This window comes from Clostridioides sp. ES-S-0054-01 (assembly GCA_021561035.1).
Lineage (GTDB): Bacteria > Bacillota > Clostridia > Peptostreptococcales > Peptostreptococcaceae > Clostridioides.
In genome coordinates this window covers 558,700-789,385 of record CP067346.1, presented here as the reverse complement: position 1 = coordinate 789,385, position 230,686 = coordinate 558,700, and the positions used below count along the sequence as shown (strand labels likewise).

Below are 230,686 nucleotides of genomic sequence, written 5' to 3'. Positions count from 1 at the left end.
TTTTTATATTTTTGAAGCCCATATCCAATGTTTATACTTGAATATTTGTTAGTATATAAAGTAACTAGTTCTCTTATATCATTCTCTTTAACACCACATTCATCACTTAAAAAACTTAATTCCAACGAACATAAATATTTTTTATACTCTTCAAAACCAACAACATATGAATTTATATATTCTTCATCATATAATTTATCTTCTACTATAATTTTTGCCATAGCCATAGCTAAAGCTCCATCTGTTCCAGGATTCACCTGTATGTACTTATCTGCTATTTGAGCTGTTTTTGTATATATAGGGTCAATCACTACTATCTTTATACCTTTTTCTTTAGCTTTTTTAATTATTTGCATAGTATGAATTGTAGTATATGCTGGATTTTTTCCCCACACAAATATACTTTTACTATTTAACATATCTTCTATAGCATGACCTTTTGCTACTCCAAAATCATACTTTTGTGCATGCATCCCTGCACTCCAACATGGACCTCCCTTATGCCTACTAACACCTCCGTAAAAATTAAAAAATATATCTCCTATGTATTTTAATACAGACCCACTTCCATATTGGTCATAATGCATGACAGATTTTGATGTATACTTATCTTTATAATATGTAAGCTTTTCTGCCATTATTTCTATAGCCTTATCAAAAGAAATCTCTTTCCATACTCCATCAACTTTAATCATAGGAGTCTTTATCCTATCTTTATGATTTAATCTATCTAAATGAGCCATCCCTTTTTTGCATATAAAACCTTTCGTGTAAGGATGATTTTTATCCCCTTCAATTTTTATTACATTATTTCCTTTAGTATAAACATTAAATTTACAACAATCATAGCAATCTAATGTACATCCATGACTTAATTTTTTTATTATATCCATAAAATATCCTTCTTTCCATTTTCTTACCTTAATTAAAAATTAATATACATATCCTCTACCATGAGTCATTTCTATTTTTCATCACTCATTATAATATTAACAAATGTACTTATTTAAAACAATTATTTTGAAAGTCTTATACTTATTTCTAAATAACATATACAAGAACCGTAAGTCTTAACTTTTATCTGCTATTATCCGTTAAGGTCTACCTACTTCTACTACCGATAACTTGTAATGTACTTCCCTCAAATTGCCCATTTTATTTAATTACAAAAATAAGGCTCTCTCAAAATAGAGATAAGCCTTTTTTCATTGTTGAAATGATGAAAATATATTTAATTTTATACAAAAAAGAGTGCCTCATGAACTAAAAAGTTCATTTTGAGACACCCCCCATAAAAATTTTACATAACTTGTCCACCAGTAATATTTATAGATTGACCAGTACAGTATTCAGCTTCCTTAGAAGCATAAAATGTAAGCATATTTGCAACATCTATAAATCTACAGCCTCTTTTTAAAGGCACTTTATCTATATAAACTTGCTTAACTTCTGATTCAGGTATTCCCAATTTTACTGCATATTGAGGAACTAAACTTTCAAACATATCAGAATCAAGTAAATTACCAAGCATCAGTGCATTTACAGTTATCTTATGTTCTGCCAAATCTAGGGCTAAACTTTGAGTAAGCCCTACTCCAGCAAATTTACCTGCTGAATATCCTGAATTATGCTTACTTCCTACTCTACCTGACTTTGAATTTATCTGTATTATTCTACCCTCAATACCTTTTGCTATCATTACTTTCGATACTTCTCTTGCAAATAGAAAGTACCCATTTAAATTTACGTCTACAATAAATTTAAAATCTTTGTATCCAAAGTCAGTTATTTTTTTACTTACAGCCACTCCTGCATTGTACACTAATAAATCTATTCTATCATAATCATTTTCAATAGCTTTTACAGTACTCATAACCTGTGTTTCATCTATGGCATTACAACCATACCCTATAGATTTACAATCAAATTCTGCTTCTATTTCTTCAGCTACTTTTTTTGCGTTGTCTTCATTTAAATCTGCAATAGCAACGTCATAACCTACTTTAGCTAAGTGTTTAGATAAAAATTCACCTAAGCTTCTTCCTCCTCCAACGACTAAAGCCACTTTTCTCATTTTCATTTCCCCTTTGTATCACATTAAAAGTTAACTTGATTAGTTAAATTGACTTTTACCCATAATTTACTTATAATATGATTAGATTAATTTTAAATTTTATTTTCTAATTATTTTTAGTATAGTACCTACTCCAATAGGTGCTATTTCTTTTTCTTCAAGATATAAGGTCCCTCCAATTGCTCCATTTTTTTCACCTGTAAATTTAAATGTTATATGACCTAATTCTGAAAGATTTTGGTTTACTAACTCACCAACAGAAGTAATTTTGTAATCAACATTATTTATTGATAACACATCATTCGTAAGTATTTCTTTTACTAAATTATTTTCAGAATGTATATAACAGTAATTTTCTAATTCCTGAGGAGCATTATCTTTGAAAGTTACAAACATATTATGTTGTAAAAATTCATCTGCATTATCTCCTATTTTATTTATTTGAGTACTGTATATTAATTCCATATCAACTGAACCTCTCTCTAACTATTTATAAAGTATTCTTTTATTTATATAGTCCTAAGCTTGCTAACCATGCTAATAGAACAGTTGGTGCACCTGTCAAAAACCTAGAATATAAAACTGATGGAACTCCTACTTGAACTGTATCAGGTTCAGCTTCTGCAAGACCAAGCCCTACTGGTATAAAGTCACATGCTGCTTGTGAGTTTATTGCAAACAATGCTGGCAATGCTAAACTTGGTGGAATATTTCCTTTTCCTATTTCTGTCCCAACCAATACACCCACTATCTGAGCTATAACAGCTCCTGGTCCAAGAAATGGAGACAACAATGGAAATGAACATATTATTGATAAAACAACTAAACCTCCAACATTTCCGATTAATGGAGTAAGTAAATTGGCTACCCAATTTCCTATGCCTGATTGATTTATTATACCTATTAGGACTGCAACGAAAGCCATAAAAGGCAGTATAGTATGTATTAATGTATCTATAGTATCCCTACCAGCTTGAAAAAGAGTACTTGTCACATTACCTAGTGCTATACCTATTTTTGCAACAATTCCTTGACTCTGTTCACTTATCTTCTTTTTAGTATCATAAGCCATATTTCTTCCCTCCTACTTCCACAATTATAATTGCTCTATATTTGTTGGTTTTACCCCTGAAACATATATATCTTCTTTTATAAACATTGCCAACGGTCCGCTTTTTCCTGTTTTCATTATATTTATAGTTGGTATTTTCTTTTGAGGATATATACCACATCTCAATGTTCCACCACAATTTATTATTACACATGCGATTTCATCATCTTTAACACCTTGTGAAAATCCATCTATTAATTCACATCCTGTAAGTTCAGCTATTTTTACTGCAGTTTCTGGCTTTGCTCCCCCAGTTACATACACTACTTTATTCTTCTTTTCTGTTGGCTCTATTATCAATGGTCCACCCCATCCTCCAGAACCCTTTACTATTTTAACTTTATTAAATGACATATAATTTATCCTCCTCTATACACTATCTTTTTATTTGAATAATTTACTTATGCCTTAAAGTAATTACCCAATCTTTATATCTGAATTTAGTGCTATCCCTTGTTGCTTCTCTACAAATTTTGTTGTATAGTCAGTAACTACACCTTTAATAAAGTTTGCAATTATACCCACTAGCAAATACCTAACTGCCAAATCTGCTGTTGAGAATCCCAAAGTTGTTATACCATTTGCAATTCCTAGATATATAAATAGTTCACCTGGATTGATGTGTGGGAACAATCCATTCATTGTATGACATGAAAAACTTGCTGCTGCAAAATAACTAGGTTTAAACTTTTCTGGTAAGAATCTTCCCAATGATAGGGTCATAGGATTTGCAAATACAAATGTACCAAGAACTGGTAATATTAAATATCTAGTAAATATATTTGCAGAACATTTTTTTGCAAGCCTCTCGACTCTATCCGTACCTATAAAGTTGATAATTGCATTCATTGTAACAAGTAGTGCTACTAAAAGTGGTACTATATCTGTTACAAAGCCTACAAATTGTTGCCCACCTGCCCTAAATAAATTCATAAAACTATCTGCACCACTTGCTAATACTTGAAAAAATTGCGTCATATTAACTCCTCCTTATAAATATATTTTTTTAAATTACTTCCATCTTAAATTCTTCATCAGTACTAAGATTATTTGTATCTTCACATTTATTTTTCTCAAATGTTATGTACTGTTTGACTGCATCTAGTATTGCTTTTTTAAGTAGTTTATTGTAAACAATTAAATCTGATTTGTCTATGTACCTTAAGTTCTTTCCTACCAAACCTTCAAATGGCTTTACTCTTGCCAATACTGTAACACCTTGCATTTTTCTAGTCTCAACAATCACACCATCATCATTTATAAGTATCAACACAATTACACCAGATGAAATTCTTCCTTTTTTTCTACCTATTGCCACTCTTCCTTTTCTTTTTAGTTCAATATAATTCTTATTAAAATCTTTAAGTTGTAAGTATCCAAGGAATATATTTAATAAATAAACTATAATAAGTGATACTATAATAAAAATTACTGGGTCCATATTATTACCTCCTCTTGGTAATTATTTCATAAAATTCATCAAATGATTTTACCCTAGCAAGTTCTTCTACCATTTTCTTATTTCTCCCTACTTCAAGTACTTCTTCATAGCTTTTTATTATCAGGTCTGTACTACCCACATTCTTATCTGGAATTATCATCAATATTATTATTCTAACTTCCTTTGTATCCCAAACTACTGTTTTTTCTAATATCCCAAACGCTAGATAAAGGTTTTCTTCATTAGTACTAACTGAGTGAGGTAATGCTATATAATTGTCTAATGCTGTTGAAGATTTCTTTTCCCTTTTTAATACATTTTCTTTAAACTCGATATCAACAATTCCTTTATGTACTAGCTTTTCTAACATCTCTTCTAAATTTTCCATAAATGTGTCCTTATTCAATATGAAGAACTTATCCTCTTCAATCAACTTACCTATAAAAGGGATATTTTTTTCAATCTTTTTTATAGACTTAAAATTTATACTATTTTTCAAAAGTATTGCATTTTCTATCTCTTTCTTTATACTTTCTTCGTTAAATAACGCATTTACTCTAAAAACTGGAACATCTAAATCTGTCTTAAAATCTACTGTTGTAAATACTAAATCATAGTACTTTAATAAATCTAAATTGGCTTTAGCTTCTATATCAGAAAAAGTATTTACTTCTACACTTTCTCCAAGTATTTTTCCTATCTTTATTCTAATGAGTTGTGCAGTCCCAAGACCTGTTCCACAAACAACAGCTACTCTATTTACATTTAGAACTTTTCTTGAATTTTTTTCAAAATAACTTCCAAAGTGTAATGCTATATATCCTATTTCATGGTCACATATTTTCAAGTCAAACTTTTCTTCAATTATCATTGCAGCTATCTTTGCGACACTATATGGAAATGTATATCTTTTCTTTATTTCTTGTAATAGTGGATTTTTTACTCTTATATTGAATCTCATTCTATTAAGTGCGAAATACAAGTGATACTCCAAATTCTCTATAAGCTTTTTATCTTCCTTAAAATCAATTCCAGAGGTCTCCAATAAAAAACTAGTTACTTCATCTACAACTTCTTTTACACTATCATTTATCTTTATACTGCTAAGTGCTAATTTTGTACTAGGGGCTTTTCTACCTATTAATGGCATTGTCAAAAATATGGTTTCTTTTTCATTTAAAATTATATTAAATATCTTTTCTAGTAAAGACTTGAGTTTTAGTCCCAAAATATATTCATCTGAACATCTTATTACTTCAAATCTCTTATCAATCTTTTCAAACTTATATCCATTTAGATTTCTTAAAACAGATATTATCATATATCTTTCAACATCCTTTAAGACCTGTTCTGTTATGTAGAGTTCTTCTTTTTTAAATAACTTTTTTAATTCATTTCTAAGACATTCAATATCATAATCTTTAACTAAACTTATGTGATTAACGTTTTCCAATATATCAATATAATTTTCATACAACCTATCAAGGACTAGCAACCTTATATCCATTTCTTCACCAACTAAAATCATGCCTATATTTGGTTTCCTTTTCAATTCTAAATCGTATTCAGCTAAAATTCTGTCTGCCTTTTTTAAATCCCTTATTAATGTTGTTCTTCCTATACATATCTCTTCAGCCAAATCATCTATAGTAATTGGATTGTTAGTCATAGTTAAAATATCAAGAACATAATTTATTCTTTCATCAGGTGAATTTAAATTTATAAAATTTGATGGCTTTCCTCTATTAAAATTTACAATCTCAATTAATTTACTTTCATTCCCAATTCTTATACTATATGCACCTTTTTCATTTTTAACTATTTTAGCAATATCATCTTTTAATTCTCGATTAATCTGGTTTATATAGTTTCTGATAGTCCTAGTACTGACACCTAGAACATTTGAAAATTGTTCTAGAGTATTTGTGTCTTCTTTCAACACCATTTCTAAAATCAAAAAAACCCTAGGGTCCATATAAGTCATTGACATCTTTTTCTCCCCTTTGTTATCTTACATTTCTTATTATAATCTAAACTATATAGATAATTAATATTCTCTTTTTCAAATTAGATTTGAAAAAGAGGAACTAATATTCATTTTTTCACAACAATGTGAAAAATTATAAATTAGTATATTAAATTCTATTCTCAAATGAAAATCATATATTAACTTTTATTTAATTATATATTTTTAATATATTATTTTTTGTACATTGAATCTATTTATAAATTAATTTTAAAATACTAATCACAATAATATTATATAAAACAATAAAAGCCTTATGCTGTTAACTCTTACAGATTATCTACTATCTGTTTTGAAAACACATCAGGCTTTTTAAATATTCAATATATTATATTATTTTATATATTTATTTTCTAATTATATTTTTGTATGCTATACACTATTTTTTCTTTTTATTTGCTTTTTCTATATTAATCTTATTACCTTTTATCTTAATATCTTTCATCTTTTCAATTACTGTTTTTGCATCTTTTTTAGGTATTTCAACAAAAGTATACTTATCATATATATCTATAGTTCCTACCACTTTACCTGGTATTCCAACTTCTCCAGCTATAGCACCAACTATATCTTTTGCTTGTACTCTTTGATTTCTACCAATATTGATAAATAATCTAATCATACCATCTTTAGCACCAGTACCACCTTTTCTATCTCCACGCTCTCTTCTAGGTTTTTCTTCTATGATTTCTTCCTTCATTTCTTCGCCTAGAGATAGCTTCACAAGTGCAGCAGCTATGTCAACCATTGCATAGTCTTCATCATTACAGAAACTTTCTAACCATTGTAATTGTTTAGTTAAATGACCTTCTTCTATAGTTTGTTTAACTTGTGCAAAGAAAGTACCTACTTTTTTCTCTTCAACATCAGTTATTGTTGGTATGTTATGTTTTATTAATTTAGATTTAGTATATCTTTCTATATCTTTCATCTTTCTCATTTCTTTTCCAAATACAAAAGTAAACGACATACCTTCTCTACCAGCACGACCAGTTCTACCAATTCTATGAACATAATACTCTTCATCTTGTGGTAAATCATAATTGAATACACATTCAACATCATCAACATCTATACCTCTAGCTGCAACATCAGTAGCAACAAGTATATCTATTGTACCATTTCTAAACTTATCCATTACTATATCTCTTTGAGTCTGCTTTAAATCACCATGTAATGCATCTGCAAAATATCCTCTTGCCTGTAAATCTCCTACCAATTCATCTGCTTTTCTCTTAGTATTACAGAAAACAACAGATAATTTAGGGTCATATACATCAACTAATCTACATAATACTTCTAATTTATTTGATGACCTAGTTTCTATATAATATTGCTTTGTATTTGAAACTGTAAGTTCTTTTCTAACAACTTTTATATGTTCTGGGTCTTTTTGATATCTCTTAGTTAATTCCAAAATACCTCTTGGCATAGTAGCTGAAAAGAAAGTTGTTTGTCTTTCTTCTGGAATCTTACTTAAAATCATTTCTATATCTTCTCTAAATCCCATATCTAGCATTTCGTCTGCTTCATCTAATATAATCATTTTTACATTATCCATTTTTAATGTTTTACGATTTATATGGTCTATTGTACGTCCTGGTGTACCTATCACAACTTGCACACCACTCTTTAGAGATTTTATTTGTCTATCTATTGGCTGACCACCATATATAGGTAATGTCTTTATTCCGTGCGAATATTTAGCTAATTTTCTTATTTCTGTTGATACTTGTATTGCAAGCTCTCTTGTTGGGCAAAGTACTACAGCTTGTAAACTTCTATTATTTGGGTCTATTGTTTCTAGTATAGGTATACTAAAAGCGGCTGTTTTTCCCGTACCAGTTTGAGCTTGTCCTATAACGTCTTTACCTGACAAAATCGCAGGTATAGACTGTGCTTGTATAGGAGATGGTTCTTCAAACCCCATTTCAGCTATTGCTTTTTTTATTCCCTCACTTATTGGTAAATCTTCAAACTTTGTTATATTCATATATTATTCCTCTCCGTTATCAATTAATCTTAACCTATCCATTATACACTTTTTTAGGATATTCTGCAATTAATATTTTAAACAGTATAGTTAAATAATATACATGAAATACAAAATTGATATGTACAGAAAATATGTGAATAACATCAATATACCCTGTATTCTACTAAGTCTATTCGATTTAAGTGTTGGTATTATTACTATTAATAGCAATAATATCATAAATGGTATATCCAATTTTCTATTTTGAGATAGTATCGGTATGTTATTTGGTATTGCTGACACAGCTATTACTGACACTATATTCAATATGTTTGCACCCAAAATATTCCCTACTGATATTTCATGATGATTTTTTCTTATAGCCGTGATTGATGAAACTATTTCTGGCAGAGAAGTTCCAAGTGCTATTATAGTCAAACTTACTATACCTTGAGGTATATTTAAAAAACTCGCTATTTTTACTCCACTTTCTATAAGGATTTGTGAACCTATTATCATCATTATCAAACCTGTAGCAAAAAGTAATAGTATTTTTACAATTTCTAATACAGAAAAACCTCTATAATTCTTACCCTTTTTAGTAGATGTGTCTTTAATAGTATTATTTTTAATATTTCTATTTTTAGTATTTGATTTTCCAACGACACTTCTATAATTATTAACCATATAAAAGATTAATATTATTATAAGTAACAACGAATCCCCTCTTGTTATAACTCCATCTAGACCCAATAAAATTAAAACTATAACGGATACTATTAATAGTAAAGACTTAGAAAAAAACATTTTTTTATCTACATTAAATGGACTTATAAAAACAACCAACCCTAATGCTAATCCTGTATTACATATTATAGAACCAACTGCATTTCCTAAACTCATTGTAGTGTGACCATCAATAGAAGCAAGTAGAGACACTGTAAATTCAGGTAATGTGGTCGCAAAACTAACAATAGTTGCTCCAAGTATAATTTCTGATATGTTCGTTTTTCTACCTATCTCTACAGTACAATTTATAAAGATATCTGCGCCTTTAGTAATTAATAGGAAACCTACTAAAAATAATATCACTGTGATAAACAATATATCACCTCCCCCTATTAAATAAATATTCAATTTGTGAAGATGTATGCTTTTTCTTTTTTCTATAATAAAATTTATTTAGTCCAAACCCAAAATAAAAAATACTCTCTCCTCAATTAGTTATTTATTTGTTTCATTTTATTTATATATGGGTATAATTTCATCACATTATTAACATATAATTTGTTTTATACTTAAAAACGACAATTTTTTATTTTTTGTGTATACAGGATACGAAGAATATGTTATTATTATATTAGAAAATATATTTTTAAAAAAATATATAAAATAAATTAAGTATATAAAAATTAATTTTAACAATATTATTTATCATTTAAATCTAAGGAGGAAATACTCAATGAATGCATGGCAAGGATTTAAAACAGGAAGATGGACTAAAGAAATAAATGTTAGAGAGTTCATACAATTAAACTATTCTCCATATGAAGGAAATGACTCTTTCTTAGCTGGTGCTACTGAAAACACTAAAAAGTTATGGGACAAAGCAATGGTCTTATTTAAAAAAGAAAGAGAAAATGGTGGTACTTTAGATGTTGATACAAAAACTATTTCTGGAATAGCTGCTTATGCTCCAGGATATTTAGATAAAGGATTAGAAACAATAGTTGGATTACAAACGGATGCCCCTTTAAAAAGAGCTGTTATGCCATATGGTGGTATCAAAATGGTTGAGAATTCATGTGATGCTTTTGGATATGAATTAGACCCAGAAATAAAAGATATATTCACTAAATACAGAAAAACACACAATCAAGGAGTTTTTGATGTTTACACTCCAGAAATGAGAGCTGCTAGAAAATCTGGTATAATAACAGGTCTTCCAGATGCTTATGGTAGAGGTAGAATAATTGGTGACTACAGAAGAGTTGCACTATACGGTGTTGATGCCTTAATAGAAGATAAAAATGAGCAAAAGAAATCATTAGAAGTTTCTTGCATGGATGAAGAGGTTATCAGATTAAGAGAAGAAATAACTGAGCAAATATCAGCTTTAAATGAACTTAAAAAGATGGCTGAGTCTTATGGATTTGATATATCAAAACCAGCAACTAACTCAAAAGAAGCTGTACAATGGTTATACTTCGGTTATTTAGGTGCTGTTAAAGACCAAAATGGTGCTGCTATGTCTTTAGGTAGAACATCTACTTTCTTAGATATATACTTTGAAAGAGATTTAAAAGCTGGAATCGTAACAGAAGAAGAATTACAAGAGTATATGGACCATTTTGTTATGAAATTAAGAATGGTTAAATTCCTAAGAACTCCTGATTACAACAACCTATTCTCTGGAGACCCAACTTGGGTAACTGAGTGTATAGGAGGTATGGGAATAGATGGTAGAACATTAGTTACTAAAAACTCATTTAGAATGTTAAACACACTGTATACATTAGGACCTTCTCCAGAACCAAACTTAACAGTTCTATGGTCAACTAAATTACCTCAAGGATTTAAAGACTTCTGTTCTAAAGTATCTATAGATACAAGTTCAGTACAGTATGAAAATGATGATTTAATGAGACCATACTGGGGAGATGACTATGGTATAGCTTGTTGTGTATCTGCAATGAGAATTGGTAAGCAAATGCAGTTCTTCGGAGCTAGAGTTAACTTAGCTAAAACTTTATTATACGCTATAAATGGTGGTGTAGATGAGAAATCTGGTGTTCAGGTTGGACCAAGATTTGAGCCTATAACTTCTGAGTACTTAGATTATGATGAAGTTATGAGTAAGTTTGAACCATTCACTGATTGGTTAGCAACATTATATGTAAATACTTTAAATGTAATACATTATATGCATGATAAATATTCTTATGAAGCATTAGAAATGGCGTTACATGATAGAGATATATTTAGAACTATGGCTTGTGGTATGGCTGGATTATCAGTTTGTGCAGACTCATTATCTGCTATAAAACATGCTAAGGTTAAAACTATTAGAAATGAACAAGGAATAGCTGTTGATTTTGAAATAGAAGGAGATTATCCAAAATACGGAAACAATGATGATAGAGTTGATAGTATAGCTGTAGAGTTAGTTGAAAGCTTTATGAATAAAATAAGAAAGAATAAAACTTATAGAAATTCTTATCCAACTCAATCTATACTTACAATAACTTCAAATGTTGTTTATGGTAAGAAAACTGGTAATACACCAGATGGTAGAAGAGCTGGTGCTCCATTTGCTCCTGGTGCTAACCCAATGCATGGTAGAGACACTAACGGTGCTTTAGCTTCATTGTCTTCAGTTGCTAAGTTACCATATGAGCATGCTCAAGATGGTATATCTAATACTTTCTCTATAGTACCTGCTGCTTTAGGAAAAGACATGACTGAAAGAATAAATAATCTTTCTGCAATGATGGATGGATACTTCGCTCAAAATGCTCATCACTTAAATGTAAATGTATTTGATAGAGCTACTTTAGAAGATGCTATGGAACATCCAGAAGAATATCCACAATTAACTATAAGAGTATCTGGATATGCTGTTAACTTCATAAAATTAACTAGAGAGCAACAATTAGATGTTATAAACAGAACATTCCACGGTAAAATGGCTTAGTTTTTAAATTTTTATACTTTAGCTAAGATTACTGCTGTGTAGAAAATAAAAATAAAAGGCTATCTTATATTTGAATTATTTCTGGTATAAGATGGCCTTTTTTAGAGAAATATTATAACTATTGATAAGATTATTAAAATATATTGTGAGGTGAACTCTATGGTTAAGGGAAAGATACATTCTATAGAAACATTTGGTACTGTAGATGGGCCAGGAATAAGATATATATTATTTTTTCAGGGGTGTCCTCTTAGATGCAAATACTGCCATAATAGGGATACATGGGATATTAAATCAGGAAAAGAATATACAGTTGACGAAATAATAACGGATGCTCTTAAGTATACTTCTTTTATGAAGTTTTCTGGTGGAGGTATAACTGCCTCTGGCGGTGAATCCACTCTTCAGCCAGAATTTTTAAGTGAATTATTTAAAAAAGCAAAAGAAAATGATATACACACTTGCCTAGATACATCTGGATTTGTAGATATAGAAACTATAGACCCAATTTTAGATAATACTGATTTGGTTTTACTTGATTTAAAACATATGGTTGAAGAAAAATCTATTGATTTGACTGGTGTTGGCATGGATAAAGCTTTAAAACTTGCTAGACACTTAGAAGCAAGAAATATTCCTGTATGGATAAGACATGTTTTAGTTCCTGGCATTACTGATGATGTAGATAATTTAGAAAAACTAGGTCAATTTGTAGCTACATTGAAAAATGTGGAAAGATTTGAATTGCTACCATACCATTCTATGGGAATACACAAATGGGAAAATTTAGGTCTTGATTATGAACTAAAAAATGTTCCTGATGCTACTAAGGAAGATGCCAAAAGAGCTAGTGAAATAATCTCTAAATTTGGAGTGAAAGTATACAATAGTTAGCATATATTAACATTTATAGAACGCATAACAAAATAGGGTACTTTGTAAACTTTTAAGAGGCTTCCACTTTACCCTATTTTTATACTATATATCTCATTTTATATCCATCACTTTGATAATTGAAATTTATAAAATTCAGAAGCACTTACAGGTCTTCCAAATAAAAACCCCTGAATAATATCTACACCTAATCTCTTTACTATATCATATTCTTCATAAGACTCTATACCCTCAACACAAACTTTTAAATTGATAATATGGGCTAATTTAATAATATATTCAAGGAAAGTATATTCATAGCTATTATATGTAATATTTTTAACAAAACTTCTTTCAATTTTTATTATGTTAACAGATAGTTCTTTAAGATAATTTAAAGATGAATACCCTGTACCAAAATCATCTATTGCAATATGTACTCCAATACTCTTTAAACTAATAAATTTATCATTTAGTAAATTTACATCTGGTATCCAACAATTCTCTGTTAATTCCAAAATTAAAAATTCAGGTTCTAATTGATACTCTATTAGACATTCTACTATAAAATCTCTAAAAAAATCTTCCTTTAACTGAATATACGATACATTTACAGATATTTTAAAGTCTGGACTTATTTTGTGCCATTCTTTACACCGTTTTACAGCTTCTTTTATAACCCACTTCCCAACTGGCACAATTAGATTACTTTGTTCTAGTATTGGTATAAATTCAATAGGAGATACTTCTCCATAAGTAATTGAATGCCATCTTAAAAGCGCCTCTGCTCCTATGACCTCTTTTGTAACAGCATTTATCTGTGGTTGAAAAAATAGTTCAAAGTCATTAAAATTATTTTCAACACATTCTCTCAATTTCTGTTGCATGGAAATTACCTTTAGTTTATTTTCATAAAGTTCTTGTGAAAAAAACTTAATTCTATTTTTACCACTAATTTTTGCTATATCTAATGCAATATCAGCATGTTTAAATAAATCTAAATAACTATCTCCATCCTCTGGATACATAGCAACTCCTGCAGTTACTGTACAATAGTACTTATTTGATTCAATTTCATGCTGAGTATTTGTATACATTTGTATCTTTTCATATATTTTCTCTATGGTTTCTTTATTACACATAGGGTAAAAGAATGCAAATTCATCTCCATCCAACCTATACAATCTAACATCTTTTGGCAGATATTCTAATATTTCATTAGCAATTGCACGCAATACTTTGTCACCATAAGAGTGTCCATATTTTTCATTTATATTTTTAAAATTATCAATATCCATGATAAAAATAGCTCCACTTTTATAGATTTTCTCTTTTATAAGATAATTTATTCTATATTCAAATTGTTCTCTATTCCATGTTCCTGTGATAGAATCAAACTTATTTTTTTCACCAATATTCTTTATTATACCAACTAGAACTGTAGTTTTTAGCTCATCTGACACATAGACTTTACCTCTAAAAGAAATCCATACTATTTCTTCATCTTTATTAATCAATCTGTATTCTAAATTATGTTCATCTTTTTTTCCATCTAATAATTCTTGTATATCATCTTTCCATGCTTGAACATCATCTGGATAAACAATTTTGCTCCAACAATTGACTAAATCAGATTCTATCTCTTTACCTAAGTTAAATTCATCAAAAATTGCTGAAGAAATTTTAAATTTATTCCTATTTATATCCCAAAAAAATATATAATCTTCTGTACTTTGAGATAAAAGTTCAAAGAAAATTTCTATATGGTCTAAATTTAAAGAATTCGATTCTTCCCTCATTTTTTCCCCCTACAATATAAGTAATGTAATAATATTATAACCCTACTTATAATAAAAATAGAGTAGGGTTATAATATTATTATTGGTGTAGTTTAATCAATAAAATATTCTTATTTAGATTATACTATTTTACTAATTTTTTTATCTCATCAAATACATCTTCGTTTCCATTGCCTCCTACCTTAGTTATCTTATCAAATTTCTTACTCTTAACTAAGTTTTTTTGAGACTCATCAAGTGATTTTTCTACAATCATTACTGGTGATTTATTTTTACCTGCTAAAACACCTACTGTTAAAGCATCTATCAAATCATCTTCTCTTAAAATTCCATTTTTTGTTACATAAAGATTTCTTAGTTCTTTATCCTTATAAAACTCTTCTATTACTTTTGAATTTGTTTTATTTCTATCTTCTCCACCTATTCTCTTTGGATTTGGAAATTGTTTTTCTATAGACTTTGGTAAAGAAGTTTCTCCTCCTATAATATAAGATTTTGATATTTCTTCATCATCTATAAATTTTTTAATAGGAGTTATGTCATTTTTTACATTTGTAAGAATTATTGGAGTTTTATTTTGTGCTGAAATACCACCAACACTTATAGCATCCGCTAATCCAGTCTGTCCATTAGCTACAAATACTTCTTCTAAATCTACTATTTTATCTATTTCTTTAGCAATTCTTAGAGAAGTTAAATATCTATCTACTCCACCTATTCTTATAATAGTAAAGCCTTTTAATTTTAATTCTTTTTCTAAATCAGAACTTAATGTATTTTCTCCACCTATTATATAAATATTTTTTGCTTTTAATCTTTTTATCTCTTCTTCTGTCTTTACATTTAATTTATCTTTTTCAGTTAATAAAATAGGCGCATTTTTAGTATATGAAAATGGAGTTGCTGATAGAGCATCTGGAATTGATGTACTATTTACCAGTATTACATTTTCAGCCGACTCAAAACCTCTTTTACTTATTCTTGTAGCAGTTTCGTATCTGTCATCACCTGTTAAATTTTCTACTGATGGAGTAGTTGTATCAATAGATGAACCACCACTACCTCCACCACTATTTCCATTGTTACTTCCACCACTGTTTCCATTGTTACTTCCACCTGAATTATCATTACCACCTTGATTATCAGGTATCTTCTCCCATTGAGCATAAAGTACTATATTATCATCAACATTAAGTGTATCACTTCCATCACCTTTATATGAAGTTCCACTTCCATCTTGTTTTGTGTTCCATCCTATAAATTTATACCCATCTCTATTAAGATTTCCTGTATTTCCTTTTACAGTTGTACTAGTGTTTTTATCAAGTAGTTCATCTTCTGGTACATCACCTTGACCACCATTAGCATCGTATTTAACTCTGCATTTATCTGTCCAAAATGCATAAAGAATCGTATTTTTGTCTTTTATATTAAACTTCTCTCCATCTTTATATCTGCTACCTGTACCATCTGCTTTTGTACTCCAGTAGAAATTTCCACTTTTACCAGCAGGTGCTACTAAACCATTATCTCCAAGTACAGTAACTTCATCGCCTTCTCCATAGATATTATTGTCTACTGGAGCTGTTCCGGTACTTCCATTTTTATCATATGTTACTCTACATTCTTCTTTCCATTGGGCATATAAAGTTGTGTTTTTTGTAAGGTTAAATTTATCCCCATCTTTGTATGAAGTACCTTTACCATCATTTTTTGTATTCCATCCCTTAAATATTGCCCCAGATTTAGATGGTTTCTGGCTTGTAACAGTTACTTCAGTACCTTCTTTATGTTTTTCTTCTGGTATAGTTCCTGTTCCTCCATTTAAGTTATAGTCTAATTTATATCCCCATTGCGCATATATTGTATCTCCTGCTATACTTGAAGGAATAACATCACCTTCTTTGAAAGATGTTCCACTTCCATCTTCTTTTGTATTCCACCCTATAAATTCTTTATCGCCATTAACAAGTCCACCTTGACCTGGGAATTTATTGTCTTCTCCCGGCTTTGGTAAATCTGGATTTGTACCGGTTGCTCCATTACTATCCAGTTGCAAGTCATACTCCCATTGTGCATAAAGGTTTACATTAAAATTATCAAACCTGTCCAATTTTACCTCAAAACTTGAGCCTAAATTATAGGATTTTCCTGTCCCATCAGCTTTTGTATTCCATTCTGTAAGTTTATAATTTATTTTTTTAAGGTTCCCTTCATTTCCTTTAATTTGTAAAGTATCATCCTGATGATATTTATTTGAATCCAATGGGACATTACCTGAAGTATTTCCATTTCCATTATATTTTACCTGTAAAAAATCTGGAACCCAGACTGCATAAAGTGTTATATCTCTATTGATATCTAATCCTCCTATCCATTCTCCTCCACTATATTGTTGATCACCACTAGCTAAAGGGGCTCTTGATACACTCCAAGCATTAGTATGATAGTTTGCTTTTATAAGATTTCTACTTAAGGCTAAACGAGAATTCAAATCACCAACTTCATATTCTATTGGAGCTGTTATCACTCCTCCAGGAATAAAACTTCCTCCACTAACTATAGCTTCATTTATTGTTCCTCCAGTAGCCCCATTATCATCATAGGTTATTGTAATCTTATCAGCTGAGTCTTTATCTTGAATCTGCTTATTAAATATCTTATTTAAATCATAATCAGCAAAAACATTTGAATAATTTAAAGAAATTATAGCAAATGTAAGTACACATATAGTTAACTTTTTCAACTTTTGGTTCATCAAATTCCTCCTCTTCATATAAAAAATAATTTTTCATTTTGTAAAACAAAGAAATACTGATAAAATCTATATCAGTATTTCTTATAACTATTAGAATCTTATTCTTATATAAATATTAAATAAGATTCTAACTTATAAATTACAATAATAAACAACTTAATAGTATTAATTTTTTTGCCACACTGCATACAATATGATATTTCTTTCTTCCATAGTGATTGTCCCTGATACTATTGTTGATGGGTCATTTCTAACTGTACTCCATCCTACAAATGTATAATTATCAGCATCAAGCCCATTAATATTTCCTAAAACCGTTACAATATCTCCTTTTCTATATTCAGTTGTATCAACTGGTACTGAACCAGAAACATATACTCCTAAAGGAAAATTTGACAAATAAGCTACCATATAAGTTTTTTCAACTACAGTAAAATAAATTGTATTTGGATTAATTCCAGAAGAATCAAGTGTAACTGTTTGAGATTGACTTGCTGGATTTAATTTATATCCATTTGGTACTTTTGTAGAATCTGGAGTTATAGTATGGTCTCCAAATACAGCGTTAACAACCTCTGTATATGTACCTCCAACTACATTACCATCTTTATCCTTAAATCCAATTGTTAAAGTACGTTCTGCTTCTGAAGGCATCTTACTTACTGTAAAGTAAACTGTATCTGGTACAAGAGAATTTACACTAAGATTTACCATCTCAAATTGATTATCTGGATTAAGTACATATCCATCTGGCACTTTTTTAGAATCAGATTCAACTCTATGATTTCCATATTCAGCTGGTAGTGTAACTGTATATGGGTCACCTATTATTGCTCCACTATCTTTATCTTTAAAGTTAACTGTAACTACACGATTTACAAGTGGAATATCAGGGCTTACTGTAAAATAAACAACACCCTTATCAAGACCTGTTGGTTGAAGATTTACAGTTTGAGTTTGATTAGAAGGATCAAGCTTATAACCATTAGGTACTTTTGATTTATTTGGTACTACATCATGCGAACCTAATATATCTGGAATTTCTTCTATATAAGTACTTCCAACCTTATTTCCATCTTTATCTTTAAATCCAACTATAAGGACACGATTTTCTTCTGGCACTCCTGCCTTATCAGGACTTACTGTAAAATTAACTTCATTTGGATTAACACCATTTTGAGTAAGATTTACCACTTTAGATTGGCTTGTAGGATTCAATTTATATCCTGCAGGAATTTGTGCCGTATCAGCCACAACTGTACTATTTCCATATTTAGCAGGCACTTTAGCTGGATATGATGCAACTATAGCTCCTGTTTCTTTATCTTTATAATTAACTTTAAGAGAAAGTTTTGCATCTGAAATCTCAGTAGATGCATATGATATTTTTGTAGCTCCTCCACTACCTGTATTAGGTGATGTATAGCTCCAATTTACACCAGACATATCTCGATTTGTCACAAAAGAATAAACTCCCATCATCTGACTTCCTGTTATACCTGCAGATGGTATCCCATTTGGAAATCCATAGCTTGTTCCATAAATAGTCGAAACTTTTTCTCCATTAATTTGTAATATCCACCCCTCTTGAGAACCACCCTTTGGATCAGTTCCCCATACATACTTTACATTTAATGATTTTCCACCACTTGGTACAAACAATGAAAAAATTGTTACATATCCACTACCCATATTTGCACGAAAATCTACTTGATACCTTCCATTCATATCATATCTTCTCTCTGCAAATTGTTGTGCTACATTACTAGTTTTATCTGGCAAAGCCTGTGCATATGATGGCATTGCTACACTAGCAACTAAAGTTGTCATCAAAATAAATGATGCTAATTTTCTTAACCTGTGTTTCATATAAGAATCCCCCTATAATGATTTTTATTTTAAATAGATTTTCCAAACTTTATTTTATAGTTTCTTAAACTATCTATTTAGAATTTGGTTAATCTATTGTAAAACCTAACTTAAAAATCGAATTTTTTATATTACGTTTAACATTCTATTTATAGTCCACTAGAAAATATATTTGAAATTTATATAAAAATATTAATGTTTTACAAAGTAGAATATTAAATATTTTATTATTATAGAATAAAAATACATAATTTAAAAACTGCTTTCTGGATTTTACAGATTTATGTACTTTAAAATAGATATCCTTGTATTTATTGATTTTGTAAGAATTAGTAAAAAGTACGATTACACTACAAGTTAGAATCTCAATGTTTATCAATATAAAATAATATTTTTTATCTTAATTATTACTTCCATAGTTTCCATTTGTTGTAAAATGGTTCTTTTTTTTATAATAAAATAGCTATAAAAATATACATATCAAATATACATATCAAAGTAAACTAAGAAGTATTTTATTTCTAAGAAATATTCTAGCATAAAAAATAAATAAATGTTCATAAATTTGATTATTAACGTAGATAATCTTAAAAAAAATATATCAGTTTCAACAAAAAGTTACTTTTTTACAACTAATGGTCACTTTTTTTCTCTATTTTTTCTTATTATACCACTATTTTTTCTTTATTTCAATATTTTGACATTTTTTCCAGTATACTGAAAACATATCTTAAAGTCTTTTAACTTTGATAAATTTTATATCACATACTTAAAACTAACACATTTGTTCTCTATTTTATCACACTTAATTCTTATTTTTATCATTTTACAAAGCAAAAATAATAAAGAATCAGATAATAAATAAAGTACTTATTACCTCATTCTTTATTTAATTATTTTACAAAGAAAAATTTAAATTACGTTTTAAGTGACTTCTTGTTCCATTAATTTATTTCAATATTACTGGTTTTAATTTTTTAAGTAATTGATTTATTATTGCAATACTTTAGTCTAAACTCTAGAAACTTTATAAACTACATCTCTAGCCTTTGGTAGATTCCCATCTGGAACACCAACAGCAATACCAAATGGTACAGAATATCCTTCTGGTATATTCAGTAGTTCTCTGTATTTTTTATTTGTATCAAACTTCATCTTTATCGACTCTGATTCTTTTACATCTTCCTTATCCAACACACTCACAAGACCTACAATATCCCCTTGCTCAACAGGTGTAAACAGTCCTCTAACCATTCCTATTACACAACTTCCAAGCCCTAGTGCTTGTGCAGCTGTTGTTATATTCCCTGTAAGTATTCCTATATCATATGGAGCCCATGAATTATTTTCATCATAAGAAATAAATAAAACAGTTGGTGCACCATAAAATAACTTAAAGTTTTTATTTATCTCAACATTACTAACTTCATGAATTCTAGATAGAGTATCATCGCTAATCTCTTTTAAAAGTTTTTGGTCTTGTACAACGGTTATATGCCAAGGCTGTTTATTGCATCCTGAAGGTGCTGCAAATGCACAGTGTAACAATGTGTTTAGTTGTTCATCACTAATTTGTTCTGTTGTAAATTTTCGTATACTTCTACGACTTTGTATTAATTTTATTGTTTGGTTATCTTGAAAATTATTAATCATATCTATTCCCCTTTTTATGTATTTTTTAGTATAAATACTAAATCTTTAGAAAATTAATGTTGTAATTAAGTTTCTCTATATTCTTATTATAATTATTTTTAGTCTACATGTGAAGACTTGAAAGTATAAACTTTTTGATATATGTTTTAATCGTACATATAAATGAAAATCTGGTATTAGTTATCTATAAAAACTACTCTTTTCTATAGTGTAATCAATACCAGATTAATGGAGTATTCTATATTAATTTAAAGGACTCCATCCATTTTTATATTTGTTATCTAATAAATATTTTCTAAAATCATCATTACCATTTGAAACTCCTGGAGTTATTCCATCATAACCATCATCAAACTATGCTGAATATATTCCACCTGACTTACACTTTGGTTCTGTTTCAAAGTGCTTCCCATCTTTGTTTTTTAATACATCTTTTATAACTTCATTCTTGTCTTTACCTGGTTTTCATCCATTGCAATAACAATTTGAGACTTTATGTTTTCTCTATTAGAAAGAAATGTAACTGTTTTATTTTTTTCTGTATTTCTAAATAATGCTGGAACTGCAACTATAACTAAAATCCCTATTATAGATATAACAACCAATAATTCAAGTAATGTAAAACCCTTTTTATTCATAATAATCATTCCCATTAAATAAAATTATAGTACTTATTTTAAATACTACATATTAATAAATTATCTACATAATACCCTTCAAGAGAGCTCCTAATATACTTAATACTCAACTTAAGAATTAAATAACTTGCCTACTAAAACTCAATATCCTCTACTTCTATTTTGTCAATAGCATCCTGTACTAGTCTTTCAATATCAAGTGCTGTTTCAGATTTTTCTATTTTCTCTAATCTAGGTTTAGTGACAGGCTTTCTAGGAGAAAACACACTACAACAATCTTCTTCAGGCATTATAGACGTTTCAAAAGTCCCTATTTTTTTAGCTATATCAACTATATCTGATTTATCCATTGCTATAAGCGGTCTAAATACTGGTAAATCTACAACAGCATTAGTACAAGTAAGTCCTTGTATAGTTTGAGATGCAACCTGACCAATACTTTCTCCTGTAATTAAAGCATCACAATGTCTTTTTTCAGAAAGTCTCTGTGCTATTCTCATCATAAATCTCCTTGAAAGAATAGTAGCTTCTTCGTCATTACAATTCTCACCGATTGCCTTTTGTATTTCTAATATGTTAACTTTATGAAGTCGTACTCTACCACAATATTTTGCCAGTATTTTAGCTAAATCCTTAACCTTTTCCTGTGACCTTTCACTTGTAAATGGATAACTGTGGAAGTGAACTGCCTCTACTTCCATACCTCTTTTTGCAACCATCCATGTAGCCACTGGGCTGTCTATACCTCCTGATAAAAGAGACATAGCTCTACCATTCGTTCCAAGTGGCAATCCACCATATCCAGGTATAGTGTCACTATAGACCATAGTATGGAATTCTCTGTATTCACACTTTATTTTAACTTCTGGATTTCTTACATCAACATTAATCTTATCTCCTACCTTTGATAATAAGTATCCACCTATATCCATACTCATTTCTTGAGAAGTCAACCCAAAAGACTTATCTCCTCTTCTTGACTCTACCTTAAAAGTTTTATATCCAGCATCTATTTTTTCTTCTAACATTTTTAAAGCTATTTCTTTTAATGTATCATAATCTTTTTTAGCTCTTACTCCAGGGCATACACCCACTATTCCAAATACTTTTCTAACTTCTTCAATTACTTCTTCATAATCATAATCCTCTAAATCAACATATATTCTTCCATATTCCTTATACACATTAAATTTGCCAATTGGCTTTAACATATTTCTTATATTTCTTATAAGCCTATTCTCAAATATATATCTATTCTTTCCTTTTACGCCAATTTCTCCATACTTTACTATTAATATATTATACACCTTTTCACCTCTTAAACTAATTTAGTCTCACTATTTATACAGTATTATCTATTTCCTTTTCATTATTGACCTTAAGTCACAAATTGATTCTTTCAAAACTCTCACAGCTTCTGACATTTCCTCTTCTGTATTCATATCAGATAAACTAAATCTTATTGTCCCATTTATTTCTTCATTTGTAAGACCTATAGCATTTAATACATGACTCCCCTTCTTCTTAGAAGAGCATGCAGACCCAGTTGATACATAAATACCCTTTTGCTCTAAATAATGAAGTAAAACTTCTCCTTTTGTCCCTATAAATGATACATTCAATATATGACATACTCCATCTTCTGGAGAATTAATTTTTATATCTTCTATATTGTCAATTATTTCGTTTTTTAATGTATTTTTTAAGTTATTTACTTTCGAAATAACAGCATCTAAATCTTTGTTTAGTATTCTAACAGCTTCTCCAAGACCGTATATTCCAGGCACATTTTCTGTTCCCGACCTAATTCCAATTTCCTGACCACCACCTGTTAACATAGGCTTAAGACGATTACTTTCTTTTATATACATAAATCCAATCCCTTTTGGACCATGGAATTTATGTGCACTTACACTCATAAAATCTATACTGTATTTAGATGGTCTAAAGTTAATTTTTCCATACGATTGAATAGCATCAACATGGAAATAAATCTTTTCTTTTAAACCTTTCAGGTACTTTCCAACTTCACCTATTGGCTGTATAGTTCCTATTTCATTGTTGACATGCATTATACTTACTAAACATGTAGTTGACTTTATCGCATTTTTTAAATCTTCTATATTTATTTTTCCATCTTTTCCGACCTCTAAGTAAGTTACTTCAAAACCATCTTCTTCTAAATCTTTTAATGTATTTAAAACAGAGGGATGTTCTATATTAGTAGATATTATATGATTTTTTCTCTTTTTATTTAGATTGGCAATACCTCTTATTATAGTGTTATTACACTCTGTACCACCTGATGTAAAATAAATCTCCTTCTCTTTCGCTCCTAGAGATTTAGCTATATCCTGTCTTACTTCTTTTATCCCTTTTTCAACTTCTATACCTTTTCTATGGATAGAAGAAGGATTTCCATATTCCGTATTAAGTGCATAAACCATTTTATCTATAACTTCTTGATAAGGTTTTGTAGTTGCGCTATTGTCTAAGTATATTTCCAACTTAATTACACCTACCTTTATTTAAAATCTTCAACTCTAACTATTATACCACTAATTATAATATTTTTTTTGTTAATCTTTATTAAAAAGACAATCTTAAATTATAAAATATAACTTCATGAAAAGCTAGTTTTTTCACTTTATTATAAATTTTTATAGTAAAATATAATATACTTATACTATACCCTACAAAAATATATTATAAAATACAATATATGATAAAATAATATATTATATAAAATAAATATATTATTTTATACATGTACTTATTTTTACTATAAAAGTTAATTTTATAAGCTTACTTGTTATAAAAATAACTTTTATAATTTATATTAAAAAAAATATTGATTTTTGTGTCGCATTTTGTTATAATAAATTAAGGTTATCCCCCTGGTAACCCTAGTTAGTTAATATATCTATTCCCAATACCCTTTCATAAGGATATATTTTATATTTATTAAAAATCGGATTAGTAACGGAAATTAATCCGGTGGAAAAAAAGAGCTTACCCCGAGCTCTTTTTTTCTGCAAAAATTTAGAAAAATAAAGTTAATATTAATGTAATTTTAATTTTAAACTTCTAATAGTTATCACTAAAAAAGGATGTATTGAATTTCTAATATCAATAACATCCTTTTTATATATTATAACACTTTTGCTAAAAATGATTTAGTTCTTTCATGTTTTGGATTTCCAAAAACTTCTTGTGGAGAATTATCTTCAAGTATACTTCCTCCATCTATAAAAATAACTCTATCTGCAACTTCCTTAGCAAATCCCATCTCATGGGTCACAATCGCCATTGTCATACCTTCTTTAGCAAGTTCTTTTATAACATCCAAAACTTCGTTTACCATTTCTGGGTCAAGGGCAGATGTCGGCTCATCAAATAGCATCATATCTGGTTCCATAGCAAGTGCTCTAGCTATTGCTATTCTTTGCTTTTGTCCTCCAGATAATTGTGATGGATATGAATCTTTTTTATCTAAAAGACCAACTCTACTCAACAAAACTTCTGCTTTTTTTTCTGCTTCTTCCTTGCTCATCTTTTTTAATTTAATTGGTGCTAATGTTATATTATCTAAAATAGTCTTATGTGGGAATAAATTAAAGTTCTGAAACACCATACCTATATTTTGTCTAACCTCATCAATATTAGTTTTTTTATCAACCAAATTTTTTCCTTCAAATATTATCTCTCCACCTGTAGGTATCTCTAGTAAATTCATGCATCTAAGAAGAGTGCTTTTACCAGAACCACTTGGACCTACTATAACCATTATTTCGCCTTTATCGATTTCTAAGTCTATATTTTTTAATACATTTAAATCTCCAAAAGATTTACTTAAATTTTTTATTGTAATCATATTATCACTTTCCTTTTTACTATTCTATGTTTTCCCTAAATGCTAAACATGCTCTCATCTAGTTAGACACAGATAGTTTCTTTTCTAATAATCCAACTAATCTTGATAGAGTAAATGTTATAACAAAGTAAATTACTGCTGCTACTATTAATGGCTCTAATGCTCTAAATGTTGCATTTTTTACTATATCAGCAGTACGCATTATTTCAACAACTCCTATTACAGATATTATTGAAGATTCTTTTACAAGTGTAATAAACTCATTTGCTAATGAAGGTAATATATTTTTTATAGCTTGAGGTATTATTATATATCTCATAGTTGACCAATAATTTAATCCTAACGATCTACTTGCTTCCATTTGTCCATTATCAACTGATTGTATACCTGATCTTAGTATCTCTGCCACATATGCACCAGAATTTACTGATAATGCAAATGCACTAGCTATGAATTCACTTGGTATACCAAACAACATAGGGAATCTTATTCCTAATTGAGGTAATCCAAACCATACTATATATATCTGTACTAATAATGGTGTCCCTCTTAAAACCTCTATATAGATTGATGATATTGTTCTTAATACTTTGCTCTTTGATATTTTTGCCATACAGATAATTATACCTATTATAAATCCAAAGCATAATGCCACAAGAGAAATTGATACTGTCACACCTGTTCCTTCCAAAAAAGAAGTCCCAAATCTACTTAAAAAACTAAAATCTAAACTCATAATTTCATCTCCCACATAACTTTCTTACTAATTTGAAGCAGCTTCAGCAGATGCTTCATTTAAAAACTCTTCTATCTTCTTACCATCTTGTAATTCTTTTATCTTTTTATTTAATAATTCTATAAAGTCTTTGTTGTTGTCAGCTTTTTTGATTGCTGCTGCCATACCTTCTGTTACATCTTTCCCAATTTCAGTATTTGCCACTTTTATTCCATCATATTTTTTAACATTTATTAGAGAAACTGCTTCATTAGTGACAACTGCATCTATGTTTCCATTTTTTAATTCTGTAATTAAATCAGGTATTGCTTTTAAAGATTTTGTAGTTGTCATTTTTAAAGTGTTAACTACATACTCTTCTTGGATACTTCCTGCTTGAACTCCAACTCTAAGTTTCTTTAAATCATCTTCAGTTTTTACTTTGTCCATATCTGCATCTTTAACTATAACTGAATTTCTACTTAAATAATATAATTCGGAGAAATCAATACTCTTTTCTCTATCTGGTGTTGGAGACATACCTGCAAGAATAATATCAACTTGGTCTGCATTTAAAGCACCTACCAATCCATCAAATGACATATCCTTAATTTCAACCTTTACACCAAGCTCCTTTGCAAATTCTTCAGCCAACATTATATCGAATCCTTTTATTGAATCTTTTCCATCTACTACCTTATGGAATTCAAATGGAGGAAATTCTGCACTAGTACCAACAACCAATTTTCCACTTTCTTTTATTTGTTCTAATTTTGTCTTTTCTTCTCCACCACTACATCCTACTAGTGATAATGTTAATCCTAATACTAATCCTAAACTTAATAATTTTTTAAATGCTTTCATTTTAATTACCCCTCTCTTTTAATTATAATTTCCCTCAGATTTTAATACTTAAATGTTTCGAGTTACAAAAAAAGTCTCTCAGTCTTTAATGACTAAGAGACGACTTTACCGCGTTACCACTCTTATTGATAAATACTTATATTGCTTTCAAAATTTGTGAATGTTAGCCTTTAAGCCGTATGGATATTTTGATTTTTAAATCAAAAAAGTCCCTTAGCTTTACAGCTAAGAGACGAATTATATCCGCGTTACCACTCTTTTTGATAAGTAAGTACTTATCCTCTCAATCCCTTAAGGCGGGCAAACCAATTATCATACTAAAATTTCTGATAATCTCCTCCAGAGCTCTCTTCACATAGACTTCATTGCTAGGCTTACACCAACCCCTAACTCGCTGTAAATCCATATATGCTACTTTCTCTATCACTGGATTTGTTTCCTTAAATTGTTAATACAATTGTACTTCCTTATAATATTTTTGTCAATAAGTTTTTTATTTTTTAATAATTTTTACTTGTAAATTATTTGAATACTACAGTGTATATTTATTGAGACTCTTTGTATAATCATAAATAGCATCTTTCATATTTTTAACTATCTTTTAGATAATACTAAATAATATATTTAACATTGTTGCTATTTCTAAACAACTATAAATAATATATTAAGCGTTTATTTCACTTTTTAGTAATTATAAATAATACATTTTATACCTATCTCTTTGCCTTACACATAAATAATATACTTCTTGCTAGTCTATACCTATAAATAATCTATTATCTGCCTATCTAAGTTTAAATTCTAAATTAAATAATATAAATTATATTCTTCAATAAACAAGTTTTCAAATCTAAGATTCGCTCTCTATCTTTAAACTTTATTGTAAACATAATTCCATCTTTTTTAATTATTTCTCCTTCATGAAATTTTTTATGATATACCTTATCCCCTACACCAATACTATCAATTTCTTTTTTTGTTGGCGATTTTATATCATTGATAAACAATGATTTATCAACTTTCTTGCCATACTTGTTTAAGGTAGAGCTTATACATAATTTTTCTTCAGCTCTTGTAATAGCAACATACATAAGTCTTCTTTCTTCTTCTAATTGTTCTTCTTTTTTCTCTTCCTTACAAATATCATATGATTTTTCATGAGGTATTGTTCCTTCATTCACACCTATAATATAAACATTTCTAAATTCTAATCCTTTTGCACTATGCATAGTTGTAAATATAACACCCTCAGTCTGCTTATTCTTGTTATTTTCCATTAACTCAGTCTTTACCCTATCAATATGCTCTAAAAATTCTGTCAGAGTATTAAAATTAGTAGCTGAACTCTCAAGTTCATTTAATATCTCTACAAGTCCGTTAGTCTTTATTTTTCTATTACTGCAATAATCTAAAACGTATCTATCATAATCAAGGCTAGTTCTAATATAAGATATTGCGTTTTTAGGATTTAAAGTATTTAAATAACTTAAATCTATTTCCAAATCATTTATTGTTTTAGCCTGTTTAGGATGAAGATTACACTTATTTATTAATGCTGTTATAAAATCTTTTTCATCCTTAACCATATTTACACTGTCTTTGGATATATATCTAAAGGGTTTATTTATAATTCTTAGCCAATCTTTATTTGATTTTGGATTAATACCAATTCTTAAATATGCTAATATATCTTGACTTGCCCAATGGTCATATATTGTAATTACTGAATCTTTTACTACAAATGGAATCCTCATATCCATAAATACATCTACTAATGCTCTTGACTGTATATTGGTTCTATAAATTACTGCAAAGTCTGAATACTCTACATAATCTTTTTTTATTTCGTCAATTATTTCCTTGGCAATATATAAGGCTTCCTCCTCTGAATCATGCGGAGAAATATAACTAACACTTCCTCCAGAACCTTGACTGCACTTAATGACTTTTTCGTATCTATTTTTATTTTTGTCGATAAGTCTATTTGCAGTATGCACTATTTCACTTTTAGACCTATAATTTATATCTAATATTATTTTTTTAGTATTATTAAAGTATTGTTCAAATTCAAGTAAAAAATCTGGTCTAGCTCCTCTAAATCCATATATACTTTGGTCCTCATCTCCAACTGCAAATATATTGTTCAAAGGGCTAGAAATTAACTTTAAAACTTCAAACTGTACTTTATTTATATCTTGAAATTCATCTATCAATATATATTTATACACATTTCTAACCATTTCCAATGCAGACTTATTATTCAAAAGTAAGTAATAAGTTCTTATAAGCATATCATCAAAATCAATTTTATTAACTTTGGATTTTTGCTCTTCATATAAGTTATACACTTTTAAAAACTCATCTTTTGTTAGTACTTCTGAATTAAATTCGTTTTTATCCATAAGTTCATTTTTTACATAAGAAATTTCATTTATAACTTGTCCTATATTCTCATCATCATCAGCATTCTCTATATTTAAACTTTTTAAAATTGTCTTGATTGTCATTCTCTTTGATTTTTCATCAAATATACTATCTAAATTGTATCTTTCAAAGTATCTTAGAATCTTAAAAAATACAGAGTGGAAAGTACCATAAGTCACCTTATTAAGCCTTATATCATCACCTAAACTTAAAGCTCTATTTTTCATTTCTATTGAAGATGCCTTGGTAAAACTTATTGCCAAGATTCTTGTTGGTGCTATGTTTTTGTTTACGACCATGTTAGCTATTCTATATGTAATTACTCTAGTCTTACCTGAACCAGGCCCTGCAAGTATCATGCAAGGCCCATCTATATGTTCAACTGCTTTTAATTGATTTTCATTTAAATTTCTTATATCTATATTTGTTGTGATTATTAGCTCCACCACCCTAATTCATAATTATATTATTTTCTTTTTAATTATAAACTAAAAGTTCATAAAAATACATTTAATTTTTCCTCTATTAAACCACACCATTCCTATTTTCATGACATATCTTGAGCTATTTTTTAATTTCGTCACTTATATCTTCACGGATAAATGATAGTTTACTAATATAGTATCCCTGCATATAATCTATTGCCACCAGCATTACGTCCATATGTATCATTAATATATTCTAAAGGATTCGTTAAAATATCAAAATCTCTTTCATATTCTATCTTACTTTTTTAAACTACATACTGTAAGTAGTAAAACAATCATTGATGTGATAATTAATTTTGTAAACTTACACCTATTCATAAAATATAACCATTCAAATTATAAAATTTATGATAGCATTAAAACTGTAGCTTCACTATTTATATTAATTATAGAACGTTTATTGATAAATTTAAACAGGATTTACAGCATATTTAAAAGCAATTAAGAAACATACAATTACAAATATTGAAAATAAAGCTTTTGCATAATTTTTATTTCTAAATGCACCAAATGTTACCAATCCTTGTTGAATAGCTACTGTAATTACTAAAAGTATCATTATTATATTAAGTTGAACCAACTTAAATAAATAAAGTAATGAAAACACTACTAGAAGTACACATAGTACAATACTAGATTTATTAATAATATCATCAATCTTATCTACTTTCCTAGATTGTTTATTAGCTTCCTTTAGTTTTTCTTTATTTAAATTCTCAACCTTTTTATTATACCTTTCTCTTGTTTTATCTTTATATTTTGCGTTTTTATTTTTATTACCCACTTATTTACTCACCCTCTATAAATTTTTTTACTTGAGCTTTTACATTATTTAAATATTATATATTTAAGTTAATATTATATTAAGATACCATATGTTCTCACAAAAAGGTAAATTACTATTCATCTATTTTTAATTTTCGCATAAAAAAGCCATCTCTTTTTGGAAATAATTCTGTATTGAGATAGCTTATTTAACTACTTATTTTTTGCAACATTTTCTACATTATCATATTTACTATCAACTAAAACTATATCGACTCTTCTATTTTTTGACCTACCTTCTTCAGATGAATTCTCTGCTATTGGTCTAAATTCACCGTATCCTACAGCAGACAATTTATCTGGTGATATACCTGCATTGTCAATAAGAAGTTGAACAACATTGGTTGCTCTCATAACTGATAAATCCCAGTTTGACTTAAACTCAGAATTTTTTATAGACATGTTGTCTGTATGACCTTCTACCCTCATGTAACTATTCATTTCATTTAACATCTTACCAATTTGAATAATCTTATCTCTAGAATTATCCTTTACAATTGATTTTCCAGTATCAAATAGTATTGTATCTTTAAGTCTTATTACTAGTCCTCTATCTTGAACTTTTAGTGATACTGAATTAGCCATATCATTTTCATTTAAATACTTCTGAATTTCCTCACCAACTTTTTTAAATTCAACATTTTGTAAACTGTCTAAATTATCACTTCCTGGTTCTATTTTGCTATTACCACCTTCAATAACTCCAGCAGACCCACCAAACGCAGAATTTAGAGATTGAGATAATTGTTTATATTTCTCTGCATCAACATTACTCATAGAGTACATTATGACAAAGAAAATCATAAGTAATGTTATGAGGTCTGAATAAGTTAAAAGCCATCGCTCATTATTTTCTTCTTTTTCATCTTCATCATGCAACATAAATATTCCATCCTTTTATATTATTCAGCTTTAACATCAGTCTCTTCAAGTTCAACTAATTCTTTTGAATTTAAAAATATTTTTAATTTTTCTGTCATTAAATTAGAATTATCACCCTCAAGTATAGATAGTATTGCTTCTATCACCAAAAGTCTTTCGCTTATTTCCTGTTGATTTATAGCCTTAAGTTTTGATGCTATTGGTAACCATATTAAATTGGCAGAACCAACACCATATAAAGTAGCCAAAAACGCAACAGAAATTTGAGGTCCTAATGCATCTGGATTACTTGAAAGATTACCTAAAATATGTACTAGCCCCATAACTGTACCTATTATCCCCAGTGTAGGTGCATATCCCCCTGCTGAATCAAAAATTGCTATTCCTTCTTTATGTCGTTTTGATGTTATCTGTATCTGTGATTCCAATATGTTTCTTATAGTAACTGCATCCACTCCATCTACCATAAGTTCAAGACCTTTTCTAATAAAAGGGTCTAAATCATCATTCTCGCTTATTTCTTTATCAATGCTAAGAAGCCCCTCTTTTCTAGCCTTGATTGCAATTTCTTTGAAATATATTATATTTTCTATATTATTAGGTCTTTTATTTTTAAAAGCTAATAACATTATCTTTATAGACTTTTTAAACACTGGAAATGGCGTTGAAGCCCCAACAGCTCCTATAGTTCCACCAAAAACAACTAGTGCTGATGAAAACACAAATAATGCTCCAACATGCCCTCCGTCAATGATAAAAGCAACTACTAAAGATACTATCCCCACTATGAAAAAAATTAAAGTTATCATCTATTCCCTCCTTTCTTTAGTTATACATATCGAATTATTTATAGACATTATAAAAAGACTATCTTTAACAAGAATAGCCTTCAATAATTGGCGGAGAAGGAGGGATTCGAACCCTCGCACCGGTTACCCAGCCTAATCCCTTAGCAGGGGATCCTCTTGAGCCACTTGAGTACTTCTCCAGATTTCTATACTATTAAATTATATAATAAAACTATATTTTAGTCAATTATTTTATAAAATTTAAGTTATTTTGAATTATTAAATATCTATTTTTACTTTTTTACTTAAATGTAAGTTTCAAATATGGTAAAATTATCTTGCATAATACTTATAATATTATTTGATAAATATACATAAATCCTAACTTAATTGTAAGTTATACAAAAACTAAAATAATACTAATCCAAGAAGGACATTTTTTAAATTCTATTGTTATTTTAAATCATCTAAATTTACAAAATGTTGTAGATAAATTTATTTTATACAAATTTATCTACAGCCTTTTATGTGAATATATCTAAACAATATCGTAGTTATTTATTTCCTCTGCACAATGAGAATCTGAACCTAAAACTAATGGAACATCGTATTTTTTTACCAACTCCAATAAGTATCCATCTATATAAGGTTCTTTGCAGTACTCTTTTCTATTTCCAGAAATATTGTAATCAAGCTCATAACCTTTTTCTTTGATTAACTTTATTAAATCTTCAAGTACTTTGTTTCCTACATAATCGTATGGAAATACCTGATTGAACTTTCTAACTAAATTTAAATGACCTATTCTTTTTGGCTTATGTATCCCTAAATCTGAATTTACAGCTTTTATCAATGTTTCATAGTACTTATTATAAACAGCTTCAATACTACCTAACTTGTCGATTAAATTTTGAAACTCTTCTACACTGTAATCTACACAATAATAATCATAATCAATTTTAATTATATGTACTGATAAGAGAGAATCCTCTAACTCTTCTCCGTATTTATCTAAATTATTCTTTGTCCCTTCTTCGTATCCTTCTATAAAATCTACTTCTGACCCCACATTTATCTTGATTTTACCTTCATATTTTTCTTTCAACTTCTTAACATCATTGAGATACTTTGGTAAATCCTCAATACTCATACAACTATCATTTTCAGGAGCAGGGTCTTTAAATCCATTTGCATATGGAAAATGTTCTGTAAATGTCATTTCTGTTATTCCAACAGAAATTGCCCTTTGTATGTATTTTTCAAAATCATCCTTACTCCCATGAGGACAATAAGGTGAATGTATATGACCATCTCTCATAAATAATTCACTCCTTTTTTAAATAAAAAATCTCATATAAATACATGAATTTTTTTAACTTCAAAACAATATTTTTTAATCATACTAATTTTTATTATATCTAATATTGAAGTAATTTTAAACATTCTTTAAAATATATTAATACTGATACTATTTTTAACATTCTTTAAAGTATCTTAATACTGATACTATTTTTAACATTCTCTAAAGTATCTTAATACTGATACTATTTTTAACATTCTCTAAAGTATCTTAATATTGATACTATTTTTAACATTCTTTAAAGTATCTTAATATTGATACTATTTTTGACTTAACATTGATACTTTTTTAGATAGTAACTCTCAATACATAAATACTGAGCATTAAATAACTAAATCTTATAATAAAATTTACTCATTAAAGTATATTACATACTATCTAGAAATTTCAATAATTAAATATCAAAAACGTAAAAATCGCCTATATTAAAACATATAAGCGATTTAATTATATTTACATATGTTTTTTAGCCTCTAACAACATTTTATTAGCTTCTTCCATATACTCTATAGCCTTTTCAATACTCTTTGCTGTTTCTTCTTTTCCAATAGCTCTAGCTTTTTCAACCCACTCTCTAAATCCTTCTTCATGAGTTTCATTGTGATTTATCCAATGTACCAAAAGTATTTTTAAAGTTTTTTCATCCTTAGACTCTGATGATTCCTCATGGCTATGTTCGTGGTCGTGGTCATGAGCATGGTCATGTGGATGTTCATGACATATATCTCCATGAGTATGTTCGTGACAATGGTCATGGTCATGATGACCATGATGATATCTTACAATCTCTCTATCAAAAATCATTAGTTATTCCCCCTGTTATTTTATATTAAATTCTTTTTTTATAAGATTTACAGAATCTTTTACAAGTAGTGCTAATGGTTTACCTTCTAATCCAACTAACTCCACATTTTCTGGCATAATAGGTAAAAGTATCTTAAGTGCCTCACTGTCTGCAATAGCTTCACTTATATTGCAAGTAACTTCTCCCATCATAGAATTAGGTATTATTACAGAAATAGGTGCAACTATTATATTTGCTTTTTTAGCTGACACTACTATAGCATTTTCCCCTGTAGCTCCTTTATTAGCATGAGCCTTCATCATAGAACTAGTTGCTATAGAATTAGTCCCTAGTGCATAAATTTCTACATATGTAGGTAACTCTTCTCTCAAAGAAGAAACTATCTGGGCTCCAATACCTCCACCCATTCCATCTATCACTGCTATTATCATATGAAATTCCCCTATTAATTAATTTTCTTGTATTATTATCTTATGGTCCATCAATCTTATTTCTTTAATTATCCCATCTATTATCTTTTGCTCTCCTAATAAATCAGTTAAATAAATCTTTCCATCACAAGGGTCTATATTAACCACATTTTCCATAACCTTTTCTAACTCATTATTACTTTTACAAATGAAAGCTGATGATTCACACATATAAATCTCCTCCTAATATGATTTTATTAAAAATCAAAAAAAGATTTCCTTAGGTATTTCAATACACCAAAGAAACCTTCATGATTTCAATTTTCGTATATTATTATACCTTAAGTATATCACTTTAATTTATATAAAGTCAATTAAAGTTAACGCTTTTTATTGTACTCTTCATTCTTGTATTTTTCATATAATTCTTCAGCTAATTTCTTCTCGTAATCAGTCAAATCGCCCTCTACAAACTCAACATTAAATTGTTCAGCCAATCCTTTTACTATGTTTTCCTGTAGAATATCTATGTCTATTTTTCTACCAAGTTCATTTTCTATTCCACTAGCCTTCTTAGCTGTAAATTTCATAGCCCTTTTTTTTAATTCTGGCGTCTTAGTTTTTATCAGTTTAAACAATTTTTCTACATCAAAATCCAGTATTATTGAACCATGTTGCAATAAAACACCGTCTTTTCTGCTTTGAGCACTTCCAATTACCTTCTTATTATTAATAGTAACTTCATATGATGCATGTGCATTAAAACATGCAGCTGATAGATTTTCCCTACTTATTCTCTCGCCCTTATTTAAATTATCTGTTTCTATACCACTTAAATTCAATCCTTTAACTAGACCTTCGCTTATATATCTATAAGATAGGTTGATACTCTTATCAATTAAAGGATTATCTTCTCCTATAATTATACTATAAGTTAACTCATTATCATGTAATACAGCTCTTCCCCCTGTAATTCTTCTAGTATAGTCTATATTCATACATTTACACTTATCCAAATCTATCTCGTCTTCCAATCTTTGAAAATATCCTATACTCAAACAAGCTGGCTCCCATGTATAAAATCTAAGAGTTGGCTTACTATGTCCCTTCTTATATGCAGTAAATATAGCTTCATCAATTGCCATATTCATTGCACCATCATATGATTTATTATTTATAACTCTCCACTGATTCATGATTATTACGCCCCCATCTTTAGTATAAATATATCCTAGAAATCCTCTACAAATTTATTTCTCTTATTGCTAAGTCTATTTCACTTTGATTTAAAGGTCTTGAATAGTTGTATATAGTACTTCCTGGTCTTTCATTATAGTATGGTCTATTGCAGTCCTTGCATCCTCTTATTTCAAAAGGATAACCCTTGTTTATGTCTTTTATAATATCATTGTCAAGTTTTATACTATCTAAGTATCCATTTTTAAATTCAAAGTACTCTTTCGAATAACCTTTATTTATCATATAAGACATTAATTGTACCCTTCTATAATTTTCTATCTTTGGCTGACTTATTTTTTCCATTTTAGTTCCTCTAACTGGAGTAAATGCAAATAAGCTAATCGTTATATTATTTTCCTTTAAATAAGTATATAAGTTGTATATATCTTCATGACTTTCACCCATACCAACTATTATATGAGTACTTATTTTATTTGGATATGCTTTTGACATTTCAGTTATAAATTTTAATTTTTCATCATAATTATTTCCTTTTATTTTTTCATACAATTCTTTATTTGCTGCATCTATCGCTATTCCTATTTTATCTACTCCTGCTGAAAAAAACTTATTTATCTGTTCATTATTTTCTAATTTTGCAGATAATGAAATTGGCATATCTATCTTACCACTTATATAGTTTATAAAATCTAAAACAGACTTGTGTGCTTCTTCACTTGCCATTGATTGAATGCATATTCTCTTTATATTTTCTCCTTTATAAGTTTTTAAAGCATCTAATATGTCCTCTTTAGAAAACTTTGGCCAAACTACTCTTGATAACTTATCTTTTCTAGTACTGCTTTCTATTGATTGAGAACAAAAACTGCATTTGTTTATACATTTTTCTCCAATCATTATATACGCTGTAGTAGGAGGTATATCGCTTTTTTTGTTTAGTATTCCAAGTTCTATTGCTGTCCCAGATGATAATCTAATCATAAAACACAACACTCCTTACACTCAGTTATTGTCATATTCATTTCTATAGCCTTATTCTTAGCAGACCTTGATGGTAGTACTATTTTATTGACTCCACACATTATAGATAGCTGGTCTAACTCTTTTCTATACAATCCTCTTGGTCTCATACACCCTAGATTAATTTCAGTATTTGGCAAATTAATTCTGGCTTCACACAGAATATCTGCTACCCCTTCTAATTTAGGTGGGTCTACATTTTCATACTCAGTTCCTTTCGTTGGAATAAGTACTATAAATGTAAGTTTATTAGGAGGATTTTCTTGTAGGTATTCTATAATTTCATATTCACCCTTTATTTGCCCTCCCTTTAAACCAATACATATATGTGGTGCTACCTCTGTATTTTCTCTTATTGTATTATAAACTTCAATATAATCATATTTACTTTTTTCCATCTTATAAACTTCTCTTATAGTCTCTTTATCAAAGACTAAATCAAAAGATACTATATCTAAATACTTACACAACTCTATAATACTACCTTTATCCATAAGACCTAAATGAGCATTCAACCTGTACCCTTGTTCCTTTAACCTTTTAATAGTCTGAATATGAGTACTCATTGGAACATCACCGTCATAACTACATCCACCACTTAATAAAAAACTAGTTATATTTCTTGACTGTACTTTTTCCTTATAATCCTCTATTGGCACCATATTGTTTAAATAGTGACCATTACAATGAGCACATTTCAAATTACATTGATTACTTGTAGTACTAAGAGCTAGTGTCTGATTAGGATAAGCAAACTCTATTTTATTTCCAAAATTCTTTAATTTAATATCAAATGCTATTTTCATTTTTTCAGATATATTCTTATTCATAGTTTATTCCTTTTCAATTACATTTTACTCTTCCAGTAATTTCTTTGCTGTTGGGAACTGCTCTATATTCGTATGTGGTAAGAAACATGCAGATATAAATTCATCCATATAACTTGGATATACACTAAGTTCAACATAAGTTATTTGATTACCTATTTCCTCAAGCTTATTTTTTGCATCTTTACTTATAAGAGCTAAGTAAGAACCAACAAGCGAACTATTTCCAATATAAGTAAATTTCTCTCTATCAATATCAGGAAGTAATCCTATAATTATTGAGTTTTCTATGTCTAAGTTATTACCTATACCACCTGCTATATAAACTCTATCTAATATACTAAAGTCCATGCCTAAACTATCTACAAGAGTATATGCACCTGAATATATAGCTCCTTTAGCTCTAATGAAGTTATCTATATCAACTTCATTGACTACTATATCATTTTCTAAATCAAACTCTTCCTTAAATGCTAATACATACTCTCCTATCTCATGCTCATTAAATCTAACTCTCTTATTATCCAAATCCCTGTATATCTTACCTCTTCTATCTATTACACCTTTAGTAATCATTTGGCAGATTAAATCAATTATACCAGAACCACATATACCAACTGGGACACATTCATCTATAATTTTTAATGTTGGCTCTAAAGTTTCTTTATCAATAGTTACTTTCTCTATTGCTCCTGCTGATGCTCTCATTCCACAGCTTATACCTCCGCCCTCAAAGGCAGGTCCTGCTGAACACGCACAACTCATCATATAATCTTGATTTCCAAATACTATCTCTCCATTAGTTCCTAAATCTATAAATAAAACATTTTCTTCACTTGACCATATACCTGCTGATAGTACACCTGCTGTTATATCTCCTCCTACATAACTTGCAACAGATGGAGCTAAGTACACATATGCACTGTCATTTACGAAAAGACCCACATTTTCCCCCATAAGTTTTGGAGATTTCAAAAATGGAGGTATGTAAGGCTCTTGTCTTAAGAAGTCTGTATACACACCTAAGAATAAGCTTGTCATAGTTGTATTTCCAGCAGCTACTAACGTAACTACATCCTCTTTATTTATTCCATTTCTTTCGTATATTGTTTTTAATAGAGGGTTTATAGTTTCCTCAACTATAGCTTTGTGAAGTGTTTCTAATCCATTCTTTTTAGTTGAATATATAATTCTATTTATAACATCTGCTCCATATTTTATCTGTGCATTTCCAGAAGATGCTTTATCTACTACTTCTTTTGAATATAAATCTACTAAACATACAACTACTGAAGTTGTACCAATATCTATTGCAACTCCATATAAGGAATTTTCTTTATTTCCTTCTTCTATATTTATGATTGTAAGTTTCTTTTGTTTTTGAACATATGTTATTGTAATTTTAAAATCGCTCTTTCTAAATACGGTTGGCATCTTTCTAAGTATATCCAACCTAAAATCTATTTCATTATATCCTAGATTATTTCTAACGTATCTCTCCAGTCTATCTACATCGCTTATATTATCATCTAAATTTGGCTCTTCCATTTCTATGTATTTCTTTTTTATATTTGTTTTAAATTGAAGGTTATGCTCTTCAATTATTTTTTTGGCTCTTTCAAATATTTCTCTATCTTCTTTTTTGTTACCACCTTCTATCTTCATACCATGCATAGAAGATGATACTTTAGAAGGAACTTCAATTTCTATATCTGAAATTACCTTTGTACAACAAGCTAGTATATAGCCTTGTTCCCACTCATCATCCGTTATATGTCTTGTTTTTTCTGTATCAACTTTTCCATTCAATAATTTTACTTTACATTTACCACAAGACACATTTCCATTACAAGGAGCGTCTATAAATATATCTGCATTTCTTGCAACCTCTAGCAATATATCCCCCTCATTACAATAAACTTCTTTATTGTTTGGTGTAAAAGTTACTTTTATCATATTATCCTCCCAATTTGTTCTATATATTATAAAAGGAAAGTATAGCTAAATTTGCGTGCACTCAAATTTTACTATACTTTCCCCAATTATAATAATATCCTAATCTTTAATTATTCTAATCCAGCCTCGTATTCTTTATCACTTAATAACGTATCAAGTTCAGCCACATCAGCTAGTTTTACTTTTAATATCCAGTTTTCGTATGGGTCTTCATTTATACATTCTGGCTCATCTTCTAATTTCTCATTAACTTCTAATACCTCACCATTAACAGGAGATATTAAATCAGAAGCTACTTTAGAAGATTCAACTACTCCAAAATCAACTCCCTTAGTTACAGTATCTTCTACTTCTGGTGTTTCAACAAATAATATTTCTCCTAATTGATCTTGAGCATAGTCTGTTATGCCTATATATACAACATCTCCATCAATTACTTTTACCCACTCATGATCTTTAGAGTATTTTAATTCTGGTAATAATTTCATTTCGATAGACCCCCAATATTATATTATTGATTAAATTATTTAAATCATATTAATATTATATCACACTATTTTAAATTTTCCATCAATTACATTACACTTTCCATAGCTAATGCTGGATGACCTTTTTCTTCTAAGAAAGCTAATACTCCTTCAGAATCGTCAGCTATAGTTTCATCACAAACCATATCACAGAAGTTTTCTATTCCAGTCATTTCTTTAACTGTAGCATTTAATTTATCAGCTACATAATCTTTTAATTCTTTTGGCATCCAAACTATTCTTTCTGGTCCACCTTCTGCATAAGCGAATTTTTTAGAAGATATGAAATGTCTTCCGTGTCCCATGAATCCTGGAGTTTGAACTCCTCCACCTGTCATAGAAGCAAGTTCTCCAAAAGTCATACCAACTGGAGTAACACTTGCAAACTCTCTGTTAACTACAACAAATCCATTTGCTTCTGGCATTATACCACAGATACATTCGAAGCATCCACAAGAAGTCATTGGGTCTTCTAATATAGAGTATAATGTAACAGATTCAACTGCACCTTGAGATATTTGGTTTACAGTTTCATTTACTGAATTCCATACACCTGTTCTATCATCTAAGCACTCGCCTTTTTCTATTGGTTGGCAAGGACCTGTTGGGTCTAATTCTTTAGTAGCCTTAGCATCTAACCAGCTAACTGCTCCACAAAGACCAAGTCTTTCAGGAGTAACAACACAAACGTGAGCTGGTGCAAATGATTGACATAAGTTACAAGAATAGAAAGTATCAACACTTTCATCAACTAGTGAAGCTAATCTTTCATCTCTAGCATTGTACTTAGCTATTGCTTCACCTTTTAATTCAGAAACTTTTTCAGCATCTGTAATTATAGTTATTTCACACTTATCAACAACTGATTCAAACTCATCTAACATCTTAGCATATAAAACTTCTCCTATATGCTCAAGTCTAAATCCTTTATCAAATGCATCTTTAGAGATTCTTACCCAAGCCATATCTCTTTGTCCAACGTGCATTACACCTTCTATATAGTTTAAGAAGTAGTGGAAACGTCTTTCAAGAACTGGCTCGAAATCTTCTTGCATGTTTTTACCAGCTATTTTAACTATTACAGCAAGTGGTAATCTTAGCACACCATCTGCATCAACTTCATCTATATTTGGTCCTATTATTTCTATCTTATGGTCTTCAACTTCAGTTGCTTCTTTCTTAACAACAAGTTCCCAAGCTTCAGTTCTGTTTCCGCCAAACTCAGCAAACATGTCGCTCTTTCTAATTCTCTCACCTTCAAATGCTGCTGCAAATGAAACTGGGATAGGTATTTCAGTAACTTTTATTTTTATTCCTCTAGCTTCTAATGAAGTAGCTACTATCTTATCGTAATCTTTTTGAGTTAATAAGTTCATTGGAACTTCAAGAACTGTTTGGTCAGTTACAACTGGGAATCCTAAAGCTATTGCTCCAGCACCTGCAGATACAACTAATTCACTTAGTGGTCCAAATGCATTAACAAATGCAGGAACTCTATTAGCTGTGTATTCTAATAATCCGTTTAAATCACCAGGAGTTAATCCACCGAATATTAACGCTGCTCTTACTGCAACAGATACAACGTGGATAACAGAAGTTACATCGTATCCTAGAGGTATAACTCTTAGTTCAAGACCCATTTTTACTCCAGCTTCTATAGCTTGGTCTATAACTTTACCAACTAAGAAAGTTAATAAACCTTTAGATTGATAATCTTTTATAACTTTTGCTGCTGATTCAGCATCAGGACACTCACCAAGAACAACTGCAACACCAGGTATATCTCCTGTAACTAGTGGTACACCAAGTGATCTGATTATAGGGTCAGTTATATGACCTGCACATGGCTCACTATATGGAGCATCCATAGTTGAATATTTTAATGCTTCAATTACTTCTGCAGCTAAAGCTGTAGCTAAACCAGCATTAAAAGCATGTTCTAATAAATGAGTTCTATTTATTAAAGATTTTACTACTTCTAAAGCACCTTCTAAGTCCCCTAAAGTATTCATTTTTTGTCCTGTTGCAGCATATATACAAGGTAATGAGTATGCTGTATCAGGGAAAGCAACTTTATGCTCTTTTCCATTTTTTTCTATAGCTTCGGCTAACATAGCCTGAGCTGCACCTAAAGCTTGTTCTGACCCTGTAAAGATTATATTATATAGATTCATTCTATTTCCCCCTTTAATATTTATACCTATTTTTTTATTAACTATACCCTAAAAACCCTAGAAAGCAAATCCACCTTCATTTAACTCTAAGAAAGAGTCTGCATATAAAGATGCCCCGTTGATTATGTCACAAGATTTTACAGTTTTCATTAATTCTGGGTCACATGGATTCATTATAGCTGAACTAAATCCATTAGCCATTGCCATTGCTAAGAATGCACTATCTAAAACAGGTCTAACATGCTTAGGACATCCATTAGATACATTAGATAATCCTCCTGTAGTTAAAAGTCCCATTTCAGTCATCATTTTTATAGCTTCTAAAACTTCTACTTGTTTCTCTTGCATACCTTTTATAACTAAGCATAATGGGTCAAATAGTATATCAGTTGGCTCCATTCCTAACATTAAACCTTTTTCTAATATTTCTTGGCAGTAAGCCATACGCTCATCATTATCTCTTGGGATACCTTCTTTTGCACATAAGCCTATAACCATTGCTTCATATTCAGCTGCTATATCTATTAAATCAAATCTTGAACCAGCATCAGCAGAGTTTATTATTGGTTTTGCATTAGTTCTATCGTAAACTTTAAGTCCAGCTTCGATAGCTTTTTTATTAGCTGTATCTAATGCTATAGGAACATTGTTGAACTCAGATTGAAGTAATTTAACTCCCCATGTCATTATTTCTTCGCCATCTCTTTCAGCAGGTCCTATATTAAAATCTATATAATGTGCTCCTGCTTCTAACTGTTCTTTAGCTCTTTTTAAGATTGGAGCTGGGTCTCTTTCTGCTAATGCCTTTCTTATTGAAGGTGATATACAGTGTATTCTTTCACCTATAATCATAAATTTTTCCATTTATAATGTCCCCCTTTAAATTTAATATTAATAGTTAGTTAATATTTTATTAGTTTGTTTGGCATGCTTTTTCTTGGTATCCTTTTAAGAACTTAGGTAATTCCATAGATTCCTCTGGTCCTATAACTACATTCCATCCTGGTAAGTTATCTTCTATATCACCTTTAAGTACTGCAACTTTTCCTGGAATGATAAGGTCTTTACAATTAGTTACTTCTTCTACTTTACTTTCTTTAATGAAAGCAGATATTGAGTTTCCACCAAATTTACCAGCAGCCCAAGATGTAAGAACTGAATATCCACCTGCATCTGGTATTACTAACCATACTGGAACTTTTGATCTTTCTATATCACCAGCAACTATGAAGTAAGTTAATGCAAAGTCAACAGTAACTAATACTGGAGAATTTTCATCTGGGTTGTTGATTGGATAAATCTTTGGTTCAACTCTCATTGGTCTTTGTGGGTCAGTGTATATGTTTTGTCTTAATGCGAATAATGGTAATGCCTTAGCATAATTAATATCATCTATTACTATTATAGAACCGTATTTTATAGTAAATATTGATGATAAAGCTACTTCCATCATAGGGTTTGAATTAGATAATCTATTTGCAAATACTATTGAAGGATATCCAAATGTTCTATCTTGCTCTTTTAAAGCTATTCTTCTAACTTGTATAGCATTAGTGTAAGTATCTTTTATGTTTTCTCCTGTTACATCTAATACTAATTCTTTATATCCAGCAGTTTGAACTAATTCAACTGTTTCATATAATTCTTCTAAGCTACCAGCTTTTACACCTAATGGTAAACTTGCTCCCTTAACAACTTCTATCATATCTTTGTAGTTCTCTTTAGTTGCTCCATATACCATTGGTCTAGCATCTTTTAATACTTCAACAGCTTCTTTAACTACTTGTGCATCATCACAAGCTAAAATATAAGCTATTTCTAATCCACTGCCTTTTATTTTATCAATTAATTTTAAATATGCATCTTTGTCTCCACAATACTCTAAAACAGCCATTTCAACTTTCATTTGTTCACCAATTCTTACATAGTCAACTTTTTTCATATTAGCTATTTTAGCATCTACAGCTTCGTCACTCATACATGTACAGAATGAAACTGCATATCTATTTCTACTTACTAATGTTTTTTCATGTCTAAATAATACTGTTTCTCCACCTAATTCGTATTCAGATGCACCAGCACCAACTTTTAAAGCTTTCATTAAAGGTGCAGTAGCCTCTGATAATTTTGCTATAGCGTCATCAGACATATGTGGGCATTTACCTACTTCTACAGCTCCTGAAGCAACCTTCATAGAGAAAGCCATACAAGTTGGGAATCCACAATCCTTACAGTTTTTCTTTGGTGTTAATTTAAATATATCTAAAGCTTTTAATGCCATTATTTTTTCCCCCTAACCTTAACAATTTAATTAAGCTAATGCGTTAACCAATTCTTTTATAGTTTCTATTGATTTTGGATGACGAAGTATAACTGCATTTGAACCACCTACTAAAACACTTGCTGCAGTTGAAACTTCCATTGCTATAGTTCTTTCTTCTGGACAACCCCAATCTGGCTCATCTTCTATTGGAGCTATAGCTTCCTTAACATGACCTACTTCAAAAGCTACTGGTGTTATGATAGGCATTTGTAATGTCTTATCATTTTGACCAAATGCTGCAAGTCTAATTCTATCCATAGTAGATGCAACATACTCATATCCATAACCAACTGCTGAACATCCAACATTCATAACTATATTTTCACCTTTAACGCCTAATTGAGTTAACAGTACGTTTAATTGTTTAGCTAGGTTTATATCAACAGAAGATTCAGCCCCTACTTTATGTGCATAAGCCATACCAGCTGATGCTCCTACTCCCTTGTAGTTATCTTCTACTGCTGACATAAATAAGCAGTTGTGTCCATCCAATGTTTGAGCTAATTTTTCAAACAATTTACCATCTTTTTCATGATTTCCTGAACCAGCTACAACTAAAGGTAATTTTATTGCTTCAATTACTGCCTTAGCTACATCAGCACATTCATCAACTGACTTATCTAATCCATTTGGGTCAGAACCATCAAATTTTAAACAAATAAAGTCTGCTTGTGTATTAGCTTCAACATATTTAGCCCATTCTACTGGACAGTTAGCTACATCTTTGTATAACTCCTTATATGAATCAGTCCAGCTTTCAGGATAAATGTCTGATATTTGTATACCTATTTTTGGAGAATTACCTACTTCTCCATCAAAACTATAAAAAGGTAATACATTTTCCCCACCTAATTTAATTGCTTTTTCCCCTATTCCTACTTCAACTTCTGATATTTTTCCAGAATATTTTTGAGTAGACATTTTAAATGCCATATTTTTTTCCCCCTTAAGCCTATTTTAATTCTAATTTAGCAAAAATTTCTTTCATAGCCACTTTAGATTTTGAATCTTCAGGTAAATTAACTAAAGGAATACCTGTAGAATCATATTCATATATCAATTCATCCATAGGTACGACACCGATTAGCTCTAGATTATGCTTTTCAATTTCTTCTTTAACACCATCATTCATAATCCCATTTGGAACTTTGTTTACAATTAAAAGTATTCTTCCAACATTTAATTTTAGTTCCTCAGCTAAATCTCTTATTCTAGCAACAGCTTGTATGCTACGTCTTGAGCAATCACTAACCAATAAAAGTGTATCGACATGTCTAGTGACTTTTCTACTTAGATGTTCCATACCAGCTTCGTTGTCCATGACCAAATATTTGTAATGACCAGATATTTTATTTACTTGTTCTCTAAGTATCCCATTTACAAAACAGTAACATCCTTCACCTTCTGATCTACCCATTACTAATAAGTCGTATCCTTCACCTTCTTCAATTATAGAATTTAATCTAAATTGTAGATATTGTGCTTTTGTCATACCACCAGGGAATGCATTGCCTAACTTTTCTCTTTGATTTACTTCTTCTCTTATTTCTCCTATTGTTGCTTCAACTTCGATACCCAACACTTCATTTATGTTAGCATTAGCATCAGCATCTACAACTAATACTGGTCCCTTATTGTCCTTAACCAAATAATCAATCAAAAGCCCTGTGAGACTTGTTTTACCAGTTCCACCTTTTCCTGCAACAGCTATATTGTATCCCATTTTAAGACTTCCCCCTTAAATCTAGCCACAGAGCCTTATGTACTCTGTCTGTTTATTATAATTTAGGTACAGAATGAACACATTCTCCATGTACATCATGAAGTGCTTCCATTAGTCCTTCAGATAAACTTGGATGTGGATGTATTGCATCCCCTACTTGTTCTACTGTTAATCCTAGATGAACAGCTAGTGACAACTCTGTCAATAAATCTGTAGCATGAGGTCCTACTACTGCTGCACCTATTATTTTATCTGTTTCTTTATCAGCTATAATCTTTACAAATCCTTGGAAATGTCCTATAGCCTGTGCTTTTCCAAGACCTCTAAAATCAAATTGACCTACGTTGTATTCTACACCTTCAACTTCAAGTTGCTTTTCAGTTTTACCAACACCAGCAACTTCAGGTTCAGTATAAACACATCTTGGAATTGCTCTGTAATCTACTACCTTAGTCTTACCTAAAGCATTTTCAACTGCTATGATACCTTCTTTAGAAGCAACATGTGCTAAGAAAGGAGTGTCTATTATATCGCCTATTGCGTATATACCTTCCACATTAGTTTCAAGATGCTCATTAACTACTACTTTTCCTCTTTCCATTTCAATTCCTATATCTTCTACTCCAGAATTATCAAGGTTAGGTCTTCTACCAACACATACTAGTGCATATTGTGCTTCTATAACCTTTCCATTAGAAAGAGTTGCAACAGCCTTACCATCAACTACTTCACAAGTTTGTACTCCAATCCCTGTGATAACTTTAATTTTATCTTTCTTAAATTGTCTAAGTAGTTGTTTAGCTACATCTTTGTCTTCATTTAATAGTATTTGGTCAACCATCTCAACTATAGTTACTTCTGTTCCTAAGGCTCTAAAGAACTGCCCTATCTCACAGCCTATAACTCCACCACCTACTATTAACATAGACTCAGGTATCTCTTCAAGTCCAAGAACTTCATCACTAGTTATTACTACTTTTCCATCATATGGGAACATTCTTGGTACAACTGGAACAGAACCATTTGCTAGTATTATCTTATCTGCTTTTATAGTTTCTACTGTTCCATCATCCTTAGTTACTTCTATAGTGTTTTTATCAATTAACTTTCCAAAACCATTAACTAAGTTTACTCCTCTTTTTTCAAATAAGAATTCTATACCACTTATTAATTGATTTACAACTTTGTTTTTTCTTTCCATTATGGCAGTGAAGTTTGGCTTAACTGTACCATCTATCTCTATACCAAAATCCTTTGCTTCTTTTACAGTATTCAATACACCTGAAGAAGCAAGAAGTGCTTTAGTTGGTATACATCCTGCATTTAAACAAGTTCCTCCAACTCTTCTTTTTTCAATAACTGTTACCTCTGCACCAAGCATAGAAGCTTTTATAGCTGCTACATATCCTCCTGGTCCACCACCTACTACTACTATCTTCATCCTTAATTCCCCCAAACCTTATATAATCTACAATCTTGCAATACTATAAACCTGCGGCATCCAGTATAGCAGGTATATTTTCTTCTGCCCCAATTGCCATTATATGAACACCATCACATAAATCCTCTTCTTTTAATTGTTTGATAAGTTCTCCTGCCATTTTTATTCCTTCACTTACCCAGTTTTCTTTTCCAACTGCTCTTAATCTTTCGATTTGTTCATCTGGAACAAATATCCCTGGTACATTTGCTGTCATAAATTTAGCCATTCCTGGAGATTTCAAAGGTACTATTCCTGCTAATACCTTACAATCCATATCCCTTGTTAATTCTCTAAACTTTCTCATTGTATTTATGTCATAAAGTGCTTGTGTTTGGAAAAATTTAGCCCCTGCTTTCATTTTCTTTTGCATTTTTAATAATTGAACTTCGATTGGAGAATATTCTGGAGTTACTGATGCTCCTAGATAAAAATCTGGAGAACCTTTTAATTTATTACCAGCCATGTCCGTACCTGCCATTAAAGTCTCAGCAGTTTGAAGTATCCCCACAGAATCTAAATCAAACACGCCCTTAGCCTGTGGATGGTCTCCTACACTAGTATGGTCTCCTGTTAATGCCAACAGGTTGTTTATTCCGAATACACCTGCTGACAACATTTCTCCTTGTATAGCTATCCTATTTCTATCTCTCCCTGTTATTTGGATAACTGGTTCTAATCCAACATCTTTTAGTAATTTACATGTAGCAAGAGAAGTTGCTCTCATAACTGCCGATTGAAAGTCTGTTACATTTGCTGCGTGAACTCTTCCAACCAATGGCTTTGCACATTCTATTAAATGTGAAAGGTCAGTCCCTTTTGGAGGAGCCATCTCAGTAGTAACTGCAAATTTTCCACTTTCTAATGTTTCTCTTAATAAGCTCATCTCTAATCCCCCTTTTAACCTTCTAAAAAAAACTTTTATGAATTTGCTGCTGCTTCTTTCTTTTTCTTTGCACTTAAACTTCTTGGATTATTTTGCTTAGAATAGTCTTTTGGTGGTCTTATTTCTGCTAAGTTATCTAATTGTCCTATAGCTTCTAGTCTTTCATATATTTTTATCCAAGCACAATCATTCTCTGCGTTTACTTCACACTTACCATTTTTAGCTCCACCACAAGCTCCATTCATAAGACCTTTAGCACACATAGTTACTGGACATATCCCACCTGTCCAACCAAGTTCACAGTCTCCACAAGCTTTACAAGCTTCTTCATATTCTCCAACCCTTTGTACTTCCCCTATGAACAAAGTGTTGTTAGCTGGGTAAACTGGCTTATCTTTTAGGTTCTTAACTATTGTCTGCGTACCATCTCCACATGCCAAAGATAAAACTGCATCAGCTTCCTTAGTTTCTTCTTTTAGAGCCTTTAAATCCTTTTTAGACTTTAAAAGGTTACAAGCAGGGTCAAGCATTACATATCCTAAGATTTTTTTGCCTTCGCCTTCAAGAGTTTCCTTCATTTTTAAAACTTCTTCTTCCCCACCACTTTTACAAGTTGCTGCACATTGATTACAACCAACTAAAACTAGCTTGTCAAAATTCTTTAAGTACCCTAGCACTTCTTCTAATGGTTTATTTTCAGAAATTATCATATCTACTTCCCCCCTAAACCTTCCACATATATATATCTATTTATTGTTTTGTAATTTACAAGCCTTAACTACATGTTTTGCAAGTATAGATGTTGTAACTGAACCAACCCCCGCTGGAACTGGAGTTATCATTGATACTTTATCTAAAACTGCATTTGTATCAACATCTCCACATAAATTTCCTTCTTCATCAACATTTATACCAACGTCTATAACTACTGCCCCATCTTTAACAAAACTTTCATCAACCATCTTAGCTCTACCAATAGCTGCTATTAATACATCAGCCTCTGCAGCTACACCTGATAGGTTTTTAGTTTTTGAATGACATATTGTAACAGTTGCATGTTCGCTTAATAAAAGCATGGATACTGGCTTTCCAACTACCATTGATCTTCCAAGAACTGTTACTTTACTACCTTTTAAATCAACATTATAATGTTTTAATATTTCTACTACTGCTGTAGGAGTACATGGTGGGAATCCACTTTTATCACCTTCCATTACCTTAGCAGAGTTTATTGGACTGAAACAGTCTACGTCTTTTTCTGGTGCAATAACATATTTTATAACTTCTTCATTTAAGTGTTTTGGAAGCGGTCTAAAACATAATATACCATTAACATTTTTGTCATCATTAACTCTCTTTAATACATCAATATACTCCTCTTGAGTTATGTCTTCAGCTAACTCTAACACTTCTGTTGTTATACCGATGTTTTGACATCTTTTTAATGCTCCTCTTTCATAAGATAAATCATCACTTCTTGCCCCAACTCTAACTATTGTTAGTTTAGGATTTATACCTTCTTTAACTAGTAAATCGACCTCTTTTATTAATTCTTCACTAATCTTATCAGCTACAGGTTTTCCTTTTATAATTTGTCCTTTAGTTGACATTCCTTCCATATATCCACAACTCCCCTACAAGCAAACTTAAATTAATTTATTCTATATACCACATATTAATAACATAGTATCTACTTTCGTCATTAAAAATTATTTTCCAAGAGCTTTTTCAACTTTAGCATAAACTTCATCACAAATTTTTACGCCATCTTCAACTAATTTATCTACTTCTGTTTTTACTTTGTTAACATATTCTTTATCTTGTATAGAATTTATATTTATAACTACATTTAATTGTCCACCAAGTATAGCAGCTCTTAAACATTGAACTCCTACACCAACATCACTTATAGCAAGTCTTGAACCTTTATCAACTAAATCTTCATGTAACTTAATAGCTTCATAGCAAACTCTCACTATGTTTAATGGTACTTCACAAGCAACTTTAAGTGCTTTTTCCATTGTTTCTGCTTTTATCCTTTTTTCTTCTTCTGTTTCTTTAGGAAGCCCATAAGCTTTTGATAATGGCAAGAAACATTCTGCATCATCATCTATCATTTTTAATAAATCTTTTTCTAACTTTCCTGCCTTATTTAATATTTCTTTTACACTTTCTTCATATTCAGCATACTTCTTCTTTCCTATTGTAAGGTTACACACCATACTACCTAAAGCCATACCGATTGCACCAACTAGTGCGGCAGCCCCCCCGCCACCTGGCACAGCTTCTTTAGAAGATAGTACTTCTACAAAATCAACACAAGTTTTATCTGCTATTTTCATGATAATCCTCCTTGAAAGGATGTAGGAAAATATCTCAAATTATTCAATCTATTTTAAGATATTTCCTACTCTATTATTTATAAATTAATGTACTTAGAACAATCCAGATATTACTCCATTTTCATCAACATCTATTTTTTCTGCTGCTGGAACTTTTGGTAATCCTGGCATCTTCATGATTTCTCCAGTAAGTGCAACTATAAATCCAGCTCCTGCTGAAATTGTTGCTTGTCTTACAGTTATTCTAAATCCTGTTGGTCTACCTAATTTAGTTTGGTCATCAGTTAAAGAATACTGAGTCTTAGCCATACATACTGGAACCTTAGTAAATCCAAGTTTTTCTAAGTTAGCTATCTCTTTATCAGCTTCTGGAGTATAATCTACGCCATCTGCTCCATAAATCTTAGTAGCTATAGCATTTATCTTGTCTTTTATAGATAAATCATCTTCATAGCAGAATCTAAAGTTATTTTCTTCCTCATCTAATAATCTTAAAACTTCTTTAGCTACTGCAATTCCACCTTCTCCACCTTTTGCCCATACTTCAGAAAGAGCAACATTAACACCTAATTCTTTACACTTGTCTTCAACAAGTTTAAGTTCAGCTTCTGTGTCAAGTGGGAATCTGTTTATTGCAACAACTGCTGGTAAACCGTATACTTGAGTTATGTTTTCAACATGTTTTAATAAGTTTGGAAGTCCTTTTTCAAGAGCTTCTAGGTTTTCTTCATTTAAGTCTGCTTTAGCAACTCCACCATTGTATTTTAATGCTCTTACAGTAGCAACTATTATAACAGCATCTGGTTTTAAGTTAGCCATTCTACATTTTATATCTAAGAATTTCTCTGCTCCAAGGTCAGCACCGAAACCAGCCTCAGTTATTACATAATCTGCAAAGTGCATAGCCATTCTTGTAGCTATAACAGAATTACATCCATGAGCTATATTTGCGAATGGTCCACCATGTACAAATGATGGTGTTCCTTCAAGAGTTTGAACTAGGTTTGGTTTTAAAGCATCTTTTAATAATGCAGCCATAGCACCATTAGCTTTTAGTTGTCTAGCTGTTACAGGCTCACCTTCGTAGCTGTATCCAACTATTATATTTCCTAATCTTTCTTTTAAGTCAGATATGTCACTTGCCAAACAGAACGCTGCCATTATTTCAGAAGCAACAGTTATATCGAATCCATCTTGTCTAACCGCTCCATCACCTTTTTTACCCATACCATCAACGATATTTCTAAGTTGTCTATCGTTCATGTCTACACATCTTCTCCAAGTTATTTTCTTAGGGTCTATTCTAAGTGTATTTCCTTGATGAATATGATTATCAAGCATAGCAGCTAAAAGGTTATTAGCAGCTCCTATAGCATGGAAATCGCCTGTGAAGTGTAGGTTTATATCTTCCATAGGAACAACCTGTGCATATCCCCCACCAGCTGCTCCACCTTTAACACCAAATACCGGTCCTAGAGATGGTTCTCTTAAAGCAACTAATACGTTTTTGTCTAACTTAGCAAACGCATCAGCAACACCTATAGTAGTAGTAGTTTTTCCTTCGCCAGCTGGAGTTGGATTTATAGCTGTAGTTAGTATTAACTTAGCTTTTTTACCAGTCTCTCTCTTTAATAGATTGTAGTCAACTTTGGCTTTATACTTACCATACAGTTCTACATCATCCTCACCTAGTCCTAATTTTTTTGCAACCTCTCTAATATCTTGAGGTTTAGCTTCTTGAGCTATTTCAATGTCAGATTTAAATCCCATAACTGAATCTCCTCCCACAACCTAAATAGATTTAAAATATAATTTTTGTAAAAACTGTATTAATATGTAAAAATTATATTTTATAAGATAATTATACATGTAAAATTGCTTAAAAACTAGCTACTAAGCTATTAAAATATTCAAACTTAATAGCTAGTTATTTATCTAATTACTTATTTATTACCTATCTATTACCTACGTCTAACCTTTAACCAACTTAAAATCCCAAATCAAAAATTCTATATATTCTATTTATCTTTAAGTGACATTAATTTATCTTTTATTGCTTTAATTTGTGCTTTCGTTGTTTCACTAGAATCATATGGAGATTGATTAGCTCTATCAGAATCTATAACGTCTTGATTATAATAAATAAATCCTAAAGACTCTCCATCTTCTAAGTTTTGGATTATAAATTCTTCATCTTCCTTATTTCTAATTTTATTTCCTACTACAAATACTTTATTTACACCTATATCATGTCCAAGTTTTTTAACTTTTCTATAGGTTTGTAAACTTCTCTCTCCTGGCTCTACAACTACTATGAAAGCATCTACACCTTGGGCTGTACCTCTTCCTAAGTGTTCAATTCCCGCTTCCATATCCATAACCACTACATCTTTATTTTGTAGTATTAAATGTGAACAGAGTCTCTTTAAAAGAACATGTTCTGGACATACACATCCAGTACCACCAGAATCTACTGTTCCAAGTGTAAGCAATCTCACTCCATTGTATTCCTTACAGAAATTTTCAGGGATATCGTCTACTTTTGGATTCATCTTGAACATCTTTCCAAATGAGCCTACAGAAGCAGCGGTTCTATCTGAAACTAATTTTTTCATTTCTGATATAGGTACTATTGATTCATATACTTCTTTTGGAAAACCTAGTGCTAAAGCTAAATTAGCATCAGGGTCGGCATCAACAGCAACAACTCTGTATCCGTCTTCAGCAAACATCCTAGAGAGCATTGAAGAAAAAGTCGTTTTACCTACTCCACCTTTACCTGTTATTGCTATCTTCATAATCCCTACCACCTTTATTACTATTTGCTTTTTATGTAGTTAAATTTATAGCTAAGTATTTTTTTATACACTAAAAATAAACTACAGCTAGTCCTTACAGGAACCGATTAGATTTACCCTACTAGCTTTTCAAAGCAGCATGTATAGTTTTATTATTCTTCATTATTTTTATTATTCTTCATTATATTGTTGTATTTTATTTAGTTGTAATTTAGTTATATTGTTGTATTTTATTTAGTTTAAAATTGTCTTTATTTTTAATTTATTTCTTTTAATATTGTTTATATTTTATTCATTCTGTATATTCAATTTATTTTGACATTTTTTCTTCAACGCCTAACCTTACTCAATTATATTTGACTTTCTTAAATCATAAAATCGTTTTTTCTATATCTTTGCCAGTCCTTAAGCTTCTGCCTTCTCTGCCATTTTTTCTTCAACTAATGCTTCAAAGTGAACACGTTTCTTCTCTATATCTTCTATTATTGTAGCTGCTAACTCTTTTGGATTTGTATTTACAGTAAATGCTGCTCCAACTTTGTCTCTTAATCCACTAGTTAATATCTCTACTGCTTTTGAAGAACCAGGTATTGGAGGCATTATTCCTAGATAAGTGTCTATACCAGAAGCTACAACATAACAGCCTATAGCTACTGCCTTTTCTGACATCCACTCTGGAGCTACACCTACAACTGGAAGGTCACACATATCCATATCTAAATACTTAGCTGCTGCTCCAACTAAATCTAATATACGGCTTATATCAACGCAAGAACCCATATGTAGTACTGGTGGGATTCCTACTAATTTACAGACAGTTGCAAGACCTTTACCTGCATATTTTTCAGCTGCGTCAGCTTCCATTAGACCAAACTTAGCTGCTGCTGAAGCACCACATCCTGTAGTAACTACTATTATGTCGTTTTTGATTAATTCTTTCATTATTGTTACGTGAGCCTCATTTGAAACTCCTTTAGCATTGTTACATCCAACTACACCAGCTGCTCCTCTTAGTACTCCAGATTTTAGACAGTCTGTTAATGGCTTAACTGTTCCTGCTGGGTCTATATGAGAGTTTACAACTCTGTCTAATTGATTTACTATTGCATCTACACTATACCCAACTGTTGCCCCTGATTTTAATTCAGGTATAAGTACTTTTGATTTATCTCTATTTTTAAAGTTTAAGATAGCTTCTTTAACTATTGCTTTAGCATCTTGAAGAGCTTGTTCTTCTCTAAATTCGATATAAGTTGAGCCTGTTATCTTAGCTTTTGGAGAAGTTGTTACAAATTTAGTATGGTAACAATCTGCTACTCTAGCTAGTGCAGGGAATATACATTGAACGTCAACTATTACAGCTTCAACTGCTCCAGTTACTATTGCAAGTTCTTGTTGATGGAAGTCCCCTGCTATTTTTACACCATGTCTCATTGTAATCTCATTACCCGTACAGCACATACCTGCTAAGTTTATTCCATCTGCTCCAACTTCTTTAGCTAAAGCTACTAAATCTGGTTCTTCTGATGCTAAAACTATCATTTCTGATAATGATGGCTCATGTCCATGTAATATTATATTAACTTTATTTTCATCTAATACTGCTAAGTTAGCTTCTGTTCTTCTTGGCACTGGAGTTCCAAATAAGATATCGCTTAGACGAGTACCTATCATAGAGCCAGCCCATCCATCAGCCATAGAAGTTCTAAGACTCATGTGTATTAAACTGTCTATATCAGCAGTACATCCTATATGAGTAGAGTGCATTATTGTTGCAATCTCTCTATCTATTGCTCTTGGCTCTATACCATATTCTTTCCAAATTTTTTGTCTTGGCTCTGGTGCATTTTTTATAAATCTTGATACCCCAAAAGGTTTTCCAAATTCCATCAATGCAATTTCTGCCACTTCATGTGCTACATCATAGATATCTCTGCCTTCTGTCTCTACATCCCATTCTTTAGCTAAAGTAATTAACTTAGCTTCGTCTCTTATTTTATAGTTTCCATTTGGATCAGCTAATGCTAATGTATGTGCGATATCTCTAGCATGGTCTGAATGGGCAGCTGTCCCACCAGCAACCATTCTTGCAAAGTTTCTACCTACTATAGTATGCTCATCTGCTCCACATAGTCCTCTTGGAGTCTTAGGGCTTATTCTACATGGTCCCATTCCACATATTCTACAGCAAACACCTTGAAGACCAAAACCACATTGTGCCTTAAAGCCCTCTTTTCTATCATACATTGTTTCTACGCCTTCTTCTCTAGCTTTAGCTATCATCTTCTGGCTGTTTAAATCAATTGTTAACATTTTTTCATCCATATTCCTATCCCCTTTTTTTGATTTTTAAAATCCCCCAGGTGACTGACTTCATGTCATAAAATAAAATAAATGCTTTCTAAGTTGATTATATACTAATTTTTAGCACTTTGCTTTAGATTTAAATATTTTTTTAACAAAATTAGATAATACATAAAAATTTTATTTTTTACACCTAATTTAAGTTAATTTTACTGCTCATTTTTGGCTATTTGTTAATATCTAAACCTACTTTTTTTATGCTTCAGTTTAATTAAATTATGTTTTGATTTTTTTAAATCAAATTTGAAATTTTTCTAGTCATTTTTATGTTGTTACAGATTGTTTGTGTATTTATTATCTTTTGGACTTATTACAGATTTTTACTCCCTAAACCTAATTAGTAAAAACTTCTTAGAATAGCATTTTTTGAACTAATTTTTTTGAATTTTTTTTATTTTTCCTACTTTAATATTAATTATAGCTTCAAATTTAACATTTGTATATATTCATTTGAAGCTATAATTATTTTTTATATAAAATTTTTTTAATATTGTATTAATTTAGACATTTTGACTATTTTTTCTACTTTAATTCATTTATTTCAAACTATTTATCCTATTTCATACTCTTAGCTACGATAGCCCCATATGCAATAGAATATAATTTAGATTCATGTGAATCAGCTCTTGATACTAAAACTATAGGAGCTTTTGCACCCATAATTATACCTGCTGATTTAGAGTCTGCCATATATGTAAAGGCTTTCCCTATTCCATTACCAACCTCTATTGTTGGAACCAATATGATATCTACATCTCCAGATACTTCACTTTTAAAACCTTTTATTTTACTAGCTTCTTTTGAAACAGCCAAATCAAAAGCCAAAGGACCTTCTACAATTACATTGTCACCAAATTCTCCTTCTTTACAAGCATTTGCTAACATATCTGCATCTACAGTTGCCTGCATTTTAGGATTTACTTTCTCTTTAGCTGCCAAGCATGCAACTTTTACAGTTTCCATCCCTAAAGCTTTTGCAGCTTTTATAGAATTTTTTAATATCTTTGCCTTTTGTTCATAATCAGGTGCTATGTTCATTCCTCCATCTGTAGTTATAAGTAATTTATGGTATTTTTCTAACTCATATACCATGACATGGCTTAATAAACTATCAGTTCTAAGACCATAATCTTTATTTAACACTTCTTTTAGTATGACAGATGTATCTAATAAGCCTTTCATTACAAAATCGGCTTCTTTACTTGATACTAATTTAACTGCTATCTCTGCACACTCTTTGATGTCATCCTTATCCACTATTTTGATACCATTTAAATCAAATCCTATTTCTTTTGATATTTCTCTTATTTTTCCCTCATTTCCAACCAATATAGGAGTAATTATATTTCTTTCTACAGCATCCTTTATAGCCATTAAAACTTCTTTATCATGAGCTGCTGCTACAGAAAGTACTATTTTCTCTCCTCCCTCAAGTTGCTCTAAAATATCATCTAATTTTTTTATCAAAAGTAACCCCTCCCTTATATATATTTAACTAAATAATACCATATTTGCTATACCTTTTTTCAATTTATTTTTTATGTTATAAAGAATTTATATAACTAAAAGATAGTTCAACATTTTATTCTGGAATTTCATCAATAACTCTTAAAATCTTTGCAGGAACACCACCCACAATAGTATTTTCTGCAACATCTTTTGTGACAACTGCTCCAGCAGAGATAATTGCATTATCTCCAATAGTAACTCCTGGGACAATAGTTACATTAGCACCAATCCATACATTTTTTCCTATTATAATTGGAGAAGGATAAATTGTATCACGTTTGTCTGGTGCAATACCATGGTTAAGTGTAGCCAATACAACATTATGCCCAATTTGTGTGTTATCTCCAATCTCAATACCACCCTGGTCTTGAAAATGGCAACTGCTATTTATAAAAACATTTTTTCCTATAGTGATATTTTTTCCACAATCCGTATAAAATGGTGGAAACATAAAAAATGATTCATCCACTTTCTTTCCAATTAACTCAGAAAACAAACTACGGATTTCTTCTGGCTCATGATAAGAAGAATTTAGCTTACTTGTGATTTTCATTGCTTCATTACTCAACTTAACCATAAATTCATGTATTTCTGATTTACTAGAGACAGGTTTTCCTTGATTGACATGTGTTAAAAATTCATTGATATTCATTTTATACATCCCTTCAATATACGCTTTAATTTATTTATATATTCTAAATAATCATATTACTTATAAAAATTAGTTTAATTAATTTTATAAGTAATATGATTACTCCTTTTAGTGTAATATACTACTCTCTCTATATCAAATACCTATATTAAATACTTAAATATACTTAAAAAGCATAAAAATTGATATAATTACATAATAAATAAGCTAGTAAAGGAGGGCTAACTATGGAGCTAAGAGTATTAAGATATTTTTTAGCAATCGCAAGAGAAGAAAGTATATCTGGTGCAGCGACCTTTTTGCATATAACACAACCAACACTTTCTAGACAGATTATGGAGCTTGAGGAAGAGTTGGGAGTTAAATTATTGATTCGAGGAAATAGAAAAATTACATTAACGAATGAAGGTAGACTTTTACATAAAAGAGCCGAGGAAATTATATCATTAGTTGATAAAGTAGAATTGGAATTTGACAATCCCAATGAGATTATTAGTGGTGATATATATATAGGAGGAGGAGAAACCGAAGCTATGCGACTTATCGCTAGAACTGCACATCATTTTCATCAAAAATACCCCAATGTAAGATACCATATTTTTAGTGGAAATGCTGATGATGTAACTGAAAAATTAGACAAAGGACTGCTTGACTTTGGGATTTTAATTGAACCTGCAAACATACAGAAGTATGATTATACACAAATTCCTGCTACTGATGTTTGGGGTCTACTAATGCGTAAAGATAGTATCCTCTCATCACAAAATACGATAAATCCAAAAGATTTATGCAATATTCCTCTTATTATTTCAAGGCAGACACTAGTTGATAAGGCAATTTCTAAATGGCTTGAATATAGTACTGAAAAGCTAAATATTGTTGCAACATACAATTTAGTTTATAATGCTTCTCTTTTGGTAGAGGAGGGTCTGGGTTATGCTTTGTGTTTAGATAAACTCGTTAATATTACAGAAAATAGTAATCTTTGTTTTAGACCGCTATCTCCTCCTTTAGAAGCTAAGTTAAATATTATATGGAAAAAGCATCAAATATTTTCAAAAGCAACAGAAAAATTTTTACTTCAAATACAAAAAGATTTTTCTTCTATCATGTTGGATACATCTAAGTTGGATATATCTAAGTTGGATATATCTGAAGAAAAGTAAATAACAAGAATAAAAAGTGGGTGTGTCTCAAAATGAACCCTTTAGTTCATGAGGCACTCTTTTTTGTATAAAGTTAAATATGTTTTCATCATTTCATCAATGAAAAAGAGGCTTATCTCTATTTTGAGACAGCCCCACTTAACCAATAAATGAAATACAATTTAACAATACTCTTACTTATTTATTCCAAGCTCCCTTAAGCAAGCAATCGTAATTTCATCTTGTGGATTTAATTCATAAGCTCTTTCTATATAGTAAGTTGCATCATCAATATCACCATTATTTAAATAAGCCATTCCTAAATTACAAAGTATTTCTGGGTCTTCCTTTATCTTAGCAGCTTGTTCAAAATACTCTATCGCTTTATCTAGATTATTTTTATAAGCCTCACAAAGCCCCAATTCCACTATAGAATCCACTTGATTAGGCTTTATTATCAATATCTTCTCAAGATACATCTTAGCCTGTTCTATTTCGCCCATACCCTTATATCCAAGGGCTATCATGAACAACAAGTTCCACCAATCCATATGTTCTTCTTCTAATGGAAGTAACTTCTCTAATCCTTCTTTAAACTTACCTTGGAATACAAGCGTATATCCCTCTTCGTATTGAACTTTGAAGTCCATCTTTCCTAAATTGTCTTGTATCTCAGCCACCAAATCAGCATCTAACCCCAGTCTTAAAGCATCTTCCCAAGTTAACTTAGTCTTTAAATATTGACCTTGATTATAATAATGGTAACCTAAGTGATAATAACCTAATGCAAAATTCTCATCAACATCAATTACCTTTTCAAGCTTAGCCATTGCTTCAAGTAAGAATGCATTCATCGCCTTATCATCCATATCTTTTTGATACTGTTTTGCTATCTCTTGGCAAACAATCGCATAATTATACATTGCATCTAAATCATCTGGATACATTGTTATAAATGCTTTTATATATATTAAAGAATCTGTATATTCACCAATCTCAAAGTACTTTCTCGACATATATCCCATATACGCTTTCAAATCTAAATCAATATCTTTTGCTAAAGCATTTAAAAACTTCTCATACTCTGCATTGTTTTTAAATTTACTATCTATCCCAATTATATATATCATTGCATCTGCTATAGACATTGAATTTAACTTATCTTGAGCAGTCTTTTCTTTTATTCCTTTTACTAATACCTCATTTTTTATAGGTACATCTAATCCACCTTTTGGTATTTCATAGCCTTTTAATTTAAACTCTCCACCATGTTTTATAGTTATAAAAGCTAATTCCTCTGCTTTTTTTAGCAAATATTTTTCTATTTTAAAATCCATTTTATCCTCCTAAATACTTAAATCTCTACTTTATGAGTTTTAGATTTCTCAAATATTTTTTTAGCATCATACTCAAATAAGACTACATTTTCTTCTTCTCTTATTTCTGTATTTATATCATTTTTTAAATCCACAACATTAAATCTAAATGACTCAAAATGAACATATTTTATTATATGTTTAGCTGGTTTATCAACAAAATTAGGTAAATATGTTGATAAGTTATCATTATCCTGTAAAAATACATGGCATCTATTCTTAAAATCATCCACATCTAGCTTATTAAAAAACTTCGGAATATTTGATGTTTTTCCCAGTGATATATAGTCATACTTTAATATATCATTGAATACATCATTATCTATATTAATTTCTTCATTATAGAAATCCATAAATATTTTATATAATTGGTTCTTCCCTTGTGCCAAATCAAAGTAACCATTTTTATCAAAATACTTGGCAAAAGCCTCAAAGAATTTAAAAGGGCTTTGCTTGTAAAATCTGCCTATAATATATCTCATAGATAACACAAAGTTTTTAGAATTGTAGTATCTCTCAAGTATATCTTCTATATCCTTTAGCTTCAAAGTTTCTTCATAACTTATATAATTATTGTATAAAAATTCATATGGAGCATAATCCTTATATTTAAAACCATGCTCATCTGCAACTTTTCTCATACCTGTCCCTTTAATCATCTTTAAAAAACCTAATTGTAGATGCTCTATACCTAGATTAAATACATCATTAAACGAATTCTCAAAGCTCTTATAATCTTCATAAGGCAGTCCTGCAATTAAGTCTAAATGCTGATGTATATTTCTATAGGATGCTACAGTCTGCACAACATGAGACAATTTTTTAAAATCATCTCTTCTTCCTACTGCATCAAGTGTTTTTTCATTTGTTGACTGCACACCTATTTCAAATTGGAAAAGACCTTCTTTACAATCAGCTAAAAATTCAAGCATCTTATCATCTATCAAATACGCTGTAACTTCAAAATGATAAGTTGTATAGCCATTATCATTCTTCATAAGAAAATCCATGATTTCCATAGCCACTTTTCTATTTGCATTAAAAGTCCTATCAATAAACTTTATCTGTGATACTCTTGCATCTATTAAAGCTTTTAAATCACTCTTTATCCTATCTAAGCTAAAATATCTTAGACCTGGAATAGTAGATGATAAACAGTACTGACAGTTAAAAGGGCAACCTCTTGATGATTCATAATACACTATTCTATTTTCATATTCTTTTGGATTCAAATTTTCATAAGGGCTAGGAATCTCATCCAAATTTTGAAGTAATTCCATAGGCTTATTTACTATTATCTCATTGGCTTGTCTATATACAAGTCCATTTACATAATTTATTTCCATCTTTCCTTGCAAATGGAGTACTAAGTCTCTAAAAATTAACTCTCCTTCTCCATAAAGTATATAATCCACAAAATCATACTTTTTCATTGCCTCATAACTATCATAACTCACTTCTGGTCCACCTAAGGCTATTTTAGTATTAGGTCTAATTTTTTTTAGATTATCACAAAGCTTAACTATATCTCCCACATTCCAGATATATGTTGAGAACAATATTATATCATATTCATTTTTATATATATCCTTTAAAATATAGTCCAAATCATTGTTTATCGTATATTCTTTCATATCAACATCTATCAAATCTCTTACAAACTCTTTTAGGTATCTTATAGCTAAATTTGTATGAATAAACTTAGAATTCAACGTTGTTAATAAAATTTTCAAACATTTCTCACCTCTTTTTAATATTATACTGTCTTTTTGTACCACTTATAGGTTAAAATAGTATATGTAAAGTTTAAATAATATCTATATAATTAATTTATTAATTTCAAGTAATGTGAGGAAAGGAAGTTTTTTATGGAATTAATTGAAAAAGTATCTATCAACTCTTTATCAAAAAGAGATTTACTACTTATTATAAAGTCTCTTGAATACACTAATGAAAATACTCAAATTAGTGATTTCATCGACCTTAGAAATAATATAGTAAAAGAATTATGTTTTTTAACTGACACTAAGGAAAAAGATTTTTTAGATTATCTAGAAAAAAATAGTACACTCTAATAACCTAAACCTTTTTAAACTTCAATATATAAATACCTGATTTAGAATTTATTTTTATACTTAATATATTATCATTAAAGGTTTTTGACATAACTGTTATTTGATTAAATATAGGGTCTATTGTAGTATTGCCTTCTTCAAGTCTTATAAGACTTCTTGGGTCTATTTTTTTGTTATATGCTTTAACTCCAACTTTATATTTTCTCAATTTAACAATATATTCTGACATAGACAAAATAAAATCTATATTATCTTCGTTTAATTTACTATCTTCACCTAAAATGGATAATATAGATTTTTTTATGCTATTAATTCCTTCATTTTCTACAGTTCTATCTTCCATATATACATCATATAGAACATTTAAAACATTTAACAGAATACTTTCTTCATCATAATCGTCAAATTTCAAATCAATATATTTATCAATTAATTGTATTGCTTTAATCCTTGCCATCTGAAACTTTACAATATCCGATTTGTCTAATTCTATAGAAAATCCGATTATCTTGTCTTTAATACTCTGTAGTAATTCGACATATTCTATTTTACTATTATTTATAAGATTGTGCATAATGGAATTATACACTACAGAACCTAATAAATAATCAAATAAAAGTTCTTCTTTTTTAAAATAACTAACATACTTTTTTATTAGTTTAATAACCTCATCTTCACTTTTTTGAATATTAGTATTTGATAAAATTAGTGGTAATAAAATATTTAAAAAGTTGATGTTTCCTATTTTCTCTCCATAAAATCTATAGTAAATAAGTTCATCTCTAAGTCTCTTTTCGTCTATATATACACATCTTTGCGTTTTATCATCTATTAAGGATTTTGTATTTATTATAATTAAATCTTTAAGAGCCCTACTTGCACTACTAAAAGAAGATGTGTATACCTTTTTTAGTAAATCGTCATTCATAAATATATCCTTTCTGAAAAATTGAATCTAAATATTTTGTTATTAAAAAAAAAGAGACAGCCCGTTTAAGAAGCTGTCATATATAGGGGGATAGTAGTGTACAAAAATCATTGTAATCTACTATCTATATATTATTATACGATACTACTTTTTTATATGTAAAGTATCAGTTTTCGACATTCCTATATTTTACAGTTATACAAATTGCGTACTAAGTTCAATTTTATTCTTTTTATTTCAACATTTTATCGTACTACATTCTTTCTGGAGCGTGCATTCCCAACAATTTCAGAGAATTTTCTAAAGTTTGTTTTGTAGCTAGAACTAACGCAAGTCTTGCTTTTCTGATTTCCAAATTTTCTACTAAAATTGGATTATCATGATAAAATTTATTAAACGCTTGAGCTAAATCTAACATAAATCTAGTCACTATATGTGGCTCATTTTTCTTTAGAGCAAGTAAAATATTCTTATTGAATGATTCTATAACTCTAAGAACTTCTGCACTATCTTCATCAGCTAATAGACTATAATCTATATCAGAAGTCACTTCTACTTCTGCTTTTCTTAAAACTGCACAACATCTAGCATGTGTATACTGAACATATGGTCCAGTTTCACCATCAAAACTCAACGTTCTTTCCCATGAGAATGTATAGTCTTTAATTCTACTATTAGATAACTCTTGGAACACTACTGCCCCAACACCTACTTGCTTAGATATTTCATCTACATTTTTAGCATTTGGGTTTTTAGCTAGTATAATATCCTTAGTCTTTTCTATGGCTTGATTTAAAGCATCTTCTAAAAATACGACTCTTCCTTTTCTAGTTGACATAGTACCTTCTTCAAGAGCTACCATGCCAAATCCAACATGAATTAAATCTTTTGCCCAATCATATCCCATAAGCTCAATTACCTTAAACCATTGTTGGAAATGTAAATTTTGTTGAGAACCAACTACATATATACACTTGTCAAAATCATAAGTTTCCTTTCTATATAATGCAGCAGCTAAATCTCTTGTCATATATAATGTTGAACCATCATTCTTAGTAATAAGCGCTGGTGGCATCTTATATTCTTCTAAATCAACAATCTTTGCACCCTTAGACTCCTTTAAAAGCTTTTTCTCTTCTAATAGTTCAATAACCCTGTTCATCTTATCTGAATAGAAACTCTCACCTGCTAAAGAATCAAATTCTATATCTAAAAGTTTATAAACTCTGTTAAACTCTTTTAAGCTCTCGTCTCTAAACCATTGCCATAATTCTTTTGCTTCCTCGTCACCATTTTCTAATTTAGTAAACCATGCTCTTGCTTCGTCTTCCATTTCTGGATGCTGTTCAGCTTCATCATGGAATCTTACATATAATTTTAGTAATTCTGGAATTGGATTAGATTCTACTACTTCTTTTTCTCCCCACTTTTTAAAGGCAACTATTAACTTACCAAATTGAGTTCCATAGTCACCTAAATGATTTATTCTTATAGTCTTGTATCCTTGTGAATCATATATCTTATATAAGGCATTACCTATAACAGTAGTTCTTATATGTCCTATGTGGAAAGGTTTTGCTATATTTGGAGAAGAGTACTCAACTATTACAGTTTTATCTTTTCCAAAATCACTATGTCCGTAATTTTCTTTTTCATCTAAAACTTTTTTGATTACAGTTTCTGCTAATTGAGATTTATTTACAAAGAAATTTACATATCCGCCTAATTGTATTACTTTTGTTATCTCTCCACTTGGTTCTATACTTTCTGCCAATTCACTTGCTATCATGTTTGGAGCTTTTCTAAACACTTTAGCCAATTTAAAGCATGGAAAAGCATAGTCACCCATGTCCTTATTTGGTGGAACTTCTATAAGTGCCTCTATCTCTTCTTTCGATAAATCTTCTATTTTTTCTTTAAGGCAATTTGATATTGCCACCTTAAAATCTTGCATCCTGTTGCTCCTCTCTACATTGTTCCTGATTTATATTGTGCTTATCTCTTTATGTTAAATCAAATTTCGTGTTTTTTCAAGTATTTCATTACAGTGTAAAACACTTTAATAATTATGTTTTCTGTATATATTAAAAATACTATAATTGCAGTTTTTAATCACGCTATTATTGATTTTTTATAAGCCTTTTTTCTATTTTATTGTTTCTTATACTATCCAGTTGACTTTATATACTTTTTTTAATCTTTTATTAATTTTCATACATCAATGTTAACTTTACATACTTTTTTACTCTTTTATTAATTTTCTATAAATCTTTTTCACTCTTAACTTTTATTCCTTCTTCTTCTAATAGCCTTGCTGTTATGCCTTTTCCTGGTATCTTTTTACCTGAAAAACTACCATCATATATTAGATTACATCCACAAGAGGGGCTACCCTCTTTTAGTATTGCTTCGCTACATACATATAAATTTGCTATTTTTAGAGTTTCCTTAGCCCCTCTTACAAAGTTTTCTGTCACATCCTTATTATCTTTAGTAATTACTTTTCCATCAACTATCTCAGCAGGTGGCCTTGGTGTAGATAGACCACCTAATTGCTCTGGGCATACAAGTGTAAATTCTTTGCCTTTTAAATATTCCTTGACTTTTTCATTTTCATTATTATCGCCACTATATTTACAATTTATTCCTATTAAACATGCAGATACCAATATCATAAAAATGTGCTCCTATACAAATTCTTAATATATTCTCATACAAATTACTAATGTATTCTTATACAAATTATTTTAATTTAACAATTGTTACTCCTGCTCCACCTTCTCCATATTGACCACCTCTTTGTGATTTTACATGTCTATTTCTTCTTAAAATATCTTGTAGACCTGCTTTTAATACTCCTGTACCTATTCCATGTATTACTGTTACAGACTCTAAACCTGCCACATATGCATCATCAAGATATTTTTCTACTTCCATAATAGCTTCTTCTAAGTTTAATCCTCTAAGGTCGACTTCATTTTTTACCTTACCAGATTTTGACCTTATAATGTTTCTCGTTGATTTAGTTACATTTGTTGAAACATCTTTGTGAGTTTTTTGTAAAGATTTAAAAGGTAGAGTCATCTTCATTATACCAATTTGTACAACTGCTTCCTTTCTCTTTTTATCTACTGAAACCACACTACCATTTTGATTTAAAGTTATTACCTTAACTTCTTCACCCGGCTTTAGGTCTTTTATCTCTTTATTTGAGACTTTTGGAACTATCATACTTTTTACTGTTGGTTGAAGACTTCCCATGGAACTAGTCAATTCTTTTCTAAGTTCTTCTATCTTACGATTCTTTTCTTTTGAAGCTCTTTCTTGTTCGAGACTTCTAAGTTCCTTTATTATGATGTCTACTTCTTCTTTAGCTTGTCTTATAATTGAAAATGCTTCTGATTTAGCTTTTTCAATCATCTTATCTCTTTGACTAACCAATTTCTCAAGCTTTTCATCATACTCTACTTTCAGCCTTTCAATCTCCTCTTTTAATCTTTCAGCTTCTTCTCTGTCTTCTACTGCTTTGATTCTATTTTTTTCAACATTCTGTAAAACATCTTCTAAAGCTATGTTCTCTGTATTTATATATTCTTTAGCACGTGAAATTACATAGTCACTTAGCCCAAGTTTTCTAGAAATCTCAAATGCATTTGATTTTCCAGGAACGCCTATAAGCAGTTTATATGTTGGGCTTAAAGTTTCTATATCAAATTCAACTGCTGCATTTTCTACACCTGATTTAGTAAGAGCATAGTTTTTAAGCTCACTATAGTGAGTAGTTGCTATACATTTAGCTCCTACAGAATTTATATCTTCTAATACTGCTATCGCAAGGGCAGCTCCCTCAACAGGGTCTGTTCCTGCTCCTAACTCGTCAAATATAACTAAAGAGTCTGCTGTTACGCTTTGTAATATTGATACTATATTCGTCATATGAGATGAAAATGTTGATAGACTCTGCTCAATACTTTGTTCATCTCCTATATCTGCAAATACATTATCATATACACACATACTACTTCCATAATCAGCAGGTATATGAAGTCCACTTTGTGTCATAAGTGCAAATAGACCTACAGTTTTTATTGTAACAGTCTTACCACCTGTGTTTGGACCTGTTATAACCAATGTGTGGAAGTCTCTTCCTAAATAAATCGTATTTGCTACTACCTTTTTCTTATCCAACAATGGATGTCTTCCATTTTTTATGTTTAAATATTTATCTTCATTTAAAGTTGGTTCTATTCCTCTCATTTGTATAGAAAGTTTTCCTTTTGAAAATGCAAAGTCCAATCTTCCAAGTATCTCTTGATTAGAAATTAGGTCTTCACTCACTTCTCCAACCATAGCAGAAAGCTCTGATAAAATTCTTTCTATTTCCTCTTGCTCCCCTAGTTTCAACTGTCTCAACTCATTGTTCATCTCTACTATAGTCATTGGTTCTATAAAAAGTGTCGCACCAGAAGATGACTGGTCATGAACTATACCAGCTACTTGCGACCTATATTCAGATTTTACAGGTACTACAAATCTATCACCTCTTAAAGAAATTATTGCATCTTGTAAGTATTTTTGATAAGTAGTTGAACTTATTATTGAATTTAGTTTTGACCTAATGGATTGATTTTTTTGAGCTATTCTTCTTCTGATATCTCTAAGCGTACTTGAAGCATTGTCAGATATTTCTACTTCGCTAATTATAGCATTGTATATCTGGTCTTCTATGTCCTTATACACATATAGAGAATTTGATAGAGATTGTATTATTGGATAATTGAAATCTTCTTCATCACTGCTAGATAAACTATTTTTTAATCTTCTAGCCACTCTTAAAGTATCTGCTATCATAATTAGACTTCCTGGGTCAAGGGATGCACCTATATAAGCTCTCTTTACCTTGTCTTCTATATCATGAATACCTTCCAAACCTACTGAACCTCTTTTTATAATAATTGATTGAGCTTCACTAGTTTCTTCTAGCATAGATTTTACTTCTACAAAATCAGTGTTTGGGACTAAATTTTCTATATATTTTAGACCTAAAGAAGATGAGGCTTTCTTCTTTAACAAGTCTATTATTTTATTGTATTCTAAAACTCTTAACGATTTCTCATTCATTTTCTATATTCACCATCCTCGATATTTTAACCTTTTTATTTAATTTTAAAAATGTATGATTTCAAGCATTTCCAATCAAAACTGCAAGTTTTATTTCTCTTTCATTTTTAAAATTATTATATTTTTTCTCTTTTAGATATATTTTACACATATTTTGTATTATACTATGTATGTAGCTATCTATATATTATACATAAACATGCTTTATTTGTAATATAATCTGTTAAAAAAATCTTCTTTAATATTTTTAAAGGAGTTTATTTTAGCTTATTTTAAGCATAGCTACTTATATAAATAAATTAAGGAGGAACATGAGTCATGGGAAACGTATTAGAAGGATTAAAACCAGAAAGTGTTTTTAAAAACTTTGAGAAAATATCTCAAATTCCTAGAGGTTCTGGAAATGAAAAGGGCATAAGTGATTTTTTACTTAGCTTTGGTAAAAATTTAGGTCTTGAAACTATTCAAGACGAAAGCTTAAACATAATAATAAGAAAGCCTGCTACAAAAGGATATGAAAATTGTCCAGGTGTAGTTCTTCAAGGACATATGGATATGGTTTGCGAAAAAGAAAAGAATGTTGAACATGATTTTCTTAAAGACCCTATAAAATTAAGAATTGACGGTGACATGATATATGCTACTGGAACTACTCTAGGAGCTGACAATGGTATAGCTGTTGCTATGGGTATGGCTATATTAGAAGACAACACTTTAGAGCATCCTGCACTAGAAGTTTTAGTTACTGTTAATGAAGAAGATGGTATGAATGGTGCAGATGCACTAGACCCTAACTTAATTAAAGGTCAATACATCCTAAATATGGACTCCGAGGAAGAAGGATACTTATTAGTTAGTTGTGCTGGTGGTAAAACTTGTGTTGTTAGCTTACCTGTTGAATACAAAGAAGTTGAAGGTGACAAGCAAGGATTATTAGTTGAGGTTACTGGACTATTAGGCGGACACTCTGGTATGGAAATTGTTTTACAAAGAGCAAACGCTAACAAAGCAATAGCTAGAGTATTAAGTGTGTTAGATGTTGATTATGAATTATCTTCTGTTGATGGTGGTACTAAGCACAATGCTATACCTCGTGAAGCTAAGTGTGTAATAGCTGTTAATAAAGCTGATGTTGAATCTGCTAAAAAACAAATAAATGACATTTTAACTGCATTTAAACATGAGTTTACTACTTCTGACCCTGGTATGACTTATTCAATAGCTGAAACTTCTGTAGACAAAGTTCTTACTAAAGATTGTAAAGAAAAAGTTGTTCAAATGTCTTGCTTAACTCCTCATGGAGTTCAATCAGTAAGCCTTGATATAGAAGGATTAGTTGAAAGTTCTACTAATTTCGCTATAATTGAAACTAAAGAATCTACTATTGAATTCTTAACTTCTGTTAGAAGTTCTGTTATGTCTATTAGAGATGAAATCGCTGATAGAATAAAACTTTTAGCTCAAGCTTTGGGTGCTAATTACGACCTTATAGCTCAATATCCAGCTTGGGAATTCAAAAAAGGCTCAAAACTAGAAAAAATATGCAGTGAAACTTATGAGAAATTAACTGGTAAAGTTCCTACTGTTATGGCTTTACATGCTGGTCTTGAGTGTGGATTATTACTTGATAAACTTCCTCATGCTGAAGCTATCTCTATAGGACCAGATATGTTTGATGTTCATACTCCAAATGAACATGTTAGTATCCCTTCTGTAGCTAATGTTTGGGATTATGTTATTGAAATATTAAAATCTATGAACCAATATTAAATTTAAGATTTGATTCTAAATAGACTTTAATTTTAAGTAAATCTATATAAAATTAACCCAATTAATACTAGTGTTGGTCTAACATTTAATGTTAGTATTAATTTATAGAAATAAAGCCTAATGATAAGTAATAACATGTATCATTAGGCTTTATTGTAATTTAAACATTATTAAGCTTTACTCTGTTTTAAAATTAATTCTTATACTATTTTAAATCTATTTCTTCCTTGTCTCTTAGAATCGTAAAGAGCATTATCTGCTATTTGATATAGTTCATCATATTCTTGACCACGTTTTGTTATAACCACTCCCATACTAATCGATAAACTTTTTCCGTTTGGCAATTTAATAAGATGAATCTTATTGTAAACATCATTACATTTATTAATAAGTTTTTCCTTATTTATTATATCCTTGATATAAACGCTAAATTCGTCTCCACCTAAACGACCTACAATATCATCTTTTGCAAAACTTTCGTTAAGTACCTTTGCAACATCAACCAGTACCTTATCTCCTACCAAGTGTCCATAAGTATCATTAATTGACTTAAAATAATCAATATCTACAATCAATAAAGCTCCGTTTTTTTCAGTTGATAAATTCAATAAATTTTTTGTAGTTAATTTTCTAATATATGCTGCATTATAAATATTTGTTAAACTATCCCTTTGAACCTTATCCAACAATCTATTTTTTTCCTCTTTTTCAGAATCAATATTAGCTATTTTCCCAATTACATACACTGGTATATTTCTGTCATTATAAATTATTTTTGAAGTAATTCTAATCCAATGAAAAGTATCATCAAACATAATAGAATACATTTCAGTTGTTCCATTTTCTTGTGATTTTATTATATCAAAAAACTTTTTATTATATTCTCTTCTTATTTCATCTTTTTTATTTGTTATATTATCATTTTCATTTACACCATAATATGTCTCAATACCCTTTTCTGGCATAGAAATTATCAATTTATCTTTCTTATAATCATACTCGAAAAAGTATTCGCTTACCATTTCATACAACTGAACATGTTTTTTGAGTTCCAAAGATATTTTTTCATTCATAGTTGTACGAGTATGTAAACCAAATGCCATAAAGCCAATAATACAAAGCAATAAACTGGCTACAATAAAAACAGTCTCAATTGGATTTTGTTGCATAATATAAATCAGTGAGAAATCTTGTCTATATGTAGTATTTTGGTAAACAATCGATTGCATTTTTTCTGATGAAATACTTATAATGGCTTTATTAAATATACTCAATAATTCTTGCTTGTCTTTTTTAGTTATCCCAAAGCAAATACTCTGTGCTTTATATGTCTGAGGAACTAGACGCACATTTTTATACTTAGGCTGATTCATATAATACTGCATAGAATAACCTTCACCATAAGTATAATCTACATCTCCTTTATTAACAGCTTCTATACACTCTTCTAAAGTATCATACCATACAACATCCTCTTTAAAATTACCATCATAATTAATACCCTTAGTTAGAGCTATACGCTTTCCATCTAAACTATTCTCATTTAATTTATTATTAATCATCATAGCATATTGGGTGGAAACAAAGGGTCGAGACATAGATATATTATGTTCACGAGAGTATTCATAATCATAAATCATTCCTGCTACAATATCAATTTCATGGTTTTTGGTCATCCTTTCCAAATCTTCTTGGGATTTTACAGACACAAGTTCAAATTCCAATCCGGTTAAATCACATATGTGATTTAATAAATCAATTGATATACCTTTTAATTCACCTGTATCTTTATCTATATTCTGAAATGGTGGTTTATTTAAAAGTACTCCCACCTTTAATTTATCTGTATCTTTAATGTATTTAGTTTCTTCATCAGATAAAAACATCTGATTATTCTCTGGTGTAAAGTATTTTTCATATAAAGTAGTTGAAAAATATGGGTCCTTCTGTTCAATATTATTAATTGCCGAATTGAGTCTTTGAGTTAAGTCTGTACTACCTTTAGGAGTAATGAAATAAAATGGTTTTGGTGAGAATTTTGCTATAGTACGTACACCTTCCATAGGGTTCATACTCACATTAAGAAGTACATCTGCTTTACCATTCTTTAGTGCTTCTAATTGTTCATCACTCGTCTTACAGTATACCAACTCATGTGACATCAAATTCATCTTACAATACTCATCTAACTCCTTAAGCCTAGTATTAGAATTTTCTATTACAGCAATACGAATTTTTTTCACGTTTTGTGAACTCATTATATTATCAATCTCTGTATTTTCATATAATGCTTGTAGCACTGTATTTACTATTCCATAACTATTCCCTGCATAATTATACATTTTTTGCAATGGCTCATTGTGTAACATACCTCCCATTATATCAATTTCACCATTTTCTAACATCTTCATTAATTTTGTAATAGATTCATTTATATCTCCAGGAACTTGAACAAATTCATAATTCCATCCAGTATACTGTGCAATTTCTAGTAAATATTCATATGTATATCCAGAATAGTTACCTTGCTCATCTATTTCAGTTAGACCTTTTTGAACAGGATAAGCAACCCGAATAGTACGATTATTATTACCTATAGCATTAATACTAAAAGAAAATATGTAAGAAGTGAATATAGATGTAATTACAATAATTAATAAAAGCAATTTTTTTAAATTCACTACACAATCCGTTGCCAAAACCTTGTAAAACTCTATCTTTAAGTTTTAAATCTTTCTTAATACTTCCACATTGACTACAAGTCTTTGATGATGGATAAATTTACATTCAAATCCTCTATAACAACTCTGTATGGTTTGGCTTTCACTATACTTGTTGTAGTTTGATGAAGATAGTTATTTAGTCAATCTTCTGTGTATTTATTGTATCTGTTTTTCAAGTTTTACAATATTTTTAGTTTTGACATACTCCTTTCCTTTTTTATTTTTTCATACTTTCTACTTACTTTTTTCTATAATCTTTTTAACCTTTTTTCTGTTTTTCTAACTACATAAGTTTTATTAGTATTCTTATACACTATACCATTAGAGCATACTGCAAGGTCTTTTAGTCCAAAATCAACTCCTGATGTGGCTTTAATACACCTTTTTTATCCCAATCTCTTAACATCTGAGTTGTTTTTCCAATAAGCTTTGAAAATTTTCCTACAGAACAATATTTCATCTATCCCACTTCTTAAAATTATTATACTACAAATAATATAATAATTTAACAAAGTTTTATATAGTCATATTAATAGTTATTCAACCTCCATAATTTTACAAATTATAGCGAAGTTTAAGCCCTATACTGTCTCAAATTTAGCAGTATTTCTATTTACAGTTCTTTTATATTTCACATCTGGATAGCCTAATATAAATGAAGTTATAACTGCTTCATTCTCACTCATTCCTAATAGTTCCTTTATCTTTGGTTCTACATTTGATGCCATAACAAAAAATCCAATATAGCACATTCCCAATCCTTGAGAATAGGTCATAAGTTCCATATTAGATGCAGCCAATCCTCCATCTACATATGCACTTGCACCTAGGGACACGTCACCTACAACTACCATAAGTAGTGGGGCATCATAAAATAGAGAATCAATTCCTTTCTCTTTATATCCTTTGTACATTCTCTTAAATGTATTTTTATACATAGAACGTACAGGGTCGCTGTCATCAGTATCTAGTGCTAAATTATAAAGACCTTCTATAGCTAGTTCTTTTACTTCTTTTAGTTTTTCTTTTACTAATATGTATCTTATAGGCTGTCTATTTCCACCTGTTGGTGTGTATCTACCAGCTTCCACTATGTTTTTTATTTTTTCTTCTTCTACATCTATGCCTTTATACTGTCTTATACTTCTTCTAAATTTGATGAAATTCAATAACTTTTCAGGTTCTAATTCAAAACTTTCACGATTATATTCTATTACCTCATTTTTATTAAATCCCTGCATTTCTATTGCATCTGTTGGACAAATTGCCATACAGTGACCACAGTTAATACATAGAATATTTTTTACCCTTGCTTTATCATCCTTAACTTTTATTGCATTTACAAGGCAGTCTGATTCACACGTACCACAGCCTACACATTTTTCTAAATTTATATCTATCATTCCAAATTATTCCTCCATTTAAAAAATTTACTTTAGTATAAAACAAATAATTATCTAAGTCAATTTTTATTTTTTCAATAATATATTGGCTTTAACTACAATTTAATTAAGAAATCTATATATAAATTAGAACTTCTCCAAAATTAAAGATAAGAAAAAATAGTGGTATCAATAACCACTATTTCCCCAGCTATTATTGTTTATCTTAATATTATATCAATCAATTTAATTAACCTTAAATTACATTCTTAAGTTGTATCTTTAAACTATGTTCTTGAAATGTATCTTTAAACTGCATCTTAATTAATCTAAGAAGTTTACACTATAATCTTTCAGTTTCCCATTATCATATACTATCTTTGCACTAAAAACATTTCCAGTCTTAGCCCAATTTAAAAACAACCTGTCACCTTCCCACATATTTAAGTCAAATATTTTGTCATTATCAACCCAAATCAGTTTTCCTTCTTTACAATCATCTAAACTTTTTTCAGACAATTCTCCTTCAAATTCATCCGAAAAATACAAAAACATATACCAATCTTCTTCTTCTTTAAATTTTGGAAAAGTTATCAACCCTTTATATGACAATGATTTAAGAGTAAGACCAGTCTCTTCTTTAACTTCCCTGATTACACATTCTTCTGGAGTTTCTCCTTGCTCAAACTTTCCTCCAACTCCTACATACTTACCTTCATGTACGTCATCTTTCTTTTTATTCCTGTACAACATCAAAGTCTTGTCATCTTTTTCTATATAACAAATAGTCGTAAGTTTCATATATCTTACCTTACTTTCTCTTTATATTTTCAGCTAATTATTTTCAGCACTTTCAAGCACGTCACTTATATTCTTCATTGCATTAAGAGAAATCTCTGCAAATTCATCAAATGGAATCCCTATGTCTTCTATACTTCTCATTGCATCTCTATTTACATTTGAAGCAAATCTTGTTTCTTTCATTCTTTTGATTACAGACTTCGTCTTTACACTAGTAATTTTTTTATCTGGATAAACTAAAGCTATAGCAGTTATAAACCCAGTTATAGGGTCTGCTGCATATATTGCTTTTTCCATTAGACTAGTTCTTGTAACCCCCATTCCATCATGATGACCAAGTATTGCTCTATACATCTCTTCATCACCGAAGTTTTCTTTTTTAAGCAGTTCTACTGTCGTTGTAGCATGCCCTTCACAGATTTCTCCTGGCTTTCTTCCAACTATATCTGAATCCAAATCATGTAAAAGACCTGCAACTGCCCACTCTTCTTCTTTCTCTGGCTCTAATCTTTTGGCTAATTCTCTCATAACTGCTTCAACAGCATAGCAGTGTTTTCTCATTCTATCAGTTTCTAAATACTTAAATAAAATTTCTAAAGCCTCTTCTCTCATTTTCACTAATCCCCCTGTTTTTCATATATACGATATTTTTATATATCAACACACATAAATTCAAGTTTTTTTATATATTTATGCATATTTTTCATGTTATATCTATTCTACACCTTTATAGTAGTGTCCTGCAACTGTTCCAATTTCGTCTAATTGCTTATACAAGTCTGTAGCTTTTTTCCCAAGTTTATAATTATTGCTTAAGACCTCAATATGAGCTTCAATAACCTTTTTAACCATCTCACTATCTTCCACTGTAAAATCTATTCTAAATACATCTATTCCTATTTCTTCTAACTCATATAGATTGTCCAACATACAAGTAACCTTTGAATTGTAAATTGTACTTCTACAGAATATATCTTGTGTTATCCTATAACTTGCATCTGTAAAATCTCTCAAAGCATAACTACTTTCCTTACATTTAGCAACTCTCTTATCCTTTTTACAATCTCTAACAACAACTCCCATAGGACAATATTCTGTAACCATCATAGGAGTATATCCATATATTACTGCTTCAATTTCTACATCTGTATATTTTAAAGTTTGCTTAATTTCATTTAAGTTTAGTTCTTGTGACAAACAAACTGTACTTGCTCCCTCATCTTTGAAGTGATTTATGCTTTCACTGTTAAATGCATTTAAATAGAAATCTATATTTAAATCTTTTTCTTTAAAAAATTCCATACAACCCCAATTACCAACTTGAACATTATCGATTCCTTTTATATTATCTAATATCTCAAATTGCTTGTACTCTTTATTTCTGACAATCCTTGGTGCTGAATACATTAATTTCTTGTTAGTGACTCCCGTATTAGAATTATTTTCATTCAAAGTATCTATGTTATTTGAACTCATTGATTCTTTAGAAATACTTGAATCTATAGAAGTACTTGAATCCATAGAAGTACTTGAGAGCATTTGTAAAGCTTTTGATAATGTACTTATATCTTCATAATAAATTAAATCCACGTCATATTTTAATACTGCTTCTAATTGCTCCAAATTCTTAACTTTAACTCTAATTTTAGGAACTGTATTAAGTTCTTTCTGTTTATTTGTTCTAACTGGTTGATATTTTAATCTATTCTTCTTAAACTTTCTATCTTTTATCTTTATTCTTTCTTCATCTAAAAGCTCAATACAATCTCTTCTCATTTGATTTAACACGCTTATAGGCATGCTTACACCTTCATCCAAATCAATTTCTATCTCTTTTAATTTATAAGGTGTATTTCCAAGCTTTTGAATTTGTGCTTCTATTTTTTCTTTATTTAAAGCTACTTTTATGGCTTTTTCAACTATCCTTTCTCCCTCTACAGTCGATTTATTTCCACAAAAATCACTTATAGAAAGTACTGGTTTTTTACCTAGTTTAATACTCACTTTTGCACTTATATTAGTTTTTATAAATTCTTTATCTTGTTGGAATGTAGCTTGTACCCTATCTATTAATTCGCTATCAGAAGTTTTAAATATAAGTTGATTTCTTTTGGCTTCTCCAATAAAATCTAATTCTATCAAATCTCCTTTATGTGCGATTGTAGTTATTTCTCCATTTTTTATTATCCTTCCAATAGTACCTCCACCTAGGTTTATTCCATCACCTTTTTTAAGGGTATTTTCCAGCATTACTCTAAGTCTTTTGTTTTTTCTATTATAATCCAAAACTTTTCCAATATATAACCCTTGATTATTAGGTCTATTAGAGTTCATTATATCCTTACCAATTTCACCTAAGATATATCCTTTTGTAAACTTTCTGTTGAATATAGTATACAAATTATTTATTATTTCCTCAGAAATACTTATTTTATGCTTATCCATAAATCCATTAATCGCTTCCCTATATCCCGAAACCACAGTAGCTACATATTCTGGCTTTTTCATTCTTCCTTCAATTTTTAGAGACAATACACCTGCTTCAATTATTTTATCCAAATCTTCTATAGTACTTAAATCTCTGGGACTCAACAAATAATCTCCATCACTCTTTACTATTTCCCCTGTATTTATATCTATCAACTCGTACTTTTGTCTACATGGCTGTGCACATCTGCCTCTGTTTCCAGACCTATTTCCTATCATACTACTCATGAGGCATTGACCTGAGTAACACACACATAAGGCTCCATGTACAAAAACTTCTATATCTACAGTTGTATTTTCACAAATCCATTTTATCTCATCAACATTCAGCTCTCTAGCTAAAACAACTCTATCAAATCCTACACTTTGAAGATACTTCACATCTTCTAATGAATGTGCTACCATTTGAGTACTTGCATGTAGTTCAAAGTCAGGTAATAGTTTTTTTATAAGTCTTGCCATTCCTATATCTTGTACTATTAAAGCATCAATATCTATATCATATAAAAACTTTACATACTCTACAAAATCTTCTATCTCATACTGCTTTATCAATGTATTTACAGTAACAAAGACTTGAACTCCCCTTATATGAGAGTATTTAACGGCCTCAATCAACTCATTTCTATCAAAGTTATTTGCAGATGCTCTGGCACTAAAGTCTTTACCACCTAAATACACAGCATTTGCTCCGTTTTGAACTGCTGCTTTTAATGAATCAAAAGAGCCGACTGGTGCAAGTAATTCTATCTTTTTCATATTTTTCTCCTCTATTTATACTTGTTAGGTTAATATAACTATATCTATAACTCAAATATTTATATTAAATATATATATTACTTATTATATTTAAAATACATCAATTAGCTTATACATTACTTATTTATACTTGTACTTGATGCATTTTAGTTAACATATATAGTACTTACCATATTTTAAATACTTCAATTAACTTATACATTACTTATTTATACTTGTACTTGATGCATTTTAGTTAACATATATAGTACTTACCATATTTTAAATACTTCAATTAACTTATACATTTATTACTATATTTTAATTAATCAAATAACTTGTATAATATTTACTATATATAAAGTATATCAAATAATGACTTCTTTTTTTGTCAATTTGCAGAAAGTCAATTTTCATTAAATGAATTCTCTTTATTAATAAACATAATTCCAAAAACCACTGCCAAAACAAAGAAACATATCAGTATTGATTTTTCTACAAAAATTTTTGTAAAAAAGCTTCCTAAAATAGCTCCAAATATAAAAAATATAATAATAGCATAATACTGCAAACTCTTTTTTATCATAAAAATATTCTTAGTCTGTATATAATGAAATAAGGTTTCTGTGGCACTTCTTAAATTTCCAGTACACATTGTTGTTGCAAAACTATTTCCATTTACTTTTCTAAAACTCTCCACCTGCATTGAGCAAATAAAAGAAATAGCAACATTTACAAACATATCAAATCTTCCTCTAGGAACAAATGAAACAATAAGTATTGTAATCATTTCAATTATAATGATAACCTGACGCCAATGAATCTTTACATTATTATTTGTAAAATACTTTCTTATCTTCTCTGCTATAAACACACCTAACATAAACGCCAAAATAGGAATCAAGTAATAAAACGACTCCTTTACATTACCTTCTGCTATATTAAGCCCAAATAAGACTATGTTTCCAGTCTGTGCATTAGCAAAGACCTTTCCTCTTACCACATAGGTATAAATATCTAAAAATCCTCCTGTTATTGCCAATAAAGAACATAAAAAGAATGATTCAGACATCTGACTCTTGCTTGTCATACATAAACCTCTCGCTTTCTAATAATAGATACAAACTCAACCTCCCATGACTAAAGTCACAAGTGTGCGTAGCTATTTTTAATCAAAATTATTTTAGATACCATTTTTCATTAACATATAAAAATTATTTATATTTATATATTATATATATTCATACATTAAAAGAAGCTGTCTCAAAAAACAAGAGAGACAGCAAATCTTTTAATTTATTCCACGTTTTTTACATCATTATTTAACCCTGTACATTTTAGCTGTAAATCATAAGCTTTGTTTTGAAACTCAGAAGCTAGGTTTTCAGCTATAGTAGCTCTTTCATTTGCTTCTTCAAGTTGAGCACTTAACTCCTCAATCTTGTTTTTATAAGCATCTAACTCGGCTCTAGAACCTTCTGTCGTATTACTAAGTTCGAATATTTCTTGCTTTTTATTTTCTATAATCTCAATTAACTCTTTCATCTTAGCCTCAGCTTCACGATTTTCTGCTTCTTTTTCTGCTATAGTAAGCTTTAAAGACTTGATTTCTAATTGAAGCTCTTCATTAGATGCTCCAACCTTCTTACTCAATTCTTCATTAGCTTTAATCAACTTCTCATTCTCATCTGAACATTCAAATAAAAGGTCTGATATATTTAATGCAGTTAATATTGCAGCAACTGATAAGCTTAATTTCGGGTTTTGACGTGTTATTTTATCCATTTCTTTGTCTACAAAATCAGCAATACTAATCATAAACTTCTCTGATTTGTCTCCAACCATTGGATATTCAGCGCCATGGATTTTAACCATTACTTTGTTCATCCTAACCTCCCCGACATTAGTTGTTAATTTGATCTTAAGTTAGCATTCAATTTTTCGCTTAATTCACTTAATATCTTATCATGCACCTTAGCTACATCTTCATCTGTCAAAGTTTTATCCTTACTTCTATAAGTTATTGAATATGCAATTGACTTGTATCCAGCTTCTATTTGAGAACCTTTATAAACGTCAAATAACTTGTAGCTTTCTACTAATCCTTGACCATTTTCCTTTATTATATCTTCTATTTGTTTTACAAATACATCATCTTTAACAATAAGAGCTATATCTCTTGATGTAGATGGATATTTTGGTAATGGTAAATAATTCTTTGTTCTATCAGAATTATCAAATACAAAGTCAATATCTATTTCAGCGACATAAACTCTTTGACCTAGATTGTAGTTTTCTATAACATCTGGATGCAATTCACCTAATGTACCTACATATTTATTATTATATACTATTTTAGCACATCTACCAGGGTGGAAGGTAGTATTATTATCTTGAGGTTCAATTTCATAACCTTTAAATCCGACATTTACAAGTATAGTTTCTATAGCTCCCTTTAGTGCAAAGAAATCAACATCTTTACCGTACATACCTATACACATTCTATTTTCTTCCTTAGGCAATTCTGAATCTTGTGGTATAAATATATGCCCACACTCAAAAGCATATACTTCTTCTATTTTATGAGATATATTAGTTGATAAAACATCTAACATATTTGGTATTAAAGTGGTTCTCATTACAGAAGTTTCTTCTCCTAATGGGTTAAGTAATTTAACAAAGTTTCTCTTAGCATTACCTTCTGGTACTCTTATTTTGTCTACTCCCTTAGGGCTTACAAATGAATATGTTAATATTTCGTTTAATCCTACAGCAGTTGAATTATCTTTTAAAGCTTCCATGAATTTTTGTCTTGAAGTTTTAATTCCTGCTGTTGTATTTCCTTCTAATTGTACAGAAGGTATATTTTCAAATCCATAGATTCTAGCTATTTCTTCCCATACGTCAGCTTCTTGCTCCATGTCTGTTCTAAAGCTCGGTACATCTATTTCTAATTTATTATCAGCTACTAAATTACATTTAAATTCTAATGATTCTAAAATTCCTACAAACTGCTCCATTGGTACATCTACACCTAAAAGCTGGTTAATTCTTTGAGGATTTACTACTAACCTTTTAGGTTCTGGCTTATTTGGATAAACATCCACAATACCTTTTAAAACTTTTCCTGCTCCTAACATTTCAACAAGTTGTACAGCTCTATTTGCTGCTATCTCTGCAAGATTAGGGTCTAAGTCTTTTTCATTTCTTGAAGATGCCTCTGACCTAATTCCAACTTTTTTAGCTGTCATTCTTATATTTTCTGGTTTGAAATTGGCACTTTCAAAAAGTACAGTCTTTGTATTATCAGTTATTTCTGAATTAGCACCACCCATTATACCAGCTAAACCAAGTGATTTTTCCCCATTTGTTATAACTAGCATATCTTTGTCTAATGTTCTCTCAACATCATCTAATGTCACAAGTTTCTCTCCATCTTTAGCAGTTCTTACTACTATTCTTCCAGTCTCTACTTGATTTATATCAAAGGCATGAAGTGGTTGACCAAGCTCTAGCATTACGAAGTTTGTTATATCAACTATGTTACTTATAGGTCTTACACCTGCTTCTGTAAGTCTTCTTTGCATCCAATATGGAGAAGGTTCTATTTTTACATCTGTAACCATTCTAGCAACATATCTTCTACATAAATCTGGATTGTCTATTTCAACTTTGAAGTCTATCTCTTCATCACTTTCTTTTACTTCGATTTCAGGATATTTTACCTTTGTACCTATAGTTGCAGCTGCTTCTCTAGCTATACCTATCATACATTTACAATCAGGTCTGTTTGAAGTTAATTCAAAGTCTATTAAAGCATCATTTAACCCTAAAACATCCTTTATATCTTTTCCTAATTCATAAGAATCTTCGTGGTCTAAAATATATATACCACCTCTTTTGTACTCTTCAATGTAATGTTCATCTATACCTAGTTCAGCTGCTGAACACATCATACCATCTGATAATTCGCCTCTAAAATCAGTCTGTTTGATTTCAATTCCTCCAGGCAATTTAGAACCATTTACAGCTACTGGAATATAATCTCCTTCTGATATATTTGTAGCTCCTGTAACTATTTGAACAACTTTATCTCCAATATCTACTTTAGTTACAACCAACTTATCAGCATTTGGATGTTGTTTTATTTCTAAAATCTTTCCAACCAATATATTTTCTATTTCTTCACCATAATAATCTATTGTTTCAACTTTAGTCCCTGTCATTGTCATTTTATCAGCGAACTCTTTTACATCCATGTCTATATCAACATAGTCTCTAAGCCATTTTAAAGATACTAACATCTACATACCCTCCTAATTAAAATTGATTTAAGAATCTCATATCATTTTCGAATAATAATCTAATATCATCTATTTCGTATTTAAGCATTGCAAGTCTTTCAACCCCAACTCCAAATGCAAATCCGCTATAAACTTCTGGGTCTATTCCACAGTTTCTAAGAACGTTTGGATGAACCATACCTGAACCTAATATTTCTATCCAACCTTCATATTTACACATTGGGCAACCTTTACCACCACATTTGAAACAAGTAACATCAACCTCTGCACTTGGCTCTGTAAATGGGAAGTTGTGAGGTCTAAACTTAGTTTTGATATCAGAACCAAACAATTTTTCAACGAAGATATCCATAGTTCCTTTAAACTCTGCCATAGTGACATCTTTTCCAACAACAAGCCCTTCTATCTGATGGAACATTGGTGAGTGTGTAGCGTCTGGCGAATCTGACCTAAAGCATCTACCTGGTGCAATTACTTTTATTGGTAACTCTTGACTTCTCATAGTTCTTACTTGAACTGTAGATGTTTGAGTTCTAAGTAAAACATTATCATTGATATAGAATGTGTCGCTCATATCTCTTGATGGATGGTCTTTAGGAGCATTTAAAGCATCAAAGTTATTTTCTACTGTATCAACTTCTGGACCTTCAGCTATAGAGAATCCCATTCCGATAAATATATCTGTTACTTCATCTATAATTTGAGTTATTGGATGTCTCTTTCCAACCTTTAAAACTTTTCCTGGTTGAGTAACATCTATTACTTCTTCTTTTAATTTTCTTTCTTTTTCAATAGCATTTATTTCTTCTTTTTTAGAATTTATGCTAAGTTCAATATTTTCTCTTACCTCATTGGCAACCTTACCAACTACTGGTCTTTCTTCAGCAGACAATTTACCCATTTCTTTAAGTATTAAAGTTAGCTCACCTTTTTTTCCTAAGTACTTAACTCTTAAACTTTCTACACTTTCTATGCTTTGTGCCTCTTTTATTTCTGCCAAAGCTGCTTCACGTAAAGCAAGTAATTTTTCTTGCACACATATCACCCTTTCATTTTTTTGTATAAAAAAAGCCCCTCAATCCCTGTCTAGGGACGAAAGACTATAGTTTCGCGGTACCACCCTAGTAGTTTAACAATTTAAAAATCATCAAACCACCTCTAACAAACTTAACGCGTTTTTGACGTCAAAGCCTACTATAAAATTTCAGCTTTGTTACTCCAGAGGGAACTTCTCCTGACCTCTTAGAAAACACTCCCAGCCTAGGTGTTTATCTCTTTACTAAGTTTAATCAAAATACTTTCCTCTTTCATTGCATTTACAATATTATATTGTTTATTTTAGTATTATATCATTTCCATTTAAATTATGTGACTAATTTTAATATACATCTAATATATAATTAATTTAATTAGTTTTTTAATATAATATACATCTAATATATAATCAGCTCAATTAGTTTTTAAGTACAATACACATCTAGTATATAATCAACTCAATTAGTTTCTTAAAATATATTGACTATTTTTGATACTCTACTATTTAATTCAAGATTATAACATGACATTATATTTATTACAATACATTAAATTAAGTATTTTTTTATTTCATACATCAGTATGGCAGAACTTATTGCAGCATTTAACGACTCAGCTTTACCATATATAGGTATCTTAACCAAAATATCAGACTTTGATACAAGTTCTTCATTTATTCCATTTGCTTCGTTTCCTATCACCAATGCTACTTTTAAACCATAATCTATTTTATCATAAAAATTATCTGTATTTAGGTAACTTGAAACTATATTAAAATCCAATGATTTAAGCATGTCCATAGTTTCATCTTGTGAAGCATTAATTATCTTCATATCAAAAATAGAACCCATAGTCGACCTAATTACTTTTGGGTTGTATATATCGACACATCCCTTTAGTGCTATTATGGCATCTACCCCAGCAGAATCAGCAGTTCTTATTATAGTCCCCATATTTCCTGGGTCTTGTATTCTGTCTAAAATCAATACAAATTTATCTTTTTTACTTATACTTTCTCTTAATTTTTTTTCCTTAAATGAAACTACGCCTATTATTCCTTGAGTATTTTCTGTATCTACTAGTTCTTTAAAATTTTTATTTGTAGTCTTATATATCTTTGTGTTTTTTTTATCTAAATCTTCTAATAGTTTTACATGTTCCTTCTTATTTTCAAAGTCCTCATTGATAAATACATACTCAAGATTTGCCATACATTCAAGTGCAAGTACTACTATTCTGTAACCTTCTATTATGAACTTTGACTCTTTATTTCTGTTTTTTGATTTTAACAATGCTTTTGTATACTTTAATTTTTCATTATCCTTACTGTTTATATTTGTAATCATTTTATCTAAATGCTAATAAATGATAAATTTTTATATTAGCACAACCTCCTTGCTCTATTTTTAATATAATTTCTCTTTATATAATCTTACATCTAAGTTCTACTTTTGATTAAATAAAAATAGTATCATATAACTATTCATAATTATATGATACTATCTACTTTCATTGCAATTAAATATATATTAAATAGTAAATTATCTTCTTCTAATTATCCCCTTATTTCCAGATGTTATTGCTGTTATACTAGTATTTTGACCGATTATAACTAGGATACTTCCAGCTGTAAGTTCCTCATCTGGAGAAGGTGTAACATTTATATTTTTACCTGTTTTTATAGCAAGTACAGTTATCTCATACCTAGCTCTTAATTCAAGCTCTACAAGTGTCTTGCCAACCCAGCTATTTGGAGTTACGATTTCAACAATTGAATACTCTGGGTCAAGTTCAATATGGTCTAATATATTATCAGAAACTAAATTGTGTGCAACTCTTACTCCCATATCTCTTTCTGGGAACACAACTCTATCTGCACCAATTTTATAAAGTACTTTAGCTTGTAGCTCATCCTTTGCCTTACATATTATCAACTCTACACCCATTTCTTTGGCTATAAGAGTCGCCATTATAGATGCCCTTATATCAGAACCTATTGCAACTACTGCTACATCAAAGTTACCTAAACCTAATGACCTTAACGCTTGTTCATCAGTAACATCAACTATAAGTGAATGAGTTACCTTGTCGGATATACTTTGAACTGAATCTTCATTTTTGTCTATTGCCATTACTTGATGTCCTAAAAGATGCATAGTAGACGCAACTGAACTTCCAAATCTCCCACACCCAATGACTATATATTGCTTCATCTCGAAACTTCCTCCCTAACACACAATTTATTTATATTGCTATTTTATGCCTAACATCAATGAATTTTTATTACTACTTAGAAACTTAACCAACCATAATTCTACCTTCTGCATATCTGATTGGTTGGCTCTTTCTTCTACCTCCAGAAAGTATTGCCATAAATAAAGTAAGAGAACCAACTCTACCCATAAACATAAAGATTATTATTATAATCTTTCCTATAGCATTTAAGTTTGGAGTTCCAGCTAAACTTGACCCAACTGTAGCAAGTGCTGATGTAACCTCAAATGCTGATTGAACTAGTGTAAAATTAGGCTGAGTTATTGAAATAATCAGGGTTCCAAAAATAACTGCTGATATACTAATTACAAATATACCCAGAGATTTTTTTATAGTTGATGGAGCTAATCTTCTTTCAAAAGCTTCTATATCTGACTTTCCTGATAGAAAACTTCTAACTGTAATGATTAAAACGGCTAGTGTCGTTGTTTTTATACCTCCACCAGTTGATGCAGGTGATGCTCCAATAAACATCAAAATTATCATTATAAATACACTACTTTCTCGTAAAGTAGCTAAATCAAGCGTATTAAAACCAGCAGTTCTTGCAGTTACTGATTGAAATATTGCTGATAATAATTTTCCCTTTAAAGGCAAGTCTGCCATAGTGGCTTTTTGATTAAATTCTATAAGAAAAATAAATAATGCACCCACTAAAATAAGTGTCGCAGTTGAAAATAATACAACTTTAGAATGCACATTTAATTTTGAAAATCTTCTTTTTCTTACAATATCAAGTACAACAGGGAATCCTAACCCTCCAAGCACTATAAGTGCACAGACAGTCATTGATACTGTAAAGTTATTTACATAAGAATTTAACGATGTAAATGGTCCACTTACACTCCCCATCAAATCAAATCCGGCATTACAAAACGCAGATATTGCGTGAAATACACTATACCATATCCCTCTAGACAAACCAAATTGTGGAATAAAGACAGTTGATAAAACTAGTGCACCTATTCCCTCTATTGTTATGGTTATTATCAATACAAATCTTGTAAGTCTTACAAGACCCGATAAATCAGCTTGATTTAATGACTCTTGTATTAATAATCTTTCTCTTAGTTGTATTTTTTTTCGTGCCATAAGTGAAAACATTGTGGCTACGGTCATAAATCCAAGACCACCAATTTGTATCAATGTTATTATAACTATCTGTCCAAATAAACTCCAATAAGTTGCTGTATCTACCATAACTAGACCAGTAACACAAACCGCTGAAGTAGCCGTAAATAGAGCATTTAATAAGCCTATACTCTCTCCACTCTGTGATGCTATCGGGAGTGTTAACAACAATGCTCCAATTAAAATAATCGCAGCAAACCCAGATACCATTATTTGAGTAGGTCGCATTCCATCTGCATAGAGAATAAGTCTTCTAAGTATTGTTTTCAACTTTCTTTATACCTCCTTAACATAAAATCACTACTGTTAAGACCTTTAATTTGTTTATTTTTAGAGCTTTCCTCTAAATTATTATTCTATTATAGTATAAATATTATATAAAGACAATGATATGAACTTTTATAATTTCTATTTGAAATATTTTAAATTTATATATATGTCTTTTAATTTAAATTGCACCAAAAACATCTATATTTTTTACATATAATAGGTCTAAAACTATCATAGTTTTTACTATTTTGTACTTAAAATTTATTTATCATTTTACTAGTATAAATTTCATATACTTTTTTGAAGTTAAACTTTTTATATTATTTATAATTCTGTCTATACCTTATATGTTAAATTTTCTTAACATGCATTTTTTATATTTAATATAGTAAAATAATTAATAACTATATCCACGATTGGAGGATTTTTATGGTTAAACCCAAAAAGAAAATATTTGTTTCTCTACTTTTAATTGCAGTTTTTATTATATTTGCATCATACATAAGAAATTATACTAATGATACAAAAAAAGATTCTGCTAGAGGCACTATACCCTTTGAAAAAATGGAATATAAGCGTCCTAATGTAAAATCAATTTGCGAAAATATTAACAACTGCAACGACAAACTCTTAACATCTAAAACTGCTAAGGAACAGTTAAATTTATTTAATGAGGTTGATAAACTTTATCAAGATTTTTATAGTACACTTACTATAGCAAAAATTAGAAACAATATAGATTCATCAGAAGAATTTTACTCTAAAGAATACAAGTATCTTATGAGTAAATCAGTAGATGTTGACATGTCATACAAAGACTTTCAAGATAGATTTGTAACTTCTAAATTCTCTAAAGAATTAGAAAAAGAACTTGGGAAAGATACATTTAATTACCTAAAGAGCATTGGAAAACTTAATTCTAAAGAAGTTGAAGGTTTACTTAAGAAAGAACAAGACCTAGTTGTAAAGTACGAAGACTTGTTATCTAAGTCTACAGTATCAATAGATGGTATAGAAATAGACTTTGAAGAAGCCTTGTCAAGACCAAATCTTAGCCCTGAAGAATATGTAAAAATTTATTCAGATTACTTAAAAAAATACAATCCTATATTTGGCAACATATTTTTAGAACTTATACAGACAAGAACTGAAATAGCAAGTAAACGAGGATTTAAGAATTATATAGATTATGCCTATATGAACCTAAACAAAGACTATTCTCAAGAAGAAGCTAAAAAGTTTAGACAAGATGTAAAAGATTACATAGTCCCATTATATAGAGAGATTTCATCTAAGCCTTCTGATTCTTCTATTTATATCAAAGTATATAAGAATCGCTCATTTAGGAAGTTTGATAAGGTACTTGAAGATATATCTCCAAAACTAAAAGAGAGCTTCGACTATATGAAAAAATATGACTTGTACGATTATTCTTCTGGAAAAAATAAATCACCTGGAGGATATACTACTTATATAAACAAGTACAAAGCACCTTTTTTATTTAATACATGGGACAATTCTTTTTTAGGTGTTACTAGTTTTGCTCATGAGTTTGGACATTTTTATAATTACTACAACAGCATTAATCTAAATAATAAGATACAACCAAGTATAGATATATGTGAAGTTCATTCAACCTCTTTAGAAATTCTATTTTACAAATATTTTGATGATTTTTTTGGTAAACAATCTGAAGCTATAAAAAAAGAACACTTGTTGATTGTTCTAAATACTATTATTGACGCTTGTCTTTATGATGAATTTCAAGAAATCATATACAAAAATCCATATATGAGTTTAAATGATATCAATAAATTATTTTTTGATTTAGAGGAAGAATATGGAGTATCCAATAATGTACTTAAAGAAAAGAATGCCCCATTTTGGATACTTGTATCTCATAACTTCCAAGTTCCTTTTTATTACTTGAGTTATGGTCTTGCCTCTGATGTATCACTTCAGATATGGCAACTGTCACAAGATGATTACAGAAAAGCGGTTGACGTATATATGGATTTTTTAAATCAAAATACTGACGCTGGATTTAAGGATGTGGTAGAAAAGGTGAATTTGCAATTACCCTTCCAAAATGGAAATTTAGAGGAAATAAGCTCTGCTTTATATGATTATTTTGGCATAGATAATCCACTTGAACTAAAAAATGCCTCTTAATTTCTAATACTTATTCTTAAGATTTAATATTAGCTTTCAACAAGTGATACCTTTTAAGACTGTAATAAGTATAACTGTTGCAACTGCAATTATTAAAGGAAATTTCAATCAACTCATATATGCTTGTGAGTCTATTGCAATAATTATGAGGTGTATGCTTCTATATTTAATATTTATCATATAGAACCTGCTAATGATAATAATTCTTATAATTTGGTAACAGATGTATGTTTCCCAGTTAAAAAGAAGTAATTTTATCTTATACTTTAATTATATATAGATACTAACATAAATTAGTTTTAATAACAAAATAATAAAAAGAGTAAAGTACAAATAATTTCTCTGTACTCTACTCTTTTTCAATCTAAATAGAACTATATTATCTTTTCTTATAAATTATACTTTTTATTATATCTTTATAAGTTCTTATATGCCAGTATAACCTGTATTTACAGGCTATACTGGATTTTTCATATTGGAAGACCTTCTTATATATTCTATTTTTTCCTACGTTCACGATACTTCTTTATAGTTAAATTTCTAATCAGTATAAGAACTATAGCAACAATAATAATTACAATGGTTTTTATCATTATGTTCCTCCTTAATGGTTGCCTTTTTCAACAATCCTCGTTGATATGATTGCTGAAATAGCTACTATCAATACCATCATCCCAATTGCCCCTATAATGAGAACCATGTTATTTGGAACAAAATTTAGGGTTAAGTTAACTTTATTTTCTGTTAGTAACTTCACTAAATAGTAAAACAACAGAAAACCTACTGTCGGAATGAACATGAACATTTTCCCTTTAATGGAACCAAAGCGGTAATATCCTGGAATTTGCACACACGCATAAATACAAAATAAAGCCGCACATGAAAGGAATGATACTACTATCTCTTGTGGAGAAGGGGCTGATGTCTTGAAGTTCAGGATAATAACCTGTACTAACAGAGTAAATACCAAAGCGGCAAAACCTGTCAAAAATATAATCAAATATCTGCCTAAAACCAAAGCATTTCTTTTTACCGGAAGAAAGCCATAAAAACGGTCAAGGTTATTTTTTTCAACTACAGAAAAAGTATATCCAGTTGTCATTGCCATAACAGTTGCAGCAAAGGACAATCCTTCAAAAAGTGTCCCTGTAAAAAAGGTAATCAGTAATGGAACAAGTAAAACAAGAAGCATGGACTTCAAATACGGTTTTAGAAGTAATAAGTCCAATTTCATGCATTTTATTGTATAGTTCATCTGTATCCCCCCTTATCTTTTTCTGCCTGTCTGCTCATGAACACGACAATATCATCAATACTTGCAATAAAATTTTCTGCTTGTGAAGCATATAGTAAATCTTCGGTTTTGATAAGTGCTTCATATCCTGTTGCAAATGTTCTTAATCCAATCAGCTTGCTCTCCAATTCTGGTTCAAGAGATTTCTTATCGCCATTCACAACCCTATATCCATCTATAAATTCCTCTTTCCCTCCAGTAAATATTAGTTCACCCAAATTAATGTAAGTAATATAATCCGCAATTTTCTCTAAATCACTTGTTATATGTGTTGAGAAAAGGACGCTATGTTTCCCGTCTTCAATATAATTAGAAAGTATCTCTAATAGCTCATCACGAGATACAGGGTCAAGCCCACTTGTAGGTTCATCAAGTATTAACAATGTGGCATCGTAAGAAAATGCACAAGCCAACATCAGTTTCATCTGCATACCCTTTGATAACTCTTTTACTCGCTTTTCTTTTGTAATTCTGAATTTAGAAAGCAAAGACCAGTATTTTTTGGTATCCCATGCAGAATAGAAACACGTAAATGCTTTTTCCACATCAGACATATTCCACTCGTCCACAAAGTAACTGCTGTCAAATACGACACCAATATTCTTTTTAATTTCCTGCTCGGCTGTTATATTGTCTTGTCCAAACACGGTAATACAACCACTATCAGGCTTTACCATATTTAGAATTGATTTTATGGTAGTCGTTTTGCCTGAACCATTTGGACCGATTAGCCCCATAATGTAGCCCATAGGCAAACTGAAACTAATTTTATTGAGAGTAAAATCTGTATAAGATTTTGAAAGTGATTTTACATCTAAAACATTATCCATTGTTTATCCTCCTTATACACTGGTTGAATAAAGCAAGTATTTCTTCATCAGAATTACCAGCTTTTTTTGCTTCGCTAATCGCTTGCTCCATTTTTTTTGTAGCTTCGTCAATTAGGTGCTGTTTAATTAAATCTGAACTTTTTTCTGCTACAAAGCAGCCTTTTCCTTGTATGTTTTCTATGTATCCCTCGTCTTCTAATTCTGTATATGCTCGATTAACCGTAAGAACACCTACTTTTAGGTCTTTGGCTAATGCCCGTAGTGACGGCAATGTATCACCTGGCAATAACTCGGAAGTTAAAATTGCACGAAGAATTTGGCGTTTAATTTGTTGATATATGGGTGTCTCATAGTTATTTGATACTACAATTTTCAATGCTCCTCCTTATAAAATATTTATTCAACTGTTTTACTGTTATGCATATGAGTATAACAGTTGAAAATCATTTTGTCAATTGGGAAAACATGGTATATAGATATTAACTATTCTTGTCAAAACCATGATATGTGTAATCATGTGCAAAAGGAGGTATGAATAGACAAGTCTACACAACACAGGCATATTGAAAGTCTGCCTGACGATATAATCATTAAATTTCTTATAAATAAAATTATATCATTAATAAGATATAAAACTCTTATTCCTTAATATGCTGTTGCATTAACCAAACTTTCATCGTCATCTTTTGTGGCAATAGTTTTGCTAGCAAATGACTGGATTTTGTATTGATACCATACACAGAAATATCTTTATTTTTATTTGTATCCTTCAATGCTTTTTTAGCAACAACATCTAGAGTCACTATGCCCGGGAAATTTTTTGTCCCTTTTTCTGCTACAACTATACCTCTCTTAAATAGGTTTGTACTCATCTATCCTGGACATACAGCAATTACATTTATTCCTTTATCTTTAAGTTCAACATTTAATGCTCTTGTATAATTTCTTACAAATACTTTAGTTGAGCTATAAATATTTTGAAAAAACTTTTACCTTACTCCCAAATTCGTCTACTAATTGATTTAATCGTTCCTTGTTTCTTGCAATTGCCCATATCTCTGTTATTTCTGCTTCATTTATTAATAACTTTAGAAACTCCTTACCAAAACCACTATTAGCACCAGTTATAATTGCAATCTTCTTATAACTCGTTATAACTCGTAATTTTTCTCCTTTACTATAAGTTTATACGCTCAAACTGTAAACTGATTTTTTACAAATAAAACGCCCTCTATTCAGATGTTATATTCATATCATTTTCAATAATTGTTACGTAGTATAAAAAAACAGTATTCACAATGGCTTATATATCTATCATATAAATTTATTTTATTACTTTACTGTATTTATTAATGATATTCCACTTCCCATTTTCCTTTCTTAATTCAAGGCTTATTTTTGAATAATAATCTTCTCCAGATTGTGTTACTATGACCTCATCCCCAAACTTATTTTTGTAAATATGTTCTTCTATCTTATTTTTCGTATGACCTACGACAATAGCGTCTATTCCACCTACCGACATTGCAAGTTTTTTTATCTCACTACTTGGATTTTTTAGAGTACTATTATTATCTGAATGTACAACTGTAACAATCACATCAGGATTTTCCTTTTGCATGACTTTTACCCACTCTCTTGCATCTTTTACTACGTTATTAGTATATAATTTCTCTGCTTCTTTAGGAGCCTTCAAAGTCTTAGAGACTTTGCTTAAACTTGAGCCACTTAAGTCTTTCTCAACCTTATCAGTAGTAGTAAGACCTAATACTCCAACCTTTATATTTCCTTCCCTAGTTTCTACATTATGAATTATATAAGGTTTTACATAATTTTCTCCAGATTCATCATATATATTAGCTGATAAGACTGGTATCTTCATTTCTTCAAAGTTTTCTATAATATAATCCAACGTGGATTTTTTTTCAAAAAAATTCTCTTTATCCGATGTAAGCTCATGGCTACCAAGTACTACAGCATCATAACCAAGATATATAATTGGCCATTCATTTATTTTTTTATGGATACCTTTATTTTCATTGTATTGCCACTCTTTAGCCCATTTAGTCATTTCTTTTGTATTAGCATTTATAAAATCTCCAGTATCTATAAATATAGGTTGAACAGCTCTATCTCTTTCATTGAACAAATTAACTGCCATTTCATCTGAAAATTTTGGATTCAGACCAGAGGTTGTAATTATATTTACTTCCTTTCCAAAAACTTTTAATTCACTATATTTATCTTTTATAAACCACTTCTCATTCTTCTTATCCAACTTAAAATTAATCTTTGATACACTATTACCATGAGCTCCAGGTTGTGTTACTATTACTTCTTTACCAGAATTATTTTTATATGTATGCTGTTCTATTTTTTCATGCGTATGACCTGCTACAATAGCATCTATTCCCTCTACAGTTGTCGCTAGTTCTTTTATTCTATTTCCTGGATTTTTAGGATTTTTGGGTTCTTCACCTGAATGTACAATGGCAACTATTATATCTGGCTTTTCTTTTTCCATAACCTTTACCCACTTATTTGCATCTTCTACTAAATCATTTGCATATAATGTCCCTTTATATTGAGGTTGCTCACCAAGTTCTCTAGCTTTTTTATCTTGTTCAAAACTTTTAAATCTAGAACGTTCCCCTACTTCTTTTATAGTCAGACCGAGTATTCCAACCTTTACAACTCCATTATCAGTATTTACATTTTTCATTACATATGGCTTTACGTAGTTTTCTCCAGATTGTTCATATACATTTGCCGACACTAATGGTATGTTATTATTTTTAAAATCAGAAACCAATTTATCAAGACTCTGTTTGTCGTTAGAGACAAATTCATGATTTCCAAATGTAACTGCATCATATTTCAGCTTTGCCATCTTTTTAGCTAAAGGAACTTCTCTCTCACGTGGTTCAGCTATTTTTTTGTACTCTGGTATCCCATCTTTAAATCCTACAAGTTTTTGTCCAGTAAACCAATTGTTCATTTCACTACTTTGCATGTCAAAAAAATCTCCTGCATCTACCATAAGTAGATTTTCATCATACTTTCTTTCTTCCTGCACATAAGAGACTAGATTATCTGGAATAATTGAATGTAAATCACTTGTAGCAAGTACATTTATTTCTGTATCTTTGGTACTTTGACACCCCACAAGTAATCCTATTAAAAATATTATTGATGACACTATAATAAATTTTATTTTCATAAAAGCGTCCTCCTTAGATTTTTGGATGATAATAAAATTTAATATCATACTTTATCTTTGCTATATAAGTTTGCACTATTTATTATACTAAAAAAACTATATGTAAATTCCTTTTTAATCAAATCTACGTATAGTTTTTTTAGTTATAAAAAATATCCTCATTAATAAAAAACTTCTTTGTACTACTTCACTTTCTTACTCTGAAAATGTACAAAGAAGTTCATTTAATATACTATATCCCACAGATATACAACATCTTTTTTGCACTTATCATTTACAAGCCAATCAGAGACATTTTGCTCTGGATATATACTCTAAATAAAAATAACAGCTTAACACAAAAATCAAACTGTTATTTTTATCCTTTATTTACCTTCATATCCCCCATGTTTATCTTATTAATGAGATAATATTGTCGTGTTGATAATATTGATTCAAGATTGATTGGAAATTTTATACATAGAATAACATCATTTCTACAGTAAATTTTTTATTTCTACAGTAAATTTTTATAGTTCTCATAAATAATTGTGATACTTTTTATAATAAATATCAGTTAACTATACTGTATTGATTATTTTATTCAACGTATTGATTATTTTATTCAACATTATAAAATTGCTTGTATATCGTAAAAACAGTTCTTTTTCAAAAATAAAAAAAGCCTTTGAACTATTTACATAACTCAAAGACTTTACATCTTATAATTCAATATTAAGCCAATTTTGCTTTAGCAACTTCTGCTAATTTTGCAAATCCTTCTGGGTCTTGTATAGCCATTTCAGATAACATCTTTCTGTTAACTTCAATACCAGATAGTTTTAATCCATTCATTAATCTTGAATAAGATATTCCATTCATTCTAGCAGCTGCATTTATTCTTTGTATCCAAAGTTTTCTGAAGTCTCTTTTCTTTAACTTTCTTCCTATATAAGCATTCTTTAATGCTTTCATTACGAATGTATTCGCTGGTCTATATAATTTGCTTCTAGATCCTCTGAATCCTTTTGCAAGTTTTAATATCTTCTTATGCTTTTTACGAGCGTTCATAGCTTTTTTAACTCTTGCCATCGTTATGACCTCCTTCTATATCCCTCTTCTATAGTTATTATTTATAATCCGTATCCTAGTATGGTAATAATTGTGCTATTCTCTTAGCATCTCCATCACTTACTAAAGTTGATTTTCTTAAGTTCATTTTATTTTTTGCAGATTTTTTAGTTAATTTATGTCTTTTAAACGCTTTAGGTCTCTTCAACTTTCCAGTTCCTGTTTTCTTTAATCTCTTTGCTGCACCTCTATGACTTTTCATTTTAGGCATGACAAATTCCTCCTCTCAGTTAATCATCTATTTTTTTGGATCTATAATTACAACCATATTATTGCCCTCAAATGCAGGGGCTTTTGTTGGTTCTCCAAACTCTTTTATTATATCTAAAAACTTAAGCATAACTTCTTTGCCTATGTCTTTATGTCCTAGTTCTCTTCCTCTAAATCTAAGTTCAACTTTGACTTTATCCCCTTTTTTAAGGAACTTTATAGCATTATTAGCTTTCGTATTTAAATCATTTTGTTCAATACCTGGTCTAAGTCTTACTTCCTTTACAACTATAGTTTTTTGCTTCTTCTTAGCTTCTTTGTCTTTTCTCGCTTGCTCATATCTAAACTTTCCATAATCCATTATCTTACATACTGGTGGATTTGCATTTGGCGAGATTTGAACTAAATCTAAGTTTTTGCTATTAGCCATTGCTTGAGCTTCTTTAGTAGGCATTACTCCAAGTTGTTCACCTGTTGATGAAAGGACTCTTATTTCCTTATCTTTTATTTGTTCATTGATTGCTAATTCTTTGCTAATTGTAGGACACCTCCAAATTTTTTATAAAATAAAAAGCGAATGATATAATCATCCGCAATATAAGTTACCAAATTTAAACAAGCTTAAACTAACATTAAGCTTTAACTTATATTTACCTTACTAACCTTCGTCGTAAGGTGAGAAGCGGACTTCTTCTTTGTTTTATTCTTACCCTATCTACTATATCACTTAATCAAATTATTTGCAACTATTTTTTTAGTTTAGGAAAAATTTAATTACTTTCTCCTACTACTAATTATATGCCTATGCTACTCATTTTGATATTAATTTTTAAATTTATATCCTAAAACCTTTTATATCTGAATATTATACATAACATTATACTTAATATACCTTAAATGTATACAATATAACATTTTTTATCATTTTCATTTTATTTAGTTTTATCACATTTTACTCAATATTATCTATATTTATCACTTTTTATTCAATATATAAAATCAATCTCTATATATACATAAATTCACTTTTTCATACATATAACAAATTTATTTTTATTTAGATAACATGTATATTTTTTCCATGAAAAATAAATAATAAAAAATAGTAAATATGGAAAATATAAAATTGATTAACAATAATTAATTACCTGAGGTGTGAATATGAAAATGCTAAACAACTTTTTTAAGAAAATCAACAATCCAGCTCCTGTCTTTGCACAGACAAAAATGGAAAGAGACAATCAAACAGATGATTCACTTTCTACAAAACCAAAGACTACATTTAGAGACGTTGCTGGATTAGACGAAGTAAAAGAAGAACTATTTGAAATAGTTGATTTTATGAAGTCACCACAAAAATATCAAAAAATGGGTGCAAAGATACCTAAAGGAGTATTATTTTATGGTCCTCCGGGAACAGGGAAAACTTTACTTGCATCTGCTGTAGCTGGTGAAACAAACTCATCATTTTTCAATGTTACAGGTTCAGAATTCGTTGAAAAATATGTAGGTGTAGGAGCAAAAAGAGTTAGAACTTTATTTGAAAAAGCTAGGAAAGAAGCTCCAAGCATAATATTTATAGACGAAATAGATGCTGTAGGTGCAAAAAGACATCTTGAAAGTAACAATGAAAAAGACCAAACACTAAACCAACTTTTAGTTGAAATGGATGGATTTAATAAAGATTCCAATGTATTAATAATAGGTGCTACCAATAGACTTGACTTATTAGATGAAGCTTTACTTAGACCAGGAAGATTTGACAGACACATTCATATAGGTGCACCAAATTATCACACTAGATTTGAAATTCTAAAGGTACATACAGATGATAAGCCTATAGACAAATCTGTAAATCTAGAACTTTTAGCTAAAAAAACTCATGGTTTCAATGGAGCTCATCTTTCAAATATAGCAAATGAAGCAGCTATATTTGCAGTTAGAGATGACAGTGAATGTATTACATCAGAACACTTTGACAAAGCACTTGAAAGAGTTATTGCAGGATTAGAATCCAAAAACTCTGCACTAGTTGAAAAAGAGAAAAAAATAGTAGCGTATCATGAGGCTGGGCATGCTCTTGTAAGTGATATAGTAGGAATTTGTCCTATACAAAAAATATCTATAGTTCCTAGAGGACAAGCATTAGGTTATGTTCTTCAACTACCTGATGAGGATAGATATATTTATACTAAGGACGAATTGGTTGGAAAAATAAAAATATTACTTGCTGGAAAGGCTTCAGAAGAATTAATATTTAACCACAAATCTACTGGTGCAAAAGATGACTTGAAGAAAGTCACTGAAATAGCTAACCAAATGGTTTGTGAATATGGTATGAGCAACTTAGGATTTATGACTATTGATGGAAATGATAAGACTTTCTTATGTGATAAGGTTCAAAAGGAAGCAAATCGTATAGTTGAAGTTTGTTATAAAGAGACTTTAGAGATGTTAAAGGATAATCTTGAAGATTTACATTCTGTTTCTAAGTTCTTATTTGAAAAAGAAACTATGACTCATGAAGAGTTAAAAGATTTAATAGGAAAAGAAGCCGTAAACTAATGCAAATTTAAAAACTAATGCAAATTTAAAAAGATGAGTCTTATCAAATTTAAGACTCATCTTTTAATTTTATCTGTTAATATAAATATTACCCCTACATAAATACATTAAAATTTATCATCAACCAATGTTAACCAATAGTAATTATAAAAATCCTATTCTTTTACTTACTAAGATTTCTTTATAAAAATTATTATTAACATATCTTTAGCTATCTATCAATTAAATCGTAGAACCTCTTTCAATCAATTCAGGCTTTAGCATTTCAACTACTGATTCAGGATTTTCTTCATTTAATAAGTCTTTAAGTATGTTAATTGTTTTTTCAATTAATAAATCTAGTGGCTGTCTAATTGTTGTTAAATTATAACTTTTCCATGAAGCCATCTGAATATCATCATACCCTATAACTGATAAATCTTCTGGTATCCTTAATTTATACTCAAATCTTGCAACATCCATTACACCAATAGCTATCAAGTCACTTGTGCAAAAAATCGCTGTTGGTGGACTTTGTAATGCTAACATTCTTTTCCCTGCTTCATATCCAGAATCATAGTCATAGTTTGCAGACTCTTCTTTAAGATTATGAATTCCATTTTGTCTTAACTTAGAATAAAATCCAATTTTCTTTTCCATTTCCTCACTTGTTTCTCTGGTAAATTGAATGTATCCTATATTTTTATGCCCCTTGTCAAGCAGATATTCAGCAGCCATTCCTCCGCCTTCAATTGGGTCTACATAGACTGTACTTATTTTTATGCCCGGTATAAAACGATTAAAAAGAATCACAGGAATATTATTTTCTTCACATGTCTCAGCCATTACCTTATTCATAGCTGAAGCTGTAATAATCACAGCTTCCACTTGAAACTGAATTACTCTTGAAATTATATTATCTATTCTTTCTTGTCTAGGAACCTTAAAAACAAGACATTGTTTACCTATCTCTTGAATTTTTTCTACAAATAAGTTGATAATCCTGTTATAAAATGGACCTAGATTATCACCGACTATCAATCCTATAACATTTGTTTTGCCACTAATCATTCCTCTTGCAACTAAATTAGGAACATATCCTATTTCATTTGCTATACGAAAAATTTTTTCTCTTACCTCAGGTTTTACACCCTTTCCATTTGCACTACCAAATGCTCTTGAAACAGATGATTGAGATACTCCTGCAAGTCTCGCAACATCTTTTGATGTAGCCGATTTATTATAATGAACTTTCTTTTGATTCATTTAGTATTTCTCCTTAAACATCTAGTATTTCTTCTTAAAATTGTATTAAAAATAAGATAATATATTGGATGATGAAAAAAGCCAACACAATTAATTCTTGCTTACCTAAAGAAAATGGTAGTATAGACACTCCATCTACTTTATCTATTCCTTTAGAAATAAGGTCTCTTCTCATACCAAATACAGTATATTTTTTAATATCCTCTACATTGTTATTGTTTTTTAAGATGATACTAAAAATATATCCAAATATCAATGTTATTGTAGCACCTATTGCTGGATTCCACAACCAACTCACGTTATATTTATTAGAAATAAAAAATCCTAAAACTAATCCCACAATAAAGCCAATAGATACTCCTTTATCATGCGCTTTATATGTAAACATTGCTAATATAAATGCACCTGTAGCTGGTCCAGAAAAATATGAAATATAGTTACCAACAAGGTCAAGAATCGACTTAATGCTTCCCCCAAATCCCATAATAATTAAACCAGTCATAACAACACCTATAACCATTGTTATAATCATTGTCACTTTTAATGATGATTCTTTATCATCTTTTTTAAAATAAAACTCATAAATATCTTTTGTAAAAACAGTTGTCATACTGTTTAATATAGAGTCAATACTAGACATTGCTGCTGCAAACACACCTGCAATAATAATTCCAATTGCTCCCACTGGAAGTTCATTCAAAATAAAAGTAATCATTATTTCATTTGAAGTTTCAAATACTCTTCCATCATAGAAAACGAATAAAATCACTCCTACCAATAACATAAGGTAATAAACTAGATTCATAACAAATGCACTAACTACAAAAGAATTTTTTGCACTGTTTAAAGATTTAGATGTTAAGACTCTTTGTACTTGAGCTTGGTCAAAGCAGAAATATCTTATCCACATTATAGTTCCACCAATTAAAGTAGCCCAAAAAGTATTTGTAACTGATATATCTGTGCTAAAATCAAATGTATTTAATTTACCACTCTGTCGTGCAATTTGCAATGTATCAAAGAAGCTAAGATTCATTCCCTCTAAGGCTACAATAATTACTATAAATACAGCACTTATTACTACTAGCATTTGAATACTATCAGTCCATATAACCGCTTTAATTCCCCCTAATAATGTATATATAATTGATACAAGTACAACGATTGGAACTAAAATATAAAGCGACCAACCAGTAACCATCTGAATAATAAGCACTGGTATATATACCATAGAACTCGCTTGAATCAATGAATTAATAAAAAATTGAATAATAGTTAATCCTCTTGAATAATTCCCCAAACGAAATCCCATATATTCATATACGGATGTTATCTTTAATCTATAAATAACTGGGGTGGTAATGCTCAGTGCAAAAAATATTGCTAAAGGTACTGTAATATTGACCATTACTGGATACATTCCATCCATATATGCCCATCCAGGACCACCTATAAAGCTATTTGCACTAATCATAGTAGCTGCAACTGATAAAGCAATTGGAATCCATGGCATTGACCTACCTGCTAAGAAATAATCTTCTTGATTTTTATTATCTTTTCCTGAATAATAACCAATAACTAACATTAACAGCAAATATCCTACTATAATATATACATCAATTAATGAAATCATAAGCCACCCCTTTCTAAGTAAAAAAAGAATTTTCAGTATTTTATTACTTCTTATTTAATGTTTCTGGTAAGAATAACCATACAATAGCACCTGCTACAAATACTGCTATTGATATATAAAAAATAGTTATCATACCTAAAGTATTAGAAGCTGTCCCAGCTATAGCAGGTATTGCAAATGTAGATATAATTCTTCCTCCATTAAACGACATCCCAGATGACAACGAGCGATATTTACTTGGAAACAGTTCTGTATAATATGCTCCCCATGCCCCAGAATATCCAACAGCAAGACCTAACAATACTGATATCATGTAGAATGTTGTTATATTGTCTCCCCCTAATTTTGTATATATAAAAACAAATACTGCTGCTAATGCCATCCCTATAAAAGGTACTTTTCTCCCAAATTTATCTGCTATATAGCCCCAGAATAAATATCCTACTAATTGACCAATTCCTTGTAAACTATATATAGAACCAGCTACTACTGATGTCATTCCTATTCCTGTTACTAAGTATGTAGTTGCATTATTTGAAAATGCTGAATATGCTGTAAAATTAGCACCAGATAAAAGAATTGTTCCCAGCCCAATCCATAAATACTTTCCCTTGTACATACTTATATAGCTAATTTTTTCACCAGTTTCTTTTCCTTTTTTAACTAATTCTTTTGTATACTCCAAATCATCTGGGACAAAGAAAAACGCCAAGATAGCTCCAACTATAGGTGGTACAATCGCGGTATACATCAATATTTGCCAATTTGCATCACCCAAAACTCCATACACTTTTCCACCAAAAATCATAGCTAACGAAAATAAGGCAGTTAATATAGCAGCTAACTTACCACGATATTTACTAGGAAACATATCTGCAACCAAAGGCATAGCTGTTCCAAATACACCACCTAGTACTACTCCTGTACACAAACGTGCAATTTTCCATAACATAATATTTGTAGGAGACAACATTGGTATAAATGTTGTCAATCCAATTAATAAAGCAACACTAATCAAAGTCCTCTTTTTTCCAATTTTTGTAGAAATCACTCCAAAAATAAACGTACCTGGAATTGTTCCAAAAGACATAACAGCAAATATTTCTTCTGTTTGTTTTAATGAAAAACCAAATCCACCCTCTGTTAGAGCATAAATCATTGTTGGTTTAATAAATGTACCTACCATAAAGTTGTAGCAATAAAAAAAGTATATTAAAGCAATTGAAAAAAATGCAATTCCTCTTTTTAAGTTTGAATAACCCCTTCCTAATATAATATCATTTTCTATCTCAACTGTTGTTTTCATATTCTTTATAAATCCCCCTTTTTAATGTTAATCATAATCTTTCTAAAAATTTCCCCCTATTTTTTATATACATTGCTTAAATTTTATAAAAAGAATACTCATTATATAGATTTCAAAACCATTTATACTCCAAATAATCCTACTCTTCTACACCCATATACATTTGCTTTAAAACATCCATACCATCAAAAGTTATCCATTCTTCCTTTACCTTACCTTGTAATACATGATAATGATTGATTCCCATTACCTCCACATGCTTTCCAGAAGGCTGTCCAAAAAAACCTATCCCTTCATTTATTCCACGTAATCTCCATCTTACAGATACATCATATCCTTCATTTTTTTCCCTTTGATTACAGGTTACTCTCTCTACTTCATAACTTCCATTTGGAATTGAGGCAAGGAAACTTACAATCATACCCTGTATCTCATCATATCCATTTAAATCTTTATCGCATATAAAATGGACTACTGCATTATCATGATAGTATTTTTTAACTTCATTTATATATTTATAATTATAAATACGACTTGTCATCTCAAGCATCATTTCACCAACAGAATCATCTTTTGCTTGGTACTTAGCTGGCATAAATTGACCGTCCATAGATTCACAGATACCATAGGTTGATTGCAAACTAAGTACTTTAGATGCACTTGCTTTTGCCATGTCTTTTGCTACTTCTTGAGGGTTTAATCCTAATTGAGTAACAATCCATAGATTATCTCTAACTAACCACTCTTCATGAATTCTATTGTTCGTTGTAGCACAATCAATTACAGTTCTAAAGTTTATTTTTCGACCTGTTGCTGGTCCAAAATTACTATCACCTAGATTAGTTGCTGTAGACAAAACACGATGAGAAGATAAAAAACCATCAGCACCAAAGTTAGACCATATTACATTTTGACCAATTAATCTTCTATCCGGAAACGCATGTAGTGTTTGAAGAGTATTGGAAATAACGTCTTTAATACCAACTAAATTAGAAGAACCACAGTGCATTGTAACATTGTTGTGATATGTATCATAAATAGCCCCTATACCTTTTTCTTCCCAAATATTATGTGTTATTTTCATAATATAATCTACAAAGTCTCTATACTTAGAATCAAATCCTGGTATTTCTTGCTCCCTTTTTGTCTGTTTTGAAAAATCATTGTAATCCATCACTCCAACAGGTGTTACTTCTAGTGAATCTCCATAGTAAATTTTTGTAGAGTCCATATTATATTCCCCCTTAAATAAGTCCTTTTCATTTTTTTCAGTAGTAATATTTATATTAGATTTATCTTCATCAGTTTTATGTATGCCTGTTTTATTATCAGTAATTTCATTATTAGTAATTTCATTATTAGTAATTTGATTTTTAGTAATTTCATTATTAGTAGTTCTATTATTAGTAGTTTCATTATCAGTAATTTGATTTTTAGTAATTTCATTATTAGTAGTTCTATTATTAGTAGTTTCATTATCAATAATTTGATTTTTAGTAATTTCATTATTAGTAGTTTCATTATTAGTAGTTCTATTATTAGTAGTTTCATTATCAGTAATTTGATTTTTATCTATATTATTAAAATTAGTTTGATTTACTTTAAATTTATGTTTTTCCTTAACTTTGTCTGATTCAAGCTCACTTATAGAATTTTCTTTTTCTTGCTCTTTTACTATCTCATCACTTTTATCACTAGATATCACTTTATATCCCTCCTTTTTAGAATACGTATGCATAATTAGGCATTAAAAATACTTTTAGTTCTCTCAAGAATATCAAGACCTTGTTGTTTCAGCCAATAAGGAATATCAATTAGTACCCAGTTTTCTTGAAGCTTATCCCCTTTGCGATAATAAACATCAACAACCTGCATATCTGCTTTAATCTCACCACCTGGCAATCCTAAAAAACCTCCACACGGTATATTAGTCAGATTAGGCCACCCAAAGAAACAAGCAAAGTTCCCTTCTGCAAATCTGCATACATGTCCATTGAAGGTCTTTCCTTTCAAATTATTTCTAAATGGTAGTTGGTGTTGCTCTTGGTATCTAGGTATAGTATAAGAAGCACCAATTCCTCCTGGACCATACCAAATCATATCTTTAGCCCATGATTTCTCAAGTACTTTTGGAGGGCATCCCATAGAACCACTTTCATTTAATTTAGACAAATCATCTACCATTTTATTCACTAATTCCAAAGTTTTTACTCCTTCAATTTCATCTGCATCTTCAAAAAGTAATCCATTATGGTCAACTGGACCTGGATATACAAAATATGAACCAGTTTGTGGAGGTAATGGATTTACTCCTGCTTGAATCATAAATCCGATTATATCTACAAATAATCCAGTTTTAGAAATTTTTCCATCCTGAACACAATTAAATTCTGCATATCTTAAACTAATCATTTTGCGAGTATGTTTAATACCAAGCCAATCATTATCAAAAAGTCCCATAAAGTGTCCCATACTCATTACCCACTCGCTATTGTCAATCTCATTAGTTCCTGCAATAAAAATATCTTGTCGTCTTTGCATATTACTCAATGAATTTTTTAAAGGCTTCCAAAATACGTCTGCTACATTTTCAATTCCTTCTTGCTCACGAAATGGATATACACCTTTCCAATTATAATCTGATTTCATGTGTTGTTTTAAAACATTTTTAATTCCATCTCCATTGGCATTTTCTAATGCTTCAAAGTAGTTTCTTACAACTTTTTTTGAATCTTGATATTTTCTCATATTTATACCCTCCATATTTATTTAAGTTATAATTTAACTTTCTCATTTTAACTGCATACGATTTCTTTTTTAACACCTCTTTACTCATTTTAAACGTTTTTTATGAATACATATGCATTTTTCTAAATATTAACATATACCTAAAAATTTGTAAAGAAAATGTTATCATAAAAATATAATTTGTTACTTATATCTACTTAAATTAATATAATTCTATAAATAAATTAAAATATACTAAATGACTACTGCAAATCAATAAACCATTACCTCAAATTATCAAACCTCAACTTGAAACTTTATCAACCCCTAAATATTATATAAATATATAACAAAATAAACCTAAAATTATTTTAAATTTTAGAGCGTGATTCATTTAAAATGATAATAAAATTAAAAAGTTCTATTCTTTAAAAAACAAATCTACCTACAGCTTCATATCTTTCTAAAAATAGTATAAATAAATCCTCAATATAGACTATTTCACTACCATTCAAGAGGATAACCTAGTTAACAATTTTTTATCATGTATGATTTATTGAAAAAAGTCCTTACTTATATGATAGTATTTTTCTAACATTTATGTAAATTATTCTAACATTTAGTTAAGCTTTATAAATTTCTGTTAAATTTAAAATAGAAATGCTTATTATCACTTAAACACTAGGTTTGTCATCATTACCTTGGATTTTGAGAGTTGAATTTACTACTAATTTACCACACACGAAAGAGCTTTGATATGACGATATGATTAAGCACATAGAAAATATATGATAAAAGCAAAAACCGTAGATTATATGTAACTCACTAATTAGTGATACATAATCTACGGTTTTTCTTCTCTAAATTTGTAGCCCACACCCCAGACTGTCACTATATACTGCTGATTGTCTGGGAATGGCTCTACTTTCTTTCTTAACTTCCGTATAAATGATGTGAGATTGCTTCCCTCTGAGGCGTTGTTATATTCCCATACATTCCCGTATAACTGTTCTTTTGTAAATACCTGCCCCTTATGTAAAAAAATGAAGTACAAGAGGTCAAATTCTTTTGCAGTCAAATATACCTCTTGTCCTGCATTGTTTGTAAAAGTACGGGTAAATGGATATATGGCAAAATCATAATTGTATTTCTTAAAAGTAAAAGGAACACAAGACAATTTATCAGAAAGCCATTTAACAGTTTGTTGAAAAATCATATCCTCAATATCATTGAATGAAACGATTAGTAGTTTCTCATAATATCATCCTCACTAAACTGAATGTATAGTGTTTATTGTTTTACATAAGGTTCAAAGTAAGTAGCAGTAAAAGCGTCATACTAATAAATAATCTGATAGAATACTCTATACCTCATTTTTGCAAAATGAATTGACTAACATTTATCGCTAGATGGCAAACTTTGCATGAGAGCAAAGAAATATTTTGGCTCACCTGTACTGAAATATTCATACCAATATTCCAGTGTGTTTGATTGAAAGACATCTAAACGCTCAATAATTTGTTTCGCCCACAATAAAGCTCCAGTGGAACTTGCAGTAATAAGATTATTATCCGCTACAGACGGCTTGTCTATATAAAAATTTTGTCCTTTGTAACAAGAAGAAACCATTTCAAGGAAGCCTGCACCATTACTTGTATGTGGACGCTTATCCAATAGTCCAAAGTTGGCTAGAGCAGCAGTAGCTCCACAAATTGCACAAACCGTAGCACCTAAAGAAAGAAATTCGCTTGCTTTTTCAATAATAGCGCCATGTTTTGGGTCGTTCCATGTATCTGCGCCGGGCAAGAGCAAGACACTTGTTTCACTCACAACAATATCATCAATTAAGCAATTAGGTACTATTGTCAGTCCACCCATTGTATTGATTGGCTCTTTAGAATAACTAACTGTTTTGAGCGATACACGCTGTGCGTCCTTTTTAAAAAACCTACCAGAATTAAGCTCTGAAATAACATATCCTAGTTCCCAATCCGCTAAAGTATCAAGAACGTAAACATAGATTGTAAACATATATTTCCTCCATTTCTATTATTTTCTACTTATGAATTTAACAAACTACATAAACTAATTAGTTTACATCCTTTGCTTTCATAATAATGAAGCATTTCATTTATTTTCTTTTTGTCATAGCTAGTAATACAATCTGATAAAACATTAACTTTATAATTTGCTTTTGCTAAATTATATGTGCTTGATTTAATGCAAGCAACAGCGTCTCCTCCAGCTATGTAGAATTCACATATTCCATTTTTATTTACAAAGTCTGTAAACTCTTCACTAGTTAATACATTACCTTTGGATTTCGTAAAAACATTATTCGACACTATATTCAAATCTGAAGCCAATTCAGACCCATGTGTATTAGGTTTAAAAGTTCTCGTTCCAGCTGATAAATTATAATGCCTAATGTAAACAACGTGAACGTCATTTCTAACTGCCCAATCTATGGAATTGTTTATATTACCAATTATTTCCTTGTAATTCTTTGTCATATCGTTTTGAATATCAATGATTACTAAGGCTTTTTTCTGCATATTATAACCTCCTTTCTCTACTTTTTCAGTATATCACACAATAGTTGACACCATTATGGCAATAATATATAATAAAAAAAATAAAATTTGAAAGGTGGTAACCAAATGAAAGTTGATAGGCTTATGAGCATTGTTTTGGTTCTCCTTGATAAAGAGCGTATTAGCGCACAAGAGTTAGCAGATATGTTTGAAGTTTCACTACGTACAATTTACCGTGACATAGACGCTATCGACTTAGCAGGTATTCCTATTCGTTCAACATCGGGAGTAGGCGGTGGATTTGAAATTATGCCAAATTACAAAATTGATAGAAAAGTTTTTTCAACTGCTGACCTTTCTGCTATTCTGATGGGACTTTCCAGTCTTTCCAACATGATACGAGGTGAGGAACTAATAAATGCTCTTGCGAAAGTCAAAAGTTTTATACCTACTGACAGAGCAAAAGAAATTGAACTAAAAGTTAATCAAATTTGTATTGATTTAAGTAAGTGGATGGGTAACAGCAACATACAGCCATATTTAGAAATTATCAAAGTAGCTTTGCAGGAAAGCAATCTATTGACCTTTGAATATATAGCCCACCATGGAAATAAGACCGCACGAACAGTCGAGCCATATCAGCTTATATTGAAAAGTAGTCATTGGTATTTGTATGGGTATTGCCACAAAAGAAATGATTTTCGTTTATTTAGACTATCTCGTATATCAAACCTACAAATACAAGAGGAAACATTTATACCACGAGATTATCAAAAACCGCAATTAGAATTTGCGAATATTTTGAAAACTATACAGACAGTAATTAAAATTCGTATTCATAACTCTATTATGGATAGAGTGCTTGATTATTGTTCTTATGAAAACTTTTCTCCAGATGGTGATGAGCATTACATTGTCAGTTTTCCTTTCGTAGAGAACGAATATCACTATGATATTCTTTTGAGTTTTGGAGACAAATGTGAGTGTTTAGAGCCGTTACATATTCGTACAAAAATGAAGCATAGAATATATGATATAGCTTCCATATATGAACTCTAATATTCGACTACATAATGGACGCATTTTATGACAATCATCATCAAATGCCGATTCGTTCATTTCTGGAAAATCCAGCAATTCAGAAACAGTCATATCCAACGCTATTGCAAGTTTGTGAAGTGTTTTCAGCTTTGGATTCTTTGTCCTTTCATCAAGTTCTCTACTGTAGATTGCGTGATACCAGATAAAGTGGCAAGTTTATTGATTGTGATTTTTCTTTCCTCACATAGCTCTGTCAATCGTTTTATAACGGCTTCTGAATACGTCATATGAAATCTCCTTTACTCGTATACGGTTAATTTAACTGTATATGGGTGATGACAGAAAGGATAATGAACTTTTCGATATTATATCGGAGTTTGCCTGTGTCCATGATGATATTTATTTTGAAGTTGGAATGCTGGTGGGATTTCAAGCCTCATCCAAGTCGTAGGAGTACCAATCACAGCTACAAGTGATAATAATGTAATAACAGGAGATAGAGAAGGTCCAATTGCTGTAACACTAGCTGAGCGAATTGCTGCTTTAATTCCTTTTCTTTCAATACCAAGATTTGAAGCCTCTTTTAACGCTGCCTTCATAAATACGATTGCTTGAACAACTGAAATAATTACTAAAAAACTAGAAACAATCCAAAGACCAAGACTATTAATCATTTCTTGAAACTTCATACTTTATTCCTCCTTAAAATAAATTTTTTGATGTTTCATGATTTACTTTCTTTTTTAATCTTATCCTATTTTTGTTTTAATTTATTTTATCTAAGATATAGTATCTTTAATAGGACATTATCTGTCTTAAAGTCTCACTAAAAATATTAAGATTTAGATAATATATTGATAGTTAATCAATATTATAAAATTCTAATATATTCTTTTTCTTGCATAATTAATTTATAAAGAGTTTCTTCATTTTGACATTTTAATATAAAACTTTTAATCAAAAAAACTTTATTATTTTATAAAAATATTATTATTTTCATAATTTATATTTTCTAGTGTTGTTTACGGTTCTACTTATATAAAATAAGGTCATTTCTTGTTTTCAATTTTCATCTAAATATCATTGTTTTTTCTTAAAAATCTACTTTTAGTCAAAATGTAGTTGTATTTAGGCACTATTTAGATAATTTATCTTTAAACCTATAAATGAAGTAAATTCATGTGGATAAAACTACATTTATAGTAAATAAATAATTGTTGCTATTAAAGTAGAGATTATTTTTAAAAGTACAAGTTAATTTACAGTATCCAAAACTAAAAAGGTGATAGTCTATTAAAAACTATCACCTTTGTCATTTTATTAGTATTATATATTTTAATTTATTTGTGAGATTTATTTTTAAATATTTATTTCTTAGCATCTATCTTTAATACTATTTTATAATGTTTATTTTATTTATTATTTACTTTATCATTCTTATCAAATATTAATCCCATAGATTCTCTTTACTTCATTACATTATAATCAATCTTAATTCAAGTAATTACTACTTGAGCATATTAAACACAATTTTATGTAATTACATCATCATGTGACTTAATGTAATTACATCATCATGTGACTTATATAATAAAAGAAAACTTTACTTATTACTTTGACACTGCTTTACAAATTCAATTGGATGTTGAATTATTTTAGAAGTTTCTTCTACAGAATATCCCTCATCTAAATATCTTCTAGCTATAACTTCCATAGACTCTCCTATCTCAATAATATGCTTATCTGGGTCATAAATACGTACTACCTTTTGTTGCCATTCATGCTTTAGTGGCTTATGTACAAACTCCACATTTTTATAAGAATTGAGTTTTTCAATAAATTCGTCAAAATCATCAACCTCAAAATAAAGTTCCATGTTATTTGACTTTTGTATAATTGTATCTGGATTAATCCCTGTAAGCCATGCGAAGTCTTCTTGTATAGCAAATCCTCCACTAAATGTTACATTTTTACCTAAATCCAACTCAACTTCTTGTTCAAATAATTCTTGGTAAAATTTTTTTGACACTTCAACATTATTCACTGCTAATAATGAAACCTGATATTTCATAAATTTTCCTCCTAATTTTTTATTAAGCCTTTCTTTCTATTTTATCAATATTTTTTATTAATCCTTCTTTTTTTCAACACTTTTTATTGCCTCTTTATTTTATCAGTTTAAATATGAAAACACTATGACATATTTGTAAAATATATGTTGATATCCACCTTAAAGCTTCATAATTTGTATTTAAAAAGCCATTTTAAATCTAGTATAATCCCACTGTCTCTATTTAAAAAGCTACCTTAAATTGTACTTATATAATTGATAAGTAAAGGTAGCTTTTTAAATTTAATTAAATAGAATATCTATTATTAATTTATGTTTACATTTGACCTTATTTAGATTTACATTATAATATTATAATCTACTTATAATTGGTGGTTATATTACTTAAGTAGATTAATACATTATACAAATATACTTACATATAATTTATATTGATACTATATAAAAATACATTTACTTATACGGTTTCCTCCTCTTTTTTTAGATTTTTTATCCACTCTTCAATAAATAATATATCATCTTTACTCAAATTAACATTTTCATGTAATGATAACAATAAACTTTTTATAGAAGAATCATGAATATTTATAAAGAAATCTCTTGTTTCAACAATTATGTATTCCTTTTCTTTAATTAAAACTTCATAATGTGTATATTTATCTATCTTTTCAGAATTTAGAAAACCTTTTACTACCAATCTAGATAAAAGAGTCAAAGTTGTTGTTTGCTTCCATTGATATTTTTGTTCCATTTTTAAAACAATATCTCTTGATGTTACTTTCGAATCTAATTTCCATATAAATTTCATTATCCTTAATTCTGATTGCGGCAACTTTTTTATATTCATGATAAAACCTTGCTACTCAGAATATAGACAAGCAATATCCATAATAAAATTTTTCGATTAAATACATCTTATACGGATTTATATAAGCTTAGATTTATAAGATATTTTTCAATCTTAATCCTAAATTTAGCTATTTGTACACAGTAAATATATATAAATAATGTCAAAATTCTCTTGTATTATATTGCTTAATTTTATGAAATATTTTGTACTCAGCTATCTATTTTGGATACTTGTCCAGTAGCTCTCCCTTCTTTTAAATTATTTAATTTTAAACATTTGTATTTCAGTAAATCTTATTTCCTTTAATTTTTGCTTCTTAACTTTCATACCTCTTAAAAATAATGTTAACTGTAATTTTAAGATTATAATTTTAGCCTTGTTTAGTTGAAAAATTCTATATAATTATATTTTGCTATTTTAGAGTTTTTTATTTATATCCTATATAGTTCAAATTTTTTTATTAATTTTATTATAAATATTTTATATATTTCAACATATATACATGATATATCTGAAAATACTACATTAAAGTTCTACTTTAGTAGAACTTTTGAACGCAAAATACGCCAATTAAAAATATTTTCTTTGCTCTAAATAAATAACACTTGCTTCAAATAAATTACACTTACTTCAAATAAATAATCCTTGCTTCAAATAAATTACACTTGCTTCAAATAAATAATCCTTGCTTCAGATAAATAACACTTGCTCTAAATAAATAATTATAATAAAATAGACCTATAATAATTACATAAAATCTATTATAATTATATAGAACCTTCTACAATTAAAATATTTTTTAACATATAATTATATTTTTCTTAAAATAAAAAACATTATATCTTAATTCTATTTTAGTAGAATTTTTTTGTCAAGAATATTATTAAATTTAATTAAAAAATATAAAAAAAACGGAATTATTTAAAAAATTTAACAACCTTACAATAATTCCAAAATATTATTTCTATGAAAATTTTGATACCATAAGTAACTCAGCTATAAGCGCATGAAGCATAAGTTACTCTTTTTTAATAAAACTTGACAAGAAAAGAATTTATTATTATTCTACTCTAATAGAGTTACTTTGTCAATAAAGAATAAAATTATTTTCAAAATATTTTCATTCTTCATTCTTATCTGTTATTATCTTATAAAATATTACTTAGCCCGAGGTAATTTTAATGTTGTTTTTATACCTTGACAATCAATACTTTTAATATCTAACTTACCCTTATGTGCATTAATAATACCTGCTACTATAAGAAGACCTAGACCATGATTTTGACCTTTAGCATATACCTCACTCAAACCATTATGAGCCTTTAATAAACTATTAATTTTTTCTTGACTCATGCCTTTTCCATCATCTTCAACAATTATATAGCAAAAATCTAAATCAGACTTAGAAATCACCTTTATATTACATCCTTGTTGGTTGTAATTATACTATTTTGTATTAAATTACTAATAGCCCTTTTTAATAATTTTTTATCTAAATCTATAGTAATATTTTCATTCAATATATCAAGTTCAATATAAAAATCATTATCCAAGTTATTATTTATAAATTCAGAAACAAGCTCTCTCAAAAACGCAGAAACTCTAATCTTATTACAATTCAGTGCCTGCATATTATATTCAAGTTTAGACACTAAATTGAGGTCACTTACTAATTATCTAATTTTAACTCCCTGATTGCATATAATAGACACTTGCTCTTGTTCTCTATTAGAAAAACTACTGTTTTCTTAAATTTTTCCAAAATATCCAATTATCATGAAAGTGGAGTTCTTATATCAAGTTCTTATATCATGATATATTCCTGCAATCCAGTTAGACATAGCTTCATCTCTCTTCCTAAGCTTTTCATCTTTCATTTGCAATTCTTTAGACACAGTATTAATAGATTTTGAAATATCACTCAGTATCCCCTAACCATCAGCCCCTAAGCCCAAACCAATCAATCTATCCTTATCTTCACCTCTTGCAGAAAGAAAGGTAACTGGTATCTTAGATGTTTCTCTAATTTTTCTCATAATAGAAAAACCATCTCCATCTGGCAATACAATATCTAAAATTGCACAATCTGGCTTTATATTTCTAAATATCCTAACAACTTCTTCATAATTTGATGCCAAAAATACTCTACTAACCCCCTCTTTTTTTAGGATTTCATCTATCATTTTCAGTAATTCCTTGTGGTCATCAATTACAAGTATTTTTTATCTTTTATTCACTCCATAACCATTACCCTCTTTTAGTATATCCATTACCCATTTTCACAAATTTGTCTCAATAGACTATTTAAGGTTATCGTAATGTAAACTTCAACTATCTGAAATGTAACTTATTTACGTATGACATTTAGATGACTCAAAGTCAATTATTTAAACTTTTAAAGTCTTCTAAAATTATGTTATAATACTTTTAAATAATATAAAAGGGGTTTGAATATGTTTGAATCAAGATGTGGTGTCTGTTGTGACAGTTGTACAAGAAAAGAGCAAGTAAATTGCACTGGTTGCCCAACTATGGAAAAACCATTTTGGGGTGGAGAATGTAAGGTTAAAACTTGCTGTGAAGGTAAGGAACTTAATCATTGTGGGGAATGTGATATTTTCCCTTGTGATATGCTTTTAAATAAGGGAAAAGACCAAGGTTTTGACCCTATGATAAATATTGAGCAATGCAGAAAATGGCTTGAAGAAACAGTTTCTAATTAATTATCTTAGAATGTTTTGTTAAGTAATTTATCTAATCCTTTGTTAGGTAGTATATTTAGTCATTCGTTAATTGGTATATTTATGCATTTATTGACTGGTATATTTAACCATATGGATAGATTTACATAAAACTTACGACTATTGACTTGTATATTTAACCATATGGATAGATTTACATAAAACTTACGACTAAAAAAGAGTTGAGTATTAGTTTTTATTATTTAAAAATGATATTCAACTCTTTTTTATGCCTAACTTTTTTGATTTTTTAATCTTTCCAATACCATCACTTTAATTTTTCTGGTTCTGGATTTTCAGTTGATGCAAAATATACTGCACATCGGTATACATATAACTAACATCTATCTATATGCTGTCCACGCATTAAGCATTCTTTTTCATACATTTGTGCTGGGTTTGCATCTTTAAGTGATTTAATCGTTGTACACCCCAACATTATTGAAGATTTTCTGTTGCTTTTCCTACGCCTAGAGTTTTTGCAATTCTCCACTTTTTTTCTGAATTTGATTCTTCGTATCAAATTATCAAAATCACTATTCATTTCGAGGTAATCTATCTCTTTTAAAAAAAGTACCTTCCAAGCTGTTTCACTAAGTGGCTATTTTATTATTTTTATTTTCCTTATCTATATAGTAATACATTTCATTATATAGTGATAGATTTCATTATTTATACAATGATATGTATTACAAAATTTAGATTAAGTAATATGTATTATAAAATTTAGATTAAGTATTTTATTTTAAATTTTAAATACAATTTAAAGTTTTGATTTGAAATATACTTTACATTACTTTATTAATAATTGAAATATTATATTTTATTTTGAAATACTATATTTCATTTTGAAATACAAAACAGGTAAATAAAGTATCACTACTAACACTCTTTAAGAAAAGGTTTGTATAAATTTTTATTGAATTCATTTGATTCGTATTTAAATTGCAATAAATTACATAAAAAAATAAAAAAATTATTATTAATCCAAAAAGTTGGCATATTTCATGCTTTTATAATTTAATATAAATCTAAAATTTAATAAGGAGAAGAAAATGAATAAAAAACAGTTGATGAAATTCTTACTTGTTGCATCTATACCAATAATTGTATGGAGTTTGCCTACACCACAAGGATTAAAGAAAGAAACTTGGGATATTGTTGCTTTATATCTAGGTTTACTAGCAGGTCTTGTTATTAAACCATTTAAAGAACCAATAATTACTTTAATTATCGTAGGGGTAGCACTTATGTTCATGGATGAATCAATACTGCTTCATGGATACTCAGACAAGATGACTTGGTTTTTAGTTGTTGTAACGATTGTCTGTACAGCTTTTGTAAAGACAGGACTGGGAAAACGTATGGCGTACAACCTTCTACTAAGAGCAGGAGATTCTACCCTGGGACTTGGATACTTAATGATGATAAGTGATTTAATACTTAGCCCAGCTACAGGTTCAAATGCATCTAGAACAACTATTATATACCCTATATTTAGAAATATAGCAGAAGGTGCAGGTTCTAAACCTGATGATGAACCTAAAAAATTAGGAGCATATTTAACAGTATTAACATATGTAGTCTCTCAAGGTACAGCGGCACTATTTTTGACAGGTATGGCAACCAATGCTATAACAGTTTCTTTAGCAGCTAGTATGTTAGGTGTTAACTTAACTTGGGGAACTTGGTTTATGGCATCAGTTGTACCAGCAGGTTTATTCTTACTAATAGCCCCACTTATAGTATATAAGATATATAAACCGGGCTTAACTCACCTAACAGATATTAAGCCACAAATAAGAAAAGACTTAAAATCATTAGGTGTTATTACAAAACATGAAAAGATATTAGTTGTATTCTTTATTCTTGCAATTCTTGGATGGATGTTTGGTGAAAAAATACCTTTTGTAAACTTAAATATGCAGGTAGTAGGATTTGTATTCTTAGCATTGGTTCTTATAGCAGGGATTTTAGATTGGGATGATGTTATTGGTGCTAAAGGAGCATGGAATGTATTTATATGGTATGGTGCATTTTATGGTATTGCTGGTTCGTTAGCTGATGCAGGTTTTTATAATTGGCTAGCTGATAAATTAGGTACAGTACTTAATCTATCAAATGTAAATGGATTATTAGTTACAGTAGTACTATTGTTAGTGAGTTTGGCAGTTAGATACTTCTTTGTATCAAATAGTGCATTTGTAGCATCTTTTTATCCTGTACTATTTGCAATAGTTTTATCTACCAAAGCAAATCCAATGGTAGTCACATTATTACTAGCATTCTTTGCAAGTTATGGGGCTTTATTAACTCATTATGGAAATGGAGCTGGTCTTATAGCCTTTGCATCAGGATATGTATCTCAAAAGGATTTCTGGAAAGTAGGTACTATCATGGTAATGGTTGCATTAGTAATATTCTTAGTAATAGGTTTACCTTACTGGAAAATAATTGGATTATGGTAAGTATATATTAAATTTATATATTGGAGATGAATAACTATGCTAGATTTACTTATTATAAATGGTCATGTAATAGACCCTAAAAATAATGTAAATGGAAATAAAACAATTGCTATATACAATGGAAAAGTAACTGAATATAAACATGGTGATAAAGCAAAACACACAATAGATGCAAGAGGTAAATTTGTTTTTCCAGGGTTGATTGATGCACACGCTCATATGTTTGCAGATGGAACTGAAATTGGTATATATCCAGATAGTACCTACCTTCCAACTGGTGTTACTAGTGCAATTGATTGTTCTGCAGGGGTAGCAAATTACCAACTTTTTAAATCTTCAATTATAGCTAGAAGTAAAGTAAATATAAAAAGTTTCTTGCAAGTTTGCTCAGCAGGCTTGGTAACTACTAGTTACCATGAATGTATTGACCCAAAGTATTTTAATCATGAAAAAATAGAACGAATATACAATGAAAATAAAGATAATATATTAGGTCTAAAAATAAGATTAAGTGAAAATTTGGTAGATGGTCTAGGAATAGAGCCATTAAAAGAAACTATTAAAATAGCTGAAAAAATAGGATGTCCTGTTGAAGTTCATTGTACAAATTTACCAGTTCCTACAGAGGAAGTATTAAACATATTAAGACCAGGAGATATATTTGAACATGTATATCAAGGTGTTAAAAATACTATCCTCGACTCAAATGGCAATTTATATGAATGTGTGAAAAAAGCAAGGGAAAGAGGAATCATATTTGATACAGGAGAAGGTAGAAAACATGGTGATTTTGAAGTCATGTTAAAAGCAAAAGAACAGGGATTTATAGCTGATATTTGTAGTACAGATTTGGTACTAGAAAGCATGTTTAGAAGACCTATATTCTCTCTTCCAAACCTTATGTCTAGATACATATGTATGGGAATAAGTCTATATGATGTTGTAAAAATGACAACACAAAATCCAGCTAAACTTATGAAAATGGAAAATCAGATAGGATGTTTATCAGAAGGTGCAAATGCAGATATAGCAATATTTGACATCATGGATGTTAAACAAATTTACACAGATTGGAAAGGTAGTAAATTCGAGGCAGATAAATTATTAAAAACAGAAATGACCATCAAAGATGGATTTATAGTATATTGTGCCCCAGATTACATATATGAAAATTAATTAGGAGGAAAAAAATGGGTTGGAAAATATTATTACCACAAGAAATAATGCAAGAAGGTAGGGATTACTTAGAAAGTAGAGGTCATGAACTAATAACTGGTTCAGGCATGGAGACTAAAGATATAATAAATGATATAAAAGGTATTGATGCAATTATAGTTAGGCTATCTAAAATAACGAGAGAGGTATTTGAAGCTGCTGATAATCTAAAAGTAATAGTGCGTCATGGTGCAGGATTTGATACTGTCGATTTGGAGGCAGCAAAAGAATTTGGTGTTCAAGTATTGTATTGTCCAGTAGCAAATAGTACTTCTGTTGCAGAGGTAACATTAATGTATATGTTATATTGCTCTAGAAATTATACAAAAGTAAGAAAAAACTTTATAGATGACTACTATAAAGCTAAATTAAGAACGCCTAAATGTGAGCTTGATGGAAAAACTGTAGGAATTATTGGATGCGGAAACATAGGTTCAAGAGTTGCTAAGATGTGCATGGATGGATTTAATATGAAAGTAGTTGCATATGACCCATATAAATCATCTAAAGATTTTCCACTAGGTGTAGAAGTGACTAGAGATATAAATAAAATATACAAAGAAAGTGATTTCGTTTCTGTTCACTGTCCAACGACTTCTGTTACTAAAAATTTTATAGGAAAAGAACAGTTTAATATGATGAAAGAAACAGCATTTTTTATAAATGCAGCTAGAGGAAGTGTCGTAGATGAACAAGCTTTATATGAAGCATGTAGAGATAATGTTATAGCAGGTGCTGGTTTAGATGTGTTACAACAAGAGCCAGTAGACTCAAAAAATCCTATATTGTATTTAGATAATGTAGTGGTATCCCCTCATATAGGAGCAGCAACTAAAGAAGCTACTAATAGAGCATCTTTACACTCTGCAATTGGGGTTAATGAGGTATTTGAAGGTAAAAATCCTACTTGGCCAGTAAAATTAATAGATTGGGATAATGCAACTATATACAATGATTAGTAAACACTTATTAGGAGGAATTTAAAATGGCAATAGGAAATAGAGTATATTTAAAAAGAGACTTACCAGATAAAGAACTTGTAAAAAGATTCAGCGTATTACCAGCAGCAAATGTGGGAGACTGTATGTATAGGTCAAGTGCATTAAGCTCAGAAATAAAGTTAATGTCTTCGCCAAAAAATAGAATGTGTGGAGTTGCATTAACAGTAAAATCAAGACCAGGAGATAATTTAATGCTTCACCAAGCCCTTAATATAGCTCAAGAAGGAGATGTAATAATACTATCTAATAATGGAGATAGAACACAAGCTATCATGGGAGAAATCATGTACAAATATCTTGCAGATTTCAAAAAAGTAGCTGGAATTGTAATAGATGGTCCAATAAGAGATATTGATTTCATATCAAAGTCTAGTTGTCCAATATATGCTACAGGAACTACTCCAGGTGGTCCATATAAAGAAGGTCCTGGTGAGGTAAATGTACCTATCTCTATAGGTGGAATTGCTGTCAATCCAGGTGATATAATACTAGGAGACCAAGATGGTGTAATAGTAATCCCTAAAAATGATGCAGTAGACCTTATTGAGAAAGCAGAAGCAAATGCTAAACAAGACCACGATAAGGTCGTAAAGGCTTCTGAAGGAACTGCAAATAGAGACTGGGTAAAGGAAACTTTAGAAAAAAAAGGCGTGGAAATTATAGATGATGTTTATAGAGTTTAATAATAAATGACCTTTATTCTATATCTATAAAATATTTATATATATAAATTTTAAAATACGATTAACTACCAATTTAGTTAATCGTATTTATTTTATTTAATGAATATTTTATGAGACTGTAAATTAATTTGTGCTTTTAAAGATAATTTCCACTTTATAGAAACAATTATTTATTTACTATTAATATTTCCCAATATATGAATTTTATTTTAATAAATTGTAAAAAATGTATACTGGGATATTTCTAAATATTTTTGGAAACCATATATATTATGGCAAATTTTTAGAATGTGATTTTTTAAAATTATATTCTATTATCAAAGAATATAGATAACTGATTATATATACGGATGATTTATCCATAAACTAACCCTTATTGGTGATTTGTTTTACTAAAATCAATTTACTTTATATGGGAATTAAACTTTAACTAGCACAATAGACCAAATAATCATGGAGTATTCGATTCGAAATACGTTGACCATAATGGTGTAAAATTTAATAGGTATTGGATTAATTTACAGATTTAAATTAATATGAATAGTTTAAATCAGTTGGAAACAGTGGGTTTATTTGCCTTAATGTGTAAAAAAATGCTTCTTCCATATGCTTCCACTATATTGAAATTAGATTTTTCTAAATTTTCCACAAATATATATTAAGAATATTTCTAATAATATATTCGAGAACATAATACAATTGGCAAATACTATATATGAACTCTCACTTTCAAATAGCTGATATTGCCAATTAGACCTTAATAATTCATCAATATACTCAACGAATAATCTGGATAATACAAAAGCAATAATTATAGCAAATATACCTATAATTACCATTTTAATACTAATCTTTATTTTTCTTTGATTCATTTATTCTCCACCCTCCCTCTTTACTTTGTTTCGTACAATATAACAATTATGACCTTATGATTTTATAATATTTTATTTATAATTTTATCATTTTTGTATTTTCTTTACTTATTCATATCACTATTATATACGATTTTTTCATAGATTTAAAAGTATTATATTCCACTTGTAATTAAGAAAAGAACTCTAAATAATTAGTGTTCTTTTCTTATCAACTTACGAAACCGTTGGCAACATGAAATATTTCAACGACACGTCGCTTAGGCGAAGTAAATTTTTTATTTATTATCGTTACATAGCATTTGTAATTAGTTTTATAATTTAGTTAAAAACTTTGAGAGGTGTTTTTAGATTGTCTAAAGTATTTTTTAATATTTTAGATGTATTAATTTTATTTTTCTCTAAAAAGTGTACTAATCTGTATTTTCTTTGCTTTTCTAAAGGCATTAAATGAAGAAATATATATTATAAAATATATAATTATTAATGGTGTTAGATATACATATATTATATTAATAAAACTATTATGAATATTAAATTTTGAGAATATTAAATTAATAGCATTTATACCTATAAATGATGGAATAATTGAAAATAAATAACTAATTGTAGTTATTATGAACAATTCATAAAAAAGTAATTGAAATATATATTTATCTTTATATCCAACACTTTTATAAATTGCTATATCAAAAAATTTATCATTTATAGATTGTTTTAATAAAATATTTATTAGTATAAATGTAAGTACAATTATGAATGTAATAAGTGAATTAACTATATATTTTACAGTAGTTATCATTTCATAATCAACATTTATATAAATGTTGTTAATACTATCAGTTAAAATTATAGATGTATTGAGCAAAATATTAATTAAAGCTATAAAAATAGTTAGTATAATAATGTATATCTTTATTTTTGATTTATCTCTTTTAATACTTAATAATGATAAATTTATTATATTTTTCATATACTATCACCTTTAATTAATATTTGCTTCTTATAGCACGTATTGGATTTAAATTTGTTATATATGAAATACTTTTTAAGTTTGATAATATAACACTAAAAATCATTATAAAAATTCCAATTATAATAGAAATAAGATTAATTTCAAATTTAAGATCACTCATATATATACTTAGATAATTTTTTACTATAGTATTTAATAACAAGAATATAAGCTTACAAATAACTAATCCTATAAATAAACTAAATATATTTATAATTGTAGATTCATAAATAATTATCTTTTTTAATTGTCTATTTTTATATCCAAAAGCTTTTAACATCCCTAATTCACTTTGTCTCTTCTTTAAATCATTTACATTATTTAGAGATATATTAATTATAGATATTATAAATATAGTAATAGAAATAATAGTACCTATATAAATAATTGTTTTATATAACTCATCTAATAAACCTACAGTTGATTTTGGAAATGCATCTATTCCTTCTCCTCTTAATTTATCTACTACATTTTTAACAGACTTATGATTATCTACTAGAGCTATTAGTGTTTTAAAGTTATCAGAATTATCTATATAATGTTCATCAATCATATTGTTGTATTTTTCATTAATCATTTTTAAGTCATCATAAGGTATATACACATCACTTGGAAAATCGTTATTATTTATTGAGTCATAAACTCCTATTACTTTGAAACTATACTCAAAACCTGATAATTCATCTATTGAGTTTTTAAATTCTATAGTTATAGTTTTTCCTAAAAATTCTTCTCCGTCTAAATAATTTATACTTTCTTTTTTAAATTCAACTTGATTAGTACCAGTTGGATCGAAATTTTTAGGTATTATACCAACATTTTGGTCATTATTATTAAAAATATTTCCTTTAATTATATCTGGCATTTTTTGTTCAAATCCAGATGTTAAAGATATAATATTATTATTATCATTATTAAAAAGTTCTTTAGAGTTTTTTATATCTCCTGCAATTGGCGGTTTATATTCATAAAATTCAACTATTGAACTATCATTTTCTAATAGATTATTTATTTTATTTTCAATATTTATATTTTGATCAACACTAAAATTTATCATTATTGTTCTATGTTCAATAGTATTTAATATAGAATTTTTTATGAAATTGTTTAAAGAACCTGATAGTGATGTAGTTAAAATAAATAATATAAATGAAAAAAAAGTAATAAAGAAAATCTTAAACGTATTTTTTTTATTACGTACTATATTTTTTATCGAGATATTTATATAGTTTTTTAATATCATAATATAAATTCCTCCAACTTACCATTTCTTAAATAAAAAACCTTATCTGCATACTCCAACAAATTTTCATTATGAGTAACCATTATAATAGATTTACCCATACTTGATAAGTATTTGAAATACTCCATAACTTTTTGCTCGTTTTCTTTATCTAAATTTCCAGTAGGTTCATCTGCAACTATTACTGAAGCATCATTAGCTATTGCACGCGCTATGGCTACTCTTTGTTGCTCTCCACCTGAAAGTTCATTTGGAAAACTATTGTATTTATCTTCTAACCCAAAGATTCTAAGCAATTCTATAGACCTATTTTTTAAGTCTATATTTTTGTATAGGTTATTTATATACATTGGAATAGTCACATTTTCATATACTTTTAACTTTGGATTTAAAAAAAATCCTTGAAATATAAAGCCTAACTCTTTCATACGTATATCTGCTTTATCATTATCATTTAAGTTTTCAATAACTTTACCTTTTATAGATATATTTCCAGAACTTTGTGTATCTAGCAATCCAATTATATTCAACAATGTTGATTTACCTTCTCCAGACTTTCCTAAAATCATATAAATCTTAGAACTTTCTATATCTAAATTAATATTGTCCAAAATAATTTTGTTTTTATAATGTTTACTTATATTTCTTAATGATATGTTTATCATTTTCTATCTCCTTATTTAGGACTAAAGCACTCCAATATAAAGAGGATGTTTCAGTTCATATTATTTTATTAAAGTTAAAAAAGTTAATATAAAAAATATAATTGGAGAATAAAACTTTAACAGAAATATGTAAAGAGATACGGATATCAAGGTCGACAGTAAGAGAAAGATTTTTAAAACAAGGATATTTATTTGATAAAAATAACAATAAATATGTATACGATTCTGAAGCAAATAATAAGCCTATAAAGAAAAATAAATGTGAAAATAATACAAAAGTATTAAAATAAAAAATACAAGTCTTAGAATCGAAAATAGAAGCTATAGAGAATAGATTAAATAATAAATCTAGTTCAGATGGTATAAAAAAATTTGAAGGAAAAACAGTATCAAGATGTTATAGACTTTATGAAGATGTTCAAAAATATTTTAGTAAATTTTGTAAAGAAAATTCAAACTATAAGGTGCAGGATATATTATCTATGGCATTATATGAGTATATGAAAAATCATAATAATTTATAAGAGGAACAACTTGATTTGGAGTAATCAAAAACAAATTTTAAAAAATAATTTATGTGAATCACTAAGGAACAGAATAGACTTTAATATTGTTAAATATAGAAATTACATGACTCATTAGGACAAGCAGTTATAACTTTAGATAAAGAAGATATATGTAGTATGGCAACAATAGTGTTAGAGATGGAGCAGTGTAAATTAGTAGGATTTAGATTAGATGATGAAAGTTTTGAAGAGTATTTAGAAAGAGATGCAAAGGGATATAAGATTGTAAATAAAAATGGATGTTTTAGTGAATTTGATTTTTATGAAGCAGTAAATATATGTTTAAATACTTCAATAGAAGATGCGATAAAATCATATAATATATTAGTTAGATCATTAGTAATGTTAGATAAAAGATTAGGTAAAAGGCGATTAAAAAATATATGAAGATATAGAAAAAGAGAATAATTTAGTAAAGAAATTTTATAATATAAGAGTTGAATCAGAAAATATGATTTTAAAGAAAAATGCATAAAAAATACAACTAATACAGAAATAAATAAAGTAAAGATAAAAAAAATTATTTATATCGCTTTTGCAAAAATTAATAAAGTAAAGTTCCATGGAAAACTGAGAAATGTAAAAAATAAAAAAGGTGATGTCTCAAAATAAAAATTTGAAATATCACCTTCTTATCGCTATGTACTTACATATCTAAAAGGTTTGCCATTCTATCAAACGTATTATATCCAACTATACCATCAGAAGTTAGACCATAAGACCTTTGGAAATTTTTTACAGCGTTATATGTGATAGGTCCAAATTGTGAATCTATATTAATATCATATCCTATATCAAATAACATAATTTGAACACAATGAACATTATTTCCTCTTGTAATATGACCATATCCAACCAAGTCTCTAGTGCTTATTGTATAATTGCTAGAACCTGTAATTGTTATAGTTGCTCTATTTGGGTCATATGTTCCATAATTTTTTGAGTATGTTCCCATACTCATATCATTTTCACTAAGCATAGATTTCTTATCTGAAATGAAAACTTCATCATCTTGTTGAGGAACTATATTAAGTTCCTTGCATAATTGCTCATAGTGTTTTTTTGCAAAATCTGGTGCATCTTTATACTTAAATGTATACCCGGATATCTCAAAATTGATTATCTTTTTTCCTCCTGCATTATTTTCATTTTTTTCTGCAAATGCTAAATTAGTAAATGTAAGCATTAAACAGCAGAAAAGTGCTAAAACTTTTTTTAACATAAAATCCTCCTATAAAATTATACTATTTCCACTCAAGCTTCATTCGCTATTTGTAGATACTTCTATTTTATCATATTTTCTTGGTATTTCACCTAAAACTTTACAAGATTCTTCATATCTTTTTCGATATTTTTCAGGAGCAGTTTCATATGTGTAATCTATCGTTTCTGTAAATGCATGTCCATAATTTTTTTGTTTTTCTACATTTGTTGTATTTTCGTTAAAATTTTCTTTTGCAACAGGAATTTGAGCATTAATTTCTAAAAAAGATATACATGAAATTATAAATACTAATATTCCTACTAGAATACCTCTTCTGTATTTTTTCATAGATTTTATATTTTCTAGTCTTATTTCTAAAATAGACTTATTAAATTCTGTTATTAACATATCAGTTTTATTTAAATTAGCAATTTCTATAGAATGAAGTAATGTTAAACCATATAGATTTCTTTCTTTTGATGAACAATTATTAAGTACACTTTCATCACAGCAAAGTTCACACTCTTCGCTGATTCTTTTACTCATTATATAAACAAAAGGATTAAACCAAAATAAACTTTTTACAAATAATACTAAAAACTTTATTAATATATCTTTATTTTTGAAGTGTATCAACTCATGCTTTAAAATCCAATAAATATCATCTTCACTATATGCTAAATCAGGTAAAAAAATATATGATTCAAATAATCCCATATAGGCAGGACTTTCTAATTCTTCTGTATGTCTAATATGTATATTCTTTTTAATATTTAGCTCCATTAATAGAGTTTTATAAGTCTTTTTAATATTTTCATTTTCTACATTAGAAGAAGTGTCAAGGATTAAATTCTTGAATTTAAAATATCTGGATAATGAGTAGAATAAATATATTATTGTAACAATTATCCAAGTAAATACTATGACAAGAGATATAGTTATTTTTGGAATAAAATTAATATTTAGACTATTAAAATTGTTAATAATAGTGTGTTTTTGAAGAATTTTTGTATATAAGTCTATAGAATAGTTGAATACAAAAAATAACATTCTAAAAATAATAATCAACCAAATGTAATAGTTAAATTTTTTACTAAATTTTTTAAAATAAAATCTTTTTAAAAAGATTAAAATACATATGCCAAAGCTACTTACAATAGTAGTTTTTAATATAGCATTAATTAAATAGTTAAATACATAACTATTCATCATCTTCTGTACTACTAAAACTTTCTTTGAAAGACTCAAATGTTTCTTTAGATAATATATTTCCAGCATATAGTGAAACCATCATGCTTTCTGCAGAATCATTATGAATTCTTTTAAAGAAATTTTTTGTCTCAAAAATTTGATATTCTATTTCTCCAATTATAGCTGTATAGTATGTAAATCTTTTTATTTTTTCTGCGTTTAAAAATTTCCTTTTGACTAATCTTGATAGAAGTGTTAAAGTTGTTGTTTGCTTCCAATCAAATTGTTGCTCCATAGATGCTACCACTTCTTTAGATGAAACTGTTTTGTTAATCTTCCAAATAAATTTCATAATTTTTAATTCTGCTTCTGGTATTTTTTGAATCATAGTACTTTCCCCCTTTTAATTTAATTTTACGTTTATAATTTATATACTACAAAAAGATATAAAAAGAGTCAAATAAAATTTATCTGAACAAAAAAAAATAGTGCATAAGTTATATAAACACTATTTTCTAAACATATGTATTTTTATTAATTCCTTAATTTTTTGGTACTTCTATAACATCTGAATCTCTTGGAGTTATCCCAGAAGCTTTACAAGATTCTTCATATCTTTTTCGATATTTTTCAGGAGCAGTTGCATAAGTATAATCTATAGTTTCTGTAAATGAATGTCCATTATTCTCTGTATTTTCTTTATTTACAGTTGGAATATTTTCTAATATAGGAGTCTGAGCATTAATTTCTAAAAAAGACGTGCATAAAGTTATAAATACTAATATTCCTATTAGTACCCCATTTCTTCCTTTCTTTTTTGTTATATTTTCAAGTCTTATTTCTAGATTAGATTTACTAAATTCTGTTGTCAATAGACCTGCTTTATTTAAATGAGAAAGTTCTATAGCATGTAATAAAGCTAGACCATATTTTTTCTTTTCTCGTAATGTACAATTGTTTAGTACACTCTCATCACAACAAAGTTCACAATCTTCACTTATTTTATTACTCATAATATAAACAAGAGGATTAAACCAAAACAAGCTTTTTGCAAATAATACTAAAAACTTTATTAATATATCTTTATTTTTAAAATGAGTTAATTCGTGTTTTAGTATCCAGTATATTTTATCTTCTTGATATTGAAAGTCTAATAACAATATATAAGTATTAAATAAACCCATGCATGCTGGACTATCTAATTCTTCAGTATACTTAAGAGGTATATTCTTTTTTATATTTAACTCAAGTAATAAGTTTTTGTATATATCATTTATATGTACATCTTCTATCTCAAAAGATGTATCAATGACTAGACGATTAAATTTTAAATATTTACATAAAGTATGAGATAATGACACTATAGCCCCAATTATCCAAATTAATAATATATAAAATGAAACATCTAAAGTTGGATTAATTTTATTATTTAGATTAGTAAAATTATCAATTAAAGCATAATTTTTTGATATTTCTTTAGTAAAGTCTATAGAATAATTTAAGAAGAAAAACAGCATTCTAAGTATAACAATTAACCAAATATAATAGTTAAACTTTTTATTAAATATTTTAAATAAGCATGTTTTTAATAATAGCAATAAACAGATATAAATACTGCTTATGATTGTTGTTTTTAATAAACAATTAAATAAATAGCTCATACAATTACTATACCTCCTAAAAAATAATTTTTTCATTTTATAATTAATATACAATAATATAGAAATAATTACCTGTGAATATTAAATATTAAAAAAATAGATATACTATTTAAGATAATATCTTAAGAAGTATGTAGATGATACTTAGAAAAATAGAAAAAAATATAAACAATCGTTAATAGCAATAAACCAAATATTTAAAAAATATAATAATAAATTTATACATTACATAAATATGAACACTTAAATGGAAAAAACTTAATGAATTAAAAAATTTGGTTAAAATCTGTAAAGATAAGGAATAATACATGGAATTATGTTAAAAAAAGAGTTATCAGATTTAAATAACTCTTTTCTACTCATTACTTTGATTTTCACTTAAATTTTTTATTAAAGCATATAAAACATCTGAAACAATCTTTAATCCTTTTGTATCTAAATTTTCTAGACCTTCTATTATATCATTTTGTAAATGAGGTTTTGCATATTTAACATAATCTTTAAGAATTATATCAGATGTTGTGTCTAACTCATTTACTATTTTAATAAATGTTAATAAGCTAGGAATTTTCTTACCTCGTTCAATATTACTTAGATGATTATATCCTATATCAACTTTCTCTGCTAATTGTTCTATCGTAATTCCCATCTCTTTTCTACGCTCTCTAATTCTTTCTCCTAAATAATTTAAATTCAAATTTATAATCTCCTATTTTTATATAGTTTCTATTAATTAGTATATATTTTAAAGAGTATCCTTTTAACAACCCATTAAGTTGAAATGTATCTTATAGAGTGTATTTATAATAAATATTCTATGCGAAATTATGTAAAGATATTCAAAATAAAGTGAATGTCTCAAAATAAAAATTTAAATCGTCTCTTTTTTTGTAAAAATACTGTAAAATTTAAAAGCTCTGTAAAGATATTTTTTATTATAAGTAAAATACTTCACTCTGTTTTTTTTTCGCAACAGCATAGACTATATTTTTTTTATTGTCAAAACCGACTAAAAAAATATAGTCTATTTAATGCTCAACAAAAAAACAACTCACGTTTGTATATCATAAATTATTAGTTTTAAAATTTAAAGAGGGAAAATAATATGAGTACAAGAGGATTAATAGGTTATAGAGCTACAAAAAGAAGAGATAATACAAATAACGTATTTGGAATTTATAATCATGAATCAAGTGAATTTATCTATAAGGGGCTTGATGTTTTAGAAATATATTGTGACCATTTAAAAAAAGATTTTATTGATATATTCAAATCAAAAACATGGGATAATTCAGTAGATGCACATGTTAATGATACATTAAGTATTTTTAGTTTAAAAAAAAGAAAAATTTTAAAATTATTCAAGTTTCTTACTAAAAGGTGTTTTTTGTGAATATGCTTATATTTATAATTTACAAACTGGTGAACTAGAAGTCTATGAAACTATTAAAAATAAGCTTTATTTTAAAAATCAATATAAATATGAATCAAATTATTATTTAAATTTAGCTTTTATAGTAAATAGGGAAAATGTTCATTTCATTTTAAATTTATTTTATTATTCTTTGAGACTTGGTGATAATGCATTAATTAGAATGTATATGAGAGACCTAAAAAATAAAAAGTAATCTATTACTATAGTAATATTCAACTGAAATATAGTACATATTTCAGTTGGATAAATAAAATAATTATTCTGGAGGATAAAATGATATATCATAATAAAAAAATTGAGACTTATTTCATTGAAGGAATTGAATATTATAAAAGCAATCACAGAATGTTATATAATAAAGAATTTCATCGTAGACATGGAAAGAATTGGGGTATAAAAGAATTAAGCTATTTATGTAAAATGCGTCCTTTTATGAACTGGAAGAATTTAAGTATGGCACTTGAAAGGACTCAAAGCACTTGCATGAATAAATATAATGAATTGAAAAAAATTAATAAAATAGATTTTTACAAAAATATATAAATATGTGAAATTTAAATTTAACAAATTAAATATTTTAGGAGGTATTAATAATGGAAGTATATATTGTATCTGAAACTTTTGGAGACTCTTCTAATGAGTCTAATATCATTAAAAGAGCTTCATCAAAGCAAGAATTAAATAAATGTATTATAAAAATGAAAAAAGAAAATCTAATTGATACAAATTTAGAGATAAATCTTAATTCAAATATAAATATAAAAACATTAAATAAAAATATAGATTTTATTAATATAGAGAAAGTAGAGTTAAATATATTTAACTGCTAATAATAAACATAGATAGTTTTAATACAATTTTTAAATGATATAATTATGATATAATAAAAATAAAGACATAAAAAGGAGTGATAATTATAGCTACAGCAAAAAATATCATAAATGAATTCTATAATTTGAATGAAAACGAAAAGGAAGAAGTAATAAAAGAACTTTTAAATTTTAACGCCAAAAAAAATCTTGATAAAATGATGGATGATACAATAAATGATAATATTGAAGCTCTAAGAAAGTTGGCTGAATAATGTATATATCATTAACATTAGATGAGATTTTAAAATATCATCAAAAAATAATAACTGAAAGTGGTGGCTATCAGGGTTTCAAAGATATAAAATTATTAGATAGTGTTCTTAATAGAGCAAATGCAACTTTTTCTGGAATTGACCTGTATAAAACAACTGAAGAGAAAATATCAGTTACAACACATAGTTTAATAAGTTTTTTTCTTCGATTCCTGAGATATCTCTAATATTTTTAGGAACGACTGCTGGGCTAAAGTCATTATCTCTGTCTCTTGGAACGTCTAGTTGCAAATCTCCAAATTGTGACTTTACAGTTTTTTTGCTATATCCATTTCTTCTATTAGTTGTATTCTTGTTATGGTTGTCACCCTTTTCATAACCTAGTTCCAATGCTATTTCTTGTTCTGACATCTCTTGTAATATATCTTTGAACATATCTCTTAGATAGCTACTTATATCTCCAGATTTTATAAATTCTCCATCTGATATAATTTCTTTGACTAATTGTTTTCTTAAAGTATTCATAAAAAATCTCCTTTACGACATTTGATTATATTTAAATCATTGCGATAAAGAAGATTTTTATTAACCTTGAAGCACAAATTATTTTACATTACCAAATACTTAACTACCAATTTAGTTAATCGTATTTATTTTATTTAATGAACATTTTATTTAATTATTATCTTGATTCAATTACTAGTTTATCTTATAGCCATCTTATTTAATGGCTATCTTAATTTAATTATCATCTTATGGACATCTTATCTTATTTAATGGCTACCTTAATTTAATTATTATCTTATGAACATCTTATTTAATGGCTATCTTAATTTAACTACTAGTTTATCTTATGAACATCTCATTTAATTACTACTTTACTCAGAAATTATTTAATTTGAAAGCTTATACTTTTTAAGTTTACGCCAAAGGGTAGTAGTACTAATCCCTAATTGGCTTGCTGTAGTTGATTTTACTCCATTATTTTTCTCTAATGTTTCAAGAATTAATTTTTTTTCATAATCTACAATTTTATTGTCTACCAAAATAGGAGAATAATCTACTGTAGGAGCTGAACTTATATCCTTTTTAAAATGTGGTTCAGAAATTAATATGTCAGAAACTAAGTTCTCATCTATAAAATTATCATCACACATAACTACCAATCTTTCTACTATATTTTTTAACTGTCTTATATTACCAGGAAAATCATATCTACTTAATATTTTAAGTGCAGACTCAGATATTGAAACTGGTTTGTTGTAGTGAGATATAATAGAATATGTCAGTTGCTTGATATCTTCTTTTCGCTCTCTAAGAGGAGGTAAATCCAATTTCAACACACAAAGTCTGTAAAATAAATCTTCTCTAAAGTTATTATTGTCAATCTGTTCAACTAAGTTTTTATTAGTAGCTGTTATAACCCTTACATTAATAGGTACAACTTTAGTATCACCTATTCTAGTAACTTCCCTCTCCTGTAATACTCGTAGCAGTTTGACTTGAACATCTTTAGAAATCTCTCCTATTTCATCTAAAAATATAGTTCCATTATGTGCTAATTCAAAGACACCTGCTTTCCCTTCATTTCTAGCACCTGTAAAAGCACCCTTTACATATCCAAACAATTCACTTTCAAGTATATTTTCAGGTATAGCTGCGCAGTTTATAGCCACAAAAGGTCCATTAAATCTATTGCTATAATTATGTATACTTTGAGCAAATATTTCCTTCCCAGTACCAGATTCTCCAGTGATTATAATTGTAGAATCAGATTTGGCAAATTTCTTTGCCATATTTACTGAGTGCATCAATGCATCACTTGAACCTAATATATCGTTAAAAGTACTCTTTGCAAAATGAGATTTTGAAATCAGACTCTCCCTTATTTCTTTTTCTGTAGATTGAATGTTTTCTATGTCTTGTATAGTTGCAACACACCCAAAATGTAAGTTATCAATTATGATAGGAAAACACTGAACCTCCCATGACTCAAGTCACAGGGTTCCTGCTTCATAGAATTTCGCATACTAAAATATGTATTCTCCACAGGCTATCCCCGTAGTTCCTACGGTTCTTACATAAGTTATCTATTTTGAATTGTTATTAGTCTTAATCCTTCTTTTAATATATTTATACTTGCATTTATATCTCTATCGTGAGTTTCATTACAACAAGGACAAATCCATTCTCTTATATTTAAGTCCTTAACTTCCTCGTTTTTATACCCACATTTATTGCATATTTGTGAACTTGCAAAGAATTTGCCTACTTTTACAATTTGTCTACCATACCAATTAGCCTTGTATTCTAATTGACGAACAAATTCTGACCACGACACATCAGAAATAGAGAGAGATAGTTTACGATTTTTAATCATGTTCTTTACTTGTAAATCTTCTATGCAAATAATATCATTCTCTTTTATTAATTTAGTAGATAATTTTTGTAGAAAATCCTTCCTTTGATTAGCTATATGTTCTTGAAGTCTTGCAACTTTTAATCTTGCTTTATTTCTATTTAAACTACCGATTGTTTTTCTCGATAATTCTCTTTGTAATTTAGAAAGTTTTCTTAATGACTTCTTAAGATACTTAGGATTTTCTATAAATTCTCCACAACTTGAGATACAAAATTCTTTAATTCCTAAATCTAAACCTATCTGATTATTAGTCTTTTCAAATGCTTCAATATCTACATCAGTACAGCATAGTGATACATAATATCTACCACTTGGTTCTTTAGATATAGTAGCATTAAGTATTCTCCCTTGAGGGACTTGTTTATCCCTTACTTTAACCATACCAAGTTTAGGTAATTTTATATATTTACTAAAGTACATAATGTTTCCATTTGTAAAGTTCGTCTTATATGAAAATCTATTAATTTTCTTTGATTTAAATTTAGGAAATCCTGCCTTTCCTTTAAAGAATTTTTCATATGCGTTTTCTAAATCTTTTAAGGTGTTTTGTAGTGAAAATTTGTCAGGTTCTTTAAGCCACTTTAATTCTTTTTTTAAATTGGTCAAATCAGAACTGCACTGTTTATAAGTAAAAGTTTCTTTATCTTTTTTATAAACTTCTATTCTTTTAGCAAGATATTTATTATATACAAATCTACAACATCCAAAAGTTTTGTTAATTAACTCTTGCTGTTTTTTATTTGGATACATTCTAAACTTATAAGCTTTTTCCACTACTATCACCTCACTTTACCTGTTTTTTCTGATTAATTAATATATTTTCTTATCTGCTCCCCTGTATTTTATGATACAGTAGCAACTAAATATATTAATTAAATCTTCTTCAATTTCATTTGTTAATACTGGAAGTCTATATTTTACACACCATGCTATATGGTATTGTACTAAATATACATATCTGGGTCACTTCAATTTTTCATTACCCATCCTAATATTAACAAGCGCAATTTTTTTAAACAAGTATTTTGAAGAATTTTATATTTATTTTTAAATAACATATACAAATTTTTAAATAACATATACAAGAACCATAAGTCTTAAATTTTATCATTTTTGAGGTTGTCGTTCACATAAGTTCGCTACTACCTATGCAGTTCTCTTATGAACTTCTTACACTTTCATGCAAGCACAGACTATATCTTATCCTTCGGCATTATCCGTTAAGGTCTACCCACTTCCACTACCAATAGCTTGTAGTGTACTTCCCTCAAGAGGAATAGTCGTTGAAGTTTCTCCTATTCGGAGCTTACCTGCTGATTGCCCATTTTAAAGTACTTAGGGTTTAACCTTATACCATCTAACCAATTTTTTCTACTTTCGTAACTTTCACACTTAGGTTTATTTCATCCTTATGTTTTAGTTTGATTAGCTTTAGGGTTTTCCAGCAATTCAAGTAGTATTGGATAGGTTCTATCCTATCTCTACATATAAGTTTCCCTATATGCTGACTATTTTTTAATCAAATGTAAGAGATAAACCTTTAAAATTAATTATATTGTTACATAGAGAATGTCCATTTTTAAGTGAATCTAAAATATCATCAGAAGATAAATAATCCTTTATAAATTTATCAACTTGGTTAAATAGCAACCTTTTTGCTTGATTATTTATAAAAAGTGGTGAGTGATTTTTATCAATGGCAATTATACCACTATGAGTACATTCTAAGATTTCTTCTGTAATAGAATTGCTTATTCTCTTTTCAATACCTATGTTATATAGATGAATTGCTTCATTTATAGATGCATGAATAGATGATTTTTCAACTTCCGTCTCTATACAAGGCTTATTGTATTTAGAAGTGATTTCTTTTGTTGTTTTTCCCCCTATGAAAATCTCAGTACCATTGTCAATTAATTCTTTTATTTTATGTTCAAATTCATAGAGAGAATTTAATTTAGGTATTTCCAAATCAAAATTTGAGATTTCTTTGAATCGCTTAGCAGTTTTATATGATGATTCTAGACCTATAAATCCTATTTTTGAAGAATATTTTAGTGCTTTTTTATATGAATAAAATATATCTTCGTATTTATATCCAATATCTACTATAGGTATTGAAACATGATTACGCAATAAATCAACATTTTGACCACGAGTAATTATTACTTTAGTACCTAAGTTGATTAGATTGTCTGCTAGTTCTATGGTTTCTTTACCTGTAGCAATGTATGATGGAATTTTTATATGTAGTTCTTCAAGCACTTCATTTACAATATCTGAAAATAGCTTAGAAGGAGCAATAACTACTATCTCGTTTTTCATATTATAAAACCTCCTTTTCTGAACATCCCATGACTAAAGTTATCAATTCTTATATAACTGGTTTCTTATTTTTGTATATTCATCTTTTATTCTAGTTAAATTTTATAATTAATTTAATGATTTAATCTGAAAATTCTAGGATGTCTTTTTATTCTAATTAATATCAAAATTATTTTATATTAAATTTACATAGTTAAAAAAGCTTTATAATTGTAAATTATGCTCTTTTTGCATATAATCAATAACCTCATATGAATTGATTTTTATATCTAAATTCCAAATAAATTTCATAATAACTAACTCTAATTTTGATAATTTTTTTAAATACATAGTTATCACTCCACTTCTTTATCCATATAATTAAATATTATAATAATAATTTCACAAAATCAATTCTAATAATAATTGCACATCTCCAGAGACCATTCCTAAGAAAAAAATAAATTATGTTGTTTTATTTATTATTTTCCTGAAATTTTTTGTAATGAGTAAATGGACTTATCCATATTAAATACATATGAAATAGCACATACCACAAAGAAATAAGGCAAATAGCTGTATCCAAAAACCTCTGCTCCGATAAATACAGGTGCAAAAAAAGTATTTGTAGCACTGCCAAATACACTAATATACCCAAGTGCTGCAACTAATTCAATTTGTAAATTAAAAAATCCAGCTAATAATACACCCAGACTAGCTCCAATGGAAAATAAAGGTGTAACCTCTCCTCCTTGAAAACCTGCTGACAAAGTCAGTATTGTAAGTATAAACTTCAATAACCAGTCAAAAGAATAAATTTCTCCACCATAAAAACTATTTTGAATTAAATTTGTCCCTAGACCAGAATATCTTCCCTTATAAAATAAAAGGAATAATACACTTAAACACGCTCCAGTAACAGCAATCCTTATTATAGGGTTTTTTAATCTATTGCCTAATCTTCTCTTTGACAGCTTCAAACACCATGCAAATGCTCCCCCAACCATTCCAAATATAATTCCCAAAGCAATAAGCTTCCAAAATATTGCCAAGTCAAACACAATTTTAGAAGAAAGTGCAAAAGAAAATTTCTCTAACCCCAAAGCTTTTGATACTGTACTTGCTGTAAAAGATGCAGTAAGTGCAGGCAAAAGTGACTTATATTCTAGTGAACCAGCTACCAAAACCTCCATAGCAAACAGAATTGCTGATATTGGTGTCCCAAATAGCCCTGCAAAACCAGCTGACATACCAGTGACTAAGAAAATACTAGAAGCATTTTTTATAGGCAACTTCTTACCTATCCAATGTGAAAAAGTCGCACCAATCTGAACAGCAACCCCTTCTCGTCCTGCACTACCACCGAATAAATGAGTTAACCATGTTCCTGATATTATGAATGGAACTAATCTTAAAGGAATAATTTCTTCTTCCCCATGACCTACCTCAAATATTAGATTCATTCCTTTGCTACTTTTTCCACCATATTTAAGATAGCAGTAATCAATAACAATACCTACTACTGCTAAAAATGGTATCAAATACATTGGATATGTTTCTCGAATATCTGTAATTTTTAGAAGAACTTTTCCAAATATGGTATCTATAAGACCTATAACTGCACCAATTGGTATCCCTGTAATCCCCAACAGAAATAATCCACCATACGTTTGATAAACTCTTTTAATTCTTATTATCATTTTAATTCCTTTCTTCTGTTCAATGAAATATTCTATTTGCTCAATGAAATATTCTATCTGTTCAATGAAATATTTTGAAAATGTTATAACATCTTAATTTTCTCTTCTATTTCTTAAAATACTCTAAGAATGTTTTTCAACTGAGTACTGTAAGACCTTCAAATTCTTTACAGTAAATCATATTCTAAAATACTTGTAATACTATAATATCATCCTTGAAACTTAAGTATAATTCTAAAATAAAGTTCTTACTGTTCATATTTAATTTTCATTCTACATCTTTAAATAAGATTTAAAATAATTTAATAGATTATTATAAATTATTTTAAATCTTATAATACTACTCAATAACTATGTTTTTCAATGCTTCAATTATATTTTTTTGATATAATCCACCATGGCTAAAAACTACATCTTCTATATCATAATTACTTATATTTTTAATAGCTTCTGCCAACTCTTGTTTATTGCTATGCATTACATCAACGGGTTTAAGTTCTCCATCATTTATCTGTAGCAAATCTCCAGCAATAAGTACTTTAGATTTTTTTAAATAAAGACATATATGACCCCTAGTATGACCTCCTGTATGTATAACTTCAATTTCCTCACCTAAATTCAAAATTTCATGGTTATCCAAAGATATATCTACTTCAGCATATGATGATTTAAATCCAAGCCCCATAACATTTAACATCCCAAGCATTTTATCATCAATATTATCTACCATTTGTTCTAGCATATAAAGTTTAAAAGGCGTTTCCTCTCCTGTTATATAGCTGACTTCGCTTTTATATGCGTATACTTTAATATTATTCTTAGATTTTTCTCTTAGATAATTTATGTTCCCTATGTGGTCTATATCATGATGAGTGATTATTATATTTTTTAACTTGTCAAAGCTCGTATTACTTTTATTAAGAGCATCAATTATTAAATCACCTTGCCCTGGAAGACCAGTATCAACAAGTGTTGCTTCATCTTCTGTATAGATTACAGGAATATACATAACTTTATCTTCACCTAATACATTTGATGAAATTTTTAAAATATCCAATCCTTTTGTTAAATTCATAATTTTTCTCCTTATAATTACTTAATTAGAGGTTATTTAATTAAAGAAATCGAGAAAGTATAGATTTCCCTCTAATTATATTTTATTCATTAAAAATTATTAATATCTAGTATATCACTTAAGTTGAGGGATTACTCGACTTGATTTTTCCGTCATTTTATAGTATAGTATTTAATATAGAAATGAGTAATTACAAGCTTTAAGACTACTTTTATTTTTTTATAATCATCAATATATCACTCCTTCATAGTATGCTTTTTCAAAAATTTCAATAGATTCTTTATGCCCATATCCTATGCCATGTGTACAAATCTTTCATAGCATATACGTCTATCAACAATATTGACAGATATTTAAGAAATTTTGGTATGTTACAAGATGAGCAAGGTGCTTTAAATAATATCACTCCAAAGTACTATTCACCTTTCATTATAATTGAGTATCCTAATTATTTTGAAAAAATATTAGAATTCTCAATAATTGATTTTCATAGAATTGAAAACTCATTAAGATTAATATATAGAGATAAGAATTTGGGCAAAGATGGATATATGGATTAAGAAAATACAAGAAAAAGATTAGAGAGGATGAAGAAGTTGAAAAGGGCATACAAAATAGAAATTAATCCTACTACTGAACAAAAATCTAAAATACATCAAACGATTGGTGTTAGTAGATTTATATATAACTTCTATATTGCTCACAATAAAGAAGTTTATGAGAGTAAAGGTGAATTTATAAACGGTATGGATTTTTCTAAATGGTTAAATAATGAATATATTCCTAATAATCAAGATATGAAATGGATTAAAGATGTATCTTCTAAGACTACAAAACAAGCTATTATGAATGGAGATAAAGCTTTTAAAGATTTCTTTAAAAAAACTAAAGGTTTTCCTAAGTTCAAGAAAAAGAAAAATCAGAAAGAAAAATCAGAAAGAAAAATCAGGATGTTAAAGCATATTTTCCAAGGAATAACAAAACTGATTGGACTATTGAAAGGCATAGGGTCAAAATACCTACTCTTGGTTGGGTAAGACTAAAAGAATTTGGATATATACCAACAAATTCAATAGTTAAAAGTGGTACAGTAAGTCAAAAATCTGATAGATACTATGTATCTATATTAGTTGAGGAAGATGATATTCAAGTATCTAACTGTACTAATGAAGGAATAGGTATTGACTTAGGAATTAAAGATTTTGCAATATGTTCAAGTAAATTTAAAAATATAAATAAGACTTCGACTGTCAAAAAAGTTGAAAAGAAATTAAAAAGAGAACAAAGAAAACTTTCAAGAAAATATGAGAGTTTAAAAGTAAGAAATAAAAATATAAAAGAAGGAGTAGCTACTCGTCAAAATATCCAAAAACAGGTAGTCAAAGTACAAAAAATTCATCAAAGATTAGCTAATATAAGAATTGATTATATTAATAAAACAGTATCCGAGGTAATAGAGCAAAAGCCAAGCTATATAACCATTGAAGATTTAAATGTTAATGGAATGATGAAAAATAAGCATTTATCAAAGGCAATATCAAGTCAAAAGTTTTTTGAATTTAGAACTAAACTAACTGCTAAGTGTAAGCAAAATAATATAGAACTTAGAGTAGTTGACAGATGGCATCCATCATCAAAGACTTGTAGCCAATGTGGAGAGATTAATAAAGGTTTAAAACTTAAAGATAGAGTGTACAAATGTGAATGTGGATTATCTATTGATAGAGATTTAAATGCAAGTATTAATCTTAAAAATGCTAAAAAATATAAGATATCTTAAAATCACTTATATATGTACGGAGGGCTAACTTCGGAATTTAAGCCTTTGGAGAACTATACCAAATCGTAGTAGCTTAGGCAAGGCGAGGTTCAATGAAGAAGGAAAAATCTCGATATGGATATATTTGACCATATTTTGAGTAGCAGAATATATGCATTTGAATAAAGTTAGATTTACAGAAGAACATGCTATAGAAGTTACTAATTGGAAATATGAAGGTGAATATTCAATATACAATTTACCTTCATGGGAGGAAATTAAAAAGAATAATTTCTCACTAGCAAAAGAAGATAAACGAAAAAATTTTATAAGTTTTATAGATGACAATAAAGAATTAATAGGTTTTATAAACTTATTAGATAAAGGAAGCTCCGTATTCTTTGGTATTGGTATAAAACCAGATTATTGTGGAATGGGAATTGGTAAAAAAATAATCAGTTTAGGCTTACAAGAATGTAGAAATAAATATAATACTAAACCCATTGTATTAGAGGTAAGAACTTGGAATATGAGGGCTGTCAAATGCTATGAGTCTCAAGGTTTTAAAATAGTTGAGACTAAGATACAAAAAACACCTTTAGGAAATGGAGAATTCTTTGTTATGAGGTATCAATTGTACCCTAATAGAGATAATTTTTAGGATGTACTTATCTGAAGCTTTGGCTCCAATATTAATTCGCTTAGTAAATAATAGTGCTTCTACTATACTTAAAGGAAAATATAAAATCTATACTTACATTATAATCACTATAATAGAGTATTATAGTTGATGCTTTAAGAAAAAACGGTATAACATAAAGAAAATGCTATACCGTGAAACCTTAGAAAAATTCTTACTTGTCGCAAACGAAAATTTAAAATACTTTAACAAAGATAAAATAAATAAAATGATTACTTTTTTTCATAACAATATTTTAAATAATATTCTGTATATTCCATTAAAGTTATTGAATTATATCTATTTCTACTATAAGTAATAATTCTATTGTGTATTTAAAGTAACTAGTTTTCTATATATACCATTTCTTATAAATAGTTCTTTATCTTTACCTGATTCCACAACTTTTCCTTTTTCAAGAACATAAATATTGTCTGCATCTTTTATAGTTGAAAGTCTATGTGCTATAATAATCACTATCTTACCTTTTACATACGCCCTAATATTTCTTAATATCTCGCTTTGGGATATATTGTCAAGTGCAGATGTTGCTTCATCTAGTATCAATATCTTACTATCATTTACTAACGACCTTGCGAGTGCAATTCTCTGTTTTTGACCACCTGATATCTTGACTCCTTTTTCTCCTATAATTGTATCAAATCCATTTTCAAGTCTACTTATAAAATCGTTCATTCCTACTACACTACATATATTTTTAAGTTCTTCATCACTTAAACTTTTATTTATACTTATATTATTTCTAATTGTATCGTCAAACATAAGCATATCTTGAGTAACAATATTTATACTTTTTCTAAGAGATTTTAGATTTATATTTTTTATATTTATTCCATCAATAGTTATTTCACCTTTTTGAATATCCCATAATCTGTAAAGTAAATTTACTATTGTAGATTTCCCACTTCCACTTTCACCAATAAGAGCTGTAGTTTCTCCCTTTCTAAATGTAATATTTATGTTACTTAGAATATAACTATCTGTTTCTATATCTTCATATGTACAATCAATTTGCTCATCTTGTTCTAAATTTTGTAATTTTTTCTTTCCTATTTCTTTATATGAAAAATAGATATTCTTAAATTCTATTATATTGCACTCTTTATCCTCTATTCTCAATCCTCTATTATTTACTTTTATATCTATTTCCTCATCTATTACTGAGTATACTCTATCTAAAGATGCTTTAGCCTGTTGTATTCTTGTATTTGCTCTCACTATACTTATACATGGTCCAATAAACATATTTGTATATTGTTGAAATGCAAGCAGTTCTCCTATTGTCATATTTCCACTTATTATCTTGTACCCTCCAACACCATAAATGGATACTGTTACTAAGATACTAATAGATTTTGCGATTGCAATATTCCCATTCATTATTAAATCCAGTTTTAAGTACTTTCTTATAAGATTTTTTTCTTCACTTAGATATGATGAAAAAAACTTCATTCTTGATTTTGAAACAACTACATTCTTGATATTTGAAACATATTCTTGGATTTTATTTGATAAACTTCCTGAATCTTCTCTTATCTCTCTTGTGTTTTTAGATATAAGTTTGGTAAATTTATTTTGAAAAATACTTAAAATTATTTGAAGTATTAGAACTATCAAAAACAAATCAACTTGCATTCTTACTAGGAAAAATAAAGCCATTGAAGCTGTAAATATATTTACTAATATAGAAAATGCAAGTTCTGCTCCAAAATTTTCTATTATAAATATATCACTTTCAATTATTGAAATAATATTCCCTGTCTTTATATTTGAATAGTATTTTCCTGATAGTTTAGATAAATGATTGAGTAATTTTATCTTTATATCTACTGTTACATTCTTTTTTATAGCCGAATATAAATATGATAAAAGAAGATAAAGTATTGCTGAAGATACTCCAGCAGCTCCATATATAAACATTAGTTTTAAAAGAAGGTTAACATCTTTTGTTCCTATCCCTTCATCAACTATCATTCTTGTTACTTGAGGCTGTACTAAATCAACTACTGCTACAATTATTACCAGAATAAACGAAAGTAAAAGCTTTCCCTTATTCTTCTTAAAAGTAAGGAACGCAAATCGTTTTAAGCTCTTATTCTTATTATTCCTATTTTCTATTTTTTTATTTTTAGAACACTTTTTCTTCATTTCATCCACCTTATTTAATTATTAATCAATACTAAATATAACTTCCAAGACTTTTTATTTTAATATTCTATATTATTGATATGTATTTACTATATGGATTTTATTATTTAAAAGTTATTCTTCTTTGACAACATTAAATTTTAATTTCAGTTTCACCCATATTATGCTCTTTCAAACTTTTATCTAAAATTTTCACAATTTTCCCATCACTTATAGTAATTATTTTATCTGCAGTCTCCGCTATTTTATCACTGTGAGTAATCATAACAAGTGTTTGAGAAAACTCCTTTACACAAATTTCAAGCAACTCCATTACCTCCGCTGTAGTCTTACTATCTAAGTTTCCTGTTGGTTCATCTGCAAATATCACAGATGGTTTATTTGCTAAGGCTCTTGCAATTGCAACTCTTTGTTGTTGACCTCCAGAAAGCTCATTAGGAAACCTTTTTACTTGTGACTCTAATCCTAAACGGAATATAAGATTATTTATATGTGTTTTATCCTCTCGTTTTGAATCTAATAATACAGGTAATACTATATTGTCATATACATTTATAACAGGTATAAGATTATAACTTTGAAATATAAATCCAAACTCTTCTCTACGTATTTTTGATAACTTATCATCATTTAATGTATAAATATCTAAATCATCTAAATACACGTTTCCTGATGTTGGTTTGTCAAGACCTGCCATACAATGAAGTAATGTACTTTTCCCAGAACCACTAGCTCCTACTATTGCTGTAAACTTTTTAGGTTCTATTTCAAGGTCAATTCCTGCTATTGCATGAACTTCATTTTCATATTTACCATATATCTTTTTTAAATTTTTTATTTTCAGTGTTTTCATTATTTCCTCCATTTCTTTTCTAGTAATGTGCAATTTTAAAATATCAAATAAAATATTCACTTTTATTGTATTTTCGTTTATGTAAAATAGATTTTAATTAAATAGAGTTATTGACACTAGCTTTATTCAAATGCTTACATACCAAATTCACCAAATCATTTAAATTCTCTAGCTCATATAAAAACAGTCCTTTATAACTTATCTCAATTTCAAATTCTTTATTTATCTCTGTAAGAAACTTAAACGCATTATGATTTCCTAAATCTGTAAAGTTATTAAATATAGAATATTTATCTAAAAAATCTAAGTCTATTTTATGTACAGCAAACTTTTTATTTATCATATTGACAATTCGTCTTGAAATATCTAATTTTTGGTTTTTGGTAATACATATATCAAAATCATTCTGCTTATTTCTAAATTTTGATTTAACTGTATTAATATTTTTATCTAAGCTTTCTTTTTCAAAAATTTTTTCAAGTTCATCAAACATTACTTTTCCATATTTATTAAATATGTTACAGATAATCCCTGTTACAACAGCTGAAGCTCTACTGCTCTTTCCAAAATGAGTTACTTCATTCCTAAATTCAACAAAACACTCTTTTGTATTCGCTATCATTTGAATCTTTTTTCCCTTTTCATAGATATAATCATTATCATTATAAATATCATTACTTCCAGTTACACCTATAACAGAATTAAAAACAGTAGGAAAACTATCACAATCCTTAGCTCTTTTATGGTGAGATGATATTATAATTTTTCCTTTCTTACAAAGTTCTTCACATATATATTTTAATTCTCGCTTATATTTATCATTTAAAGTAGATGCTGAAATATTTATTAAATCGATATCTGAATCTAAATTTCTTTCTAATGCTTCTAATAATCTCTCTCCACTAGTACGCCCTCCTTGATTAAAAATTTTTATTGGATAAATTTCAATCCTATCAGTATTTCTACATACTGATAGGATTGTTTTTGAACAAAGAGTTCCATGCCCATGTGTATCATCTAAATCTTTATATTCAACTATTTCTTCAAGCTGAATATTTTTATTAAATTTTATATATTTTTTTATAGAATCATCATTTACATCTATACCAGTATCAACTACTGCTACTTTTATTTTTTCCATCCAACAACCAACTTTTACCTTTCTTAAATCTTTATATTATAAAAATATTTTTAGTATGTATATATTTAAAATAATAGTATTTACCACACAATAGGCTCTAAAATACTTTTCATTTTTTTACAATTTGAATTTAACATCTCTTTATTATTTTTTAAAGTATACATTTTAGATGGGCATGTTGTACAAAATACATTTACTTTACAATCTTTGCATTCTTCCATGTTCATAGGCTTTAAAGTATCAAACTTATCAAATATTTCCATATTTCTGTTTAAAATTTTTTCTAACATACTTTCATCAAATTGTAATATATTAAACATCTTTAAATCATCATACTCTAAGTTTGGACATGGATATACATCCCCCTTATAGTCAATACTTATTTGGTTTACACCAGCTTTACACATATTTGAATTTAAACTATTTTTATTTATATAATCATCTTCACAAATATATCCAATATCAAGTTCATCATTAAGGTATCTAATATAACTTTCATTTCCTCTACCAATATTCATAAAATTTCTTATTATAGGAATTGTCCCTAATTCATAATTTATCTTATTAAATTTATCTATGTCATTTTCATTGTTTTTTCCTACAACCATAGACAAACCAATATTATTAAATCCTTTTGATTTAATATATTTAATTAAATTTATTACTTTAGTAAATACACCTTTTCCTCTTACCTTACTACAGCTTAATTCATCATAACCATCTAAGCTAATTTCTATTGCATATAAACCATCAATTATCTCATCTACCTGATTCTCTTTGATTAAAGTAGCATTTGTAGATAACCTTATCTTTCCTTTGAATTTTTCTTTTGTATAAGATAGTATTTCAAAAAAATCATCCCTAAGTAATGGTTCTCCACCTGTAATAGTTAAAATTCTTGGGTTTATTTTAACTATATTATCTATTGCTTCTTTTAACTCCTCTGTATCCAAATAATCCTTATTTTCAATTTTAGAATCTGCACAACAATAATCGCATCTTAAATTACATCTATTTGTTGGAGAAAATGAAACTAAATTCACTCTCTCTAATTTAAATTTATCTACAATAAAATTACTTACAAAACCTAATTGTTCTAATTTATCTACAACTTGTTTATAATATTTTTTATCTTCATCAAAATTAAATACATCTTCCAGTTTATCAAGAGGTTTTTTATTTTTTATTGAATATTCTATAACTTTATAACATTCAATAGGAATTTTTATCCATTTACCATTTATCTTATTAGCAAGAATTACTTGATTTTCATTTATTATGTTGTCACATACATCATTTATAAAAAATCTATCTTCCATATTTTATTACCCCCTATATTTATGACAGTATAAAGAATTGTACTTCCATATTAAATTTTTATGCTATATCATTGCCTCTTTAGATTTCTCTTCCATCTTTATTTTTCTTGTTGTTGTTAAGATAACTTTCTCCAGTGCACATATTATTGGAATTGCTTTATTAAATTCCCCTGTAACTTTTCTATTCATAAGTTTACATCTAACTGAAGTACACCACTCTTTCCTTAAGCAATCCTTACACTCTTCATTCTCTGAAATATAAATTTTAATAAGCTCTTGTCTTTTTTCTTCACTAATATTTCTGTCAAAGACACTTCCAAGTTTAAACTCATTATCTCCAACACTAAAAGTACATGGGAATATATCTCCATTAACATCTATTGCAAAACTGACAATTCCACCAAAACATTCTCCCTTTTTAATATTCAAATTTTTAATATCAAGTAAGCTAATATCTATGTTCGGATGTTCTTTTTTTAAATTTATTAACTTTGAAATTTGCTCATTAATTATATCTATATGATTATTTGTCCAGTTTAAACTCATAAAATCAGCAATTGGTACTATATTAGTAAATCCATACCTTACAATTTGAGCTATACTTTCATATAGTTCAGAAATTGTATCTGGTGTATATGTCATTCTTACTCTGACATCTTTGCCTATATCTAAAAATCTTTTGGCATTTTTTATCACTAAATCGTAACTACCATCACCATTTGGAAATATTCTATTTTTATCATGGAATTTCTTAGTTCCATCAATACTAATTGAAATATTATCTATATTTTTACATATAAAATTTATAATTTCTTCATCTAAACAAGTTGCATTAGTCGTCATATCATAAATAATTTTTCTTTCCAATACTCTTTTGGATAGCTCTTTATGTATATGCTTTACTAATTTAAAGTTTATAAGAGGTTCTCCACCATGAAATACAATATATAATGGAATATCAAGTTCTTCATTTTTAATATTCTTACAAATAAAGTCTATGGTTTTATTAGCAGTATTTATATCCATGCTCTTACCTCTATCCATTCCTCGTTCATAGCAATATGTACATCTTAAATTACATTTTTCTGTAACAAATATCGTAAATTTCATTTATACTTCACCTCCCCAAATTGCTAGCTCCATATTTCTCTTCGTTAAATTGCACCATATGTTTAATTCTTTATCATCATTTTTTACTTTGTTTACCATAGCTGGACACTTAAAACAAAAAATATTCACATCACAATCTTTACATTTTTCAAAGTTAAATGGATATAATTTATTAAGATTCCTAAAAGCTTGATTTTCTTTTAGGTCATTCTCTTTCAGGTTATTTATAATTTTTTTATCAAATACACTTCCAACTAAGTATTCCTTTTCCATAAGAGAGGGACAAGGATATATATTTCCCTTATGATCTATAAATACTTGCTCAATACAAGCATTACATGAACACGAACACGGATTTATCCTATTCTTCTTACCATTCATTTCATTTTCACGAAACTTAGGTATCACAAGTGGTAAAACAGAGTTTTCATCTGAGTAAATTTCTCTATTTATTAGACCTCTTCCACTCGGAAGAAAATATCTTTCAATAGCTTTTGTATTAAGATCTTCATTAAGTTTTTTAAATTTTTCTGACATTTGATAATTTTTTTCACCAAAAACCATAGATAAACTTATATTATTAAATTTCTTATTTTGAAGTTCATACACTACATTTAATACTTTTTTAAATACACCTTTTCCTCTTATGTTGCTACATGTTTCTTCATCAATTCCATCTAAACTTATATCAACTTTATGAAATTTACTGATAATAAAGTCAATATTTGTATCATTAATTAATGTTGCATTTGTTGATAAACTAAGTTCTTCTAATGGAAGTTTTTTTTTGATATAATTCACAATTTCAAAAAAATCTTCTCTGACCAATGGCTCTCCACCAGTTAAAACCAAACTTCTTACATTTAACTCACATAAATTATCTATTAATTTTAAAATCATACTAGTATCCATATAATCTTCTTCTTTAGGACTACAACTTGAAACGCAGTGATTACAACTAAGATTACATCTATTTGTAAGAGAAAGATGTATGTCTTTAAAGTTTTTTTTGTTGAATAGATTCCCATCAATTACTTCGTTTTTTATCATAATATTTAATATAGATTCGATATATTTCTTATCTTCATCTTTTTTAAAACAATCTATTAATTCTCTGACTTTCCACTTGTTTTTTTCAGCAAGTCTAGTATATTCATATACTTCTTCTGATAATTTTACATGTCTCTTTTTTTCTTTATTATATAGAATAACTTTTCCATTTCTTTTGTTTATTAATAAATCATTTTCTCTAAACTTTATCTGTATATCATCAAACAATCTTATCACCCCATGTTATCTTAGAATCTCAAACTTAATCATTTTGTGAAATACCCTCTGTTATCTCTGTTCCTTCAATCTTATCTTTAGATAGATATACTGCAACAAACCCCATAATAATAAAAATCGCAAATAGTATAAATATCTGATTAAAAGGAATGTTATATTCTATAGTCCTATTAAATCCTCCTGCTAAAAGAGTTTTATTTGATTTTGAAATTCCCCAGTTATAATATATGGTTGCAATTATAGTTCCTATTATAGTTGCAATGATTCCATATAATTCACTTTCAATTATTAGAACTTTTTTAATACTCTTGATACTCATTCCAATTGCTCTTAGCGTTGACAATTCTTTTCTCCTTGATATAATGTTACTTCTCATAATGAAAATACTATTTACAGCAAGTATAAGTATAATTAGGCATTGATATATTACTGCAAGCCTTTCCTCTGAGCTTTGTTGTATCCCAACCAGTTTCAAATCCTCACCTTTTCCACCAATTGATGTAAATGAATAATTCTTTGTTAATTCTTCTAATTTTTTTTCCACTGGATATAATTTACCTTTTTGAGTCATCACATAAAGCTTATTATATTCCTTTTGACCTGTTAGTTCTCTATAGTCATCTTCTCTAAATATTACTTGTGCTCCACTAGCATGAACATTGCCATCTTGAGCTGCAGCATATACTTCTTTCATAATCGCACTAACTTCAACCTTAAATGTTTCATACTTTTGAGTACCATCTTTGTATACAGGTAATTTTATGTCTATAACATCTCCAACCTTTACATTCTCAATTACCTTAGCATCAAATGAATGTGTAACTTGTGAATTTGTATTATTCACCAACATAACTTTCTTATATTGTCCATTTTTAGTATTTATCAAATTTTTCCCTTCTTCAATAAATGATTCTCTTTTCTTTAATAATTCGTCGCTATAACCTCTTATAAGAAGTGGATATTCATTATCATTTTTGTCTTGAAATAGTAAATTTCTTCTATCTAGTTCCTCTTTATAAGATTTTGATATTTTATCCTTAGATAATAAAATATATCCATTAGGATTAAAAAAGTTTGGTTCTACACTTTCTACCCCTTCTATATTTTTTATCTCTTCTATCATACTTTCATCAATTTTGTAAAATAAGCTTTCTGTACCATTGTAACTACCGCTTACGGTTTTATCTACACTTCCATATGACATGCCAAGTCCGCCACCAGTTACTCCTGATTCTATGTTGGCTTTTAATAGACTTTTTGTGCCAAGGTTAAATATAAACATTGTTCCAACCATGGTAATCACAAGTATTGTTATAATTGTTCTAGATTTATTTCTCCCTATATTTCTAATTGCAAGACTTCTAATTATGTTACCCTGCGTTTTGTTTGTTTTATTACTACTATATTTTAATTTTCTTTCATACATTTCACTACTTCTTATTGAATTAATTATAGACATCTTCACAGCTTTTCTGACTACTATAAAACTACTTATTGACACTGCTAATGTAGAAACTGAAAAAGAATAAATTATACTTGAAATCTCTACAGTCATCATAGAGCTATATCCATAGATTAATCTCACTCCAATGTATGATAAAATCATTCCAAGTAACATACCTATTATCGTTCCTAAAACTATATAAATAAGACTCAGTACTGCAAACATACTCTTGATTTTCTTATTTGACATACCAATTGATCTCATAAGTCCTATTTGAACTATCATATCTTGCAGAATAATATTAAAAATATTGTAGATTACAAGGCTAGATACAATAACTAAAAGAAACATCTTTTGAATATTTTCCTTATTTTCAGATAAATCTTTTAATAGTTTTGCTGCACTAACTTCTGTATTTTCATGTAAGTAATCCCAAGTAAGATTTAGTTTCTTTTCCATTTTACTGATAAATTTAGATGTATTTTTTTCAGATTTAAGGAATATTACACCTTTATATGTATCTTCAGTTCTTATTGGAAGTTTTGTGCCTTTATATATAAAAGCCTGAGTTTTAATTCCTCCTAGTGAACCGGATAGAGAGGTATAGTATTTATTTGGCTTTTCAATTAAACCAACTATTTTAAAAGTTTGATTGGCACTATCCATTTTGTTAGTTCCATCACTATCAACATACTTATTCATTAACATTAAATCAATATTCTTGTTTAATGGATTAATTATACCTATCTGTTTTGCAACCTCTTTTTCTATGACTATTTCGCCTTCTTTAGTTGGATTTCTTCCTATCATCTTATAATTAAGTGACTCTATAAAATCTTTATCGAATGAATTTAAAGCAAGTTTAACACCACTTGCCTTATTAATTACTTCACAAAAATATTCAACACTGCTTGATTTTTTTACTTCAGTATCATTTTTCAACTTTTTTGCTTTATTTATATCAATTCCTTCAAACCATATTTGATATTCACCATGTAAGTTTTTTGCTTCTTGTATTTGAGAATCATAACCCGAGGCTCTAATTACAATAATTGAGAAAATAAGCATGACTGAAAGTATAATACTCGATAATAGTGCTACTGTTTTTCCTCTTTGTTTTTTCATATAAGAAATTGCAAGTTTTACTGTAAACAAAACTTCTCACCTCCATGACAAAAATTTATCATACCTTATAAAACAAATTTCCTATTTTGGGGACATAACTCATTGCTTAATTACATAACATTCTTATTTATAAAACTTTCTATTATCCTATTTACACTTTAAGTTTGATGCATTTCAAGTACTACATAAAATTTTAAATTGAGACTTTGACTAACATGTATAATCTAAACTTATATGTTATTCTATTATATCTATACCTTTATACTTACATAATTTTTAAATAACTTTATTAAGTTAAATCCTTAAATAGCTTATGTTAGAATATGATTAATTTTTGTATAACCAAGAATGCCACCCGCATAGCAGGTGGCTTATTGTTGTCAATAATCTAAACTTTCATAGTAAAACTTAATATGCTGGTGAGCCTTTTGGTGATGTTCCTGAGCTACAATCTCTTAAGCAATCATATATTCCATTATATGGATCATTTTTACATGGATCTGCTTGCACTTCTACCTCTTCTATCTCTATTTTGTCAGTGATTTTTTCGATTTGTAATTTTTTATTTTCCATAATTATTCCCACCTTTCTGTAACTTTGTACTTTTTAACTTACACAAGCTACATATCAATTTAATTTGTTTGAAAATATTTTTTATACACGGCGCCTTATCCTATCGATAAAATATATAAATAAATATTTTCTATATGTAAAACAGATTACAATTCTAACAATTGCTCTGTAATTACAGATTTAATTATTTGTATCTCCTATAAATTACTTATCTTAATATAAAAAATAAATCTATAAAACCTTTTTAATAGAAAAATAAATAAACGATATTATGTTAATATTTCTTAATTTTCTTTTTATAAGAAATTTACTTATTTTATTTCTTAACTGTCTTATATACACCTGGTAATTACCAAATACATCTTTATAAAATTTTTATATGTTAAATTTTTCTTCTTAGTTTCAATAAAACACTCATATACTTTCAGACTTTGATTTATATTTTTATAACCTTTTTTACTGTATATTAAGATTAATTTATTTTTTCAATATATGTCTTCTTACTGCCTTTTAAATATGTTACAGAAAGTATTGTAATTATCTAATATATTTCTAATCAGAAAATATCAATAAATATATCAAAACTACAAATGTCTAATAAAATTACTTTTCTAATATCTATCTTGCTATTATGATATCACCCTCAAGTTTTAGATTCAATATACTATATCTAACTGGACATTAAGCTTAGCTAAATAGATTATTTTTTGAAGAAATTAATAATAATTTGTACTAATAGTAATATTGTAATTAAAAATACAGCTAATGAGGAATATATAATGTATTCACTCATAATATTAAATATTAAACTTATTATAACTATTATAATTATTGATAATGTTATCTTTTTTATAATATTTCTATAGTTCTCCTTCTCATAGATACTAAGAGGTTTATTTCTATGCTCTAAGGGCGCAACCTTATGTATTATAACTGTACTTAGTAAAAGTAATAGTATTAATATATATTTAAACTTATAAATGTCTATATTCTCAGTAACTAAAATAATTGATATATAAATTAGTGCAAATGTTATTGTACATTCTGTATAATTTCTAGCATGATATCCACCTGTAAATTGCCTCAAAGTACAGTAGCAGACTAAAAATATAATTGTTTGTATAAATTTATTAAGAGCAATACCTATAAGTAATGCTACTGAAATATTAATGATAAAATAAACTAATGTCTCAAATCCATATCTATATATTTCAAAATCTTCATCTTCTATAACTTCATTTCTAACCAAAATATTTGCAAATTTATATGATAAACTTTTAAACATATTTATATTTCCTCCTTAAATACAAAAACTCTCTCTTGATTAGAGAGAGAATTTTTTACTTGTATTACTTTTTTTTCAATTTTTTTAAAGCCTGTGGCTCTTCTGCTTGATGAGCTATCCATGAGCTTGCAGTATTTGCTGATAATCTAGATATTCCTAGGCTTAATGTTGACATACTTTTAAGTAAACTTAATGCTATTTTTTTCATTTGTACTTCCTCCTAATCTTTTATTGGTATCATTATTTTTAATATAAACTCATTATCTGAGTAATTAACTGTAAGTTCTCCATCATATTTGCTTACCATATATTTGATACTTGCAAGACCTATTCCATGTACCCTATTATTATCCTTACTAGTCTTAATACGTTCATCAATAAACTTAATATCATTTACTTTAGTATTTATGAACTTTATTATGGCAAATCCATTTACGTATGTAGCTTTAACCTCTATTCTTTTTTCTGTATTATTATTCATTTTCATACATGCTTCAATTGCATTATCTAGTGCATTTGCAAATATTGCACATATATCAACATCTTGAATAAATTGTAATTTTGATATATTTATACTGTCTTCAAATTCAATATTATATTTTTTACAAAGATATATCTTTTCTCCTAAAATTATATCTAATGTTTTATTGCCTGTATTTCTAAAATACTCAAAATCATTTATTTTATTTTCTAAATTATTTACATAAGATATAATTTCTTCTTTAGTATCATAGTTTTTTATACAAATCATATGATTTTTTAAATCATGATAAACATATTTTAATTTATCATGTATTTCATTTATAGACTCATAACTTTTATGATCTATTTTTATTCTCTCATTTATCAGTTCATATTCTAACTTGACTTTATCATCTTGTACAATTTTCCCTATTACTATTAAAATTATTATGCTAGATGACACAATCAATAAAGTTGAAAGTATAATTACAAATATATTATCATCGCTTACAGAATTATTCTTAAGATTATACCCAAATATTAATAACAAACTTACTATATTTGATAATATAGGTAAACCTATAAGCACCATATCCTTAGGTTTAAATTCTATAGATAATTTAAAATACTTAATTGATATAAATATTATAAATAAGAATATTTTAGATATCACAATGGATTCTAACCTAAATAAATTTCCATTTAGTATTATATCAATATTATTTAATTGATTTATAACTACAACTATACCTATAGCTAAACCTTCCCCCATCATTAATCCTAACCAAAATAATAAGCTAATTAATATACATTTATATATACTCTCTTTGTATGAAGCAATATAAAATAAAGAACCTATTACTATACATATGATAATCTTAAAATTTGGAAATATATTCATAAAATTGACCAATGACATAAATACGAGTACAAGTATCATATAAATTGTATATTTTCTGAAAGATATATTTTTTTTCCCCAATATACTCATAGCTAAAAAGAATATAATCCAATCTATACAGCCTGTGATTATATTAATAATATCCCAAAGATTTATATTTAATGTTTCTAACATATTATATCTCCTAATATATTAGTTATTGCTAATTTTAACCCTTTCACTCTATATTTACTTACTTGTATACTCTTTCCATTTATTACTACACTATTTCCATTCATAGATTGTACTAATTTTAAATTAATTATATAGCTATTATGGCATCTGAAAAATCCAAATTCACTTAATATTTTTTCTATTTTGGAAATACTCATTTTTGTAGTGTATGTATTATCATGTGTATAAATCACTATATTAGGTCTATCTGTTTCTATATAAATAATAGAATCTATTTTAATCCTATCTACATAGTTCTTAACTTTGATAGTCAAATAATTATTCCTTTTTTTCATTATCTCATCTATACAAGGTAAAATATTTTTTGTAATTTTTTTTTCATTTATTGGTTTCAATATGTATCTATATGCTTTGACTTCATACCCTTCTTGCATAAATTCAGGAAATGAAGTCATAAATATTATCTCCAGATTTTCGTCAAACTCTCGTATTTTTCTTGAGGTATCCATACCATTTAATATCTCCATTTGTATATCAATAATTAATATGTCTAAATTTTTTGGATAGTTACGTAACAACTCTTTTCCTGATGAAAATTCATATATATTATAATCCATGGTATATGAGCTTAATACCTTTTTTAATATATCTTTTATCTTTAATCTATAATGTAATTCATCATCACATATCCCTATATTAATCAAAGTCTAAACATCCTTTCATTGGTATACTTGAACTTACTTTTATATTACTTCAATTTACATCTTTTTGCCATATATTTATAGCTTTATGGCTATTTAGACTTTAAATACTACTTTTTGGACAATAAATATTACTTTTCAGAACTTAAATGTAACATTTTGGGCTAAACCATAATAAATGACCTTATATTTAAATAAATACCATGCTACTCCATATTAACTACCTTAGGTAATATCTGAAGGCAGAGACTCTTATTTGATTTTTATCCAAGCAAATTTATATGCACCTAAAGTTAGCTTACCTTTGATATTAGTATTTTCCAATATATTTACACCACTAAAACCACAGTCTATAGTCCTCTCATTAGATGTAACATTAGTTACAAATACTACCTTCTCATTAGTTTCTTTATTCTCACGCTCTAGTGCAAATATCTCTCTTCCAAAATCCAATACATTTTGATTTGCATATGGAGAGAATGCACTCTCTTCTTTTCGTATATCTATCATATTTTTAAGTTGAGTAAATATCTTATTTCTTCTAGAATTATTTTCTAATTCATAACAAATCCTACTATACTCTAACTTTTCTCTGTTTATTCTTCTGTTTATACCTGATTTTTCTACTCCTTCATAATAGTTTCTAGAGCATAATAGAGAATGATAGTATATAGCTGGTACACCTATAAATGATAATAATAATGCATGTGCCGATAATATCTTTTGTATTTGGACATCTTCCTCTATATCTTCATCTTTATTTAATAAAGCGTCTAAATAATTTATATTTAACTCATATACAGACTTAGTTCCATCTGGATTATCCTTGTATGATACTCTACCACCATTAACTATAGTCTTATCTACTAACATTTTACATTCTTCTTCTGTAAGTATACCCTCTGTAGGTCTCATTCCTATTCCATCATGACTTGCTAAGAAGTTAAAGAATGTAGCATTATCAGATACCTTATCTATAGTCGAAGCCCATTTTGTAAGCTTAGTAGAATCATGTGTAGTGAATGTATGAAGCGTTAATGGTGGTAATGTAAATTGATATACCATATGTGCTTCATTTGTAGTATCACCAAAATAGCTTATATTTTCTAAATGAGGTACGTTAGTCTCAGTTATTATTTGAGTATTTTTCTTAAAGTAATCAAGTATTATTCTCCATAGTTGTATTATCATGTGAGTTTGTGGTAAATGTATACAGGTAGTACCAGACTCCTTCCATAAGAATCCTATAGCATCAAGTCTTATAGAATTTGCACCATTTAATGCATAGTTAAGCAAAACTTCAGTAATCTCTATAAGTACTGGGAAATGTTTAACATTTATATCTATTTGGTCTTCACTAAATGTAGTCCAAGCAGTCTTCACACTGTCTTTTCCTTGGTACTTATGTATTATTGGAGAAGTTCTAGGTCTTACTACATTTGAGTAATCAAAATTTTTATCTCCTGGTATAAAATAATTTTGATACTTCTCTTCTCCACTTAAGTATCCCTTAAACCATCTACTACTCTTTGATATATGATTTGCAACAAAATCATACATTAATCTATAATCTTTAGACAAATTGTTTATACTATCCCAATTTCCAAGATTGTTATCTATTTTCATATAATCAACAACAGAGAATCCATCATCTGAAGTGTATTCAAACATAGGAAGTATATGAACATCAGTTATAGTATCTCCTACTTTATTGTTTAAGAATTTCTTCAAAGTATCTATAGTGGGTACACCTTCTTCATATATACTATCTCCGTAAGTTATTAAATATACATTCTTTTCAGATATAGCATCCACCTTGTCAAAATCCTTACCTTCAAACTTCTCAATAGTAGCTTTCATCATATCAAAGAACTTTGGTTTGTACTTTTCTTTATATATTTCTTTAAGTTTTTGTTCTATACCTTGTAACAGTATCGTCTTATTCATGGTATTCTCCTCCTAATAATTTAAGAGTTATGTATCCTTTAGCTTTTATTTGTACATTAGAATCCAAAGTATCCAACTCCCTCTCATATAAATTGGTTATCTTTATATCCTTTATATATTTGCTATTTATACTTACTTCTTTAGCTTCACTTGTTGGATTAAATAATCTTACTATTACTCCATCTTTTTCGTAAGATTCTTTACACACACTCATAAATACATCATCATTATCTATATTAAATAAGCTATAGCTTGATAAGTTTATAGTATTATCTTTAGGTATTTCAAATCTTTCTAATCTTTCTTCAAATAAATTCAAATCTTGATTTTGGTAAGTAGTATATTTATTTATAAATTTATCAGTAACATCAAATAACTCTGCTACATCTTCATCTGACTCATCATAGTATATGGCATACTCAAACTTTAATTTCTTATTAAGAAGTTGTGCATCTTTAGTATACACGACCTTGTTATTTATACCAGAGGCTCTACCTGGTCTCCAAGCCAAGTTATCTCTTCCCAGTAAACCAACACTTCTATATAAAGTAAGTGCTATTTTGCTATCTTCTAATATTTCATATTCTTTTATACCTTTTGTGACCAAAGCAAAAGTATTGCTATTATCTTTTAAAGCTACAAAGTTCTCTAAACCATATATACATACTGGCTTTTCAGCAAACTTTCTTTCTTTCCAATTATCTAAGTACATATTGTAGTTTTGTCTTGTTATGGCAGAGAATCCTTGGTCACTTAATGACACTTTTGATTTTATATTTGTATTGTATACAACTCTTAATCTGTGGTCTTTTACAGTATTTTCTATATCATGTGAAACTCTTATAAAATTTTCACCATTTCTTACTTCTATCTTAGTTATTATTTCTAATATAGTTGATTTTTTATTTGATTTTCTTTCATCTATATCAAAAGGTAATTCTACACTATGTTTTAACTTCATAGTTTGTACTAAATTGCTCTTTGATACTTCTAATAACTCTGCTTTAGTTGCTAATATATCTTTATCGTTACCTAATGGGGAAAAATCATATGAATCTCCATAGTCACCACAATTTTCAAAATGAACTATATTATCTATTCTTTTATTAGTAGATTTATTAACTAATAGTAAGTTATTGTTATCGAATATTAATTCATATAAATCATTTTCTATACTCCTATCATTAGATACAACTAACATATCAGCTGTTTCTTTGCTATCTTGATTAATTACTAATGTAGTAAATCCCATGGGTTTAACATTTACATTAGCTAATCTGATTTCAGTTCTATAGTATCCAAGTAATTCTACTTCTTTTTCACCTTCAGCAGTTACTAATATCTGCTTACCACCACTTAGAACTTCTTGGTTATTTATAGTGAATTCTACAGTTTCTTTGTCTATAGTATTTATTGTAAAGTCTTTTTCCTTAGTAAATATTACAGCCTCTATTATTTCATTCATACATTTATTTTTAGTGTTAAATACAACTAATATATTATCTCTATTTAAATATTTACTTATAGCTATTGTTATTTGTTTCTTAACAATATTTATAATATCATCACACATTACATTAACTTTTTCGAGTCTTGTAACTATGTCTCTATTCGTCTCATCCGAGTTGCACCCACCTATACTATCATGTGCATGTGCATCAAATAGTAACTTCCACATAATATCTAACCATCTAGATTTATAGCTTATTCCAGAAAATTTACCTATTACAGATAATGGCTCTAATACATAAAGAATCTTATTTTCTACTAAAGTGTTTAAGTATTTTATATCGTATCTTTGAGATTTTATAGTATTGTGTATTCTAGATTTTTCACATGCTATTAGCTCTCCATGTATCTTATTATCAAAATCGTTAGTCCAAGTATCCTTCATAAAAGTTTCGTAATCTGATAATACAAACTCATACTTATCTTGCTTTTCATTTAATTCTTTTATAATTTGTGGGAAATGCTTTCTTACTAAGACTTGGTCTCCACCACATGGCAAAAGCAAGTTGTCACAATCCCTATTTAAACTTTCTAATTTTTCAAGCATAGGTATTAACTTATCTTGTATATACTGATTATCAGATGATAAGAACTTACCTGGTCCATATCCTAAGAATATATTGTTAGCTCCAACACTTTCATTATCAGGAGAAACCCACTTGAAGTTTAAATTTCCCCTTAAATCATCTATGTATATTCCCCTTTGTAATATACTATATTCCATATCAAATCCGTTGAATATGGATGGTAAATATGCATTTTGTCCAAATATATCAGGAATATATCCTACCTTCATACTATGCCCATACTTGTTTCCAAGTCTTGTGCCATATAAAAGATTTCTTATTATAGATTCCTTGTTCACAAGTATGGAATCTGTTTGGGTGTACCAAGGACCTATAAATATTCTTTTGTCACTTACTAACTTCTTAAGTCTTTCTTTTTCTTCAGGATATATCTTTACTAATTCTTCAACAACAGATAACTGTGCATCAAAAGTGTAAGAAGTATAATCCATATCCTTTTCAAGTACATCCATTAAATAAGGCATATTTTCACTTAATAATATATTTGAATCTTCTATAGTAAAGTACCATTCTCTATCCCAATGAGAGTGAGGTACTACATATACTTTTTTCCTACTATTCATATCTTCCTCCATATAAAATCATCTTTTTTAACTAATTTTAAATAATTTTAAATAATTTTATTAAATATCTACTTGTGTAAATGGGAATTATTCTAGTTAAATTTATCCGAATAATTCCCAATTATTATTATGCTGTTTTATCTATATCATTTTTCTCTTGTCTTTTTATAATATTGAATCTTATAAATATATTAGCTAATGCTATAAATAACGTACCTACTATTAAACCTACTAGGTATGCCCATAAATTTTCTACTAAAGGCCACCCCCATATAGCTGGCAATGGATTCCATTGAATAGCACCCAACATCACTGCTGTTAGAGAACCTATTATTGCACCTAATATATTTATAGGTATTGTTATTAGAGGATTTTTCAGCATGAAAGGTATCGCCCCCTCACTCACAGCTATTAGTCCAAGTATTATAGAAGAGTTACCCACCACTCTTAAGTTATCATCAAATACTCTTCTCTTAACTATAATCTTATCTAAAACAGTAGCTAAGCCTAATCCTATTGGTGGTATTACTATAGATAATACTCTAGCTGTTAATGGGAATACACCATCAGCTGAAAGACCTATAGCTATAGCACCTGCTGCCTTGTTTACTGGTCCACCTAAGTCAAACGCAGTACACGCTGCTATAACTACAGTTAATGCTATTGTACTAGCAGTACCAAAAGATTCTATTATATTTGCTATAAATGCATTTACTCTACCAAATGCAGGGTCTACAGCATAGAAGTTTAATAAGAATATTACTAACATTGTTATACCTGGTAATAAGAACATGGGCTTCATAGCTTGTAAGTTCTTGTTTAACTTTATGTTTTCATTTAAGAATCTAGTAACATAACCTGCAACTAAGCCTAATATTAAAGCTCCTATAAACCCTGATGGTACTCCACCTTCTACACCCCAGAAAGTAAAATGAAGTCCTCCAGCAAATGCACCACCTATAAATCCTGGTACTAAAGCTGGTCTATCAGCAATAGAGTATGCTACATAAGCTGAAAATACTGGGTATATAAACTTAAATATCATACCTCCAAACATATCTAAATATCCTAACAATTCATAAAATGCATTTCCACTTTCTATAAAAGTTCCCATATTGTCGATTTGACCGATAGCCATAGCAGTAAGCTTAGCTATCCCCATCATAAGACCTGCTGAAACTATTACAGGAATCATATATGATATACCTGTCATTACAGCTTCCATCATTTCTTTTAATATACCCTGTTTTGACTCAGATGTAGACGTAACATCTACTTCATTATCTGAAACTTCGACTTTCCCATCTGGATTTTGAAGTACTTTGTTAAGTAAATCTTTAGAATGTTTTAAAGGCTCTGCTACTCTAACCTTAACGAATGACTTTCCTTGGTATCTTTCTATATTTTTAACAGCAACATCACAAGCAAATATTACTCCATCTGCTTTTTGTATTTGCTCTTTTGTATGTCTATCTTCTATACCACTAGCACCTTGTTTTTCTGATATTACTTTTATGCCCATTTCTTTACCTGCTTTTTCTAAAGCTTCAGCAGACATATATGTATGAGCTATCCCAGCTGCACAAGCAGTTACTACCAATACAGTTTTATTATATTTATTTGTATCTTTTTCTTCTTTATCTCCACGATTTAAATTCTTCAAAAATTCATTAGCATTTTTAGAAGTTCTTAAATCATTATAGAAATTCTCATCCATTAAAGCTACAGATAATTCAGATAATAACTTCAAGTGGGTAGTCTCTTGTTCAGACTTAGGTATAGCCAATAAGAATACTAAATCCACTTCATTACTTTCATCTATACTTTCCCAGTCATTTATTTTATTGTTTAATCTAGCTACAGCAAAAACTGCCTTATTTACAGAGTCACATTTACCATGTGGTATAGCTAGCCCTCTTTCTAGCCCAGTTGGAGAATGTTTTTCTCTTTCCATTACGGTATCAAAGAATTGTTCTTTTGAACTAATAGTATTCTCTTTATAAAGCTTGTCTATTAACAACCTTATAGCGTCTTCCTTTGTAGCTACATTTACATCTAATACTATTAAATTTTTGTTGGTCATTTTAGCTAAATTCATATCTCACCCTCCTATTAATACATTTACTTAAATGCTTATTTATCTTATAATATTATTATATATTATATAAAAAACATTTTCTTATACACAAAAAGTACATTTGTACTTTTTAACTATATACAAAGGTGGTGATTAATATTAGTAGTTTCATAATGAAATTTTCACATAAATTAAATAATCTTAGTCATGCTGAGAAACATATATTTTATTATATAGACTCGAGTATACATACAGTGAAGGATTTATCACTTACAGCTTTAGCTGATATAAATAACGTAAGCACTACCACAATAATAAGAATGTGTTCTAAGATAGGATTATCAGGTTACTCTGAATTAAAGCATATACTTAAAGATTTAGATAAGGAATATACATCTATATCTGGTGACTATCATGTTAGTAATATAATAGATAACTTAAATCAAAATCTATCAAATCTTAATTTAACAAATATAAATAAACTAGCTAAAAATATTAAATCTGCCAATAGAATAATAATAGTTGCAGTAGGACTATCAAAGCCTATTGGAGAATACTTCTCAAAACTACTAATGCAGGCTAATAAAAATAGTTTTTATGTATATGAATCTCATATGATTGACCTATTAGATAAAACAACAAAAAAACAAGACTTAGTAATATTTGTATCTAATAGTGGAGAAACACGCACACTAATTACAGCATGTGAAAAGTTTAGATACAAAAACTTAAACACAGCAGCTATAATAAATAGCCCTAATTCTACGCTATCTATGCTAGTAGACATACCTATAAATACATGTTCTCAAAAGCTTAATATTTCTGGATACGACACTACTCCAAGGTCTACTATATTAGTTATTATAGATATCTTATTTGAGACTTATCTAAATTTTATTGAATAATAAAAAAGATATAGTTATAAGTAAAAATATCTTCCTTAAAACCACATAGTATAGAATGTATTAAACATTTATTAAAAGTAGGAATTGAATATCTAAAAGAAATAGGAATTAGGAATCCTGTATGAATGAAATAATTTGTTGAAGGAAACATCACTCAAAATTAAGTAAAGTATGTTTCTTTGCTTTTATTATGTTACAAATTGAAAATATTAACACAAACTTTGTAAGTATATACTTATTATTGTTCTAAAAATATATGGAAATAATTGGATTTGATTACATGAAATTATTGTTGTAATATTTAATTAAATAAACAAATGATTGGGGCAATAATTGTGTGTTTAAGAAAACTATCAAAGTCAGAATTAACTGTAATGAAATTTATTTGGAATTTAAATACAAAAGTAAAATCATATGAGGTTATTAATTATATGAAAGATAAATATAGCTGGTCAGAAAAAACAACCTTAAAAACTTTATCTAAATTATCAAATAAAAGATTTCTGTATATCCAAGAAACAAGCAAATGTACATATTATACAATCTCAATTAAAGAAGATAAGTATTATGAATTCATATCAAAAAAAATACATAAACTTTTAGTTTATAAATTTCTTATTTCTCTATCTTTACGCATTACCTCTTTCATATGTTTTAAAACATCAACAAGCATTCTAACTTCATACTCATCACAGTCGTTAAAAATTTCTTTAGCTTCTCCCTCAAATATAACTTTAGAATTTAATACATTATCACATAATAATTCATCTATTGTAACAGAAAGAACATTGGCAATATTAATTAATACATGCAAACTTAATTTAGTTTTTCCAGTTTCAATGTTACTCATATGAGATGGTGTTATGTCTATCTTTTCTGCAATTACTTCCTGAGTCACATTTTTTTTAATCCTTGCAATTTTAATTCTTTTTCCTAATGCGTTATAGTCTATCTCCATAATTATACTCTCCTTTCCATTTTTTATATTGTAACCATTTGCAGAGTATAATATAATAATCTATATACATGAATAATTTATATAAAACATTTTAATCTTCAAAATTTTTTAAAATTATTGAAGATTAGATATTTACCCTACAAGTATTACTTTCTAGAATTAATAAACTATTTAGAATAAGTCGTATATATCTATAAAACTATTTATAGATATATCTGTACTATATTTAGATAATTCTGGAAAATTAGGATTTTCATTAAAATAGCGAGCATTAATATCTAAGTCTAAAAATATACATTTTTATCTATTTTCTATATCCTCATGAACAAATGAAAGTGTATCTTTCAATAGTGCATATTTCACTGAATAATCGAGGTTAAGAAAATGAGAATGCAAAACATCAATAATCACTAAAATTACAAACTGAGGGGATATAACATCTCCTACATCAAGATTTTTCGTTACAGCAGCTTTTAAGACTTCATCACAATATTCCTTCATTCTATATTTATAATTACAAGTTATTAATACCGTCTTTGCACCTTTTTCTTTTGCCATCTTCAAATATTGTTGTAAATTAGCACCACTAACGCTAATGCATATAAGTAAAGATTGCTCATTAATAATTACGGAATTCATCTTCATTATATGTTCATCTGTAACATATTCCACACGCAGACCAAGTCTCATAAATCTGATTTTAAAATCACGTGCACACATTCCAGAGCTACCAATTCCGTATATGTACACATATTTAGCTTGTACCATCATATATGCAATCCTATTCATTTGCTCATCCTTGATTAGCGAATAACTTTTATTTAGTAACTCCTGATAAGTAGTAAATACCTCTTTTGTAATACTAGCGATATTCTCATTATACTCAACTATATTATTTTCATATGCAAATATAAATTGACGATACCCTGAAAATCCACATTTCTTTGAAAATCGTGATAAAGCTGCTTCTGAAACATATAATTTAGTCGATATTGTTTTTGCTTTAAAGTCTTGTTTTTTCTTATTCTTAATAAAAAAATCTGCAATTCTTTTTTCTGTTGGTGATAAATCTGTATAAACAGATTCTAATATTGGAACAATACTTTTATTATATTGATTCATAATACCTCCATTAACTAAAGATAACCTCATAAAAAAGCTCATGTCTATAATATAACAGACTGAGCTTTTTTTTTCGATATTTATTTCAATTCTATGCCAATTTCAAACATTCTTTTCCATGGCATATAAATACTTTCTATTTTAAACTTATATTTATTAAAAAACTCAAACGACTCAAAATATTGTTGACATCGTTTACGAATTTCTTGTTCTACATACTTTTGTTTATCTTTAAAATCATAATAAGAAAGTCCCATAGTTGGAAGTATATCATTAACTATAATTTGTCTTACATATGCTTGGTAGATACCATCCTCTATATATCTATAAGCTAAATGATACAAAGTTTCTTTAGATATACTATCAAGACTAAATGTTGCCGTAGATAAAACAGTTCCTAAAGAATTGCAGTTAGTATTCCATCCAGCATATCCATATAATTTATCCATAAGACCATGCTCATCTAGATATCTAAGTAATGTCAAATCACTTCCATTGGAAAATGCACTATCACAAAGTGCTACTTTCATACCACGATTTACGTATGATTCAATGCGTTGTACAAAATCCATAAGATTACGGTGACTTGTGTAAGTTAAATCTTGACTCTCTAATTGATTAAATGACTCTTGCATGATTTTTCCACAAGTATTATACGCAAGAATAATATCTGCTTCCTTTTCATCTTCAACAAGTTCTCCATTTATAACACGTACATGATGCTTTAAACTCTCCATGATAGGTCTATCTTCATATAGCGGGGTAATATATTTACCCATAGTCGAAGAAAAAAATGGATATACTTTTAAGGTACGATTATTATAATGATTCCAAGCTTTAGCAATCAAGGAACTACCTACTTCATCTGCTCCTGGATATACATAAATATATCTTTCTAGTTTTTCTTTATTTATAAATGAAACTACTTCTTTTTGAGCAATTGATGTATAACCAAATTCACTAGAATCATCTTGTGGAATAACTAAAGTATCAATAAATTTGTCTTTTACTAGTCCTGCTACGTGTAAATTATAAGAAAGATTGAATTCACATCTATTTTCATAGTCTTGAATATATTCTGGTGGTATTTCTATACCTTGAAGTTTATTTTCCTCTTCTTCATTGATTCCAATACGTTCTTTTTTATTTAAAAGCCATGCTCGTGTAAATAAATTTTCTCCATATTGTCCATAATAATCTGGTTCTTCCTCACTAGAATTATAGTGTGGACATCTCATTATACACTGAAATGCATATATAACAAGTTGTGGATATAGTTTTCTAAGTTGTTTTAATTTTTCAATACGCTGATAAACTGCTTCTTTTGTCTCGGTATGGATACGAGATGGTAATAATCCTCCATATAGTAACATATCTAAAGAAATCACTGCGTATTGACAGTTTTTTGACTGTTCTAATACAAACTCCCATAATCCTCCTATGTTTGCAGGCTTTTTCTTTTTGGGCAATAATGACTGAGGAGGAATAATAAGCTCTACATCTTTTCTAGAAGCAGTTATTAGTGATGGAAACTTTATATTACAAGGACGCTCATCTAGTGGTACATACAGAATCTTCATTACATTAATTCAAGCGCTTGATTTAGTGCTTTCTCTCCATTAATTGTTCCATAAACTCTCATATCAATTACAGCCACTGGTTTTCCTGGAAAATTCTCCTCTACTTGGTTAAGAGCAAACTTTAATTGTGGTCCAATAAGAACGCAATCAACTTCTTCATCCAAAGTAGCAGCTTCACTATTCGATAAAGCCCATATTTTAACGTCTAGTTCCCTTTGTTGAGCAACTTTTTTCATTTTTTCTACGAGTATAGACGTAGACATACCTGCATTGCATACTAATAATATTTTTTTCATTATTTTAATTCCTCCTTATATAAATGTATGAATTTTTGTGCTATGAACTTTAATGTTTCTGCATTCATAAGCTGGTCTTCTGCATGCACAAGCAATAAAGAATATTGACCAATATTTCCTTGCGCCTCTTTTTGAACCAATTTAGTATGTTCTTTATGCCCTGCAATCAAGTAACTTTCAGCTTCTTCCATAAGTTTATCAATATTATTAAACTTTCTTTGTTCACATAATTGTATAATTTCCATATACAAAGACTTTGCTGCACCTACTTGGGATATAATAGCAAATGCAGTATGTTGTTCTTCATTCATTTCTAATTCTTCACTCATTTTAAAATTCTCCTTTCTATGTCTTCTAATGCTTCTAATATAGAAGTCATTTTTTGAGCAGGTCCACTATAACTCTCATTCCCTACATAATAAGCCAAATCGCTTTTTTCAAACATAGAGTAATCATTTTCTGAATCACCAATAGATATAATTTTGCTATTTGGATACATCTCTTTTATCTTATTACCTTTGCTAACATATTTTTGTAAAATTTCTAATGATGTATTGCTTGTTTTAACAGCCTCTAGATACTTATAATTCTCATTAACATGACTTTGTAACTTTTCAATTTCAGAAAGTTCACCAATAATAAGAAATAATACTATCGGCTGATATTCAATAATATTTTTAAAGTCCTCAACAATCTTACTTGAATCATAGTATTCTTTTGGAAAATCTTTATCTCTATCACTATGCCAATAGCGATTACTTACAGTATTTAATTCAACACGAATATTAAGATTACGTAATTCGTTATAAAGTTTTTTTGCTTCTTCTTTATTTAGCAGTTTCGCCTGAATTTCTTGTTCATTTTGAATTACTGCTCCATTTTGAGAAATTCTACAATCAATTTGTAAGCCATACTTATGGTCAATATAGTACGCATCATGGTCCAAACGTCCTGTATTCGCCATAAGGCGTATACCATATGTTTGTAACTTTTTTAATAAATTAATTGTACGTTTACCACCAATAACCTCATTATTAGAATCAATCAGTGTTCCGTCAAGATCAAACATTAATATAGTATTCATCATTCACTCACCTGCTTATTAGATAATTTTACAAATGGCATATAAATTAACACAGAAATAATAAAAATTATTAAAGTTGTAATTATCGCACCAATATTTGCTCCAGAAGCAAGATATGCACTAATAATCGGTGGAGTTGTCCACGGTATAAGAACATACGTATGCCCCATAAAACCAACTATAGTTGAAATTGTTCCTATACCAATACCAAGCATACTTGTCAGAATCATCGGAATAATCAAAATAGGATTCATAACAACTGGAAGCCCAAACATAATCGGTTCTGAAATATTAAATAAAGCAGGAATAAAACCAAGTTTAGCAATTTCTTTTTGGTCAGACCGCTTACTAACAAGGAATATAGCCACTACAAGAGCAAGCATATTTCCTGCCCCTCCCATAAATGCAACTGAGTCAAGAAATGGTTTTGTCATAATAGAAGTCATTGCTTGATTAGATACAACTGCATTTGCATTTGCTGTAAGACTTGCTAAATAAATAGGTTCTAAAATTGGATTAAAAATGAACGCAGAGTGTACTCCCATACCCCATAATAACATATATAAGAAGTAGATAATTGCTAAACCAACTGGAGAACTTACTATATTAGTAAATGGTTGTTGTATTATTTTGAATACAAAATCATTTAATGGTTCTCCTGATAAATTTGTAATCATGCGAACCAGACCAAAAACAATAACTGCAAGCATTACTGGAATTAATTTATTAAATGAGCGAGCAATTGAAGGTGGAACGCTCTCTGGCATCTTAATAACTAATTGACGAATTGATGATAATTTTCTTATTATTTCAACTGTAAAAATAGCACAAATGAAAGACATGAACATACCAGCAGCACCTGTATATTGTGTATTGATATATTCTATACCAAGATTTGCATCAAAAGTTACAGGCATCAATATAAATAAACACACAACTGCAATGGCAGGTACAATAGTTGTTTCTTCTTTATAATGTTCACATAAGGCCTTAGCTGTTGTAAATGTTAATAATATAGCCATAATTGACATTGTAGCTGGAGATATTGCTTCCCCAAACTTTGTTAGTTCTGTAAAAGGCATACCAAATAATTTATTAGTAAAACCATTTTCACCAATAATTACATTATTAATAAGTGTAAAAAATGAGCCAACAATCATAATTGGCATTATTGCAACAAATCCGTCACGAATTACCGCTAGATATTTATTTGCTGATAGTTTATTGGCAAGTGGAAGTAATAATCGTTCTAATTTTTCCATAAACTTATTCTCCTCCTAACAATGTAATTTCATCACTAAATCTTTTTGTTATCACTTGTGGTCTAGTAATTATAGAACCTACCACCACACTATGACATCCTAATTCAAGAACACGTTTTGCCTTTTCTGGAGTATCTATGTTTCCTTCTGCTATAACAGGATGTTTAACCTTGGATAAAATCTCACGAATTATTTCGAAATCGTTTTCTTCAACTTTAAAACCTCTTGTTTGTTTTGTGTAACCTACTAGTGTTGTCCCAATGTAGTCAAATCCAAGCTTATCAGCAACTAATGCTTCTTCTACACTTGCACAATCTGCCATAAACTGCTGATTAGGATATTTCTTCTTAACAAGACTAAAAAATTTATCAATGGACATACCTCCATAGCGTGTATTACATGTTGCATCCATAGCAATCACATCTACATTTGCTTCTACAAGTAAATCTACTTCTTTCATTGTTGGCGTTATATACACATCACTGCCATCTATTTCGCGTTTAATAATCCCGATAATAGGCAATGATACTATATGTTTAATTTCGGCAATATCAGATACAGAATTAGCACGTATCCCAACTGCTCCTCCCTGCTTTGCCGCAAGTGCCATTCTCCCCATAATAAATGAAGAATAAAGCGGTTCATTATCTAGTGCCTGACATGAAACTATCAATCCTTTTGGTAACATTGTATCCCTCCTTTGTAATAAGCCAATTATATCACCCGATATATGTGCAAACAATAAAATCAGACATATTAGAAAGAACTTTCGATATTTTATTACAAAAAATAATCTATATGCTCAAAATTGAAATTACTTTCAAAAAATATAGTAAAGTTAATATTAACTTTTAGTTTTTATGTAAATATTAATTATTAAAATATGTCTCTTTCCATACTTAGTCAAAAACACTTACTAGAATCTTTTACACTCAAGAAGTTGATGTCTAGTAAGTATGAAAATTCTATTAAATATCTCCCTATATGGTATTAAGTCAAACCCTTTCTTTTTCTATAAAAAGGAGATAATTCAAATTTTTGTCTTGAATCATCTCCTTTACTTATATATCTCTTTGTATTTACCATATTTAAATAACAAATTTTTATATTGATTGACAATTAAAGGAAGGAGCTTTGAGGCAAATTATTATAATAAGGATACAAACACCTTATTATTACATAATTACATTAATTTATCTAGCACTATTTCAATTATAGTATTAGTTTTGATTATAGACTTTTTCAACCTCTGATTTATTTAAATCATCTATAATATCACATATTTCACTCAAATTATATCCTTTATTTTTTAACTTTATAATGATGTTAAATTTCTCTTCTCTTTTCCCTTTTGCGATACCTTTTGCGATACCTTTTGCGATACCTTTTTCAATGCCTTTTTCAATGCCTTCTTTAATGCCTTCTTTAAAAATTTCTTCTTTAAAATTTCTACTTTTATTCATAATATATGCACCTCTCTTTAAATTTAATAAATATTCTTCATTGCTTCCTAACTCTTTTAATCTATCAAGTGCTCTTTTAACAACATAATCCGTTTTAGATAGTATTCTAATATCTATATGAGAAGGGTTGTCAATAAGTTTACCCCATATTAGAACTCTGTTTGCTATACAACTGGATTTACGGATTTTTGGAAGTTCTATAAAATATAATGCAGTTTTACTAGAAAAAATATCTGGATGTCCGTCCATTGTTAATCTTAGACAGTTTACATAATCTTCTATGTGATTATATTTTACATGATTTAGTATATGTATTCCAATAGTTTTTCCAATCTCTTTATATCCTTTTCCTTCTTTTAATTTTCTACCATGTACACGACTAAGATAATATTCAGCTCTTTCCAAATAATCATCTTCAAGTGCTCTTTGCATTTCAATATTTATATGATTATTTTCTTCATCTTCAGCCAAAATATCAAGTCTAGGTCTTTTCTCTCCAATGTAATTAATTGTTGGGTCAGTTTCAACTCTAATTATTCTTTTTATTTGAGTAAACGGTTTGATATTCTTATTAGCATATGGAGCATCTTTGAGAATATCATTTATAAAATTTGCAAGTAAATCGTAATCATTATTTAGAGTAAATAATGATTTAAATACCTCATCATACTCAGGCTTAGCATATCCATCTTCAGTTACAACTTCACCAACATTTTCACTAGTCAATATTTCTTTTGGGATTAAACCCTTGATTTTATCTAACTTCTCATTAGAAAAATCACCTCTACTAAGTATATCATTTAATTTTTTAGTCCATTCTCTGTCCTTTTCTTCAACCATAGTTCGTTTATACTCTTTTGACGTTTTAACAATCTTAGATTTTTCTTCTAATTTTTCTCTCATATCAACACCTCTTTTTTATTATACCAATTTCTTCATACCAAAGTCTTTACTTCTAAATAAAAATTTGCATTATTGAAATAAGAGTCTGATAAACTCATATATCATTACTAAATTTAAAACTTTAAAGAGAAACAATTAGATTACAATAGAGTTTTGAATATCTTTCTTTTTTAAAAATATTGTTGATTTCTATAAACATATTTCTAATGTCTTGGTTCTCAGTTTCAAGAAAATTTTCAGTATGCTCCTGTTTTGATGTAGAATTGCTATTCAATATATTATTAAGATAAAAGCTTTTTAAATCTAAAAACTCTATTGAATAATTCAAATTGTCTTCGTCATTATCATTATGTATTTTTATAATTTTCTTCCCAAAATTTCCAAGCATTTAACATATCAGATAAGGGTATATTTAAGTTCTTAGCTATAGGGCTATTATTAAAATTAGGGTTAGAGTTTCCATCACATGCTTGTCTATAATCTAATAAATAAGTTTTGACATATAATCCATCAGCCATTGGCATAAATACATCTATAAAAATATTTGGTATAGTAATTTCTTATGAAGAAGATTAAATAATCAGATAAGAGAGCCATTCTACAATTTTAAATTAAGATTTTCTCTTTTTTATTTTAGAAAGCAATCATACTTAATTCTATGTTAAAATAAAATAAATACTTTTAATACTAGAAAGGGTTATCTTATGGAAAAATATACACTATTGAGTATCGATAATAAAAAGTTTGACATCTATGGTACATTTGGTGCAAATTCATCATCAAAGGGTATGTTATACAAATGGACTGCAATACTTAATAATCAATTAATATATATAAAAACCGGTCTCAGATATAGAAATACATATAGTGATATACAACCTATTACAGAAGCTTTAGTATCAGATATATTGCACAATTTAGGTATAAACCATGTTAGATATTACTACACTAAATTAGAAAAAAATGATAAAATTTTCGATGTATGCTATTCTTATGACTTTGCAAAAGATTCTAGGTATATTACTATGCGAGAATTTGTTGGTAATAGTGACATTGACTTATATATCTATTTAATCAAGGAGCTTAATATAAATAAAAAAGAGTTAGATACTATGATAATAGTAGATTTTATAATAAACAATATAGATAGACACCTTAGAAATTTTGGGATGTTGGAAGATGAGTCTAAAAATTTAACTTTCGCTCCACTATTTGACCATGGTTTTTCACTTTATGGTGATAAAAGCGATGAAGAACTACAGTTAGATACGCCTGAAGACTTAGAACTTGTCGATGACTGTAAACCTTTTAAAAATTCACATTATGAACAAATAAAATTAGTGTCTGATATTCACATAAAAGTTAATTTATCTGAACTATTGAAAATTGTTGACAATTATAGGGATTTATTAAAACCACATAGAATCAATTGTATTAAATATTTATTAAAATTGAGGATAGAATATTTAATAGAAAGAGGTGTTTTATATGAATAATTTAGATATGATGATAGAGCCTAATAGTGATAATAATAGAAAAATAAAATATATAAAAGCTTCTCCAAGTAAAATTATAGGACCTTCTTCTCCTTATGATTCTTATTTTTTAAAATATAAAAATGCAACTACAGGGACTATTATCTATAATTTTATAAAAGATAAATTTGTATTTAAACCCAATAAAGATTATAAAGGAATAGAACCTTTCCCTATAACAAGATTAAAAAATATTGAGGATATAACTGACGATATGTGGGATGAATTTATAAGGATTTGGATAAGTGAGAGAACTATCCAAGAATGTAGACCTGAAGTTAATTCTATTTTGAAAGAATTGAAACTTAACCATTATGATGAGTGGGATATATGTAGAACAAATCTAGCAATGAGTATAGAGGATTATTTTTGGATTACAAAAGATAATAGTCTTGATTATAAAGACTTTAATATAAGATATTGTGCATTAAATGGAAAAGAACCTAAATATAAATCTCCTTTCCCTATAGAAAAATATCCTAATTATCTTGAAAAAAGAAAATATATAAACTTTTATTAATCTAACAACATTTTTATTACCAACTAGTGAGATTTTATCAGATGAATTTCTTAATAAATTTGAAGAAGTTATATCTAAATATGAAGATAAATTTAGTAGATAAATAGAATATCTATCTGAACGTTTTCAAGCCAATAAACAAAGGGTATATATCAAAATAAAAATTTGATATATACCCTTTTATGAATTTCTTATCTTTTCTAAAATTGATTTAAACACTAGTTTTTTGTGATGTACTTATTAACGTTTTAGATTCATTCCCAGCAGAAACTATTGCCATAGCTCTTTTTATCTAACATTTTCTGTAATTTTAATAAATTCTATTTTATCTTTTTTTGTTATTTTTTTCGTTGCTAGTTCTTTAGACAATATGTATATGTTATTTTTATCATCACATAATAATTGTTGTGTATTCCCTTTTTCAACGTATTGAGCATAATGATTACCAAATCTAATATTTTCTATTGTAGCTCCTTCAGTATTTAATGATACAACATCTCTATCCATTTGCATTGCCTGATAAATCATGTAAAAATTCTTCTGACTTCATAATTATGCCTCATAAGGGTACATGCCTTGATAATTCTCCTATGGAAAATTTCTTTGGAATAATGAAGCAAGAAATGTATTATAGAAAAACATATAAAAGTTTCAACGAATTAGAGAAAGCTATAACAGAATATATTTACTATTATAATAACAAAATAATTAAAGAAAAATTAAATTAGCGTAGCCCTGTTAAATATAGATTTGAATATGAATCTAAAATTACACAAAGTAAAAAAACAGGAATGAAAATTCCATTCCTGTATAAAGCCAACTTTTAGGTCTCAGTACAAATAATCCTCTTTTTCATTGTTTAAGTGATAAAAATATATTTTATCTCATATAAAAAAGAGTGTCCCATAAACTAAAAAGTTCATTTTGAGACACCCCATTACATTTGGTTTCTTATACTTCGCAATATTACATACTTATTTATTATTTTAATCTACACATATTTAACCCAATAATAAAGTACATATATCCAACTCATTAAGCCGTGAAAAATAGCCCATGGGATAGATTTCCATGCAGTATAAGAAATAATCATTGCTAAACAAGAGCCAAAAGAAATACCCTTTTTAACAGTTGACTTTATAGCATTATTATTTGAATCCATAATTACCCCTCCAAAATTCAAACTAAACAAATTATTATATATCTTATTTGAATTTAAAACAATATAACATCTTCTAAATAAGTTATACTCTTATTATACATAAGTTATGAATTATAATCCAAATAATTATATGAATAAATTAATTATATCTGCCTAAAAATATTATCCTACCTAAAAGCTATACGATAAATACAGCATATCAACACATTGTAATTCTTCCTCAAAGATTGGTTCTGGGTAATTATCTACAAAAAAGTTTTTGATTTTATGCGAATAAACAAATCCAAACTTCTCATAAAATGGAACTCCACTTTCAGCTGTACCAACAACTATTGATGAATATTTTTTACTATAAATATCTAAAAGATGATAAATCATCTTTGATGCATAACCCATATTTTGAAAATGCTCATATGTAGCAATGTTTTTTAACTCACATATTTCTTTGGAAATCTCATTTACTACTGCTATACAAGTAAGTTCTTCATTATCATACAAAGCGTACATAGTACCTTTATCAAGATATTTATCAATCATTTCTTCACATGGGTCTGCTAACATCAAAAGGTCAATCTGACCTTTTTTATTTATTTCTATAGTTTTTATTTCTATCATAAGTTCTTCTCCTCACTTTATCCAAACCTTAATTTTTCTTCAATGTTTTTTAGACATAATTTCTGTTTTTCTGGTGTAATACTATTTAAATTTACCATAACAGCATCAAAATCTAAAAGAATATTTATTGGCTAGCTGTATCAAACATTAAATTATCATATAGTCCTTTTTGCTTACTATATATACCTAAATTTATATATTTCTTACTCTATATAGTAACAGTATTCCATAATTATATTATTATAGGTAAGCTACTCACCCATTTATATAATTTACTAATTAATAGGCAAGAATAGAGATATTATCATATTTTTTCTACACAAATCATACTATTAATATCCACTTAAATAATCCTACTAATAAACTACTTGTCATTTTATCTATTCACTTGTATCATGGGATTATAATATTTTAAGAAAGGAGTCATTACATGATTTCACAAAATGATATTGATATACTTACACACAGTTTGCCGTTTTGGGATAAACTCACTGACTTACAAAAAGAGTTGTTAATTACTTCAGCAAACATCTCCCACTATAAAAAAGGAAATCCCATACATTGTGGAGACAGTGACTGTATTGGTGTTTTAATTATAAAGTCTGGAACAATACGTACATACATACTTTCAGATGAAGGTCGTGAGGTTACACTCTTCCGTCTTGATAATGGTGATGTATGTATTTTATCAGCTTCATGTATTCTAAAAACAATAACTTTTGATGTATATGTAGATGCTGAAACAGACTGCGAAATTATACAGATTAGTTCCTCTGTTTTTTCAAAATTATCTACAGAAAATATTCATGCAGAGTTATTCTCATATAAATTAGCTACTGAACGTTTTTCTGATGTTATGTGGGCTATGCAACAAATTCTCTTTATGAGTTTTGATAAGCGTTTGGCATCTTTTTTAATTGATGAGATAACTAGAAACGATAATAACACTATAAATCTAACTCATGAGCAAATTGCTAAGTATATGGGTAGTGCCAGAGAAGTTGTATCTAGGATGTTAAAATATTTTGCTAGTGAAAGTATTGTATCTTTATCTCGTGGTGGAATAAAAGTATTGGATAAAAATAAACTTCGTTCTTTGACATTATAGGGAGCTATCGCAGGAGCAAATTAAATTTGTTCTGTGATAGCTCCACAAAATTTTATTATTAGTATTTACTGACAAAAAAATATTACTGAAATCATAAATTCTTAGAAGTCTTAACATAAACTCTTTCTATAAAGATGACTTACACTTTGCCTTACATATCATCTGGGTCATAGTACCCATAGGACAATAAACGCACCATGAACGAGGCTTAAATAATATCATAGTAATCAATCCAAGAACAGTAGATGTAAGCATAACACTATAAAAACCAAATGCAAATTGTACCACCCACGGAGAAACTAAAGTCCCATGATACGCCCATTGCCAAGGCATTTTTATAGTCCACAACAAAGTCACTACCTCTTTAAAGCTTCTACTCCCTTCAAACACCAAATAAGTTGAAAAAAGCATGTTGCCAAACATCACCATAAAAAATGTCAAAAAACCATATCTAAACCACTTACTTCTAATAAATTTAGGAATATCTTTATTTCTTGATAGCTTTAATTTATTTCCAAGCAAATTAAACAGTTGCCCTCTTCCACAATACTTATTGCAGTACGCTTTATTTCCCTTAACAATGGAAATAATTAGCGGCACAAAGAAACAAATTAATCCAATCCAAGCGAAAATAATATTTACAAATCCCAATATCAAATATATTGAAGAAAAAATCCATAAATAGTCATACCAATGTTTTTTATTATTCATGACACTTACCTTCTTCCTCATTTAATATTGTTCTAATCTCAATCACAGATGCCGGACATATCTTTTCACAAATACCACATCCAACACATAGGTCTATATCAACTTTTGCACTAATACCACATGGAACTGAAATAGCACCTCTTGGACATGCCTTTATACAGCTTCCACAAGCTACGCACTCATTTTCTAAAATATTTGCATATCTCTTTTTTTTATTAGACATAATAACCTCCCTATATTATTAATCTATAAGAATTATATCATGGCATTTATTTTTTATCTGTGACTTAATCACAATATATCTATTTTTTTCTAACAATGTACCTGACATTAATAACACTCATATCAAACATTCTTGCCAATTCTGTATAATTTTTTCCATTAAATAATTTAATTATAAGCTCATTTCTAGCCTCTTTTAAAGCACCCTCCACTGTCTTAATATAAAAATATGTTCCCCCACTTTGTTGGCACAACTCAAGATACTCCAACAAACTATACTTATGCAACTCTTTTGGAATACTCACTTGTATATTGTGTTCTTCAAGTAATTCTATTACTTTTTCTAAATCTAACATATCTTCACCTCATATTTTATACTATATTTGCTATTACTTGACTTTTAATAAACTTGTTATCGCTATCCTATTGACCTAATAATTTAGCTCTTGAAAATGTAACTTATCCCCAAAGTAACAAAAATGCTTATGCCTAGTCTGTCCATCTCTACACTTCGCAACTATTAAATCAACTATCTTAATCCCCCTGTACTCTGCTTCTCTAACTGCTTCCTCACTTTCTCCTATATCTTTTACTGCTTCTTCATAATCACTCCCCTTTAATTGATGTATATAAACCACATTGTTGCTATCGTGGTAGATGGCTTTGCTATCCCTCATAGGTCTATCTCCATAAGGTCTTGAATCTTTCATTTCATCATTTAACTGACTTAATTGAATTACGGGTATATTAAAATCTAAAGTCATATTTTTAAGTTCTCTTGAAAAAGTAGCTACCTCCCTTTCTCTTTTATCCATGCTTTTCTGTGATGTAAGGAGTTGCACATAATCCACTATTAATAAATCTGGCTTTACCTGTCTTATCCTCTTTCTAATTGCACTAATTGTATCTATCTTATCGTTAATATAAATTAAGTTATTCTCACTTAAATCACCTATTGCATTTACAATAAGTTTCCAATCATTTTCATTTATCTCTTTAGATTTCATATCCCTTGTACTTACACCAGTTACTCTACATATATTTCTCATAAATACTTGCTCGCTGGTCATCTCTCTACTTATAAATAAAGTCTTTTTACCTTGCTTAAATGAATTTAACATTATTTGAAGTGCCAAAGCAGTTTTTCCAACCCCTGATTTAGCTGCTATTGTAGTTAGCTCCCCTTTAAAAAGCCCCCCTATAGTCGTATCAAGTAATTTTATACCAAATTTAAATCCAACCTCTTTTTTGTTTTCTAAAAAATCGAGGACCTTTTCTGCTATACTATGTACATCATCATTTTCATAGGTATCCTTATCCAAAATTTCTTTTATATTACTTTCAAATTTGTAAATACAAGTATCTATATTTTCTCCAAGATTTAGACTTTGTAAAAGTCTTTGACAGCTTTGATTTATACTTCTTCTAGCTAGGTTTTCTTTTAAGATTTTAATGTGACTATCAATCCCAAAAGTTCTACCCCAAGTGATTATGCTAGTTAAGTCACTAGTTTTTATTGCTAGAGATTTTTTATCTATCTTTGATTTCACAGTGGCTACATCAATCACTATGTTTTCTTTTTTAAGTTCTTTCATAATTTTAAATATCTCAATACACATAGGAGTCATAAACATGTTTTCATTTAACTCATCTAGCTTATAGCTTAATTTATCGTCTAAAAGAATTGTACCTAAAATAGATTGTTCTATTTCAACATCTTTTGATTTAACCATATAAATTAATCTCTCTTTCCTCAATAAGTTTTTATATTTTGATTTTTAAATACGTTATCAGTTATAAATACATTATTTAGTTATGATACACTACTAGTCATGAATACGCTATTTATTATGATACATTAGTTATTGTGTATATATTATTCTTCTTAATATGCTACTAGTTATAAATACATTATTCATTATGACACTATTTGATATACTACTAGTTATAAATACACTATCCATTATGACACTATTTAATATACTACTAGTTATAAATACACTATTTATTATGACATAATTTAATATAATACTAGTTATAAATACATTATTCATTATGACACTATTTAATATACTACTAGTTATAAATACACTATCCATGTATGATACAATTTAATATACTACTAGTTATAAATACACTATTCATTATGATACAATTTGATATACTACTAGTTATAAATACACTATTCATTATGATACAATTTGATATACTACTAGTTATAAATACACTATCCATTATGACACAATATTCGCTATGAATAATTGTTAGTTATAATACATTGTCTACTATGAATGTCTTATTTATTTTGAATACATCTTTGGACTGATTAAAGTTCACATATTGGATTCCAGTATCTTACATTTTCATGTTTTTTTCTCTCACAGACACTATCATCATATGTTGCACAATCAGAATGTATATAGTTACTACTGTCACGATTGTTGCCTTCTCTATACTGGTAAACATTACTTTGACTTTTTATAGATATGTTTTCATTTACATAGGATTCAAACTTATAACTAAATAAGGTTTCTGGTCTTATATACATTTCCATTATGGTATCTTTCCACTTAGCTACTTTTACCTCAATAACTTTGTAGAAATCTTCTAATACATAACCTTCCCTTAGCCTTTCATTGATAAGTTTTATGCTTATTGGAGAATTGATTTTAAAATTCTTGCCTGATTTTTTGTTTAGCATATTTATAATGCTTTGCTGTATATTTTTTTTATTAATTTTATTTAAAGACTCTTTTTTCTTTGTTACACATTTAGTCTTTTTTTGCATGTCATGAGTATCATTAAAAGTATTCTTTTGACTTTTAACGCTTATATCACTGTATACCTTGCTATTGCTTAATTTCATAACCTTTTTATTTTGACTATTTTCCATATTATTATTAGTTCTTTTATATATATCATTATGTGTATCATTAAAATTAAGATTTATTGACTCTGATTGTGGATTAGAATTTTCTTCTTTTAATTTTCTTACATCAAAAGATTCATTGATATAGTTTTGGTTAGTGTTAATACTAGAAAATTCTATATCACTACTGTCAAGACAATCGCCGTTACCTACATAATCACTTTCTATATCATTACCGTCAACACAATCACCATTATCTACACAATCAAGTTCCATACACCTATCATCATCAAATAGACTTCCATTAAGTTCTATACTTACATAACTGTATACAGAACGATTACCTTTTACACCCTTAGATACCAATCTTATTATCCCTAAATCCAAAAACTCTTTTACAAGCCTGCTTATAGTAGAAATAGAAAGTTGTAAATCTGTAGAAGTTCTCCTAACTGTCATATAAAATTGTCCTCTTGGCAGAGTCCCTTGAAGTCTTTGCACATTTTCCTTTCTCATTATGTAATGATTAAATCTTATTTTGTTAATATCATTCCTTATATCAAAGCCCAATACCACTGAATTCAACTTGTAAAATCCATTATTCATCTCTATTTCCCCCATTTCTACTAATAATTGCTATCAACTAGATAATTATTATTTTTATATAAACAACAAAATAATTTAAATATAAATATATATTTTCTTTAATATTTTTTAATTTCATAACTAATTTCTGAAAATATCTATTTATATTCTTAAATTTATAAATATATTATGTCATATTAGTTTAAATTTCTTTATTTATATAGTTCATTTATTTATTTTTCCCCTTTATACAAGCAATTGTATCATTTTATCTATTTTTTAGCCAACAAATATTTTCGACTATTTTCTTTGTATTCTAAATATATCTCCAGTATCTAACAAATTTTTTTATAGAATATACAATGTATTTAAATTAATAAGTAATAAATTTAGTTAATTTGTCTGAAAAAACTTTATAAAATGCCTTTTTTATCTTTACACTTACATTTAATAAGACTATTTACATTATGTTTATATACTATTTTCATTGAGTATTCGCTTAATATTGCCTACACACATATTATATCTAATAGCCAATTCATTGTAGTTGACTCCGTTAAATTGTTTTACTATTTCCCTATTTCTAGCATATCTAAAAATCCCCTTATATGTAGGTATATAAGTATTTGTTCCTCCATACAACTTAGTAACCTCTACAAACTTATCAATTCCCACTATTTCTACCATTGCATGAAACTGAACTGGTATATCTTCTACTTTTATTTTCATAAGCTTCACTTCCTTTTAAAATATTTTTCTAGCCTCAACAGAGTTTTTGTTTAATACATTATTAACTAAACTATATTTATTAGCTTTATTAGACCTAATAAAAAATATATTAGCTTTAAAGTTAATTCCTTTCTTGACCTTAATAAAAATATATCAGCCTTTAAATCAATTCCTTTCTTGACCTTAATAAAAATATATTAATCTTAAAATCAATTTCTCTCTTGACCCTAATAAAAATATATTAGACTCTAAATCAATTTTTCTCTTGACCCTAATAAAAATATATTAGACTCTAAATCAATTTCTTTCTTGACCCTAATAAAAATATATTAGACTCTAAATCAATTCCTTTCTTGACCCTAATAAAAATATATTATCCTTTAAATCAATTCCTTTATTGACCCTAATAAAAATATATCAGCCTTTAAATCAATTCATTTATTAACTCTAATATAATTTTTCTTAATCTGATAACTGTATTAACTTTAATAAAACTTTTCATAACCTAGTAACTTTGTTAGCTTTAATAAAGATTTTAATGGTTTAAAAGTAAAATGTTAATATTGGACTTTTAACTTTTTTATTTACAGATTAAATTTAATAAAATTTTTAACATAAACTTTAACATATAATATTCAACTCTACATATATAAAACTCCATATAAAATAACTCAACTAGTAGGAAAATATATAAATACTATTTCAAAATACTAAAAATATATCTTCCTAAATAACTTATAAACTTACTATATACAGGTAAATCTTTCCTGTAGAAATTTACACAAAAAATCTTAAGAAATTACTGTTTAACTCCGATACTATTTTAGATGATAGTATTATAGTTAACAAAGAAAGTCGACAAATCTTTGAAATTAAATTTTTAGGAGGTAATTTTATGGAAGTTGTTTCAACAAAAAACTTATCTAGTATAAAACTAAAATTGGATGCTGGTTTTGATGATAAGGGTAAGGCAGTTATTAAAAGCAAGTCATTTGCAAATGTAAAGGCAGAGGCATTAAATGAAGATGTTTATGCTGTTGCAGAAGCAATAGCAAGTCTTCAAGAAAAACCTATTGTTGATATTTTAAAATTAGACAGTACATCACTATCTAAATAGTATCTTTTAAACATAATCTGCTTTACAAATAAATTAACTCTTTATGTAAAAGACTAAGTTATATAATGCACTTAATGTGCTATAGATTTAGCAGGTTATAACTTCAATGTGGATTATAAATTTGATATATTGATACTTTAAAAATTAATATATTAGACATATTTATCTCTAAACATGTTAGCTATTTTAAATGCTGTCGTACTTCAATCTAAACTAATTAAAATAAAGCAAGGCATTTTCTATACCAACAACAATTAGTATCAACAATTAAACAATTAATATTAACAATTAAAAATATAAATTATTATATCGGAGGTAATTGTATGGAGATTAAGAAAAAATTAGTCATGAGTTTTAAAAATGTAAAGGATAAACAAGTTTCTTTTTCTATAGAAAATCCAAAGGATGACTTGACTGAAGAAAATATAAAATCTGTCATGGATTTGATAGTATCTAAAAATATTTTTTCAGTTGGAGGATTTGACCTCGCTTCTGTTGTTGAAGCCAAGGTTGTGGAAACAAATACCACTCCTTATGACTTAGTTATAGAATAGGGGGCTAATTTTATGGATGATAGTTTACAGCTGTTAATAACCAATGTTGGTTTTCCCATAGCTCTATCCATGTATTTATTGGTTAGAATCGAGAACAAACTAAACACTTTATCAAACAGTATTGATACACTATCCAAAAATATTTTGCTATTTAAGAAATAATTTGACAATATATGTAAATCATAAAATAGGTTTATTTGTAAAATAATTAGATATGTTCTATAAAAAATACTAAGATATTTGGATAATTTATCCAAATATCTATAGTATTTTTTTTAATTTTACCACCTAAAATTTGAATTTTACTGTTTTATTTTTGAATTTTACTATACTTAATTTGAAATTTATAACGCATATAGTTGGACTCAATAAGATATAATGCTATTCTAATGACAGTAATAAAATGAGGTGATGATTAATGAAAATACATGTCGAACAAGCTATTAATTGCGACGATATTGAAATAACTATAAAATGTTCTACTCTAGATAATAACATCGAAAAAATAATTTCATTATTAAGTACACCGTTACTTAATATAAAAGGTAAAAAATCAGGGGAGATTTATAAGCTTAATGTCTGCGATATTTTATATTTTGAGACAGTTGGAAATAAAACTTTTGCTTATTGTGAAGATGATGTGTTTGAAATTGATTTAAAAATATATAAATTATCAAAATTATTAGCTAATACATCCTTCTCACGAATATCCAAGTCTATGATTTTAAATATGGACTACATAAAAAGTATAAAAATAATATCACATAGTCGTATGCAAGCCACTTTAAGAAACAATGAAAAAGTTATTATAAATCGTCGTTACATAAAAAATATTAGAGAAAAACTGAATATTTAATAAAAATCTAAATTACTTTATTAATATCACTAATTGTACATTTATTGACGTATTTAATAGTCAAAATAATATAATATACTTGATATTAAGTACTAACCGATTATATTTAGTGTAGAAATAATTAGCCAAAATATAAAAAATAAGATATTATTATAACCAGCAACTAATATTAAACGACAACTTAATACATAAGAAAGAAATAAATAATTAATATAAATTTAAAGTTTATTATAAAGCGAAAGGATAGTAAAAAATGCAACTATATAACACCCCTTTTAACACAAATAAACACTTAATCTATTTCTTTACATTTACTATATTATTGAACTGGATATTTAGTCTTATACCCGTATTACTTGGAATTACAAATACGATACTTGGAGAAATCATTTTTTACCTTGCATATACATCACCAGCTATTGTAGGTCTATTTTTTATCTCTACAATCTATCCACAAAGTGCAAAACAAGATTTCATTTATAGGTATCTCAGCTTTAAAAAAATGGGAATAAAATGGTCATTATTAACAATATTATTTTTTTCTTTAACTTTTATTATTTCTTTAATAATCGGAAATTACTTTAATGTAAAGACTTCTGGTATAGATTGGGGATATATAGCAATATTTAGACCTTCTCAAATAACTTATATGTTATTCGCAAGTTTTATATTGAGTATACTTAGTCAAGAAGCTGGATGGAGAGGGTACGCTATTGATAAACTGTTAGTCAGATTTGGATTTATAGGTTCTTCAATGATTTTAGGGCTTATTTGTGGAATTTGGTATCTAGGGTCGTATTTTACACCTAATCAAATGCCGTATAATCTAGCACAATACTCTCTATTTGATGCCTTTTTATTCATACCAAGCATCATACTTTTAAACTTTATCATTAATTTTGTATATATCAATACGAATAGAAGTATTTTAGCAGCTGGATTTACTCATATGATACACAATTTCTTCAATGTTCAATTACTTTTACACTGCCCTATTAAATTATGTATAATAGCTCAATATGTACAAATAATATTTGGTCTAATATTTCTTACATATATGATTTCTTCTAATAAATTTAAACAGAAGGTAAATTCTGAAATTGAACAGATAAAGTTGGATGATTTTGAATTTGAGTTAGACTGGCAATTTTAATATGAATTATAAAATTTAAGATAATCTGTAATTTGATACGATTATGACTCAAATACAGTAACTAATAGTTTATAATAACATCTGAAAAATATTGGTATTTCCCTAAACGCTTGAAGTATATAAAAACAAAATATATACTGATTATAAGTGAAAAGGAGGTCATATTTTCATGTTTAAAATTGGAGAGGTTTCAAAACTGACACAAATTTCTATTCGTATGTTACGTTATTATGATGAGCTTGGTATTATAAAGCCCGCAGAAATAGACAAATATACAGGTCATCGACTATACTCAGTTGAACAGATTTCAACTCTACAAAAAATTGTCTTATTGAGAGATTCAAAATTTAGTGTCGCAGAAATAGCAAATATCGTACATAATTGGAATGATGAATTCGTAATTAAGGAATTGAATCGAAAAAAGAATGAAATACAAAATGAAATAAAGCAGGAACAACAGAGAATAAATAAAATTGATAAATTTATAGAAGCTATAAACTATGATAAAGATGAAATTCATTATAATGTTGTATTTAAAAAAATTCCAAGTTATAAAATCATATCACTTAGAGAAGTAATCCCGGATTACTACTCTGAAGGTATACTCTGGAAAAAATTATATAACTTTGTTAAAGAAGAACATATAGAAGTATCACGTCAATCCAACAATAATATATCCTTTTACTATGATGAAGAACTTAGAGATAATGGTGTAGATATTGAGGTTGGAATGGTCGTAAGGAAGATTGGAAAGAATAAATCTAGATTTATATATCGTGAGACAGAAGAAGTTGATATAATGGCATGTACCATGGTATATGGTCCTTACGAAAATATAGCTGGTGCATATGAATCCTTCTGTTATTGGTTGGATAAAAATAATGATTATAAAATGTCGAGTATAAATAGACAAATTAGTCATAAGGGGAAACATAATGAAACAAATCCTGAAAATTATCTTACAGAAATTCAAATCCCCCTTATAAAGGTATAATGGTGGTTGTCTCAAAGTGAGCTTTTTAGTTCATGAGACACTCTTTTTTGCATGAAATCGCTCATCTCTATTTTGGGATAGCCACACCCATTGACATCCCAAAATTTTCATGATAATATCTAAACGTGTATTAAACACGTTTAGTTTTTTTATGGATAAATTTTTAAGGGGAAAAACTATGAAAGCAGATTCAAAATGAAAATCAGAACAACCAAAAAACTGAAGCTGAATACAGAACTATTGCATATCAAATAACTTCATTAATTCAGTTACTTTTTCTCTGTTCTGATGCTTTTTTTAAGTATAGTGGTATTGATATTTTGAATGTTGAGCAGAGAAATAGTTTAATAGATTTTCAATTATATTTGCTCTTAGTAGATATTACAAAATAATAATATATTAATTTTTCACGTACACCTTTGTTATTCTCTGGTAATGGTTGAAAATATTCTCATTGACTAAAATATACTTACATTAAATAAGGGGTGAGTTTTAATGTTTTTTACATCTATAGGAGTAATATCAGCAATCTTATTATTGTGTACAATTATATGTGGTTTATGGATAAAACTTAATAATCGTAATAATGACTCGAATTCTCACTTTACTTTTTCAATACTTTCAATCGCTTTTTCACTGTTAATTGTAGTAGCCTTTTTAGTAAAAAATTAATGTCTTTGTTATGATGACTTCTTTACTATTATATTCTATCAACACTTTAATTATATTTCAAATTATCAATTTTGTAATTATTAAGTCTTTATTAAACCTTTCATCATCTCTATAAAATATGGGATGTATGCTCTTTACATAGATTTTCCATCTTATCATACACAACACCACTATCTCTCTCATCTGTCATAGTAACAATTACATCACTTGGCTTTAGAACTGTTTTACCCCTAGGAATAATCTCTTCTCCACCTCTTTGAATAGCTACCAGAAGACAATTCTCTGGCCACTGTATATCCTGAATTTTCTTATTTGCAACAGGAGAGCCAAACATAACCGAAAACTGGTCTAATATCTTTTCTCCCCTCTCTTTAGGAACAGATTCTCCATTTTTCTCAAGTAATCGCTCCAAAAGACTTTCATAAATAGGTTTTGACTTCATAAGTGTAGCCACAATATATGCCACAATCGAAATTATAGAAAGTGAAAGCATTTGACTAACAGAACCTGTCATTTCAAAAATCAATATAATTCCAGTCAAAGGGGCACGCACAATAGCTGTAAAATATCCTGCCATAGCCAAAAGTACAAAATTATTGACATAATCTGGATTCATCCCAAAAACTTTAACACCTATCATTCCAAATATTCCACCTATAAATGCTCCTAAAACAAGCAGTGGAAAAAAGATTCCCCCTGGTGCACCTGACCCAAAACTGACAGCCGAAAATATAAAACGTATAACAAAAATCAAAACGACCATTCTAAAAATATATTCATGACTTGTAAGTGCTTCAACTAAATTGTGTCCACTTCCCAACACTTCGGGCATTACAAACCCAAGAATACCAGCCATTATAAATGGAATCAACAGTTTTCCAAATGTACCGATTTTAGAAATCTTCTTATATAAAGACTGCACATATAGAGTAAACCAATTATAAAATGCACCCATAACTCCAAGAATAACACCTAAAATCACTATTAACCCATAATAATCCTGTGGCAATACATTGCCAATATTAAACTGGAACACAGACTCCATTCCTAGGAAATTGGCTGAAATATAGTCTGCTGTCAAAGATGCTGTCATCACAGAAATTAAAACAGATACTGAAAAATTTTTATGGACTTCTTCAAGTGAAAACATAACACCTGCTAGTGGTGCATGAAAGGCTGCTGATAATCCAGCACTTGCCCCACATGTTAATAGGAATTTTTCCTCTGTCTTACCTCGGTCAAGTGCTCTAGAAATACCCTTCCCTGCCATAGCACCAAGCTGAATGGAAGGACCTTCTCTTCCTAAAGAAAGACCACCCATAAGTGATAAAAATCCACCTATAAACTTTGCTGGCAACACACGCCACCATACTTGCTTAATTTTCCCTGTCATTTCCCCCTCAAGCTGAGGGATACCACTTCCAGAAATCATTGGTTCCCAGTCTACCAACTTTGATACAATCCAAGCAAGTAGTGCAAGCACTGCAAACCAAGCTATTATTTTTATTGTAGAGCCTTCTACAAACTTTAAAATTTGATTAAGCCAAGTACCAGCCTGACCCAAAAGTATCCTATACAAAAGCACAAGCAAACCAGCTACAGCACCGACCATCAGTCCTTCTCCAATTAAAATTAACTGAAAATGCTCTGCCCGTTTAATAACGTGAGATGTATCCTTTTTCATACTTTTCCTCCTTAACCCAACAGTTCTGTACAATATAAACAAAGATAACTTTTTATTTACTAAATATAGAAAAATTTATCGCTTCCTTTGAGATGTTTTTTGACTTTCTACGTATTGCTTTATTACTGACAAAGGTGCTTCGCCAACAGTAGAAATAAAATAACTATTTGTCCATAAAATTGGAAGTTTCGTTGTTAGATGTGAAAATTCATTTTGATTTATACTTATTATCCACAATGGTATTATATATTAATTACTTACATAATACAACAATCCGTATCTATCGCTTTATATAACCATAGTTCTTACATCTCCAGCATACTTACGTTTAGAATAGAGTATTTTCTTTGATAAAATAATATGTTTAAATAGCAAGGTAATCTATTTAAACAATAAAAAATAAGAGATAAAGGAAATTAATCCAAGCCTTTACCTCTTATTTTTAATATTTTATTAGAACTGATGTTTACATTCTGTAAATTCGTAAACATCCATTAGTGCTTCACCAAATCTTTGATAGTGTACTACTTCCCTTTGACCTAAGAATCTCAATATATCTTTTAAATCAGGGTCATCAGTTAAATTTATTAATTGATAGTACGTAGCCAATGCTTTTTGTTCAGCAGCCATATCTTCATGTAAATCAGTTACCGAATCGCCAAAGACATTAATATAGCTTGTAGTAAAGTTTACTCCATTAGAATCTACTGGCTGAAGACCATGTCCAAAAGTAGCATAATTACTTCCAAGCCCAGCATCCTTAAGCTCTTCTGGACTACAATTACTTATTAACTGATATAACATTGAAGAAATTATCTCAACATGAGCCATTTCTTCTGTACCTATATCAGTTAAAAGTGCGCGAGATTTTCCAGTTGGCATAGTATATCTCTGTTGAAGATATCTAGTTGCAGCTGCTAGCTCACCATTAGGTCCTCCCAACTGAGTCATTATATATTTTGCCATTCTTGGGTCTGCCTGTCTTATGTTAACTGGATGTTCCAGTGTTTTTTGATAAATCCACATATTATATTACTCCTCCTTAATATATATTTAATAATAAATCTAATTTTAAAACTGCATAATTCTATTTATAAAATGACTTATCCCATGGCCAAGGTTCAGATATCCATGACCAAGGATATGAACCTGATTCATATCCAAAATTAGTTAATGCTCCATATCTAGATTCATAATCACATACAGCTTGTGTAAATTTGTCGCAGTATCTTCTATATGAATCAAGAGCTCTCTCATCTCTTGGATTGTTATCTAAATATAAATTTAATTCTATACATGCAAATTGATATTCTGAAATTCGTTCTAAAAGCTCTCTTCTATTTAATGACATTAGTACATGTTACCCCCTTTTTTAGCTCTAACTCTATTTTTAGGATTTGCATATAGCCAATCATTATAATTATTTGACTCTATTAAATCCAATTCAGGAAATAAAGTACCTCTTTCTAATGCTGTTTTTGGATTGTATGTGTCATCATAAATTTGATGATTAATGTATGGTCTAGCAAATTCACAACAATAATCTTCTCTATCATTTTTTAAATACTCCATTAATTATCCTCCTTAATTTTTAGAATCTTAAAATAGTATTATTTTTAATAATTGTATACTTGTGCTATATTATAAACAGCAGTTTTAATAGACCTTAATAATAGGAATAAATATCTTTTTTGTTCTTATTTTGTTCTTAAAAATCTTCCTAATTAACTAATATTTTATAAGTATCTATTTTAAATAGTTGATATAGAGTTTATACAATTTTTTATAATTTAATTACTATTTACTATATATTATTCATTTTTAAAGAAAATGTGATTATGTTTTATTAAAAATAACATAAATATACATTTCAATACTTTTTTCCATCAAATAAATTTATATTAAAATATTTTTTATTATATAATTTTATTTAATTCAAGAGTATAATCATAAAAAAAGAATAGGACATTTTCCTACTCTTTTCTCTTATTTATACATATATACTATTAAAACTCTTCATTTTTAATGTATATCTTTAATTTTCTTCTTTTATATCAGAATTAAAGGGAATCCATGCATTACCAAACTCTTTATCTTTAAACAAATAAGCTAATCCAGTTATTTGCTTTAATCTAAGAATTTCATCAATCTCCATACCCAGATGCTTTGATATCCATTTATCAGATTTTCCAATTTCACAAAGTTCAGTTATAATATTGCTCATTAAATCAACATTATGTGAACCCCTTGCACGATTATGTCGAATAGTACTTGCCATTCTCTCATCAAGAGATTTATCAATTACTGAAACAGGAAGAAGCCCGCTTTCTCTATCATATATATCCTTATTTTCAAGCATTATCCTATAACGATGAAAACCATCTACAATAATATACTTATCTTTTTCCTGATTATAATAGCAAACAATTGGCATTGTATAACCATCTTCTTTTATACTTCTATACAACAACTGCATTTCTGGTGGGGCTACTGAATTTGGATTATAGTCGTTAGATTCTATCTTTTCAATTGGCACTGCGATGATTCCATATACAGGACTTTTATATTCCATAGCACCTTAACTCCTATCTAATGAATTTTTTCATATTTTTTTTTTATATACTCTGTTCTAATTTTTTGGTCTTTTGTAGGACCAAATCCCATAAACTTACACATATGGTCATTTTTTAAAATACAATAGCACATTCTTTTCCAACTTGGTATATCTTTGGTGAATTTAATATCATCTGTATCATCAGGTATATCATCCAAAAATATGACTCTACTCTTTTTGTCTTTTGTATGATTTGAAACTCCATTTAATTCTATTTTATAACCCTTTCTTATTAATTCACGTATAACGATTTCTGACAAACCACCACCTGTATTATGCCAAAAATCAATAGATGTTGAAAATTTTTTAATATAGTTATTCCTTATATTTTCAGGTAAGGTATCAAGCAAAAAATAGGTGAAACTCTTCCAAGTATGTCCATATGGCAACTTAACACTACGATATCCCATAGCTTTTGTTTTTCCATAAATAGAAGTGAAATTAACTCCTTGTACTCTAGCAACCAATTTCATCCATACCTCTGGGTCTAATACTCTATATAAATTTAAACTCTCTTTAGCTGAATCATTAAAAGGAGATGCTACTCTCATTTTTCTTGGAGCTACTCCGGCTTTATAGAATAAATCATAAATTTTATTATAATCATAGTTAAATTTATAGTGAGCTAGCCAGACATCTTCTATCTCCCAATCATATATAGGGGATGCTGTCCAGACATTTTTAAATTCCTTAGTTATCCAACACTTTCCTTTATATCCATGCTGCTTATTTACAATAGAACAATAACGTTGCAGAGATTCTGCTGCTCTTGTTCCCAATAAGCAAACAACTTTTGCACCTTCGTGTATATCTCTAATCCATCTCCCAAATTGTTTTGCCAAATTTTCTTGTCTCATTTTATATTTATAATAAGTAAAAGGATTATTTTTTTGATTTATTATGTATTCTTTAACCGGCATTTCTCTTACCCATAACTCTTCTTTCTCATCATCCCATGGATACCAAAACATTTCATAATTTCCTAAAGCAGTTCTTGTAGCCATTGGCAAACACACCCAATATGGTTCAATATCTTCAATATTCTCCTCAAACACTTTTTCAACATATTCAGTAGTCATACTATATTGAGCCTCAAAATCTTGATGAAATACTCCTATTTTGGAACTTATATTATTCTTTCTCTTAAAATCCAAAATTAAATTTAGAAGTAAACCACTATCTTTTCCCCCGCTAAAAGATACATAGATATAATCAAATTCATTGAAAAGATAAGAAAGTCTTTCTTGAAAAGCTTCAAATACATCGGATTCTAAATATCTCTTATCCATTCGAATTCTCCCCTTTCAACTAGAAGTTTATGAAACCTTACAATGCAATATTATTATGCTTTTTAGCAGTAATTAGCATAAATTATACATTACTTAAATACACAAATACAACTAAACACATATAATTATAATAAAATTATACTTTTGTATTATAAACTATATTCTATCATTATTTTACATTTTTTTCTAATATATATGTATATCATTTTACATTTTTTTCCAACATATAATAGATAACATATTTTTCTATCAATTAAAGTTGACTACTCTATATTTTATACATACTGTTTAAATAAGAAATAAAAAACATGACAAACTGTTGTCATGATTACTTTATTATACTCAATATACTCAATGATATTAGATTAAATCATATACATCAAAGAATAGTGATTTCAGATAGAAATCTATTCATTTGTTTTCCCTTTTTAATAAATAAGTATTAGATAATCTATATTTATCTAATACTTATACATACAATTTAATATTTTACTTATAGTACTTTATTTTTACATCCCCAATTATTCCACTTGGTTGTAAACTTCTGTATTGTGACAAAAAATCCTTTTGCGAAGTACCTAGTGTATTAGTTACTTCTATAGTAAGGTTATTCTCTCCATTTTTTACCTTATCAGATAATTTAAATATATATGGTTTACTCATTTTAACACCTAGAGAAACTCCATTTAAAAACACTTCTGCTACTTCATAAACATTACCTAAGTCAATTTCTATTTCTTGTTTTTCATCTTCTATACTAAATACAGTTTCATATTTTATAGTTCCAGAGAAATCCGGATATAATTTAGGTGAAGATATATTTGTTAACTTTTCCATTACAAACTTATCGCTGAAATTGGGATAACCATTGCTGTCAGTCAATGATACATTCCACTTTGTTTTTATTATTTCTTCTTTTAATAATGAATAGCGTTCCTTGGTATCTGCTTTAAATTCCTTGTCACTAATTATATATATGGTCGCTTCTTGAGGAGCTAATATTAAGTCGACTACAATATCTTTTTGTCTATTTTTAATCTTTATAAGTTTATTTTCCATTGCATCATACTGATAAATTACTCCATTACTATTAGTAGCTATCTTATTAATAATAGTACTATCAGGTGATTCATTAAAGAAAAGATATACATCCATTTCTTTTTGCTTATAGTGATAATATCTTAAGTATTCTTCTGACCTTTCAGGTAAAATATCATATATTTGTTTTTCTTTTAGATAAGATACTAGATTATCTAATTGAACTACCGATAAGTTTTTATTATTTATACTTAGATATTTCTCTACCCCTGTATCTAGAGCATTACTAATATAAGAAGGTAGTTCATCTATAAATATTACAGATATATTATTATCGACTAACCTCTTTATGCTTTCTAAAATCTCTTTTGGTAACCCTTCCGAATAAGGTATTATTAACGTTTTAAATTCTTCCTTATTGACTATAATTTTATTATCATTAAGTTTTGCATCTTTTAATAAATCTCCTGAAATTATATCAAAATCAATTTGATTTTGAGTAAGAGCTTTTGCTGGCTTTTGCATTAACATATAGTTGCCTGACCACTCTGCTTCTGCATGATAAAGTATTAAAGCTGATGCTATATGAATCCCGTCACTTATAAGTTCACTTACACGGTTAGAGTAATTCATTAAGTGTGAAAGATACCTATACTGTGGATTGTTCCCGTGAGCATAAAAATGTGGTGGACAGTCAGAATCTGGGAATGGAGCCATTGAAAATGCATGAGGAATAAAGTGATTAACTCCACGGACTAACATATGGTCAGTCAACCATTTCATTAAATTTAATCCTTCAGACCATCCATAAGCACCATATAATTCACATAATGTTCTTCCCTTTTTCTTTGAATCCAAGTGTCCAAGTGAACTCCCTAATTTAGCTAGTGTATAGTGGAAAAATTCTCCATCCCATCCAATAGATGTAAAAGTACGGAAGTATTCTTTATCCATTCCTGGAAGAAGCTGGTGAAGTACAACATCTATTCCTGACATAGTTTGCCCACTTATTGCTCTAAAGAAGTGTCCTGTTCCATAGCCCAATCTAGCATGAGCATTATTATCTTCAATTACATGACCTACATATTCTAAATTATGTTTTACACACCAGTTAGCTAATTTATCTGTAAAGTTTTTCGAGTATAAATCAGAAATTATATTCATATATCCATATCGTATTCTTTGACTGCCTTGTCCATCTGAAATCAACAATGGTAGTAATTTACATATATCCGAATCAATTTCTTTAGATAAAAGTTCCATTAAGTCCGCTCTCCAAGGTAAAACCATTTCAAATCTACCTATAGATGCATTTGAACCCTTTACATTTCCAAACCTAGGTTCATCTGAAAAGAATCCAGCTATTGTATTTCCAAAATACTCACCAAACTGTTCATAATGAGTTTCATAAACCTCATCTATAAGCACCTGTGTAGCTTTTGAATCTATTGGATTTAGGTAATTCTCTGTGGAAACTTCTCCACCATTATAAGTTTGTACTAATACGAATATACGCCATTGTCCCTCTGGTATGTCCCAATATACTACACCATCTTCTAGCTTATCTGTTAAATCAATTAATGTAGATGAATCTATACTGCTGTACCCTGTAGATTTCGCAGCAACGACACCTATTATAATTTCTTCATTTTCCTTTTTTATGTTAAGTTTATTCTTATCTGTACCAACATTCATTATAGAGTTACGCTCTCCACCTGCATGCCATTTAACAATTATTCCTGCATCTTCTTGAGGACCATGATAATCTAATTGATTTATTTTTAAATACTTCTCTCTAAGTTCTGGATACTTATTCTTAATAGCACCGTTAGCATATCCAGTGGGAAAATGGCAATCGTCAAATAACCAAACTCTCATATTTTTTTCTTTGGCTGACTCAATTACAACCCTTAAATCTTCCCACCACCTTGGTCCGGCAAAATCTGGGTGAGGTCTTGGCTCTACACAAACTTCTTTAATACCACTTTCATATATTTTATCTATATAACTTCTTATTGTTTTCTCATCTTCTCCATGCATCCAAAGAAAAGGAAAGATGTAGTTTTTCTCTTGATTGTTTAACAATATCTCTATTTTATTCATACCTTCATCCTTTCTTATAACGATATTATGGAGTAAGATATGTTTTTAAAACTTACCTTACTCCTCTTATATAATTTATGCTAATTCCTTAACTAATTTTTTAACTCCAAATAGGTAACTTAATGCTAAAGGTACGAAAAATGCAACTATAGATGCTATTATATAAGCTGTAAAGTTACTATCTATACCCTGTGGATTTATAAACATAGGTGCTGCAAAAAGTGCATTTCCTCCAAAGCTAAACATATGAGCATTCATTGATGCAGTGATTGCTCCAGCTAGACCTCCTCCAATAAATGCTAACACAAATACATTTTTATTTGGAAGTGCAATTCCATATATTATAGGCTCTGTAACACCTAATAAACCTATTACACCTGTAGAAAGTCCTAGTGCTCTTTCATCTTTATTTTTAGTTCTTAAACCAAATCCTATTGCCGCACCAGCTAAAGCAAATACAGTTACATTTAATATTGCATTTATTGGATCTTTTCCTAATGTAGCTACATTGTTCATTAAAATTGGAATAAATGCATAATGTAGTCCAAAAATTACTATTACTTGCCAGAATGCTCCTAAAATTACACCTGTTACTATAGGGCTAAATGCATATATGTTTTGAGTTGATGAAGCTAATATATCACTAAGCATAGTAGCTATAGGTCCTATAACTAAGAAAGTAAGAGGAACTACAACAATTAATGTAATAAGTGGTGTGATAAATGCTGTTATAGCAGTATATATTTTATCTTTTATCTTAAGCTCAATTATAGATGCTACATATGTTGCTATTAACACTGGAAAAACCGAGTTACCATAACTAGTTAATACGACTGGTATATTTAAAAATGATAATGCAAATCCATCATTATAAGCTGTTACTATTGCTGGATACACTAAAGCTGCTCCTATTGTTACTCCTATATACGGATTAGAGCCAAGTTTTTTTGCAGCCGAAAATCCTAATATAATTGGTAAGAAATAATAAAAACCATCTGCAAAGGCAAATAATATTTGATATGTTCCGCTATCTGTACCTATAATACCAAAAGATGTTAATCCTGCCAGAATTCCTTTTGTTATACCCGCGGCAGTCATAACTCCAAGGACTGGATGTATAATTCCCGATATTGCCTTAAAAAACTGATTAAAAATACTTGTTTTTTCTTTTTCTTTCTTTATCTGAATTTTTTCTTGATTTGGTATACTAAGTTTACTTGTTATTTCTGCATAAACTTTTTTAACTTCTGGACCTATTATTATTTGGTATTGTCCTCCAGATATAGCCACTCCAAGCACGTCTTTTTGTGACTTTATTTCTTCAGTTTTGACCTTGTCCAAATCTTCAAGTACAATTCTTAACCTCGTCATACAATGGTTAACTGTATTAATATTTTCTTTACCACCTACAAGACTTATAATGTTTTCTGCTAAAATAGAATAATCCATATTTAACCCACCCCTCCTAATTTAACTTAATTTAAAATGCCTTTTATTACCTTTACAATTTAATTCATTAGTTATAACCTTTGAAATAATCGTTTATTCATTCTTATAATTGTATTTTATTTCATCCTATGATAAAATAAAATCTCAATACTTAACTTATTTACTATCCAAACTTAACCTTTATGAAAGGGGTTTCTTATGAATAAAAGTCAATTAATTAATTTTCTAACATCTTTATCTGAAAAAGAAGCTTACTATAAAAAAAATCCAAACCATGTTTCTTCTTTTTACGATAAATTAGAAAAAAGAAATATAAAAACATTTGGAGAAGTTTATTCATTTTCCTTTGATGCAGAAAAGGAAAAACAAGATAACAATAAAGATATAACTAATCTTTCTCAAAGTGTTCAATTTCAAATTAGTCGTCAAACACGATTTTCAAATGTACCTTTGCATGTTCACGATTTTGTAGAAATGAATATTATGTACTCAGGAGAAGCTACAGCATTAATTTTAGAAAAAGAAATTAAATTTAAAAAAGGAAACGTATGTATTTTAGATACAAATGTTCCTCACACTATAAAACCTTTAGGTGAACAAGATATACTAATAAACTTAATAATACAAAAAAAATATTTTGATACAACTATGCTTAGTCGTTTATCAAATAACGGTATTATCTCTAATTTTTTATTAGATGCAATCTCTAATACACAAAAACATGATAAGTACATCATTTTCGATTGTCAAAATAGTAATCTACTTTTAAATTTAGTGGAAAACTTACTTTGTGAATACTATAATCCTTCATTTTGTATAAAAGATACTATAGATTCTTATATGATTTTAATTTTTATAGAATTACTTAAAAGCCACCAAGAAAATGAAACTTCTTCATATAAATCTTCTAATAAAATATATATCGGTGAAATTCTTCAATTCATAGAAAAAAATTATAGTAATTGTACTTTAGAATCTGTATCAAAGGAATTTTTATTCCATCCTAATTACCTTAGTAGATACATTAAACAAGGTACTGGGCTTACGTTTAAAGAAATAATTCAAAAGCAGAGATTAAATAAAGCTTGTTCTTTATTAAAAAATAGCGATTTGACCATAAATGAAATTTGTGAGTGTATAGGATACAAAAATGAGACCTTTTTCTATAAAAAATTTAAGGAACATTTTAATTCTACTCCTAAGGAATATCGTGATTCTAATTTAAGTAATTAATAACTAATACATATTTAAATTATATTAGTTTCTTTCCAAACTAGAAATGATAAATACTATAATAACTCCATCACATACTAATATCCATCTAATTCATTATAAAATTCTACTATAGGAAATCTGATTCCATTAGATGGAGTTATAATATCAGGAGAAGCTATGGTTAATCAAGCATCACTTACAGGTGAGTCTCTTGCTATCAACAAGAAGACTTATATAAAAAACTTCATTCATATATATTTATTCATAAAGTAGTATTCATTTATATTTATTTATAAAGTAGTATTCATTTATATTTATTCATAAAGTAGTACTCATTTTCTTAATATTCAATATATTATATACAAGTAGTCAATAAAATACCTTATAGAGTAAGCTGTATCAACTTACTCTATAAGGCAAAATATAATAATCCACTCTCTTACCAATCAGATACCAAATTTAGATAAAAGAAATTATTTTTTAAAATAAATGGGTCATTTTTATCTATTTTTCTAGTTATATTTCTAGCTATTTTCATATATTTATTTTCATCTATTTTTCTATACTTTAGTTATTCTTATAGCTCTTTAACATTTATCACTACTGCCTTAGGTCTAGTCATAGCCTCAATTGAATACTTAACACCTTGAGTTCCCATACCAGATGCCTTTACACCTAAAAATGGGAAGTGGTCTGGTCCTCTTTCAGTCTTATTATTTATTTGAACAGTACCAACCTCAAGCTTATCAGCAATATAAAACGCCCTATCAATATCACTTGTAAATACTGACGATTGAAGACCATACTCTGACTGATTAGCAATTTCAATTGCCTGATTTGTATCCTTAACTCTTATAATTGGAAGTACTGGACCAAATGGTTCCTCCCAAGCAATCTTCATATCAACATTTACATTATCCAATAATGTTGGATAGAATAAATTATTTTTTCTAACATTACCTGTTATTAATTTTGCTCCCTTATGTAGTGCATCATCAACTAGACCTTGAACAAAATCAGTTGCTTTATTATCTATAAGAGGCGTGATAACTACTTCCTCCATTGGATTTCCAATTGTTAACTTCTCTACTAATGGCTTTATTTTTTCTACTAATTTATCAGCTACACTCTCTTGTACTAGAATTCTCTTTACTGCTGTACATCTTTGCCCAGAATACGAATAAGCTCCAGACACTATATTTTTAGCTGCAAAATCTAAGTCTGCATCTTCTAATACTATAGCCGCATCTTTTCCACCAAGCTCCAATAATAATGGTACCATTCTAGATATTTTAGATATATGCTGACCAACTTCAGTACTACCAGTAAAGTTGATAAAATTAATTCCTTTATGTGTTACAACATAATCCCCTATCTCACTACCCCTACCTGTAATAGTATTAAGTACTCCATCTGGTATCCCAGCTTTTCTCATAATTTCTACTACATGAAGTGCACTAATAGCCCCTTGTGTGGCGGGTTTTAATACGACTGCATTTCCACCAATAAGTGCTGGTGCAATCTTTGACATTGATAAATTTACAGGATAATTAAAAGGAGATATAGCTAAAACAGTACCTAATGGAACCCTTGAAACATAAGACATCTTATTTCTTGTTCCTCCAGGGAAATTATCGCCACTAATAGCTTCACCTTCCATATTTTTTCCTACATCAGCTGTGTATCTTAAAAAATCTGCCGTTCTTTCAACTTCTGCCTTTGCAGATTTTATGTCTTTGGCTATTTCAAGTACTAGTATATTAGCTATTTCATCCATATTTTCTAACAGCAAATCAGCAGCCTTATGAAATATATTAGCTCTCTTATATACAGGCATTTCAGACCATACCCTTATACTCTCTTTTGTATTTTTTATAGCCTCATCTACTTCATATTTTGTCATAGATTGTACTTTCCCAACAAGAGAATTATCTATTGGTGAGTAAATTTCTATTGGTTTTCTTGAATTAGATTCTACCCATTTTCCATTTATTAAATTTTTATATACATTTTCTTTTGTTCTAAGTTCATTAAACATATTTTTATTCCTCTCTATGATATAACTTTGTGTATTTAAATTATAGCCATTTATTCGTTATGTAAACATTTCTTTTTTCCATAAACGTTTACCTAGAAAAATTTTTTTAAGTTAACGTTTTTTCTACATTCTTCTATTTAATAACATACTCACTTGAAACTTATATATAAATCAAACTTCAATACAAGTCTCATAATGTAAATCACTTGGCAAATTTATAAATGGACAATTTCATATATATAGCAATTATTATAAATATTTTGATAATCTTAGATAGGTAGGTGTATATATGGTAAACTTTTCGATTTATTATCGGATGGAGTGTACATTATTATAATAGGAGTTGGATTTATTGCGTTACTTATATCATTTGCATCAAAGATAATATTAAAGAACGAAAAACTTTAGATATAAAAAATGCAGACATAAAAACTTAATTTTCATTAATTTCTGAATTTAGATACAAAATTGTGTATTAGTATGTTGACGTATTGAAAATTGATTGGTATAATCAATGGAAAATAAGCTTTATAAAAATTCAAAATATTCAGCTATAGGAGTGATAAAAATGAGTTACATGCCAACTTTAGAACAAGCATGGGAAATATTAAGAAAATACAATAAGGAAGAATTTCATATAAAACATGCTCAAATTGTATCTGGAGTTATGAGATACTATGCAAAGGAGTACGACCCTGAAAGAGTAGAATTTTGGGAAATCGTTGGACTTTTACATGATTTAGATTTTGAAATGTATCCTGATGAACATTGTGTTAAACAAAGAGAATTAATGACAGAACTTGATTTAGATAAATCAATAATTGATTCTACAATAAGTCATGGATATGGATTAACTGGTTCAGATGTTAAGCCAGAGCAATTTATGGAGAAAGTATTGTTTGCTGTAGATGAACTTACTGGTTTAATTGGTGCAGCTGCAATAATGCGTCCTTCAAAGAGTGTTTCTGATTTAGAATTAAAATCTGTTAAAAAGAAATTTAAAGATAAATCATTTGCTGCTGGCTGTTCTCGAGACGTTATAAGAAGTGGTGCAGAAATGCTTGGATGGGAACTTGATAAACTTATCCAAACAACTATAGAAGCTATGAGAAGCTTAATCCCAGAAATGGCGATATAGCCCCTCATACATATACCATAGAAACATATACCATAGAAGTTACATCTTTAAGAGCATTTCTCCTTTTGATGCAACTTCTTTTTATATTTTACATTACCTAAAAATCCCTAATATTCTAAATTTATTATATACAATTTATAACATATACAACAAATAATATGTATAACTTATAACAGACATAAGCCCTCTGTATAACTTATAACAGACATAAATTCTCTGCATAACTCATAACAGGCATAAACTCTTTGACAGTAAAAATTTCTTATATGTAATAAATAATTTCAATATATACACGCCATTACAAGATTAACTATATACATTAGATTACATGATTGACTGCTTTCTTCACATTTCTAAGTGGTATAGCAATTTTAACTACAAATTTTTTATCATCATATTCAATTACGACATTGCCACCATACTTATTTACAGAGTTTTTTATACTTTTGATTCCAAATCCATGAACAGAACCTTTTTTATCTGTTAGAATATCTCCGTTTTTGGTAATAATCTGATTTACCTTAGTATTTTCCACTCTTATTAAATAAAAGTTTTGAATAACATCACCTTTAACACAAATCACTCTATTCCCATCATCTATTTTATTGCAAGCTTCAATTGCATTATCTAAAATATTTGAAAATATATGACATACATCTATTAATTCAATAGCTTCACAACAACCAAAGTTTATTCCTACTTTTAGTTCTATTTTATTCTTATCACAGATTTCTTTCTTTTCACTTAATATAGTATCTAGTATGAAATTACCAGTACTAAATAATAAGTCATTACTCTGAATTTCTACTTGTAAGTTATTTAAATATGAGGTAACATCAATACCTTTTTTAACCATAGCACTTATGCACAATATGTGATTTTTCATATCATGACTTAATAATCTAGTCTTTAAATATTTACTTTCCATATCTTCATAATACTCATTTTCACATTTCAAAATATTTTTAATCATATTGTTTTCCACCACTAAAGTATTATATTGCTGTAATTTCTTAGCAATTAAAATTAAAATGATACTTGATGTAAGCAGTATAATAGAAATTGCAACGAATTGACAATTATGCATTACGTTACCAGGCTCTGGATTAAACATGTATTTGAAAATGATAAAAAAAGATGATATATTAGCAACTATTGGAATAGCTATATACGATAATGTCTTTTTATTTATTTCTATGTTTAATTTTATCTTTAATGTTTTATATAAAAATAAAGCCAAAATCAAAAGTATCTTTCCCGATACAATAGACTCAATTCTGTATATATCTCCTGTCGCCATCTTACTCATGTCATCTATAGAATTAAGCCAGACTGTGAAAGATATACTTAAAGCATCTGTAGCAATTAATAACATCCAATAGATTAAAGATATCAATATAGACTTCGCAAACCTCACATCATAGGAGGTTTTGTAAAATACAACAGTAATTATCCCAGATATAATTACTCTTATATTTGGAGATACATCAAAAAAATAAATTATATTAGCAAAAATAATAATACCTACCATATAAAAATTTATTTTTCTATTAGAAACCTTTTGCTCACTTGTATAATCTAGCATTTTCTTACAAAAAAACCATTCTATCATAAAGGATATCATAATGAAAATATTCCAAAATAAGCTTGACTTTATCATAATACTTTCTCCTAACGTATTACTAAATTATTTTTTTATTTTATGTATAATTTAATTATATACGACTCTACACGTGTAGTAAATAGATTGTCAAAATTATTCCAAATAAGTCCATATTTCTTTTCTTTTTTAATTATATCACTAAATTTGCTAAATTGAATTAAACTTTTTATTACTTTTTAGTTTAAATATGAGACATAGTGGAAACCTCCTTGAATAAAGAATAAAAAACAGACATCAGTCACGAAATAATCATGCAATAATGAAAGAGTAAATTCTATTTGTCACCCTTTAGAATGGAATTTAAGTTTTCATTTCAGGTTAGATACAAAAATTAAAAAATAGTATTGACAGAATGTAAACGCTTTGTTATGATGTGAGTGTAAAAAATTTGTGACTATTAAATTAGGCAAAGTACTGAAGAGTGATATTAATATATCGTTCCATGTACTTTGCTTATTTTTTATGCAAGGAGGGATAAAACATGTTCGGCTTTTTGAAAAAAAACAAGAGTTTCATTTATGCACCTGTATCAGGATCTATATTGGACTTAACCGAAGTAAAAGATGAAGTTTTCTCAAGTGGTATGATGGGAAATGGAATAGCAATCATACCATCAGAAAAGGTATTTAAAGCTCCAGCAGATGGGGTTGTCACACTAATTCACGAAAGTAAACATGCGTTTGGGATGAAACTGGACAATGGTGTTGAGATTCTTGTTCACATTGGATTAAATACAGTGAATTTTAAAGGAGAAGGCTTTAAAACGCTGGTAAATATCGGAGATCATGTCAAGAAAAGAACTCCTATCGTTGAAGTAGATTTAGATTTCTTTAAAGAAATGAACGTGACATTAGAAACGCCAATGATTTTATTAAATGAAGCAGAACAGCCTTGTGACATCCTCTTGAAATCAGGTAATTGTCAATCTGGTGAAACTGAATTAATTAAGGTAAATTGAATGGATATAAAGGGGTAGTTCAAATGAAAATTCTTAAAGTGTATAACAATAATATAGTTCGCTGTATTAACAATAAAGGAGAAGAATATATCCTTACTGGTCCTGGCGTTGGATTTAAAAAACATTCAGGCGATTATGTTGATGATACTAAAGTAGAACAAAGATTCTTCGCAGAAACGAAAACAAAGGCAAAGATAGAACGATTGTTAGAACGTATAGAACCACAATACTTTGAATTAAGCGAGTATATATTACAAGAGGCTAAAAAGAGATTAAATATCAGCTTAAATTTAAGTTTGATTATTCCGTTTACAGATCATTTAGTCGCAGCTATTGATCGGGCAAAAAGTGGAATTTCATTACCTAATTTATCACTTATGGAAATAAAAACGATTTGGAAAAAAGAATTTGAATTTAGTTTATGGATAATATCTTATATCGAAGAGAAAATGCATATCAATATGTCAATTGATGAAGCTGGATATATCGCTGTCTATTTTGTGAATGATACCGGAGAGCCTAGAGCAAATAAATCAATGGAAATCGTTCAAATAGTAACTGATATCGTAAATATTATTGAAAAATGTTTCCGAATCCGTCTAGATAAAACATCTTCAAGTTATATCAGACTGGTTACTCATCTTCGATTCTTTATTGGACGTATTATAGGATCAGAAGTTAGTAGAGATGACGATAACGAAGTGTTATACCAATACCTTTTAGAAAGAAACCCAAATTTAAAAACATGCATCAATTATATCAGTCAGTATATAAAAAATGAACTTAATTATGATGTAACAAAATCAGAACTTGTATATCTGATGATACATTTAACACAAATATTAGGAAAATAGGAGTGTGACTATTCGATTAGGCAGGCCTGAAATGTAAATCAAAGTGTGATTTATATTTTGGGCCTTTTATATATAAAATTAATATGAGGAGGATAAGCCTATGAAAAAATTAATTAATAATGCAGATGACTTTGGTTATTCTAATGCGGTAAACTATGGCATCGTGGATAGCTATCAAAAAGGAGTATTAACTTCTACAACATTAATGGCAGGAATGCCAGGCTTTGATCACGCAGTCATGCTTGCCAAACAAAATCCTGGTTTTGGAATCGGTGTTCACTTAACATTAACATGTGGGAGACCTTTACTTACTACACACAAGACACTTGTTGATGAAAAAAGATATTTTAAAAATCTTAGTTTCTATAAAGAAGAAAATACATTTGTAGATGAGGATGAAGTATATGCCGAATGGAAAGCACAAATAGAGAAAGTATATGCAGCGGGGATTGAACCAACTCATCTAGATGCTCATCATCATACACACATCTTTAAGAATAATCCTGAGATTGTCATTAGATTATCGAAAGAGTATGGATTACCAGTTCGTAATTCCTTCAATGACGTTTCCATATTACGTAGTGAAGGAATTAAATGTAATGATGTATTGATCGATCCTTGGATTAATATCGAAGGAAAGATTGATGCATACGAAGATAAAGCAAGTGCTTTGGTTAAGGAAATTATACAGTTGATTAAACAGGCAAAGACTGAAAGTGATGTTATTGAAGTTATGTGGCATACAGCTTATTTGGACTATAAAATTATTACTCAGTCAAACTTTGCCTACCCTAGGCTAATAGAATCTGATGCGATTCTTAATGAAGAATTAATGAAGTACTTAAATGAAAACTTTCAATTATGTACTTATCAAGATATATAGAAAAGGAGAGAAAGAATATGTTTAACAAAGCTTTAAAACAATTATCGAAGCTTGGAAAAGCGATGTTGATTCCAATTGCTGCTACTCCAGTTGCTGGTTTGCTTGCTCGTTTAAGTGCTGTAGATATGTTGAATATGCCAGTACTAGAGACTGCTGGATGGGTAGTATTTGGTATGATGGATGTGCTTTTTGCAATCGGTGCTGTTATAGCATATGCAAAAGCTAAAGACAGATCAATACCGATTATTGGTGCAATTATCTCATTATCAGTATTTAAAGCTGTTTTGGTCTATATGAACGAAGCAGTCAATATGGGAGTATTTGCTGGTATTTTAGTTGGTGTTATGACAGCCATTGTATTTAATTATAGTAAAGAGTGGAAAACTCCGGCTATGTTCTCGTTCTTTACTGGGGAGAAGTTTGTAGTTACATTAGCACCACTTGTAGCTATTCCTTTGGCTATTTTGTTCAGTTTTCTTTGGGTGCCTTGCCAAGCAGGTTTAAATAATTTTGGTATTTGGATTGCTGGTGCTGGTGCATTAGGGGTATTTGTCTTTGGATTGACAAATCGTCTGTTAATACCAATTGGATTACATCATGTAGTTAACACCTATATCTATTACGAATTAGGAAGTTTTACTACCGCAAGTGGAGAAATTGTAAAAGGAGAAATCCCAAGATTCTTAGCAGGAGATCCTACAGCAGGTTTGTTCTTAGCAATGTTCTTTATTCCAATGATGTTTGGACTTCCTGGTGCATGTTTAGCAATGTATAAAACTGCAAAAGAAAAGAATAAAGAGAAAACGAAGTCATTAATGAGTTCTGCATCATTGACAACCTTTGTTGCAGGTATCACAGAACCAATTGAATTCTCATTTATGTTTGTTGCACCTAGACTTTATGCATTTCATGCATTATTAACTGGTACTGCTGGGGCAATATTATATTTACTTAATGTTCACTTTGGTATGTCAGTTAATTTCTGTGTCATTGACTATATTTTGAACTTTAAGTTAAGTACAAATGGTTGGATGATTGTTCCAATTGGTATCGTCTTCTTCTTTATTTATTACTTTGGATTTAAGATTATGATTGAAAAATGGGATTTAAAAACTCCAGGAAGAGAAGAAGAATTAAAATTTGATGAGAATGAAGTATCTACTGAGGAAATTAATATTAAGTTAGAGCATACAAATTATCAGTACATGGCCAAGAAAATATTACAAAACATTGGTGGTAAAGATAATGTAGAAGAAGTAGAAAACTGTGTTACAAGATTACGTCTTGAATTAAAAGATGGTTCTTTGGTAAATGAAGAAAATATTAAGAAAACAGGAGCCAAAGGAGTTGTAAGATTTGGAGAAACATCAATTCAGATTATTATTGGAACAGAAGTAAATAAAGTAGCAAGAGAATTTAAAGAAATGTTAGAAAACTAGTATAAAAGGAGGACTACGAACATGGGTAATAAATTTGTAATTATTGGAGCAGGATCAACACACACACCAGGTATTTTAGCAGCACTTGCAAACAAGTCAGAAGAATTGAATATGACAGAATTGTGTTTGCATGATATTGAACACGATCGTGTATATCATATGGGAGAATTTAATAAAATTTATATGAAAGAACATCGTCCAGAAATCAAGACAAGCTGGACAACAGATTTGAAAGAAGCATTAATAGGCGCAAATTATGTATTTATACAAATTCGTCCAGGCAGAAACGAGCAACGTTCTATCGATGAACATACATGCTACAAGCATGGATTAATTGGTCAGGAAACATGTGGATTAGGAGGATTTTCATTCGCACTTCGTACCATTCCAGCTATTCTGGAAATTGTAAAAACAGCAGTTGAAGTATGTCCAGATGCATGGTTGTTAAATTACTCTAATCCAGAAGCCATGGTATCTGAAGCAGTTTATCGTACATATCCACAAGCAAAAATGCTATGTATTTGTGATATGCCAATTTCTCAGCAGGAACAAGTAGCTGCATATCTTGGATATGATGAAAAAGATTTAACATTCAAATATTTTGGATTAAATCACTTTGGTTGGTATACAAACATCTACAATAAAAAGGGTGAAGATTTACTTCCTAAACTTAGAGAAGAAGTACTATCAGGTAAAGTTACTGGGCTAAGTGCAGATAAAGATGAAGGAAAACTTGATGAATATTGGTATAAAACATTTAATAATGTTATCAAAGGATTCAAAGCATATCCTGACTTCTTACCACTATGTTATTTACAGTATTACTATTTCCATGATGAAATGTTAGAAATGTTTGATCACGATGTTACACGAGCAGATACAGTTTTAGCAGGACGTGAAATAACTGTTTATGAAGAATGTCGTAGAGTTATTGAGAAACAAACAACAAAGGACTCTTATTTAGTATCAGGTGTCCATGGAAATTATATTGTTGATCTAGCAAGCTCTATTATCAATGATAAGCGAGAAAGATTCATGGTAAATGTGATGAATAGAGGAGCAATTGGAAACTTTAATCATGATGCAGTAGTTGAAGTACCATGTTATGTAGGAGCATCAGGTGTAGAGCCTACTTCAGTAGGATATATTCCACAGTTCCATAAATCATTGATGGAAGCTCAAAAAGGTTATGAGAAGTTAGCAGTGGAAGCTTGTCTGGAAGGTTCATATGAAAAAGCATTACAGGCTATCCTTTTAAATAAGACTGTACCTTCTTATCGTGTTGGTAAAGCTATTCTGGATGACTTTTTGGAATTAAATAAAGATTATTGGAATCCAAAATTCTACGAAAAATAAAAATGACAAAATGAAGTATTTTCGATAAATAAGTCGATAAACAGAAAGAGAAGAATACGCCTGATTTCAAATGATAAAGGCGTATTCTTTTGTTTCACATCAAAATTAAGATATTAAGCATATGATTAAAACTATTTAGCGGTTTATAAAAAGTAATCTGAAAGGAGATTCATATGAGTGCATTATCAACATTATTTCCGGTGTTTTTTATCATGGCACTTGGTTTTATATCACGTAAGAAAAGATGGATTACACCAGAACAGAAAGATGGAGCGAATGCTATTGTTTTTAAAATATTATTCCCAATATTAGTTTTTCAACTAATCAGTACAGCAGAAATTGAACTTCAGCATTTAAAAATGATTGTATACGTGTTTATCGTTTTTACGTTAGCATTGGTGGTAGGAAAACTATTCAGCAATATTGTTGGTAAGCAATATGCTCATTTTTCGCCATATTTATTAACTGTGTGTGAAGGAGGAAATGTAGCATTACCACTTTATTTGTCTATTGTAGGAGCGTCCAGTAATACGGTTATCTTTGATATTGCGGGAACAATTGTAGGCTTTATTGTATTTCCAATATTAGTTTCTAAAGTAACTGCCAACTCCTCAACTTTTTTTGATATATTAAAAAGAGTTCTGAATAACTCTTTTGTTATAGCTGTGATACTGGGAATGGTTTTAAATATTACAGGAATCTATCATATGGCTATGATGTCTCAATTTAAAGATTTGATAAATAATACGCTAAGCCAAGCGACAATGCCAATTATTACTATGATTTTATTTATTTTAGGTTATAATTTCACAATTGATCGTCAGATACTTCGACCATTATTAAAACTAATGGGAATAAAAATCTTTTATTATACATTGGTTATATTAGGCTTTTTTGTCTTATTCCCTAAACATATGGTAGATAAAACATTTATGATAGCACCAATGATTTATTTTATGTCACCAACTGGTTTTGGTTTACTGCCGGTCATTGAACCATTGTATAAGAGTGAAGATGATGCTTCATTTACAAGTGCATTTGTTTCTATTTTTATGATTGTTACATTGCTTGTTTATACCTGTATTGTTATCTTTATTTCATAAAGAATACACAAAAAGCATAATAAATACATAATATCTTTCGGATTTTTTTTAATGTGAATCACAAAATGATAAAATCATGAAGGTAAGAATAGAGGGATTGTATGATAAATTTTATGTAGAAGGTCATTGCGAAAATCCTTTCATTACACTAATATTACAATTTTCCTTTTCTTGTGTTGCTATAAATCACACAAAGTCTTTTCTCCTGAAATGAATGATGAGCATTTTAGAGGGAAGGACTTTTTTATATGTGTTTTTCCTTCAAAAAACTAATCATAGCCTTTGCCAATATTTGAAACATTTCAATAATATTCATTGAATTGTTGTTCTCCTCAGCTTCGCTAGTTGCAACATTTTGAGCAATTCCATCTATAAAGCTACTGATAAACATGACAAGTGAATGGATGGGAATACGCGGTAGAAATATGCCTTTCTCGATATTCTTTAAAGTGTAGTCTACAATTCTGTTTTGTGCATATGCTAGACTTTTCTTAAAGTTTAATTTAGGGTGCACTGTAGCTCTCTTTTCAATATCAAAGGAATAAAAAACTATCAATTCAAAGCATGTTTTGCCACCAACGGATTTTAATAATTCATCAATATACTTTCCTATTGAAAGAATACACTCAAAGAGAATTTCCTTTTCTGTAAGGTCAGAGCTTAACAACGTGTTAATGTTCTGCTCTAACAAATCATAGGTTGTGTTTTTATTGATGTAATCAATAAAGATTTCATCTAAACTTGCATAGTAATGATAGATAATTCCTTGACTAAAACCAGCTTCCTTAATAATATCTCGCATAGTTACAGAATATAGTGGTTTCTCTCTTAAAATCTTACCAATACATTCAAGTATATAATTTCTCTTATCTCTTAGATATTTCTCTGTTACTTTCGGCATAAACAATCCTCCAGTTTCTATCTTTATGTAATGTCAAATTATACTGTGATACTTGTGTTGCTTTTGTCTGATTATCAAGAAACTTCACAGCTACTTTGACTTTCACATTCTCGCCGTCTACTGAAAAGACAGGGTTTAACAGCTCTGAAAACAGATAATCTCCGTGGTTCATAGGTAACAGAAAAAGTACTCTCCCCATACTGTGCCACATCCCAGACAAGCACATCTTTAACTGTGGAGCTGGTCGGTATATCCGTTCTTATGGTATCAAGGTTCAAGTCCTGTAATTCCTTTGTCAGATACCCGTTAATAGCCAGTGTTCTTGCTTCAATGCTTTCTTCGCTGTTGTTCCATGTGTAGTAGGACTTCGCAAAGTTCTTTACAAAATTTTCAATCCCGTTTGTGTCATTGAGCCGTAGCTCTATGATTTCTTTTTCATGGGTGGTATACTGCATGAACGGCAGTTGTCGGCAAGGCAGTAACCACGGTTGTAAGGGTAAGCACACCTGTAAGCAATCGCTTTAATGTCTTTTTCATCATGTTTAAATGCTCCTTTCATATATAGAAATAGCCGTCCATTTCTGAACGGCTGGAAATAGAAAAGGAACGCTGAAATAGTAGCGTTCCATAGTCTATGAGTTATTCAATTTTTCCTGTTTCAATACTGATGTGCTGTACCATATCTTTGCATATCTCGGAATATCGGCGTATCAAGGCTCATTCGTAAGTAGTAAATAAGTAGAAATGGCTTCTTTATTCCTTGTGAAATGCTGATAAATACAGTGTTTTAGGGGATAATCAAATTTTTAGTTGGTTTTTAGTTTAATAACTATATAAATTTATCTATAACTAAGTATAAAATATATTATTTATAAAATTTCTATATTATTTTCATATAAAATCCTATAAAAATCACAATAAAATGTTTTTTCATGTGATATACCTTGATGGGTGAAGTTTATATTTATTTAAGTACTACAAGCAAAAATTTAACTATAGCAAAAAAAATCAATAAATAAAATGATTCTTATAATAAAAATACTTCTATTGTAGATTTATTATTTATTAATAAATCTATAATACAAAAAACGAGAAGTACAGTGTCATAAAAATATGACTAACTGTACCTCTAATTATACTCACCTTTTCATAAATTTAATCACTATATATCAACATATCGACTAAATTTATCTTATATACTAATATCTCAGTTGCTAATATCTTAATATATTAATCTTGAATAATGCTTTCTCTTGATTCAATTTCTTTTGAAATACTAGCTATAAATTCATCCAATTTAATGCTACCTATTTCACCTTTATCTCTTGACCTAACAGAAACATTATTATCAGCTACTTCTTTTTCACCTACTATTAACATGTATGGCACTTTTTCAAGCTGAGCTTCTCTTATCTTAAATCCAATTTTTTCAGCTCTATCGTCCAATTCAACTCTTATACCCTTGTCAAATAACTCTTTCTTAACTTCATTTGCATAATCCATAAACTTATCAGATATAGGAAGTATCTTAACTTGAGTTGGAGATAACCAAACTGGGAATTTACCAGCATAATGCTCTATTAATATACCTATAAATCTTTCTATACTACCAAAAGCAACTCTATGAATCATAACTGGTCTATGTTTTTCACCATCTTGTCCAATATAAGTATTATCAAATTGTCTTGGAAGTTGCATATCTAATTGGATAGTACCACATTGCCAAGTTCTTCCTAAACAGTCTTTTAGATGGAAGTCTATCTTAGGTCCATAGAATGCCCCATCACCCTCATTTATAGTGTATGGTAGACCTAACTCTTCTAAAGCTTCTCTCAATCCATTTTCTGCTGCTTCCCACTCTTCATCGCTTCCCATAGAATTCTCTGGTCTTGTAGATAATTCTAGGTTATATTCAAATCCAAAAGTTTTGTAGATACCATCTATTAGGTTAGCTACTCCTTTTATTTCATCCTTAATTTGCTCTGGCAACATGAATATATGTGAATCGTCTTGAGTAAATGCTCTAACCCTCATTAAGCCTTGTAATGCACCAGATAACTCATGTCTATGAACTCTACCAAGCTCTGCAACTCTCATTGGGAAATCTCTATATGAATGTAGTTGAGAATTATAGTAAATTAATCCACCAGGACAGTTCATAGGTTTTATAGCATAATCTTCATCATCTATTTTAACTGTATACATATTTTCTTTGTAATGATACCAGTGACCTGAAGTCTCCCATAATTTTCTATTTAATATAATTGGAGATTCTATTTCAATATATCCAGCTTTTCTGTGTATTTCTCTCCAGAATTTTAATAATTCATTTTTAAGTTCCATACCTTTTGGCAAAAACATAGGAAATCCTGGACCTTCTTCAGGTATCATAAATAATCCTAACTCTTTACCTAATTTTCTATGGTCTCTCTTTTTAGCTTCTTCTAGTAAATGTAAGTACTCTTCTAAGTCTTTGTTTTTCTCAAAAGAAGTTCCATAGATTCTTTGAAGCATCTTGTTTTTTTCGTCACCACGCCAGTATGCACCTGCTACACTTTGTAATTTAACAGCTTTAACTTTTTTAGTAGATGGTAAGTGTGGTCCTCTACATAAATCAGTAAAATCACCTTGCTTGTAGAAAGATATTATTTCACTTTCAGGTAAATCAGATATAAGTTCTACCTTATAGTCTTCTCCTTGTCCTTTCATAAGCTCTAAAGCTTCATTTCTAGGAAGTTCAAATCTTTCTATTTTTAAATCTTCTTTAGCTATTTTTTTCATTTCAGCTTCTATTTTTTCTAAGTCTTCTGGAACTAATCTATGGTCTAAATCTATATCATAGTAGAATCCATTTTCTATACTTGGTCCTATAGCAAGTTTTGCTTCTGGATAAAGTCTCTTTATAGCTTGAGCTAATATATGTGCTGATGTATGTCTAAAAACTTCCTTACCTTCTTTATCTTCAAACTTAAATAAATTTAAGTTACAATCAGTATCTATAATGTGGTCCAGACCTACAACCTCTCCGTTCACAGATGCTGCTACCACATTTCTAGCTAATCCTTCACTAATGGATTTGGCTACATCCATAACAGAAATAGCATTTTCAAATTCTTTTATTGAGCCATCTTTTAAAGCAACTTTAATCATTGTTTTTCCTCCTTATTGAAATAATTTTTAGATTTTTTGTAATAAAAAATCGCCCCAAACATGTTTGGGACGATATTAATTCGCGGTTCCACCCAAGTTGGCGTATACAAGTATATACAACCCTCTTGATGACTATAAGGTCGTCACCCGAGTACTTTCACATATAGTATAAATACAAATACTGCTAATAAACTCAGCTCCAAGGTAGTTTTCAAATAGACCTATTACATGGGCTTTCAGCCATAGACCCAAATTCTCTGAGAATGGTTTCTACTCTACTCTTCCTCTTCAACACTATGATTTTTAATATATTTTCATTATAACAGATAGTTATACATCAATCAACATTAATGTAATATAATAATTACCCTTTATTTTTCACCCTAATCAGCTATAAACCAATATTTCTATATTTTTATATTAAATTAATCTTTTGATTTACAGTAATATTATAATATTTTCATCAATTTTAAATTTTTAAAAAGTATCTACATGCATGATAGATATGACTAGATAAATACTAAAACTAATTTTTATTAAAACTAATTTCTAATTTTTGTACACTTTTTAGATTTTGTATACTTAAATACAATCAATACTTAATATGGTTAATACTTAATACAGTCAATACTTAAATGCAATTAATAAGTAATACAGTTAATACTTAAATGCATTCAATAAGTGCCATATACTTAAATAAATGCTAATTGTCATATATTTAAATAAATATAGTAATCGCTCCTTGAGCTATACCTATTAAAAAACCTAATACAAGCCCTAAAATCTCTATATGTTTTAATTCTTTTTTAGCTATTCTTATTATTATCTCTTCCAATTCGTATAAATCTAGTTTATTAATCTTATCTTCGACCATTTTTTTTATATCTATACGCTCATTTGCTTTATTTATTATATTTTTACTCAATTCATCTATACTTTGCTTAACTTCAGACTCAATTATCTCTCCTAAATACTCTTGTATCATGCTTTTTATACCACTAGGTATAAATGAAACTTTCTCATGTATTATAATTTTTATCCTTGCTTTTATGTATCTTACAACTTCTTCCTTATCTTCGTCAGTAATGATATTTGCAAGTATTTCATCCATAGAAAGAAATTCTTCTTGAATTATTTCTCCTACATTTGCTGCTATTTCTTCTCTTCTCTTTGGTATAAGACCTATTATTTCTATATTTAAAATAGGTATTTTAATAGGCTCTATTGGTCTAAATATCAGCCTTATCGCTACTACATTCGTAACATAACCTATAAATCCTCCAATAACAGCTAATATCAGTATCCTAATTAAATTATCCATTATAAAATTACTCCTTATCAATTGTATATTTGTCAGCTATATTACATTAATCAAGTAGATATTCTTTATATTTAATAGCTCCAGCTATACTATAGCTTTATATACAATTATAAGTCTTTTATGTCGATTTAAAAAGAATTTTTTTAGTTTTTATATCCCTAGATTTTAATTTTCCATAATTATACTAACTTTATTTTCAAAAATTGCTTCTACAGTATCTATAATTTCCTTTGAGCAATTATTATTTAATAAATCCAATATTTCTATTCTTTTAGGACATAAAGTTAATAAGGTACTTATTAAAAAGTCCTCATAGTTTAAATTTTCTCTTATTACCATATTTATGATTTCTTCATCATCTATGCTGTCTATTTTATTTCCATTTTTATCGTATAGAACAAATGTATTATCTTCCATTATATGAACTTTAAGTAAATCAATCTTTTCTTCTTGGGTATCTATAAAGTATTTTAAAACTCTTATAAACTCATCTTGGTCTTTCTTTATTAAATACTCCTCAACTGCAATATCACCTATAGCAGAAATATATTTCATAAATTCTCTCATTCTAAATCTAATAAAACCTTCTACATTTATAAAATCATTTTCCTCTATATAATTTCTCACCCTCGTAAACACTGTTTCTCTCATAAAAATCTCTTTTTTAGCAAATATGTTCAGTGAATATATGTATATATTATTTTTATCTTCAGGATATGTACGCCCATAGCATTTTAGAATGTATTCTTTTAAAAGTTTCTCTTTCATTATACTTATTATCATACTAGTTATTTCTGTTGATATCTCATCAATATTTAGAGCTCTTTGTTCAGCTTTAGTACCATTAAGTATTTTTTTATTTAATACTTCTTGCTTTGTAGAATCTATCACTACTTCTACAATGTCATTCGTATATATTAATCTATCGTTTACATTATTATTCCTCAAAAATTTCATAGAAGAAATATTATCCTTCTCAACCAAAGTTATCGCTCCTTTCTTGTCATGAGAGGAACTATAGAACCTATATCTAGTAAATTTTCACGGCTAAGTGTAACTACCTCCTTGTTTTTGCTTTCTACAAAACTTTTTATACGTTCATAGTCAGGATGTTTTTTAACATCTCCACAAAAAGCTAGTTTATCCTTAGAAATTAACCCTGTACATCCACCTATAAATCCATAATTCATCTCAAATAAATTTATATGACCTTTTTCTATTAATAAACACTCTATTTCTGTATTCTTCATACTTTTCCAAATACCTTTATCTGATGTTATTATAGATGTTCTATCTACTATACAGATTGAGCATTTAGAATAGCCCTGCTCTATATTTATCTTTTTAAGTTTATTATTTTCAATATAATCTAATATTACTTTGTCAGTGTACTTAAAGTTGTGTATAGCATAGTCACCAACTATAGCAATATTGTAAGGTATATCATAAGGGTATCTATTTAATAAATTAGCTTCTCCCTTAATTATATTAAATTTATATCTACTTAATAACTCTTTGTATTGATTATATACATTCGGCGCAACAATTATATCTCCTTTTCCTAAATTACAAATACATATATCTGGGTGATATTTTATGCTTTCATATAATTCTTTACATTCTATTGTTTTTATTATCTCTATATTTCTTAATTTTAATTCATTTTCCATTAGATAACTAATTCTTTTGTCCACCAAAGCTAGACACAAATCGTCATCTAGTATAAATGGCTCTCTTGTAAATTCCATTTTTTACTCCTTTTTCTTTTTTTTGATAAATTTTTTATCTAAATATAAATAAAGTGTGTAGTAGATTTTATCTACTTACACACTTATTACCAGACTTTTATGTAATTAATCTATACTTGGTCAGTATATTTTCATATCTTACTTACAATAATTTTAATCTATCATCTAATTGATTTTAATTTTGCTATGTCATTCCAATTACTTGCTGTTACCATTTCAATTTTATTTAAATCTTTTCTTATTTCTTGTGTATCTGATTTAACTGACACAACATGTTTTTCTGTGTATTCTAATTCTATCTTTGTATCTTTTAAGTCTTTTTTAATTTCTAATATATCATTTTCCATCTTATCTAGCCTAGATTCCATCTTATCTAATCTAGATTCCATCTTATCTAATCTAGATTCCACTTCATCTAGTCTAGATTCCATCTTATCTAGTCTAGATTCCACTTCATCTAGTCTAGATTCCATCTTATCTAGTCTAGATTCCATTTTATCTAGTCTAGATTCCACTCCATCTAGTCTATTTTCTATGTTGTCAAATCTGTCGTTAATACTGGCTTGCATTTTAACCAGAAATTGCAAAATTTTATCTTCCATATGCATCAACTCCTCTACATATAATTATAACATTTCATACAAATATTATACACAAATACATTAATAATTAATATGTATCTTTCACCTTGTTATACTCTTTTTTTACATATTCAAGGACATCTGGTGGTATGTTTCTACTGCTCTTTGGAGTCAAGCCAAGTTCTCCATTTTTTAGTTTAAACTCCATTACCTTACTTCCCTTAAAACCATCCTTTATAACATTTTTTATCAACTCATAAACAGGCTGTTCTACATTTTTTATAATTGAACTTATTACATTATCTGGTGCCATATCGTATTGGTCTTTATTAATAGCTATAACTTTGCCACCATTTTCTCTTGCCACTTGAATAGCTCTTTTACTATCATCTTCTGTAGCTGAAAATACAACATCTCTATCAGAATCTCTCATTTCTTTTGCAATAGTTCTAGCCGATTCAGGATTTTCAAATAGATTTGAATACTTAACTAATAACTCGGCATCTTTATTTGAGGTTTTAAGACCTTTTCTAAATCCAGATTCATACTTATCTCTACTAGAACCCTCGATTCCTCCTATAAAACCTACCTTACCAGTATCAGTCATTTTACCTGCAATAAGACCTGCTAAATATCCAGTAGCATTATCTTGAAATGATACTGAAATTACATTAGCTGGTTGAATTTTATAAGCATAATCAACTATTCCAAATTGCTGTTTTGGATATTTAGTAGCAGCTTCCTTAATTGGCTCTGCAAACCTAGACCCAACTGCTATTATTAAATCTGGCTCATACTTATATAGTTTTTCTATACTTTCTTTAAAATTCTTAGAAGTCTTTGGTTTTTCAAGTTTTACCCTAACATCAAAATCTTCGTCAGCTCTTTTTAAAGCTGATAATACATCATTATTATACGATTCGTTATTTAAGTTTTCAGTATCTAATAATACTCCTACGGTTTTTCTTACATATGAATCTTCTTCTACCTCATCTTCTTCATCCTTACTTTTACTATTTGATTTATCTTTGCCTGATGAAACTGGTACGCTTTTAGAATCACTCTGTTTAGACTTAGCACTATTTATATTAGAATTATCTTTATTTACTTTATCAAACCCAAAATCAAAATTACATATAGCTAATATAAAAATTGTAAATACTATAACAAAGCAAGCCATCAATATTCTTTTTATTTTCACAAAATCCACTCCCTGATTTGGATAGGTCTAACCTACCTCTACATATAACTTTCTCTATATGTCTACTATCTTAGCCAATTCACCTCATGACTAAAGTTATGGTACTCTTGGCTATTATAATAGATTATTTATTGTTCTTATTAACATATTCTAACACATCTGGAGGAATATTTTGAGAGCTATTTTGGGCAAGTCCAGTATTTCCAGACTCAACTGTGTTTTCTATAACTTTTCCCCCCTTATAATTTCCTTTCACAAAACTTTGTATCAAATTATAAGTAGGATTCTCAAAATCTTTTACAATAGAACTTATAACATTTTCTGGAGCTAACTCATGCTGGTCTTTATTTGTGGCTATAACCTTTTTATTTTTTGCTCTGACTGCATCTATTACAGATTTTGAATCGTCTTCAGTAGTAGAAAAAATAATGTCTACTCCATTATCCATCATCTTTTTAGCTATAGATTCTACTGATTTACTATCCTTAAAAACATCTGCATACTCAACTGAGATATCATTTATACTACTATTAGAAAATTTAACACCCTCTTTAAAACCTGCTTCAAATTTATCCCTACTAGACCCCTTTGTTCCACCTATAAAACCAACCTTATTACTTTCAGTCATCTTTCCAGCTATTAGTCCAACTAGATATCCAGATTTATTATCTTCATAAGAAATTGAAGTTATATTGGAAGGTTGCTCGTTGTACTCATAGTCTAAAATTGCAAATTGTTGCTTTGGATATTTCTTAGCTATCTTCTCCAGTGGTTTTGCAAATCTAGCTCCTACAGCTATAATTAAATCGTAATCGTCATTACATAAAATATCTATACTATTAGAAAAAGTTGATGAATCATCTGATTCCACTTTGTTTGTATCTATATTAAATTCCTTTTGGGCATTGTTTAATGCTAATAAAGCTGAATTATTCATAGCCTCATTGTTTGTTCCCTCAATATCTAGTATCATAGATACAGATTTTTTTGAATTATTTTTGTCGCTTATATCATTTTTATTATCTTTGTTAGAACTAGGATTATTAATTGAATTATTGCCACATCCAACCAACATTCCAGCTGTCATTGCTACAGTTAATATCAATATCAACATTCTTTTAAAACACATTAAATTTCACTCCTCATACATTTACGATATTTTTATATTCTATTTACTTTTACATCCTATTTACTTTTACATCCTATTTACTTTTACATCCTATTTACTTTTACATCCTATTTACTTTTACATCCTATTTACTTTTACATCCTATTTACTTTTACATCCTATTTACTTTTACATCCTATTTACTTTTACATCCTATTTACTTTTACATCCTATTTACTTTTACATCCTATTTACTTTTACATCCTATTTACTTTTACATCCTATTTACTTTTACATCCTATTTACTTTTACATCCTATTTATAAATTTTTTATATACAATTTGCAAGCATATTTTGAAATTTTTTTAATAAATCCTACCATAAAAAAGTGTGCAATAGATTCTTATCTATTTACACACTTCCCTAAAAACTAAATTAATATATCAACACTTAATTTTATCCAACATAAATCCAATTTAGCACATCAATATTTAATATTTTATCCTAATTTAATAAAAAAATAAATAATTATTCTCCAAAAATATATTATTTATTTTTTAAACATATGATGCCAGTAACACCAGGACCAGCATGTGCACCTATACACACACCAATTTGGAAAAATCTAATTTCCTTAGGTTTCAATTCATCCTCCATAACCTTAGATAATTGTTCTTTTTCCTTAAAATCATCACTATATCCTATATACACAATTTGGTCTGATAAATCATCCCCACAATTTGATTTTATCAATTCCATCATCTTAGAAATTACATTCTTCTTTCCTCTTACTTGAGATATTTGCGAAACTAGCCCATCTTTTATTTCAAGAATAGGCTTTATATTTAATATACTTCCTATTGCTGCCTTAGTAGATGATATTCTTCCTCCCTTTTGTAAATATTCTAGTGTATCCACTGAAAATATAACGAAAGCTTTCTCTTTCAATTCATCTAAAACAGGTAATATTTCATCAATAGACTTTCCTTCACTTGCAAGTTCTCCTGCTTTTATTACAAGCAAACCAGTTCCCATACAAAGCAGGTTAGAATCGTATGTATATATTTTACCTTCTACATCATTTTTTGCCATTACAGCACTTTGATACGTCCCTGTAGCTGTGGCAGAACCTGCTATATAAAGTATTTCTCTACCTTCATTAGTATACTTTTCAAAAACTTCCTTAAATTGGGCATAAGTCGCTTGAGAAGTTTTAGGATATACATTTTCTTCTCTAAGCCTTTTATAAAATTCATCTCCAGATATATCAATTCTATCCTTGTATTCTTTTTCCTCCAATATAACTGTTAATGAAATAATATCTATATCATATTTATCTAACAAATCTTTTGGCACGTCCGATAAACTGTCACAGATTATCTTTAGATTCTTCATTAAGTATGCTCCTTTCTCATTTAGGCTTGTTAAACTACCTCATATTAGGGTATCCTATTTGTCTTAAAGCCTCGTACACTACAATAGCAACTGAATTTGATAAATTTAATGACCTAGCTTTTTCAACATCCAACATAGGTACTCTAATACAAGTATCCATATTTGCTTTCAACAAAGGTTCTTGTAAACCCTTTGTTTCTTTACCAAATACTATAAAACAATTTTCTTCATATTTCACATCTGAATGTGACTGTTTAGCCTTTGTTGTAGAAAAAAAGTATTTACTATTTGGATACTTTTCTTGTAATTCTTCAAAGCTATCGTAATATTGTATATCAGCTATATCCCAATAGTCAAGCCCACATCTTTTTAGATGTTTATCATCCAAAGAAAAACCTAGTGGCTTTACCAAATGTAAAGTTGAACCTGTTGCTGCACAGGTTCTTATTATATTTCCTGTATTTTGAGGTATTTCCGGTTCTACTAATACTATATTTAATGACATTTTTATCCTCCCTAAGTATCGCTATTATTTATTAAATTTTATAAACAGAATAACAATAATATTATACTATTATACATGATAATGTTAATAATAATTTTGATTTCATTATATATAATAGTTTTCTATCTAACATTTTCATAAGTATTATTATATCAGAAAATCCCTCTTGTACAACTTACTTTGTAAAAGTTATTTCATTTCATCAAGTTCTTTATAATAATTACAATCTTCTTTTATTGGGCAATTTTTACATTCTGGATTTCTAGCTTTACACATTCTTCTTCCATGAAAAATTAATACATGATGTGAGTGTGACCATCTCTCTTTTGGTATGGCTTCCATAAGTGCAAACTCTGTTTTTTGAGGATTTGGCTCATCTACTATTCCAATTCTATTGCTAACTCTAAATACATGAGTATCTACTGCTATTGCTGGATGATTAAAAGCATTACTAAGTACAACTCCTGCCGTTTTTCTTCCAACACCTGGTAGCTTTATAAGCTTTTCTAAGCTATCAGGCACCTCACCATCATACAATTCACATAGCTGTTCAGATGTATCCTTTATTTTTTGAGATTTACTTTTGTAAAGACCACAACTCTTTATCTCCTTACTAATTTCTTCAATACTCAAATCAGCAAATTCTCTAGCTGTATTGTACTTTTTAAACAACTCTGAGGTAACTTTATTTACCCTTACATCAGTACATTGTGCTGATAAAATAGTTGCTATTAAAAGTTCAAAGGCTGTCCCATAATTTAACTCACATTTTGCATCTGGGTACAATTTTTCTAACTCGTCTAAAATCTTATTTACATCTTTTTCATTTGCTGAATCATTCTTAATTTTAGACTTACTTTTAGTTTCTTTACTTGGTTTTTGTATAGCCTTACTAGGACTACTATTCTTTGTTTTTTTCTCCTTTTCACCTTTTTTAGTATTTTTTTTACTTATTTTTGTAATTTTTATATCTTCTTCAATATTTCTACTTTTTATATCTTCTTCAATATCTCTAAAATTCTCTATATCTTTCTCGTCAATTGTTTCATCTTTTTTGCCAACCATTTTATCTATTCCTTTTTGAACTTCAACCTTTTCTACATCTTTTTTTTCTATCTCTTCTTTCTCAATTATATCTTTCTTATCTATACCTTTTTTATTTATTTCTTCTTCCACAGTTACATCTTTCTTATCTATAACTTTTTTATTTATTTCTTCTTCCACAGTTACATCTTTTTCATTTATCTCTTTTAGATTTACATTTTTCATAATTATCCCCCTTTAAAATACCAATTTATAAAACTCTATTTATACATAGTTTAGTCATATCAACAAAAAATAAACATCAATATATAAAACATACAAAATAAAAATTAAATTTACGTATATTTCACAAAAAAAGCAAAAACCTATTAAAGTCCTTGCTTTTTATTATACATAAATACCCATTAAATTCTATAATAAACTTATTCTTTTGACATAGTTTGTATCTTGCTGAAAGATATTAATTTTTCTTTTACCAATTTCTTTATCTCTTCAAATTTAACGTCTGTCAATATCTCTATAGCCTCTTCTACTCTTTCAACTGTATATATCTTAAATTTTCCATCTCGCACCGCATCATTAACTTCATCTGATAAAACGAGATTTCTTTGATTTTTCTTAGGAATTATGACACCTTGCTCACCATTTAACCCTTTAGTTTTACATATAGAATAAAATCCTTCTATCTTTTCACTTATTCCACCGACCACTTGTATGTCACCCTTTTGATTTATAGAACCTGTAACAGCAATATTTTGTTTAATTGGTACTCCACTAAGAGACGATAATAACACATACAACTCTGCCGAAGATGCACTATCTCCATCTATTCCACCATAATTTTGTTCAAAACAAACATATGCATTTAGCGACAATAATAAATCCTGTGCAAAGTTCTCAGAAAGATAACCACCTAATATAAGCACTCCTTTGTTATGTATCGAGCCACTCATATTCACTTCTCTTTCTATATTCACTATCCCTTTACTTCCTGGGCTAGTGGTTGCTGTAATCCTTGAAGCCCTACCAAAAGAGTATTCTCCTGTACTTAAGACTGACAGACCATTTATTACTCCAACCTTTTTTCCCTCTGTTTCTATTAGAGTAAATCCGTTTTCAACTGATTCATCCATATGTGTTTCCACTCTATTAATTCTTTTTCTCTTTTCAATTATTGCTTTTTTGACATCACACTGCTCTGTATACTCTGAATTTCTAAACTCTGCATAAGCACTTCCTTCTATTACAACTTCCATTATTTTATTAAACTTAGTTGATAGTTTTTCTAAATCACCAGATAATCTAGTGCTAAATTTAACAACCTCTTCAACTGCTGATTTAGTGAAATGTCTTAAATTATTCTTATCACATTGGGATGCTATAAATCTGGCTATTCCCTCTTCATTATTTTCATTCTTATCCATTTCGCTATCAAAATCTACAAATACTTTAAAATATTTTTCAAAATCTTCATCATATCTATATAAAATATCATATATATAGTGGCTTCCAATCAATACTAACTTAACATCTAATGGCATATTTTCTGGTTTAATTGCTGTCTGTGTCTCTAGTATTACTTTTTTTGTCTGCAAGGTCTTTTTAAGAATTTCCCAAGACATTGTATATTTTAACAGTTGGTCTGCGTAAATCACTAAATAACCACCATTAGCCCTATGAAATGCTCCTGATAATAATTTTGTGAAATCAGTCTTTATATTTCCATTTGCATAATCATATTCTGCTTTTCCAAATAGATTTGCTGGGCTTGGATTTATCTCTACTACGACAGGTGCTGATTCTTTATTTTTTGAACTTCCATTGTCTACAAATAGGTTAATTTTATATTTAATAAAATGCTCTTTATCATACTTATCTTTTAACTCATCTTCATCTAAATAGAACAAATACATATATTCTATTATATCTTTCTTTATATTTTCCAAATAAGCTTGAACTTTGCCATAATTTTCATATTTTTCGCACAATTTCTTAATATGAGGTTCTACTACAAGCTTAGCTATCTCTTCTTCAAGCTCTAACACCGCTTTTTCAGCTATTTCTTCTAAATTTCTAATTTTATATACGACCTGTATCGCCATATTTTCCAGTTCTCTTTTAGCTTTGTAAAACTCTTCATCAGATTCATCACTTTCATCTTCCTCTTCTTTCAACGGGATAAAAACTATTCCCATTTTACTTTGTTTTAATTTAAATCCTTTTTCTTCTCCATACTTCTTTATTTGCTTCAAGAGCATATCTTTTTCTATTTCATATTCGTCCAAAAGTTTATTTTTTTCTATTTCAAAACTTTCACTTTCAAACGCATTTTTAAAATCTTCTAAAAGACTTTCAATTAATTTCTCCATATCTTTCTTAAGTTCTCTTCCAAATCCTTTTTCTAGCTCAACTATAATAGGTTCTCTAGGGTTTTCAAAATTATATATATAGCACCAGTCTTTATGTGTATTTTTTTTGGACGCATATTCATTTAAAACCTTTAATGCATAAGTACTTTTACCAGTTCCAGATTCACCAGCTATATATATGTTATATGCTGGATTATTTATTTTCAAACCTAATTCCATAGCTTCTACAGCTCTTTCTTGACCCAATATACAATCTAGTGGATTTATTTCAGATGTATTATTATATTTCAATATTCCCCCACCTCCCCATATTTAACTTTAATGATATAATATGACTTTTACACGACAAGTGTTAAAGTAAATACACATTAAAGTATATGAAACAGACTCTTATTATTAGTCATTATACTTATCTAAAATTATTTCCATATTTCTCTTTATTATATTTTTCCCTCTCCAACTAAAAGCTCTATCTCCATATCTCCTTTTAAATTCTTTATTTGAAATATTTTGTACTTCATCATAATCCAAATAATCTATTATATTTTCTTTAAATTCCAAAATATGAGTTGTTGGTATTTCAACGTTATGTGGACATACTTCTTGACAAATATCGCATCCAAATACCTTTTTGCCATTCTTTAAAACAGCTTTTTCTTCCTCTGACAAATCTCCTTTTTTTTGAGTTATATATGATAAACATTTCTTGGGATTCATATCATAATTTCCTAATATAGCATTTCCCGGACAATATTTTACACACTTACCACATTTAAAACAACTTTTTTCTAGTGGTTTATCTTCTTCAAACTTATAATTATTTACTATATACCCTATAAATACGTAAGAACCATATTCATCAGTTATGATATTATTATTTATTCCAAAATATCCTATTCCTGATAAATAAGCTAAATACCTGTCAACTAATGGTCCATTATCAGCAAATATCTTGTATTTAAAATCTGTTACTGTTTTAGAAATATAATCACAAATTTGTTGTAAAAAGTCTTTTACTACAATATGATAATCTTTCCCACGACAATATTTTGATAAATTTAAATTTTCATTCTTTTCTTGTCTATTTATATGATATGGAAATGCACACACTATTATAGAATTAGCATCTTCCATTATATTTCTTGGGTTAACTCTGTTCTCAATTATTGGCTCTTCCATACCAGTTAAATAATCTTTTTGCTGTCTGTCCTCAAGTATCTTTTCTAGATTATCATACCTATCTACACCAGCTATTCCTACACATTTTAATCCTATTAGATTACAAAATTCTTTTAATTCCTTATTATTCATAAAATTATTCCTTTTTAGTCTATTTAATCTTTTTTAATCTATTTAACCTTTTTTAATTTATCTAAGCTTTTTACTCTACTTAACCTTTTTTAATCTATCTAACCTTTTTAATCTATATAAGCTTTTTAATCTATCTAATCTAAGTTCTAAAACTTCAAATATTATTAATTATATTTTCACATTCTCTTTATATCTAAAGCAAGAATATTCATTTTTTTATTTTATTTAATATTCCATATTACATCACTGTTTATTATTAAGCGTTTGCTTGACCTATTTTTATTCTCTCCACTAAATTTACATTCACATATCCAGCACATAGAAGATTTTGAAATTTGTAAATAAAACACTCCTCTTATATCACCACACCTAAAGGGAAAGATTTTACAAATAAACTTTGTAAAAACACTTTAAATAAGAATTTGATTTTAAATCATATACAGATTATAATAAATACTGTATAAGGATGGTGAACAATTTGATTAAAATAACAATTCCAGGTAGACCTATTAGTAAATCTAATTTTAAGCTTCATAACATAAATGGTCAAGCATGGATGCCTTCAAAGGGAAAATATTCTAAGTATCTTGCATACGAAAACATGATTGCAGGTTTTATAAACCAACAGTATCAAGGAGAAACTGTCGAAGAAAATCTAATAACAGTCTTAAAATTATTCTTCCCAAATAAGAGAATGGGGGATTTACATAATTATCCAAAGAGTATTTGTGATGGTATTGAAAAAAGTGGAATAATAAAAAATGATAAACAACTTAAACCAGTACTTTTATTTGATTTTATAGATAAGGATAACCCTAGGGTTGAAATTGAGCTTTATCCAGTATCTAAATACAATATATCCTATAATATTTTTGAAAAATAAAGATTTTATGTACCATTTGATACTCTGCTAATATTATAGTACTTGAAACTACACTAATACAATAATAATTATGAACTATACTTACACAAATTTTAAATTTATATGATACTTGTAGCTATGTAAATTTAACACTTATATAATAGCTGTATTAATATAAATTTAATATTTGTATATAAAACCACGTTCATATAAAAAGAAATCGGAGTAAATTTACTACACCGATTTCAACAAATAAAATCTATCCTAGCTTTTCGACAACAGTCTTCAGCATTTCTCTTATAGGAAGTTCATATGGACATCTACTCTCACAAAGCCCACAGTCAATACACTCAGTAGGTTTAACATCCATAACCTCATATTTTTCTTTAGCCCACTCTTCTAATCCATATCTAGTATAATAACCTTCACATAAAAAACTCAATGGTATATTTATTCCTACAGCACAAGGCATACAATATTCACATCTTCTACAGAATTTTTTACCTAAAGAATTTCTTATTTCTTCAATTTCCTTATTATCTTTTTCATCTAGTACAAGATTTTCAAGTACAGCGACATTTTGTCTAATCTGTTCAACACTATCCATACCTGGTATAACTACATCTATATAATCTTTAGATAATATATACTTAATAGCCAATGGAGCATTATCTAAAGCTCCTCCAGCCAGAGGTTTCATTACTATTATTCCAATACCTTTTTCATGAGCTTTTTTAAACACTTCATCTGCTTGCCCTTCAACTATATTGTAAGGAAATTGTATAGTATCAAATTTTCCATCTTCTATAGCTTTTTCTATAGTATTTAAATTATGACTAGTTATACCAATATGTTTTATCTTACCTTGTTCTTTTGCCTCTAAAAGGGCACTATAAGCCATTTTATCTTTAAAAAGATTATCATATTCCTCTTCTTTAACATTATGAAATTGATATAAATCTATAAAATTAGTTTTAAAATTATTTAGACTTATCTCAACATCTCTCTTCATTGAATCATAATCTCTAGACATACTTTTAGTAGCTAAGAAAAATTTATCTCTTTTTCCTTCAATGGCAATTCCAATTGCTTCCTCACTTATCGTATACCCTCTTGCACTGTCAATAAAGTTTATTCCTTGTTTTTCTAACTCATTTATAACTAAGTTAGTATCCTCTTGAGTAATTCTTTGTATTGGAATTCCCCCCAAACCAACTCTCTTTATTTTCATATTAGTATTGCCCAAATTTCTCATATCTTTCCCCACCTAACTTTTAATTAATTTTTTTATATAATATAAATATGTCACTTTTAATTATACAACAAGTTATGAGAATCTTTGCAATATATTTACATATATTCATAATATAATTATATTTTATATCAGTCTGTCATAATATAATCATACTTTATACCCAGTTCATTTGTATACAATTTATATCTTTTCTATCTTTTCAATTTAAATCAGCTTATTTCATTATTGCACCTCCACCCTAATTACATTTAAGGTGGAGTATTTCACCTATTTTTGATAAAATTTTATTTACTAGATAGTATTTCTTTTATCATCTTAAGCTCCCTCTTATGACCTTCATCATCAAAAGGAGTTTCTAAGAAAAATGGTAAGTGCTTTAGACTAGGATGTTCCATAAAATCAATTAATGCTTTTAACCCAATCTTTCCTTC

At 28.6% G+C, this 230,686-nt stretch carries 200 protein-coding genes, 1 tRNA gene, 14 pseudogenes and 3 other annotated features (2 of these 218 running past the window's edge); of the genes and pseudogenes, 44 read left to right on the top strand and 171 right to left on the bottom strand.

Annotated features, from left to right (window positions below):
* The 10 genes from JJC02_03980 to JJC02_03935 all read right to left on the bottom strand — a co-directional run.
* Positions 1-893, bottom strand: partial view of a molybdopterin-dependent oxidoreductase gene (locus JJC02_03980; protein UDN55349.1) — the 5' portion only. 1,258 nt of this gene lie to the left of the window's left edge; 893 of the gene's 2,151 nt are visible here — the first part of the coding sequence; the start codon lies at positions 891-893; its stop codon lies beyond the left edge, outside the window.
* Positions 894-1,300: 407 nt separating this feature from the next.
* A complete protein-coding gene (gene srlD / locus JJC02_03975; protein UDN55348.1) occupies positions 1,301-2,074 on the bottom strand; it encodes a sorbitol-6-phosphate dehydrogenase in 774 nt (257 codons plus the stop codon).
* 99 nt (positions 2,075-2,173) lie between these two features.
* The gene (locus JJC02_03970; protein ID UDN55347.1) at positions 2,174-2,539 is read right to left on the bottom strand and encodes a PTS glucitol/sorbitol transporter subunit IIA; all 366 of its coding nucleotides are present in this window, start codon (positions 2,537-2,539) and stop codon (positions 2,174-2,176) included.
* Positions 2,540-2,579: 40 nt separating this feature from the next.
* The gene (locus tag JJC02_03965) at positions 2,580-3,146 is read right to left on the bottom strand and encodes a PTS glucitol/sorbitol transporter subunit IIB (protein UDN55346.1); all 567 of its coding nucleotides are present in this window, start codon (positions 3,144-3,146) and stop codon (positions 2,580-2,582) included.
* 24 nt (positions 3,147-3,170) lie between these two features.
* Entirely contained in the window at positions 3,171-3,539 is a 369-nt protein-coding gene (locus JJC02_03960; protein ID UDN55345.1) for a PTS sorbose transporter subunit IIB, read from the bottom strand.
* A 63-nt stretch (positions 3,540-3,602) separates the two neighbouring features.
* The gene (gene srlA, locus JJC02_03955; protein UDN55344.1) at positions 3,603-4,163 is read right to left on the bottom strand and encodes a PTS glucitol/sorbitol transporter subunit IIC; all 561 of its coding nucleotides are present in this window, start codon (positions 4,161-4,163) and stop codon (positions 3,603-3,605) included.
* Between the two features lie 28 nt (positions 4,164-4,191).
* The gene (locus JJC02_03950) at positions 4,192-4,626 is read right to left on the bottom strand and encodes a transcriptional regulator GutM (protein ID UDN55343.1); all 435 of its coding nucleotides are present in this window, start codon (positions 4,624-4,626) and stop codon (positions 4,192-4,194) included.
* Positions 4,627-4,630: 4 nt separating this feature from the next.
* On the bottom strand, positions 4,631-6,616 hold the full coding sequence (locus JJC02_03945) for a transcription antiterminator (GenBank protein ID UDN55342.1): 1,986 nt from the start codon (positions 6,614-6,616) through the stop codon (positions 4,631-4,633).
* Positions 6,617-7,031: 415 nt separating this feature from the next.
* Complete coding sequence (locus JJC02_03940) at positions 7,032-8,645, bottom strand: DEAD/DEAH box helicase (GenBank protein ID UDN55341.1); 1,614 nt, start codon at positions 8,643-8,645, stop codon at positions 7,032-7,034.
* Between the two features lie 90 nt (positions 8,646-8,735).
* The gene (locus JJC02_03935; protein ID UDN56371.1) at positions 8,736-9,797 is read right to left on the bottom strand and encodes a calcium/sodium antiporter; all 1,062 of its coding nucleotides are present in this window, start codon (positions 9,795-9,797) and stop codon (positions 8,736-8,738) included.
* A 292-nt stretch (positions 9,798-10,089) separates the two neighbouring features.
* On the opposite strand from JJC02_03935, the gene pflB reads away from it, so the two are divergent.
* Both pflB and pflA read left to right on the top strand, forming a co-directional pair.
* On the top strand, positions 10,090-12,321 hold the full coding sequence (gene pflB, locus JJC02_03930; GenBank protein UDN55340.1) for a formate C-acetyltransferase: 2,232 nt from the start codon (positions 10,090-10,092) through the stop codon (positions 12,319-12,321).
* A 159-nt stretch (positions 12,322-12,480) separates the two neighbouring features.
* Positions 12,481-13,215: a pyruvate formate lyase-activating protein gene (gene pflA, locus JJC02_03925; GenBank protein ID UDN55339.1), complete on the top strand. Its 735-nt coding sequence runs from the start codon at positions 12,481-12,483 to the stop codon at positions 13,213-13,215.
* 107 nt (positions 13,216-13,322) lie between these two features.
* Here the strand turns inward: pflA and JJC02_03920 are convergent, their stop codons facing one another.
* The 39 genes and pseudogenes from JJC02_03920 to JJC02_03730 all read right to left on the bottom strand — a co-directional run bounded on the left by JJC02_03920 (position 13,323) and on the right by JJC02_03730 (position 59,127).
* A complete protein-coding gene (locus JJC02_03920; GenBank protein UDN55338.1) occupies positions 13,323-14,993 on the bottom strand; it encodes a GGDEF and EAL domain-containing protein in 1,671 nt (556 codons plus the stop codon).
* A gap of 124 nt (positions 14,994-15,117) precedes the next feature.
* Entirely contained in the window at positions 15,118-17,751 is a 2,634-nt protein-coding gene (locus JJC02_03915; GenBank protein UDN55337.1) for a cell wall-binding repeat-containing protein, read from the bottom strand.
* Between the two features lie 165 nt (positions 17,752-17,916).
* Positions 17,917-19,620 (bottom strand): hypothetical protein, encoded by a 1,704-nt coding sequence (locus JJC02_03910; GenBank protein ID UDN55336.1) that lies wholly within the window; start codon positions 19,618-19,620, stop codon positions 17,917-17,919.
* A gap of 1,011 nt (positions 19,621-20,631) precedes the next feature.
* Positions 20,632-21,273 carry a nitroreductase gene (locus JJC02_03905; GenBank protein UDN55335.1) on the bottom strand — a complete coding sequence of 214 codons (642 nt, stop codon included), beginning with the start codon at positions 21,271-21,273 and terminating at the stop codon, positions 20,632-20,634.
* 258 nt (positions 21,274-21,531) lie between these two features.
* Positions 21,532-21,911 (bottom strand): annotated as a pseudogene (locus JJC02_03900) (prepilin-type N-terminal cleavage/methylation domain-containing protein).
* 134 nt (positions 21,912-22,045) lie between these two features.
* Positions 22,046-23,218, bottom strand: coding sequence for a tRNA 4-thiouridine(8) synthase ThiI (thiI, locus tag JJC02_03895; GenBank protein UDN55334.1), 1,173 nt, complete (start codon positions 23,216-23,218; stop codon positions 22,046-22,048).
* A gap of 48 nt (positions 23,219-23,266) precedes the next feature.
* Positions 23,267-24,418, bottom strand: a complete 1,152-nt coding sequence (locus JJC02_03890; GenBank protein ID UDN55333.1) for a cysteine desulfurase — start codon at positions 24,416-24,418, stop codon at positions 23,267-23,269.
* 644 nt (positions 24,419-25,062) lie between these two features.
* Positions 25,063-25,785 carry an amino acid ABC transporter ATP-binding protein gene (locus JJC02_03885; protein ID UDN55332.1) on the bottom strand — a complete coding sequence of 241 codons (723 nt, stop codon included), beginning with the start codon at positions 25,783-25,785 and terminating at the stop codon, positions 25,063-25,065.
* 58 nt (positions 25,786-25,843) lie between these two features.
* On the bottom strand, positions 25,844-26,521 hold the full coding sequence (locus tag JJC02_03880; protein UDN55331.1) for an amino acid ABC transporter permease: 678 nt from the start codon (positions 26,519-26,521) through the stop codon (positions 25,844-25,846).
* Between the two features lie 27 nt (positions 26,522-26,548).
* Entirely contained in the window at positions 26,549-27,364 is an 816-nt protein-coding gene (locus JJC02_03875) for a transporter substrate-binding domain-containing protein (GenBank protein UDN55330.1), read from the bottom strand.
* Positions 27,365-27,589: 225 nt separating this feature from the next.
* Positions 27,590-27,800: a binding site (T-box leader), on the bottom strand.
* Between the two features lie 370 nt (positions 27,801-28,170).
* Positions 28,171-30,237 (bottom strand): ATP-dependent helicase, encoded by a 2,067-nt coding sequence (locus JJC02_03870; GenBank protein UDN55329.1) that lies wholly within the window; start codon positions 30,235-30,237, stop codon positions 28,171-28,173.
* 448 nt (positions 30,238-30,685) lie between these two features.
* Positions 30,686-31,060: a hypothetical protein gene (locus JJC02_03865; protein ID UDN55328.1), complete on the bottom strand. Its 375-nt coding sequence runs from the start codon at positions 31,058-31,060 to the stop codon at positions 30,686-30,688.
* Between the two features lie 194 nt (positions 31,061-31,254).
* Complete coding sequence (locus JJC02_03860) at positions 31,255-31,983, bottom strand: flagellar motor protein MotB (GenBank protein ID UDN55327.1); 729 nt, start codon at positions 31,981-31,983, stop codon at positions 31,255-31,257.
* A 20-nt stretch (positions 31,984-32,003) separates the two neighbouring features.
* Complete coding sequence (locus tag JJC02_03855; protein UDN55326.1) at positions 32,004-32,792, bottom strand: flagellar motor protein; 789 nt, start codon at positions 32,790-32,792, stop codon at positions 32,004-32,006.
* Positions 32,793-32,880: 88 nt separating this feature from the next.
* Positions 32,881-32,971: transfer RNA gene (locus JJC02_03850), tRNA-Ser, on the bottom strand.
* 338 nt (positions 32,972-33,309) lie between these two features.
* Positions 33,310-34,089, bottom strand: coding sequence for a histidinol-phosphatase HisJ (hisJ, locus tag JJC02_03845; GenBank protein UDN55325.1), 780 nt, complete (start codon positions 34,087-34,089; stop codon positions 33,310-33,312).
* Positions 34,090-34,584: 495 nt separating this feature from the next.
* A complete protein-coding gene (locus JJC02_03840) occupies positions 34,585-34,935 on the bottom strand; it encodes a zinc transporter (protein ID UDN55324.1) in 351 nt (116 codons plus the stop codon).
* Positions 34,936-34,950: 15 nt separating this feature from the next.
* Positions 34,951-35,367, bottom strand: coding sequence for a DUF3842 family protein (locus tag JJC02_03835; protein UDN55323.1), 417 nt, complete (start codon positions 35,365-35,367; stop codon positions 34,951-34,953).
* Between the two features lie 18 nt (positions 35,368-35,385).
* Positions 35,386-35,577, bottom strand: a complete 192-nt coding sequence (locus JJC02_03830) for a CooT family nickel-binding protein (GenBank protein ID UDN55322.1) — start codon at positions 35,575-35,577, stop codon at positions 35,386-35,388.
* Between the two features lie 149 nt (positions 35,578-35,726).
* A complete protein-coding gene (locus JJC02_03825) occupies positions 35,727-36,542 on the bottom strand; it encodes a lipoate--protein ligase family protein (GenBank protein ID UDN55321.1) in 816 nt (271 codons plus the stop codon).
* 46 nt (positions 36,543-36,588) lie between these two features.
* Entirely contained in the window at positions 36,589-37,527 is a 939-nt protein-coding gene (locus JJC02_03820) for a radical SAM protein (protein UDN55320.1), read from the bottom strand.
* Complete coding sequence (locus tag JJC02_03815; GenBank protein UDN55319.1) at positions 37,524-38,396, bottom strand: radical SAM protein; 873 nt, start codon at positions 38,394-38,396, stop codon at positions 37,524-37,526. The genes JJC02_03820 and JJC02_03815 overlap by 4 nt, the downstream gene beginning before the upstream one ends.
* Positions 38,397-38,420: 24 nt before the next feature.
* The gene (locus JJC02_03810) at positions 38,421-40,349 is read right to left on the bottom strand and encodes a DUF4445 domain-containing protein (GenBank protein ID UDN55318.1); all 1,929 of its coding nucleotides are present in this window, start codon (positions 40,347-40,349) and stop codon (positions 38,421-38,423) included.
* Between the two features lie 110 nt (positions 40,350-40,459).
* Positions 40,460-40,837 (bottom strand): glycine cleavage system protein GcvH, encoded by a 378-nt coding sequence (gene gcvH / locus JJC02_03805; protein ID UDN55317.1) that lies wholly within the window; start codon positions 40,835-40,837, stop codon positions 40,460-40,462.
* An 86-nt stretch (positions 40,838-40,923) separates the two neighbouring features.
* The gene (gene cdhC, locus JJC02_03800; protein UDN55316.1) at positions 40,924-43,050 is read right to left on the bottom strand and encodes a CO dehydrogenase/CO-methylating acetyl-CoA synthase complex subunit beta; all 2,127 of its coding nucleotides are present in this window, start codon (positions 43,048-43,050) and stop codon (positions 40,924-40,926) included.
* 57 nt (positions 43,051-43,107) lie between these two features.
* On the bottom strand, positions 43,108-43,914 hold the full coding sequence (locus tag JJC02_03795; protein ID UDN55315.1) for a dihydropteroate synthase: 807 nt from the start codon (positions 43,912-43,914) through the stop codon (positions 43,108-43,110).
* A 49-nt stretch (positions 43,915-43,963) separates the two neighbouring features.
* Entirely contained in the window at positions 43,964-45,331 is a 1,368-nt protein-coding gene (locus JJC02_03790) for an acetyl-CoA decarbonylase/synthase complex subunit gamma (protein UDN55314.1), read from the bottom strand.
* 30 nt (positions 45,332-45,361) lie between these two features.
* Entirely contained in the window at positions 45,362-46,306 is a 945-nt protein-coding gene (locus JJC02_03785; protein ID UDN55313.1) for an acetyl-CoA decarbonylase/synthase complex subunit delta, read from the bottom strand.
* 19 nt (positions 46,307-46,325) lie between these two features.
* Positions 46,326-47,096, bottom strand: coding sequence for an AAA family ATPase (locus JJC02_03780; protein ID UDN55312.1), 771 nt, complete (start codon positions 47,094-47,096; stop codon positions 46,326-46,328).
* Between the two features lie 55 nt (positions 47,097-47,151).
* Positions 47,152-48,537 carry a dihydrolipoyl dehydrogenase gene (lpdA, locus tag JJC02_03775; GenBank protein ID UDN55311.1) on the bottom strand — a complete coding sequence of 462 codons (1,386 nt, stop codon included), beginning with the start codon at positions 48,535-48,537 and terminating at the stop codon, positions 47,152-47,154.
* A gap of 43 nt (positions 48,538-48,580) precedes the next feature.
* Positions 48,581-49,462: a methylenetetrahydrofolate reductase gene (locus JJC02_03770; GenBank protein UDN55310.1), complete on the bottom strand. Its 882-nt coding sequence runs from the start codon at positions 49,460-49,462 to the stop codon at positions 48,581-48,583.
* A 35-nt stretch (positions 49,463-49,497) separates the two neighbouring features.
* Complete coding sequence (locus tag JJC02_03765) at positions 49,498-50,172, bottom strand: methylenetetrahydrofolate reductase C-terminal domain-containing protein (GenBank protein ID UDN55309.1); 675 nt, start codon at positions 50,170-50,172, stop codon at positions 49,498-49,500.
* Between the two features lie 36 nt (positions 50,173-50,208).
* Positions 50,209-51,081 carry a bifunctional 5,10-methylene-tetrahydrofolate dehydrogenase/5,10-methylene-tetrahydrofolate cyclohydrolase gene (locus JJC02_03760; protein UDN55308.1) on the bottom strand — a complete coding sequence of 291 codons (873 nt, stop codon included), beginning with the start codon at positions 51,079-51,081 and terminating at the stop codon, positions 50,209-50,211.
* 90 nt (positions 51,082-51,171) lie between these two features.
* Positions 51,172-51,804, bottom strand: coding sequence for a cyclodeaminase/cyclohydrolase family protein (locus JJC02_03755; protein UDN55307.1), 633 nt, complete (start codon positions 51,802-51,804; stop codon positions 51,172-51,174).
* 93 nt (positions 51,805-51,897) lie between these two features.
* Positions 51,898-53,574: a formate--tetrahydrofolate ligase gene (locus tag JJC02_03750; GenBank protein UDN55306.1), complete on the bottom strand. Its 1,677-nt coding sequence runs from the start codon at positions 53,572-53,574 to the stop codon at positions 51,898-51,900.
* A gap of 248 nt (positions 53,575-53,822) precedes the next feature.
* Complete coding sequence (locus JJC02_03745; GenBank protein ID UDN55305.1) at positions 53,823-54,602, bottom strand: AAA family ATPase; 780 nt, start codon at positions 54,600-54,602, stop codon at positions 53,823-53,825.
* Between the two features lie 405 nt (positions 54,603-55,007).
* Complete coding sequence (gene cooS / locus JJC02_03740; GenBank protein UDN55304.1) at positions 55,008-56,927, bottom strand: anaerobic carbon-monoxide dehydrogenase catalytic subunit; 1,920 nt, start codon at positions 56,925-56,927, stop codon at positions 55,008-55,010.
* Positions 56,928-57,521: 594 nt separating this feature from the next.
* On the bottom strand, positions 57,522-58,433 hold the full coding sequence (locus JJC02_03735; GenBank protein UDN55303.1) for a bifunctional enoyl-CoA hydratase/phosphate acetyltransferase: 912 nt from the start codon (positions 58,431-58,433) through the stop codon (positions 57,522-57,524).
* Positions 58,434-58,548: 115 nt separating this feature from the next.
* Positions 58,549-59,127, bottom strand: coding sequence for a sugar O-acetyltransferase (locus JJC02_03730; protein UDN55302.1), 579 nt, complete (start codon positions 59,125-59,127; stop codon positions 58,549-58,551).
* Positions 59,128-59,354: 227 nt separating this feature from the next.
* Here JJC02_03730 and JJC02_03725 point away from each other — a divergent pair, with 227 nt between their 5' ends.
* Positions 59,355-60,293, top strand: coding sequence for a LysR family transcriptional regulator (locus tag JJC02_03725; GenBank protein ID UDN55301.1), 939 nt, complete (start codon positions 59,355-59,357; stop codon positions 60,291-60,293).
* 173 nt (positions 60,294-60,466) lie between these two features.
* Here JJC02_03725 and JJC02_03720 read toward each other — a convergent pair whose 3' ends face one another.
* Both JJC02_03720 and JJC02_03715 read right to left on the bottom strand, forming a co-directional pair.
* A complete protein-coding gene (locus JJC02_03720; GenBank protein UDN55300.1) occupies positions 60,467-61,609 on the bottom strand; it encodes a tetratricopeptide repeat protein in 1,143 nt (380 codons plus the stop codon).
* 17 nt (positions 61,610-61,626) lie between these two features.
* A complete protein-coding gene (locus JJC02_03715) occupies positions 61,627-63,381 on the bottom strand; it encodes a B12-binding domain-containing radical SAM protein (GenBank protein ID UDN55299.1) in 1,755 nt (584 codons plus the stop codon).
* A gap of 135 nt (positions 63,382-63,516) precedes the next feature.
* On the opposite strand from JJC02_03715, the gene JJC02_03710 reads away from it, so the two are divergent.
* Positions 63,517-63,723, top strand: a complete 207-nt coding sequence (locus tag JJC02_03710; GenBank protein ID UDN55298.1) for a hypothetical protein — start codon at positions 63,517-63,519, stop codon at positions 63,721-63,723.
* A gap of 4 nt (positions 63,724-63,727) precedes the next feature.
* Here the strand turns inward: JJC02_03710 and JJC02_03705 are convergent, their stop codons facing one another.
* From JJC02_03705 to JJC02_03690, 4 genes are all read right to left on the bottom strand, one after another.
* Entirely contained in the window at positions 63,728-64,651 is a 924-nt protein-coding gene (locus JJC02_03705) for a hypothetical protein (GenBank protein ID UDN55297.1), read from the bottom strand.
* A 253-nt stretch (positions 64,652-64,904) separates the two neighbouring features.
* A complete protein-coding gene (locus JJC02_03700; GenBank protein UDN55296.1) occupies positions 64,905-66,605 on the bottom strand; it encodes an arginine--tRNA ligase in 1,701 nt (566 codons plus the stop codon).
* Between the two features lie 307 nt (positions 66,606-66,912).
* Complete coding sequence (locus tag JJC02_03695) at positions 66,913-67,326, bottom strand: DUF523 domain-containing protein (GenBank protein UDN55295.1); 414 nt, start codon at positions 67,324-67,326, stop codon at positions 66,913-66,915.
* Between the two features lie 67 nt (positions 67,327-67,393).
* Positions 67,394-69,772, bottom strand: coding sequence for an endonuclease MutS2 (locus JJC02_03690; protein UDN55294.1), 2,379 nt, complete (start codon positions 69,770-69,772; stop codon positions 67,394-67,396).
* A gap of 318 nt (positions 69,773-70,090) precedes the next feature.
* Between JJC02_03690 and JJC02_03685 the strand changes: the two genes are divergently transcribed.
* On the top strand, positions 70,091-71,542 hold the full coding sequence (locus tag JJC02_03685; GenBank protein ID UDN55293.1) for an aminoacyl-histidine dipeptidase: 1,452 nt from the start codon (positions 70,091-70,093) through the stop codon (positions 71,540-71,542).
* A 200-nt stretch (positions 71,543-71,742) separates the two neighbouring features.
* Here JJC02_03685 and JJC02_03680 read toward each other — a convergent pair whose 3' ends face one another.
* The 13 genes and pseudogenes from JJC02_03680 to JJC02_03620 all read right to left on the bottom strand — a co-directional run bounded on the left by JJC02_03680 (position 71,743) and on the right by JJC02_03620 (position 88,687).
* Positions 71,743-74,223: a transporter substrate-binding domain-containing protein gene (locus JJC02_03680; GenBank protein ID UDN55292.1), complete on the bottom strand. Its 2,481-nt coding sequence runs from the start codon at positions 74,221-74,223 to the stop codon at positions 71,743-71,745.
* 406 nt (positions 74,224-74,629) lie between these two features.
* A pseudogene (locus JJC02_03675) lies at positions 74,630-74,725 on the bottom strand (IS607 family transposase).
* A gap of 121 nt (positions 74,726-74,846) precedes the next feature.
* Positions 74,847-75,668, bottom strand: coding sequence for a nitroreductase family protein (locus JJC02_03670; protein UDN55291.1), 822 nt, complete (start codon positions 75,666-75,668; stop codon positions 74,847-74,849).
* A gap of 303 nt (positions 75,669-75,971) precedes the next feature.
* Positions 75,972-76,448, bottom strand: coding sequence for an 8-oxo-dGTP diphosphatase (locus tag JJC02_03665; protein UDN55290.1), 477 nt, complete (start codon positions 76,446-76,448; stop codon positions 75,972-75,974).
* A gap of 33 nt (positions 76,449-76,481) precedes the next feature.
* Positions 76,482-77,060 (bottom strand): HD domain-containing protein, encoded by a 579-nt coding sequence (locus tag JJC02_03660; GenBank protein ID UDN55289.1) that lies wholly within the window; start codon positions 77,058-77,060, stop codon positions 76,482-76,484.
* A gap of 102 nt (positions 77,061-77,162) precedes the next feature.
* Positions 77,163-79,694 (bottom strand): U32 family peptidase, encoded by a 2,532-nt coding sequence (locus tag JJC02_03655; protein UDN55288.1) that lies wholly within the window; start codon positions 79,692-79,694, stop codon positions 77,163-77,165.
* A 385-nt stretch (positions 79,695-80,079) separates the two neighbouring features.
* Entirely contained in the window at positions 80,080-80,763 is a 684-nt protein-coding gene (locus tag JJC02_03650; GenBank protein UDN55287.1) for a DUF1275 domain-containing protein, read from the bottom strand.
* 206 nt (positions 80,764-80,969) lie between these two features.
* A complete protein-coding gene (zapA, locus tag JJC02_03645; protein UDN55286.1) occupies positions 80,970-81,560 on the bottom strand; it encodes a cell division protein ZapA in 591 nt (196 codons plus the stop codon).
* Positions 81,561-81,583: 23 nt separating this feature from the next.
* Positions 81,584-83,977, bottom strand: a complete 2,394-nt coding sequence (locus JJC02_03640; protein UDN55285.1) for a phenylalanine--tRNA ligase subunit beta — start codon at positions 83,975-83,977, stop codon at positions 81,584-81,586.
* Between the two features lie 16 nt (positions 83,978-83,993).
* Positions 83,994-85,013 (bottom strand): phenylalanine--tRNA ligase subunit alpha, encoded by a 1,020-nt coding sequence (pheS, locus tag JJC02_03635; GenBank protein ID UDN55284.1) that lies wholly within the window; start codon positions 85,011-85,013, stop codon positions 83,994-83,996.
* A 49-nt stretch (positions 85,014-85,062) separates the two neighbouring features.
* Positions 85,063-85,297: a binding site (T-box leader), on the bottom strand.
* 263 nt (positions 85,298-85,560) lie between these two features.
* On the bottom strand, positions 85,561-86,358 hold the full coding sequence (locus JJC02_03630; GenBank protein ID UDN55283.1) for an RNA methyltransferase: 798 nt from the start codon (positions 86,356-86,358) through the stop codon (positions 85,561-85,563).
* A gap of 195 nt (positions 86,359-86,553) precedes the next feature.
* Positions 86,554-87,225: a TrkA family potassium uptake protein gene (locus tag JJC02_03625; protein ID UDN55282.1), complete on the bottom strand. Its 672-nt coding sequence runs from the start codon at positions 87,223-87,225 to the stop codon at positions 86,554-86,556.
* Positions 87,226-87,310: 85 nt separating this feature from the next.
* On the bottom strand, positions 87,311-88,687 hold the full coding sequence (locus JJC02_03620; protein ID UDN55281.1) for a Trk family potassium uptake protein: 1,377 nt from the start codon (positions 88,685-88,687) through the stop codon (positions 87,311-87,313).
* Between the two features lie 429 nt (positions 88,688-89,116).
* Here JJC02_03620 and JJC02_03615 point away from each other — a divergent pair, with 429 nt between their 5' ends.
* Positions 89,117-90,859: a peptidase M3 gene (locus tag JJC02_03615; protein ID UDN55280.1), complete on the top strand. Its 1,743-nt coding sequence runs from the start codon at positions 89,117-89,119 to the stop codon at positions 90,857-90,859.
* Between the two features lie 604 nt (positions 90,860-91,463).
* On the opposite strand, the gene JJC02_03610 is transcribed toward JJC02_03615, so the two are convergent.
* The 8 genes and pseudogenes from JJC02_03610 to JJC02_03575 form a co-directional block, all read right to left on the bottom strand.
* A complete protein-coding gene (locus JJC02_03610) occupies positions 91,464-92,114 on the bottom strand; it encodes an ABC-2 transporter permease (GenBank protein UDN55279.1) in 651 nt (216 codons plus the stop codon).
* The gene (locus tag JJC02_03605; GenBank protein ID UDN55278.1) at positions 92,111-92,983 is read right to left on the bottom strand and encodes an ABC transporter ATP-binding protein; all 873 of its coding nucleotides are present in this window, start codon (positions 92,981-92,983) and stop codon (positions 92,111-92,113) included. Before JJC02_03605 ends, JJC02_03610 begins: the two co-directional genes overlap by 4 nt.
* Positions 92,976-93,359 (bottom strand): GntR family transcriptional regulator, encoded by a 384-nt coding sequence (locus JJC02_03600; protein ID UDN55277.1) that lies wholly within the window; start codon positions 93,357-93,359, stop codon positions 92,976-92,978. Before JJC02_03600 ends, JJC02_03605 begins: the two co-directional genes overlap by 8 nt.
* Positions 93,360-93,621: 262 nt before the next feature.
* Positions 93,622-94,138, bottom strand: a pseudogene (locus tag JJC02_03595) (SDR family NAD(P)-dependent oxidoreductase).
* Between the two features lie 169 nt (positions 94,139-94,307).
* Positions 94,308-96,203, bottom strand: coding sequence for a metallophosphoesterase (locus JJC02_03590; GenBank protein UDN55276.1), 1,896 nt, complete (start codon positions 96,201-96,203; stop codon positions 94,308-94,310).
* A 714-nt stretch (positions 96,204-96,917) separates the two neighbouring features.
* Positions 96,918-97,274: a 50S ribosomal protein L20 gene (gene rplT / locus JJC02_03585; GenBank protein UDN55275.1), complete on the bottom strand. Its 357-nt coding sequence runs from the start codon at positions 97,272-97,274 to the stop codon at positions 96,918-96,920.
* Positions 97,275-97,329: 55 nt separating this feature from the next.
* Positions 97,330-97,524 (bottom strand): 50S ribosomal protein L35, encoded by a 195-nt coding sequence (gene rpmI, locus JJC02_03580; protein UDN55274.1) that lies wholly within the window; start codon positions 97,522-97,524, stop codon positions 97,330-97,332.
* 27 nt (positions 97,525-97,551) lie between these two features.
* Positions 97,552-98,061, bottom strand: a complete 510-nt coding sequence (locus JJC02_03575) for a translation initiation factor IF-3 (GenBank protein UDN56370.1) — start codon at positions 98,059-98,061, stop codon at positions 97,552-97,554.
* 623 nt (positions 98,062-98,684) lie between these two features.
* On the opposite strand from JJC02_03575, the gene JJC02_03570 reads away from it, so the two are divergent.
* On the top strand, positions 98,685-100,088 hold the full coding sequence (locus JJC02_03570) for an AAA family ATPase (GenBank protein ID UDN55273.1): 1,404 nt from the start codon (positions 98,685-98,687) through the stop codon (positions 100,086-100,088).
* A gap of 222 nt (positions 100,089-100,310) precedes the next feature.
* Here the strand turns inward: JJC02_03570 and JJC02_03565 are convergent, their stop codons facing one another.
* The 8 genes from JJC02_03565 to JJC02_03530 all read right to left on the bottom strand — a co-directional run bounded on the left by JJC02_03565 (position 100,311) and on the right by JJC02_03530 (position 109,554).
* Complete coding sequence (locus JJC02_03565; GenBank protein UDN55272.1) at positions 100,311-101,333, bottom strand: LacI family DNA-binding transcriptional regulator; 1,023 nt, start codon at positions 101,331-101,333, stop codon at positions 100,311-100,313.
* 34 nt (positions 101,334-101,367) lie between these two features.
* Positions 101,368-102,966, bottom strand: coding sequence for a sodium:solute symporter (locus JJC02_03560; GenBank protein UDN55271.1), 1,599 nt, complete (start codon positions 102,964-102,966; stop codon positions 101,368-101,370).
* A 43-nt stretch (positions 102,967-103,009) separates the two neighbouring features.
* Positions 103,010-104,272: an MFS transporter gene (locus JJC02_03555; GenBank protein ID UDN55270.1), complete on the bottom strand. Its 1,263-nt coding sequence runs from the start codon at positions 104,270-104,272 to the stop codon at positions 103,010-103,012.
* 139 nt (positions 104,273-104,411) lie between these two features.
* Complete coding sequence (locus tag JJC02_03550) at positions 104,412-105,977, bottom strand: ester cyclase (GenBank protein ID UDN55269.1); 1,566 nt, start codon at positions 105,975-105,977, stop codon at positions 104,412-104,414.
* A gap of 35 nt (positions 105,978-106,012) precedes the next feature.
* Positions 106,013-107,020: a nuclear transport factor 2 family protein gene (locus tag JJC02_03545; protein UDN55268.1), complete on the bottom strand. Its 1,008-nt coding sequence runs from the start codon at positions 107,018-107,020 to the stop codon at positions 106,013-106,015.
* An 823-nt stretch (positions 107,021-107,843) separates the two neighbouring features.
* Positions 107,844-108,215: a winged helix-turn-helix domain-containing protein gene (locus JJC02_03540; GenBank protein UDN55267.1), complete on the bottom strand. Its 372-nt coding sequence runs from the start codon at positions 108,213-108,215 to the stop codon at positions 107,844-107,846.
* A 176-nt stretch (positions 108,216-108,391) separates the two neighbouring features.
* Entirely contained in the window at positions 108,392-109,030 is a 639-nt protein-coding gene (locus tag JJC02_03535) for a glutamine amidotransferase (protein ID UDN55266.1), read from the bottom strand.
* Between the two features lie 29 nt (positions 109,031-109,059).
* Positions 109,060-109,554 (bottom strand): cysteine hydrolase, encoded by a 495-nt coding sequence (locus JJC02_03530; GenBank protein ID UDN55265.1) that lies wholly within the window; start codon positions 109,552-109,554, stop codon positions 109,060-109,062.
* Positions 109,555-109,659: 105 nt separating this feature from the next.
* Between JJC02_03530 and JJC02_03525 the strand changes: the two genes are divergently transcribed.
* Complete coding sequence (locus JJC02_03525; protein UDN55264.1) at positions 109,660-110,592, top strand: YafY family transcriptional regulator; 933 nt, start codon at positions 109,660-109,662, stop codon at positions 110,590-110,592.
* Here the strand turns inward: JJC02_03525 and JJC02_03520 are convergent.
* The 6 genes and pseudogenes from JJC02_03520 to JJC02_03495 all read right to left on the bottom strand — a co-directional run bounded on the left by JJC02_03520 (position 110,530) and on the right by JJC02_03495 (position 115,678).
* Positions 110,530-110,861, bottom strand: a pseudogene (locus JJC02_03520) (helix-turn-helix transcriptional regulator). The gene JJC02_03525 and the pseudogene JJC02_03520 overlap by 63 nt on opposite strands.
* A 144-nt stretch (positions 110,862-111,005) precedes the next feature.
* Positions 111,006-111,263 (bottom strand): annotated as a pseudogene (locus JJC02_03515) (DUF5058 family protein).
* Positions 111,264-112,177: 914 nt separating this feature from the next.
* Complete coding sequence (locus JJC02_03510; protein ID UDN55263.1) at positions 112,178-112,645, bottom strand: glyoxalase/bleomycin resistance/dioxygenase family protein; 468 nt, start codon at positions 112,643-112,645, stop codon at positions 112,178-112,180.
* Positions 112,646-113,102: 457 nt separating this feature from the next.
* Entirely contained in the window at positions 113,103-113,492 is a 390-nt protein-coding gene (locus JJC02_03505; GenBank protein ID UDN55262.1) for a BlaI/MecI/CopY family transcriptional regulator, read from the bottom strand.
* Between the two features lie 1,161 nt (positions 113,493-114,653).
* A pseudogene (locus tag JJC02_03500) lies at positions 114,654-115,426 on the bottom strand (HAMP domain-containing histidine kinase).
* A 6-nt stretch (positions 115,427-115,432) separates the two neighbouring features.
* A pseudogene (locus JJC02_03495) lies at positions 115,433-115,678 on the bottom strand (response regulator).
* Between the two features lie 270 nt (positions 115,679-115,948).
* Between JJC02_03495 and JJC02_03490 the strand changes: the two are divergent.
* On the top strand, positions 115,949-116,218 hold the full coding sequence (locus tag JJC02_03490) for a DUF3795 domain-containing protein (GenBank protein UDN55261.1): 270 nt from the start codon (positions 115,949-115,951) through the stop codon (positions 116,216-116,218).
* Positions 116,219-116,504: 286 nt separating this feature from the next.
* Here the strand turns inward: JJC02_03490 and JJC02_03485 are convergent.
* Positions 116,505-116,675 (bottom strand): annotated as a pseudogene (locus JJC02_03485) (hypothetical protein).
* Between the two features lie 616 nt (positions 116,676-117,291).
* Between JJC02_03485 and JJC02_03480 the strand changes: the two are divergent.
* Genes JJC02_03480 through JJC02_03465 form a run of 4 tightly spaced genes read left to right on the top strand, consistent with a single transcriptional unit; the run spans position 117,292 to position 121,603 of the window.
* Entirely contained in the window at positions 117,292-118,704 is a 1,413-nt protein-coding gene (locus JJC02_03480) for a DASS family sodium-coupled anion symporter (protein ID UDN55260.1), read from the top strand.
* Positions 118,705-118,740: 36 nt separating this feature from the next.
* Entirely contained in the window at positions 118,741-119,880 is a 1,140-nt protein-coding gene (locus JJC02_03475) for an amidohydrolase family protein (GenBank protein ID UDN55259.1), read from the top strand.
* A 14-nt stretch (positions 119,881-119,894) separates the two neighbouring features.
* A complete protein-coding gene (locus tag JJC02_03470) occupies positions 119,895-120,878 on the top strand; it encodes a hydroxyacid dehydrogenase (GenBank protein UDN55258.1) in 984 nt (327 codons plus the stop codon).
* A 26-nt stretch (positions 120,879-120,904) separates the two neighbouring features.
* Positions 120,905-121,603, top strand: coding sequence for an RraA family protein (locus JJC02_03465; protein ID UDN55257.1), 699 nt, complete (start codon positions 120,905-120,907; stop codon positions 121,601-121,603).
* 626 nt (positions 121,604-122,229) lie between these two features.
* On the opposite strand, the gene JJC02_03460 is transcribed toward JJC02_03465, so the two are convergent.
* The 4 genes from JJC02_03460 to JJC02_03445 all read right to left on the bottom strand — a co-directional run bounded on the left by JJC02_03460 (position 122,230) and on the right by JJC02_03445 (position 125,398).
* Positions 122,230-122,475 carry a hypothetical protein gene (locus tag JJC02_03460; GenBank protein ID UDN55256.1) on the bottom strand — a complete coding sequence of 82 codons (246 nt, stop codon included), beginning with the start codon at positions 122,473-122,475 and terminating at the stop codon, positions 122,230-122,232.
* Between the two features lie 391 nt (positions 122,476-122,866).
* On the bottom strand, positions 122,867-123,448 hold the full coding sequence (locus JJC02_03455; protein UDN55255.1) for an FtsX-like permease family protein: 582 nt from the start codon (positions 123,446-123,448) through the stop codon (positions 122,867-122,869).
* A gap of 16 nt (positions 123,449-123,464) precedes the next feature.
* Entirely contained in the window at positions 123,465-124,733 is a 1,269-nt protein-coding gene (locus JJC02_03450; protein ID UDN55254.1) for an ABC transporter permease, read from the bottom strand.
* Entirely contained in the window at positions 124,730-125,398 is a 669-nt protein-coding gene (locus JJC02_03445) for an ABC transporter ATP-binding protein (GenBank protein UDN55253.1), read from the bottom strand. Before JJC02_03445 ends, JJC02_03450 begins: the two co-directional genes overlap by 4 nt.
* 101 nt (positions 125,399-125,499) lie before the next feature.
* Between JJC02_03445 and JJC02_03440 the strand changes: the two genes are divergently transcribed.
* Entirely contained in the window at positions 125,500-125,688 is a 189-nt protein-coding gene (locus JJC02_03440; protein ID UDN55252.1) for a hypothetical protein, read from the top strand.
* Between the two features lie 393 nt (positions 125,689-126,081).
* Positions 126,082-126,351, top strand: coding sequence for a hypothetical protein (locus tag JJC02_03435; protein UDN55251.1), 270 nt, complete (start codon positions 126,082-126,084; stop codon positions 126,349-126,351).
* A 259-nt stretch (positions 126,352-126,610) separates the two neighbouring features.
* Here JJC02_03435 and JJC02_03430 read toward each other — a convergent pair whose 3' ends face one another.
* The 5 genes from JJC02_03430 to JJC02_03410 form a co-directional block, all read right to left on the bottom strand.
* On the bottom strand, positions 126,611-127,186 hold the full coding sequence (locus JJC02_03430; protein ID UDN55250.1) for a peptidoglycan-binding protein: 576 nt from the start codon (positions 127,184-127,186) through the stop codon (positions 126,611-126,613).
* Positions 127,187-127,225: 39 nt separating this feature from the next.
* Entirely contained in the window at positions 127,226-128,377 is a 1,152-nt protein-coding gene (locus JJC02_03425) for a protease (protein ID UDN56369.1), read from the bottom strand.
* The gene (locus JJC02_03420; GenBank protein UDN55249.1) at positions 128,370-128,747 is read right to left on the bottom strand and encodes a BlaI/MecI/CopY family transcriptional regulator; all 378 of its coding nucleotides are present in this window, start codon (positions 128,745-128,747) and stop codon (positions 128,370-128,372) included. The genes JJC02_03425 and JJC02_03420 overlap by 8 nt, the downstream gene beginning before the upstream one ends.
* A 154-nt stretch (positions 128,748-128,901) precedes the next feature.
* Positions 128,902-130,020, bottom strand: coding sequence for a protease (locus JJC02_03415; GenBank protein UDN55248.1), 1,119 nt, complete (start codon positions 130,018-130,020; stop codon positions 128,902-128,904).
* Between the two features lie 355 nt (positions 130,021-130,375).
* Positions 130,376-130,717 carry a helix-turn-helix transcriptional regulator gene (locus tag JJC02_03410; GenBank protein ID UDN55247.1) on the bottom strand — a complete coding sequence of 114 codons (342 nt, stop codon included), beginning with the start codon at positions 130,715-130,717 and terminating at the stop codon, positions 130,376-130,378.
* A gap of 408 nt (positions 130,718-131,125) precedes the next feature.
* On the opposite strand from JJC02_03410, the gene JJC02_03405 reads away from it, so the two are divergent.
* From JJC02_03405 to JJC02_03390, 4 genes are all read left to right on the top strand, one after another.
* Positions 131,126-131,413, top strand: coding sequence for a hypothetical protein (locus tag JJC02_03405; protein ID UDN55246.1), 288 nt, complete (start codon positions 131,126-131,128; stop codon positions 131,411-131,413).
* A 315-nt stretch (positions 131,414-131,728) separates the two neighbouring features.
* Entirely contained in the window at positions 131,729-131,998 is a 270-nt protein-coding gene (locus JJC02_03400; GenBank protein UDN55245.1) for a hypothetical protein, read from the top strand.
* A gap of 50 nt (positions 131,999-132,048) precedes the next feature.
* Complete coding sequence (locus JJC02_03395; GenBank protein ID UDN55244.1) at positions 132,049-132,285, top strand: hypothetical protein; 237 nt, start codon at positions 132,049-132,051, stop codon at positions 132,283-132,285.
* A 77-nt stretch (positions 132,286-132,362) separates the two neighbouring features.
* Positions 132,363-132,539 (top strand): hypothetical protein, encoded by a 177-nt coding sequence (locus tag JJC02_03390; GenBank protein ID UDN55243.1) that lies wholly within the window; start codon positions 132,363-132,365, stop codon positions 132,537-132,539.
* A gap of 174 nt (positions 132,540-132,713) precedes the next feature.
* Here JJC02_03390 and JJC02_03385 read toward each other — a convergent pair whose 3' ends face one another.
* From JJC02_03385 to JJC02_03350, 8 genes and pseudogenes are all read right to left on the bottom strand, one after another.
* A complete protein-coding gene (locus JJC02_03385) occupies positions 132,714-133,064 on the bottom strand; it encodes a transposase (protein UDN55242.1) in 351 nt (116 codons plus the stop codon).
* Positions 133,065-133,432: 368 nt separating this feature from the next.
* The gene (locus tag JJC02_03380; protein UDN55241.1) at positions 133,433-134,350 is read right to left on the bottom strand and encodes a sigma 54-interacting transcriptional regulator; all 918 of its coding nucleotides are present in this window, start codon (positions 134,348-134,350) and stop codon (positions 133,433-133,435) included.
* Positions 134,351-134,625: 275 nt separating this feature from the next.
* Entirely contained in the window at positions 134,626-135,744 is a 1,119-nt protein-coding gene (locus tag JJC02_03375) for a transposase (GenBank protein UDN55240.1), read from the bottom strand.
* Positions 135,745-135,825: 81 nt separating this feature from the next.
* Positions 135,826-135,894: pseudogene (locus tag JJC02_03370) on the bottom strand (IS200/IS605 family transposase).
* A gap of 582 nt (positions 135,895-136,476) precedes the next feature.
* Entirely contained in the window at positions 136,477-137,286 is an 810-nt protein-coding gene (locus JJC02_03365) for a PrpR N-terminal domain-containing protein (protein ID UDN55239.1), read from the bottom strand.
* 213 nt (positions 137,287-137,499) lie between these two features.
* Positions 137,500-137,616 (bottom strand): annotated as a pseudogene (locus tag JJC02_03360) (BlaI/MecI/CopY family transcriptional regulator).
* 131 nt (positions 137,617-137,747) lie between these two features.
* On the bottom strand, positions 137,748-138,965 hold the full coding sequence (locus tag JJC02_03355) for a chloride channel protein (GenBank protein UDN55238.1): 1,218 nt from the start codon (positions 138,963-138,965) through the stop codon (positions 137,748-137,750).
* 340 nt (positions 138,966-139,305) lie between these two features.
* Positions 139,306-140,040, bottom strand: a complete 735-nt coding sequence (locus JJC02_03350; protein ID UDN55237.1) for an MBL fold metallo-hydrolase — start codon at positions 140,038-140,040, stop codon at positions 139,306-139,308.
* A gap of 302 nt (positions 140,041-140,342) precedes the next feature.
* On the opposite strand from JJC02_03350, the gene JJC02_03345 reads away from it, so the two are divergent.
* The 3 genes and pseudogenes from JJC02_03345 (at position 140,343) to JJC02_03335 (ending at position 142,460) form a co-directional block, all read left to right on the top strand.
* Positions 140,343-140,600, top strand: a complete 258-nt coding sequence (locus tag JJC02_03345; protein UDN56461.1) for a hypothetical protein — start codon at positions 140,343-140,345, stop codon at positions 140,598-140,600.
* Positions 140,601-140,636: 36 nt separating this feature from the next.
* A pseudogene (locus JJC02_03340) lies at positions 140,637-141,820 on the top strand (transposase).
* A gap of 151 nt (positions 141,821-141,971) precedes the next feature.
* Entirely contained in the window at positions 141,972-142,460 is a 489-nt protein-coding gene (locus JJC02_03335; GenBank protein ID UDN55236.1) for a GNAT family N-acetyltransferase, read from the top strand.
* Between the two features lie 342 nt (positions 142,461-142,802).
* Here JJC02_03335 and JJC02_03330 read toward each other — a convergent pair whose 3' ends face one another.
* The 15 genes from JJC02_03330 to JJC02_03260 form a co-directional block, all read right to left on the bottom strand.
* Positions 142,803-144,656 carry an ABC transporter ATP-binding protein gene (locus tag JJC02_03330; GenBank protein UDN55235.1) on the bottom strand — a complete coding sequence of 618 codons (1,854 nt, stop codon included), beginning with the start codon at positions 144,654-144,656 and terminating at the stop codon, positions 142,803-142,805.
* Positions 144,657-144,780: 124 nt separating this feature from the next.
* Positions 144,781-145,500: an ABC transporter ATP-binding protein gene (locus JJC02_03325; protein ID UDN55234.1), complete on the bottom strand. Its 720-nt coding sequence runs from the start codon at positions 145,498-145,500 to the stop codon at positions 144,781-144,783.
* A 97-nt stretch (positions 145,501-145,597) separates the two neighbouring features.
* Positions 145,598-146,641 (bottom strand): S8 family serine peptidase, encoded by a 1,044-nt coding sequence (locus tag JJC02_03320; GenBank protein UDN55233.1) that lies wholly within the window; start codon positions 146,639-146,641, stop codon positions 145,598-145,600.
* Between the two features lie 80 nt (positions 146,642-146,721).
* Complete coding sequence (locus tag JJC02_03315; protein UDN55232.1) at positions 146,722-147,960, bottom strand: radical SAM protein; 1,239 nt, start codon at positions 147,958-147,960, stop codon at positions 146,722-146,724.
* Between the two features lie 63 nt (positions 147,961-148,023).
* A complete protein-coding gene (locus JJC02_03310) occupies positions 148,024-149,070 on the bottom strand; it encodes a radical SAM protein (protein UDN55231.1) in 1,047 nt (348 codons plus the stop codon).
* Entirely contained in the window at positions 149,071-150,348 is a 1,278-nt protein-coding gene (locus JJC02_03305) for a radical SAM protein (protein UDN55230.1), read from the bottom strand.
* A gap of 34 nt (positions 150,349-150,382) precedes the next feature.
* Positions 150,383-152,926: an FtsX-like permease family protein gene (locus JJC02_03300; GenBank protein UDN56368.1), complete on the bottom strand. Its 2,544-nt coding sequence runs from the start codon at positions 152,924-152,926 to the stop codon at positions 150,383-150,385.
* Positions 152,927-153,334: 408 nt separating this feature from the next.
* Entirely contained in the window at positions 153,335-153,499 is a 165-nt protein-coding gene (locus JJC02_03295; protein ID UDN55229.1) for a hypothetical protein, read from the bottom strand.
* A 700-nt stretch (positions 153,500-154,199) separates the two neighbouring features.
* A complete protein-coding gene (locus JJC02_03290; GenBank protein UDN55228.1) occupies positions 154,200-154,784 on the bottom strand; it encodes an accessory gene regulator B family protein in 585 nt (194 codons plus the stop codon).
* A gap of 64 nt (positions 154,785-154,848) precedes the next feature.
* The gene (locus tag JJC02_03285; protein UDN55227.1) at positions 154,849-154,992 is read right to left on the bottom strand and encodes a cyclic lactone autoinducer peptide; all 144 of its coding nucleotides are present in this window, start codon (positions 154,990-154,992) and stop codon (positions 154,849-154,851) included.
* A gap of 12 nt (positions 154,993-155,004) precedes the next feature.
* Complete coding sequence (locus tag JJC02_03280; protein ID UDN55226.1) at positions 155,005-156,321, bottom strand: GHKL domain-containing protein; 1,317 nt, start codon at positions 156,319-156,321, stop codon at positions 155,005-155,007.
* Positions 156,315-157,025: a response regulator transcription factor gene (locus JJC02_03275; GenBank protein UDN55225.1), complete on the bottom strand. Its 711-nt coding sequence runs from the start codon at positions 157,023-157,025 to the stop codon at positions 156,315-156,317. Before JJC02_03275 ends, JJC02_03280 begins: the two co-directional genes overlap by 7 nt.
* Positions 157,026-157,274: 249 nt before the next feature.
* Positions 157,275-158,969 carry a sugar phosphorylase gene (locus JJC02_03270; protein ID UDN55224.1) on the bottom strand — a complete coding sequence of 565 codons (1,695 nt, stop codon included), beginning with the start codon at positions 158,967-158,969 and terminating at the stop codon, positions 157,275-157,277.
* Positions 158,962-161,640: an alpha-mannosidase gene (locus tag JJC02_03265; GenBank protein ID UDN55223.1), complete on the bottom strand. Its 2,679-nt coding sequence runs from the start codon at positions 161,638-161,640 to the stop codon at positions 158,962-158,964. The genes JJC02_03270 and JJC02_03265 overlap by 8 nt, the downstream gene beginning before the upstream one ends.
* Before the next feature lie 115 nt (positions 161,641-161,755).
* On the bottom strand, positions 161,756-163,726 hold the full coding sequence (locus JJC02_03260; protein UDN55222.1) for a PTS sugar transporter subunit IIA: 1,971 nt from the start codon (positions 163,724-163,726) through the stop codon (positions 161,756-161,758).
* Between the two features lie 152 nt (positions 163,727-163,878).
* On the opposite strand from JJC02_03260, the gene JJC02_03255 reads away from it, so the two are divergent.
* Positions 163,879-164,610: a MurR/RpiR family transcriptional regulator gene (locus JJC02_03255; protein UDN55221.1), complete on the top strand. Its 732-nt coding sequence runs from the start codon at positions 163,879-163,881 to the stop codon at positions 164,608-164,610.
* 335 nt (positions 164,611-164,945) lie between these two features.
* Positions 164,946-165,212, top strand: a pseudogene (locus JJC02_03250) (BlaI/MecI/CopY family transcriptional regulator).
* Between the two features lie 2 nt (positions 165,213-165,214).
* On the opposite strand, the gene JJC02_03245 reads toward JJC02_03250, so the two are convergent.
* The 11 genes from JJC02_03245 to JJC02_03195 form a co-directional block, all read right to left on the bottom strand.
* A complete protein-coding gene (locus tag JJC02_03245) occupies positions 165,215-165,568 on the bottom strand; it encodes a helix-turn-helix transcriptional regulator (GenBank protein UDN55220.1) in 354 nt (117 codons plus the stop codon).
* A 300-nt stretch (positions 165,569-165,868) separates the two neighbouring features.
* Positions 165,869-166,690 (bottom strand): MurR/RpiR family transcriptional regulator, encoded by an 822-nt coding sequence (locus JJC02_03240; protein ID UDN55219.1) that lies wholly within the window; start codon positions 166,688-166,690, stop codon positions 165,869-165,871.
* An 80-nt stretch (positions 166,691-166,770) separates the two neighbouring features.
* The gene (locus tag JJC02_03235) at positions 166,771-168,270 is read right to left on the bottom strand and encodes a DUF4127 family protein (protein UDN55218.1); all 1,500 of its coding nucleotides are present in this window, start codon (positions 168,268-168,270) and stop codon (positions 166,771-166,773) included.
* The gene (locus JJC02_03230; protein ID UDN55217.1) at positions 168,270-168,566 is read right to left on the bottom strand and encodes a PTS sugar transporter subunit IIB; all 297 of its coding nucleotides are present in this window, start codon (positions 168,564-168,566) and stop codon (positions 168,270-168,272) included. Before JJC02_03230 ends, JJC02_03235 begins: the two co-directional genes overlap by 1 nt.
* Complete coding sequence (locus JJC02_03225; protein UDN56367.1) at positions 168,566-168,877, bottom strand: PTS lactose/cellobiose transporter subunit IIA; 312 nt, start codon at positions 168,875-168,877, stop codon at positions 168,566-168,568. Before JJC02_03225 ends, JJC02_03230 begins: the two co-directional genes overlap by 1 nt.
* Before the next feature lie 14 nt (positions 168,878-168,891).
* On the bottom strand, positions 168,892-169,650 hold the full coding sequence (locus JJC02_03220; GenBank protein UDN55216.1) for an HAD-IIB family hydrolase: 759 nt from the start codon (positions 169,648-169,650) through the stop codon (positions 168,892-168,894).
* On the bottom strand, positions 169,650-170,912 hold the full coding sequence (locus tag JJC02_03215; protein UDN55215.1) for a PTS sugar transporter subunit IIC: 1,263 nt from the start codon (positions 170,910-170,912) through the stop codon (positions 169,650-169,652). The genes JJC02_03220 and JJC02_03215 overlap by 1 nt, the downstream gene beginning before the upstream one ends.
* A gap of 4 nt (positions 170,913-170,916) precedes the next feature.
* The gene (locus JJC02_03210; protein ID UDN55214.1) at positions 170,917-171,600 is read right to left on the bottom strand and encodes an N-acetylmannosamine-6-phosphate 2-epimerase; all 684 of its coding nucleotides are present in this window, start codon (positions 171,598-171,600) and stop codon (positions 170,917-170,919) included.
* Positions 171,601-172,132: 532 nt separating this feature from the next.
* On the bottom strand, positions 172,133-173,278 hold the full coding sequence (locus JJC02_03205) for an Rpn family recombination-promoting nuclease/putative transposase (GenBank protein ID UDN55213.1): 1,146 nt from the start codon (positions 173,276-173,278) through the stop codon (positions 172,133-172,135).
* Between the two features lie 121 nt (positions 173,279-173,399).
* Positions 173,400-173,606 (bottom strand): hypothetical protein, encoded by a 207-nt coding sequence (locus JJC02_03200; protein UDN55212.1) that lies wholly within the window; start codon positions 173,604-173,606, stop codon positions 173,400-173,402.
* Positions 173,607-173,625: 19 nt separating this feature from the next.
* Complete coding sequence (locus JJC02_03195; GenBank protein ID UDN55211.1) at positions 173,626-173,796, bottom strand: hypothetical protein; 171 nt, start codon at positions 173,794-173,796, stop codon at positions 173,626-173,628.
* A 186-nt stretch (positions 173,797-173,982) separates the two neighbouring features.
* Between JJC02_03195 and JJC02_03190 the strand changes: the two genes are divergently transcribed.
* Both JJC02_03190 and JJC02_03185 read left to right on the top strand, forming a co-directional pair.
* Positions 173,983-174,774, top strand: coding sequence for a hypothetical protein (locus tag JJC02_03190; protein ID UDN55210.1), 792 nt, complete (start codon positions 173,983-173,985; stop codon positions 174,772-174,774).
* Positions 174,767-175,333 carry a hypothetical protein gene (locus JJC02_03185; protein ID UDN56460.1) on the top strand — a complete coding sequence of 189 codons (567 nt, stop codon included), beginning with the start codon at positions 174,767-174,769 and terminating at the stop codon, positions 175,331-175,333. Before JJC02_03190 ends, JJC02_03185 begins: the two co-directional genes overlap by 8 nt.
* Positions 175,334-175,621: 288 nt before the next feature.
* On the opposite strand, the gene JJC02_03180 is transcribed toward JJC02_03185, so the two are convergent.
* Entirely contained in the window at positions 175,622-175,846 is a 225-nt protein-coding gene (locus tag JJC02_03180) for a DUF4367 domain-containing protein (GenBank protein ID UDN55209.1), read from the bottom strand.
* Between JJC02_03180 and JJC02_03175 the strand changes: the two genes are divergently transcribed.
* Positions 175,846-176,061: an IS3 family transposase gene (locus tag JJC02_03175; protein UDN55208.1), complete on the top strand. Its 216-nt coding sequence runs from the start codon at positions 175,846-175,848 to the stop codon at positions 176,059-176,061. The genes JJC02_03180 and JJC02_03175 overlap by 1 nt on opposite strands.
* Positions 176,062-176,324: 263 nt before the next feature.
* On the opposite strand, the gene JJC02_03170 is transcribed toward JJC02_03175, so the two are convergent.
* Together JJC02_03170 and JJC02_03165 are read right to left on the bottom strand one after the other, a co-directional pair.
* Positions 176,325-176,495, bottom strand: coding sequence for a hypothetical protein (locus JJC02_03170; GenBank protein UDN55207.1), 171 nt, complete (start codon positions 176,493-176,495; stop codon positions 176,325-176,327).
* A 171-nt stretch (positions 176,496-176,666) separates the two neighbouring features.
* Positions 176,667-177,110, bottom strand: coding sequence for a GNAT family N-acetyltransferase (locus tag JJC02_03165; GenBank protein UDN55206.1), 444 nt, complete (start codon positions 177,108-177,110; stop codon positions 176,667-176,669).
* A 430-nt stretch (positions 177,111-177,540) separates the two neighbouring features.
* Here JJC02_03165 and JJC02_03160 point away from each other — a divergent pair, with 430 nt between their 5' ends.
* Positions 177,541-178,218: a Crp/Fnr family transcriptional regulator gene (locus tag JJC02_03160; protein UDN55205.1), complete on the top strand. Its 678-nt coding sequence runs from the start codon at positions 177,541-177,543 to the stop codon at positions 178,216-178,218.
* Positions 178,219-178,344: 126 nt separating this feature from the next.
* Here the strand turns inward: JJC02_03160 and JJC02_03155 are convergent, their stop codons facing one another.
* The 7 genes from JJC02_03155 to JJC02_03125 form a co-directional block, all read right to left on the bottom strand.
* Positions 178,345-178,929 carry a 4Fe-4S binding protein gene (locus JJC02_03155; protein UDN55204.1) on the bottom strand — a complete coding sequence of 195 codons (585 nt, stop codon included), beginning with the start codon at positions 178,927-178,929 and terminating at the stop codon, positions 178,345-178,347.
* Complete coding sequence (locus JJC02_03150; GenBank protein ID UDN55203.1) at positions 178,922-179,152, bottom strand: 4Fe-4S binding protein; 231 nt, start codon at positions 179,150-179,152, stop codon at positions 178,922-178,924. The genes JJC02_03155 and JJC02_03150 overlap by 8 nt, the downstream gene beginning before the upstream one ends.
* 79 nt (positions 179,153-179,231) lie before the next feature.
* The gene (locus JJC02_03145) at positions 179,232-179,507 is read right to left on the bottom strand and encodes a transcriptional regulator (protein UDN55202.1); all 276 of its coding nucleotides are present in this window, start codon (positions 179,505-179,507) and stop codon (positions 179,232-179,234) included.
* 75 nt (positions 179,508-179,582) lie between these two features.
* Positions 179,583-180,884, bottom strand: a complete 1,302-nt coding sequence (locus tag JJC02_03140) for an AAA family ATPase (protein ID UDN55201.1) — start codon at positions 180,882-180,884, stop codon at positions 179,583-179,585.
* A 129-nt stretch (positions 180,885-181,013) separates the two neighbouring features.
* Entirely contained in the window at positions 181,014-181,250 is a 237-nt protein-coding gene (locus JJC02_03135; protein UDN55200.1) for a hypothetical protein, read from the bottom strand.
* 227 nt (positions 181,251-181,477) lie between these two features.
* A complete protein-coding gene (locus JJC02_03130; GenBank protein ID UDN55199.1) occupies positions 181,478-182,626 on the bottom strand; it encodes a conserved phage C-terminal domain-containing protein in 1,149 nt (382 codons plus the stop codon).
* Between the two features lie 450 nt (positions 182,627-183,076).
* Positions 183,077-183,334 (bottom strand): transcriptional regulator, encoded by a 258-nt coding sequence (locus tag JJC02_03125; protein UDN55198.1) that lies wholly within the window; start codon positions 183,332-183,334, stop codon positions 183,077-183,079.
* An 895-nt stretch (positions 183,335-184,229) separates the two neighbouring features.
* Here JJC02_03125 and JJC02_03120 point away from each other — a divergent pair.
* The 6 genes from JJC02_03120 (at position 184,230) to JJC02_03095 (ending at position 188,008) form a co-directional block, all read left to right on the top strand.
* A complete protein-coding gene (locus JJC02_03120) occupies positions 184,230-184,451 on the top strand; it encodes a DUF1659 domain-containing protein (protein UDN55197.1) in 222 nt (73 codons plus the stop codon).
* Between the two features lie 323 nt (positions 184,452-184,774).
* The gene (locus JJC02_03115; protein ID UDN55196.1) at positions 184,775-185,005 is read left to right on the top strand and encodes a DUF2922 domain-containing protein; all 231 of its coding nucleotides are present in this window, start codon (positions 184,775-184,777) and stop codon (positions 185,003-185,005) included.
* 12 nt (positions 185,006-185,017) lie between these two features.
* On the top strand, positions 185,018-185,167 hold the full coding sequence (locus tag JJC02_03110; GenBank protein UDN55195.1) for a YvrJ family protein: 150 nt from the start codon (positions 185,018-185,020) through the stop codon (positions 185,165-185,167).
* A gap of 256 nt (positions 185,168-185,423) precedes the next feature.
* On the top strand, positions 185,424-185,861 hold the full coding sequence (locus JJC02_03105) for a LytTR family transcriptional regulator DNA-binding domain-containing protein (protein UDN55194.1): 438 nt from the start codon (positions 185,424-185,426) through the stop codon (positions 185,859-185,861).
* Positions 185,862-186,114: 253 nt separating this feature from the next.
* Positions 186,115-187,014: a CPBP family intramembrane metalloprotease gene (locus tag JJC02_03100; GenBank protein ID UDN55193.1), complete on the top strand. Its 900-nt coding sequence runs from the start codon at positions 186,115-186,117 to the stop codon at positions 187,012-187,014.
* Between the two features lie 169 nt (positions 187,015-187,183).
* On the top strand, positions 187,184-188,008 hold the full coding sequence (locus JJC02_03095) for a MerR family transcriptional regulator (protein ID UDN55192.1): 825 nt from the start codon (positions 187,184-187,186) through the stop codon (positions 188,006-188,008).
* 781 nt (positions 188,009-188,789) lie between these two features.
* Here the strand turns inward: JJC02_03095 and JJC02_03090 are convergent.
* From JJC02_03090 to JJC02_03050, 9 genes and pseudogenes are all read right to left on the bottom strand, one after another.
* Positions 188,790-190,364, bottom strand: a complete 1,575-nt coding sequence (locus JJC02_03090) for a ClC family H(+)/Cl(-) exchange transporter (protein UDN55191.1) — start codon at positions 190,362-190,364, stop codon at positions 188,790-188,792.
* 75 nt (positions 190,365-190,439) lie between these two features.
* A pseudogene (locus tag JJC02_03085) lies at positions 190,440-190,580 on the bottom strand (transposase).
* Positions 190,581-190,817: 237 nt separating this feature from the next.
* A complete protein-coding gene (locus JJC02_03080; GenBank protein UDN55190.1) occupies positions 190,818-191,390 on the bottom strand; it encodes a manganese catalase family protein in 573 nt (190 codons plus the stop codon).
* A gap of 61 nt (positions 191,391-191,451) precedes the next feature.
* Positions 191,452-191,715: a spore coat protein CotJB gene (locus JJC02_03075; protein ID UDN55189.1), complete on the bottom strand. Its 264-nt coding sequence runs from the start codon at positions 191,713-191,715 to the stop codon at positions 191,452-191,454.
* Positions 191,715-191,936: a spore coat associated protein CotJA gene (locus JJC02_03070; GenBank protein UDN55188.1), complete on the bottom strand. Its 222-nt coding sequence runs from the start codon at positions 191,934-191,936 to the stop codon at positions 191,715-191,717. The genes JJC02_03075 and JJC02_03070 overlap by 1 nt, the downstream gene beginning before the upstream one ends.
* 463 nt (positions 191,937-192,399) lie before the next feature.
* On the bottom strand, positions 192,400-192,936 hold the full coding sequence (locus JJC02_03065) for a ParB-like nuclease domain-containing protein (GenBank protein ID UDN55187.1): 537 nt from the start codon (positions 192,934-192,936) through the stop codon (positions 192,400-192,402).
* Between the two features lie 17 nt (positions 192,937-192,953).
* Entirely contained in the window at positions 192,954-194,267 is a 1,314-nt protein-coding gene (locus JJC02_03060) for a DUF3440 domain-containing protein (GenBank protein ID UDN55186.1), read from the bottom strand.
* A 489-nt stretch (positions 194,268-194,756) separates the two neighbouring features.
* The gene (locus JJC02_03055; protein ID UDN55185.1) at positions 194,757-197,408 is read right to left on the bottom strand and encodes a glycoside hydrolase; all 2,652 of its coding nucleotides are present in this window, start codon (positions 197,406-197,408) and stop codon (positions 194,757-194,759) included.
* Positions 197,409-197,483: 75 nt separating this feature from the next.
* The gene (locus JJC02_03050) at positions 197,484-198,857 is read right to left on the bottom strand and encodes a PTS transporter subunit EIIC (GenBank protein ID UDN55184.1); all 1,374 of its coding nucleotides are present in this window, start codon (positions 198,855-198,857) and stop codon (positions 197,484-197,486) included.
* Positions 198,858-199,055: 198 nt separating this feature from the next.
* On the opposite strand from JJC02_03050, the gene JJC02_03045 reads away from it, so the two are divergent.
* Entirely contained in the window at positions 199,056-200,090 is a 1,035-nt protein-coding gene (locus tag JJC02_03045) for a helix-turn-helix domain-containing protein (GenBank protein ID UDN55183.1), read from the top strand.
* 111 nt (positions 200,091-200,201) lie between these two features.
* Positions 200,202-200,345, top strand: coding sequence for a hypothetical protein (locus tag JJC02_03040; GenBank protein UDN56366.1), 144 nt, complete (start codon positions 200,202-200,204; stop codon positions 200,343-200,345).
* Between the two features lie 304 nt (positions 200,346-200,649).
* Here JJC02_03040 and JJC02_03035 read toward each other — a convergent pair whose 3' ends face one another.
* Positions 200,650-202,110, bottom strand: a complete 1,461-nt coding sequence (locus JJC02_03035) for an NADP-dependent glyceraldehyde-3-phosphate dehydrogenase (GenBank protein UDN55182.1) — start codon at positions 202,108-202,110, stop codon at positions 200,650-200,652.
* 568 nt (positions 202,111-202,678) lie between these two features.
* Between JJC02_03035 and JJC02_03030 the strand changes: the two genes are divergently transcribed.
* Positions 202,679-203,248 (top strand): hydrolase, encoded by a 570-nt coding sequence (locus tag JJC02_03030; GenBank protein UDN55181.1) that lies wholly within the window; start codon positions 202,679-202,681, stop codon positions 203,246-203,248.
* 319 nt (positions 203,249-203,567) lie between these two features.
* On the opposite strand, the gene JJC02_03025 is transcribed toward JJC02_03030, so the two are convergent.
* Positions 203,568-204,908 carry a GHKL domain-containing protein gene (locus JJC02_03025; protein UDN55180.1) on the bottom strand — a complete coding sequence of 447 codons (1,341 nt, stop codon included), beginning with the start codon at positions 204,906-204,908 and terminating at the stop codon, positions 203,568-203,570.
* 484 nt (positions 204,909-205,392) lie between these two features.
* Between JJC02_03025 and JJC02_03020 the strand changes: the two genes are divergently transcribed.
* The 6 genes from JJC02_03020 to JJC02_02995 all read left to right on the top strand — a co-directional run bounded on the left by JJC02_03020 (position 205,393) and on the right by JJC02_02995 (position 211,504).
* On the top strand, positions 205,393-205,869 hold the full coding sequence (locus JJC02_03020) for a PTS glucose transporter subunit IIA (protein UDN55179.1): 477 nt from the start codon (positions 205,393-205,395) through the stop codon (positions 205,867-205,869).
* 23 nt (positions 205,870-205,892) lie between these two features.
* Complete coding sequence (locus tag JJC02_03015) at positions 205,893-206,723, top strand: PRD domain-containing protein (protein ID UDN55178.1); 831 nt, start codon at positions 205,893-205,895, stop codon at positions 206,721-206,723.
* Between the two features lie 100 nt (positions 206,724-206,823).
* Positions 206,824-207,606, top strand: coding sequence for a carbohydrate deacetylase (locus tag JJC02_03010; GenBank protein ID UDN55177.1), 783 nt, complete (start codon positions 206,824-206,826; stop codon positions 207,604-207,606).
* Positions 207,607-207,623: 17 nt separating this feature from the next.
* A complete protein-coding gene (locus JJC02_03005; GenBank protein UDN55176.1) occupies positions 207,624-209,045 on the top strand; it encodes a PTS transporter subunit EIIC in 1,422 nt (473 codons plus the stop codon).
* Between the two features lie 21 nt (positions 209,046-209,066).
* Entirely contained in the window at positions 209,067-210,401 is a 1,335-nt protein-coding gene (locus JJC02_03000; GenBank protein ID UDN55175.1) for a 6-phospho-alpha-glucosidase, read from the top strand.
* Positions 210,402-210,574: 173 nt separating this feature from the next.
* Entirely contained in the window at positions 210,575-211,504 is a 930-nt protein-coding gene (locus JJC02_02995; protein UDN55174.1) for an AEC family transporter, read from the top strand.
* Positions 211,505-211,748: 244 nt separating this feature from the next.
* On the opposite strand, the gene JJC02_02990 is transcribed toward JJC02_02995, so the two are convergent.
* From JJC02_02990 to queG, 14 genes and pseudogenes are all read right to left on the bottom strand, one after another.
* On the bottom strand, positions 211,749-212,405 hold the full coding sequence (locus tag JJC02_02990) for a TetR/AcrR family transcriptional regulator (GenBank protein ID UDN55173.1): 657 nt from the start codon (positions 212,403-212,405) through the stop codon (positions 211,749-211,751).
* Positions 212,371-212,860, bottom strand: a pseudogene (locus JJC02_02985) (conjugal transfer protein). Before JJC02_02985 ends, JJC02_02990 begins: the two are co-directional and overlap by 35 nt.
* A gap of 775 nt (positions 212,861-213,635) precedes the next feature.
* Positions 213,636-215,555 (bottom strand): threonine--tRNA ligase, encoded by a 1,920-nt coding sequence (gene thrS, locus JJC02_02980; protein ID UDN55172.1) that lies wholly within the window; start codon positions 215,553-215,555, stop codon positions 213,636-213,638.
* Between the two features lie 62 nt (positions 215,556-215,617).
* Positions 215,618-215,856 (bottom strand) — a binding site (T-box leader).
* 417 nt (positions 215,857-216,273) lie between these two features.
* Complete coding sequence (locus tag JJC02_02975) at positions 216,274-216,876, bottom strand: DUF445 family protein (protein ID UDN55171.1); 603 nt, start codon at positions 216,874-216,876, stop codon at positions 216,274-216,276.
* A 165-nt stretch (positions 216,877-217,041) separates the two neighbouring features.
* Positions 217,042-217,860 (bottom strand): putative sporulation protein YtxC, encoded by an 819-nt coding sequence (locus JJC02_02970; protein ID UDN55170.1) that lies wholly within the window; start codon positions 217,858-217,860, stop codon positions 217,042-217,044.
* Positions 217,861-217,862: 2 nt separating this feature from the next.
* A complete protein-coding gene (locus JJC02_02965) occupies positions 217,863-218,624 on the bottom strand; it encodes a hypothetical protein (GenBank protein ID UDN55169.1) in 762 nt (253 codons plus the stop codon).
* A 161-nt stretch (positions 218,625-218,785) separates the two neighbouring features.
* On the bottom strand, positions 218,786-219,226 hold the full coding sequence (locus JJC02_02960) for a hypothetical protein (GenBank protein UDN55168.1): 441 nt from the start codon (positions 219,224-219,226) through the stop codon (positions 218,786-218,788).
* A 67-nt stretch (positions 219,227-219,293) separates the two neighbouring features.
* On the bottom strand, positions 219,294-220,406 hold the full coding sequence (locus JJC02_02955) for a BMP family ABC transporter substrate-binding protein (GenBank protein ID UDN55167.1): 1,113 nt from the start codon (positions 220,404-220,406) through the stop codon (positions 219,294-219,296).
* 124 nt (positions 220,407-220,530) lie between these two features.
* Positions 220,531-221,535 (bottom strand): BMP family ABC transporter substrate-binding protein, encoded by a 1,005-nt coding sequence (locus JJC02_02950; protein UDN55166.1) that lies wholly within the window; start codon positions 221,533-221,535, stop codon positions 220,531-220,533.
* Between the two features lie 525 nt (positions 221,536-222,060).
* Positions 222,061-222,909 carry a DegV family protein gene (locus JJC02_02945; protein ID UDN55165.1) on the bottom strand — a complete coding sequence of 283 codons (849 nt, stop codon included), beginning with the start codon at positions 222,907-222,909 and terminating at the stop codon, positions 222,061-222,063.
* Between the two features lie 34 nt (positions 222,910-222,943).
* Positions 222,944-223,414, bottom strand: a complete 471-nt coding sequence (gene trmL / locus JJC02_02940) for a tRNA (uridine(34)/cytosine(34)/5-carboxymethylaminomethyluridine(34)-2'-O)-methyltransferase TrmL (GenBank protein ID UDN55164.1) — start codon at positions 223,412-223,414, stop codon at positions 222,944-222,946.
* Positions 223,415-223,603: 189 nt separating this feature from the next.
* Positions 223,604-224,683: an endonuclease III gene (gene nth / locus JJC02_02935; protein UDN55163.1), complete on the bottom strand. Its 1,080-nt coding sequence runs from the start codon at positions 224,681-224,683 to the stop codon at positions 223,604-223,606.
* 197 nt (positions 224,684-224,880) lie between these two features.
* Entirely contained in the window at positions 224,881-227,118 is a 2,238-nt protein-coding gene (locus JJC02_02930) for an AAA family ATPase (protein UDN55162.1), read from the bottom strand.
* Positions 227,119-227,223: 105 nt separating this feature from the next.
* Complete coding sequence (queG, locus tag JJC02_02925; protein ID UDN55161.1) at positions 227,224-228,138, bottom strand: tRNA epoxyqueuosine(34) reductase QueG; 915 nt, start codon at positions 228,136-228,138, stop codon at positions 227,224-227,226.
* 478 nt (positions 228,139-228,616) lie between these two features.
* Between queG and JJC02_02920 the strand changes: the two genes are divergently transcribed.
* Positions 228,617-229,021, top strand: coding sequence for a RusA family crossover junction endodeoxyribonuclease (locus JJC02_02920; protein ID UDN55160.1), 405 nt, complete (start codon positions 228,617-228,619; stop codon positions 229,019-229,021).
* A gap of 238 nt (positions 229,022-229,259) precedes the next feature.
* Here the strand turns inward: JJC02_02920 and JJC02_02915 are convergent, their stop codons facing one another.
* Complete coding sequence (locus JJC02_02915) at positions 229,260-230,255, bottom strand: aldo/keto reductase (GenBank protein ID UDN55159.1); 996 nt, start codon at positions 230,253-230,255, stop codon at positions 229,260-229,262.
* Between the two features lie 284 nt (positions 230,256-230,539).
* A protein-coding gene (locus JJC02_02910; GenBank protein UDN55158.1) for a deoxyribonuclease IV crosses the window boundary here: on the bottom strand, positions 230,540-230,686 show its final stretch. 690 nt of this gene lie beyond the right edge of the window; 147 of the gene's 837 nt are visible here — the last part of the coding sequence; its start codon lies beyond the right edge, outside the window — the gene reads right to left on this strand; it ends in the stop codon at positions 230,540-230,542.

Bases quoted from the DNA above. Each gene is read 5' to 3' on its own strand.
- srlD (UDN55348.1), bottom strand. From the start codon at position 2,074: ATGAGAAAAGTGGCTTTAGTCGTTGGAGGAGGAAGAAGCTTAGGTGAA.
- JJC02_03970 (UDN55347.1), bottom strand. From the start codon at position 2,539: ATGGAATTAATATACAGTACTCAAATAAATAAAATAGGAGATAATGCA.
- JJC02_03965 (UDN55346.1), bottom strand. From the start codon at position 3,146: ATGGCTTATGATACTAAAAAGAAGATAAGTGAACAGAGTCAAGGAATT.
- JJC02_03960 (UDN55345.1), bottom strand. From the start codon at position 3,539: ATGTCATTTAATAAAGTTAAAATAGTAAAGGGTTCTGGAGGATGGGGT.
- srlA (UDN55344.1), bottom strand. From the start codon at position 4,163: ATGACGCAATTTTTTCAAGTATTAGCAAGTGGTGCAGATAGTTTTATG.
- JJC02_03950 (UDN55343.1), bottom strand. From the start codon at position 4,626: ATGGACCCAGTAATTTTTATTATAGTATCACTTATTATAGTTTATTTA.
- JJC02_03945 (UDN55342.1), bottom strand. From the start codon at position 6,616: ATGTCAATGACTTATATGGACCCTAGGGTTTTTTTGATTTTAGAAATG.
- JJC02_03940 (UDN55341.1), bottom strand. From the start codon at position 8,645: ATGAATATAACAAAGTTTGAAGATTTACCAATAAGTGAGGGAATAAAA.
- pflB (UDN55340.1), top strand. From the start codon at position 10,090: ATGAATGCATGGCAAGGATTTAAAACAGGAAGATGGACTAAAGAAATA.
- pflA (UDN55339.1), top strand. From the start codon at position 12,481: ATGGTTAAGGGAAAGATACATTCTATAGAAACATTTGGTACTGTAGAT.
- JJC02_03920 (UDN55338.1), bottom strand. From the start codon at position 14,993: ATGAGGGAAGAATCGAATTCTTTAAATTTAGACCATATAGAAATTTTC.
- JJC02_03915 (UDN55337.1), bottom strand. From the start codon at position 17,751: ATGAACCAAAAGTTGAAAAAGTTAACTATATGTGTACTTACATTTGCT.
- JJC02_03910 (UDN55336.1), bottom strand. From the start codon at position 19,620: ATGAAACACAGGTTAAGAAAATTAGCATCATTTATTTTGATGACAACT.
- JJC02_03905 (UDN55335.1), bottom strand. From the start codon at position 21,273: ATGATTAATAATTTTCAAGATAACCAAACAATAAAATTAATACAAAGT.
- JJC02_03885 (UDN55332.1), bottom strand. From the start codon at position 25,785: ATGATTACAATAAAAAATTTAAGTAAATCTTTTGGAGATTTAAATGTA.
- JJC02_03880 (UDN55331.1), bottom strand. From the start codon at position 26,521: ATGAGTTTAGATTTTAGTTTTTTAAGTAGATTTGGGACTTCTTTTTTG.
- JJC02_03875 (UDN55330.1), bottom strand. From the start codon at position 27,364: ATGAAAGCATTTAAAAAATTATTAAGTTTAGGATTAGTATTAGGATTA.
- JJC02_03860 (UDN55327.1), bottom strand. From the start codon at position 31,983: ATGTTGCATGATGAAGATGAAAAAGAAGAAAATAATGAGCGATGGCTT.
- JJC02_03855 (UDN55326.1), bottom strand. From the start codon at position 32,792: ATGATAACTTTAATTTTTTTCATAGTGGGGATAGTATCTTTAGTAGTT.
- hisJ (UDN55325.1), bottom strand. From the start codon at position 34,089: ATGAGAGATGGTCATATACATTCACCTTATTGTCCTCATGGGAGTAAG.
- JJC02_03840 (UDN55324.1), bottom strand. From the start codon at position 34,935: ATGATTTTTGATAGAGAGATTGTAAGATATCATCATGGTCATCATGAC.
- JJC02_03835 (UDN55323.1), bottom strand. From the start codon at position 35,367: ATGATAATAGCAGTGATAGATGGAATGGGTGGAGGTATTGGAGCCCAG.
- JJC02_03830 (UDN55322.1), bottom strand. From the start codon at position 35,577: ATGTGTGAATCATCAGCTTTCATTTGTAAAAGTAATAATGAGTTAGAA.
- JJC02_03825 (UDN55321.1), bottom strand. From the start codon at position 36,542: ATGAATCAGTGGAGAGTTATAAATAATAAATCATATGATGGTGCAATG.
- JJC02_03820 (UDN55320.1), bottom strand. From the start codon at position 37,527: ATGATTAGATTATCATCTGGGACAGCAATAGAACTTGGAATACTAAAC.
- JJC02_03815 (UDN55319.1), bottom strand. From the start codon at position 38,396: ATGAATAAGAATATATCTGAAAAAATGAAAATAGCATTTGATATTAAA.
- JJC02_03810 (UDN55318.1), bottom strand. From the start codon at position 40,349: ATGATAAAAGTAACTTTTACACCAAACAATAAAGAAGTTTATTGTAAT.
- gcvH (UDN55317.1), bottom strand. From the start codon at position 40,837: ATGAAATTATTACCAGAATTAAAATACTCTAAAGATCATGAGTGGGTA.
- cdhC (UDN55316.1), bottom strand. From the start codon at position 43,050: ATGAATCTATATAATATAATCTTTACAGGGTCAGAACAAGCTTTAGGT.
- JJC02_03795 (UDN55315.1), bottom strand. From the start codon at position 43,914: ATGGAAAAATTTATGATTATAGGTGAAAGAATACACTGTATATCACCT.
- JJC02_03790 (UDN55314.1), bottom strand. From the start codon at position 45,331: ATGGCATTAAAAGCTTTAGATATATTTAAATTAACACCAAAGAAAAAC.
- JJC02_03785 (UDN55313.1), bottom strand. From the start codon at position 46,306: ATGGCATTTAAAATGTCTACTCAAAAATATTCTGGAAAAATATCAGAA.
- JJC02_03780 (UDN55312.1), bottom strand. From the start codon at position 47,096: ATGGGATACAATATAGCTGTTGCAGGAAAAGGTGGAACTGGTAAAACA.
- lpdA (UDN55311.1), bottom strand. From the start codon at position 48,537: ATGAAGATAGTAGTAGTAGGTGGTGGACCAGGAGGATATGTAGCAGCT.
- JJC02_03770 (UDN55310.1), bottom strand. From the start codon at position 49,462: ATGAGCTTATTAAGAGAAACATTAGAAAGTGGAAAATTTGCAGTTACT.
- JJC02_03765 (UDN55309.1), bottom strand. From the start codon at position 50,172: ATGATAATTTCTGAAAATAAACCATTAGAAGAAGTGCTAGGGTACTTA.
- JJC02_03760 (UDN55308.1), bottom strand. From the start codon at position 51,081: ATGGAAGGAATGTCAACTAAAGGACAAATTATAAAAGGAAAACCTGTA.
- JJC02_03755 (UDN55307.1), bottom strand. From the start codon at position 51,804: ATGAAAATAGCAGATAAAACTTGTGTTGATTTTGTAGAAGTACTATCT.
- JJC02_03750 (UDN55306.1), bottom strand. From the start codon at position 53,574: ATGGGATTTAAATCTGACATTGAAATAGCTCAAGAAGCTAAACCTCAA.
- JJC02_03745 (UDN55305.1), bottom strand. From the start codon at position 54,602: ATGAAGATAGCAATAACAGGTAAAGGTGGAGTAGGTAAAACGACTTTT.
- cooS (UDN55304.1), bottom strand. From the start codon at position 56,927: ATGGATGAAAAAATGTTAACAATTGATTTAAACAGCCAGAAGATGATA.
- JJC02_03730 (UDN55302.1), bottom strand. From the start codon at position 59,127: ATGAATATCAATGAATTTTTAACACATGTCAATCAAGGAAAACCTGTC.
- JJC02_03725 (UDN55301.1), top strand. From the start codon at position 59,355: ATGGAGCTAAGAGTATTAAGATATTTTTTAGCAATCGCAAGAGAAGAA.
- JJC02_03720 (UDN55300.1), bottom strand. From the start codon at position 61,609: ATGGATTTTAAAATAGAAAAATATTTGCTAAAAAAAGCAGAGGAATTA.
- JJC02_03710 (UDN55298.1), top strand. From the start codon at position 63,517: ATGGAATTAATTGAAAAAGTATCTATCAACTCTTTATCAAAAAGAGAT.
- JJC02_03705 (UDN55297.1), bottom strand. From the start codon at position 64,651: ATGAATGACGATTTACTAAAAAAGGTATACACATCTTCTTTTAGTAGT.
- JJC02_03700 (UDN55296.1), bottom strand. From the start codon at position 66,605: ATGCAAGATTTTAAGGTGGCAATATCAAATTGCCTTAAAGAAAAAATA.
- JJC02_03695 (UDN55295.1), bottom strand. From the start codon at position 67,326: ATGATATTGGTATCTGCATGTTTAATAGGAATAAATTGTAAATATAGT.
- JJC02_03690 (UDN55294.1), bottom strand. From the start codon at position 69,772: ATGAATGAGAAATCGTTAAGAGTTTTAGAATACAATAAAATAATAGAC.
- JJC02_03685 (UDN55293.1), top strand. From the start codon at position 70,091: ATGGGAAACGTATTAGAAGGATTAAAACCAGAAAGTGTTTTTAAAAAC.
- JJC02_03670 (UDN55291.1), bottom strand. From the start codon at position 75,668: ATGATAGATATAAATTTAGAAAAATGTGTAGGCTGTGGTACGTGTGAA.
- JJC02_03665 (UDN55290.1), bottom strand. From the start codon at position 76,448: ATGAAACTTACGACTATTTGTTATATAGAAAAAGATGACAAGACTTTG.
- JJC02_03660 (UDN55289.1), bottom strand. From the start codon at position 77,060: ATGAGAGAAGAGGCTTTAGAAATTTTATTTAAGTATTTAGAAACTGAT.
- JJC02_03655 (UDN55288.1), bottom strand. From the start codon at position 79,694: ATGAAAAAGATAGAATTACTTGCACCAGTCGGCTCTTTTGATTCATTA.
- JJC02_03650 (UDN55287.1), bottom strand. From the start codon at position 80,763: ATGACAAGCAAGAGTCAGATGTCTGAATCATTCTTTTTATGTTCTTTA.
- zapA (UDN55286.1), bottom strand. From the start codon at position 81,560: ATGAACAAAGTAATGGTTAAAATCCATGGCGCTGAATATCCAATGGTT.
- JJC02_03640 (UDN55285.1), bottom strand. From the start codon at position 83,977: ATGTTAGTATCTTTAAAATGGCTTAGAGACTATGTTGATATAGACATG.
- JJC02_03630 (UDN55283.1), bottom strand. From the start codon at position 86,358: ATGATTACAAATATAAACAGTAAGGATAATGAAAAATTAAAGTATACA.
- JJC02_03625 (UDN55282.1), bottom strand. From the start codon at position 87,225: ATGAAGCAATATATAGTCATTGGGTGTGGGAGATTTGGAAGTTCAGTT.
- JJC02_03615 (UDN55280.1), top strand. From the start codon at position 89,117: ATGGTTAAACCCAAAAAGAAAATATTTGTTTCTCTACTTTTAATTGCA.
- JJC02_03610 (UDN55279.1), bottom strand. From the start codon at position 92,114: ATGAACTATACAATAAAATGCATGAAATTGGACTTATTACTTCTAAAA.
- JJC02_03605 (UDN55278.1), bottom strand. From the start codon at position 92,983: ATGGATAATGTTTTAGATGTAAAATCACTTTCAAAATCTTATACAGAT.
- JJC02_03590 (UDN55276.1), bottom strand. From the start codon at position 96,203: ATGAAAATAAAATTTATTATAGTGTCATCAATAATATTTTTAATAGGA.
- rplT (UDN55275.1), bottom strand. From the start codon at position 97,274: ATGGCAAGAGTTAAAAAAGCTATGAACGCTCGTAAAAAGCATAAGAAG.
- rpmI (UDN55274.1), bottom strand. From the start codon at position 97,524: ATGCCTAAAATGAAAAGTCATAGAGGTGCAGCAAAGAGATTAAAGAAA.
- JJC02_03570 (UDN55273.1), top strand. From the start codon at position 98,685: ATGAAAATGCTAAACAACTTTTTTAAGAAAATCAACAATCCAGCTCCT.
- JJC02_03565 (UDN55272.1), bottom strand. From the start codon at position 101,333: ATGAATCAAAAGAAAGTTCATTATAATAAATCGGCTACATCAAAAGAT.
- JJC02_03560 (UDN55271.1), bottom strand. From the start codon at position 102,966: ATGATTTCATTAATTGATGTATATATTATAGTAGGATATTTGCTGTTA.
- JJC02_03555 (UDN55270.1), bottom strand. From the start codon at position 104,272: ATGAAAACAACAGTTGAGATAGAAAATGATATTATATTAGGAAGGGGT.
- JJC02_03545 (UDN55268.1), bottom strand. From the start codon at position 107,020: ATGAGAAAATATCAAGATTCAAAAAAAGTTGTAAGAAACTACTTTGAA.
- JJC02_03540 (UDN55267.1), bottom strand. From the start codon at position 108,215: ATGATTTTTCAACAAACTGTTAAATGGCTTTCTGATAAATTGTCTTGT.
- JJC02_03535 (UDN55266.1), bottom strand. From the start codon at position 109,030: ATGTTTACAATCTATGTTTACGTTCTTGATACTTTAGCGGATTGGGAA.
- JJC02_03530 (UDN55265.1), bottom strand. From the start codon at position 109,554: ATGCAGAAAAAAGCCTTAGTAATCATTGATATTCAAAACGATATGACA.
- JJC02_03525 (UDN55264.1), top strand. From the start codon at position 109,660: ATGAAAGTTGATAGGCTTATGAGCATTGTTTTGGTTCTCCTTGATAAA.
- JJC02_03510 (UDN55263.1), bottom strand. From the start codon at position 112,645: ATGAAATATCAGGTTTCATTATTAGCAGTGAATAATGTTGAAGTGTCA.
- JJC02_03505 (UDN55262.1), bottom strand. From the start codon at position 113,492: ATGAATATAAAAAAGTTGCCGCAATCAGAATTAAGGATAATGAAATTT.
- JJC02_03490 (UDN55261.1), top strand. From the start codon at position 115,949: ATGTTTGAATCAAGATGTGGTGTCTGTTGTGACAGTTGTACAAGAAAA.
- JJC02_03480 (UDN55260.1), top strand. From the start codon at position 117,292: ATGAATAAAAAACAGTTGATGAAATTCTTACTTGTTGCATCTATACCA.
- JJC02_03475 (UDN55259.1), top strand. From the start codon at position 118,741: ATGCTAGATTTACTTATTATAAATGGTCATGTAATAGACCCTAAAAAT.
- JJC02_03470 (UDN55258.1), top strand. From the start codon at position 119,895: ATGGGTTGGAAAATATTATTACCACAAGAAATAATGCAAGAAGGTAGG.
- JJC02_03465 (UDN55257.1), top strand. From the start codon at position 120,905: ATGGCAATAGGAAATAGAGTATATTTAAAAAGAGACTTACCAGATAAA.
- JJC02_03460 (UDN55256.1), bottom strand. From the start codon at position 122,475: ATGAATCAAAGAAAAATAAAGATTAGTATTAAAATGGTAATTATAGGT.
- JJC02_03455 (UDN55255.1), bottom strand. From the start codon at position 123,448: ATGAAAAATATAATAAATTTATCATTATTAAGTATTAAAAGAGATAAA.
- JJC02_03450 (UDN55254.1), bottom strand. From the start codon at position 124,733: ATGATATTAAAAAACTATATAAATATCTCGATAAAAAATATAGTACGT.
- JJC02_03445 (UDN55253.1), bottom strand. From the start codon at position 125,398: ATGATAAACATATCATTAAGAAATATAAGTAAACATTATAAAAACAAA.
- JJC02_03435 (UDN55251.1), top strand. From the start codon at position 126,082: ATGGCAACAATAGTGTTAGAGATGGAGCAGTGTAAATTAGTAGGATTT.
- JJC02_03430 (UDN55250.1), bottom strand. From the start codon at position 127,186: ATGTTAAAAAAAGTTTTAGCACTTTTCTGCTGTTTAATGCTTACATTT.
- JJC02_03425 (UDN56369.1), bottom strand. From the start codon at position 128,377: ATGAATAGTTATGTATTTAACTATTTAATTAATGCTATATTAAAAACT.
- JJC02_03420 (UDN55249.1), bottom strand. From the start codon at position 128,747: ATGATTCAAAAAATACCAGAAGCAGAATTAAAAATTATGAAATTTATT.
- JJC02_03415 (UDN55248.1), bottom strand. From the start codon at position 130,020: ATGAGCTATTTATTTAATTGTTTATTAAAAACAACAATCATAAGCAGT.
- JJC02_03405 (UDN55246.1), top strand. From the start codon at position 131,126: ATGAGTACAAGAGGATTAATAGGTTATAGAGCTACAAAAAGAAGAGAT.
- JJC02_03400 (UDN55245.1), top strand. From the start codon at position 131,729: ATGATATATCATAATAAAAAAATTGAGACTTATTTCATTGAAGGAATT.
- JJC02_03395 (UDN55244.1), top strand. From the start codon at position 132,049: ATGGAAGTATATATTGTATCTGAAACTTTTGGAGACTCTTCTAATGAG.
- JJC02_03385 (UDN55242.1), bottom strand. From the start codon at position 133,064: ATGAATACTTTAAGAAAACAATTAGTCAAAGAAATTATATCAGATGGA.
- JJC02_03380 (UDN55241.1), bottom strand. From the start codon at position 134,350: ATGCACTCAGTAAATATGGCAAAGAAATTTGCCAAATCTGATTCTACA.
- JJC02_03365 (UDN55239.1), bottom strand. From the start codon at position 137,286: ATGAAAAACGAGATAGTAGTTATTGCTCCTTCTAAGCTATTTTCAGAT.
- JJC02_03355 (UDN55238.1), bottom strand. From the start codon at position 138,965: ATGATAATAAGAATTAAAAGAGTTTATCAAACGTATGGTGGATTATTT.
- JJC02_03350 (UDN55237.1), bottom strand. From the start codon at position 140,040: ATGAATTTAACAAAAGGATTGGATATTTTAAAAATTTCATCAAATGTA.
- JJC02_03335 (UDN55236.1), top strand. From the start codon at position 141,972: ATGCATTTGAATAAAGTTAGATTTACAGAAGAACATGCTATAGAAGTT.
- JJC02_03325 (UDN55234.1), bottom strand. From the start codon at position 145,500: ATGAAAACACTGAAAATAAAAAATTTAAAAAAGATATATGGTAAATAT.
- JJC02_03320 (UDN55233.1), bottom strand. From the start codon at position 146,641: ATGGAAAAAATAAAAGTAGCAGTAGTTGATACTGGTATAGATGTAAAT.
- JJC02_03315 (UDN55232.1), bottom strand. From the start codon at position 147,960: ATGGAAGATAGATTTTTTATAAATGATGTATGTGACAACATAATAAAT.
- JJC02_03310 (UDN55231.1), bottom strand. From the start codon at position 149,070: ATGAAATTTACGATATTTGTTACAGAAAAATGTAATTTAAGATGTACA.
- JJC02_03300 (UDN56368.1), bottom strand. From the start codon at position 152,926: ATGAAAAAACAAAGAGGAAAAACAGTAGCACTATTATCGAGTATTATA.
- JJC02_03295 (UDN55229.1), bottom strand. From the start codon at position 153,499: ATGGAAAATAAAAAATTACAAATCGAAAAAATCACTGACAAAATAGAG.
- JJC02_03290 (UDN55228.1), bottom strand. From the start codon at position 154,784: ATGTTTAAAAGTTTATCATATAAATTTGCAAATATTTTGGTTAGAAAT.
- JJC02_03285 (UDN55227.1), bottom strand. From the start codon at position 154,992: ATGAAAAAAATAGCATTAAGTTTACTTAAAAGTATGTCAACATTAAGC.
- JJC02_03280 (UDN55226.1), bottom strand. From the start codon at position 156,321: ATGTTAGAAACATTAAATATAAATCTTTGGGATATTATTAATATAATC.
- JJC02_03270 (UDN55224.1), bottom strand. From the start codon at position 158,969: ATGAATAAGACGATACTGTTACAAGGTATAGAACAAAAACTTAAAGAA.
- JJC02_03265 (UDN55223.1), bottom strand. From the start codon at position 161,640: ATGGAGGAAGATATGAATAGTAGGAAAAAAGTATATGTAGTACCTCAC.
- JJC02_03260 (UDN55222.1), bottom strand. From the start codon at position 163,726: ATGAATTTAGCTAAAATGACCAACAAAAATTTAATAGTATTAGATGTA.
- JJC02_03255 (UDN55221.1), top strand. From the start codon at position 163,879: ATGAAATTTTCACATAAATTAAATAATCTTAGTCATGCTGAGAAACAT.
- JJC02_03245 (UDN55220.1), bottom strand. From the start codon at position 165,568: ATGGAGATAGACTATAACGCATTAGGAAAAAGAATTAAAATTGCAAGG.
- JJC02_03240 (UDN55219.1), bottom strand. From the start codon at position 166,690: ATGAATCAATATAATAAAAGTATTGTTCCAATATTAGAATCTGTTTAT.
- JJC02_03235 (UDN55218.1), bottom strand. From the start codon at position 168,270: ATGAAGATTCTGTATGTACCACTAGATGAGCGTCCTTGTAATATAAAG.
- JJC02_03230 (UDN55217.1), bottom strand. From the start codon at position 168,566: ATGAAAAAAATATTATTAGTATGCAATGCAGGTATGTCTACGTCTATA.
- JJC02_03225 (UDN56367.1), bottom strand. From the start codon at position 168,877: ATGAATGAAGAACAACATACTGCATTTGCTATTATATCCCAAGTAGGT.
- JJC02_03220 (UDN55216.1), bottom strand. From the start codon at position 169,650: ATGAATACTATATTAATGTTTGATCTTGACGGAACACTGATTGATTCT.
- JJC02_03215 (UDN55215.1), bottom strand. From the start codon at position 170,912: ATGGAAAAATTAGAACGATTATTACTTCCACTTGCCAATAAACTATCA.
- JJC02_03210 (UDN55214.1), bottom strand. From the start codon at position 171,600: ATGTTACCAAAAGGATTGATAGTTTCATGTCAGGCACTAGATAATGAA.
- JJC02_03205 (UDN55213.1), bottom strand. From the start codon at position 173,278: ATGAGAGAAAAATTAGAAGAAAAATCTAAGATTGTTAAAACGTCAAAA.
- JJC02_03195 (UDN55211.1), bottom strand. From the start codon at position 173,796: ATGGCTGATGGATTATATGTCAAAACTTATTTATTAGATTATAGACAA.
- JJC02_03190 (UDN55210.1), top strand. From the start codon at position 173,983: ATGGAAAAATATACACTATTGAGTATCGATAATAAAAAGTTTGACATC.
- JJC02_03185 (UDN56460.1), top strand. From the start codon at position 174,767: ATGAATAATTTAGATATGATGATAGAGCCTAATAGTGATAATAATAGA.
- JJC02_03180 (UDN55209.1), bottom strand. From the start codon at position 175,846: ATGCAAATGGATAGAGATGTTGTATCATTAAATACTGAAGGAGCTACA.
- JJC02_03170 (UDN55207.1), bottom strand. From the start codon at position 176,495: ATGGATTCAAATAATAATGCTATAAAGTCAACTGTTAAAAAGGGTATT.
- JJC02_03165 (UDN55206.1), bottom strand. From the start codon at position 177,110: ATGATAGAAATAAAAACTATAGAAATAAATAAAAAAGGTCAGATTGAC.
- JJC02_03160 (UDN55205.1), top strand. From the start codon at position 177,541: ATGATTTCACAAAATGATATTGATATACTTACACACAGTTTGCCGTTT.
- JJC02_03155 (UDN55204.1), bottom strand. From the start codon at position 178,929: ATGAATAATAAAAAACATTGGTATGACTATTTATGGATTTTTTCTTCA.
- JJC02_03150 (UDN55203.1), bottom strand. From the start codon at position 179,152: ATGTCTAATAAAAAAAAGAGATATGCAAATATTTTAGAAAATGAGTGC.
- JJC02_03145 (UDN55202.1), bottom strand. From the start codon at position 179,507: ATGTTAGATTTAGAAAAAGTAATAGAATTACTTGAAGAACACAATATA.
- JJC02_03140 (UDN55201.1), bottom strand. From the start codon at position 180,884: ATGGTTAAATCAAAAGATGTTGAAATAGAACAATCTATTTTAGGTACA.
- JJC02_03135 (UDN55200.1), bottom strand. From the start codon at position 181,250: ATGGATAGTGTATTTATAACTAGTAGTATATTAAATAGTGTCATAATG.
- JJC02_03130 (UDN55199.1), bottom strand. From the start codon at position 182,626: ATGAATAATGGATTTTACAAGTTGAATTCAGTGGTATTGGGCTTTGAT.
- JJC02_03125 (UDN55198.1), bottom strand. From the start codon at position 183,334: ATGAAAATAAAAGTAGAAGATATACCAGTTCAGTTTCATGCAATGGTA.
- JJC02_03120 (UDN55197.1), top strand. From the start codon at position 184,230: ATGGAAGTTGTTTCAACAAAAAACTTATCTAGTATAAAACTAAAATTG.
- JJC02_03115 (UDN55196.1), top strand. From the start codon at position 184,775: ATGGAGATTAAGAAAAAATTAGTCATGAGTTTTAAAAATGTAAAGGAT.
- JJC02_03110 (UDN55195.1), top strand. From the start codon at position 185,018: ATGGATGATAGTTTACAGCTGTTAATAACCAATGTTGGTTTTCCCATA.
- JJC02_03105 (UDN55194.1), top strand. From the start codon at position 185,424: ATGAAAATACATGTCGAACAAGCTATTAATTGCGACGATATTGAAATA.
- JJC02_03100 (UDN55193.1), top strand. From the start codon at position 186,115: ATGCAACTATATAACACCCCTTTTAACACAAATAAACACTTAATCTAT.
- JJC02_03095 (UDN55192.1), top strand. From the start codon at position 187,184: ATGTTTAAAATTGGAGAGGTTTCAAAACTGACACAAATTTCTATTCGT.
- JJC02_03090 (UDN55191.1), bottom strand. From the start codon at position 190,364: ATGAAAAAGGATACATCTCACGTTATTAAACGGGCAGAGCATTTTCAG.
- JJC02_03080 (UDN55190.1), bottom strand. From the start codon at position 191,390: ATGTGGATTTATCAAAAAACACTGGAACATCCAGTTAACATAAGACAG.
- JJC02_03075 (UDN55189.1), bottom strand. From the start codon at position 191,715: ATGTCATTAAATAGAAGAGAGCTTTTAGAACGAATTTCAGAATATCAA.
- JJC02_03070 (UDN55188.1), bottom strand. From the start codon at position 191,936: ATGGAGTATTTAAAAAATGATAGAGAAGATTATTGTTGTGAATTTGCT.
- JJC02_03065 (UDN55187.1), bottom strand. From the start codon at position 192,936: ATGGAATATAAAAGTCCTGTATATGGAATCATCGCAGTGCCAATTGAA.
- JJC02_03060 (UDN55186.1), bottom strand. From the start codon at position 194,267: ATGGATAAGAGATATTTAGAATCCGATGTATTTGAAGCTTTTCAAGAA.
- JJC02_03055 (UDN55185.1), bottom strand. From the start codon at position 197,408: ATGAATAAAATAGAGATATTGTTAAACAATCAAGAGAAAAACTACATC.
- JJC02_03050 (UDN55184.1), bottom strand. From the start codon at position 198,857: ATGGATTATTCTATTTTAGCAGAAAACATTATAAGTCTTGTAGGTGGT.
- JJC02_03045 (UDN55183.1), top strand. From the start codon at position 199,056: ATGAATAAAAGTCAATTAATTAATTTTCTAACATCTTTATCTGAAAAA.
- JJC02_03035 (UDN55182.1), bottom strand. From the start codon at position 202,110: ATGTTTAATGAACTTAGAACAAAAGAAAATGTATATAAAAATTTAATA.
- JJC02_03030 (UDN55181.1), top strand. From the start codon at position 202,679: ATGAGTTACATGCCAACTTTAGAACAAGCATGGGAAATATTAAGAAAA.
- JJC02_03025 (UDN55180.1), bottom strand. From the start codon at position 204,908: ATGATAAAGTCAAGCTTATTTTGGAATATTTTCATTATGATATCCTTT.
- JJC02_03020 (UDN55179.1), top strand. From the start codon at position 205,393: ATGTTCGGCTTTTTGAAAAAAAACAAGAGTTTCATTTATGCACCTGTA.
- JJC02_03015 (UDN55178.1), top strand. From the start codon at position 205,893: ATGAAAATTCTTAAAGTGTATAACAATAATATAGTTCGCTGTATTAAC.
- JJC02_03010 (UDN55177.1), top strand. From the start codon at position 206,824: ATGAAAAAATTAATTAATAATGCAGATGACTTTGGTTATTCTAATGCG.
- JJC02_03005 (UDN55176.1), top strand. From the start codon at position 207,624: ATGTTTAACAAAGCTTTAAAACAATTATCGAAGCTTGGAAAAGCGATG.
- JJC02_03000 (UDN55175.1), top strand. From the start codon at position 209,067: ATGGGTAATAAATTTGTAATTATTGGAGCAGGATCAACACACACACCA.
- JJC02_02995 (UDN55174.1), top strand. From the start codon at position 210,575: ATGAGTGCATTATCAACATTATTTCCGGTGTTTTTTATCATGGCACTT.
- JJC02_02990 (UDN55173.1), bottom strand. From the start codon at position 212,405: ATGCCGAAAGTAACAGAGAAATATCTAAGAGATAAGAGAAATTATATA.
- thrS (UDN55172.1), bottom strand. From the start codon at position 215,555: ATGATTAAAGTTGCTTTAAAAGATGGCTCAATAAAAGAATTTGAAAAT.
- JJC02_02975 (UDN55171.1), bottom strand. From the start codon at position 216,876: ATGGATAATTTAATTAGGATACTGATATTAGCTGTTATTGGAGGATTT.
- JJC02_02965 (UDN55169.1), bottom strand. From the start codon at position 218,624: ATGGAATTTACAAGAGAGCCATTTATACTAGATGACGATTTGTGTCTA.
- JJC02_02960 (UDN55168.1), bottom strand. From the start codon at position 219,226: ATGGAAGATAAAATTTTGCAATTTCTGGTTAAAATGCAAGCCAGTATT.
- JJC02_02950 (UDN55166.1), bottom strand. From the start codon at position 221,535: ATGTGTTTTAAAAGAATGTTGATATTGATATTAACTGTAGCAATGACA.
- JJC02_02945 (UDN55165.1), bottom strand. From the start codon at position 222,909: ATGAAGAATCTAAAGATAATCTGTGACAGTTTATCGGACGTGCCAAAA.
- trmL (UDN55164.1), bottom strand. From the start codon at position 223,414: ATGTCATTAAATATAGTATTAGTAGAACCGGAAATACCTCAAAATACA.
- nth (UDN55163.1), bottom strand. From the start codon at position 224,683: ATGAAAAATGTAAATCTAAAAGAGATAAATGAAAAAGATGTAACTGTG.
- queG (UDN55161.1), bottom strand. From the start codon at position 228,138: ATGAATAATAAGGAATTAAAAGAATTTTGTAATCTAATAGGATTAAAA.
- JJC02_02915 (UDN55159.1), bottom strand. From the start codon at position 230,255: ATGAGAAATTTGGGCAATACTAATATGAAAATAAAGAGAGTTGGTTTG.